The following is a 196,844-nucleotide window of genomic DNA, read 5'->3' on the forward strand; positions in this document are numbered from 1 at the left end:
TGTACCCTGGATGGGTGGCCGGGCGGGGGAGTGGGCCGGTGCCGCCTCCGCGTGAGCGGAGCAAACAATGAAGCGCGCGACCATTGCCGAGATTCCGTGGGACCAGCCCGCGACGATGATCGACCTTGAAGGGCGCGTGCCGATCATTGGCACGATCCGCGAGTGTGCGCTGCACTTCACGCTCTACAAGCCGCACGCGAAGGAAAACGCCCGCCTGCTGCTGACGGTGCCGGTGCACCGCGAAGGCCGGGCGACGCGAACGTGGCTGCTGGAACCGGCGGAGATCGCAGTGCTGGCGGCGCGGCTGGCGGAAGCGGGCGGCGAGACGGCGCACTGAGCCGTCTGCTGACTGCCGGATTGAATATCCCCAACCCCGTTCACCCTGAGCTTTTCGAAGGGTGATGGCGCGAGCCTCGCGCATGATGCTTCGACAGGCTCAGCATGAGCGGGTTGGGGTTTGGCCATGGCGGGGTGGCTGAGGGTTCAAGCCGCTGCGTTGTTGGATTTGGCGGCGCTTTGGCGCGGCATCCGGGCGAAGGAAGATCGCGCGACCGGTGCGGCGCCTGCATAACCCTCTGGGAGGGACTGCGGGGCGGCACGCCATGAACTGCATCACTTGCGAATGGCCGGATGGGGCAGGACCTGACCCGGCTCGACCTGGAGCGTCAGTGTCCGGTCCCGGGGGCGGCTCGCAGACCAGCCGGGATCCTGAGGCGCATTTGCACCTCTGGCACTGAACGGTGCTGGCGGGGTGAATGCCTGGCCAAGGGTTGGGGACCATGTCCCGCCTTGAGCCCGCAGCCCACACCGGTCGCGCTGGCCATCGGCATGATGCTTCGGGCCAGAAGAGCGAGGGCGAGGCTGGCCTTGCCGGCTCCCGATCTGGGTGGCGCGTTTAACCTATTTGGTTTGTTTTGTCAAGTGTAGCGGTGGACTGACGCGTTGCTGGCCCACCCCTAGCCCCTCCCGCAGGCGGGAGGGGGATTGAGGCGTGGGGCTTCTGAACGCAGTTGCGGTTGCATACGGACTGGATGGAATTCGTTCGGTTTCGGCGACACCGTCCCCCTCCCGCTTGCGGGAGGGGTTAGGGGTGGGCACTCTGGCGATATGGTTTCGTTCAAGCCTCGCGACACAGACCGCGCCCGAGAATTGCGGCGGGAGGCTTCACCCGCCGAGCGCCGTCTCTGGTCGTATCTGGCGAAGTCGCAACTTGGCGCCAAGTTCAGCCGGCAAATGCCGGTTGGGCCCTACTTTGCGGACTTCCTGTGCCGGGAGCTGATGCTGGTCGTCGAGATCGACGGGTTCAGCCACGAGATGCGGCAGCAAGTGGATGCGGCGCGGACGCGGGTGATCGAGGCTGCCGGGTATCGCGTGCTTCGGTTCACGAATGCCGATGTGCTCGGGAATGCCGAGGGAGTCGCGCTGGCGCTTCAAGAGGTAGTGCGAGCGGTGAGGTCGCATGCCCACCCCTAACCCCTCCCGCAGGCGGGAGGGGGATTGAAGTGCGGCGTTTGGCTCCCCTCCCGCCTACGGGAGGGGCTGGGGGTGGGTTTATTCCGCCGCGATCCCTGCTGCCTTGAACATGTCGGCCTCAGCCTCTTCCACCAGCTCGTTCGCCGGTTCGGCGGACTTCGCCTTGCGGCGCGAGTCGAAGCTTGACCACACGGTGTTCCAATCGCCGCGGGTGGCGGCCTTGGAGTATTCGGTGGCGCGGGTTTCGAAGAAGTTGGCGTGTTCGACGCCGTTGAGCAGCGGGGTGAGCCAGGGGAGGGGGTGTTCCTCGATCATGTAGATCGGCTGGAAGCCCAGCTGACCGAGGCGCCAATCGGCGATGTAGCGGATGTACTTCTTGATTTCCTTCGGGCTCATGCCCGGGACCGGGCCCTGTTCGAAGGCGAGGTCGATGAAGGCGTCCTCGAGGCGGACGGTCTTCTGGCAGCAATCGATGATGTCTTCCTTGACCGCCTTGGTCAGGCAGCCGCGTTCCTGCACGAAGGCGTGGAACAGCTTGGTGATGCCTTCGCAGTGGAGCGATTCGTCGCGCACCGACCATGAGACGATCTGGCCCATGCCCTTCATCTTGTTGAAGCGCGGGAAGTTCATCAGCATCGCGAAGCTGGCGAAGAGCTGGAGGCCTTCGGTGAAGCCGCCGAACATCGCGAGGGTGCGGGCGATGTCTTCATCGGAATCGACGCCGAACTGCTGCAGGTAATCGTGCTTGGCGCGCATTTCCTCGTACTCGAGGAACATGGCGTACTCGCTCTCGGGCATGCCGATGGTGTCGAGCAGGTGCGAGTAGGCGGCGATGTGCACCGTCTCCATGTTGGAGAAGGCGGCGAGCATCATCTTGACCTCGGTCGGCTTGAACACGCGGCCGTACTTGTCGTGGTAGCAATCCTGCACCTCGACGTCGGCCTGGGTGAAGAAGCGGAAGATCTGGGTGAGCAGGTTGCGCTCGTGGTCCGAGATCTTCTGCGCCCAATCGCGGCAGTCTTCGCCCAAGGGCACTTCTTCCGGCATCCAGTGGATCTGCTGCTGGCGCTTCCAGAACTCGTAGGCCCACGGATACTCGAAGGGCTTGTAGGAGCTGCGGGCTTGGAGAAGTGACATGGGGACGAGTCCTGTTCGGGTTCAGCGCAAGAAGGATAGGGTGGTCCGCGCGCCGGTGAAAGCGCGCGGGGTAAAGGGAATCAGAGTCCTGGCCGCTTTTCCACTGTCTGTTCGGGCGCCCCGAAGGACAGGAGGTGCTACTTCCAGAACCAGCGCGGGGTGAGCTTGCGCTCCGCCCGGTTGCGCCACATCTGAATGTAGAGCCAGAGGCCCGAAAAACTGAAGAAAATCATCGCGAAACCCGAAAGCGTCGCGATCACCACGCCCACGGGTCCGAAGCTCTCGCCCGAGTGGAGATGGTGCAGCAGGCCGACCAGCGCGCGCGGATCGCCCGCCTTGGGCTTTGGCCGGCACATGTAGTCCGGCGGGCAGGTGAACGCCGGTTTCGCCGCCGCCAGTTCGGTCTTGGGCTTGCCGCCCTCGCCGCCCGCCATGAGCGGAACGATCTGGCTGAGCGTGCCGGTCACGGCGATCCAGAGGAGGAAGACGCCGAAGAAGACGGAAATCCAGCGGTGAAACTTGCGCACGATGAGGTCCCTTTTGCAATTGCGAATTAGTCGCAAGTGTAGCCTGCCCGGACAGTCCGGGGCAAGCGGGAACCGTGTCGCGGATTGTAACCGCGCCGGGCAAGCCGCAATGTTTGGCTGATTGTATCAGGCAGTCCGGCATGGTCTGGATCTCAAGCGGGGATGCAGCAGCGCATCCCCGGTGTCTCAAGGTGTTGTCTCAGGGCAGGGTCTCACTGGCAGGCGAGGCATTCCTCGTAGTCGGTCGGCTGGGCGGCCAGTTCCATCACCGGAGCAGCGGCGGTGTTGTCCGCCTCTACGCCGCCGGCAAAGCCTGCGCGCTGCACCGACTTCGAGCGGAGGTAGTAGAGCGACTTGATGCCCTTCTCCCACGCCTGGAAGTGCAGCATCATGAGGTCCCACTTGTCGACGTCAGCCGGGATATAGAGGTTCAGCGACTGTGCCTGATCGATGTAGGGCGTGCGATCTGCCGCGAATTCGAGCAGCCAGCGCTGGTCGATCTCGAAGCTGGTCTTGTAGACGGCCTTTTCCTCAGGGCTGAGGAAATCGAGGTGCTGGACCGAGCCGCCACGCTCGAGGATCGAGTTCCACACGTTGGTGGAATCCTTCGACTTCGACTGGAGCAGCTTCTCGAGATAGGGGTTCTTGACCACGAAGCTGCCCGAGAGCGTCTTGTGGGTGTAGATGTTGGCGGGGATCGGCTCGATGCAGGCAGACGTGCCGCCGCAGATGATCGAGATCGACGCGGTGGGGGCAATCGCCATCTTGCACGAGAAGCGCTGCATCACGCCCATGTCAGCCGCATCGGGGCAGGCACCGCGTTCCTGCGCGAGGAGGAGCGAAGCCTCGTCAGCCTTGGCCGCGATGTGCTTGAACATCTTGAGGTTCCACGCCTTGGCCATGGCGCTTTCGAAACCGATGCCCTTCTGCTGCAGGAACGAGTGGAAGCCCATCACGCCCATGCCGACCGAGCGTTCGCGCATGGCGGAATACTTGGCGCGGGCCATCTCGTCCGGCGCGCGGTCGATGTAGTCCTGCAGCACGTTATCGAGGAAGCGCAGCACGTCCTCGATGAAGCGCTCGTCCTTGTTCCACTCGTCCCACGTTTCGAGGTTGAGCGAGGACAGGCAGCACACCGCGGTGCGATCGTTGCCGAGGTGATCGCGGCCGGTGGGCAGCGTGATTTCCGAGCAGAGGTTCGAAGTCGAGACCTTGAGGCCGAGATCGCGGTGATGCTTGGGCATCGTGCGGTTCACCGTGTCGTTGAACACGATGTAGGGCTCACCCGTGGCGAGGCGGGTTTCGACGAGCTTCTGGAACAGCGAGCGCGCATCGACCGTGCCGCGCACCGAACCGTCCTTGGGGCTGCGCAGGTTGAATTCGGCGCCATCGCGCACCGCTTCCATGAATTCATCGGTCAGCAGCACGCCGTGGTGCAGGTTGAGCGCCTTGCGGTTGAAATCGCCCGACGGCTTGCGGATTTCGAGGAACTCCTCGATCTCCGGGTGCGACACATCGAGGTAGCACGCCGCCGAACCGCGGCGGAGCGAGCCCTGCGAGATCGCGAGGGTGAGGCTGTCCATCACGCGGACGAAGGGGATGATGCCGCTGGTCTTGCCATTGAGGCCGACGGATTCGCCGATGCCGCGCACCTGGCCCCAATAGGTGCCGATGCCGCCGCCGCGGCTGGCGAGCCAGACGTTCTCGTTCCACGTGCCGACGATGCCTTCGAGGCTGTCCGACACCGAATTGAGGTAGCACGAGATGGGCAGGCCGCGCCCGGTGCCGCCGTTCGAGAGGACGGGCGTGGCGGGCATGAACCACAGCTTCGAGATGTAGTCGTAGAGGCGCTGGGCGTGGCCCTGATCGTCGGCATAAGCGTCTGCGACGCGCGCGAAGAGATCCTGATAGCGTTCGCCGGGGAGCAGGTAGCGGTCGTCGAGCGTATCCTTGCCGAACGCCGTCAGCAGCGCATCACGCTCCGAGTTCGTCTGGATCGTGAAGCGGCGCGCGTTGATCGTCTTGGAATCCGAAACCGGCTTGGCCGCTGCGGCCAGCGCACCGGCAGCCCCTGCGGCCATTGCCGCCACGAGCGCCTCGCTGCCTTTGTCGTCCGCACTCATGCCAATCGCCTTTCCGTTCTCACCTGCGGGGGTGGTATCGCCGGCAAGCAGCAGCTCGCTCTGGCCGTCATGCTCCACAACACCTTCTCCAGTCCTGAAATCCACGCCCGCAGTCCCCTGTTCCATCCACCACGCCCGATCGAAACCGCCGACTCGGAACGCGAAATCCATCATACGCCTCGCGGAACAAAAGGAGAATATAATTCCCCTCGCCTGCCCGCGCAGGCACCGAAATTCAGGGTCAAGACCATGGGCGGCGGCAGTACAGCCACCGTTGCCGCGAGCTAACTACCCGCTGCGCCACTGAAACTAGGTTTAGAGGTTCCCCCAGGACCCGACCACTACCTATAGTGCCTCAACCGGAATCAGACACAAGAGGGTAAACACCCGCTTATCGATTCGGCTCGTCGCACGTACGATTCGTTTCATCGTCATGACAGCCATGTTGCAGCGCAGCGACGCGTGCGGAAACGGGCATTTCAAGCCCCAATCTGCACCGCTCGAAATTTTTTCCGATGCCCATGCCGATCTTGTGGACAAGATCGCTGTCCAGACCCGGCATGAGATTAGCAACCAGATTATCCACTGGCGCGTGGGGTGTGGTGCACGATATGCCTGTTCGGGCAACTTAGGTGGAGCGGCCCCGTGTTCAAGCTCATCTCGATCATTTTCAGCGGCTTGATCGTCGGCCTTGCCGCGCGGTTCCTCTATCCCGGGCCGGTGCCGATGGGGCTGGGGCGGACGATCCTGCTGGGGATTGCCGGTTCGCTGATTGCAGGGCTGGCGGCGAGTTCGGGCCGCAGCGGACGGGACGGGATCGACCGCGCGGGATGCCTTGCGTCGGTGCTGGGGGCGCTGGTGCTGATCTTTATCGGGCGCCATTTGTAGGGGGCCAGTCACTCGTCATTGCGAGCGCAGCGAAGCAATCCAGTGCGGCAGTGCATGACGCTCTGGATTGCTTCGCTGCGCTCGCAATAACGAAAGTGAGGTGATGCGCGTCGAGCGCGTCCCAGCGGTCAGCCCGGCACCAGCACCGTATCGCGCGCGGCGGGCTGCGTCTGGGGGTAGTCTTCGGTGAAGTGGAGACCACGGCTCTCGCGGCGGGCGCGGGCGCTTTTGACGATGAGCTCGGCGGTCTGGAGCAGGTTGCGCAGTTCGATGAGATCGGCGGTGACGCGGAAGTTGCCGTAGTAGTCGTTCACCTCGCCCTTCAGCAGCTTGATGCGGTGCGCGGCGCGTTCGAGGCGCTTGTTGGTGCGCACGATGCCGACGTAGTTCCACATGAAGCGGCGCAGTTCGGTCCAGTTCTGCTTGATGACGACTTCCTCGTCGGAATCGGACACGCGGCTTTCGTCCCACGCGCGGAGCGCTGGCGGCTGATCAAAGCTGTCCCACCGCGCGAGAATGTCGTTGGCGGCGGCATCGCCGAACACGAAGCATTCGAGCAGGCTGTTGGACGCAAGGCGATTGGCGCCGTGGAGGCCGCTTTCGGAGCATTCGCCGACCGCGTAGAGCCCTTCGAGATCGGTGCGCCCGGCAAGATCGATCAGCACGCCGCCGCAGGTGTAGTGCTGCGCGGGGACGACCGGGATCGGCTCCTTCGTCATGTCGATGCCGAGGCCGAGCAGGCGTTCGTAGATATTGGGGAAGTGGCCGCGGACGAATTCCGGGTCCTTGTGGCTGATATCGAGGTGGACGTAATCGAGCCCGAGGCGCTTGATCTCGTGGTCGATCGCGCGGGCGACGATATCGCGCGGGGCGAGCTCCTCGCGCGGGTCGAAGCGCGGCATGAAGCGCTCGCCGCCGCCGGGGACACCGGGGGGCAGCTTGAGGTGGCCGCCTTCGCCGCGCACGGCCTCGGTGATCAGGAAGTTCTTGACCTCGAGGTTGTAGAGGCAGGTCGGGTGGAACTGCATGAATTCCATGTTGGAGACGCGGCAGCCCGCGCGCCAGGCCATGGCGATGCCGTCTCCGGTCGCGCCGCGCGGGGCGGTGCTGAAGAGATAGGTGCGGCCCGCGCCGCCGGTGGCGAGGATCGTGGCACGCGCCGAGAAGCATTCGACCCGCCCGCTGCCGGTATCGAGCGCATAGACGCCCCAGACGCGGTTGATGCCGCCCTGAGCCCCGCTTTCACCTTCGGCGCGGTGACGATCGGTGACGAGGTCGATCGCCACCATGTCGGGCCGGAGGGTGATATTGGGGTGCGCCTTGGCGGCGGCGATCAGCGCCTGCTGGACGGCCCAGCCGGTCGCGTCATCGACATGGACGATGCGGCGGTGCGAGTGGCCGCCTTCGCGGGTGAGGTGGAGCGCGCCGGATTCGGCGTTGAAGGGTACGCCGAGTTCGGCAAGCCGGTGAATCGCGGCCGGCGCGTTCTCGACCACGAACTCCACCGTATCGCGCCGGTTGAGCCCGGCGCCGGCGACCATGGTGTCGCGGATATGGTCGTCGAAGGTGTCGCCTTCATCGAGCACGGCGGCGATGCCGCCCTGCGCCCAGGCGGTTGATCCGCCATCGAGCGCGCCCTTGGCGAGCACGAGCACGCGGCAACGCTCGGCAAGGACCAGCGCAGCTGTAAGGCCGGCAGCGCCGGAGCCGATGATCAGGACATCATGGCTGGCCGGTTCGGAGGCCTTCATGACCGGACCCGGCATGCATCAGGAAAACGATCGGACACCACCGCTCTTTGCCCGTCCTCGCCGCATTTGGGAAGTGCGAAGCGGTCCGCCCAGAGCGGTAAAAAACATTGATTGCCCCCGCAAGGGTGTTTGTTTTTGCACCCGCGAGATGGTAATCTACCTCAGGGATCGCACCTAGTCGAAGGATTGCAGGCCATGATCTGGCGTCTGCCTTTTTGCCTGTTCAACCGCCACAGATCCGATCCCGCCTCGGTGCGCTGGGATGGCTCGCGCCACGTTGGCATATGTCGTGATTGCAAGGCGCCAGTGCGCAAATCCAGCCGCGGCTACTGGAAGCGGCTGGACGAGTGAAATTTTTCTGAATCAGTAGGTTATGACGGGCTGGGGCGTGCTAACCGAGCGCGTTCGCCGGGGTGCTCGTCAGCTTGACGAAGACATCCTCGAGGTCTGCCTCGTCGGTCGAGACATCGACGATTCCATAGCCGAGCGACTGCACCAGCGCGAGCACGTCGCCCGCGTTGATCCGGTCCTTGTTATAGGTCACCCGCAGATCGCGTTCACCCGAAATAACGCTCTTCACGAAGGCCTCATGCTGCGGCGCGGCAACGATCGGGCGGTCGAGTGTGAGCACCACGATCTTCTCGCGCATCATGCCGACAAGGTCACGCGTGGGCTGATCGGTAATCAGCCGTCCGTGGTTGATGATGGCGATGCGGTCGCACAGCTGCTCCGCCTCTTCGAGGTAGTGCGTGGTAAGGACGATGGTTACGCCCTGATTGTTAAGATCGACGACGAGCTCCCACAGCAGGCGCCTGAGTTCGACATCGACGCCGGCGGTCGGTTCATCGAGCACGAGGATCGGCGGGGTGTGGACCATGGCCTTGGCGATCAGCAGGCGGCGCTTCATGCCGCCCGAGAGCGAGCGGGCATAGGCATGGGCCTTGTCTGCCAGATGGACCGACTTCAGGAGTTCGAGCGAGCGGCGGGCGGGCGCCGGCACGCCGTAGAGCCCCGCCTGGATATCGAGCACTTCAAGCGGGGTGAAGAACGGATCGAACACGATCTCCTGCGGGACGATGCCGATCGAGGCCTTGGCGTTGCGCGGCTCCTTGTCGATGTCGAAGCCCCAGATCTCGACCGTGCCGGAAGATTTCATCACGAGGCCGGCCAGCGTGTTGATCAAGGTGGATTTGCCCGCGCCGTTGGGGCCGAGCAGGCCGAAGATCTGGCCCTGCGGCACATCGAAGCTGACCCCGCCCAGCGCCAGTTTGCCTTCACCCGATTGGCTGCCAGCCTGCGCGTAGCGCTTGACGAGATCACGGATGCGGATGGCGGGGGTGTTGCTCATGGCGCTCTCCCTGCCCCCGGAAGCGCCGCGCGTAAAGGGTGTGCGTGCATCCTCCAGCTTGTCGTTCGGGGCATGGTTTGCTAGTCGCGCGGCCATGAGCACGATCAAGGCACCCGAGACGGTTCTCACCACCAGCACCCGCGTGCGCTGCGACGGCGCGGACGGCATCCGCGGCGGGGCGGCGCTGGGCCATCCGCGCGTGTGGATCGAGATCGACGAGCGCGGCTTTGCCGAATGCGGCTATTGCGACCGGCGCTTCGTGCTGAAGGGCGGCCCGGCCGACCACGGCTGATCGTTTGCGAAGCGCGGCAGGGCTGCCTATATCCCTGTCCATGACGCACACCCCCGATCCCCGCTCGCTGCTCTATCGCCCCGGCCTGCTGACACCTGAAGAGGCGAGGCGCCTGACGGCCACCGCGCTCGGCGCCTGCGAGGATGGCGAGCTTTACCTGCAATTCATCGCCAGCGAGAGCTTCGGCTTCGACGACGGGCGGCTGAAGACGGCCGACTATTCGCGCGACGCGGGCTTTGGCCTGCGCGGCGTTTCGGGCGAGATGACCGGCTTTGCCCATGCCAACGAGATTTCCGCCGCCGCCATCGCGCGCGCCGGGGAAACGCTGAAGCTGCTCGATCCGGCAAAGTCCGCGCCCGCTGCGGCGCCGCGCCAGAACAACCGGCATCTCTATACCGATGCCTCGCCGCTCGATGCGATTCCCTTCGCGGCCAAGGTCAAGCTGCTGGAGACCATCGACGCGGCGGCGCGGGCGCGCGATCCGCGCGTGGCGCAAGTCTCGGCGAGCCTTGCGGCCAGTTGGTCGGTGGTAGAGATCGTGCGCGCGGACGGCTTTGTGGCGCAGGATGTGCGGCCGCTGGTGCGGCTCAACGTTTCCATCGTGGCGGAGCACAATGGCCGGCGCGAGACGGGAAGCTTCGGCATCGGCGGGCGCCGGCTCTATGATGATCTGTTCGAGGCAGAGACGTGGAACCGCGCCATCGACAGCGCGCTGGCGCAGGCGCTGGTCAATCTCGAATCGGTTGATGCCCCGGCTGGCGAAATGACCGTGCTGCTTGGACCCGGCTGGCCCGGCGTGCTGCTGCACGAGGCCGTTGGCCACGGGCTTGAAGGCGATTTCAACCGCAAGGGCACCAGCGCGTTTTCCGGCCGGATCGGCGAGCGGGTGGCAGCGCCGGGCGTGACCGTGGTGGACGATGGCTCGATCCCCGGACGGCGCGGCTCGCTGACCATCGACGATGAAGGCACGCCGACCGAGGAAACCGTGCTGATCGAGGACGGCGTGCTCAAGGGCTATATCCATGACCGGATGAGCGCGCGGCTGATGGGCCTTGCGCCCACCGGCAACGGGCGGCGCGAAAGCTATGCCCATGCGCCGATGCCGCGCATGACCAACACCTTCATGCGGGGTGGCAATGATGATCCGGCGGAACTGCTCAGCCGCGTGAAGAACGGCATCTTTGCGAAGTCGTTCGGCGGCGGGCAGGTCGATATCACCAGTGGCAAGTTCGTGTTTTCCTGCACCGAGGCTTACCGCGTCGAGAACGGCAAGCTGGGCGCGCCGATCAAGGGCGCGACGCTGATCGGCGACGGGCCGAGCGTGCTGACCCGCGTGACGGGCATCGGCAACGACATGGCGCTCGATGAAGGCGTCGGCGTGTGCGGCAAGGGCGGGCAGAGCGTGCCGGCGGGCGTTGGCCAGCCGACGCTGCTGGTCGAGGGGCTGACGGTGGGCGGCACGGCCTGAACGCTGCGCCTCTTGGGGTGGGTCACCAGTCCCATAATGCGCCAACAGGGGAACTACGTAGTTGGCGGAGCGGCTGCGCCTTGGTTTACGATGCCCTCAGGAAAACTACAGTCAGCGCCGGTTAAGCCAGCCCGGCGCAAGCTGGTCTTCGGCCAGAACGAGAAAGGGTACGTCATGAACCGCATTTTCACCAAGCTCGGGCTCGCTGCCGCCGCCGGTGCGATGGTGCTGGCGGGCACGGCCGCCGACGCCCGCCCGCGCCTGAGCGGCGAGGAACAGCTCGCCAAGCTGCTCGAAGGCCGCGTTGCCGGCAAGCCGATCAACTGCATCACGCTGCCCAACGTCCAGTCCTCACGCGTGATCGACAAGACCGCGATCGTCTATGGCAGCGGCAGCACGATCTATGTGCAGCGGCCGAAGTCGGGCGCTTCGTCGCTCAATTCGGACGACATTCTGGTCACCCAGCTGACGACCTCGCAGCTGTGCAACGTCGATGTGGTGCAGCTGCGCGACCGCAACGGCCTGTTCTGGCGCGGTTTCGTCTCGCTCGACCAGTTCGTGCCCTATACGAAGCCGACCAAGGTCGCGCTGGCCGACTGATCGCGGCGCATTGATTTGAAAGTGCAGAGGGCGGTATGGGGCGCGGCATGACAGCCACGTCTCAGCCGCACCTGCGCCTCGCCACACCCGCCGATACTGCCGCGCTGGCAGATCTTGCACGCCGCGCCGTCAGCGCGAAGTTCCAGCACCTCTACAAGCCGGAAGACTTCGCGACCTTCATGGAAGCGGCCCACAGCGATGCGAAGGTGGCGAAGGAAATCGCCGATCCGGGCATGCGCGTGGCCGTGATCGAGGAAGCGGGCGCGCTGATCGCCTTCTGCAAGCTGGTGCTGAAAAGCACGCTGCCCACCGGGCACAGCGATGCCCGCGCGCCGCTTGAACTGAAGCAGCTTTACACCGATCCGGCGCGCATCGGCGGCGGGCTGGGCGCGCGGCTGATGGCCTGGGCGCAGGCGCAGGCCGAGGAAGTCGGCGCCGACGAAATCCAGCTGACGGTCTATAGCGAGAACGCCGAAGCGCAGCGCTTCTACCACCGCTACGGCTTTGCCAAGATCGCCGACATCGAGTTCTGGGTGGGCAATCACTGCGACCCGGAATTTCTCTACGCCAAGCCGCTGGTTCCTGAAACCAATGGCCTTAGCAAGAGCGAGCAGGTATAAGCGCACCCATGTCATCCGTACGCCCCTGGCGCGATATCACGCGCCGCAAGAGCCGCCAGATCATGGTCGGATCCGTCCCCGTCGGCGGCGATGCGCCGATCACGGTGCAGACCATGACCAACACCCTCACCAGCGATCCCGTCGCCACGATAAACCAGATCCGGCGCTGCGAGGATGCGGGCGCGGACATCATCCGCGTTTCGTGCCCGGATGTGGAAAGCACCGCGGCGCTGGGCAAGATCGTGCGCGCGGCGCGCATTCCGATCGTGGCGGACATCCATTTTCACTACAAGCGCGCGCTGGAAGCGGCGGACGCGGGCGCGGCCTGCCTGCGCATCAACCCCGGCAATATCGGTTCGAGCGAGCGCGTGGCCGAAGTGGTGCGCGCGGCCAAGGCCAACGGCTGCGCGATCCGCATCGGCGTGAACGCGGGCAGCCTCGAGAAGGACTTGCTCGAAAAGTACGGCGAGCCATGCCCCGAGGCGCTGGTTGAATCGGCGCTCGATCACATCAAGCTGCTGCAGGACCACGATTTTCACGAATACAAGGTGGCGGTGAAGGCCTCCGACGTGTTCCTCGCGGTGGCGGCCTACATGGGTCTGGCCGAAGCGGTCGATTGCCCGCTGCACCTTGGCATTACCGAGGCGGGCGGCCTCATCGGCGGCACGGTCAAGTCCTCGATCGGGCTTGGTAGCCTGCTCTGGGCGGGCATCGGCGATACGCTGCGCGTCTCGCTTTCGGCGGAGCCCGAAGAGGAAGTGCGCGTCGGCTTCGAAATCCTGAAGTCGCTCGGCCTGCGCACGCGCGGCGTGCGCGTTGTTTCGTGCCCCAGCTGTGCGCGGCAGGGCTTTGACGTGATCCGCACGGTCGAGGCGCTGGAAAGCCGCCTGAGCCACATCAAGACGCCGATCTCGCTTTCGGTGCTCGGCTGCGTCGTCAACGGCCCCGGCGAAGCGCGCGAGACCGACGTTGGCCTGACCGGCGGCGGCAACGGCAAGCACATGGTCTACCTTTCGGGCGTGACCGACCACACGGTGCAGAACGAGGACATGCTCGAGCACATCGTCAGCCTGGTGGAAGCAAAGGCGGCGGAGATGGAAGCAGCAGCGGATGCCGCGGCGAAGGAAGAAGTGCCCGCGGAGTAAACGCCGCGGCCTTCGTCATTTGCTAACGCCTTTGCGGGCACAATCCGCCCGCCATGACCCGCTTCATCGTCATTGCCGGCCTGATCGTTTTCGGCAGCGCGCTGCTGGCCCCTCGGCTGTCTGTAGAGCAGGCGGCTGACGCGCGGCCGGCAAAGCCCGCGCATGTCTCGCCGTGGAGCAAGGATGCGCCGCCGCCAAGGCAGGGCGGGCCGGCCGAGATGGTCGAGATAGCGCGCGATGCGCAGGGGCAGTTTCATCTCAATGTCGATGTTGGCGGGGAGCCGGTCCGGTTCCTTGTCGATACCGGCGCCGATGTGGTGGCGCTGACTGAGGATGATGCCGAGCGGCTGGGGCTAAGGCCCGATCCGTCAGAATACCGCCCGATGCTGCAGACCGCCGCAGGAACCGGGATGGCAGCGCCGGTGGAGATCGACCGTCTGACCATCGGTGGGCATGACCTGACCGGGGTGACGGCGGTGGTCGTGCCCGATCTGCCCGTCAGCCTGCTCGGCCAATCGGTGCTGCGGCGGCTGGGCAGCGTGACCTTGAAGGGTGACCGGCTGACGATCTCCGGCTAAGAGCCCGTCCATGACCATTTCCATCCGCTTCGCTACGCCCGATGACCTTCCCCTGATTGCAGACCTCATTCGCGGGCTCGCCGAATATGAGAAGCTGGCCGACGAGGTGCGCTTCGATGAGGCGGTGCTGGGCGCCAAGCTGTTTGGCCAGAACAACGGACATGGCCCTTATGCCGAAGTCATCATCGGCGAGGTTGACGGTGCGGCGCAGGGCTTTGCGTTGTTCTTCCACAATTTCTCGACCTTTGAAGGAAAGCCGGGGGTCTATCTCGAAGACCTGTTCGTGCGGCCTGAGGCGCGCGGGAGCGGGCTGGGCAAGGCGCTGCTTTCGCGGCTGGCGGCGATTGCCGTGGAGCGCGATTGTGCGCGGCTCGAATGGTCGGTGCTCGATTGGAACGAGCCGGCGATCGGCTTCTACAAGAAGCTCGGCGCGCGGCTGATGGACGAATGGACCGTCATGCGGGTGGACGGCACGGCTTTGGTGCAACTCGGCGCAAATGCTGGAAATTCGGCCTGATTCGCCGTAAAAGAACGGCCATGACAGGACTGGTGAACAGGCGCGGGCTCATCCGGGGCGCGGCGGCAACGCTTGTTGCAGCCGCAGCACCCGCGCGTGTGTTTGCCCAGCCCTACAGCGTGCCCGAGCAGAACCGCCGCATCCTTGCCGTTGCGAAGGAACAGGTCGAGCGTGTGGGCTCGGTGCTGTGGCGGACCGACATCGTGGGGATCGCCGATTTCGCGCTGCCTTCGGCGATGCCGCGACTGCATTTTGCCCACCTCGAGACGGGCGAAGTGCGCTCGTTCCTCGTCGCGCACGGCAAGGGTTCCGACCCGGAGCACGACGGGTTCCTCAAGACATTTTCCAACGATGTCGGCAGCCTCGCCACCTCGCGCGGGGCGTTCATCACCTACGAGTGGTACAAGGGCAAGTACGGCACCTCGATCCGGCTCGGCGGGATCGACCGGGAAAACAGCAACACGCTGGACCGCGCGATCGTGATGCACCCGGCTTGGTATGCCAATCCGGACATGCTGGAAAAGTGGGGCAAGCTGGGCCGCAGTGACGGCTGCTTTGCGATGGCAGAGGCGGATTTCAACGAGGCGCTTTGGCACCTTTCCGGCGGGCGGCTGCTCTACGCGGACCGGCTGGGGATTTATTGAGCACGGGCGCTCTCCGCGCTGGTGGGGATGAACGTCGGTATCCTTCACACATTTTCGTCATTCCCGCGGAGGCGGGAATCCAGGGCCGCAAAGGGTGGCGCTTGGTCGCTCTGGATCCCCGCCTGCGCGGGGATGACGAAGGGGAGAGGCGTATCACTGCTCGAGAGGCGGAAAGCCGAAATCCTCTGCCAGATCGCGCCACGTGGGGTTGTCCTTTTCGAGCAGGTTCAGCTTCCACGCTCGCTCCCACTTCTTGAAGCGCTTCTCGCGGATAATCGCGTGTTCCATCGTCGCGTGCTGTTCGAACCAGACCAGGCGGTGGATCGTATGCCTTGCCGTGAAGCCGCCGAATGTCCCTTCGCGGTGCTGATGGATGCGCTGGATCAGGTTTGAGGTGACGCCAGTGTAGAGTGTGCCGTTGCGGCTGGATGCGAGGAGGTAGACTGTCGGTTGGAAGTCCTGTCGCACGCGCGGAATGCTACGGGACTCTTGACCGGTTCGAAACGGTGAATGCGGCTTTCTAACCAGTTCCGAACAAACTGTTCGTCATTCCCGCGCAGTTGGGGATGACGAAGGTGGGGTAAGATGATGCGGGCAGGCCCTTACAGCGGATTATCCAGCTTGATGATTGCTTCGTTGCTCTTGCGCTGGTCGGTGTGGAGTTCGCGGGGCTTGGCGAAGCTGGCGATCACCGGGGCGTCGCGCAGGTAGATGTCCGGGAAGCTGCGCATCAGGCCGTTCACGTCGCGCGCGACGGTGAAGTAGGTGATGTAGACCGCCCAGGGCTTGGTCATCGGCACCTTGGTGTACTTGCCCGAGAGGTTGTACTCGACCGCGGTTTCGGGCGGCAGGTCGGCGCCGAGGATGGCCATCGTCATCGCGAGTTCGGTCGCGCGTTCGGCGCGGATGCAGCCGTGGCTGAGGGCGCGGGCGGGGAGCGCGAAGAGGTTCCGGTTGGGTGTGTCGTGGATGTAGATCGCGTGCTCGTTGGGCATGTCGAGCTTCACGCGGCCCAGCGAATTGGTGTCACCCGGCTGCTGGACAACGGTGATCGTGCCGTCCGCGTTCTTGGTCGCGACATAGCCCTGCCGCTTGGCGAGCGCGGGGCTGGCGATCAGCTTCTGGCCGAGGCCTTCGCCCACGACGATCGACTGCGGCACCGTCCACGTCGGGTTGAACACCACGTTCTTGACCTGCTCGGCAAGCTGCGGCGTGGCGGTCTTGCCGGGCTTGCCGACGATCGCGCGGTAGGTGCGGATGATCTTGTTGTTCACCGTCAGCCGGAGCTCCTGCTCGGGCACGTTGATGATGAGGTACTGCAGCCCCATGTCGCGCGCGAGCCAGCGCCAGCGGTCCATGTTGGCCTTGATCATGGCGATCTGGCGCGGATCCTTGGCCTTGGACAGCATGTCTTTCAGCAGCGCGTAATCGGGGTGCGTGGGATTGAGCGAGGCGAGCACGCCGGGGACGTCATGCGTCTCGGTCGCCTGCGCGAGGAGCTGGGCGTTGGGGTGGAGATCCTGATCGGGATCGACCGCGAACCACTGGATGCGCGCGGGCATCGGCGTGCGGCCATCGCGCAGGTCTTCCGCCAGCCAGACGAACAGGCGGCTGGCGAGTGTGTCGAGATCGTCACCCTCGCCCTTGGTGATCTGCGCGGCGAGTGCGGCAGGTTCGTAGTCGGCGGGGGTCAGGCCTTCGCTGCGGATGCCTTTGATCGCGGCGAGCAGCGCCTGCGCGTCCGCCACGGTCCAATGCGCGAGCGGCGGCGCCACTGGCTGGAACACGGGCACGGCAGCCGGGGTTGCTGTGCCGGCTGGAGTGGTGGTGGGGGTGGCTGTTTGCGCGGGGGCCGCTGTCGTGGGCTTGGCCGTGGGCGTAGGTTTGGGCGCAGGCTTGGCCGCGGCGGTGAGGTCGATCGGGCCTTGCTGCGCGGCTGCGGCGGGAGTGCCCAGCGCGGCCCAGCCGATGGCTGCCGTGCAAAGCATGCCGCTGAGACTGGCCCGATAAATCATGCGCATGGATCGATTTCTTTCCGTGTTGCCGCCCGGGTCGAATAGGAACTGCTACCTGGTGATTCCTGCCCCAAGCTGCCGCTTCAATCAAGCAAGGCGGCTGACTGTTTCCTGAATCGACTGACTGATCCACGTTGCACAATGAGACCGACCTTTGCGCTCTGGCGGTGCGGTCGCTATGGGCGGGCGATGAAGCGCTCTGCCCCCCTCCTGCCGATCCTTTCCGCCATGACCGGGCTGCTGTGCTTTGGCGTGATGGATGGCTTCATGAAGATCGCCGCGCTGGCGGTGGGGGCCTATGCGGCGCTGTTCTGGCGCAATCTCGTCGGTTCGATCATCATGTTTCCGGTCTGGCTGGCGCGGGGCAACAAGGATGGCAGCCGCGGGTTGCCCGGGCGCGAGGCGATGAAGCTGCACCTGATGCGCTCGGGCGTTTCGGGCGTGATGGCGGTGCTGTTCTTCTATGGCCTTGCGCGGACCCCGGTGGCCGAGGCGATGGCGCTTTCGTTCATCGCGCCGCTGATGGCGCTCTATCTGGCGGCGGCCCTGCTTGGCGAAGAGCTTTCGCAACGTGCGGTGATCGGATCGCTGCTGGCGCTGAGCGGCGTCGGGCTGATCGCGGCGGGCAAGTTCGGCGGTAGCTACAACATCGAAAGCTTGCACGGGCTGATCGCGATTCTGGTGTCGGCGGTGCTCTACGCGGTCAATCTGGTGCTGCAGCGGCGGCAATCGCAACTGGCGGGGCCGGAGGAAATCTCGTTCTTCCAGACGTTCTTCATCTTCTGCCTGCTCGGGCTGGGCGCCTGGTGGTTCGCCCCCGCGCCGCCGCCGCACCTGTGGCTGGTGCTGTCTGCCTCCGCCGTGCTGTCGACGGCATCGCTGATGCTGCTCGGTTGGGCCTATGCGCGGGCCGAGGCGCAAGTGCTGGTGCCGCTGGAGTACACCGCGTTCATCTGGGCCGCACTGGTTGGCTGGGTGGTGTTTGCGGAGCCGCTGACCTTGCGCACGCTGGCGGGCGTGGTGCTGATCGTGGCGGGCTGCCTGATCGCCTTGCAGCGCAAGCCTGCGCCGGAATGCGCCGCCGAGCGGGCCTGACCGGAAAGCGCGCACCCGCGTAACCACGCGCGCGGTCGGGCCGTATGGCACGTGGCGCCCTATGCATTTGAAGCGCACCGCAAGCCTTGACGCGCAGAGAGTCTCGGCGCATCGGGCACGCGTGCCCTCGGGGGCGGCTCCGGCGCGGCAATCGGTATCAACTTGAAGGGATTACGCATCGCCATGACCCAGGTCGGACAGGACACGCTCGGCGCGCGCAGCACGCTTTCCGTTGGCGGCAAGGATTATGCCTACTACGCGCTCGGCACCGCCGCAGCGGCTTATGGCGACGTTTCGCGCCTGCCCTTCTCGATGAAGGTCCTGCTGGAAAACCTGCTGCGCTTCGAAGATGGCGGCTTCACCGTTTCAACCGACGACATCAAGGCGCTGGTCGACTGGCAGAAGGATCCTTCGAGCAGCCGCGAAATCCAGTACCGCCCGGCGCGCGTGCTGCTGCAGGACTTCACCGGCGTGCCTTGCGTGGTCGACCTTGCCGCGATGCGCGATGCGATCGCGACGCTGGGCGGTGACACCAGCAAGATCAACCCGCAGGTGCCCGTCCACCTCGTGATCGACCACTCGGTCATGGTCGACGAGTTTGGCCACCCCAAGGCGTTCGAGCAGAACGTCGAGATCGAATACTATCGCAACGGCGAGCGGTATGACTTCCTCAAGTGGGGTTCGAAGAGCCTCGCCAACTTCAAGGCCGTGCCTCCGGGCACCGGCATCTGCCACCAGGTGAACCTTGAGCACATCGCGCAGGCGGTGTGGACGAGCGAAGGCCCGGACGGCACGACGGTGGCCTATCCCGACACCTGCGTCGGCACGGACAGCCACACCACGATGATCAATGGCCTCGGCGTACTTGGCTGGGGCGTCGGCGGGATCGAGGCCGAAGCGGCGATGCTCGGCCAGCCGGTTTCGATGCTGATCCCCGAAGTCGTCGGCTTCAAGTTCACCGGCAGCCTGCCGGAAGGCGTGACCGCGACGGACCTCGTGCTGACCTGCACCAACATGCTGCGCAAGCACGGCGTGGTCGGCCGTTTCGTCGAATACTATGGCCCCGGCCTTGCCTCGCTGACGCTGGCGGACCGCGCGACGCTGGCCAACATGGCGCCTGAATATGGCGCGACTTGCGGCTTCTTCGGCATCGACGACAAGACGCTCGATTACATGCGCCTGACCGGCCGCGACGAGGACCAGATTGCGCTGACCGAAGCCTATGCCAAGGCGCAGGGCTTCTGGATCGATCCCGCGATCGAGCCGGTGTTCACCTCGACGCTGGAACTCGACCTTTCGACCGTGGTGCCCAGCCTTGCCGGCCCGAAGCGCCCGCAGGACCGCGTTTCGCTGCCCGACGTCGACGACGTGTTCAACGCCGACATGGCGAACGTCTACAAGAAGGCGCAGCAGCGCGTGCCGGTCGAGGGCAAGGACTTCGACATCGGCGATGGCGACGTGACCATCGCGGCGATCACCAGCTGCACCAACACCTCGAATCCGGGCGTGCTGGTGGCGGCGGGTCTCGTTGCCAAGAAGGCCAATGCGCTGGGCCTGAAGCCCAAGCCGTGGGTGAAGACCTCGCTCGCGCCGGGCTCGCAGGTCGTGACCGACTATCTGGAGCGCGCCGGGCTGCAGGAGCACCTCGATGCGGTCGGCTTCAACCTCGTCGGCTATGGCTGCACCACCTGCATCGGCAACTCGGGTCCGCTGGCCGAACCGATCAGCAAGGCGATCAACGAGCACGGCCTCGTTGCCGCCGCCGTGATCTCGGGCAACCGCAACTTCGAAGGCCGCGTATCGCCGGACGTGCGCGCGAACTTCCTCGCCAGCCCGCCGCTGGTCGTCGCTTATGCGCTCAAGGGCACGGTGATCGAGGACTTCGTCAGCACCCCGATCGGCCAGAGCAAGGACGGCGTCGACGTCTACCTCAAGGACATCTGGCCCTCGAACCATGAAGTCTACGAGACCATGGCCGGCTGCATGGACCGCGCGATGTTCCAGGCCCGCTATGCCGACGTCTACAAGGGCGACGTGCACTGGCAGGCGATCAACGTCACGGGCAGCGAAACCTACCAATGGCGCGCGGGTTCGACCTATGTCGCCAACCCGCCCTACTTCGAGGGCATGAGCATGACGCCGGCGCCGGTGAGCGACATCATCGAGGCGAAGCCGCTGGCGATCCTCGGCGATTCGATCACCACCGACCACATCTCGCCGGCCGGTTCGATCAAGGCTGACAGCCCGGCGGGCAAGTGGCTGATGGAGCACCAGGTCGCCAAGGCGGACTTCAACTCCTACGGTGCGCGCCGTGGCCACCACGAAGTGATGATGCGCGGCACCTTCGCCAACATCCGCATCAAGAACGAGATGGTGCCCGGCATCGAAGGCGGCATGAGCCGCTATGGCCAGGAAGTCGGCGCGATCTACGACGTGGCGATGAAGCACAAGGCCGACGGCACGCCGCTGGTCGTCATCGCCGGCAAGGAATACGGCACCGGCTCCAGCCGCGACTGGGCGGCCAAGGGCACCAACCTGCTCGGCGTGCGCGCGGTGATCGTCGAAAGCTTCGAGCGCATCCACCGCTCGAACCTCGTCGGCATGGGCGTGCTGCCGCTGCAGTTCAAGGATGGCGAGAGCCGCGAGACGCTGGGGCTGACCGGCGACGACAGCTTCACCATCCGCGGCGTGGCGGGCCTCAAGCCGCGTCAGGACGTGGAAGTGGAAGTGACGCGCGCCGATGGCTCGACCTTCACCTTCACCGCGCTCTGCCGCATCGATACCGCCAACGAGCTGGAATACTACCTCAACGGCGGCATCCTGCACTACGTGCTGCGCAACCTGGCGGCCTGACGGCTGCCAGCAGGTGCTGGAATCAGAAAGGGCGGCTCCCCCCGGAGCCGCCCTTTCCTTTTATCCGCGTTTGCTTCGTACGTGACGGTCCGCGGAAGCTTGTGCGGGCCTTCAGGCCGTGGCGGCGCCCTTGGCCTTGAGGCCTTGGCGGCGGCGGGCCACGAGGCCGGCTGCGGCGGCACCGAACAGCAGGACCATCGACGGTTCCGGCACTTCCGTTCCGCCCGTCGACGACGACGTCGACGTGCTGGTGCTGCCGTTCGACGACGAAGAGGTCGAGCTGCTGGTGCTGCTCGAGGTCGAGGTGGAGCCGCCGGTCGACGACGAGGAGGACGACGTCGAGGACGAAGTTGACGAAGAAGTGGACGACGACGTCGACGAGCTGCTCGTCACGTTGCCCGAGCTGGTCGAGGTCGACGAACTGGTCGAGACGTTGCCCGAGGACGTGCTGACATTGCCCGACGAAGTCGAGGTGCTGCTGGTCACCGCGCCCGAGCTGGTGGAGACGTTGCCGCTGGAGGTCGAGGTCGAGATGTTGCCGCTCGAAGTCGAGCCACCGGAAGTCGAGGTGGAACCGCCCGAGGTCGAGGTCGAGCCGCCCGAGGTGGAGCCGCCGGAGGTCGAGGTCGAGCCGGTGCTGGTCGAGGAGACCACCACGCTGCCACCGCCGCTGCTGCCGCCAAAGAACCCGCCGAAGAACCCGCCGCCAAAGCCGCCGATCCCGCCGCCGCCGATCACGACCGGAGCCGCGCTGCCGCCGCCCGTCGCCTGGGGCGGCATCGGCGCCATGTAGGGCACGGGGGGGCCATAGGCCATCTGGGCCTGGGGCATGGCGCAGGACTTGGTGACGGTGGTCTTGACCACGCGGCGCAGGCGGTGGACCGGGCGGCGCTTGACCACCGGGGCGTAGAGCCGCTTCACCGGTTTGACCTTGATCGGCTTGACGTGATGGATCTCGGCAGCCGAGGGCGCTTCCGACACGTGAACCGCGCCGCCGCCCAGCACCGCACCGCCCGCTGCGCAGGCCGCCAGTTTTGCCAATGCCATCCGAACCGACATATCTTTGCTCTCTGTTCCCTTTGGAAAGGCCTTATCCCCGCAATGGTGGACAAACCCTCTCCTGACAGATCGAACAACGCAGATCAGACTGCTGGCGGCAATGCCGTTAACCGGGATTCACCCCCTCACGGAGGCCCGAATTGGGTCAAAACGGGCCTTCCTCGCAAGTCTGTGCCAATCTGGAACCGAATTGGCGTCGGCAGTTACGCTATCAGCGTTTACCATTAGCCCTCATCGCCGGCGAAGAGGCCGGGGAGATCGGCGGCGGGCGGGGTGAGTCCCAGATGCCGCCAGCCACGATCGTTGAGGCAGCGCCCGCGCGCAGTGCGGGCGACGAGGCCGAGCTGGATGAGGTAGGGCTCGATCACATCCTCGATGGTGTCGCGCGGCTCGGACAGGCCTGCGGCGAGGGTCTCCACGCCGACCGGGCCACCCTTGTAGATATCGGCAATCATGCTGAGGTAGCGCCGGTCCTGCAGATCGAGCCCGAGCGAATCGACTTCGAGCCGGGTCAGCGCGCTGTCTGCCACCTCGCGGGAAATCACTGCTGCGCCAGCGACCTGCGCGAAATCGCGGACGCGGCGGAGCAAGCGGCCCGCGACTCGCGGAGTGCCGCGCGAACGGCGCGCGATCTCGCCCGCGCCGCCGCTATCGACGCCGATGCCGAGGAGCCCCGCGCCGCGCGTGACGACGCGCTCAAGCTCCGCCACGGAGTAGAACTGCAGCCGCACCGGAATGCCGAACCGGTCGCGCAAGGGGGTGGCGAGAAGCCCCGCGCGGGTGGTGGCGCCGATCAGGGTGAAGGGCGGCAGGTCGATCCGCACCGAGCGCGCCGAAGGCCCCTCGCCGATGATGAGATCGAGAGCGCGGTCTTCCATCGCGGGATAGAGCACTTCCTCGACCACGGGATTCAGGCGGTGGATCTCATCGATGAAGAGGACGTCGCCGCTCTCCAGATTGGTTAGCAGCGCGGCCAGATCGCCCGCCTTGGCGATGACCGGGCCGGAGGTGGCGCGGAAGTTCACGCCCATCTCGCGCGCGATGATCGCGGCGAGCGTCGTCTTGCCGAGGCCGGGCGGGCCATAGAACAGCACATGGTCCATCGGCTCAGCGCGCTGGCGGGCGCTTTCGATGAACACGGCGAGGTTCTCACGCGCGGCTTCCTGGCCGACGAATTCGGCAAGCGTCTTGGGCCGCAGTGCCGCGTCCGGGTCCTCGGTCTGGCGGCGAGGGGTGAGGATGGGGTTGTCGGTCATCAGCCCGTCGCCCGCTTCAGCGCCACGCGCACGAGGTCATTGAGGGGGGCATCCTCGCCCAGTTCCTTGATCGCCGAGGCCACGGCCATGCTGGCGGTGGCGGGTTTGAAGCCGAGGTTCTGGAGGGCGGAGACGGCATCGGCGCTGACAGAGCCTGCGGGTGCGGCGGCGAGGCCTTCGATCGGCGGGCTGCCGGCGCCGGTGGGGATCGGGCCGAGGCCGCCGGCCTTGTCCTTGAGTTCGTTGACGATGCGGCTTGCCAGCTTCGGGCCGACGCCTTGCGCACGGGCGACCATCGCGGCGTCTCCGCCCGCGCAGGCGCGCTGGAGTTCTTCGGCGGAGAGCGCGGAGAGGATCGCGAGCGCGACCTTGCTGCCGACGCCCTGCACCGCTGTCAGCAGGCGGAACCAGCCGCGCTCTGCGGCGCTGGTGAAGCCGATCAGGCGCTGGTCGTTTTCGGAGACTTGCAGTTCGGTGTGGATGACCACCTTGTCGCCGCGAATACCGAGCCGATCCAGCGTCTTGGCCGAGCAATGGACGAGATAGCCGACGCCGTTGACGTCGATGATCGCCCAGTCGGGGCCGAAATCGTCGAGCAGGCCGGTAAGCTTTGCGATCATGGTTTGTTCTATGGCAGGCTCATGCGCAGCGGGCAAGCCCGCCCACGAAGACCTAGCGGTGGCTGCCCATCATGTTGGCGTGGCAGATCGCGACGGCGAGCGCATCTGCGGCGTCCGCGCCTGCAAGGGTGACACCGGGCAGCAGCACCTTGAGCATGGCCTGAACCTGCGTCTTTTCGGCACCGCCAGTACCGACGAGCGCCTTCTTGATAACCTTGGTGGGATATTCGGCCACAGGCAGCCCTGCGCGCGCCACCGCGAGCAGCGCGACGCCGCGGGCCTGGCCGAGCTTGAGCGTCGACTGCGGGTTCACGTTGACGAAGACTTCCTCGACCGCGCCCGCATCCGGGTGGTGCTGCGCGATCACGGCGGCGAGGCCTGTGTCGAGTTCGACCAGCCGCTCGGCCATGCTAGCCTTGGCATCTGTGCGGATCTGGCCGTTGGCGACGTGGCTGAGGCGGCTGCCGGACTTGGCGACAACGCCCCAGCCAGTGCAGGTGAGGCCCGGGTCGATGCCGAGAATGATCATGCGCGCATGATCAGCCCAGCTTCTCCATCACGTCGTCGGGGATTTCGTAGTTGCCCCAGACGGTCTGGACGTCGTCGTCTTCCTCGAGCACGTCGATCAGCTTGAGCAGCGTCGCGGCGGTATCGGCATCGACGGTGGTCGTCATGTTGGGCTTCCACGCGAGCTTGACGCCCTCGGCTTCGCCCAGCACCTTTTCGAGCTCACGCGCGACGGGGTGGAGCTGTTCGATGGCGACCCAGATCTGGTGGCTGCCGGGGTTCTCGTCGCCGTCGCCCAGATCGCTTTCGACGTCTTCGGCGCCTGCTTCGATGGCGGCTTCGAGAACCTTGTCCTCATCGCCGACCTTGCCCGGATACTCGATCAGGCCGAGCCGTTCGAACCCGTGGCTCACCGCGCCCGAAGCGCCGAGATTGCCGCCGTTCTTGGCAAACGCGGTGCGCACGTTGGTGGCGGTGCGGTTGCGGTTGTCGGTCAGCGCTTCGACGATGATCGCGACGCCGCCCGGGCCATAGCCCTCGTAGCGCACTTCTTCGTAGTTATCGCCTTCGCCCTTGGTCGCCTTGTCGATCGCGCGGGCGATGTTGTCCTTCGGCATGGACTGCGCCTTGGCCGCGTTGACGGCGGCGCGCAGGCGCGGGTTCATGTCCGGATCGGGCATGCCCATCTTGGCCGCGACGGTGATTTCGCGGGAAAGCTTGGAAAACATCGCCGAGCGCTTTTTGTCCTGCGCGCCCTTGCGGTGCATGATGTTCTTGAATTTGGAATGGCCTGCCATGGTCTGCTGCTCAAGCGCTTTGGGATGGGAATGGCGGCTCCCCTAGCCGAGACAGGACTGCACGGCAATCGTGGGCGCACACGCTGTCTTAACCCGCGCTGCGGCATCAGGGCTGAGATGACCGCGCTGTTTCACGATTTCGCCGCCTGGCTCGCCCGCCCGCGCCTGTTGACGCCCTCCGGCCTGCGTGCGCCGGATGCTAGGCAGTTCATGCAGCGGATGCTCGCGCTGCACCTCTTTGTCCTGCTGATCGTGCTGCTGCCGCTGCTGGGCCTGTGGCAGAAAGCGATGGGTCTGCCTGCGCCCGAAGCCTTCGATCAGGTCTCCAAGGCGATGCTGGTGCCCTTCGTGGTGCTGCTGGCGCCGGTGGCCGAGGAGCTGGCGTTTCGCGGCTGGCTGACCGGGCGGGTGCGCGCGGTGTGGCTGGTTTTCTGCGCGATTCTCGCCGCTGTGTTCCTCGCGATGGTGAACTTTCATGTCTATGAAGTGCCCGCCAGCTTTGCCGTGCTGGGCATGGGGATCGTTGCGCCTGCCGGCTGGTTCTGGCTGCGGCGGCGCGGTGTGGTGCCGGGGTTCGAGGCAGCGTTTCCGGTGCTGGTGTGGCTCTCGATCATTGTCTTCGGCCTTTCGCACCTGAGCAATTATCCGCGCTTTTCGTGGGCGCTGCTGCCGATGGTGCTGCCGCAGCTCTGGGCGGGGATGACGCTGAGCTACACGCGGATGCGGATCGGCATTTTCGGTTCGATGCTGATCCATGCCGCGGCCAATGGCATATCGGTGAGCCTTGCCCTGCTCGGCGTCTAGAGAACCCGCTGCCACCAGCCGACATCGCGCCACGCGCCCATTTTCCAGCCGACTTCGCGGTAGATGCCAACCGGCGTGAAGCCGCAGGCTTCGTGCAGCGCGACGCTGGCGGGGTTGGGCTGGGCGATCCCGGCAAAGGCCGCGTGGAAGCCCTTGGCCTTCAGCCGCGCGAGCAGCTCGCCATAGAGCGCGCGGCCGATGCCGGAGCGCGGCGCGGCGGCGCTGACATAGATCGCGACATCGCAGGACGACGCATAGGCAGCGCGGGTGCGGTGCTGGCTGCCATAGGCATAGCCGAGCAGCTCTCCGCCGCGAGTCGCGACAAGCCAGGCGTGGCTGGCGCCGTAGTCAGCGATGCGGCGGGCCATTTCCGCTGCATCCGGGGCCTCGATCTCGAAGCTGATCCAGCTGTCCGTCACATGCGGGCGGTAGATCGCGGCGCAGGCGGCAGCGTCCTCTGCCTGCGCATCGCGGATGGTCAATGCATCCGTCATCTGCTCAGGGCACCTGCTTCACCACCTCGCCATGCTTCATTACGAAATCGACGTGTTCGAGCCGGGTGACGTCGGTCAGCGGATCGCCGTGGACCGCGATGATATCGGCCGGCATCCCGGGTGCGATGCGGCCGACCGTGTCGGTGCGGCCAAGGGCATCGGCGGCGCTCACCGTGGCGGCGGTGATGGCGGCCATCGGCGTCATTCCCGCGCGGACCATCAGCGCGAACTCGCGGGCGTTGTCGCCGTGCTTCGAGACACCGGTATCGGTGCCGAAGGCGATTTTCACGCCCATCTTGATGGCCAGCTCGTGCGATTGGCGCTCGGCAGCGGCAGCGTTCTCGGCCTTGGGGATCGTTGCGGGCGGCAGCAGCCCGGCGCGGGCCTGCGCCAGCGCGGCGACCGGGGCGAGCATGGTCGGCACGAGCCAGGTGCCGTGCGCGAGCATCGCCTTGATCGTCGCTTCATCGAGGAAGGTGCCGTGGTCAATCGTATCGACCCCGGCGTTGACCGCCGCCATGGTTCCCGCCGCCGCGTGGCTGTGCGCCGCGACCTTGCGGCCAAAGCTGTGCGCGGTGTCGATCACCGCCTTCATTTCCTCGCTCGTCATCTGCTGGCCGAGCCCGCCCGCCACGTTGGACAGTACGCCGCCGGTCGCCGCGAACTTGATGACCTGCGCGCCGAGCCGGATCTGCTCGCGCACCGCGCGGCGGCAATCGTCCGCGCCGTTGCACAGGTTGTTGTAATCATGCGGAGCGAAGGCGCCGTAGCTTTCCTCGTTGAGCCCGCCGCCGTCGCCATGGCCGCCCGAGACCGAAATCATCGTTCCGGCGTTGATGATGGTCGGTCCGGGCAGTTCGCCCGCATTGATCGCATCACGCAGCGCGCGGATGCCGCGCGGCGGCCCGCCGAGATCGCGCACGGTGGTGAAGCCGGCCTCCAGCGTCTGGCGCGCGTGCTGTGCGGCGAGATAGGCGGCGTCCTCGCGGTCGCGGGTGGATTGTTCGAGCCGTTCCCGCAGCGGATCGCCATCGCTGAACAGGTGGACGTGCATGTCGGTGAGGCCGGGGAGCACGAAGGCATCGCCGAGTTCGACCGTGGCGGCTCCGGCAGGAGCGGGGAGAGTGCCATCGCTGACGCTGGTGACTACGCCATCGGTGATGACCACGGTGGAGGCGCCGCGCGGCGGCTTGCCGGGTTGATCGAGCAACTTTCCGGCGTGAAGGTAGACAACCTTGGGCGCGGGCTTGGCCGGGGCTTCTGCCGCTGCGGGCGCGGCAACGGCAATCAGCGCGGCGAAGCCGGCAAGCAGGGCGGGGCGGGCAAGACGCATCAGGGAAACTCCGGCTGCAACATTTCGTCGCAGCCTAGCGCCTCCCCGCTCCGGGTCCAGTCTTCCTATTCGATGCCGAGCGCGTTCTTGTAGGTATCGAGAATCATTTCCATTTCGCGGCGATCATCGGGCTTCAGCTTACGCAGGCGGACGATCTGGCGCATGATCTTGGGATCGTAGCCGACTGCCTTGGCTTCGGCGTAGACGTCCTTGATATCGTCGCCGATGCCCTTCTTCTCTTCTTCGAGGCGTTCGATGCGCTCGATCAGGAGGCGCAGGCGGTCGTCGGCGGAATCGGCCATGGGTAAGGGTCTCCGGTCAGAAAATGGTTGGGACCGTTAGGGCGGGCGAGCCGATTCGCGCAAAACCCAGCCTGTGGATAGGTCGTCTTTTGTCGAAATTCGCGGAAGTGCGAATTTCGAGGCGGCACTAGCCCGCTCCCCCGCTCCGAGATTTCAATCTCGGATCACAGACTCTTCCTCGCGCCCCTTGAAACCTTGCGCGATCACGTACCATTCCGACGAGTCCTTGCGGCTCGCGGGCGGCTTGGCGTGCTTCACCGTCTTGAAGTTGCGCTTCAGGATGGTGAGCAGTTCGCCGTCCGTGCCGCCGGCAAAGACCTTGGCGACGAAGGCGCCGCCGGGGGCGAGCGTATGGACGGCGAAATCGACGGCGGTTTCGACAAGGCCCATCGTGCGCAAGTGGTCGGTCGCCTTGTGGCCCACGGTGTTGGCGGCCATGTCGGAGATCACGAGATCGGGTTCGCCGCCGAGAGCGCCGAGGAGCGCGGCGGGGGCCTCGTCGGCCATGAAGTCCATCTGGAAGATCGTGACGCCTTCGATCGGTTCGACCGGCAGCAGATCGATGCCGACGACTTCGGCCTGCGGGGCCTGCTTGCGCACCACTTGCGCCCATCCGCCGGGGGCAATGCCGAGATCGACGACGCGGCGCACGCCTTTGAGGAGGCCGAAGCGGGTATCAAGTTCGATCAGCTTGAACGCGGCGCGGCTGCGCCAGCCTTCAGCCTTGGCCTGCTTGACGTAGGGATCGTTGAGCTGGCGCGAGAGCCAGCGGTTGGACGAGGCGGTGCGGCCCCGTGCCGTCTTGACCCGTGTGCCCGGGTCGCGGCCACTTCTGCTCATGCGCGCTCGCCTTTTCCTTGCAGCACGCCTTTTCCTTGCGCTGTTTCCGCCGCGCGCCGATCGCCCAGCCCGCCCGCTGCCATCAGGCTGCGCAGGATGCCTTCGCGGATACCGCGATCGGCGATGCCGAGCCGTTCGGCAGGCCAGATATCGAAGATCGATTCGAGGATCGCACAGCCCGCCACGACAAGATCGGCCCGCTCGCGCCCGATGCAGGGCACAGCGACGCGTTCGGCAGGCGAGATATGCGCAAGGCGCTGGCTGATCTCGCGCATCGAGGCGGTCGGCACGATGAGGCCGTCTACCGCGCTGCGATCATATTGCGGCAGGCCGAGGTGGAGGCTGGCGAGCGTGGTGACGGTGCCGCTGGTGCCGAGCAGGCGCAGTCCGCCCTCAACCGCGGCGGTTTCGCGCGCGGGAGTGACCCGCTCGGCAAAGCGGGCGAAGCCTTCGGTGATGCGCCCCCGCATTTCGGTATAGGCGGCGGCGCGCGCTTCGGGGGTGAGTTCGATCGGGCCGATGCTTTCGGTGAGCGAGACGACCCCCCACGGCACCGATTGCCAATCGAGGATGCGCGGCACGGCATCGCTGGTATCGACGAGCACCATCTCGGTCGATCCGCCGCCGATATCGAAGATCATGGCCGGGCCGCAGCCGGGCTCTAGCAGGATGTGGCAGCCCAGCACGGCGAGCCGCGCTTCCTCTTCGGCGGTGATGATGTTGAGCCGGATGCCCGTTTCGCGGTGGACGCGCTCGATGAATTCCTCACCATTGGTGGCACGGCGGCAGGCCTCGGTGGCGACTGACCGCGCGAGGTGGACGCCGCGCTTGCGCAGCTTGTCGGCACAGACGTGTAGCGCGCCAAGGGCCCGGTCCATCGCCGCATCGGAAAGCCGGCCCGACTGCGCGAGGCCTTCACCCAAGCGGACAACGCGGCTGAACGCATCGATCACCATGAAGTGATCGCCCGAAGGCCGCGCGATCAGCAGGCGGCAATTGTTGGTGCCAAGATCGATCGCCGCATAGGCCTGGCGGTGGAACGGCGGTGTTTTCTGCCACGGTGCGCGCGGCGCTTCGATCGGCGGAGGCGGGGCGGAAACAACGGGCGAAGGCGCGTTCATGGCCATGCTGGCTACCGGGGCTTCTACCGGCTGCGGATCGGGTCCAGAGACTGGACCGGCAGTGATGGTGGCCGACGCTGCCGGGGCGGGACGGGCCCCCTTGGGCTTGCCGCGGGACGCCGATTTGCGTCCGCGCCGCTTGCCTGGCCGCGTCCTGCGCTGCTGCGCCGGCGGATCGAATTCCGCCATGTCAACCAATCGCTTATGTTTTCCCGCCAAGGGGATGCCCGGCAGGTACTTGACACGTACTCTAGCGTTCCTGCGGCTTTGGAGCAAGTACGGCGCAGGAAGGTGGTTGCCTTGCTTGACTCGGGCCCAACCCCCGCTTAAAGGCGCGCCCTCATTGCCCCGTCGTCTAATGGTAAGACAACGGATTCTGATTCCGTTTATCGAGGTTCGAATCCTCGCGGGGCATCCAATTTTCCGCCATTTTGAACGCCGTCAGCCGGGCTTTGCGCCGGGGCTACTGGCTTGCGATGCGGATCAATGCCGTGATCGTCAGGCGGTCGTTGCTGGACCATGAGCCGGCCACATCGCCGCAGTGCAGGCAATTGGCGGGATAGACGACAAGTCGGTTGAAGCGCAGTGTGGCAGTGCCGATGCGTTCGAAGCTTGCCGTGTCCGCTTCGTGATAGCGCGCCGGCGGGAGGCCGTGGCGCTGGCCGTCGGCGACGAGGGCCTGCCGCCACAGCGGTGCGCGCGCCGGGGTGATGCGCTCGAAGCCGGTGGCGCGGTGGCGGTGGAAGCTGGTGCCCCGATGCGGCGCATCGCAGAGGTAGTGCAGCACGGCGTGCACGGCGGGGTCTGTGGTGTCGAAATGGGGAATGCGCTGGACCGGGGTCAGCTTTGCCGGATCGTGGGAGGCGATGGCAAAGTCTGCGCGCAGGACTTCGGCTGCGGCAAGTTCCGGCCAGATCCCGAGTGCCGAAGCAAGCCATTCGCCCCACGCTGCGGGCGCAGGCGCGCGCACGCCCGGGTAGAGATCGCCCTCGCATGGTTCGAGCCGCGTTTCCCGCACCGCCGCCAGCAAGCTCTGCGGATCGGGATGCGCCGCATCGGCGATCCACAGCGGCACAGCCTCACGGCCGAGATGGGTGACCGGATGCGGCCTCAAGCGTTCAGCTGCCCGGGGTGAACCACGCCGACTGCGCTTCGATCCGCGCGTTCTTGCGCCGGACGAGCGCGGCAACCTTGTCGAGCGAGAGCGCCATTGCGGCGAGGATCATCAGGTCTTCGAACGCGGTGATCCGTTCGCGCGCGCGGCCCAGCGCGACTTCGTCGACGCCGTAGAGCCCGGTGAGCAGGCTGGTGCTGCCATCGTGGAAGGCAAGGTCCAGCTTGATCTCGCGCACCACTTTGGTTTCGAGCATCAGATCGACCAGCCGGCGGGTTTCATCCCGCCCTTGGAGCAGGCGGCCGAGGATGGTCTGGACCGAGCGGAAATACTCCGTTTCGCCGCCCTCGGTATCGACGATCGTGCAGGGGCCGTCTGGCGCGAGCGCAGGGCTTGCCTCGTCGATGCCGATGGCCGCTTCGGCGCCTTCGCCGACGACGAAGAAGGGCAGCCGGAGCAGGTTGAGCGGGAGGACATCGGCTTCGAGTGCGGCGCCATTCCAGAACAGGTTTTCCTGCGGTTCCAGCCCCATCAGCGCGGCGGGGTAGAACTGCCCGGTCTCCGCATCCTTGGCGAGGAATACCGGGAACTGCCCGGCGACCTGACGGATCTCGCCAGCCACCAGCGGTACGAGGTGGACGGCGGCTGCACTTTCCGCCGCGCGGGCGGGATCGATGCGCAGGTCGGCATGGTCGGTGCGGTTCAATGGGACGATCGTCATGGCGGCCTTCACAGCGGTGGGAAGCGGTATTGCGCGAGCCGGCCGAGCAGTTCGCGGTTGGTCGGCATCGTGGCGGTGAGCTTGCGCTTGAGCGCAGCGGTGCGGTCGAACGCGTCTTGCGCGGCATCGGCGTTGGCGAGGCGGCCGGGGCGTGCCCGGGTGCGGAAACCCATGCCGTAGAGCACATACTGGTAGCTGGCGGCGGGGAACATCTCGTGCGCGCTGGAGAAATCATGCTCGCCGGGCGGACTGTCGCGCCATAGCTCGAGCTGGTCCTGCAGGTCTTGCGGGATGGTGGCAGGATCGCGGTTGTCGCGCCAGAACGCGCTATCCTTGCGCTCGGAGAGGACATAGTGCAGCTTGAGGAACTCGATGATGCGGTCCCAGCGGTAGCGCGTCATCGTGTTGAAGCGGCGCGCGACGAAATCCATCGCGGCGCGGTTCGCGGGCATCGCGGTGGCGATGTAATCCGCCGAAAGTTCGATCAGCACGAGCGCCGAGGCTTCGAGCGGTTCGAGGAACCCGGCGGCAAGCCCGACCGCGACGACATTGTTCTTCCAGAACTGGGCACGGTGGCCCGAGCGGATGGTGATCTCGCGCGGGGAGAGCCTGGCGAAATCGGGGCCGACATAGGCCGCCAGCTCCTCCTCGATGCGTTCGTTCCTGGCATGGCGGCTCGACCAGACATAGCCGATGCCGCGCCGGGTGGGCAGGCCGATGTCCCAGATCCAGCCGTGGCGCTGCGCGGTGGAAATGGTGTGCGAGGCGATCGGGCTGTCTTCCTCGACCGGCAACTGGACCGCAAGCGCGCGGTCGACGAACAAGACGTCGGAGCGGTCGATGAAGGGTACGCCGAGCGCTTCGCCAAGGAGGCGCGAGGCAAAGCCGGTGCAATCGACGAAGAGGTCGGCTTCGATGGCGCCGTGGCGTTCGCCGATGACGGCGGAGACATCCCCGGTTTCGGACTGGCGCACGTCGATGATGTCGTCATCGATGTGGTGCACCCCGAGCTTGCCGGTGCAGTGTTCCGCCAGCAGTTCGCCGAGGCGCACGGCATCGAGGTGATAGGCGTAGTTGGCGACGCCGACATAATCGGGCGAGGTCATCAGCTTGGGCGCGAGCGAGGCCTCGCACAGCGCTTCCTGAAAGCAGACTGCGTCGGAGAAGCTCTGGTTCGGATCGGCGTTCCAGTAGGGCGCGAGATCGAGATCGGGGAAGCCTTCGGGAAGGACGAGCGGGTGATAGTAGAAGTCGTCCGCCGCGCCGGTTCGCCAGCGCGCGAACTTGGCGCCTTGCTTGAACGAGGCATGGGTGGCGCGCATGAAATCGGTTTCCGAGAGGCCGATCTTGCGCAAGGTGTTGCGCATCGTTGGCCAGGTGCCTTCGCCGACGCCGATGGTGCCGCGCCGCACGCTTTCGACGAGCGTGACCTTGAGGTCGCGGCCATGGCGGGCGGCGATGAGGCCCGCGGTCAGCCATCCGGCCGAGCCGCCGCCGACAATGCAAACCGAACGAATTGCGCCGTTTTCGGCCATCAGCCTTTCCTGTTTCCCGTCGCGGCCTGACTCGGAGTCAATCAGGTTCTAAGCGGATCGGGGCGCGCATCGCAATGCGCGCCCCGGCCCTTGGTTCACTGCAATCAGAAGTTCACGCGCGCCCCGAACTTGAAGCGCCGACCGCTATCCTCTGCGTTGAGGAACTGGTTCTGATAATAGGCATACTTCAAGGTGCGCGAGTTGGTGAGGTTGGCCCCTTCGGCAAAGACCGAGAACTGCGGCGAGATGTGGTAAGTCACGCTCGCATCGACCTGTGAGTAGGGCCGAACCTGCGTGACCGCCTGGCCGGCACCGTTGAGCGGCGGCGGCGCGAGGTACTGCAGGAAGCTGTCGCGCCAGTTGTAGGCGACGCGGGCTTCGATCCCGTTCTTGTCATAGAACAGCACCGCGTTGGCCGAGTTCGAAAGGCCGGTCAGCGCGAACTTGTTGGTCAGGTTGCGCGGATCGAGCTTGCGGTTGGAGCCGACCAGCGTGCCGTTCACCTGGAAGCCGAAGCCGGTATCGCCGATCGAGTACTGCCACGCAGCTTCGATGCCCCGAACCGTCGCATCCTGCCCGTTGACGGGCGCCGTGACGGTGAACTGCGCTGGGAGGCCCGTACCCGGATCGATCAGCGGAGCGCCGTTGACGTCTGCCACCGTGCCGGTCGTCTGGTTCAGCACGATGAAGTTGTTCACGTTCTTGAGGTAGCCGCCGATCGAGACGTAGCTGCCGGGGGCGTAATAGTACTCCAGCGAGATATCGAGGTTGTTCGACTTGAACGGCTTGAGATCCGGATTGCCCCGGCTTGCGGCGAAGTTGCCGGGCCGCAGCGTGACGAGCGTGGTGACCGGCGAAAGCTGTTCGAGCGTAGGCCGGGTGATCGTCTGCGAAGCGGCGAAGCGCACGGTGAACTTGTCGGTTACCTGCCACTTCAGCGCGATATTGGGCAGGATATCGAGGTAGTGCGTCTTGCCCACCGTCCGCGTCGTGCCGGATGAGGCCGAGCCGTACTGCGTCTGGTCGTTCGCCAGCTTGACCAGTGCGGTGTAGGCCGTGGCAAGGCCGTTCACGCTGGTCTGCGTGTCCTCGAAACGGACGCCGCCGACGATGGAGATCGGGCTGCCGGCCAGTTCGCCCTTGAACTCGGTCTCGAGGTAGGCGCCGAGCACGCGCTCGGTCACGATCGTATCGTTCACCAGCGGCGGGGCGAAGGTGAAGTTCGGGTTGGTGGCCCGCTGCTGCTGGGTGATCGCATCGAACAGCGCAGGCCCATCGAACGTCAGCCACTGCGTCGGCAGGCGGTTCGATCCGCTGATGCCGGAGAGGAACTTGTCGCCGGCATTGTAGGTGCTGATCGCGACGCCGGAGGGCGAGGGCAGGTTGTACCCGCAAGTGGTGCAGCCCGTGCCGCCGTCGTTGGAGAAGAGCGACGTGTCCTTCTTGTCGTGCGAATAATAGAGCCCGAAGTTCGCGTTCACGAGGCCGACGTCGGAATCTGCCTTGTAGGCAAGGTCTACCCGGCCCTGGCCCACCTCATCGCGGATGCCATAACCGCGCAGCAGCATGACGTGCTGGCACAGCGGTTGCCCGGCGCCGACGACGGTGGGGTCAGCCGGGTTCCCGGAATTGGTCACTGCGCTGCCGCAGGGGCTGGCGGGGTTGGCGAACGTCGGCAGGGTCTCGGTCTGGTAGGGCAGGGTCGCGCCATCAGACTGGTAGCGCGAAGAGCCGGTCAGGTAGCCGAGCAGCGAAAGGTAAGCCTGCCGCCCGCCGTTCGGATCCTCCTTGGCCAGCGAATAGGTGCCGTCGATCGTGGCGGTGAGGTTGGGCGAGACATTCCATTCGACGTTGAGGCCGAATTCGCGGGTGTTGGTCCGCTTGTCGAACTTCTTGTCGTGGAAGTCGGTCGCGATGCCGCTGGCCTGCGTGATGTCGGTCACCGTGCCGTTGGCATCGGTGGTCACGTCGGTGAGGTTCGATGCGGTGAACCAGTGGCCGTAGGAACGCGCGTCGGTCTTGTTGGTGAACTTCGAGTAGAGCGCGTCGGCGGTCACCGTCACGTCATCCGAGGGGCGATACTGCAGCACGAGCGTGCCGCCGATGCGCTCGCGGTCCTCACGCGTCACCTTGGTGTCGAAGTTCTGCGGCACGAAGATGTTGCCGGCCGGATTGCTGGCGCTCACCGTGCCCTTGCCGCCGTTGACTTCGGCCGCCGGGACCGCCGGATTGACCAGCCAGCCGTCGGTCTGGGCCTGCTTCAGCAGCGTGTAGCGGTGCTGGTAGGTGCCCGAGAGCAACACGCCGAACTTGCCATCGGCGAAGGTGTCGGCGAACAGGAAGGTGCCGTCTGGCGCGAACTTGCGCGAGTTGCGATCGTAGTTGGCGTCGATCGAGGCCGCGATCTTGCGTTCCTTGTAATCGAACGGGCGGGCGATCTTGATGTTGACCGTCGAGCCGACGCCGCCCGACTGGTAGCGCGCGGTCGAGGACTTGTAGACCTCGACGCCCGAGACGAGTTCCGAGGCCAGCGTATCGAACGAGAACGCGCGGCCCGAGGCCTGGCTGGGATCGGTCGGCGTCGCGATCTGGCGGCCGTTCACGAGGACGGTGTTGAATTCGGGGCCGAACCCGCGAACGGTGATGAATGCGCCTTCGCCGCCGGAGCGGTCGATCGAGACGCCGGTGATGCGCTGGAGCGATTCGGCGAGGTTGGCGTCAGGGAGCTTGCCGATGTCCTTGGTGGAGATCGCATCGACGATGCCGGACGAGGCTCGCTTGATGCCGCGCGCGTTGTCGAGGCTGCTGCGCAGGCCGGTCACGACGATGGGCTGGGGTTCCGGCTCAGGCTCGGCGGCTCTGGCAACCCCCGCGGGCTGGGGGTCGGCTGCCTGGCTGGCGAGTGCGACTGGGGCGGCGCTTGCAATCTGGCGTGCGGCGGCGGGACGACCGACCACCGCGAAGGTCGCCGGGCCGGTCTGGCGCACGGCAAGGCCGGTGCCCGCAAACAGGCGGTCGAGTGCATCGCTCACGGTGAGGCGGCCGCGCACTTCATTGGTGCGAACTGTATGCGTCAGCTTGCGCGAGGCGATGATCTGGACATTGGCCTGATGGCCGAGCAGGCCAATTGCAGACTCAGCAGACTGGGCGGGAATGGAGAACTGCCGCAGTTCGGCGTTGGCTTGTGCAACAGCCGGCATCGATGCAACAGCAACAACACTAGCGGACGCAAATAGAATGCCACGTAAAGTGGTCGTCATCACTGATCCCTCCCAAAAGGATTTCATCTCGTTTCAGGCCATTTTTGGCCTGCATGTCCCTAGAGACACGCACGTAGGAATTCCTTCCGCGATTTCTAACGAATTATTTCACCAAAATGGATTCATTGCTGCGTTCGACGCGAATGGTGTGCGGATCGCTGGTGTTGATCGCCACCGGCAGCGTGACCTTGAGCGTCTCGGCAAACCCTTCCGGATCGTCGAGCTTGAACAGGCCGTCGAACTGCTCGCTGGCGAGGCCGGGATCGGCGATGACGATCTGCCGCTGGTTGTAGCGATTGAACTCGTCTGCCGCTTCGCGCAGCGTCGTTCCGTTGAGGTCGATCATGCCGTTGCGCCAGGCGAGCGCACGGTCGACCGGGGGGGTATCGCCTTCGCGGTAATGGACCAGCGCCCACTCCTTGATCACGGCGCGTTCGCCCGCCGTCACCGTGAGACGGCGGCTGGAATCCTGATCGGACCACGTCTCGACTACGCCCTCGGTCACCAGCACTTCGACGCCGTCGTCGCGCTTGCGCACCGAAAAGGCGGTGCCGACCGCCTTGGCGCGGACCGGACCGGATGCGACGATAAAGGGCCGCTCGGCGTCCTTTGCCACGTCGAACCAGGCTTCGCCCTGCAGCAACTGGATTTCTCGCGCGCGGCGGGAGAGGCTGACCTTGAGTTCGGAGCCGGAGTTGATCGTCATGATCGAACCGTCATCGAGCGGCACGCGCCGGATTTCGCCGACCCGCGTGACGAAATCGGCATCGCGTGAGAGGCCGCCCCGCACGGTGATGATCGCGGCGGCACTGGCGGCGATCATGCCGCCCAGCACGCCGCGCCGCATCCACTTGCCGCCCGTATCGTTTGCCGGAGCCGGCACTTCCGCGGCCTCCTGCTCGCGCAGGGCATCGGGCAGCATCCACGCAGCCTGCGTCTGCAGGAGCAGGCCCTGACGGCGCGGATCGGCGGCGAGCCATGTCTGGAGCGCGGCTTCGTCAGCCTCGGTCCAGCTGCCCGAATCCATCCGTGCGACCCATTCGGCGGCCATGTCGCGATCAGTCGGTGTCGTTCTATCGGATGCCATGTTCACACCACCCGCCGGCTGTCGCCGGCTGCTTCGGGTTCGCGTTCGATTGCATCCCAGCCGCTGCGGATGGCGCGTACGCCGACCCAGACCTGCTTCTCGACAGCCTTTTCAGTGATCCCGAGATGATCCGCGATCTCGCGCTGAGACCAGCCTTCGATCTTGCGCAGCTCGACAATGCGTCGGCAGCGTTCGGGCAATTTTGCGAGCAGGGCGCGCACGCGTTCGGACGCCATGCGCGTCGCGACCTGCTCTTCGGGTGTTGGCGTGCCAGTATCACGGTAGCTCTCGATCTCGCTGATCGCGTCGAATGGGGCGATCTGTTGCCGTTTGAGCCTCCGTGCGAGGAGGTTGCGACAGATCGAGAAAAAGTAGGCATGCGCACATTCGATGTGATCGACCGTGTCGAGCATGACCACGCGGCAGTAAGCGTCCTGGACCAGCTCATCGATCACGTCGTGCGCGATCCGCCGCTTCACGAACCACGCACGGATGCGCGGTTCATGCGGCATGATCTCGCGCGCCACCCACTGCGCAAGCGCGCGGCGGCGTTCGAGCGTGGCTCGCAAATCCGGTCCCGTCCCATCCTCCATAAGCTTCGGAGTTTCTTTCGATTACTGGCCTAGAGTCCGGACCGCGTGATTTCCTTCCGGGTGCCGGAAAAAAATTCGAGTGGGAAGCCGGGCATCCACAAGCAATCCGCGGTGCGCGGCATGGCGGTGGTTGCCGTATTGACCGTGATCGCCGCCGCCGCGCTTCCCGCCGTGCTGGCCTCCGGTCTGTCGAAACTTCCTGTTCGGACCGGGCTCGAGGCATCCCTTCGCCTGCAAAACGTCAAGGCGCAGGCTTCACCCATTGCGCTTCGAGGCGGCGCTTGCGACATGCCGGGCATGACCGAAGAAGAAATCGCCCACGAGCTTTCGCGCCGGAAATTCTACAAGGCCGAGCAGGAAGCAGAGTTCGTCGAATCGCACGAATGCATCACCCCGCAGCAGCAGGATCCCGCCTACCGCCTTGCGTTCCGCGATACGGACTTCCTGTTGCGCGAAGAATTGCGTCCCGTCCGCTTCCAGCTTGAGCTGCTGAAGCCGGAGATGCTGCTCGACGAAGCGGGGATCGGATCGACCCTCGTGATGTACGGTTCGGCGCGCATTCCCTCGCCCGAGGAGGCAGGCACCGTGCGCGCGGCGGCCACGACGCCCGAGAAGCAGGCCGTGGCCGAGCGTCTGATCGCCAAGGCGCGCTATTACGAGGAAGCGCGCAAGCTTGCGCAGATCGCCAGCCGCAGCGCGGTGGTCGAAGATGGCAAGCGGCACTTCGTGATCTGTTCGGGCGGGGGGCCCTCGATCATGGAAGCGGCCAATCGCGGTGCGGCGGATGTCGGCGCGGATTCCATCGGGCTCAACATCACGCTGCGGCATGAGCACACGCCCAATGCCTATGTCACGCCGCACCTCTCGTTCCAGTTCCACTACTTCGCGCTGCGCAAGATGCATTTCCTGCTGCGCGCGCGGGCGGTGGCGGCATTTCCGGGCGGCTTCGGCACGTTTGACGAGCTGTTCGAACTGCTGACGCTGGTCCAGACCGGCAAGATGCAGCCGATCCCGATCCTCCTGTTCGGCGGCGATTTCTGGAGCCGGGTGGTAAACTTCGAAGCGCTGGCCGAGGAAGGCGTGATCAGTCCGGCAGATCTCGACCTGTTTCACATCGTGGAGACGGCCGAGGAAGCATGGGACCACATCACCGCGTTCTACGGGCTGGACGTGGCCTAGCGGACCGCGAAGTGCCCGAGCGGGCCGTTGCCCGCGCCGAATCCGGGCGCGGCCAGCAGCGCCGCGCGGACAAACAGCCGCGCCTCGGCCACCGCATCGGCAAGCGACAGCCCCCGGGCCAGATGCGTGGCGATGGCGCTGGAAAGGGTGCAGCCGGTGCCGTGGTTATGGCGCGTGTGGATGCGGGGCGCAGTCCAGACGACGTCGTCCGCGCCCGGCACGGCGAGGCGGTCCGTCACGTCCGGCCCTTCCGCATCGCCGCCCTTGCCGAGCCAGGCAATGCCGCGCGCGCGCAGCGCCGCTTCGCCGCCCAGTGCGACAAGTTCGGGAATGTTCGGGGTGGTAAGAGTGGCGAGGGCCATCAGCCGTTCAAACGCCGCAACGGTGTCTGCGTCGGCAAGGGCCGCGCCGCTGGTGGCGATCATCACCGGATCGAACACCACGGGCACGCTCAGGCGCTCAAGCCTTTCGGCCACCACGGCGGCGATTGCGGGCGAACCCAGCATACCGATCTTGACCGCATCGACGCCGAGATCGCCGACGCAGGCGTCGATCTGCGCGGCGACCATCGCCGAACTTGCGGGCTCGACCATGGTGACGCCCCGCGTGTCCTGCGCGGTCAGCACGGTGACGGCAGTCATTGCATAGCCGCCAAGCATCGTGATCGTCTTGATATCGGCCTGAATGCCTGCGCCGCCTCCGGAATCGGAGCCGGCGATAGACAGCACTCGCGGTGGTTGGCTCATCCCTTGAACTTGCGCTCAGCTGATGGCGGATACTTTGCGTGGAGCGCCTTGGCGCGGCTGGGGCGGTCCATCAGTTCGCCGCCGCAGTTGGGGCAGCGATCATCGAGCGCTTCGGCGCATTCGGCGCAGAAAGTGCACTCGAACGAGCAGATGAACGCACCCGGCGCCTCGGCCGGCAGATCGGTGCCGCAGCGTTCGCAATCGGGGCGCATTTCCAGCATGTCCGGGGCTCCTCAGGCGGCCTTGCGCACGGCGTCGCAGATCGAATCGACCACTTGCGCCACTTCCTGCGCATCATCGCCTTCGGCCATCACGCGGATCACGGGTTCGGTGCCTGAGGGACGGATGACGAGGCGCCCGCGCCCGGCGAGCCGCGCTTCGGCTGCGGCGATCGCAGCCTTCACGCTCTCAGCCTCGAGCGGTTTACCCCCGGCAAAGCGGACGTTCTTGAGGAGCTGCGGCACCGGATCGAACAGGTGCAGTGTCTCGCTGGCAGGCTTGCCCGAGGCGACCAGCGCGGCGAGGACCTGCAGCGCCGCGACGGTGCCATCGCCCGTCGTGCCGTGATCGGCGAGGATCATATGGCCCGATTGCTCGCCGCCAACGTTGTAGCCGCCTTCGCGCATCTTCTCGAGCACGTAGCGATCACCGACCGAGGCGCGCACCAGTTCGAGGCCGAGGCTGTTGAGGTAGCGTTCGAGCCCGAGGTTCGACATGACCGTGGCGACCACGCCGCCGCCGCGCAGCGCACCCTGCTCATGCAGGCGCCCGCCGATCAGCGCCATGATCTGATCGCCGTCGACCGTCTGGCCTTTCTCGTCGACCACGATCAGCCGGTCCGCATCGCCATCGAGCGCGATGCCGATATCGGCGCGCACTTCGCGCACGCGGGCCTTCAGCGCATCGAGATGGGTTGAGCCGACGCCGGCGTTGATGTTCTTGCCGTTGGGCTCGACACCGATGGCGATCACTTCGGCGCCAAGTTCCCACAGCGCGGAGGGGGCGACATGATAGGCCGCGCCATTCGCGCAATCGACCACAATGCGCAGCCCATCGAGCCGCACGTTGTGGGGAAGCGAGGCCTTGACCGCGTGGATATAGCGGCCGCGCGCATCATCGATGCGGCGGGCGCGGCCCACGTCGTTCGCATCGGCCAGCGGCAGATCCTGTTCGAGCATCGCCTCGATCGCGAGTTCGTCCTCGTCCGACAGCTTGAAGCCATCGGGGCCGAACAGCTTGATCCCGTTGTCCTCGAACGGATTGTGGCTGGCCGAGATCATCACGCCGACATCGGCGCGCATCTCGCGCGTGAGGAGGGCGACCGCGGGGGTGGGCATCGGCCCAAGCAGCACGACGTCCATGCCGACGCTGGTGAAGCCCGCGGTCATCGCGTTTTCGAGCATGTAGCCCGAAAGGCGCGTGTCCTTGCCGATCACCACGCGGTGACGGTGATCGCCGCGCAGGAAATAGGTGCCGGCGGCCTGGCCGACCTTCATTGCGGTTGCTGCCGTCATCACGCCGGCGTTGGTCCGGCCTCGGATCCCGTCGGTACCGAAGAATTTGCGTGCCATTGCCTGAAACTATTCCTTGCCAGAAGCGCCGGTCGGCGCGGATTGCCATATGGCCCTACACGCTTAATGTCACCGCCCCATGAACCAAGCGATTAACGATACGTCATCCGCCGATGCTCCGCGTTCGGTGAGCCCCCTGCCGGAAATCACCAAGGTGCCCACGCTGTGGACCTTCGTCGGCCTCGTTGCCGGGCTGGGCCTGGGCCTGCTCACGGTGATGCGCGCGCCGGGCGCCATGGCCCCGTTGCTCGCGGTGGCGGAGCCGGTGGGCGACATGTGGCTTCGCGCGCTGCGTGCAACGATCATCCCGCTCGTCGTCTCGCTTCTGTTCATGGGCGTGGTGCAGACCGTGGCGGCGGCACGCGCCGGGGCGATGGCGCGGCGCGCGCTCGGGTGGTTCTACCTCATTCTTGCGGGCGGCTCGGCGATGGCCGGGTTCCTCGTGCCAGCTTTGCTCGCGGTGATCCCCAGCCCGCCAGGGGCGATCGAGGCGCTGCGGGCAGGGGTGGCTTCAGCCGATGCGAAAGCGGCAGGTCCCTTGCCGGGGGTGGGCGATTTCGTTGCCTCGTTCGTGCCGGCCAACGTGTTTTCCGCCGCAGCCGATGACCAGATCCTGCCCTTGTTGCTGTTCACCGCGATTTTCGCCGTGGCTGCTGCCCGGCTCGCCAATCGTCAGCGTGAAAGCCTGCTGACCTTCTTCGAGGCCATTGGCGGCGCGACGCTGGTGGTCGTCGGCTGGATCCTGTGGACCGCGCCTGCCGGCGTCTTTGCACTGAGCTTCGCGGTGGCGGCGCACACAGGCGCGGCGGCCATCGGTGCGCTGGCGCACTATGTGCTGATCGTGACGCTTACGGGGACGGTTATGTTCCTCAGCGCCTATCCGATTGCGGTGCTGTTCGGCCGCCAGCCGCTTGGCGCATTTGCCCGTGCGGTGATCCCGGCGCAGGCGCTGGCGCTTTCGACGCAATCCTCGCTGGCCTCGCTCCCGGCCATGCTCGGCGCCTGCCGTCAGCTTGGCGTGCGCGACCGCGCGGCGGAGTTCACCCTGCCGCTCGCCGTCGCGCTGTTTCGCGGGACGGGCCCGGCGATGAACTTTGCCGTGGCGATCTACCTCGCGCACTGGCTCGGCGTGCCGGTCGATGGCTGGCACATGCTGGCGGGTTTCGCGGTCGCCTCAGTGATGAGCTTCGGGGCGGTAAGCCTACCCGGCGCGATCAGCCTCGTCACCTCATGCGGGCCGATTGCGCTCGCCATGGGCGTGCCCGTCGGCCCGCTGGCGCTGTTGGTGGCAGTAGAAGTGCTGCCAGACCTCATGCGCACGCTGGGCAACGTGACGCTCGACGTGGCGGTGACGACCGTGGTCGATGCGATGCCGGGGCTGGACGAAGAGAAAGCTAACGGTTGACGGGTGGTGCTGGCCGGAACAGCGGTTCGCCCAGAAGGAAGCCGATGATGTTGGGCCGCCCGAGATTGTCGAGCATCGCCTCGATAATCAGCAGGATCGGCACCGAGAGCAGCGCGCCGGGCACGCCCCAGATCCACGAGAAATAGCTGATCGCGACAAGGATCGAGACCGGGCTCACCGTCAACCGCGCGCCGAGGATGGCGGGCGTCACGAAGTTCGCCTCAATGGCGTGGAGGCTGAGGAAGGCAAGCATCGGGACAATGCCCACCGCCACCGAACTCGCGGTGCCGAGGCCGACAAGCCCGAGCAGCGCCATCATCGCGAGCGGGCCGAGGTAGGGCAGGAAGTTGAACACAAAGGCCAGGCCGCCCCACATGATCGGCGCGCTGAGGCCGAAAGCGTATGCCCCTGCCGCGACGATCAGGCCGACACCGAGATTGATCAGCGCGACGGTGAGAAGGTAGCCCGCCACGCGGTCCTGCACATCGCGCATCACGCGGGCGATCCGCACCGATGCGTTGACGCTTTCGCCATCCCGCGCAAGCCGGCGGCGCACGCGCAGCCGCGTCTCGATCATGAAGAAGGTCATCAGCATGGTGACCAGCGTTTCGAGCACGAGGCCCGGCGTCGCGAAGGCGACCTGCTCGATCACCGAGGGGCTGGCGAGCACGACCTCGCGCGGGCTGTGGCCCATCAGGCGGGCAAGCTGGCGGTTGAAATCGTTGATCCAGGCAAGATTGCCACGCAGCTCCGCAAAGCGGCGGCTGACCACGGTCAGCATGTCCGGAACCTGATCGACCATCGCGAAGGCAGGCTGCAGGATCAGCGCCAGCGCGAGCACGATGACCCCGGCCATCGTCAGCATCGCCATCAGCGCGGCGAGCATGTCCGGCAGGCCGAGCCGGCACAGCCGGTCCGCCATCGGCGCGAGGATGATCGTGATGACCACCGCCGTGACGGGCGGAAGGAAGACCACCGCGCCGATCGAAAGCACAAATGGCAGGGCAAGGAACAGCCCGGCCATCAACAGCAGCACGATCGCCGATTGCAGCCGCGCGCGGGTATCGCCTGCCCATTCGTCATGCAGACGCGGCAGCGCAGGGCTGGCTTCCAGTTCGGGATCGGGCATGTCGGCCATGTGTTCGCTTTCTGGACCCCGCGTGTGGCCGGATCAAGGCGGGGGCAGAGCGTTAACGGTGAGGTGTTTGCGAAACGCGCGAAAGAGCGCGTTTCGAAGGCGGCACCAGCCCGCTCCCCCACCCGGCCACCCATTCAGGGTACTCTCGTGGGTGGCCGGGTGGGGGAGCGGGCTGGTGCCGCCTTCCGGACCGTCAGGTTCGCTAGAGTCCCTTGCCGTAGATCACGTATTCCTTGTTGACCTTGCTATCGATGGCATCGGCGATGGCGACCATCCCCTGATTGTCATCGAGGATCCAGCCGATCTCGCCGCGGCTCGCGCCGTAGTCCGCCACCGAATTGCGACGGATGTACTCGATCATCATGAAGGCCAGCTGACTGGCGAGGCGCGAGGCCTGCAGCCGCTTGCGCACGCCCATCAGCGGCACGCGCATGGTGCGCACGCGCGGCTTCCTCAGCCACAGCAGCAGCTTGGCCCAATTGAACGGGAACAGCGAACCGCCCATCGGCTTGAGCACTTCGTTGAGGTCCGGCAGCGTCATCATGAAGGCCACCGGCTCGCCGTCGTACTCGGCGATCATGATGAGATCCTCGCGCACGATCGGTTTGAACTTCTTGCCGGCGTAGGCGATCTCGGTGTCGGTGAAGGGCACGAAGCCCCAGTTGTCCGACCAGGCATCGTTGAGGATGTCGAGGATCAGCTTGGCCTCGGCATCGAACTTGCTCTTGTCCACGCCGCGGATGCGGATGCGCGGGTTCTTCTCGCCCGAAGAAACGATGCGCTGGATGAGCGGGGGGAACTCCTTGCTGATGTCGAGCTCGTAGGTGAGCAGCGACTTGGCCGGGGTGTAGCCCATCGCCTCGATATAGGCGGGGTAGCGCTTGCTCTGATGGCCCATCATCACCGTCGGCGGTTGTTCGAAGCCGCGCACCAGCTGGCCCGGTTCCTCCCAGATCGACATCGAGATGGGGGCGAGCACGCGGGTCATGCCCTTCTCGCGCAGCCAGTCCTCGGCGCGGGCGATCAGCGCTTTGGCAACGGCTTCATCCTCAGCCTCAAGCAGGCCCCAGTTGCCAGTGCCGGGGCCCATGCCCTGCACCGGATCCATCGCGACGGCGAGATGATCGATATGTGCCGAAATCCGCCCGACGATCCGCCCGCCGCGCCGGGCGAGGAACAGCTGCACGTCGGCATGTTCGAAGAAGGGGTTCTTGCCGGGGGTGACAAGCTCGACCGCTTCCATCCGCAGCGGCGGCACCCAGGCGGGATCGCTGGCGTTGATGCGGTAGGCAAGGTCCACAAAGGCAGTGCGGTCGGCCTTGCCGGAAACCGGGGTGATGACTACTTCGCCGCTATTGTCTGGGGTTCCGGCCACGATATTGCCTTTGTTTGGAAGTATTCGGAAAAAATGCAGGGCTTGCCTGCGTTGGCCCGGACCGGATTGTCAAGCCGGACGCGGCGCAAAGGGTCTCTGGACAAGCAGTCTCGGGTCAATCAGGAAACAATCGCATGCTCGCCTCTCCCTCGTTCGAACCGGCTTCGCAGCCGCTGGCCTCTGCGCCCGGCGATGCAGCGAGCCTTGCGCGCACGCCGGATGACAAGGCGATGCTGCGCGCAGCTGTGGAACTGACGCGCGATCTGGGCGAGGCCAAGGCAGCGATCTTCTGGCCGGACATGCTGGCTTCGGCGCTGATCGGCTATGCCGCGCTGGCAGGCGCAATCCTTTCGGCCAACATGGGGATCGCGATTGCGTGCGGCGTCCTCTCCGCGCTCGCGTTCTACCGTGCGCTGCTGTTCATCCACGAGCTTTCGCATATCCACCGCACGGCGCTGCCGGGCTTCCGCTTCGTGTGGAACGTGCTCGTCGGCATCCCGATGCTCACGCCCTCGTTCATGTATGAAGGCGTGCATCCGCTGCACCACGCGCGCACGCGCTATGGCACGGCGGAAGATCCTGAATACCTGCCGCTGGCGCTGATGAAGCCGTGGTCGCTGCCGGTGTTCCTGCTCACGGCCATCCTGCTGCCGGTTGCGCTGCTGGTGCGTTCGGCGGTGCTGACCCCGCTGGGCGTCATTATCCCGCCGCTGCGCCGCCTTGTGTGGGCACGGGCTTCGGCGCTCGCGATCAACCCTGCCTTCCGCCGCCGCCCGCCCGAGGGTGACTTCGCGCGCATGGTGTTCTGGCAGGAACTGGGCGCGAGCCTCTGGGCATGGTTCCTTATCGGCTGGTCGGCCACGCATGGCTGGCGCCCGCTCCTCATCGGCATCGGCGTGATCGCGCTTGGCGCGGTGCTCAATCAGGCGCGCACGCTCGTTGCCCACCTGTGGGAGAACGAAGGCGAGACGATGACGGTGACGGGGCAATATCTCGATTCGGTCAACGTGCCCCCGCCGGGCTGGCTGACGGTGCTGTGGGCGCCGGTCGGTCTGCGCTACCACGCGCTGCACCACCTGCTGCCGAGCGTGCCCTATCACGCGCTGGGCGAAGCGCACCGGAGGCTGACTGCCGAGCTCGGGACGGGTTCGACTTATGTGAAGTCGAGCTATGCCGGGCTGTTCCCGCTGCTTGGCCGACTAGTGCGCAGCACGATGGGACAGCGTTCGGGGGTTTAGCGCCCCAGCGCGACGTATACGCCGACCGCGATCACGAGAGCGGCGAAGGCTTTTTCGACCACGCCGCGTTGCGACGCGAGCGCTGCGGTGCCCTTGATGCCGAGCGCCGCGCCCGCCGCGCCGCCAACGGCGAGCACGGCCACCAGCGGCCAATCGACATAGCCCGACAGCGCGTAGGACGTTGCGGTCGTGGCGCCCAAGGCTGCGACGATCACCAGCGATGTGCCTGAGGCAAACCGCATCGGCATGGCGGTTGCGGCGATCAGGCCGGGTACGATCAGGAAGCCGCCGCCGATCCCGAAGAACCCGGCGAGCAGGCCCGTGCCGAGGCCGATCGGAATCAGTCGCGGCAACAATTGGCCCGCGCTGGCGGCGGTGAGGCGCACATCCGCGCGTTCCTCGCTGCGGCGCGGGCGCAGCATGGCGAGGCCGACGACGATCATCAGCAGGCCGAACAGCATGAGCAGGCGCTTGCCATCGAGCGCCTTGCCCAGTTCGGCTCCCAGCGCAGCGCCGAGGACGCCAGCAAGCGCGAAGACCCCGGCGCAGCGCCACTTCACGGTTCCGGCGCGGGCATGGCCGGCAAGGCCGACCAATGCATTGAGCGTAACGGCGACTGCGCTTGTCCCCACGGCGGCATGGGCCGAGGACACGCCAACCGCGTAGACCAGCAGCGGCGTCATCAGGATCGAGCCCCCGGCGCCGAGGCCGGCAAGGATCAAACCGATCGCCGCGCCCGAGCCCAATGCTGCGAGGATCATCGCAAGTGGCATGGGATCAGGCCGCCGATTTCCGGTTCTGTGCCCGGTTCCACGGCATTGCGGCAAGCATCTTGGCCATGCCGCACCACCCGGTGGTACCGGCAAACATCAGGCCCGCACCCACGAAGGCAGACAGGCCGGGGAAGGCGGGCCGGAACAGCACGCCGAGCACCACGCCGAGCACCACCAGCGCACCCGCGATGATTTGGACCTGCCGCATGATCTCCATCGGCGCCTTGCGGTTCTCCGCGACCGGCAGGCCCGCGGCGCGCCAGGCTTCGAGCCCGCCTTCGAGGAGATAGGCCGGGCAATCGCTGGCCGCAGCGAGTCGGCTGGCATTGGCCGTCGTCCGCATGCCGCTGCGGCAATGGTAGACGGCGGCCGGCGCATCGCCGACACGCCCGATGGTCTCGATGGGACGGTTCTCCGAACCGGGAATGCGCGCGCGGTCAAACTCGTCCGGCGAGCGGATGTCGATCAGACGGGCCCCTTTGGCCATCAGCTGGCGGGCTTCGGTGGGGGTGATCACAGGCAGGGACATGACTTCAATCCTCTGAGCGATGGAGTGGGGTGCAATAGAGTTGGTAAAGTGTGGCGACCAGCGCCTCGATCCGCGCATCGGCGATCCGGTAGCGCAGCACCTGCGCGTCGCGCGTGAAGGCGACGAGGCCTTCCTCGCGCAGGCGGGCAAGGTGCTGCGAGAGCGCCGACTGCGAGAGCCCGACGCGCTGCGCAATGTCGCCAACCTTCACCGTGACCTATCTAGTTGCCGATCCGGCCAGCGGCACGGCGGCGGTGATCGACCCGGTGCTCGATTTCGATCCGGCTTCGGCGCGGATCGGTTCGGGTTCAGTCGAAGCGGTGCTGTCTGCGGCTGAGGCGCGCGGCTGGCGGATCGAGGTGGTGCTCGAAACTCACGCACATGCCGATCACCTCAGCGGCGCGAAACTGATCGCCGCGCGCACTGGTGCGTGGATCGGCATCGGCGCGCAGATCACGCAAGTGCAGGCGACCTTTGCGCCGATGTTCGGCGCCGACGACGTGCTGCCGGCCGCAGGTGACTTCGACCGACTGCTTTATGACGGCGAGCTGATCGCCCTTGGCGCGCTTGCGATCGAGGTGCTGCACACGCCCGGCCACACGCCCGCCTGCGCCAGCTACCGCATCGGCGATGCCGTCTTCGTCGGTGATACCCTGTTCATGCCCGATTACGGCACCGCCCGCGCCGATTTCCCTGGCGGCGATGCCCATGCGCTCTATCGCTCGATCCGGCGCCTGCTCTCGCTCCCGCCCGAGACGCGGCTGTTCCTGTGCCACGACTACAAGGCGCCGGGCCGCGATCACTGGGCGTGGGAAACCACCGTTGCCGAGCAGCGCGGCGCGAACATCCATGTGCACGACGGGATCGACGAAGCCGCGTTCGTCGCCGCGCGGCAGGCCCGCGATGCCACGCTGGCGCCGCCGCGCCTGCTGCTGCCATCGATCCAGGTGAACATCCGCGCCGGCCGCCTGCCGCCGGCCGATGCGCATGGGGTGCGCGCGCTGCGGCTGCCGCTGCGCGCGGGCGATGAGGTTGCGGCTACTCTTCTGTCCTGACGAGGACCGTCTCACCGATCAGCAGGAACAGGAAGAACGGCGCCCAGGCGGCAAGCAGCGGCGGGTAGCCCCCGAAGTTGCCCATCGCCAGCGCTGCGTTGTCGACCACGAAGTAGGCAAAGCCCAGCGCCATGCCGATCACCGCACGCACGAACAGCATGCCCGAGCGCGCGAGGCCGAAGGCGGCCACCGCGCCGAGCAGCGGCATCAGCAGTGCGGAGAGCGGGCCGGACAGCTTGTGCCACCATTTGCCCTCAAGCTCGCTGGTACGATAGCCTGCGCTGCGGATCGCCTCGATCGATTGCGAAAGCTGGCCGATCGATTCGCCGTCCGCATCAGCCTTGCGGATCACCACTTGCGCAGGATCGACGCTCTTGGCGAAGACCTGACCTGCGGCGTAGGTGAGCCGGCGCGCGCTCTGCACATCGAACCCGCCGGGCTTGCTGAAATGCCAGCCGGGCCGGGCAAGCGTCGCCTCGGGCGAGCGCACGATCTCGGTCACCATGCCCGCCGGATCGCGGCGATACCAGCTGACGTCGGTCATCCGCGTCTCTGCGCCCTGCCCGGATACGGCGCGCGCATACAGCAGGTTGCTGCCGTCCTGCAGCCAGACGTTGGACTTGACCGCACTGTCACGCGGGATCGCCTTGTAATCGACCGCCTGCCACGCCTTGAGCGTTGCCGAGGACCGCACGACCACGCGCTCGTTGAAAACGAACGTCACCAGCGAGGTCAGCGCCGCGACGAGAAACAGCGGCGCCAGCACCTGATGCGCTGAAAGGCCCGCCGACTTGAGCGCGATGACCTCGCTGTTCTGGTTGAGCGTCATCAGCGTGATAATCGTCGCAAGGAGCACCGAATAGGGCAGGAACCGGCTGATGAGCTGCGGCACCCGCAGGCCGACGTAGGTCAGCAGTTCGCCCTGGCCATTGCCCGGCGCGGCAAGGATACGGCCGCTTTCGCTGAGCAGATCGAGCATCTGCAGCACGAGCACGAGCATCAGCAGCACGGCGATGATCCGCACGGCAAACATGCGGCCGATGTAGAGCGTGATCGTGCGCGAGGGGAAGAATTCAAGCTGCATCGACCGCTCCCGACAAATCGATACGGCGCGGTTGGCGCTTGGCGAAAAGCTTGAGGACGGCACGCGAGATCTTGGCGAAGCCGGTTTCGAGCCCGCCGATCGGCTGGCCGCCGGGCACATAGGCAAGCCGCCAGTACATCGACACGATCAGCGCCGCGAACAGCGCGAATGGCCCCCACAGCGCCAGCGTCGGATCGATACGGCCGAGGCTGGAGACGTCCTGCCCGTATTCGTTGACCTTGTGATAGGCGACGACCATCACGATCGAGACAAACACACCAAGCGCCGAGCTCGACCGCTTTGGCGGGACGGCCAGCGCCACGGCAAGCAGCGGTAGCAGGAACATCATCGCAACTTCGACGAGGCGGTAGTTGAGGCTCGCGATGCTCTGGTAGCGGGCAGCCTGGCTGGCATCCTTGCTCCAGCCGATGCGCAGCAATTCGGGCAGGAAATACTCGCGATCACGCTCGCCGCGGCTGCGGAACTGCTCGATCTTGGGCAGATCAATCGGGAGATCGTGCGTTGCGAACGTGAGCACGCGCGGGGAGGTGATGCCGGGGCCATCCTGCACGATCTGGCCTTCGGAGAGGCGCAGGATCACCGTGTCGGGATTTTCCTTGTTGGCGAAGAACTGCCCCTCGCGCGCGGAAATGACGAGGACCTGCCCATCCTTGGCGGCGATCCGGGCGAAAATCCCGCGCAGGTCGCGCCCTTCATCGCGGCTGGCATCGACGCGCAGCGCGGTGCGGTCCTGCAGCGTGTTGAACTCGCCCACCTTGATCGAGGCGCCCAGCGCGCCTGAGCGCAGATCGAACTGGAGCTGCTCGTAGTAGTAGCGCGAGAGCGGCTGAAGGTAGCCGACGATCAGCAGATTGAGCGCCGCCAGCACCAGCGTGAAGAGATAGGGTACGCGCAGCAGCCGCGTGTAGGAGAGGCCCACCGCGCGCATCACGTCGAGTTCGGACGAAGTGGCGAGGCGGCGGAATGCCAGCAGAATGCCGAGCATGAGCCCGAGGGGGATCGCGAGGCTGGCGTATTCGGGGAGAAGGTTTGCCAGCATCTTGAACACGATGCTGACCGGCCCGCCTTCGGTCGCCACGAAGTCGAACAGCTTGAGCATCTTGTCGAGCACGAGCAGCGACGCCGCGATCACAAAAACCGCGCACATCGGCACGAATACGAGCCGGGCGATGTATCGATCTGTGGCGGTAAGGAAAGGCAAGGGCTGTGCGGCTCGCTGGACCGGATGAACGGCATTCGGTTAGCCCGGTTCAGGGGCCGGCGGAAGGCGAAAATGCTGTGGCCTGCGAGCGCCCTGTCGATGCCAGGGGGCGCTCAGGCGCGAATCACGCCTTCTCGAGCGTGCACTGCAGCGGGTGCTGGTTCTGCCGGGCGAAATCCATCACCTGATTCACCTTGGTCTCGGCGATCTCGTAGGGGAAGATTCCGCAGACGCCGACACCCTTCTGGTGAACATGGAGCATGACCCGCGTCGCCTGCTCCAGATCCATGTTGAAGAAGCGCTTGAGGACCATCACGACGAATTCCATCGGCGTGTAATCGTCGTTCAGCATCAGCACCTTGAACATGCTGGGCTTCTTGGGCCGCGTACGCGTCTTGGTGGCGATGCCGATCTGGTCGTCGCCGCCGCCATTGTCACCGTTTCCGGGGCCCTTGGGCTCATCATCGCCCGCACGCACGGGCACACGCACCGCAAATGTGGCACCGCAGTCGGCAGGGCCCTTGGGGGCTCCGGGGATGGCTGTCATGGTCATGGCGTAAGGGGAATATCGCATTGCGCGTCGCTGCGTACAAGAGGCGGGTAAACACTTGGCCTCAAAGTCCAGCGTCAGGGCCGCATTTCCGCGCTGAAAACGACAACGGGCCGGAAGGGAAATCCCGTCCGGCCCGCTTCGTGTTCAGGCCCGGCCCGCGCCGCAGCGCGCGCCGGAAGTGCCGATCAGGCGGCCTGCTTCATCTTTTCGACCGCGAGGCTGACGCGGTTCGAGATCGGCTGGAACGCTTCGCTGGCGAGCTTGAGCATCGCTTCGCTGTTCTTCGAGGTCGCGGCGACGGCGGCGTCGAACTGCTTGCGGAGCAGCGCGTTCTGCTTCTCGAAGAACTCGGTCGGCGACTTCACCGAAGCGAGATCCTTGATCTCCGTGGTCATCGTCTCGACCGCGGTCTTCGTCTCGGCGACGTAGCTCTTGGTCATTTCCTGCAGGCCGGTGGCGAGGATCTTGGTCGATTCGACGACGGCTTCGACGTTGCCCTTGGTGAAGGTGCCGACATCGGCGAGCGAAGCCTGGCTCTTCTCGAAAGCGACCTTCGCCTTTTCGGTGGCGTCCTTGAAGGCGGTCTGGATGGTCTCGGTCACATCGGTGGTCTTGGCGGTCATGATGAAATAATCCTTCTGCTTGGCAGCCGCGCTCTTCACGGAGGCGGCCTGTTTCTTGTTGGTCTTGGGCGTAAGCGTGCTGGTCATCGCGGCAGACTTCGGCGCGGGCTTGGCAGCCTTGACCTTGATCTTCCGGACCGGCTTGGCAGCCGGAGCCACCGGCGCTTCGACAGTCGTCTCCGAAGCGGGCACGGCGACCTTGCGCGGACGACCGGGCTTGCCCTTTGCCTTGGGAGCCGGCTTGGCAGCGGCAGCCGGAGCGGCGGCCACTTCAAGCGTTTCCGACTGCGCTGGCAGTTCGGCTGCGGCCGGCTCAGCCTCGACAGCCGGCGCGGCGATTGCTGCGTCTGCGATGTCCTTGACTTCGTCTTCCATAACCTGACTGCTCCTGCGCCGGACACGCTCCATCAACAAAATCCAACGAGTTGGATCCGCAGCGGACCGTGTTGCAGTGCACAAAATAGGTGCTCGACCGAGTCAGGTCAAGTGTTATTGTGCACTGCACCATGGGAAGAAGTCCCCAGAATGGCGGGGCTTTACCGGTTTTTGGCGGACTTCAGCGGGTCTTGACGTAGCGGCCCGGCGCATCCTCGATCACCGCATCGCCGCGCCCGCCCGGCACGCGCTTGCCTTTGGCGGGCACGGTGGCGGCATCCGACTCGCGGATCCACTCGATCCAGTCCGGCCACCAGCTGCCCTTCGTCTCGCGCGCGCCGCTGATAAATTCGGCAAGCGTGGTGGCTGCGCCATCGTTACGCCAGTACTGGTACTTGCCCGCATCCGGCGGATTGACCACCCCGGCGATATGGCCCGAGCCGGCGAGCAGGAACCGCCACGGACCCGACAGCAGCCGCGTCAGCTTCCACACGCTTTCGGGCGGCGCGATATGATCCTCGCGCCCGGCCTGAATGTAGCAGGGTGTCTCGATCAGCCTGAGGTCAATCGGGGTGCCATCGATCGCCAGCGAATCCGGCATGACCAGCCGGTTGTCGCGGTAGAGGTCTTCGAGATAGGCCTTGTGCCACTTTGCCGGAAGATTGGTGGTGTCGCCGTTCCAGTGCAGCAGGTCGAACGCCGGATAGTCCTCGCCCAGCAGGTAGTTGCTGACGACGTAGTTCCAGATGAGATCGGTGCCGCGCAGCAGGTTGAACGTGGCGGCCATGTAGCGCCCGTCGAGGTAGCCGTCGGTGACGAAACTTTCGAGCAGCTTGATCTGGCTGTCGTCGATGAACGACTTGAGATCGCCCGCTTTTTCGAAATCTACCTGCGCGGTGAAGAAGGTGGCGGAGCGCACCTTGTCCGCCTCGCCGCGCCGCGCGAGCAGCGCGAGCGTTGCGGCCAGCGTGGTGCCGGCGACGCAGTAGCCGATCGTGTGGATCTGCGGCACGTCCAGCCGCTCGCGCACCACGTCGATCGCCTCGACTTGCGCCAGCACGTAATCATCCCAGACAACGTCGGCCATCGAGGCATCGGCCGATTTCCACGAGACGACGAAGACCGTGAGCCCCTGTTCGACCGCCCAGCGAATGAAGCTTTTCTTGGGGTTGAGATCGAGGATGTAGAAGCGGTTGATCCACGGCGGGAAGATCAGCAGCGGCACTGCGAGCACATCGGGGGTCGCGGGGCTGTACTGGATCAACTGATAGAGCGGGGTTTCGTGGACCACCTTGCCGGGCGTAACCGCGATGTTGCGGCCAAGCTCGAAGGCTTCGGGGTCGGTGTGGGTGAGCTGGCCCTTGCGCATATCGGCAAGCAGGTGCTCGGCGCCCTTCACGAGGTTCTCGCCGTGGGTTTCGAGCGTGCGCTCGATCACGATGGGATTGGTCATCGGGAAGTTGGCCGGGCTCAGCGCATCGACCACCATCTTGGTGAAGAACTGCACCTGGTGCTGGCGTTCGGGCGGCAGGCCCTTCACGTCGGCAGCCATCGCGGTCAGCTTTTCCGAGAGCAGCAGGTAGGTCTGGTGCAGCAGCGCGAACCACGGCTGATCGGCCCAGCGCGGATCGGCAAAGCGGCGGTCCTTGCGCGGCAGCGGCGTGTCCTCGGCCTTCGCCGCGCCGGGGCCGATGCCATAGCGGCCAAGCACCTTGGTCCATAGCTCCAGCCCGTCTTCCCACAGCTTGGCCTGCGTTTCGGTCTGCGAGATCGGCAGCGCGGCGTACCACTCGGAAAACATCCCGGTCCAACGCGCGGGATCAGCCATGCGCGCCATCACCGGTTCGACCTGCCCGGCCTGTTCGGCCCCGAAATCGAGCCACATCTTCTGCAACTTCGCGGCAGACATCGCCCAGTGCTGCATGGCGGCGGGATCGGACGCCAGATTGGGCAGGGGAGTCGATGCAGTGGGGAGGAACGGGGCGAAGAGGGACTGCATCGCCTCACCCTGCTGGCGCATGAGATCCTCGATCACCCCGGCATCCATAGAGGAATTGAGAGGATTTTCCGGCGGTGTTGCGGCGTCAGCCATGGTGGTCCCAGTCCCTGTTGCGCTTGTGGTGCCTATAGCGCCGATTCGGCTGCTTGTGATCCCTTCCGGTTCCCACGGGGCAACGATTGTCGTAAGGGGCGTGCTGGTTCGGTGCTTTTGCCGGACCTATGGAGTGCGAGAAACCACCGTGACCGAAGAATTCTACCGCATGAAGCGCCTGCCGCCCTATGTCATCGCCGAAGTGAACGCGATGCGGGCCGCCGCTCGCGCGCGCGGTGCAGACATCATCGATCTCGGCATGGGCAACCCCGATCTCCCGCCTCCCGCGCATGTCATCGAAAAGCTTTGCGAAGTGGCGATGAAGCCCGATGCGCACGGCTATTCGGCGTCGAAGGGTATCCCCGGCGTGCGCAAGGCGCAGGCCAACTACTATGGCCGCCGCTTCAACGTAGAGCTTGATCCCGAGACCGAAGTCGTGATGACGATGGGCTCGAAGGAAGGCCTCGCCAGCCTCGCCACCGCGATCACCGCGCCGGGCGATGTCGTGCTCGCGCCGAACCCGAGCTACCCGATTCACACCTTCGGCTTCATCATCGCCGGGGCAACGATCCGCTCGGTGCCGACCACGCCCGACGAACGCTACTGGGAAGCGCTCGACCGTGCGATGCGTTACAGCGTGCCGCGCCCGTCGGTCGTCATCGTCAACTACCCGTCGAACCCGACGGCCGAGACGGTCGACCTCGCCTTCTACGAGCGCCTCGTGGCGTGGGCCAAGGAAAACAAGGTCTGGGTCCTGTCCGACCTTGCCTATTCCGAGCTCTATTTCGATGGGCAGCCGACCCGCTCGATCCTCGAAGTTCCGGGCGCGAAGGACGTTGCGGTCGAGTTCACCTCGATGTCGAAGACCTTCTCGATGGCCGGCTGGCGCGTCGGTTTCGCGGTGGGCAACAAGCAGCTCATTGCGGCGCTGACCCGCGTGAAGTCCTACCTCGATTACGGTGCGTTCACGCCGATTCAGGCGGCGACGTGCGCCGCGCTCAACGGGCCGCAGGATATCGTCGAGCAGAACCGCCTGCTTTATCAAAAGCGCCGCGACGTGATGGTCGAGGCGTTTGGCCGTGCCGGCTGGGAAATCCCGTCACCGCGCGCTTCGATGTTCGCCTGGGCCCCGCTGCCGCCGGCACTGCGCGAGATGGGCAGTCTCGAATTCTCGAAGCAGCTTCTCACCCACGCCGAAGTCGCGGTCGCGCCGGGCGTCGGTTATGGCGAGGACGGCGAGGGCTATGTCCGCATCGCCATGGTCGAGAACGAGCAGCGCCTGCGTCAGGCAGCGCGGAACATCCGCCGCTATCTCACCAGCATGGGCGTCAACGCCAGCGCCGCATAACCAGCATAACGGGGGCAGGACCAAGATGAAGTTCCACGATCGCGTCAGCATCACCATCGAAGACCACGTTGCCCATGTCCTGCTCGACCGGGCGGACAAGATGAACGCGCTCGACGATGCGATGTTCGACGGGATCATCGCTGCGGGCACCCACCTGCATTTCGAAAAGGGTGTGCGCAGCGTCGTTCTCTCCGGCGCAGGGCGGTCGTTCTGCGCCGGGCTCGATCTTTCGAGCATGGGCAACCCGGATCGCTGGGGCAGTGGCGGCAACCTGACCGACCGCACCCACGGCAATGCCAACCGGGCGCAGCAGGCGGCGATGGTCTGGCGCAAGCTGCCGATGCCGGTGATCGCGGCGGTTCACGGCGTGTGCTTCGGTGGCGGGCTGCAGGTGGCAAGTGGTGCGGATATCCGCATCGCCCACCCCGATGCGCGCATGGCCGTGATGGAAGTGAAGTGGGGCCTCGTGCCCGACATGGCCGGCTATGTCCTCTGGCGGGGCAACGTGCGCGATGATGTGCTGCGCGAACTGACCTACACGCACCGCGAATTCAACGGCACCGAGGCTGCGGCGTTCGGTTTTGCGACCCATGCCGATCCCGATCCGCTGGGCCGCGCCATGGCTATCGCGCGCGAGATCGCGGGGAAGAGCCCCCACGCCGTGCGCGGGTCCAAGCTGCTTACCAATCGCACTGCCCACATGAACGAGGACGAGATCCTCATGGCGGAGAGCGTGGCGCAGCACGAACTCATGTATTCGCGCAACCAGATCGAGGCCGTGCGCGCCGGCATGGAGAAGCGCGCCGCCGATTTCGTCGATCCCTGAGGGCCAGGGGACGCAAATCCGAAAGAATCCCGTTGCGGCGGAACCGGCGCTCGGCTAACCGCGCCGTTCCACGCTGATGCGCATCGGGGCCCGATGGCGGAGTGGTTACGCACCGGACTGCAAATCCGTTTACGCCGGTTCGATTCCGGCTCGGGCCTCCATCTCCCCGCCTTTCATTGACAGGTAGCTGCATCCTTTCTGCAGCCGGGCTTGCCGTCTGAGCGCAAGAAATGTCAAAAATCGGCGCAAGGCGGTCTAAAGCCTTTGGCTACCTGAATGCCTACTCTCCCCGTCAAAGGCCCCGGAAAGGGGGCATATCCGGGGAGATGACCATGTCAGGTATGGGTTTGACGCGCGTTCTGGCGTTTGCACTTGTGGCGGGCCAATCGGGCGCTGCGCTGGCGCAGGATGCCGGGAGCGGCGAGGCCGCCAATTCGGGCGAGATCATCGTGACGGCGCAGCGGCGCGAGCAATCGCTGCTCGATGTTCCGCTCGCGATCACGGCGGTGACGGGCGATGCGCTGGCCAATCGCGGCGTGAGCAATTCCGCACAGCTCGGCGATGTCGTGCCCAATCTGCAGATCAACAGCCCCTATGGCCGCACCCAGCCCAACTTCTCGCTGCGCGGGATCGGCGTTGCGAACGAATACAATTCGAACCAGGCCTCGCCGGTCGGTGTCTATCTCGATGACGTGTACCTCGCCCCGCGCACCAGCCACGGCATGGGGCTGTTCGACCTCGACCGCGTCGAAGTGCTGCGCGGGCCGCAGGGGACGCTGTTCGGACGCAACACGACCGGCGGCGCGATCAACTTCATCACCAAAAAGCCCGGGCTCTCGGGTGCCAACGGTTATGTCGAGGCGGGATACGGCAACTACAACTTGGTCACCGCGCAAGGCGCGATCGAAACCACGCTGGCCGAGGACAAGGCGGGCCTGCGCGTCGCGGTGAACTATGCCAAGGGCGATGGGCAGGTGAAGAATCTGTTCGCGGGCGGGCGTGATCCGATGTCGACCTATACGCTGCAGGGCCGCGCCTCGCTGCGACTGAAGCCTACCGAGACGCTCGATGTCACCCTGCGAGCCTATGGCGGGCGCGACCGGGGAACTCAGGCCGCGGTCCACGGGCTTGGCGTGTTCCGCACCGGGCTGGGCTTCTTCGAGACCAACGAGAACCGCGTCGGCGAGAACCGCACCGATGCCTGGGGCTTCTCTGCCAACGTCGCGCTCGACCTTTCTTCAAGCCTCCGAGTCACCTCGATCACGTCCTACGATGGCGGCCAGCAGAACCTGCAGCAGGCTGCGGACGGCGCGCCGCTCGACATCCTCGATATCAACTGGCGCTCGCAGTACCGCCAGTTCAGCGAGGAACTGCGCGCGAACTACACGGCCAAGGGGCTGAGCTTTGTCGGCGGGCTATTCTATGGCTGGGACCGCAATGTCACCGACAACCGCTTCAACCTGCCGCTGCCACCGGCGGGCGGGTTCTTCCAGCACTACCGGCAGAACCGGCGCAGCTACGCGGTGTTCGGGCAGGCCGATATCGATCTTGCCAGCGGCCTCGTGCTCACGCTGGGCGCGCGCTACACGAAGGACAAGTCGCGTTATGACGATGCCTTCGCCTACCTCTTCGTGGGCGCGGTGGGGGCGCCTGACTTCCCGATCGCGACGACGGTGCCGTGCCCGGGCGTTCCGGGCACCTGCGCCTATGATGCCAATGCCCGCTTTGCGCTGAAGGACACGAACAACGCGCTGACGGGCCGCGCCGCGCTGAGCTACACGCTGGCGAACGGCACGCTGCTGTTTGTCAGCTACAACCGCGGCTACCGCGCCGGGGCGGTCAACGGCGGCGGCTACACCTCGTCTGCGGGTATCGGCTATATCAAGCCCGAGCGGGTCAATGCCTTCGAGGCCGGGATCAAGGGCCGTGCGCTGGACCGTGCGCTGACCTATGCGATCAGCGCCTTCTACTACGACTATACCAACCAGCAGTTGCAGGACACGCGCGCGGGGCCGGTCTCGTTCCTCGTCAACGCGCCGAAGTCCGAGGTCTATGGGCTGGAGCTGGAAGCGAGCCTCAAGGCCAGTGCCCGGCTGCGCTTCGATGGTTCGCTTGGCCTGCTCCATTCGAAGTACAAGGATCTGACGCTGCAAGGCACCGATCTGTCGGGGAACCGCCTGCCCTTTGCGCCGAGCATGACCGGGCAGTTTGCGATGAGCTGGGATGCGCTGGACCTCGCGGGCGGCACGGTGACGTTCGCGCCGAGCGTCGCCTATTCGAGCCGCCAGTTCTTCTCGCCCTTCAACGAGACCAACGTGGCGGGTTCGCCGCAGGTCAATGCCGAACTGCAGCAGGGCGCCAATGCCAAGGCCAATGCCGCGCTCAGTTGGTCGAACAAGCGGGTCACGGTGCGTGCGTTCGCGAACAACCTCTTCCAGCGCAAGACATATGGTTACGGGCTTGATCTGCGCGGGGCGGGCTTCCCCTACAACTTCCTCGTTCCGGCGGCACCGCAGACCTACGGGATGAGCGTGCGGCTTGGGTTCTGAGGCGATGGGCGCGATCGATCTTGCCGATCCCGATCTCTACCTCGGCGGGGTGCCCTATGGTGCCCTTGCCGAGCTGCGCCGGGCGGACGGGGTCTATTGGAACGAGCAGGCGCAAGGGACCGGCTTCTGGGCGGTGCTGCGGTTTGACGACATCGTAGCCGTTTCGCGCCAGCCGGACCTGTTCTCGTCCGCTTACGAGAATGGCGGCCACCGCATCTTCAACGAGAACGAGACGGGCCTTGCCGGTGCGGGCGAGGCGGCCATCGGCGTGCCGTTCATCTCGCGCGATCCGCCCTATCACACGCGCTACCGGGCTTTCGTGATGCCTGCGCTGGCCCCGGTCCGGATCGCGGGGATCGAGGAGCGGATTGCAGCGCGCGTGGAAAGCCTGCTGGCGGACCTGCCGCTGGATGAGCCGGTGGATCTCCTCGGCCGCTTCACCGTGCCGCTGCCGCTGCTGACCCTGGCCGAGTTGCTCGGGCTACCGGGCGAAATGTGGCGCGATCTGCACCGCTGGACCGATGCCTTCATCGGTGAGGACGATCCGGACTTGCGCCAGTCGCCCGAAGCGATGGGTGCGGTGCTGGGCGAATTCATGGGCTTTGCCAGCGAGCTCTATCATGCGCGGCGCAAGGAGCCGGGGCCGGACATTGCCTCGCTGCTCGCCAATGCGGTGATTGACGGCAAGCCGATGCCGCTCGGCGAATTCGTCGGCAATCTGGTGCTGGCGCTTGTCGGCGGGAATGAGACGACGCGCAATTCGCTCAACCACAGCGTGATCGCCTTCGCGCGCGATCACCGGCAGTGGGACATGCTCCGCAGCAATCCTGACCTGCTTGCCGGCGCGGCGAAGGAAATGGTGCGCCATGCCAGCCCCGTCGTTCATATGCGCCGCACCGCCACGCGCGATACCGAGCTTGGCGGCAAGCGGATCCGGGCGGGGGACAAGGTCGTGCTGTTCTACCCGAGCGGGAACCGCGACGAGGCAGTGTTCGATGCGCCCGATCGCTTTGATGTGACGCGGCAGATCAAGGCGCACGTCGGCTTCGGTTCGGGCACGCATGTCTGCGTCGGCTCGCGCCTTGCCGAAATGCAATTGCGGCTGGCCTTCGGTGCGCTCGCGCGGCATGTTCGCGGCTTCGAAATCGTCGACGATCCAGCCCGGGTCCGCTCGAACTTCATCACCGGGTTCAAGCGACTGGAGGCGCGTCTGGTGGGAGCGTGATGGCAGAGCTCGGCGCACGCGGAACGCCCGCGTGGGACAACAAGGCAATCATCTGCGATGTCCTTGGCCGTTCGCCGGATGTCGAGATGGGTTCGATCGGCGAAGGCTGGTCCCTGTGCCGGTGGCGCCAGTTCGTGGGGAGCTACACGCTGCCCGCACTGCCTGATCCGATCTTCACGGTGCATGTCGCGGGGAAGCCGCAAGTGAAGACCTGGGACCGCGATGGCTGGACCGAGACAAGTTCGATCCCAGGCTGCGCGACGATCGTGCCGGCAGGCATGCCGACTGGCTGGCTCGTCGATGGTGAGCTTGATGTGGTCACGCTGTCGATGAATTCGGCGGTTCTGGCGGAGCAATCCGTTGCCGAACAGTTCAGCCGCATGCGCTTTGCCTTTGCCGATCCACTTGGCGTCGCGCTGACCCGCCAGATCCTTGCCGAACTCTATGCTCCGCAAGCTGAAGAGCGGACGGCCTATGTCGCGGCGATGGTCAATGCGCTGAAGGCCCATATCCTCTCCGGCCCGCCCGCTGGGGGCAATCCGGCCGAAATCCCGGTATCCGACTTTTCCGCCTACCGCCTGCACCGCATCATGAACCGCGTCCTCGCCGATCCGGCAGGAGACTATCCGCTGGAGGAAATGGCGGCGATGGCGGGGATCACCCCTTCGCATTTCTGCCGCGTGTTCAAGAAGGCGACCGGCATTTCGCCGCATCACTATGTGCTCAAGGCGCGGCTCGACAAGGCGCAGCAGATGCTGGTGCAAACCGAGCTCAGCCTTGCGCACCTCGCCGAGGCGACCGGGTTTGCCAGCCAGAGCCATTTCAGCCGCGCCTTCAAGGGCTGGTTCGGGACGACGCCGAGCGCCTACCGCCAGCAGGAAAGCCGGGCAAAGGGAGAGTAAGACTATGCGCGAAGCCATGGCAGCCGTGGCCTATGAGCCGGGCGGAGATTTCACCGTCGAGCCGATCACGGTCGACGAGCCGCGCGCCGGCGAAGTCCTCGTGCGCATCGAAGGGGTCGGGCTGTGCCACACCGATCTCGTGTTCCGCGATCAGCTTGCGCCCTTCGCGCTGCCGGGCGTGCTGGGCCATGAAGGTGCGGGCGTGATCGAGGCGGTGGGCGAGGGCGTCAGCGGGCTTGCTGTGGGCGACAAGGTGGTGATCGGCTTTTCGAGCTGCGGCGCCTGCCCGCGCTGTGCCGAACATCTGCCGAGCTATTGCCAGAACTTTGTGCCGCTCAACTACGCCGGGATGCGGCTGGAGGATGGCTCCACTGCCTATGCCAAGGACGGCGCGCGGGTAACCTCGCACTTCTTCGGCCAGTCCTCGTTCTCTGCGCTGACCGTGACGCGCGCGGTCAATATCGTGAAAGTCGGCGAAACGTCTGCGCCGCTCGAATTGCTGGGGCCACTCGGCTGCGGGTTCCAGACCGGCGCCGGCGGGGTGATGCGCTCGCTCGCGTGCCCGGCTGGATCGAGCCTTGCGGTGTTCGGCGGCGGGCCGGTCGGCCTTGCGGCGGTGATGGGCGGGGTGATTCAGGGCTGCACCACCATCGTGCTGGTGGAACCGGTGGCAGCGCGCCGCGCCATCGCACTGGAACTTGGCGCGACGCATGTGATCGATCCGGCTGATGCGCCGGACCTTGCCGCCGCCTTGCGCGAGATCGTGCCGGCGGGCCTGGACTTCGCGTTTGATACGACGGGCATTCCGGCGGTCATCGAAGGCGGGCTGGCCGCGCTGGGCAGCCATGGCGCGATCGGCCTTGTCGGCGTGCCATCGCGCGCGGATGCGGCGATTTCGGTGAACATCGCCGCTCTGATGACGCCGGGGCACCGGATCATCGGCATCATCGAGGGCGACAGCGACCCGCAGCAGTTCATTCCCGAACTGCTGGCGCATCACGCGGCGGGGCGGTTCCCCTTCGACAGGCTGATCCGCACTTTCCCGCTCGTTGAGATCAACGCGGCAATCGCCGCGCAGGCTCGCGGGGAGTGCATCAAGGTCGTGCTGGTTCCCTAGGCCGGTTCGATCACGAGTTCGGTGCGGCCCGAAATGCGCACCCTGAGCGTGGCCTCGCCTGCCGGGGAGGCCACGAATTCTGCATCCATAGCACCGCTCGCCGTGTAGCAGCGTCCGGGTTCAAGGCCGCTGACCGGAATGGTTTGCACACCCTCTCCCTTGCCGGGATAGAAGACGGCCTCGAGCCCGGTGCCATTGCTCCACGCGCGGGCGACGAGGACGTCCGGATAGGCGGCGGCCTCGATCTTCGGCCCGGCAAGGCACGTCCGCGGCGCGCCTTGCGTGAAGGTACGGCCAAAATCGCCCGTCTCCATCAGCGCGCCAAGGACGGCGGTGGCATTGGCGATGTTGGAGGCCTTGCGATAGCGGTGCACCCCATCGTCGATCGCGGGCATGCACACGCGTTCTAGCGCGGCGAGCGCGGCGTCAGCCATGCGCGTATCGCCAAATTCCCGTGCCGCGACGAGTAGGGTGGAGAGCATGCCGCCGTGGCCGGGGCGATAGTTGCCCGCATCGAGCCCTTCGCCTGGCATGGCGAGCCATTCGCCCGCGTCGTCTTGCGCCAGCAGCGGTTCGATCTCGCGCCGCGCGATGGCCCATTGCTGGCGCGCGCGGGCAGGGAGGAAGGCGTTTTCAAAGAAGGCATAGCCCGCCTCGCCGACCGGGAAGGGCACCGGCAGGCCGGTATACTGCGAGCGCAGACCGACGGTGGAGCCTGCGGTATCGGTGAACTCGGTTTCCAGCCCGCGCAGCCATGCGGGCAAGTGCCGGCCGACGAGATCGCTGCCGAGCAGGGCATCATGCGTTGTCAGCGAGAGCATGCCGTAGTGGTTGCAGATCGGGTAGATCCAGTTGGGTTCGCAGGCGTAGTGCCCGAACTCGGCGGTCTCGTAATTGCTGTTCACCGAACCGATCAGCGTGCGGAAATCATGCGGCCAGGCACGCTTGTCGCTCAGCCGGAAGGTAAGGCTGCCGGGTTCGAGGTAGCTCGTGTCCCCGCTGGCCAGCATGTAGCCGCCGACATGCGCGCCGAACCAGCCCGTCAGCATGATGTTGTCGCGCGCCGCCGGATCCCAGTCGGTGAAGTTGAGGTGGCCCCAGCAGCTTTCGAGCACCCAGTAATCCCATACCCGCCGATCGAGGTACTTGGCGATCAGATTGCGCTGCGCGGTGCGCATGTAACCGGCGAAGCTGGGTAGGTAGTTCGCCTGCGCGACGGCGAGCGCGAAGCCCATGTGGTTGATTTGGTAGCGCAGCGCGGCAGGCTGGAACTGGTCGATGATGGTGAAGCCATCGAAGCTCTCGACCGGCTGGAGCGTGCGGTCGAGCAGATAGCGCAGGCGGGCGATCTGATCGGGCGTCAGCTCGCGCTTCGCCGGATCGGGCTGAGCAGCCTGCATCGCGCTGACTTCGGCCAGCGAGGCAGGAAGGAAGGCCTCGCGCTTGCGGGCGGTCTCGGCACCCGCCAGCGCGGCCTTGCGATTGCGGGCGCGGAAGGAGAGGCCCACCGCGGCGACAAGGCCAGCGGCGACGAATGGCGAGCCCTGCCATGTCGGTGCGGAGCCGGCGAGGCTCCCGGCAATCGCCGCAGCGCCGAGCCACACCGTGACCGGCGCGACGACCGCACCGGCCCAGAACCACGCCACGAGCGAGGCAAGGAACAGCACCAGCGTGGGCACGATCAGCACGCTCCACCAGCCGCCCAGCGCAAGGAAACCTGCGCCGGGTAGCCAGAGTCCGAGGCCAGCGGCCTGCCAGCCAGGCGCCATGCCAAGCCCCCAAGGCAGCGCGCCAATCGCGACCATCGCAAGCCAGATCGTCCACGTGCGGCGCTGGATGCGTGCGGTGGCGGGGCCGGTCTTCCCGCGCGTTTCGGGCAGGCGTTCGGGGGCGAAAGTCAGCGTGGCAGCGGTCATGGCAGTTCCCCGCAGATCGAGGCATGGATGGCGGATTCGAGAGACCGGGCCTGCTGCGGCGCCGCGACGGCGGCCGTTCCGGCCAGCACAGCGGTGCCGCCGAGCGCCAGCAGGAGGGTCTGAAGCGCACGGCGCAGCACGCTGGGCCGGCGCGGCGTGGCGGGTGCGCCGGGGCGCCACTCGACGGCGGGATCAGCTTGCCACTGCGGTTCGCGGCCAAGGCGCAACATGCGGCGCAGCGGCCAGAGCACAAGGCTCACCAGATAGATGGCGAATGCGCAGCAAGCCATGCGCTTATCCCCTTTCCCCACATCCCGCGGGCATGGTGCCATGCGCAGGGCCTGCAGTGCAATCCTCAAGCTGGAAGCATGATTCTCATTTGTTGCCAGGCCTCAGGCAGTTCCCGAATCAAAGGCGCGGCATGGGTCGATGCGCTGGCGATTCAGCGCGAGTCTTTTCGTCCGTTTACCATTCAGCATGCTCCGCCTGCGGCAATTACGTAGGGCGTTCGAGAGCCATTTTTGTGCAAATTTACGATTTGGAAGGCGCCTTGGCTGCATGGACGAGACTCGGGCTGTGCGTATGCCTGCTGTCTGTCCTTTGCGGCTGACTCGCGGTGCATCGCAAACAGTCCTCGGCCCGATGAGGCCGGTCTGTTGGAGGAATGTTGCCAGATGCCGCGCCGATCGAAAGCACCGGAAGGCCACATCCGCGCCGCGATGCGCGTCCTGATCGGAAGCCTGCTGCGCGATACGGCGGGCACGACGATGGGCATCGCCCTCGCCACGATCGTTCTGATGGTGGCCCTTGTCGGCAGCGGCACCGACATGGCGCGCGCCTACATGACCAAGACCAGCCTGCAGAACGCCTGCGACGCGGGCGTGTTGGCGGGCCGAAAGGCCATGGCGACTTCGGGTACTTACGGCACCTCGGAGACGGCGAAGGCGAACAAGATGTTCGACTTCAACTTCAACCCGCTTGGCACCAATTCCCAGAATGTCACGTTCACCACGGAATCGAGCGGGACCGGCTCGGTCAGCGGCACGGCGTCCACCGCCATGCCCACGGTGATGATGGGCATCTTCGGGTTCAAGTCGATGACGCTCACCGTGGCGTGCAGCGCCGAACTGCAGATGGCGAGCGCCGACGTGATGTTCGTGCTCGATACGACCGGCTCGATGGCTTGCAACCCCGATGGTTCCAGCTGCAACAGCAGCAGCACATCGAAGATCATGGGGCTGCGCCAGGCGCTCCGCAATTTCTACACGACTGTCGCCAATGCCGTGGTCGACAAATCCAACACGCGCATCCGCTTCGGCTTCGTGCCCTATACCGCAACGGTGAATATGGGCGGCATCGTGGCGGCCGGGCAGATGCCGACGAGTTACTTCGCGGATACCCAGTCCTTCCAGACCGCGCTCGCGAACTTCAACACGCCGGTTTATGTCGGCACGGCAGATTCGCCGGTTGCCACTACCGAGACATATGGCTCGACCATTACCCAGACGCAGTGCAACAACTACGGCGTCAACAAATACCCGACCACTGGCAGCAACCCCGTGACCAGCGGAGGGCCTGCGCCTGCCGATACGATCTCCACGACCTATTCCTACAGATCGTGGGCAAAGGTCTCGGGAAGCGGCAGCAGCGCGAAGGGCACCTGCGTACGCAACAAGTCGGTTACGACGACGACCTACGAAACGCGCTACCAGTTTACCAACTGGACCTTCCAGAACACCACGCTCGACGTGACTGGCTTCAAGGGCCTTGGCAACAACACTGTCGTGACGAACATTGCCTCGAACGCAACGGTTCCCACCGCCGGAACCTACGACATGATCGCACTTGCTGCGCTCAATGGAACGACGGGCGTTACCGGCCTCACCACGGCCACGGCGAACTGGGACGGATGCATCGAAGAGCGCCAGACGGTCCAGAACCTCGCCATGAATCCCGTGCCCAGCGGCGCGACCGACCTCGACATCGATACGGTGCCGAGCAGCGACGCGACGCGCTGGAAACTCAACCTCAATGACGTGGAATGGTATCGCGGCAGCAGCAACACCACCTCGCGCACCGTCACGAGCCTTCAAAGCGACACATATCGCGTGAGTTCGCAGTGCCCGCCGAAGGCCGCGCTGTTCGCCGAGGTCGATACGACGAACCCGGCCGTGGTGCCGACCTGGCTGGACAACTACATCAACACGCTGGTGGCTTCCGGCAGCACCTATCACGATATCGGCATGATCTGGGGCGCGCGCCTCGGCAGCCCAAGCGGTATCTTCGCCACCAACGTCAACGCGGACAACGTCAAGTATCCCTCGGTCAGCCGCCACATCATCTTCATGACCGACGGTGAGATGGCGCCGACGACCACGGCTTACAGCGCCTATGGTCAGGAGCTTTACGACAACCGCGTTGCGCCGAGCGGCACCAGCAGCAGCACGCTGATCAACTATCACAACAACCGCTTCCTCGCGGCCTGCACCAAGGCCAAGAACCTTGGCTATACCGTGTGGTTGATCGGCTTCGGCACCTCGCTCACCACGCAGATGACGACCTGCGCGACGGCCGGGCGCGCGTACTATGCAAGCGACACGACCGCGCTCACCAACACGTTCAAGTTCATTGCCGGCCAGGTGGCCGACCTGCGGATCAACAAGTGATGGCGCTTCATTCCCTGCGGCTTGCCTTGCGCCGCCTGCGCAACCGGCCCCTGCGGCGCGGCTCGCTCCTGCACGACAGGCGCGGCGTCAGCGCGGTCGAGTTCGGCATGACGGCGCCGATCCTGTTCCTCGTGGTGTTCGGCTCGCTTCAGGTTGCGCAGGGTTACTATGTACGCACCGTGCTGACGGGCTCGATCAATGCTGCCGCGCGCAAATCGTCGATGCAGAGCGGGCAGACCACTTCGGCCACGCTGGATTCGCTTGTGCAGCAATCGATCCTCTACGTCATGCCGACTGCGAGCGTTACGTTCACGCGCAAGAACTACTCGAACTTCACCTCTGTCGGCATGCCGGAGGACTTCACGGACACCAACGGCAACGGCGTCTATGATAACAAGGAATGCTTTGTCGATATGAACGGCAACAGCGTGTGGGACGCCGACATGGGCAAGTCCGGACTTGGCGGCGCCAACGATATCGTCGTCTACACCGTGACCGTCACCTACAAGCAGTGGTTCGGTTTCGCCAAGTTCTTCGGCCTGCCGGAGTATCAGACGGTTCCTCAGACAACCATTCTGATGAACCAGCCCTTTGCGACCCAGTCTACCCGCACGGGGGTTTCAGTATGTCCGCCTTGATGCACAGCGCCCCTCGGGCTTTTCCGGCAGCACAGCGCCTGCGCCGCTTCTTCGCGCGTCTTGCGCAAAGCACCGGTGCGGTGAGCGCGGTCGAGCTTGGCCTTGCCATGCCGTTCCTCATGGGACTTACGCTGACCGGGGTCGAAGTGGTCAACCTCGCGCTGATCCACGTGCGGCTCAACCAGCTCGCGATCACCGTGGCGGACAACGCCAGCCGCGCCAAGCAGACGCAGGTCAACGGCGCGCCGCAGTTCCGCGAATTCGACGTGAACCAGGTGTTCCGCGCTGCTGCGCTGCAGGGCGAGGATCTCCAGATCCCCACCCGTGGTCGCGTCATTCTTTCGAGCCTGCAGGTCAACGGCTCGGGCGGCCAGTGGATCGCCTGGCAGCGCTGCTGGGGCAAGAACACGTGGGCCTCGCGCTATGGTGTTCAGGGCACTGGCGCCACCGGCACCTCGTTTGCGGGCATGGGTTATGCCACCACGAAGATGACCGCCGATGCCGGGACCGCGATCATGTTCGTGGAGATCGCCTACGACTACAAGCCGTTCTTCCTCGGCAGCGTCATTCCCTCGAAGGTGATCCGCAAGGAAGCCGCGCTTTATGTGCGTGACGATCGCGATCTGACGCAGATCTACAATCCCTCGCCAGCGCAGACCGTAGCGACCTGCTAGGATACCGCAGCCGGTTCGGGCGCAGGCACGATCCGGCTGATCACCCACGCGACCACGCCGAACCAGACCGCGCCGAGCGCGATGGCGATGATGACCTGGCGGAAATCCTCGCCGGCCTGGATCACCGGCGCATTGAGCACGGTGATGAACAGCATCGTGCTCTGGTTGCACACCAGTGCCGCGCGGCCCGCGACGACGAGAAACACCGCGACGATCATCAGCCCGAGCGCGAGCAGGATCAGCGGGGTGTTGCCGGTTGCGGCGCCCGTCTGCAGCAGGAAGCTCATGCCTGCGCCGGTCAGAGCACCGATGAGCGCCCCCGGCAGCGCCTTCATCGATAGCTGGTGCAGCGCCGACCATGCCCACAGCAGCAGGAAGCCCGCGTAGAGCGGCGTCACATGGAGCCACGCGCCAAGCGCGACGAATCCCGCGATAACGACGATCACGCCCAGCGTGACGATGGCGGCCTGCCCAAGAGGCAGCTGCGGCGGCGCGCCCGCGCCGGCGGATGTGGTGGACATGTCTGGCTCTCCCGCGGTGCCCGGTGCGGCATTTCGCCCGGATCTGGCGGCAAGGCTCGCCCGCGCGCCGGCCGTTGTCAACTGCAGCGACTTTGCGCCATTACCTGCCCGGTGCTAGGTCGGCCCCATGACACCGCAACTTGAACCCTTTCACGCCATCACGATTTCCACCATCGCCCAGCGCCTGATGGCCGAGGGCCGCTCGGTCATCCGCATGGAGTATGGCCAACCTTCGACTGGCGCCCCCTCTGCGGCGCTTGCCCGTGCGCGCGCGGTGCTGGACGAGGAGGACAAGGGCTATTGGGAGAGCGCTGAGTTGCTGGCGCGGCTGGCGCGCTACATGGAGGAGACCACGGGGGTCGCCGTCTCGCCGCAGCAGATCGTGCTGACCTGCGGCGCTTCGCCCGCACTGGTCATCGCGCTTTCGCTCCGGTTCAGCCCCGGTGCCCGCGTCGCGATCGCGCGGCCGGGCTATGTCGCCTATCGCAACACCCTGCGCGCGCTGTCGATCGAGCCGGTCGAACTGCCGTGCGGCCCCGAAGTCGGCTATCAGATCACCGCCGCGGCGCTCGCCGCGCTCGATCCCGCGCCCGATGGCGTCATCATCGCCAGCCCCGCCAATCCCACCGGCACGGTCATCCCGCCCGAGGAAATGGCCGCGATCGCCGAGGTGTGCCGCACGCGCGGGATCCGCATCGTCTCGGACGAAATCTATCAGGGCATCACCTATGGTGCGCCGGCAAGATCGATGCTGCCCTATGACCGCGAGGCGATCGTGGTGAACAGCTTCTCCAAGTATTTCAGCATGCCCGGCTGGCGGCTCGGCTGGCTGGTCGTGCCGGAGGATCTCATCGGCCAGGCCCGCGCGCGGATGGGCAATCTTTTCCTCACCCCGCCGTCGCTCAGCCAGCATGCTGGGCTCGCCGCGCTCGATTGCGGCGAGGAACTGGACGGGCATGTGCGGACATACGCGCGCAACCGGGATCTTCTGCTCGCGGCGCTGCCGTCGATGGGGCTCGCGCGGATCGCACCGCCCGATGGGGCGTTCTACGTCTATGCCGATGTCGGCCATCTGACGCAGGATTCGATGGCGTTCTGCATCCGCCTGCTCGAGGAAACCGGCGTCGCCACCGCGCCGGGGATCGATTTCGATCCGGTCGACGGCCACCGCTTCGTGCGCTTCAGTTTTGCGGTTTCTACGCCGCTGGTGGAGGAAGCCATCGCGCGGCTCGTGCCGTGGTTCCAGGCGCAGAAGGTGCTTGCGCCGGCCTGATGCGAAAAGGGGGCGGCCTTGCGGCCACCCCCTCCCAATTACTCGTTTCTGGAGCGCGCCTTACAGCGCAATCGCGAGCGAGGCGCGGGCCGAATAGCCAGTGCCGCCGCCTTGCAGCTTTTCGTAGCCGCCGCTGACCTTCCACGTATAGTCCAACCCGCCCTGGATCAGGCTGAGTTCGCCGACCCATGCGGAAGGCAGCTGTTCGCCGGTGAGGGTGAAGCTATCGCCTCCGCTCGTCGCGCCGCGGTTGAACGTCGCTACGGTATCGCCAACTTCGCCCGAAATGCGGCTGCGACGACCACCTTCCACTTCGATGGTGAAGGGACGGTTTTCATAGTCGCCCGCTGCCGTGCTCCAGCTGGCCACCAGCGTGGTCTTGGCATTGGCGACAGTGCTGGTACGGCTCGCCAGCGTCAGCGCCAGCGGCGCGTTGCCAGTTTCGGTGTAGCCGTTTTCCTTGAGGCGGAAGTATTCGAACGCAGCGCGCGGCTTCAGCTTGAAGTGATCGCCGATGGGGAGAGCGTAGGACAGACCGCCTGCCGCAGAAATCAGCGTGCCCTTCCACTTGCCGCTCGCGCTGTAGCCGAACTGCTGGCTATCGACCGTGCCGGTGAAGGTGCGGGTCGAAGTGAACGAGGGGCGGCCATAGCCGACGCGGGCATAGGCATAGAGTGGACCCGAAGCGAGGCGCCAGAAGCCGGCGATCTCGATATCGCTGACCTTGACCTTCTGCGTCGCGTCGGTGGTCGAGTTGCCGGAGAAGTAGGTGAACGAGCCGCCGACATGGCCAAAGCCGAAAGCCTTCTCGAAGCCGAGCGAGAGACCGCCGCCGCTGTTGCTGTAGCCCTGGGTGGCACCAGCCGTCTTCTTGCCCTTGAAGTAGATCGGCTCGATCCAGGCACCGGCATTGCTGATCGTGAACCAGCTCGAATCGTCATCGATCCGGCGCGCGGCAAGGCGCGTGCCGCGCGTAAGCAGATCGAGCGAGCCGCCGGCGTAATCCGGCAGCATCTGGTTGAACTGGGTCTGCAGCGTGGCAGTGTCAGCCGCCTGCAGCAGGCTCGATTGCAGCAGCGTGTCCTTCGCCGCATTGGCGAGGATTGCGTTGTAGGCCTGCGATTGCGGGGCATTGAGCCCGATTTCGCTGGCCGACTTGCGCGCGATCGTCAGCGTCACGTCGTTGCCGACAGCTGCGACGGTGCCCTTGAACAGCACCGGCAGGTTGAGGGCCGAACTGGCAACATTGGAGCCGCCCGTGAGCGTCCCCGCGCTGAGCACGGTGTAGGTGCCTTCCGCCTTCGCTAGCGAGGTGACCTTGGCGGAGATCTTTGAGCCGCTGGCGAAATTGGCGGTATCGGCGACGAGCTTGGACGAAGTGCCGGTAGCACCGTCGATGTAGACACCCAGCGTGCCGCTGGCACCAACATCGAGCGACTTGATCGTTGTCGTGGTCGCCGAGTTGGCCCCAAAGGTACCGCCAGCCACACTGACGGCGAGCTGCGAACCGCCCGTGACGGTGCCGCGATAGATCGCCTTGTCGGCAAGGGTGAGCGTGCCGACCTGATCGTTGAGGATCAAGGTGCCGGTGAAGCGCGAGTTGCCCGTCATCGCGAGCGAGGCGGTGCCGCTGCCGAAATCGACGTTGCCGGTATACTTGGCGTCATCCGCCAGCTTCACGCTGTCGTTGCCGGCGCCGAGGAAGCTGTTGCCGGTCACCGTGCCGGAGCCGATGTCGAGCGTATCGTTGCCGCTGCCGGTGTAGATATTGCCCTTGATCGAGGTGTAGACCTTGGCGGTATCGGGATCGTAGCCAGTCGCTGCCTTGTCGGTCGTCTGCGATGCCGCATCAGTGCTGTTGAGATACTGCTTGATCGTCACGCCCGAGGTATTGGCCGAGACGTCGATCGCGGCCAGCTGGTCCTCGCTCGAGCCCGTCACCGAGATGGTCTTGTTGTTGTTGATCGTGGTCAGCGTGCCGGACAGATCCTTGATCGCCGCCGAAGAACCGATGCCCGGCTGGCTGATGACGGCGCTGATCGTGCCGTTGTTGTAGAGCGTGCCGACCGTCGAACCCGAATTGATGAGGATGCCGACCGCACCCGCATCGACCGTCGTCGCGGTCACGCTGCCGTTCACGGCGATGCCCTTGGTCAGCGTGACATTGCCGCCCTTGCCGCCGATCACCACGGCCGAGGCATTGGTTGAGCTGAAGGTCGCGGTCGCGCCCACGCTACCGTCGATGCCCAGCGAATAGGTGCCGTTGGTGGTGGTGCCGCCGCCGATAGTGATGTCGCGGGTGCCGCCGATCTGAAGCGCAGGCGAATTGCCCACGGACTGGATCGATCCGGTGGTTTCCGCCGTCGTGCCGCTGCCGGAGGCGGTCGTAACGATCACGCCGCCCGCCACGTTGCCGTTGATTTCCACGGCAGCCTTGCCGGTGGACAGCGCGCTGCGCGGCAGGTTCTGCGTGGCGCCGCTGTCCGCCGTGTAGGAGGCTGATTGCGAAAGGCCGCCGTTGATCTTGACCAGACCGCCAACGTCGCCGTCCACGACCAGCGCCTGCGTGCCGCTGCCGACGACGCCGATGGTGCCGCCCGCCGCAACGTTGCCCGAAACCGCACCGGTGCGGATACCGACCGAGTTGTCGCCCTTGACCTTGATCGTGCCGGTGTTGGTGACCGAGCCAGTCAGCGCGGAATCGACCGCGATGCCTGCCGAATTGAGGCCATCGACCGTGATCGTGCCGGTGTTCGAGATGGAGCCGGTGGCCGTGCCGCCGGGGGCGACGCGGATGCCATAGCGCCCGGTCGCCTGCGCAATGGCGCCTTCGGGGATGCCGTTGCTGTCGGCATCAGGCGGGGTGAAGGTTTCAAGCACCTGGATCGTGCCGGCGTTCGAAATGTTGGAGGTCGTGCCGCTCTGCACGACGATGCCCGCAGCGCCATTGCCTGCGCCCATGTCGAGCGTGCCGCCGGTCTGCACCGTCACGTCCTTCGATGCATCGACTGTCACGGCCGTGCCGGTGTCGAGCTTGATCGTGCCGTCCTTGGCGATGGTCACCGCGCCGGCGGCCGAAGTCACCAGCGGGGTTGTGGTCGCGGTGCTGACGGTGGTGTCGGCAAGGGCGGGGCTTGCGCCAGCCATCAAGGCCGCCGGGGCGGCCGTGGCAAGGAGGTTTGCCATGCTCTTGGCCGCAGACTTCACGGTGCGGGCGATCGGGGTTGAACTGTCCATCGGTATCTCGTCATCCGGCATGGGGAGCGCCGCCAGGGTGGCGAACGGTGCCCGTGTGGTAATAGGTCCAGCGCGCCGCGTCATCGCGCACCGGCATTGATCAATGCAAAATCGCCCCGAACCCTCCCTTTCCGGCAGGTTGTCCGATGCGATTTGCGCGCGTCTTAACGCGATTCTTCGCCATGCCTTAGCGGAAAATTTCAGCAACATTTCGCTGCCGTAAAGCCAGCGTTCAGGTGCGGCGCTATGCGCGCGGTGCGGGCGGCGTAAACATATGCGGGGAAAGCACTTGCGGCCCCTTGCTGCACTCTCCATTGTGCAGTCTCAAGCCTTCTTTTTTGTTGCAACATGGAAATGGCGCAGTGGCAGGACGCATTCTGCTCGTCGAGGATGATCCCCAGATCGCGGACTACATTACGTCCGGACTTGCCGAGGAAGGTTTTACCGTAGATCACGCCGGCAATGGCCGGGATGGACTGTTTCTCGCAACGGACAGTCAATTCGATCTCGTCGTGCTCGACCGGATGCTGCCCGGGATGGATGGCCTCACGCTGCTCAAGGCGATGCGCGCGGCCGAAATGTCGACGCCGGTAATCATGCTTTCGGCGCTGGCGAGTACGGACGACCGCATTGCAGGGCTCACCGCCGGGGCAGACGATTACCTTGGCAAGCCATTTTCGTTCGGTGAGCTGCTGGCCCGCATCCAGGCCTTGCTGCGCCGGGTGGCCGGGGGGGTGCGGCAGGCGCAGGAAACCACGCTGCGCTGCGCCGATCTCGAACTTGATCGCCTGACCCGGCAGGTCCGCCGCGGCTCGCGCAAGATCGCGCTGCAACCGCGCGAATTCCGCCTGCTCGAATACATGCTGATGCATGCCGGCGAAGTGGTGACGCGCACCATGTTGCTCGAGGCGGTGTGGGACTATCATTTCGATCCCGGCACCAACGTGATCGACGTTCACATCAGCCGCCTGCGCCGCAAGATCGATGATGGCGAGGAGCAGACCCTGTTCCACACCGTGCGCGGGGCGGGTTACCGGCTCGCGGCGGACTGACCGGAACCGTGCCGGCCCGCGCAGTCCTGAGATCCAGTCGCCGCACCGTCCGCCGCGGCCTCTCGCCGACAATGCTGCGGCTGGTGACTGCGATCTTCGTTCTGCAGATCGTTTCGAGCGCGCTCGTGATCCTGTTCCTGCGCGGGCAGATGCTCGATGTGGTGCGGCTCGACCGCGAACAGCAGGTCGTCGATGTGCGCGACGATCTGCTGGCCGCCTACTATGACGGGGGGCGCGAAGAGCTGGCGGAGTTCATCACCGCCCGGCGTGGCAGTGCTGCCGATCCCGCCGTGTTCATCGCGCTGATCGGCAAGGGGCAACCGGTCCTCAGCAATCTCGTGCGGGTGCCGGACATCCCGTTGGCAAACCGGCCGCAACCCATCGTGGTACGACGCGGACCCAATCAGCCGCCGAGCGAAGGGCTGGCGCTGGTCGGCCAGTTGCCCGATGGTGATCGGCTGGTCGTCGGCGTGGTCAGCCTGACCGAGCGGCGCATCAACATCGCCTTTACCGCGGCGGCGGAGCTCACCATTGCCGTCGCCGTGCTGATGGCGCTGCTGAGCGCGGCCGTGGTCGGCTTCGTCATCAGCCGGCGGACGCATCTCATCGCTGAAACCGCCGCCGAGCTTGCCTCGGGCAACTTCGGCGCCCGCGTGCCGATCGAAGGTACGGGTGACGGGTTCGATCACTTGCGCCTGCAACTCAACCTCATGGCCGAGCGGATCGGCGAGCTGGTCGGCCAGCTGAGCGCTGTTTCCGGCGCGCTGGCGCATGATCTGCGATCGCCGATCACACGGCTTTCGGCGGCCATCGATCTCGCGCTTGCCCGGGTCGAGGAGCCGCGCGCGATCGAGGCACTGCAGGCCGCGCGCGCCGATGCCGACGCCTTGCGCACGATGCTTGAGAATGCGCTCGAGATAAGCCTGATCGAAGGCGGCGCCGTTGAGGATCGCCGCCGCCCGCTCGATCTTGCAGCCGTGGCGGAAGATCTTGTCGAGCTTTACGATCCGCTGGCCGAACAGTCCGAGGTGCGGCTCGAAGCGCGGCTGGAGCCGGTGACTGCTCCAGCGGACCGCGAACTCATTTCGCGCGCGCTCGCCAATCTGATCGACAATGCGCTCAAATATGGCGGCGATGCCGTCATCGTCACCACGCGCGCTGTGCCGGATGCGGATGGCGCGCTCTGGGCTGAGATCGCGGTGGAGGACAATGGCCCCGGCATTGCGCCGGTCGACCGGTCGCGGGTGGTCGAGCGGTTCGTCCGGCTCGACGATGCCCGCACCCGGCCCGGTGGCGGGCTTGGCCTTGCGATGGTCGCCGCAGTAGCGCGGCTCCATCGCGGCAGTTTCATGCTCGGCGATCCTGCGGCTGACGGTCCTTCAGGCGGCAAGGGCCTGGTTGCCACCCTGCGATTGCCCGCCTGACGCCTGACCGGCTGAAACGCGGCCAGTCCGCTCCAGCTTGCCCCAGCCGATGCCGAGCCCCTGCAGCGCCGCGCCCACCGCGCGGATCACCACGCCGTACATCAACTGGCGATAGACGAAGCGCTGGCTGAGCAGCAGGATGGGCGGGAAGCGCCGCTCGCGCACGTCGAGCCGGTAGGCGACCCAGCCGCAGACGAGGTCGATCGCAGTGAACGCGGCCCAATAGAGCCCCATGCGCAGCACGTCGGTCTGCGTCTGCGCCCAGCCGTGCTGCATGACGCGGACGGCTGTGCCGAAGATCGAGACGGCGAGCGCGAGGTCGATCAGCGGCGAAATCAGCGCGAAGAGGATCTGGAACAGCCAGGCTTGCGGCATGCCGACGAAGGAAAGGCCGGCGGGCTTGCGTTCCCACAGCACGGAGCGGTGCTTCCACAGGCACTGCAGCGTGCCGAAAGCCCAGCGGAAGCGCTGCTTGGAAAGGGCACCGAGCGTTTCCGGCGCTTCGGTCCAGGCGACCGCATCCTCGTCGTAGCAGACCTTCCAGCCCATGCGCTGGATCGCGATGGTGAGGTCCTGATCTTCGGCGAGCGTGTCTTCCGGATAGCCGCCGACATCGCTCAGCGCAGAGCGCCGCCATGCGCCGACCGCGCCGGGCACGACCATGATCGCACCGAAGCGGGTGAGCGCGCGCCGCTCGATGTTCTGCGCGGTGATGTATTCCACCGCCTGCCAGCGCGTGACGAGATTGACCCGGTTGCCGACCTTGGCATTGCCCGCCACTGCGCCGACGCGCTCGTTCTCGAACCAGCGCACAAGCCGCGCGATCGTCTGCGGTTCGAACTGGGTATCGGCATCGAGCGCAACGACGATCTCGCCGCTGGCCACCGCCAGCGCGCGGTTGAGCGCGGAAGCCTTGCCGCCGTTGACCATGGTCATCAGCCGCACGCGGGGATTGTCCCCGAACGCTGCGGCCACGATGGCGCTGGTGCGGTCCTTCGAGCCATCATCCGCGACGATCACTTCCATGTGCGGATAGTCGCTGGCGAGGATGCGATGGATCGAACTTTCAATCACGCGTTCCTCGTTGTACGCGGGGATGATCACGCTGACGATGGGCTGGTAGCCATTGTCGAGCGCGGGCACCTTCCGCCGATCAGGCACGAGGGCCAGGCCGGTCAGCCCCAGCGCGCGGATCACGCCCAGCGCAATCGCAAAGAAGAAGCTCCAGTTGAGCGCGGCCAGCAGAAGCGCGAGCACCGAGAAAATCGCGACGTCGACACGCACCGCAGCGAGGTCCCAGCCCTTCACTTGCGGCATCACGTCATCGCGCTTGAGGCCGGCGAGCGTCGAGGCGGGCACAAGGCGGTAGCCGTCCGCTTCCAGCCGTTCGATGATCCGCGGCAGGGCGAGCACGGTCTGCTCGCGGTTGCCGCCACCATCGTGCAGCAGGATCACATTGGCGCTGCGATCCGGCGTGGCGTGCTCGACAGCATCGACCGTGCGAGCAACGATGTCGTCGGCGCTGCGCTTCATCCAGTCGCCCGGATCGGCGTGGAGCCCGACAACCGTGTAGCCTTCCTTCTGCGCAATCAGCGCGGGCCCGATCTCGTCTGCCGTCGTTGGCTCGGCGTCACCGAAGTAAGGCGCGCGGAACAGGCGGGTGGAGCGCCCGGTATAGGCTTCGATCAGGCGCTGCGTGGCGTTGAGTTCAAGCTGCACGCCCGTGGTTGAATCTTCGGCGAGGTTGGGGTGCGTGTAGCTGTGGTTGCCGATCTCGTCCCCGTCGGCGACCATGCGCTGAAGCAAGCTGCGCCCGGCAACGCCGTTCTCGCCGATGATGAAGAAGGTCGCCGGCACATGGTAGCGCTCGAGGACCGAGAGCACTTCGGGTGTGTACTTGGGGTCCGGACCGTCGTCGAAGGTAAGCGCGACGAGCTTGGGCCGGTCGCCGGTGCGGCGCACGACATAGGGTGTCGGGAGCGAGGTATAGCGCTCATCGTCGATCAGCATGGGCTGGCCGAACTGAGCGGCGGTGTAGTGGATCTGGCGCGCGCCTTGCTGCGGCGTCGCGTCGATGCGCAGGATCTCGCCGTTGCCTTCGACGTCGACGTTGTTGGCCTCCCTGATCTGGCCGAGATCGGGCGCGGCGCCCTTGCCGCTGCGCCATGCCCTGAGCACGTCCCAGAAGCCGGGATCTTCCGAACCGAGCCGCCACAAGGCGACCGAGCCGACGCCAAGGCGCGAGAGCATCTGCATCTGGTTCCAGCTGGACGCGGCATCGAGCATCCACACCTGATGCCGCTCTGACGGGGTGGCTGCGTTGATATCCTGATCGTCGAGATAGCCGAAGCCGGTGTTGCCGCTGGCCTTGTCCCAGGTGGGCGTGGTGCCGCTGTCATGCGCGGAGAGCCAGGCCTCTTCCACGGTCTGCACATCTGCCCGAGTTTGACCTTGGGGGCCCTTGTACCAATCGTAGCCATAGTTGCCGAGCGCGACGATGACCTTGTTGGCGGCCAGCCCCTTGAGCTGATCGGTGAGGTGGCCGGCGAACCAGCCGTTCGAGGCGATCGGCCCGGGCTCGCCGCCCTGCCAGTGTTCGTCATAGGCCATGAGCACGACCTTGTCGGCGACATCGGCGAGGCGCTTGGCTGACCAGTCGGCATCGTCGATCGGCATCGTCACCGCAACCACGCGGTGCTTTGGCGCGAGCCGGGCGTGGAGATCGGCAACGAACGTTCGGAGCGCGGCAATGCCGGGCTTGGGCAGGTTCTCGAAGTCGACCATCACGCCGCCATCGCCCGTCTTGTCGAGCGCGGCATCGATCTGGCTGATGAGCCCAGCGCGCCGGGCAGGGCTCTCCATGATCGCGGTTGCGCCTGCGCCGTCCCACTTGGCGTTGGCTGCGTTTTGCAGTACTGGCACGACCAGCGGGTGGTGGAGGGCCGAAGTCAGCACGCGGCGCATCGGGGCATCGTCGCTGACGACCAGATTGCCGCCTTGGCCAAGCGAGAACAGCGTCGGCGCAACCCAATCGAGCTGGCCGATGTGCCGGCGCAGGGTCTCCGCGCTGCCGTCCGACCACGATGTGTAGAAGCCGACACTGAGTGCCTGCCCGCCGCTGTGCGCCGGTACCGCCGCATGGCGCCCGAACAGCTGGCCGAGCCGCTGTGAGATACGGCTGACCTGCGTCTTCAGGGGGAACGGGGCCTGCCGTTCGAAGCCCAGCGGGAGCGGCGCGGCGAGAGGGACCGCCACCACGGTTGTCGCGAAGATCACCGCGGCCACGAGCAGCACCACAAGCCCGATGAACGCGCCGCGGCGGGTCAGGCGGCGGCGGCGGCCGGTGGGATCGAAGAAGATCGGACGAGACACTTGTCAGTTCCTCAATGTGTTCGCCCGAGACAACAAAGCCACGCGCAGGAGACAACGCTCTCGCACGGGCTGGGGTTGCAACAGCCGGGCTGGGTGACGATGGACGCCGGACCGGCAATCGGAACAGGGGACCGTCACGTCACGATTCCCGTGACAGGCGCCCATCGTCGAAAGCTCATCTAGGGCGCCGCACCCGTCCGAGGTGTGAGCAGAACATTACGCTTTGGCCATTTTCGCGGAATGCCGATCCGCGAGGCACTTGCCCGCATGACCATCTGGGCTGCGCAGGCAGCCACAGCCAAGGACGTGAGCCATGTTGCCGCCCCCTTCACGCCGTGCTGCCCTCGATCATCTGCGCAGGTTCGTGCCGCGCGCCGGTGCGGCTTATGCCTCGGGCCGCAACACCGATGTGGGGCCGGGGCGACCTGCTGCCGTCTCGCGCCTTTCGCCAGCCGTGCGTTATCGGCTGGTCACCGAGCAGGACGTGGTCGGCGAAGTGCTGGGCAGGCACTCCTTCAACGCGGCCGGAAAGTTCATCCAGGAAGTCTGCTGGCGCACCTACTGGAAAGGCTGGCTAGAACTGCGCCCCGTAGTCTGGCAGCGCTATCTGGCAGAGCTTGATACCGCGCGCGATGCCATGGCGGGCAGCGCCGATCTGGTGGCGGCAGAGGAGGGGCGCACCGGAATCGATTGCTTCGACGCATGGGCAAAGGAACTCGCCGAGACCGGCTATCTCCACAACCATGCGCGCATGTGGTTTGCCTCGATCTGGATTTTTACCTTGCGCCTGCCGTGGGCGCTGGGGGCTGATTTCTTCCTGCGCCACCTGATCGATGCGGATGCCGCCAGCAACACGCTTTCGTGGCGCTGGGTGGCGGGTCTGCAGACGGCGGGCAAGACCTACCTCGCGCGGGCGGACAACATTGCCCGCTACACCGAGGGACGCTTCGCGCCGCATGGGCTGGCGGAGGAGGCGATTGCCCTGACCGAGCCGCCGGCGGGGCCTGCAGGTGCGCTGGCGGCGCTCCTCGCACCGGATGCAGCCGCGCCGAGCCTGCTTCTGGTGCACCATGAGGACTTCAGCGCCGAATCGCTGTTTGCAGCCGACGCGCCGATACGGGGCGTGCTCGCGGTGCGTGATCCCGCGCTGCTGTGGGGGGATGCCGCACGGCGCTATGCTGGGGAGGCGGCGGCTGATGCCGCAACGCGCGCCGAGGGGCATTTCCGCTGCGGCTCCACGCTTGCCGACCGGCTCGATGCTGAAACGGTGTCGGCAGCGGCGCGCGCCGTCGGTGCGCGGCAAGTGCTGACGCCCTATGCGCCGGTCGGCCCGGTCGCCGATGCGCTTGCGGCGCTCGAGCCGGCGCTCGCGGCCGAGGGCATCGCGCTGAGTCCGGTGCGGCGGCGCTGGGATTCAGGGCTGTGGCCCCACGCGCGGCGGGGGTATTTTGCGTTCGACGCCGAGATCGAGGGACATCTGCGCGCCGAGGGGATGCTGTGAAAACGCCGCTGCAGGTCGTGTGGTTCAAGCGCGACCTGCGCATCGAAGACCATCGCCCGCTGGCGCTTGCGGCGGAACAAGGGCCAGTGCTGCCACTCTACATCGCGGAGCCCGGGCTCTGGGCTGAAGAGGATACCTCTGCCCGGCAATGGGCATTCGCGGCGGAAAGCCTCGGCGAATTGCAGGTTGCCCTGGCCAAGCTTGGCCAGCCGCTCTGCGTGGTGCGCGGCGATGTGGTCGCGGTGCTGCGCAAGATCCATGAGCGCCACGGCATTGCCGCGCTATGGAGCCATGAGGAAACGGGCAACGGCTGGACTTATGCGCGCGACAAGGCGGTTGCTGCGTGGGCGCTCGAAGCCGGGGTGCCGTGGCGCGAGGTGCCGCAGACCGGCGTGATCCGCCGTCTCAAGACCCGCCACGGCTGGGCTCGCGCGTGGGATCGCCGGATGGGCGAAGCGCTCACCCCGCCGCCTGCTGCGCTGGAGCCGCTGCGGGGCGATTGGCCCACCCGCATTCCCACCGCTGCCGATCTCGGCCTCGCGCCCGATCCCTGCCCGCAGCGCCAGAGCGGCGGGCGCGCCGCTGCGCTCGCCACGCTCGCCAGCTTTCTGGACAAGCGCGGGCGGGATTATCGCTGGCAGATGTCGAGCCCGGTGACGGCGTTCGATGCGAGCTCGCGCCTTTCGCCGCATCTGACATGGGGAACGCTTTCCATGCGCGAAGTGGCGCAGGCCGGCCGGGCGCGGCTCATGGGACTGCGCGCCGATGAGGGCGCCCCGGCGCGAAGCTGGCGCGCCTCGATGATCTCGTTCACCGGCCGCCAGCACTGGCACTGCCACTTCATGCAGAAGCTGGAGGACGAACCGCGCATCGAGTTCGCGAACCTCCACCCCGCCTACAACGGCCTGCGCCCCGATGAGCCCGATACCCAGCGACTGGCGGCGTGGGTAGCGGGGCGCACCGGCTATCCCATCGTCGATGCCTGCATGCGCGCGCTCGCGGCGCACGGCTGGCTCAACTTCCGCATGCGGGCGATGCTCGTCTCGTTCGCCAGCTACCAGCTCTGGCTGCCGTGGCGCGCCACCGGGCTGCATCTGGCGCGGCAGTTCGTCGATTACGAGCCCGGCATTCACTGGAGCCAGGTGCAGATGCAATCGGGCACCACGGGGATCAACACGATGCGCGTCTACAATCCGGTCAAGCAAGGCCGCGATCAGGATCCGGAAGGCGTGTTCGTGCGTCAATGGGTGCCCGAACTGGCCGAAGTGCCCACGGCGCTGATCCACGAACCGTGGCGCTGGGACGGCGCGGCGGGCCTCGGCTATCCGCCGCCCATCGTCGATCACGGCAAGGCGGCGGCCGCAGCGCGCGAAGCACTCCACGCCGTGCGCAAGGGATCGGGGCACCGCAGCACCGCGAGCCGGATTGCCGAAAAGCATGGCAGCAGAAAGGCCGGGATGCCGATGACGGGGCAGAAATCGCGCCGCCGTCCCGCTGCCTCGCAACTGGCGCTCGATCTGTGAGCCGGCTCGTCCTCGTGCTGGGCGATCAGCTCGCTCTCTCGCTCTCGTCGCTCAAGGCGGCAGACAAGGCGCGCGACCGCGTGCTGATCGTGGAAGTTGCCGAAGAGGCCACTTACGTCCGCCACCACAAGAAGAAGATCGCCTTCCTGTTCAGCGCCATGCGCCATTTTGCCGAGGAATTGCGCGGGCTGGGCTGGACAGTCGATTATGTGAAGCTCGACGATCCGGCCAATACAGGCAGCTTCACCGGCGAAGTGGCGCGCGCCGTCGCTGCGCACAGGCCAGACAGCGTGCTCGTCACGGAGGCGGGCGAATGGCGTGTCGCGCAGATGTTTGCGGGGTGGGAGGCGCAGTTCGGCCTGCCGGTCGAAGTCCTCCCCGATACGCGCTTCGTCTGCCCGCTGCCGGTGTTCCGGGAGTGGGCAGAGGGCCGCAAGGCGCTGCGCATGGAATACTTCTACCGCGAGATGCGCCGCCGCACCGGCCTGCTCATGGAGGGCGACAAGCCCGCTGGGGGCGAGTGGAACTACGACGCCGAGAACCGCAAGGCCGCCGCGCCGGATCTGTTCATGCCGCGCCCACCGGTGTTCGCGCCCGATGCGATCACGAAGGAGGTCATGGCGCTGGTTGCCGCGCGGTTTGACAATCACTTCGGCGATCTCGAACCCTTCCAGTTCGCCGTCACCCGCGCCGATGCCGAAGCCGCTTTCGCCGCCTTCGTGAAGCGCGCGCTGCCCCGGTTCGGTGACTATCAGGACGCGATGCTGGAGGGGGAGCCGTTCCTCTATCACGCCGTCATTGCGCAGTATCTCAATTGCGGGCTGCTCGATCCGCTGGAGGTGTGCCGCGCGGTCGAGGCCGAATGGCAGGCGGGCCGGGTGCCGCTCAACGCCGCCGAAGGCTTCATCCGCCAGATCATCGGCTGGCGCGAATATGTGCGCGGGATCTACTGGCTCACCGCGCCCGGCTATGAACGGCGCAACTTCTTCGAGCATACCCGCCCGCTGCCTGCGTTCTACTGGACCGCCGAAACGGACATGGCCTGCGTCCGCGCCGCCGTCACGCAGACGCGCCAGCACGCCTACGCGCACCATATCCAGCGGCTGATGGTGACGGGGACATTCGCGTTGCTGGCGGGGATCGACCCGCACGAACTGCACGAATGGTATCTCAGCGTGTATGCCGATGCCTATGAATGGGTGGAACTGCCCAATACCGTGGGCATGAGCCAGTTTGCCGATGGCGGAATGCTCGCCTCAAAGCCCTACGCGGCGAGCGGGGCCTACATCAACCGCATGTCGAACCACTGCGGCACCTGCCGGTATGATGTGAAGCAGCGGACGGGTGCGAACGCGTGCCCGTTCAACCCGCTTTATTGGGATTTCATCGCCCGCCATCGGAGCAAGATCGGCGGCAATCCCCGCATGGCCCAGATGGTGCGGACCTATGACAAGTTCGCCGATGCCGAGAAGGCCCGCATTGCAACAAGCGCGGCGGCGGTGCTGGCGAAGCTCTGACCGTTCGAGGAAATCGAACACAAGCCCACACATCTTGTGGCTGTTGCGAAAACGCCATGCGCCCTAGATTGGCAGCATGAAGCAACCCGTGTTCTTCCTCTCGCATGGCGGCGGCCCTTGGCCGTGGCTTGATGGCCCCTTCCGCGAGAACTTCGCGTGGCTGGAGGCTTCGCTGAAAGCGCTGCTGGCGCAGCTGCCGGAGCCTCCGCGCGCTGTGCTGGCGGTTTCGGGCCACTGGGAGGAACCGGAATTCACCGTCTCCAGCGCCGCGCAGCCGGGGATGGTCTACGACTACTTCGGGTTTCCCGAGCATACCTACAGCATCCGCTACGCCGCGCCCGGCGATCCGGCGCTTGCCGGCCGGGTGCGCGAACTGGCGGCAGCTGCGGGCATTGCCATGGGCGATGATCCCGCGCGCGGGTTCGATCATGGCACGTTTTCGATGATGCAGCCGATCCGGCCGGAAGCCGACCTTCCCGTAGTCAGCCTTTCGATGAAGCAGGGCTACGATCCGGCCGCCCACTTCGCGCTCGGCCAGGCGCTCGCGCCGCTGCGGGATGAAGGCGTGGTCATCATGGGTTCGGGCCTCACCTACCACAATCTGCGCGTATTCAACGCGAGGGCGGCGGAGCCTTCGCGTCAGTTCGACGCATGGCTGCGGCATGCCTTGCTCGATCTGCCGCCCGAAGACCGCGCCGCGCAGTTGATGCGCTGGGAAGCGGCACCTGCCGCGCGGCTGGTCCACCCGCGTGAGGATCACCTGATCCCGCTCATGGTCGCGCTTGGCGCAGCCGGGGCGGACCCTGCCACCTGCATCTATTCGCAGGCCGATCTGTTCGGCGGGATCACCGTTTCCTCATGGCGGTTTGGCGAGGATGTGTCGGCAACCGGGTTTGACCGGCTCGCTGCCTAGGGCCGGTATCTAGGGATTGCACTCTTCGCAGTGCATCGGATCGGCGGAGCTGGCCGTGACAGCGCGCTCGTCGCTGTGTTGGCAGCCTTCGCAGGTCCAGACTTCCGCACGGGCCAGATGCGTGGGGTTTGAACACCACGCGCAAGGCAGGCCGTAAACGCGGCCGGTCATCGCGAAGCCGGGCTGGTTGCAGTTCGGACAATGACTGCGCGAGCGGCGCACAAGGTCCACCATCGCCCGCTTGATCGCGCGCATCCGGCGCGGGTTGCGATGCGCGCGCATGTCGGTCTCGATATGCGCAGCGCCGGTGAGCGCGATGGTGCGCGCCAGCACTGCGGCAAGCTCGGCCTCGCCCGCGATGGCCTTGAACAAGGCAAGGTGCGGTGCGGGCTTGTCGTCCAGCACCCCCATCACGATCACGCCATGCACAGGAAATCCGGACTTTGCGGCGAAGGCCAAGCCAGGTTCGGCCTCGGTCACGATCTCATGCGCGAAGTTGGTGGCCATCGTCGCGTAGTGGCCGACGAGTTCCAGTCCGCTTTCGCGGTCGATCAGCAGGACGAGTTCGCGGTTCAGCGCGGCGAACGGCAGGCTGGGGTGCGGACCAAAGCTGCCTTCGCTGGCGATCCCCACGCGCGCATCGGGATGAAGCCGGAACGCCGCCGCGATCTTGGCACGCGCCGCCTCTCGCGGAGTTCCGGCGCGGCCGATCTCGCGGCTGAATGTGCCGAACAGGTCTGTGTCGAGCCCTTCGGCTACAGCAACGCGGAGCCCAAGGAACCGCGCGGCAAGGGGGGCGATGGCCCGCTCCTTGCCGTGCATTGTCGCGAGCACCGCCCGCGCGCCGTCCATGGTTCAGATCGCCAATTCCGCTGCTGCTACATCGGGAGCCGCCTCGGTCATCGCTTCCCAGTTGAGATCGCCCGAATAGCGCCACGCCAGCTTGCCCTCGTCGTCGATCGCGAAGAGGTGCAGCCACTTGTTGTCAAACAGCGCGCGCACCCCGGCGTGCTTTTCGAGCACTGCGGTCATCGCCTCGCGCGGGGCCTCGATGCAGACCGAAAGGCGCAGCGGCTCGTGCATCAGCTTGTGCCCGTCGTGGACCGACTGCCACGGTAGACCCGCGCGCAGCGGCCCGCCGTTGCCTTCGATCACGCCGATCCCGCCGACCACGTTGTGCAGCAGCTTGTTGCCGCCGCCGAACAGCTCGGGCGCCACGCTCGAGCCATAGTACTGCAGGCTGATCCAGCTTGCGACGACGACCGGTGCGGTCATGATGAGCTCGAGCACACCGAAGCCTTCGTCCCGCTGCCAGACGTAGTCATGCAGGAAGGCGCGGCCTTCGAGGCTGCGGCCCGCCGTGCGCGCACGCGGCGCAGCGATGAAGGCCTTGCAGCCCGCGAGCGCCCATTCCGCCCGGGTTTCCGACCAGTCGCGGCTGCGCTTGATGACACTGGCGTCGCCCGACGCGCGCGGCAGGCGCAGGGCGCGTTCGCTGCGGGTGAGCACGGCGGCGGCTGCCAGCCACTGCTCCGCCTGCGCGATGGCTTCGCGGTGCGCGTCGGTGGGCTGGTCCTCGGTATAGAGTGTCACTGCGTCGGTCGTGGTGTCGTGCAGCGCGGCAATGAACAGCGTGGTTGCAGGGATCGCGATGCCCTTGCTGATGAGGCCGGCGCGCACTTCGGGATCATTGAGCAGCTCTGCCAGCAGCCGCGCGTTCACTTCGCCCGAATAGCCGCCGCAGGCGCCGCAGTGGAGGCCGCTGGCATGTGGGTTGTTGACCACGTTGGCGCCGTGCCCGGCGAGCAGGACCAGCGGCGCAAACTCGGTCGTCAGCGACATCGCGCCGAGGATCGAGGCCGCCATGCCAACGCGCGTCGCCGCATCGGGCGCGGGATCGGCAAAGGGCTTGGGATCGCGCGGCGGCTTGTTGGCCTTGAGGCCGAGCGCGTCCTTGATGAGCTTGCCGATGTAGATCGGACCCGCCGCCTCGACGAAGGCAAACGAGGAGACTGCGGCCAGCTTGAACCGGCCCCAGGCGCGTTCGGCGCGGGCGGTGTGGCGGGCATGGGCCGCGCCTTCGCCGCCGGTGCGGCTGGTGAGGCCGGCGTTGAGCAGCACCGGCAGGCGATGTTCGTGGACATCCGAGGCATAGCGTTGGTGCGAGGCGGTGAGGCCGAAGAAGCCCGCGAAGCCGAGCGTCTGGATCCGCCGGTCGAGCGATTCCAGCGCGCGGCGGAACACTTCGGAGCGCACGTCGATGCAGAAGGCGGCCTGCAGCACCGGGGGCTGGCGCTCGATGCCGGGCAACTGCCGGGAGAGCGTATCTGCAAGCGCGGTCTGGCCTGCACGTTCGGCGGCTTCCTGCAGGATCGCGTCAACGATCTGGTCCGCGTCGGGCGCAACCGATTCCTCGTGGGCGGCGATCGTTGCCAGCCAGCTCTGGCCGATCTCGGCGCCATAGCGGGTGAGCAGCGCCTGCTCCCAGATGAGCCTGATCGTCAGGAAGTCGGTGATCGTCTCATCGCTCTTGCCGGCAAGTTCTGCCTGCCACAGTTCATAGCGGGCGACATGGGCCCAGCCGCCAAGCGTGACGAGCAGGCTGTGGAAGTAGGTCGGCAGGGCTGCTGTCGGCAGGGCGAGCGCATCGACAGCGCAGGCGAGGGCCTCTGCCGCGCGTTCCGGCGCATCGGCGACGAGGCTGCCGAAGCCGGTGAGGCCAGCGATCTCTGGCGTCAGATCGTGCGAGGCGACGGCCTGCCATGCGGCGAAGGCACCCTTGCCGCGCGGCGCGGCCCAGAGGGCCTGGCCCTTGTCGAAGTAACCGCCGGCCCAGGCGCCGAAGCGCTCGGCGATGATGCCGGGCCAGTCGATGCCGGTTGCCTTGGCGGCGAGATCGGCGACGGTCGGCACTGCCCTGGCGGGGGCGGGATCATGCGCCAGCGCGGCCTGCAGCGCGGCGAGCGTGGCGGGCTTGCCGTCATCTGGCGCGGCAGCGAGCGCGGCGGCGAGGTGGCCTTGCGTGATTGCACCGCTGGCGATCCGGTCGCGGTACCACTGGCGCGGCATCGTGACCGGCGTGCCCGAAACCCGGGCCATGAGGGCTGCGGTTTCGGCCAGCGTCAGGCCGGTCTGGCCGAGGTAGGGGTTGACCGCGACGCTCGATGTGAGCGGCCAGACCGGCGGGATGGCGCGGGCAGCCCCATCTGCGGCGACCTTGAGCTGGGCGAGGGTCTGGCTGTTGTCGGTGGGGATCATGAGCATGGGAGATCCTTCGAGAAGAGGGTTTCGGCTCAGGCGGGCCGCTTGATGGTCCAGCCGCCGAGCATCCGGTCGAACAGGGCGTTGGCGTAGAGGCCGTTGTAAAGATGGACGCGCAGGCCCGCTGCCGCCGGGTGGTAAGCCCAGAGCGGGAACATCGACTGCGCCACCGCGACAAGGCCGAAGCTCAGGACCGCCAGCACCATCAGCGTCCATTCGAGCGGACCCGGCGCGGGGGTGGCGGGCAGCGTGCCGGCGGTGAGCCAGAGCGCGAGGCCGTGGAGCGTGAAGTAGCCGATCGAGGCAGCGACCGCGTAGACCGCCATCTTGCGGGTCAGCGCGCGAGGGGCGCTGTCGGCAAGACCCTGGGCGAAGAGGTAGGCGACACCGAAGATCAGGATGGCGCCGAGCGCGACCGCCTGCGGCGACTTGTGGTGGAAGCCGGGGACCGCATCGAAGGCGAAGCTCATCAGCGTGTAGATGGCGAGCGCCGCGACGAAGGCCCTGCCGACCGCCGCGGGGCGCGGGATCGCGACCGGCCCCGGCCGCCGCGCCGCTGCGATCTGCTCGACCGCACCGCCCGAGGCGAGGAAGGCATGCGCCTTGTAGAGCGAGTGCAGCACGATGTGGAGCAGCGCGAGCGGGAACAGCGCGAGGCCGCACTGCATGATCATGAAGCCCATCTGGCCGACGGTCGACCAGGCGAGCGAGGTCTTGATCGCGGGCTGGGTAAGCATGACCAGACCGCCAAACAGCGCGGTGAAGCCGCCGATCATGACGAGGACCGCAAGGACGCCGGGGGCGAGCAGCATGACATCGGCGAAGCGGATCAGGAGGAAGCCGCCCGCGTTGATGACGCCGGCGTGGAGCGTTGCGGAAACCGGGGTCGGCGCTTCCATCACTTCGGTCAGCCAGCCATGCAGCGGGAACTGCGCAGACTTGAGCAGCGCGGCGATGGCAAGGAGGCCTGCTGCGGCCATCGCGGCGTAGCCACCCATGCCGGCATGCGCGGCGGCGAGGATCGCGGGCATGTCGGTCGTGCCATAGGCCTTGGCCATCAGCAGCGCAGCGCCCAGCAGCGCGACGTCGCCGGCGCGGGCGGTGACGAACTTCTTGCGTGCGGCGCGCTGGGCTGCGACCCGATCCGGATAGAACAGCAGGAGCTTGTGAAGCGCGAGGCTGGTCGCGATCCATGCGCCGAGCAGCTGGACGAGCGAGCCTGCCGTCACCAGCAGCATGACCATGGCGAGTGTCGTCGCCAGCCAGGCCATGAACACGCCGTGGCGCGTCTCGCCATCAAGGTAGACGCGGGCGTAGCGCACCACAATCCAGCCGACGAAGCTGACAAGGAGCAGCATCGTCGCGCTGATGAGATCGAGGCGGAAGGCGAGGAGCGGCAGCGCGGGGCCGGCCGCTGCAAGGGTGAGGGTGGTCGCCCCGCCGATGGCGAGCGCGGCCATCGTGCCGCCAGCCATTGCCACGGCAACCAGCGCGAGCAGTTCGATCAGCGCAAGCGGGCTGCGGCCGATGCGGCCGGGCTGGGCGAAGCCAAGTGCGGCAGCGATCACCAGCAGCGCGGGTGGGGCAAGAACGGCGAGCGAGAAGGGCATGATCGGTGCTCCGCTGGAAGGGGCGTTCGAAGTTGCCTTGCTCCTAGCGGAAGCACCGCTCTGCAAAAAATTCATTGTTTAGGCGATATCGTTCGCTTTAAGTGAACGATATGGCTGATCTCAACTACAACCACCTTCGCTATTTCTGGGCCGTTGCGCAGGATGGGAACCTTTCGCGCACCGCCGAGCGGCTCAACGTTTCGCAGTCCGCGCTCTCGGTGCAGATCCGCAAGCTAGAGGACAGGCTCGGCCATGCGCTATTCGAACGGCGTGGCCGCGCGTTGCACCTGACCGAGGCGGGCCGGATCACGCTGGACCATGCGGAGGCGATCTTTGCGACCGGCGATGAACTGCTCGGCACGCTCAAGGAAACCGGCAAGGCGCGGCAAGCCGTGCGGATCGGCGCGCTCGCCACGCTTTCGCGCAATTTCCAGATCAGCTTCGTGGAACCCTTGCTCGCGCGCACCGACATCGAGGTCGTGCTGCGCTCTGGCAGTCAGGCGGAACTGCTCGGCGCGCTGCAGTCACTGGGGCTCGATGTCATCCTCACCGATCAGGCCCCTGCAATCGATGCGCTGACCCCGTTCATTGTCCACCGCTTGTCGCAGCAGCCGGTCAGCCTCGTCGGTGCGCCAGCGCTGCTGGGTGAGACGCGCGCGGTGGCCGATCTCCTGCGCACGCATCCGGTCGTTCTGCCTGCTGCGGGCAGCGGCATGCGCATCGGCTTCGATGCGCTGGTCGACCGACTCGACCTTCGTCCGCAGATTGCCGCCGAGGTGGACGACATGGCGATGATGCGTCTGATCGTGCGAGAAGGCCATGCGCTGGGCGTGCTGCCCCCTATCGCCGTGCGTGACGAGCTTGCCGATGGCACGCTGGTGGAGGCCGAGGCCCTGCCGGGCATTGCCGAGACATTCCTAGCGGTCACCATAGAGCGGCGGTTTCCCAATCCGGTGGTGCGCCAGTTGATCGACCGAGCGATGCGGGACCCGTTTGACCACGCCTGACCGGCTTCGACTCATGCCGCTGGGGGTCATTTACGAGACAGCCCCCAACTATAATTGCAAATTCTCACCAAGTTAACATTGATCTATATCAAAATAATAATAAAATATTCACCCTTTAAACTATGGTAAATAAATCCCATCTCCTCCCTTAGGAGGTATGCCTACTATGGCTAGTGATGAAGTGGGGTTGCATTCGAGCACCGGTCTTGGCGGAGCCATCATGACGCTTGATCGCAGCGGTCTGGCCGATCTGTTGATCGGTGATCAGGAATGGCTGCTCACGCGACTTGAAGACATGGAGGTGATTGTCGTCCGGCAGGCCTTCTGTCCGGTGAAGCCACTGCGTTCGTTTGCAGAGCGGCTCGATGCCATGCTCCATGGCCCGCTTGCACCGGCGTGCGTTCCGACGCCCGAGGACTACCTCATCGTCGGCGATCCCAAGGTCTCCGCCCTTGCCGAATATCTCCAGAACAGCCGCGTATGGGAAAGCGACCATGTGATGGGTCGCGCGCCCGGCGGCGTCTCGATCATGGCGATCCCCGGTGAGGGCAGCATTGCCACGCCGACCGAATTTGCCTGCACCGCTGCCGCGTGGGACGGGCTCGCGCCTGGCGAGCAGCGCGAGCTTGCCTCGCTCAGCGTGCTGCACGGGTTCTGGCAGGACCGGCTCTATCACGAACGCGAACCGCGCCATGAGGCCCTGATGCAATGGATGGCCCGGCAGAGCGCGGAACTGCCGCTCGTCCAGCCGCTGCCGGGTGGCCGTCACGGCCTGCTCATCGACGATACTGCGATCCAGCTCGTCGACGTGGAGTTCAGCCAGAGCGAGGCATTCCTCGGCGACTTGCGCAACTGGGTCACGCAGCCGGCATATGTCTACCGGCACACCTGGCAGCCGGGAGATCTGGTGATCTGGAACAGCGCCTCGGTGATGTACCGCGACCTTCCCCGACCGGACAATCCGATCTGGAAGATGGCCCAATCCCGGCGCGGATAAAGTCCCGACGCAGATACTTTTCAACGCGAATAAAGCCCGGTTTTTCCGCACTTTGGTGTGTGCCCGGCCGGTAGTAAACCGGCCGGGTTTTTTTGTAGTCATTTCGGCACCATCGCGCTCGCGGTCGCGGTCAAACCGGCATCTTTCCGAGTGGTAGAATCGACCGGCGTCTGCTTTCTGAAAGCTAGACAGGCGTCCAGTTAGCGCACTGTCACGCTATTTTCGGTGTCGGAAAACAAGTCACTATAAACGTCCTGGTCCTCCATCCTGCAGTTACGCGCGACAAGGCGTGGATCGAAGATCAACTGTCAGACATCCTTGGCGAGGTGGCCGCGTACGTGCCCGATATCGCCGTGAAGCATCGCAGCCTCGCCGGGCTCGCGCCGCATGGTGCGGCCAGCGATCTGTCGGACCAGTTGGTGCAGGAACTGGACGCTGCCGATCTGGTGGTGATCGGTGCGCCGATCGGCCATCACCCGGTCACCCCTGCGCTGGCCGAATGGCGTCGCCGCGCCAACGCCAGCAAGGGCTTCGGCGCGCCGCTCTATGCGATGGGGCTCAATCCGGAGCTGCAGGCATGGTTCAGCCATGTCATCCGCGCCGACCGTACCTTCCGCTACACGGCGCAGGGGCCGCGTGGGCTGCTCAAGGGCAAGAAGGCGATTGTGCTTGCGGCGAAGAACCGGCCCTGGGCCAGCGATGCGGTCGCCGCGCATCAGGTGCACTGCATCGATACCCAGCTGCGCTTCATGGGCATCGACGAGATTGCGACGATCGCTTCGGATTGCAACGCCAATCCCGTTGTCCGGCACCCCCGTTGGCAGCCGAAGCTGGACCAGCCGCTCGCGGCGTAATTCGCCTCCCTGCGTTCAGGTCTCGAACGCAGTCAGGATCGGGCAGAGCCGCGTCGAACCTTGCTCGCAAACCTTCGCGAGACGATTCAGCGCATCACGCGCCATTTGCAGATCGCGGATCTTCTCGTCGAGCGCGCTGACGCGGGCCCGTGCCAGTTCCCGCGCGCGGGCGCGGTCCTCGGTCGCATCGAGCGCCAGCAACTGGCCGATCTCCTCGAGCGTGAAGCCCGCACTCTGAGCCGCCTTGATGAAGCGCAGCCGGCGGAGGTCGTCCGCGCCATAGCGGCGCACGCGGCCATTCGCACCGGATCCGCTTGGCCGCTCCGGCAGGGCGATGAGGCCGCGGCGCTGGTAGTAGCGCACGGTTTCCACGCCTACGCCGCCTTCGGCCGCCAATCTTGCAATGGTCATCGCTGGCAATGGGTTGACTCTGTACTATGGTACGGACGCTATATGCGTTGGGGTAAGGCAAACAACAAGGCAATCCCCATGCATGCCCCCCTCGCAAATACTGCCCGGATCTACCGGATGGTCATGCCCGAACACACCTGCCCCTACGGGGTGAAGGCGCTTGATCTGCTGCGGCGCAGTGGCTTCTCGGTCGAGGACATCTGGCTCAAGACCCGCGCCGAGACCGATGCCTTCAAGTCCGAGCATGATGTTCGCACCACGCCGCAGGTGTTCATCGGCGGGCGCCGGATCGGTGGCTATGATGATCTGCGCCGCCATCTTGGCCTTCATGTCGCGGAGCCCGGTGCAACCAGCTATCGGCCTGTCCTCGCCGTTTTCGCGGTAACCGCATTGATGGCGCTCGCCACGAGCCAGGCCGCTTTCGGTACGCCGCTCACTTTGCGCGCTGCCGAATGGTTCATCGCCATGAGCATGTGCGTGCTCGCGATCCTGAAACTGCAGGATGTCGAGCGGTTCTCGACGATGTTCCTGAACTACGACCTGCTCGCCAAGCGCTGGGTTCCCTATGGCTACGTCTATCCCTTCGCCGAAGCGGGTGCCGGTGTGCTGATGGTCTCGGGCCAGCTCGAATGGCTCTCGATCCCGATAGCCCTGTTCATCGGCACGATCGGCGCGGTCTCGGTGTTCAAGGCCGTCTATATCGATCGCCGCGAACTGAACTGTGCCTGCGTTGGCGGGTCTTCCAACGTGCCGCTCGGCTTCGTTTCCCTCACGGAGAACGTGATGATGGTCGCCATGGCGCTTTGGATGGCTGCCCGCATGGGGGGGATGTAAGCCCGCCTTAAAATTTTCCCATTCCATTTCATTTATATAGTAGGATCCATGATCGTCAGAACTCTTGCCGCTGCCGTGGCGCTCGCACTCCCCGTCGCCGCACAGGCCCAGTCCATGGATGGCATGGACCACAGCCAGCATCAGCAGGCTGAGCCCGCCATCGCCGGAGATGCTCCTCCTGCAGAAGACCATTCGAAGATGGATCATTCGGGGATGGATCATGCGCAGATGGATCATTCGGGGATGGACCATTCCATGCATGGGATGGCCATGGGCGGCATGGACATGAAAGGCTTTGTCGGCGCCCTAGGCTCCTACAGCATGATGCGCGATGCATCGGGCACGGCCTGGCAGCCAGACAGCGCGCCGATGTGGGCGATCATGGGCCGGCTCGGCGGTTGGTCGACTATGGTCCACGGCTTTGCCACGCTGATCCACGATAATCAGGGTGGTCCGCGCGGCGATAGCAAGACCTTCTCCACCTCGATGCTGATGGGCATGGCGCAGCGCCCGGTGGGCGGCGGTACGCTCACCTTGCGCGGGATGGTCAGCCTTGATCCGCTGATGGGCAAGCGCGGCTATCCGCTGCTGCTGGCCAGCGGTGAAAGCGCCGATGGCGTGAACAAGCTCGTCGATCGCCAGCACCCTCACGATGCCTTCATGGAGCTTTCGGCGACCTACAGCCATCCGCTCACTGAAGGGCTGTCAGGCTTCGTCTATTTCGGCCTGCCGGGCGAACCCGCGCTCGGCCCCGCCACGTTCATGCACCGCTTCCCCGGCATGGCGAATCCCGAAGCGCCGATATCGCACCACTGGCTCGACAGTACCCACGTGACGTTCGGCGTGCTCACCGCAGGGCTCGCGACCAAGGGCCTCAAGCTCGAAGGATCGGTGTTCACCGGCCGCGAGCCGGATGCCAATCGCTGGGATATCGAGCGGCCGCGCTTTGACAGTTGGTCCGTGCGCGCGACATGGAACCCGACCGCGAACCTGTCGATGCAGGTGAGCCATGGCTTCCTCAAGAGCCCCGAAGGCCTGCATCCGGAAGAGGACGTGCGCCGTACGACAGCCTCGGTCACGTGGAACCGCGCGCTCGGCCCGAAGCGCAACTGGCAGTCCACCCTCGCATGGGGGCGCAACACGCATCTGGGCGGCGATCATTCCCATCCCGCCGATGCATTCCTGCTCGACAGCGCCTTGCAACTGGGGCGCTGGACGGTGTTCGGCCGGGCCGAGAACGTCGACAAGGACGAACTGTTCGGTGATGAGGCCGATGGCAATCCACTTGCCGGGCAGGTGTTCAACGTCAGCAAGTTCAGCCTTGGCGGCTACCATTCGCTGCCGGTCGGCAAAGTCGCCTTCGATCTGGGCGGGCTTGTCAGCAAGTATGCGTTGCCGAGCGCGATCCGGCCCGCTTACGGTTCGAGCCCGACGAGCTTCATGCTGTTCACACGTATCCGGATCACCGGCTGAGGCAGGAGCGCCCGGCCTCCGGCCGGGCGTGCCTTATTCCCACTCGATCGTGCCGGGCGGCTTCGAGGTGTAGTCGTAGACCACGCGGTTGATGCCCTTGACCTCGTTGACGATGCGCGTCGCTACGCGGCTGAGGAAGTGAGCGTCGAAGGGGTAGATGTCTGCGGTCATGCCGTCGGTCGAAGTCACGGCGCGCAGCGCGCAGACGCTGTCGTAAGTGCGGAAATCGCCCATGACGCCCACGGTGCGCACCGGCAGCAGCACCGCGAAAGCCTGCCAGATCGCATCATAGAGGCCCGCGTTGCGGATCTCTTCGAGGTAGACCGCATCGGCCTTGCGCAGGATGTCGCACTTCTCGCGCGTCACTTCGCCGGGGATGCGGATGGCAAGGCCGGGGCCGGGGAAGGGGTGGCGGCCGACGAACACATCCGGCAGGCCGAGCTCGCGGCCCAGCGCGCGCACTTCGTCCTTGAACAGCTCGCGCAGCGGCTCGACGAGCTTCATGTTCATGCGCTCGGGCAGGCCGCCCACGTTGTGGTGGCTCTTGATCGTAACCGAAGGTCCGCCGGTGAAGGAGACGCTCTCGATCACGTCAGGGTAAAGCGTGCCCTGCGCAAGGAAGTCTGCGCCGCCGACCTGCTTGGCCTCGGCCTCGAACACGTCGATGAAGGTCTTGCCGATGAACTTGCGCTTGGCTTCGGGATCGGTGACGCCGGCAAGGCCGCCGAGAAACAGCGCCGAAACGTCCTTGTGGACGAGCGGGATATTGTAGTGCCCGCGGAACAGGCTGACGACCTGCTCGGCCTCACCCAGGCGCATCAGGCCGTGATCTACGAAGACGCAGGTCAGCTGGTCGCCGATCGCCTCGTGGATCAGCACTGCCGCGACCGCCGAATCGACGCCGCCCGAAAGGCCGCAGATCACGCGCGCATCACCGACCTGTTCGCGGATTTCGGCAATCTTGGTTTTGCGGAATTCGGCCATGGTCCATTCGCCGGTGCAGCCGCAGACATGGCGCACGAAATTGGCGATCAGCTTGCCGCCGTCCGGCGTGTGCACCACTTCGGGGTGGAACTGCGTTCCGTAGTAGCGCTTTTCCTCGTTCGCGATCACCGCAAAGGGCGCGCCATCGGAAACCGCGACGATACGGAAGCCCGGCGCAAATTGCGTTACTTTGTCACCGTGGCTCATCCACACCTGATGGCGCTCGCCCGGCTGCCACAGCCCGTCGAACAGTGCGCAGGGCTCGGTAACGGTGAGGAAGGCGCGGCCGAATTCGCCGGAATCACCGGGCAGCACTTCGCCGCCCAGCTGCTGGCTCATCACCTGCTGGCCATAGCAGATGCCGAGAATCGGGAGGCCGCTATCGAACAGCACCTGCGGCGCGCGCGGGCTGCCTTCAGCCGGAACGCTGGCGGGCGATCCCGAAAGGATGATGCCCTTGGGCTTCATCCGGTGGAAGGCGGCTTCGGCCTGGGTGAAGGGGGCAATTTCGGAGTAGACCCCCGCTTCGCGCACGCGGCGCGCGATCAGCTGGGTAACCTGGCTGCCGAAGTCGACGATCAGGATCGATTCTGAAGGCTGAATGCTCATGGCAGGCGGATAATGATCTCGTTATCCGCTGTCCAGCGACGTGCGAAAAAAGGCGGAGCAAGCGATTGCGCAGCGTGCATCTGGTTTAGAAAATGTTTTTGCTTTGAAACATTCATGCTTCACCAAAGGGCATATATCAAAAAAATCCTTGTTTTTCAGTATATCAGTCGCGAATGAAAACTGATTGCATAGAATGCAACTGTAGTTGCCTTGTTCGCACTTGCGGCACGGCGGGGAATGCCTATTTGCGCCCTCGTTCCGAACGCTCCTGCAATCCACCACCCTGCCGGCGCCTCGAGAACGGGAGAGTCCCCTGAAAGAGCCCAAAACAGGAGGACATTATGCGTAACTACACTTCGGCGATCGTCTCGCTGGTTCTGGCTGCTGGCATCAGCAGCATGTTCTTCGGTGCCACGCTCGTCTGAGCTGGCTTCGATGATACTGCCCCCTTCCCGCGGGGCGAACCGAGCGGGTCTTCCAGACTAAAACGGCTGCCTTGCACCTTAAGGCAGCCGTTTTTGTTTTCCGGCCGGATGGCTATGCTCCGCCATCATGACCGGCCAAACCGTTGCAAGCTCCACCGTTACCCGCTTTGCGCCGAGCCCCAACGGCTCGCTGCACCTCGGCCACGCCTATGCGGCGATCATTGCGCATGACCGCGCGCTGCGCGATGGCGGCCGCTTCCTGCTGCGCATCGAGGATATCGACGGCGCACGCAGCCGGGGCGAACTCGCCGACGAATTCCGCGCCGATCTCGCGTGGCTGGGCCTCAGCTTCGAGGAAGTGCCCGCCCAATCGACTCGCATCGAGCGCTACCGTGAGGCTGCGCAGAACCTGCGTGCGATGGGCCTCCTCTATCCCTGCCGCTGCACTCGTGCCGAAGTTGCCGCCGTCGCGACGCTGCAGGGCCCCGATGGACCGATCTATCCGGGAACCTGCTTGCGCAATCCGCCGATCGGCTGCGCTGATCCCGTGTGGCGTCTCGATGTCGAGCAGGCGGCGGAACTTGCCGGCCCGCTGACCTGGTTCGATGAACTGCGCGGGCCGCAGAGCGCGCGGCCGGCCATGCTCGGCGATGTGGTGATCTGGCGCCGCGATGCGCCTGCAAGTTACCACCTTGCCGCCACGCTCGATGATGCGCAGGACGGGGTGACCGTTGTCACGCGCGGCGCGGACCTGTTCGCCGCCACGCATATCCATCGCCTGTTGCAAGTCCTGCTCGGCCTGCCCGAGCCGCGCTGGCACCACCATCCGCTGCTGACGGGGCCAGACGGGCGCAAGCTTGCCAAGCGCCGCGACGCGCCCTCGCTCGCTGATCGGCGCCGCGCCGGGGAGGACGGCGCCGCTCTCGCAGCCGCATTGCGAGCTACCCGCTTTGACAGTGGCATTTCGCTGCACGAGGGCCTAGACCTAGCGCCATGACACTCTTCCTTGTCCCCGTGATCCTCATCCTGATGGGGCTTACAGTTTGGTCGCTGCTGCGCGGCATCGGCGCCTTCCTCAACAGCACCAAGGCGGAGCTTGAGGGCGATGGCACCCGCGCAACCGAGATGCAGTTGCTGCAGAACAAGATGATGTTCAACCGCATCAAGTATCAGGGCCTTGCCGTGGCCGCAGTCGCGCTGCTGCTGCTGTTCACCCACGGCGGTCGCTGACCTCTTTCCACTGTGGTCAAGCTCAACAAGATTTACACGCGCACCGGCGATGACGGCACGACGGGCCTCGTCGATGGCTCGCGCCGCGCCAAGCACGATCTCCGCCTCGAGGCGATTGGCGAAGTCGATGAACTGAATTCCATGGTCGGCTTTGCCGCGCTGGCGCTTGAGGCCGAACGGGCCACCGCGCTGCGCCGGATCCAGAACGACCTGTTCGATCTCGGCGCCGATCTGGCCACGCCGCTGGGCGACGTGGGCGGTGCAGATTTCACACCGTCCGAAATGGTTCTGCGTGTGGTGGCTGCGCAGCCCGAGCGGCTCGAGGCGGAGATCGATGCGCTCAATGCCGGGCTGCCGCCGCTGACGAGCTTCATCCTCCCTGGTGGCAGCGAAGGCGCTGCGCGCGTCCATCTCGCCCGCGCGATTGCCCGCCGCGCTGAACGCGCCGCGACCGCTCTGGCCGCCAGTGAGCCGGTGAATCCGGCGGCACTCGCCTATCTCAATCGCCTGTCGGACTATTTCTTCGTGCTTGCCCGCGCTATCAATGCCGGCGGCGATCCGCTGTGGGTGCCCGGCGGCTCTCGCTGATCACCCCCTCAATTTGGCAGCTTTCCATGCTGGCCAATCCCCACTAGGGCCCCTCGCAAACGCAACATCAGGCGGGGTTCAAGTCATGCAGACAATCGCAGTCATCGGTGCCGGGCAGATGGGTTCGGGCATCGCTCAGGTCGCGGCCGCTTCGGGCAAGGCCGTGCTGCTTTCCGACGTGTCGCTCGCGCTGGCAGAAGCAGCGCGCGCGAAGATCGAGAAGGGCCTGATGAAGCTTGCCGAACGCGGCAAGATCCCCGCCGAAGATGCCATCGCCACGGTCTCGCGCATTACGGCGGTGGGCGACTATGCCCGGCTGGGTGAGGCCGACCTTGTGATCGAGGCGGCGACCGAGCGCGAGGATATCAAGCACAAGATCTTCGAAGCCGCGGGCAAGCACCTCTCCCCGAGCGCGATCATGGCGACCAATACCTCGTCGATCCCGATCACCCGCATGGCCGTTTCCTCGCCCGATCCGGAGCGCTTCATCGGCATCCACTTCTTCAATCCCGTGCCGCTGATGAAGCTGGTCGAAGTGATCCCCGGCCTTGCCACGTCGATCGGCACCATCGAGGCGGTGCGCGGCTTCGTTGCCGATATCGGCAAGGAAATCGTGCTCTCGCAGGATGAGCCGGGCTTCATCGTCAACCGCATCTTCGTGCCCTTCATCAACGAAGCGGCGTTCGTGCTCGGCTCGGGCACGGGTTCGATCCTGGATATCGACAAGGGCGTGAAGCTTGGCCTCAACCACCCGATGGGCCCGCTCGAACTCGCCGATTTCATCGGGCTCGATACCCTGCTCGAGATCATGAAGATCTACCTCGCCTCGACCGGTGATCCGAAGTACCGCCCCGCGCCGCTGCTGCAGAAGTATGTCGAGGCGGGCTGGCTGGGCCGCAAGTCCGGTCGCGGCTTCTATGATTACAGCGGCGAAGTCCCGGTCCCGACGCGCTGAGTTACTGACTGACCGGGGCGTTCGCTTCTTCGTCCTCGGTCTCGTCTGCGTTGAACGGCACGGTGCGGCGCTCCGCACCGGCCGCTTCATCGCGCTGCGACACTCCATCACGGACCTGTTCGGGGCTTGATGGATCGAAGCCGTTTTCATCCACCGACCGGCGCTTGTCGTCTTCCGCCCACGAGCGATAGGCGTTCTCGCGTAGCTCCTCGCTCGTGCGCGCATCGGGCTTGGACGATACCAGCCAGGCACCTGCACCGGTGGTCGTGAACATCACGGCGCTCGCCGCCATGAACAGCGCCCAGGCAAGAGCATACCAGCGGCTGCGGAAAAGCAGTTCGTACACGAATCTGTGGGTCCGGTTGGTTACGTTGCGAAAACCATTGCCGGTTGTGTGGTTAAGGAAGGGCAAAGCGATCCGAAACGAATTCAATGTTTCTAAGGAATTAAACTAAGCTATTGCACTATAAGTCTTTTTGCGAATAGAACAAAGCAAGAATCTGCGCCATTTCGGCGATATGACGCACCTGTCTCCCATTCGCCTCCTGCCTGTGATTGCCGCAATCGCAGGCTTCAGTCTCACCGTGCCGACCGCGATTGCGTCCGGGGCCTCAGCGATGACAGGCGATCATGAAGTCGCCGCGTTCGGGCGCTGCGAGGGACCGGCGCGCGTTACCTGCGTCGTCGATGGCGACACGTTCTGGTATCGCGGCCTCAAGATCCGCATCGCCGATATCAACGCGCCCGAGCTTGGCCATCCCTCCTGCGCCGATGAAGCGCGGTTGGCCGAAGGCGCGACACGTCGGTTGACCGACCTGCTCAATGCCGGGCCATTCACGCTCGCAGTCGAAGGGCGCGAGACGGATCGCTATGGCCGTGCGCTGCGCGTGGTCCTGCGCGGTGGACGCAGCCTGGGCGAGGTGCTGGAACGCGAAGGCCTTGCCGAACACTGGCACGGCCGGCGCGGAGATTGGTGTGAAATCTAGGCGGCTCTCAGACCGCTTACGCCCATCGCGCCGCGGTCCTGCGCGGACAGTCCGTCGAACACCGCATCGATGATCCGGGCGAGCTTCTCTTCGGTCAGCCGGTCCATCAGCATGCCCATCACCCCGATGGTGCAATAGGGCGCGACCATCTGGTTGATCAGGCTCAGCGTCATGTCGATCTCGAGCCCCGGAAAGAACCCTTCGCCCATCGCTTCGGCGATGATCATGCTGAGATAGTGGTCCGCGAGATCGACGTAGCTGCGAACCTGCTCGAAGTATTCGTTGCCGAGTTCGACATACATCTCATACGCGACCGGATCGGCGCGGTAGGCATCGCGCATCATCACGTAGCGGCGCGCGAAAAATTCGTACATCTTGCGGCGCGGCGGCAATTCGCTGGCGACCACTTCTTCCATGATCGCAACCTTGGGGCGGAACCAGTACTCGGCCACAGCCTCAAGCAGCGCTTCGCGGCTCTCGAAATAGCGGGCCAATTGGGCCGGAGAGATCCCCGCGCGGACGGCCACTTCCTGCAAGGTCAGCGCCTGCCCGCCGCGCTCCTCGATCAGCGCACATGCCAACTCGACCAGGCGCTCCTGGCCGGCTTCAATATCGGACTGCGCGCGCGGCATGTTATGATCCTGTCGCCTGTTAGGCCTAAGGGCCATTTTAGGGATTGCCGGAGCCGGTTTCAATTGTGCTTCAGGTAATTGATCTGGTCCGGATCGGCGTTGGTCGGGGCATGAGGAGAAGTATCGATGATGTTCAGCAGCAATTCGCGCCGCAGCGGCCTTCTGGCAGTGGGCGCGCTTGCATTCAGCGTGCTGCTTTCCGGTTGCGCCGCGCCGCATGCCGGCAGCAAAATGGCCTCGGCACCCTCGCCAGCGGCGGCGGCGCCCGTCGAAGTGGCCGTCCTCGCTTTCAACGACTTCCACGGCAATCTCGAGCCGCCGCGCCAGAGCGTGGGCATGCCGGACGGGCAGGGTGGCACCGCGCAGGTTCCCGCTGGCGGCGTGGCCTGGCTCGCCAGCGCGCTCGATTCGCTCCGCGCGAAGCACCCCAATTCGCTCACCGTGGCGGCGGGGGATCTGATCAGCGCTTCGCCGCTCGCCTCTTCGCTGTTTCTCGATGAGCCCTCGGTCGAAGCGCTCAGCCGCATCGGCCTCGACTACGCGGCGGTGGGGAACCACGAATTCGACCGCGGCACACGGGAACTGCTGCGGATGCAGACTGGCGGCTGCGAGAAGCTGACCTTGCGCGAACCCTGCCAGCTCGAGCGCTTTGCCGGAGCGCGTTACCACTATCTTGCCGCCAGCACGCTGACCGCATCGGGCGCGCCGCTGTTTCCCGCCAGCGCAGTCCGCACGTTCGGCAGCGGCGCGGCGCAGGTGAAAGTCGGCGTGATCGGTCTCACGCTCAGGGGCACGCCGATGCTGGTCAATCCGGCTGGAATCGCCGACGTAACCTTCGCCGACGAGGCCGACACGATCAACGCCGAGGTGCCCAAGCTCAAGGCGCAGGGCGCCGATGCCATCGTCGTGCTGATCCACCAAGGCGGCAAGCAGGCGGGCGCGCCTGATCCCAATGGCTGCGGCGGCTTTATCGGCGATATCCAGCCGATCCTTGCCCGTATGTCCCCCGCTGTCGATGTCGTCGTCTCGGGTCATACCCATGCCGACTATATCTGCGAGATGCCGACGAGCGATCCGGCGCGCCGGGTGCTGCTCACCAGTGCTGGGCTCTATGGAAAGGAGCTCACCGAAATCACGCTGACCATCGATCCTGCCGCGCACCGCGTCACCGCCCGCAGCGCACGCAACCTGATCGTGCAGTCGCAGCCGTTCACTTCGGCCAAGGGGCTGGTCGCACTCTCTCCGCTGGTGCCTGCCTATGCACCGCGTGCGGATATCGCGGCCTATGTCCAGCGCTATGTCGATGCATCGAAGGCCTTTGCCACGCGTCCGGTGGGCAAGCTTTCCGGCCCTGCGGAGCGCGGTGAGGCGCCGGCGGGCAGCACCGGCGGGCCGCTCGCCCACCTGATCGCCGATGCGCAGCTCGCGGCAACCCGCAGCGCGGGCGCGCAGATCGCGTTCATGAACCCCTATGGCGTGCGCGCCGCGCTGGTTCCGGCGGCAGATGGCACGGTCACTTTCGGCGACATCTACCTCGTCCAGCCGTTCGGCAATGCGCTCGTGACCGAGACCTTGACCGGCGCCGAGATCAAGGCCGTGCTCGAACAGGGCTTCGATGCAAACGGGCCGGAGCAGGTGCTCGCGCCGTCGGCGGGCTTCGTGTTTCGCTATGATCGACGCCAGCCTGTCGGCAGCCGGATCACCGCCATAACCCTGAACGGCAAGCCGCTCGATCCCGCCGCCAGCTACCGCGTGACCATGAACGGCTTCCTTGCGCTCGGCGGCGATGGTTTCACCGTGTTCAAGGCCGGGCGTGATGCGGTGACTGGGCCAACCGATATCGAGGCGTTCGAAGGCTTGTTCCGCAGCAATGCGCTGGTCGAGGTGCCGCATGATGCGCGGACCATCGACGCGGGCGGCTGACTTCTAGCCAAGCAGCCAGCGCCCGAGCAGGCGGTGGAAGGGAAACGTCAGCGCGCCGGCGGTGAGCAGTCCGCCGATTACCAGCCCGCGCACCGTCCGCCGGTGTGCGGCATGGTTATGCGCCCGCGCCGTCAGCACCAGCCGCGGCGTCTGCACCGCGACGAAGGCGGAGAGAAGGTGGATCACGCTGAAGTGGCCATGGTTGGTCTCGAGAATCCAGAAGCTGTCGATTGCCGAGACGAACATGGCGCTGGCCCAGACATACCCCAGCCGCCGGTGCAGGCGCGTACCCCGCTTCTGCCACAGGATAGCCGGGGTCAGTGCCAGCGCGATGACCACTCCGGCGAGGTGCAGCCAGACCGCCGTGGGCACCGAGCCCCACCCGGCATGGCCGCGCGCGATGGCCGCAAGTGCTGCGGCGAGCAGGGCCAGTGCGGCCCAGCCGAGCGCGCGCTCTAGCAGGTCAGGGGCCAGCGGGGTGCGCTGAGCTACCGCTTCGGCGGCCATGGAATGAAGCCCGAGGTGCGCGCGACATAGTCCGCATAGTCCGGCCGCCGCTGCACGAGGCCTTTCTCGAGCAGCGGCTTGCCCGACCAGCGGGTAAGTGTGAACGTCAGGAACACTGGCCCGGCCAGCGATGCAAGCGCCACCGGCAGCCCGGCCTCGCTCGCGGCAAGCCAGATGCCCCACCACACGCAGGTATCGCCGAAGTAATTGGGGTGCCGGGTATAGCGCCATAGCCCGGTATCGAGCACGCGGCCCTTGTTGGCGGGATCAGCGCGGAAGCGGGTGAGCTGCGCATCGCCGATGGTCTCGAACGTGAAGCCGATCAGCCAGAGCGCGGCACCTGCCATGGCGAGCGGGCCGATGCCTTCGCTGCCTGCAGCCAGCACGCCGATCTGCGCGGGGAGGCACGTCACATAAAGCAGCACGGCCTGCACCGCGAAAACCTGCGCCGCTGCCGCGCCGTACCTGCCGGCCTTGCGCGCCTTGCCGAGCATCCGCGCATAGCGCACATCTTCGCCATGCGCGCGCCAACGGGTGTAAAGATGCCAGCCAAGCCGCGCGCCCCAAAGCACGGCCATCGCTGCAATCAGGCTGGCGCGCGGGCCTTTCTCCGCCGCTTGCGCCCAGGCCGAGGCAGCGAGCACCGCCATGGCTGCGCCCCAGACGGCATCGATAAAGCTGACATCGCCAATCTTCGCCGCCGTGCGCGCGAGCAGCGCCATCATCACGGCAAGCGCAAGCGCATTCACGATCAGACCTTCAAGCATTGAACATCCCCGCAAAGTCCTTGATCCCGCGCTCCGGATGCCGCGGCGTCACGCTTTGGTAAATCTCGGCGACCTGCTGCATGTCCGCCTTGTAGTCCCCCGTCGGCATGATCGCAGGGCCGAGACCGCCCAGTTTGCGGCCATAGTCCATCAGCCCCACCACCATCGGCACCTGCGCGCCCAGTGCAATATGGTAGAAGCCGGTGCGCCATTGGTTCACCGCGCTGCGAGTACCTTCGGGCGCAATGGTGAGGGCGAAACGGTCACGCCGCGCGAATTCTGCAATCATTGCATCGACCACATTGTGGCGCGCAGAACGATCGACCGAGATCCCGCCCATATCGCGCATGAAGCCGCCCATCGGCCAGCGAAACAGGCTGTCCTTGGCCATGAAATGGGCATCGATCCCCAGTTCGTTGACGAGGCCGAGGAAGTAGACGAAATCCCAGTTCGAGGTGTGGGGCGCGGCGATAATCACATAGCGACCATCCGGCGGCGGCGTTCCTACCGCTTTCCATCCCTGCATCCGGTAAAAACCCAGCAGTGCGCGCTTGACCAGGCGCGACGACAGGCTCGCCTTCCGGCCGCCCGGACCGCTCTCCAGCACCCCTTCGCCCATTCATCATTCCCCTATTACCCCATGGTTTAGCGGGGACGCTTTCGCTTGTCGAAGGGAACAAAAGGGCGGGCCTGACACTTTAGGCAAGCTTGACGATAATAAGCATAGTTATTATGTGCGCGCTTATGCAAAACAACATCGCTTTCCTGACCTCGGACGTGAGCCGCCTGCTGCGCAAACGCTTCGATGTGGTCAGCCGCCGCTTCGGCGTTACTGGCCCGCAGTGGCGGATGCTGGCGGCGCTGCGCCGCAGCCCCGGCATCAATCAGGGCGCGCTCGCGCAATGGCTCGAAGTTGAGGCCATCACCGCCGGGCGCATGATCGACCGGCTGGAGAAGTCCGGCATGGTCGAGCGCCGCGCCGATCCCAACGACCGCCGTGCCTGGCGCCTGTTCCTCACCGATGCGGCCACCCCGCTGCTCGACGAGCTGTTCGGCTGCGCCACCGATGTGTTCGAGGAAGCGCAGCAGGGCTTCGCGCCCGCCGAGCGCGACATGCTGTTGTCTTTGCTCGAACGCGTGCGCGCGAACCTGCTGGAGGAGACGCCGCCCGAAAAGTCTCTGGTCGAAGGAGCGCTCGCTCATGGCTGAGGCCGATCCCTTCAAGCCCGCAGCCGCGGCCGAAGCCTCGGCCGCCGAACGCCGCAAGGCCACACGCCTCAAGCGGATGCGCCTGATCGCCATGCTGCTTGTTCCGGCGTTGATCGTCGGCGGCGCGCTCTACTGGTGGTTCGGCCAGCCCGGCGAGGTTTCGACCGACAACGCCTATGTAAAGCAGGACATCGTCTCGATCGCGGGCGAGGTGAACGGCCTCGTCGTGGAAGTGAACGTCCACGAGAACCAGCAGGTGAAGGCTGGCGACGTGCTTTTCCGCATCGATCCTACTAGCTACCGCGTGGCCATCCAGCAGGCCGATGCGCAGATCGCCGGCGCGCAGGCGCGGATCACGGCGCTGCAGGCCGATGTTGGCGCCAATGCTGCCGATCTTGCGGCCGCGCGCGATGACCTTGCCCTCGCCGAGGCGCAGTATGCGCGCGAGAAGGCACTGCTCGACCGCGGCTTCAACACCCGTGCCCGTATCGACGAGGCCCAGCATGCCGTCGCCGTGGCGCGCGACCGGCTCGGTTCCATCGGGGCCGAGGTCGAGAAGGCACGGGCGCAGCTTGCCACTGGCGCTCAGGTTCCCGGTCTCAACCCGCAGGTCGCCGCCGCTGAGGCATCGCGTGCCAAGGCAGCGCTCGATCTAACGCGCACGGTCGTCCGCGCTCCGGTCTCCGGCCGCGTGACGCAGGTCAACCGCCTCCAGATTGGCCAGATGGTGTTCACTGGCGTGCCGATGCTTTCCATCGTCCGCGAAGGCGGGGCGCGGGTCGAAGCGAACTTCAAGGAAACCGATCTTGCGCACATGCGTGCCGGCCAGCCCGCCGAAGTGAAGCTCGATGCCTATCCCGGCCTCAAGCTGAAGGGCCATGTCGACAGCATCGGCGCGGGCACGGGCTCGGAATTCTCGGTGCTCCCGGCGCAGAACGCCACCGGCAACTGGGTCAAGGTAACGCAGCGCGTGCCGGTGCGTATTGCCATCGACTCTAGCAGCGGCGACCGCCCGCTGATTGCAGGCCTCAGCGCGAACGTCACGGTCCATGTCGACGGGAAGTAGCGCGCAGCAACCTGCATGGGTGGTGAAGCACAGGCCATTGCTGTTCACTTCGGTGATGGCGGCGATGGTGATGCAGGTGCTTGACACCACCATCGCCAACGTCGCGCTGCCGCACATGGAAGCCTCGCTTTCGGCAACGCAGGAAACGATCAGCTGGGTTCTGACGAGCTATGTGCTCGCCTCCGCCGTTGCGCTGCCCCTTGGCGGCTGGCTGGTAGACCGCTTCGGCATCCGCGTGGTGTTCACGCTTTCGGTTGTGGCCTTCACCGCCGCTTCGATCCTTTGCGGACTTGCCCAGAACCTCGGCCAGATGGTTGCGTTCCGCGTGATCCAGGGCATGGGCGGGGCGTTCCTCTCGCCGTTTGCGCAGACCGTGATGCTCAATTCCAGCACTGCGGAGGAGCGGCCCAAGATGATGGCGCTGTTCACACAGGGCGTGATGCTCGGCCCTATCGCTGGTCCGCTGCTGGGCGGCTACATCACCGAGAGCTATTCGTGGCGCTGGGTGTTCTTCATCAACGTGCCGATCGGCATCACCGCAGGCTGCGTGCTGTGGTGGCTGCTGCCGCGCCAGCCGGCGATCCGGCGGCCGATCGACCTCACCGGCTGGCTGCTCGTCGCGCTTGCGCTCGCTTCGTTCCAACTCATGCTCGATCGCGGCCCCTCGCAGGACTGGTTCGGCAGTGCCGAAGTGGTATCGTATGGCGTGATCTGGGCCTGCAGCGGGTGGATGGCGATAGTCCACCTCGTCACCGCCGAGCGGCCGTTGTTCCCGGGCCGGATGTTTGCGGACGCCAACTTCGTCGCCAGTCTGATCTTCATGTTCCTGATCGGCTGCGTGATGATGGCGGTGCTTGCGCTGCTGCCGGGGCTTCTGCAGGGGATCTACGGCTATCCGGCGGTCGATGCCGGCTGGCTGCTGGCCCCGCGCGGGATCGGCCTGCTCGTCACGATCACGCTGCTCGGGCGCTGGATCACGAAGATGGATCCGCGTATCGCGCTCGCCATCGGCATGGGGCTCTCGGGCTGGTCGCTATGGCTCATGTCCGGCTGGTCGCCCGATATGCCGATGGGGCCGATCTTCATTACCGGCCTGATTCAGGGCGTGGGCATCAGCTTCACGATCATGCCGATCAACCTGATCGCCTTCGCCACGCTGCCGCCTGAGATGCGCACCGATGCGGCTGGTCTCAACAACCTGATGCGCTCGATCGGGGCTTCGATCGGCATCGCCGTGTGCACATTCATGCTCGCACGCAACATTCAGGTGAACCACGCCGAAATGGGCGCCCGGATCACGCGGATGAGCGTGCCCTTCGATCTGGACCGGATCACGGCATTCGGCGGCGTGTCAGAGGCGGGGATGCGGGTCGTCGATGGTATGGTCAACAAGCAGGCGGCGATGATCGGCTACCTCAACGACTTCTACATGATGGGCCTGCTGTGCTGGGCATCAATCCCGGTGCTGTTCTTCGTGAAGGCGGGCAACGCACCTCCGGCGGGTGCGCCGCAAATGGCTGCGGCAGACCACTAAGCAATTGCGGGGGGCGCCAGCGAGGTCTAACGGCAATCGCATGGCCCTGATTTCCAACCCGAAGCTTGCATGGATCCTCCGCTGCGGCTGGCAAGGCAAGTGCCCGCGCTGCGGTGAAGGGCACATGTTTGCCGGCTGGCTGAAGCTGGCAAAGACCTGCGATCACTGCGGGCTCGATTTCAGCTATGCGCAGACAGACGACGGCCCTGCGTTCTTCGCGCTGTGCCTCACCGCGTTCCCGCTGGTGTTCGTGGTGGTCTATGTGCAGGTGCGCTTCGATCCGCCGTGGTGGGTCCACGTGTTCACATCGATGCCGATCCTCGTGCTGGGCTGCGTGGCCACGCTGCGCCCGTTCAAGGGCTGGCTCGCCGCCTCGCAATACGTGAACAAGGCGGTCGAGGCGGGCACCGAGGGCCTCTGGGCCGATCTCAACGCGCGCGAGAAGGCAGACGATCAGACGTCCTGATCCGCATGCGCTTGCCACTCGTCGCGCAGAAGCCCCATGGTCGCCGTGTCCCACCGCTCGTTCCCGACGCGCGCGGATGAGCGGCGCGTGCCCTCCATCCGGAACCCAAGGCGCTCGTAGGTGCGGATCGCCGGCCGGTTCCAAGCGTAGACGTTAAGCTCAACCCGGGCGACGTCGGTGACGGCAAAGGCCTCTTCCAACACCAGGCGCAGCATTGGTGTGGCCAGACCTCGTCCGCGCGCCTGTGGTGCGATTGCCACGCGCGAAAGTAGCGCCACGCCATTGCGCCAGTCGAGTCCCAGTTGTGCATGCCCAATGGACGATGCCGCGTCGTCGGCCATCCAGCACAGCCTTGTGGGCGGTGCTGCCATTGTTTCAGCAACCATGGCGCGCAGTTGGCGGTCATCGAGCGGGAAGTTGATAAACGGCCCGCCCCACTGGATCAGGTCTGCTTCGGTCGGAAACCAGCTGGCAAGTGTTGCGAAATGAAGCTCGGCGAGTGGAACCAATGTCAGCATGCGCGCTGCCACAGCCCTCAGATGGTCCGGTAGTCCGCGGTAATTGCTCCGCAGGCTGCCAGCTCTTCCTCGTGGCTTATCTCGCGCCAGGTCTCTGCAAGCGCCGCTGCTTCCCATTCCTGCATGGCGGGATGCGCGATCATCTGGTCGACCCAGGCCTGTCCCTTGCCAACATCGAGGCCATACGTGCGGATGCGGAAGGCGACCGGCGCGTAGAACGCATCGAGCACGGTGAACGCGTCACCGGCCAGCCAAGGCCCGCCGAAGCGGGCAAGGCCCTCTTCGAAGATCTCGCGCACCCGCGCCACGTCGCGGATCAGGGCATCGCGCATCGGGCGCGGCTTCACACGGACGCCGACATTCATCGGGCAATCATTGCGCAGCGCCGAGAAGCCGCCATGCATCTCGGTCACCGCGCACTGCGCGAAAGCGCGCGCAGCGGGGTCTGCCGGCCACACGCCTTCGTGCCGGTCTGCCAGATAGAGCGCGATGCCCAGCGAATCCCAGACCGTCGTCTCGCCGTCGAGCAGCACGGGCACCTGCCCGGTGGGCGAGAACGCGCGGAACTCGTCATAGTTCACCGGCTTGGTGAACGGCTCGATCCGGTCCGCGAATGGAATGCCCAGCCCCTTCATCAGCACCCACGGGCGCAGCGACCAGCTCGAATAGTTCCGGTTGGCGGTGATGAGGGTATAGGGCACGGTGCTACTCCACGTAGTGCGCGGTGGTCTTGGCGCGCAGGTCTTCTGCGCTCACTCCCGGGGCCAGTTCGACCAGCTTGAACGGCGAGGCGTGGTCCGGCCGTGCGAAGACGGCGAGGTCGGTAATGATCATGTCGACCACGCCCTTGCCGGTCAGCGGCAGGGTGCAGGCGGGGATGAACTTGGGGCTGCCGTCCTTGGCGCAGTGCTCCATCACGACGATGATCTTCTTGACGCCGGCGACGAGATCCATCGCGCCGCCCATGCCCTTGATCATCTTGCCGGGCACCATCCAGTTGGCGATGTCGCCGTTCTCCGCGACTTCCATCGCGCCCAGCACGGTAAGGTCGATGTGCCCGCCGCGGATCATCGCGAAGCTCTGCGCGCTGTCGAAATAGGCCGAGTGCGGCAGTTCGCTGATCGTCTGCTTGCCCGCGTTGATGAGATCGGGGTCTTCCTCGCCCGCAAGCGGGAAGGGGCCGATGCCCAGCATTCCGTTCTCGCTCTGCAGCGTTACGGTCATGCCTGCGGGGATATGGTTCGCCACCAGCGTCGGAATGCCGATGCCGAGGTTCACATAGAAGCCGTCCTGCAACTCGCGCGCGGCGCGGGCGGCCATCTGGTCGCGGGTCCAGCCCGCGGTCATTCCATCATGCTTGGTCATCAGCCGACATCCGTGCTGCGGGTGGTGCGGAATTCGATCTTCTTGTCGTAGGGCGCGCCCACGATCATGCGCTGGACGTAGACGCCCGGCAGGTGGATCGCATCGGGATCGAGGCTACCCGCGGGAACGATCTCCTCGACCTCCACCACGCAGACCTTGCCGCAAGTCGCCGCCGGCACGTTGAAGTTGCGAGCCGTTTTGCGGAACACGACGTTGCCCGTCTCGTCCGCCTTCCACGCCTTCACCAGCGAAAGATCGGCGAAGATGCCTTCCTCGAGGATGTAGTCCTGCCCACGGAAGGACTTCACTTCCTTGCCCTCGGCCACCAGCGTGCCGACGCCTGTCTTGGTGTAGAAGCCAGGAATGCCGGCCCCGCCCGCGCGCATCCGCTCGGCGAGCGTGCCCTGCGGGCTGAACTCAACCTCGAGCTCGCCGGAAAGGTACTGGCGCTCGAATTCCTTGTTCTCGCCGACGTAGCTGGCGATCATCTTCTTGACCTGCCGTGTGCGCAGAAGCTTGCCGATGCCCTCGTTGTCGATGCCGGCGTTGTTGCTGGCGAAGGTAAGGTCCTTCACGCCCGAATCGCGCACCGCATCGAGCAAGCGCTCCGGAATGCCGCAAAGGCCAAAGCCCCCGCAGGCGACCAGCAGACCATCGCGCAGTAGCCCTTCAAGGGCGCTGGCGGCATCAGGGTATAGCTTCTTGGCCACGCGAATCCGGCTCCTTTGCTGTGCTGGGCCTATCTAGCGCGCAGGGCCGGATTGTCACCCCAGCGGCAAGCCAAGTACCGCCGAAAGATCGGCCAGCGCCTGTTCGCCGCTTGTCACCTTGATCGCATGCATGCCCAGCTTTGCCGCAGGTTTGCAGTTCACGCCCAGATCGTCGAGGTAGATGCAGGTGGCCGGTTCCAGCCCCAGCTTTTCGCACATCATCTGGTAGATGCGCGGATCGGGCTTGCGCACCCCGGCCTTGCTGCTTTCGATCACGTGCTCGAAGCGCGCGAAGATCTGCTCCAGCGCGTCGCTATGGTCGGCGCTCCGTGACATGCCTGCGCCGTGCCCGGTCGGCACGTTGTTGGTGATGCACGCGATGCGGTAGCCTGCGGCCTTGAGCTGATCGAGCGCGCGGACCATCGCCGGGCGCACCGCCCCCGCCAGCACGGCAAGGACGTCGGCGCCAGCGAGGTCATGGCCCAGCGCCTTGGCTTCGGCGGCAAACAGTGCGTCGAACTCTGCAGCGCCGATTTCCGCACGTTCGAATCGGGCCCAGGCATTGTCGTCGGGATTGGTGGCGTTGACACGGCGAACGAAGTCCTGCGGCACGCCGCGCTCGGCTTCGAGCCGGTTGAACGCCTCGAACGGAGAAGAGGTGATGACCCCGCCGAAATCGAAAATCACTGCCGAAAATGCCCGTTCCGCCATCCTGTCCGCTCCCTGCTTTGGTGCCTTGGCGGCATAGCGGTCGGTGCGCCTTGCGCAAGGCACGGAATTGACTTGGATCATTGGGCCAAAGTCCGGATCGGGTGTATTGGTTTGCTGCTCGCCATGCAGCGGCAAGCCAGTTTCTGGGAGAAACACGATGCGCTCCATTCTTTGCCCGGCCGATACTGCCGATACCCTCGACGACCGCGTCGAAACCGCGCTCGCGCTCGCGCGGGCCGTGCGCGGCCATGTCTCGTTCCAGATCGCGACGCCGTTCGCGCAGATGGCGCTGTGGGAACCGTTCGGCGGCGCGGCGCTCTCTGCCGAGGTCATCAACGAAGTGCGCGCGGCGGACGAGCAGCTTGCCAAGGATCTCGATGCGCGCATCGCCAAGGAAGACGTGCCCTTCGACGTGGTGCTGACCGATCAGGGCCGGGTCGAAGGTGTGGCTGCTGCCGCGCGGTTCACCGATGTGATCGTGGCGAGCCTTGATGATCCGGCGCTGGAGGAAGTGGCGCTGGGTTCGCACTGCCCGGTGCTGGCGCTGCCGCGCGGGGTTTCGTTGGTGGTGTTCGACAAGCCGGTGCTGCTCGCCTGGGATGGCGGGCATGAAGCGGCGGCGGCCATGCGTGCCGCGCTTCCGCTGCTCGCACTCGCCGGTTCGGTGCACATCCTGATGGTGCGCGAGAAGGAAGACAGCTTCCCGGCCCGCGATGCCGCCTGCTACCTCTCGCGTCACGATATCCATGCCGAAGTCCACGAAGTGGCAAAGCACGGCGCGATCGCCACGATGATCGCCGACAAGGCCCATGAACTGGGTGCGGGACTCATCGTGATGGGGGTATTCGGCAAGAGCCGCCTGCGCGAATTGCTGCTTGGCGGCGTCTCGCGCGATCTGCTCGACAAGTCGATGGTGCCGCTGCTGCTGGCGCACTAAGCCTGCCTGACCTACCCCTTGGGGCATGGTGCGACGCAGCAATGGCGCTATCTGATTTCGGCATTAGCCGCGTGCCGAGGAGTCATAGCCCTGTAATGACGATGGAAATTGGCCATTCAACCACGATTGCAATGAGTGTGTTGCAAAAAGTGCAACCATAGTGGCTCGTTTCGCACTTGCGAAAAAAGGGAGGTAGTTGCATATGAAAATTGCCTTTCAGGCATCCTCTCCCAAAACTTTCAGGCCCGGTTGGCAACGACCGGGCCATTTTTTTGGCAGCGGCATCCGCGCGGCTCAGAGCAGCGCAAGCCTGCAGAGCCGCCGCGAAGCTTGACTGCAAGGGCATCGCAGCGTATCGGCGCCCACCTGATTCCGGGCCGCGTTCTGCGCCGGCCTCGGCCAAACCGATTCGATAGAAAAGAGTAGACCGATGAAGCGCACTTTCCAGCCCAGCAACCTCGTGCGTGCCCGCCGCCATGGTTTCCGCACCCGCTCGGCAACGCCGGGTGGCCGCAAGGTGCTCCGCGCCCGCCGCGCCCGCGGCCGCAAGAAGCTCTCGGCCTGATCGCTGAGGCGCCGGTTGCCCCTGTGATGGGGTGCAAGCTGGAAACGATTGCGAAGCGCAGCGATTTCCTCGCCGCGAACAACGGAATCCGGGTCGCAAGGCCCGGATTCGTGCTTTTGGTGAACCCGCTGGCGCGCCCCGATGGGCTGCGGCGCTTCGGAGTTACCGTCACCAAGCGCATCGGCAACGCGGTGGCTCGCAACCGCATGAAGCGCCGCCTGCGCGCGTTGGCGCGGGAACTGCTCCCGGTTCAGGGAATCGCCGGAGCAGATCACGTGCTGATCGGCCGCGAGAACGGCATCGAGCGCGATTTCGGCTTGCTCCGCCAGGAACTCGAAGCAGCCTTGGCCCGTGCCGCAGCCGGCAAGGGCGATCCGCCTCGCAAGCCCGGCCTGAAAGGCAAGCCAAGGGGGCGGGGCAAGTGATCCGCCGCCTGCTGATCCTGCTGGTGCGCCTGTGGCAACTCGGCCCGTCGGTCGTCCTGCCGCCGTCCTGCCGCTACAGTCCTTCCTGTTCGCAATACGCGATCGAAGCACTCGGCAAACACGGTGCGATTAAGGGTGGTTGGCTGACGGTGAAGCGGCTATTGCGCTGCCATCCTTGGGGTGGCCACGGCTACGATCCAGTTCCCTAGGTCCGGTGCCGTTGCTCCGTACCCGGCACAGCAGATTTACGAACGCGAGGCAGAGTGGAAAATCAGCGCAATGTGATCCTGGCGATGGTGCTCATGGCCCTCATGCTGTTGGGCTGGGACATCGGCATGCGGTACTACTATCCGCAGCCCGCCAAGTCTGCCGCAACGGCTTCCGCGGCGCCCGCGCCAGCACCCACGCTCAAGCCCAACCGCGAAGGCGGCCTGCAGGCGCCGGCGGATGTCGCGCTTGAGAAGCAGGATCTCGCCCAGTCGCTGGCTGCCGGTCACCGCGTCGCCATCGATGCGCCCGGTCTCAAGGGCTCGATCAACCTGCTTGGCGGCCTCGTCGATGATCTGACGCTCGCCCGCCACCGCGAGACGCTCGACAAGAACAGCCCGCCGGTGCGGCTGTTCTCGCCCGCCGGCACGCCCGCGCAGCACTATGCGCAAGTCGGCTGGATCGGTCAGAACGGCCTGGCCGCGCCCGGACCGGACACGATGTGGCAGGCTGACGGCGCGAAGCTGACGCCCGCGACGCCGATCACGCTGCGCTGGACCAACCCGACCGGCCAGACCTTCGCGATCCGCTATGCGATCGACGCGAACTACATGATCACGGTGACCCAGTCGGTCAGCAATGCCGGGGGCGCACCGGTCGCGGCGAAGCCCTTCGCTCTCGTCAACCGCACCGATCGGACCGCCAGCATCGATACGTGGAACGTCCACTCCGGTCCGATCGCGGCGTTTGATGGCGCCGTCACGTTCGACAACAATTATGCCGACGTGAAGACAGCCGGCACCGTCAGCCCGGCAGGTTCGGCCAATTGGATCGGCTTTACCGACATCTATTGGCTCTCCGCGCTGATCCCGGACACCGCGAATGGTGCGGTGCAGCCCAAGGGCGATTTCCGCAACGTTTCGCCCGATATCTTCCGCGCCGACCTGATCTATCCGGTCGCCACCGTCGCGCCGGGGCAGACCGGGACGCAGACCGTGCACCTGTTTGCCGGGGCCAAGGAAAACAACGTTCTCGAAGCCTACGAGAAGCAGGGCGCGACCAACCTCTCGCTCTCGATCGACTGGGGCTGGTTCCGCTGGTTCGAGAAGCCGATCTTCTGGCTGCTCGATTCGCTGTTCCGCGCGGTGCACAACTTCGGCGTGGCGATCATCCTGCTCACGCTGATCGTGCGCGGCATGATGTTCCCTGTCGCCCAGCGCCAGTTTGCCTCGATGGCGGCGATGCGCGCGATCCAGCCCAAGCTGAAGGTCATCCAGGAACGCTTCAAGGACGACAAGCAGAAGCAGCAGCAGGAAATCATGGCGCTCTACAAGGAGGAAGGGGTGAACCCCCTCGCCGGGTGCCTGCCGATCTTCCTGCAGATCCCGGTGTTCTTCGCGCTCTACAAGGTGCTCGTGCTGACCATCGAAATGCGGCACCAGCCCTTCTTCGGCTGGATCAAGGATCTCTCCGCGCCTGATCCGCTGCATGTGCTCAACCTGTTCGGCCTGCTGCCGTTCAACCCGCCCGCGTTCCTTGCGATCGGCGTGCTGGCGATTCTGCTTGGCATCACGATGTGGGCGCAGTTCAAGCTGCAGCCGGCCGCGATGGACCCCTCGCAGCAGCAGGTCATGGCGTTGATGCCGTGGATGATGATGTTCGTGATGGCGCCCTTTGCAGCGGGCCTGCTGATCTACTGGATCACCTCGAACCTGCTCACCATCGCGCAGCAGAAGTATCTCTACAGCCGCCACCCGCAGCTGAAGGCGCAGGCGAACAAGGACCAGCTCGATATCGACCGGGTCGTGGCGCGTGAGCAGAAGGCGCAAGCGCCCAAGGATGGGCCGCGCAAGCCCAAAGCACGATGAGCGAATTGACCGAAGCTGAAGCCGCAGCGCGCGCGGACCTCGAAGAACGTGCGCGCCGGCTGTTCGCCGGGCCGATCACCTTCCTCAAGTCCGCGCCTGCGCTCAAGTTCCTGCCTGATCCCGAGGCGCCCGAGATCGCGTTTTCTGGCCGCTCCAACGTCGGCAAGTCCTCGCTGCTCAACGCGCTGACGGGGCGCAATTCGCTTGCGCGCACCTCGGTCACGCCGGGCCGCACGCAGGAGCTCAACTTCTTCGACGTCGGCACGCCGCTGCAGATGCGGCTCGTCGACATGCCCGGCTACGGCTTCGCCAAGGCACCGCCCTCGGTCACCGAGCAGTGGAGGCGCCTCGTGCGCGATTTCCTGCGTGGGCGAGTTGTGCTGAAGCGCACGCTGCTGCTGATCGACGCGCGCCATGGCATCAAGCCGGTCGACGAAGACATGATGCAGATGCTCGACGAGGCGGCCGTCGGCTACCGCGTCGTCCTCACCAAGGCCGACAAGATCAAGGCCAGCGATCTTGCCGCGACGGTCGCCGCCACGGAAGCCGCCGCGCGCAAGCGTACCGCGGCCTTCCCGCAGGTCCATGTCACCTCGTCCGAGGTCAAGATGGGGATCGCCGAACTGCGCGCCGCCATCCTCGAGGATGCCGCGATCTAGGCAGCACGGGCGGCCCGCCGTTCCAGCAGCGTGTCCAGTGCAACCGGGCGTTCGATGAAATAGCCCTGCGCATAGTGGAAGCCCGCAAGGGTCGCCTCCATCAGCTGCATTTCGGTTTCGATCCCCTCGAACACGCATTCCAGCCGCAGCGAGCGCGTAAGGTTGAAGATCGCCCGGACCAGCCGCCGGCCCTCGCCGTCGTCGAGCCGGACGGCAAAGCTGCGGTCGATCTTGATGATGTCGATCGGCAGCATGTGCAGCGTGCTGAGACTGGAATAGCCCGTGCCGAAATCATCGAGCGCGATCTTGGCCCCGCAGCCGCGCAGCTTCTCCAGCGCCGCACGTGCGCCCGCAAAGTCGTCGATCAGCGAGGTTTCGGTGATCTCGAGCACCAGCCGGCTGGCATCGATCCCGCTGCTCGCGATGCGATCGATCAGCGCTGCGACAGTACCCGGATCGGCGATGTCGGTCGGTGCGAGGTTGAACGAAAGGCGCTGCCCGGCTGGCAACTGCGCGAAATCGCCGAGGACTCGCTCGAACGCCGCCAGCGTGACAGTGCGCGCCATGCCCAGCCGCTCGGCGGTGGCAAACAGCAGTTCGGCGGCGACCGCCCCGATCGTCGGCGATTCCCAGCGCGCGAGCGCCTCCACACCGACCATCGCCATCGAGCGCGTTCGCACGATGGGCTGGTAAACCATCGTCAGTTCGCGCTTCAGGTCGGCGCTCTGCAGCGCTGCCTCAAGCGCCTGCTCGGAACGGATGATCCGCTCCAGCTCGGAAGAGAACCGCACGATCCCGCCGCGCCGCGCCTTCTTGGCGTGATAAAGCGCGAAATCGGCGCGGTCGAACAGGTCATGCGCGCTCGCGCCCGCTTCCGGCCATGCCGCAAGGCCCACCGAACAGCCAACCGAGACCACCGTGTCGCCCAGCGGTACAGGCTCCTGCACGCGCCCGCAAAGCCACGCACCCATCGCTTCGGCCGCTTCCATCGGGCCTTCGATGATGAGCCCGAACTCATCGCCGCCGAGCCGCGCGATCACCGCATCTGGTCCGCTTGCGCGTTGCAGCCGCTCTCCGATCACCTGCAGCAGGCGGTCTCCCTGCGCATGGCCGTGGACGTCATTGATCGGCTTGAACTGGTCGAGATCGATCACTCCGATTGCGAAAGGCTGGGCCTGATCCCCCCGAGCCAGCAACGCATCGAGCCGGGCGAAGAAATAGCGGCGATTGGGCAGCCCCGTCAGCGGATCGGAATGCGCCAGCCGCGCGTTTTCCTCCGCAAGGTGGTGAGCCTGCGTGCGTTCATGGTGGAGCGCCGCCTGCGATTCCTCGAGCGCCGTGAATGAGCCGTAGGAATCGCGCAGCACCTTGAGCACGACCACGCCCACCATCAGGATGTTGAGCGCCATCGAGGCCATCGTCACGGTCCCGCGCGCCAGACAATAGGTAAGAAACACGCCGAGCACGACGTAGCAGACGAGATGAGCCGCACGGGGCAGGTAGGTCAGGCAGAAAATGCAGCCCATCACCGTGATGGCCACGAAGACGGTGACATGGCCATGCTGATCGCCATTGCCATACTGATCGAGCGCGAGGGCCCAGCTGACAAACAGGACCGACAGCAGCGTGGCCATCACTTCCGTCCGCCGCAGCATGCGCATGGCGTAGGGCTCTTCGATGCGGCTCTCGTCGATCGGGCGCATCCACTGCATCACTCGCACCGCGCAAGCGCCGATCAGCACGATCGGCAACCATAGCGATAGCCACAGCGGCGCGGCGGCGTGATGGGTATAGGCGAGCGCCGCCGCATTCATCGTCAGGATGAGGTACATGGGCGGCAACTGCTTGCGCAGGCGCAGGAATTGTTCGACGGGCAGGGGGCGCTGTCCGGATCCCCGATCAAGAGATCCGCCACCCGCCGAATGGGGCGTAGCAGCCACGTCAGCCTTCGATGCCATGTGGCATATTCACGCGCAGGGCCTTGTCGCGGCGTTGCGCCGGCTATCCGCGAGAACACTCCGGGTTGGCGATGAAAAAACTAACCTTGGACCCCCGCGCGGCCCCGCTGCCTCGACAGCGCGGCGCTAAGGGGTTAGGCCTATTCGCCCATGAAGCTCGTCATCGGTAACCGCTCCTATTCCAGCTGGTCCCTGCGTGGATGGCTGGCCGCCCGCCAATCCGGCCTTGCGTTCGAAACGCAGGTTGTCCCGCTCTATGGCGAAAACTGGGATGCGGTGAAGGGCGCCATTCCCGAACTCGCGCCCTCGGCGGGCAAAGTGCCGGTGCTGTGGCATGGTGACGGCGTCGTGTGGGATAGCCTCGCCATCCTCGAATACCTTGCGGACAAGGTTGGGCGCGACAGGTACTGGCCCAAGCAGGACGATGCCCGCGCCCTTGCCCGAGCGATGGTCAGCGAAATGCACTCGAGCTTTGGCGCGCTGCGCAGTGAACTGCCGTTCAACCTGCGGATGGAGCCTGTGGCCAAGCCGCTCAACGATTCCGTTCGCGCCGATGTCGAGCGGATCCTCACGCTCTGGGCACAGGCGCGCGCGCGGTTTGGGCAGGGCGGTCCGTTCCTGTTCGGTACGTTCAGCGCGGCAGACATATTCTTCGCGCCGGTCGTCGTGCGGTTCCGGCAGTACGGCGTGCCGGTGCCGGGCTTTGCCGCAGCCTATATGGACGCGATCTGGGAGCACGAATGGCTCGAGGCCTGGCGCGCCGCCGCGGCGGACGAGAGCTGGTCAATCCCGCACTTCGATGCTGCGGCCGACGTTTGATCTCAGTCCCGCGCCGGCAGCCATAGTGGGCCGACGGCGGCGAGCAGCACGAGCACGTTGATCGCCGCATTGGCAGCATTGCCCGATGCGATGGAGCCCGCGCTGTCGAGGCAGAACCACGCGGTGAGCCCCGTCACCACCGTCCGCCGCACGCCTTCGGGCGCCGCATCGTGGACCCACGCCGAGAGGCACCAGATCGTGACGCCCCAGCCCAGCAGGAAGCCGCCGGTCAGCGCGGACAGGAAGCGCGTATCGGCCGAGGCATAGGTCACGCTGCCGTCGATGGGCCAACTCAGGATATCGAGCGAAAGGCGGGCAGGCTCGGTTGCCGCGACCATTGTGCCGAGGAAGAACACCGGCCCGAACGATCCGACGATCACCGCGGCTACTTTGAGCCAGAACTTGTGGAACGCGCGTGATCGCATGGTGTCCGGCCTCCGGCATTGCGGTTGTGCCTTGTTTTTGCGCCCAAACCGCGCCCCGGCAATTACCTCGCACGTCATCCGGCCCGCGCGGGTGCTTCCCTCTGCTTCCCGGCTCGTCTAACGCCGGGAGATGGCCGAACTTCCCGATGTTCTCTCACGCACCGCCGCGCTGATCGAGGCGCCCAGCATCACGCCTGCCACCGGCACGGTGTTCGATTGCCTTGAAGCCATGCTCGCCCCGCTGGGTTTTGCGGTGCACCGATTCCTTGCCGGAGAGCCGCCCGAAGGCCCGGTCGAGAACCTCTTTGCCATCCGGCAGGGCCTGGCGGGCTCGCGCCATTTCGCCTTTGCCGGCCACCTCGATGTCGTCCCGCCCGGCGAAGGCTGGTCGAGCGCGCCGTTCACGGCGGACCTGCGCGAGGTGCCCGGTGGCCGGATGCTCTACGGGCGCGGCGCAGTCGACATGAAGGGCGCCATCGCGGCCATGGTCTGCGCGGTCGAGCAGATCCCGGAGGAGGCCGGCACGATCAGCTTCATCATCACCGGTGATGAGGAAGGACCGGCCAAGTACGGCACCGTTCCGCTGATCGCCCACATGCGCGAAGTCGGCGCGATCCCCGATTTCTGCCTCGTGGGCGAGCCGACTTCGGTCCACCGGCTGGGCGATATGGTGAAGATCGGCCGGCGCGGCTCAGTCAACATGTGGCTCACCGCCAAGGGCGCGCAGGGCCACGTTGCCTATCCGCACCTCGCCGATAACCCGATCCCGCGCCTCGTCGCGCTGCTGGCAGAGCTTGATGCGCTGGTGCTCGACGAAGGCAGCGAGTGGTTCCAGCCCTCGAACCTCGAAGTAACCGATCTCGAAGTCGGCAACCGCGCCACCAACGTGATTCCGGCAGAAGCGCGCGCGCGCCTTTCGGTCCGCTACAACGATCACCACACCGGGCAGGCGCTGGTTGACCGTGTGACGGAAATCGCCGCCAGGCACCGCACCGAGGTGCGCGCCACGTTGCACGGCGAGGCATTCATCACGCTGCCTGGTGCGCAGTCCGCGCTGGTGGCAGCGGCGGTCGAGGCGGAGACCGGCCTCTCGCCCGAGCTTTCGACCACCGGCGGCACGTCCGACGCCCGCTTCCTGCGCGCGCTTTGCCCGGTGATCGAGTTTGGCCTCACCAATGCCACGATGCACAAGACCGACGAGGCGGTGGCGGTGGAGGATCTCGAGGTGCTGACGCGCATCTACCGCCGCATTGCTGAGGCGGCGCTGGCATGAAGATGCTGGGCCGGATTGCCGCATGCCTTGCCGTGGCCGCGTTCCTCGCTGCACCGCTGTCTGCCAAGCCGGCGCCTTCGCTGACCGAGCGCAACCGCGCGATCATCACGGACTTCGCGCACTTGTTCTACGACAAGCGCGATGTCCGCGCCGCCTTCGCGAAGTACGTCGCGCCGGACTATATCCAGCACAACGCCAATATCCTCGATGGCCGCGATGCCGCGATTGCCGCGCTGGAGCCGATGTTCCGGCAGGAAGGCTCGCGCTTCGAGATCAAGCGGATCGTGGTGGATGGCGACATGGCGGTGGTCCATCTCCACGGCCGCGCTGGTGCTGCGGGCAATGGCGGGACGGTGGCGGATATCTACCGCTTGAAGGGCGGAAAGATCGTCGAGCACTGGGATATTCTCCAGCCGATTGCCGACAAACCCTTGAACTCGCACGCCTATTTCTGAAGGCTCAGCGCGCTTTCCTGAGCACGATATAGACGGCGCCGTCTCCGCCGTGGCGGGGCTGTGCGGGCCGCACGGAAGCAATGCGTCCGGCGTGGGGACTGGCGGCGAGCCAATCGAGCAGCTTCGCCCTGATTGCACCGCGCTTCTCGCCGCGCAGGTCGTTTTCCGGCACCGGGCGGTGCTTGCCGGCGATCAGCAGGATCACCCGCGCGCCCATTGCCAGCGCCTGCTCGATCCCGCCGTTGAGCCGCATGTGCGCCATGGCGAGGGTGAGGCCGTGAAGATCGATGGTGACGTCGGGTTGCAGCGGTCCGCGCGTCAGCTTGCGGTCCCAGCTTGAATCGAGCCCGCCTGCGGTGAGCGGGCGTACTGGCGCCGCCACAGGAGCCGCTTCCGGGCGAGGCTGGGGAATGCGGCCTTTGACGCGCTTGGGGGGCGGGGCAGGTGGCTCGATTGGCTCTCCTGCAGGCAGCGCGGGTGCAGGCGCCACCTTCTTCGGATGAAGCGGGGTGACAGTCGCAGCCACTTTCCGCCACAGCGCGGCTTCGTCGGGGCTGAGCCCGCGCGGGGGCGCCCTCACATGCCGTCCGATCTGGGCCCGTTCAGCCGGGCGAGCGTGCCCTTGGGCAGCAGGATCAGCGCCTGCCCCTGCGCGCGCATGCCGCCGGCGATGGTCCGTGCATCGGCGCCAGCACCCCAGAAACTGTCAAAGCGGTTGGGGCCCTTGATCGCGCCGCCAGTATCCTGCGCCACCCAGAGCCCGGAAATGCCGCCTTCGCCCTGCAGCCAGACCGGCGCACCGAGCGGTACGTAGGCTGGGTCTGCGGCAAGTGTGGTGCGCGGCGTGATCGGCACGTTCAGCGCGCCCACGGTGTCAGTCCCTGCACGCTCGCGGAAGAACACATAGCTCTGGTTCTGCTGCATCAGCGCGCTGCCTTCCACGGGGTGTTCGTGGATGTAGCGCAGGATGCCCTGCATCGAGCCGGGGTACTGGCCGGGACCGCTGCCGATCAGCCCCTGATTGCGCATCACGCTGCCGATGCCCGTATAGGGGTAGCCATTCTGCCCGGCGAAGCCGAGCCGCACGATGGACCCGTCAGGCGCGCGGAGGCGGCCCGAGCCCTGAACCTGGAGGAAGAACAGCTCGGCCCGGTCGGCCACCCAGCCGATCTCAAGCCCGCGGCCAGCCAGCGCGCCGTTTTCGATCGCGGTGCGGTCGTAGTAGGGGACGAAGCGCCCAGTCTCATCGTAGCGACCCAAAGGCTGGCTGCCATCGGGCTGTGGCGGCGCATCGCCCGGCCTGGCGCGGACAAGATCGGGGGGCAGGGCATAGACCGGCACGTCAAAGCCCGGCTGGCGCACGCGCACCCCGGCAATCTCCGGCTCGTAATAGCCCGTCACCAGCGCTTCGCCGCGCGCCACGGTTGCCGTCTCGAAGTAGCGGGTGAAGAAGCCCTTTGCGTCTTCCGGCGGCCATCCCGCGGCAGCCGCGCAAGCGGGCGCCCAGTCTTCCGGACGGGTCAGCCCGCTGGTGTCATTGCGCCGGGTGAGGCGCGGGCAGCTTGTGACGAAAGCGGAAAGCGCCGCGCGCGCATTCGCATCGGTGAAGCCCAGTCCCGCGGTCAGTGGCCCTCGGAAGGTGCCAATCAATGCGGCATTGGGAGCCGTGGGCGGAACCGGGGGAACCGGTGCGCTTTGCGGGATAAGGGGAATGCAGCCTGACAGGAACGCGGGTGCGATGATCGCAAGCCAGGCCAGCTTGCCGACCCGTCCTGCACCCCAAACGTTCACGCGAAATCAGGCCTCGTCGGTCTCGTCGACCACCCAGTCCGGATCGCGCGAAGTGAGATCGCGCGAGAAAGTCCAGACATCGCGCGTTTCAATGGCATCGTCGAGCGAGCCGGCGACGACCGCGCCGCTTGCGTCGCGGGTGACCGAGGCGACATCAGCCACGAAGCGGACGGTGACCCGTGCGCGGGGCGCGGTGTAGCTGGCATCGACGATGCGCGCTTCCTCGATGCGGATCAGGTTGGCCGTCACCGCTTCGCCGGCTGCATTGCGCGCGTCGATCGCTTCGGCGAACCCGGCGTAGACGTCGCTGTCGCACAGCTGCGAAAGTTCATCCTTGTCGCCGCGCCAGAACGCTTCGAGCACCATGCCATAAGCACCGCGTGCCCCGGCAAGGAACTGGCCGACATCGAAGCGGCGATCTGCACCGACGATGGCGCGGATACCCGCTTCGGCGCGGAAATCGAGCTGGCTATCCTGCGGCAGCGGCAGCGCGCGCGGGGCGGCAGCGGTCTTTTCCGGCAGGCGCGGCGCCAGGGCGCGCGGCGCGCTTGAGGGATCGGGCTGCTCAACGCGGCGGCGCAGCGGCTCCTCGTTCTGCTCCGGACGGCGGCCCAGTACTGCATAGAGTCGCAGGCCCAGGAATGCTGCGATCATGGCGAGAATCACAATTTCAACAATCACAAGGCCACATCCTGCATAATCTGGGCAGTAGTCGGGCCTGCGGGTCCCGATCGCTGCCAAGAGGTCATCGTGCCCTATGTGGTTACGAAATACAAATGAACAACGCGTGGACGGCACCCGGAATGGCTTCCTGAGGCGGTTTTTCGCCTGCCTCAAGGTGCACCCTGCCGCAATCGTGCGTGAAGCCGGGCTTGGGGGGACTTCCCGTGCGAGCGCGATTGCCCCGTTCTGCGGCAGATGCTAGGCGGCGCGCCAATCTCTTCAATTCATTCGCACGAAAGAACGATCATGGCCGAAGAAGGCGATATCATCACCCCGCTCGATCTCGACGCGCCCAACCACGATTCTGGCGCACCTGTCCCGAACGGTGAAGACACCAGCCCCGCGATCGGCCTGATCTCGCAGTACATCAAGGATCTCTCGGTAGAGAACCCCAATGCGCCGGACAGCTACGGCTGGACCGATGCACCCGATGTGTCGATCGATTTCAACATCGGCGCCCGCCCGCTCGGCCCCGATGTGCACGAGATCGAGATGAAGATCACCGCCACCTCGAAGACGGCGCAGGGCACCCAGTATGCCGTCGAGCTGCTCTACGGCGCGCTTATCGGGATGCGCAACGTGACCGAGGAGCAGGCCCATCCGTTCCTCTTCGCCGAAGGCCCGCGCCTGGTGTTCCCCTTCGCCCGCCGCATCATTTCGGATGCCGTGCGCGATGCGGGCTATCAGCCGCTGCTGCTCGAGCCGATCGATTTCAACGGGCTCTACCTGCAGCAGCTTCAGGCCCGTCAGGCTGAAGAACTGGCCGCCGGCACCGCCGGTCAGGCCTGATCCGGCGGGCTTCATGCCCCATCCGGTCATAGGGCATCCGGCCATCAGGCAGGCGCCATGAACCTCCTGAAGGCGACCGGCACGATTGGCGGGCTCACGCTCGCCAGCCGCGTGCTCGGGCTCGTTCGCGACAGCCTGTTTGCTCGCTACGTGGGCGCAGGTTTCGCGTCCGACGCATTCCTTGTCGCCTTCCGCCTGCCCAACATGTTCCGCGCCCTCTTCGCCGAGGGCGCGTTCGCTTCCGCCTTCATTCCGATGTTCAACCGCAAGGTTGGCAATCCGGAAGGCAAGGGCCTGCCCGACGGGCTCGACTTTGCCGAGCGCGCGCTCGCCGTGCTGCTGCCCACCCTCGTGCTGATGACCGCGCTGCTCGAAGTGTTCGCGTGGCCGGTCACGTTCGTGCTTTCAGGCCAGTTCAACGGGGTCAGCGCGGATCAGTTCGCCTTTGCCGTCGCGCTTTCGCGGATGACGATCCCCTACCTGATGCTGATCAGCCTCGTCTCGCTGTGCGGGGGGATCCTCAATTCTCTGCACAAGTTCTGGGTCAATGCGGCGGCGCCGATCCTCCTCAACCTCACGCTGATCGCGGCGCTGCTGCTGTTCCATTCGGCGGACCCGATGATAACCGCGCGCAATCAGGCGATCGGCGTTTCGGTCTCGGGCGCGCTGCAGCTGGCGTGGCTGGTCTGGGCCTGCCGCCGGGCCGGGGTTAGCCTGCGCCTGCGGATGCCGCGCCTCGATGCCGATGTGAAGCGGCTGATGGCGCTGATCTGGCCGGCGGCAGCGGGGGCCGGTGCGGTGCAGATCAACCTCGTGATCTCGACCGCACTCGCCGCATCGCTCCTCGCGCATGGTTCGGTGACTTACATCTACATGGCGGACCGGCTGAACCAGCTCCCGCTCGGCCTGATCGGCATTGGCCTTGGCACCGTGCTGCTCCCTACGATCTCGCGCCAGCTCGGGGGTGGCGACGAAGCAGGCGCCATGGAAACGCAGAACCGTGGGCTCGAACTTGCGCTGCTGCTCACGCTGCCTGCAACCGTCGCGCTCGTGCTGTGCGGCGAACCGATAGCCGCCGCGCTGTTCGGCTATGGCCGCTTCACGCCGGAAGACGCGCATTTCACCGCGCAGGCGCTTGCCGCCTTCTCGATCGGCCTGCCCAGCTACATCCTCGTGAAGGTGCTCACGCCGGGGTATTACGCGCGGCAGGATACGGTTACGCCGGTGCGCTACGCCACGATTTCGATGGTCGTGAACCTCGTCCTCAATCTCGCGCTGATCCTGCCGTTGCAGCATGTCGGCCCGCCGCTGGCGACCGCGATTGCCTCCACCGTCAACGTGGCGATGCTCTACCGCACGCTGGTGGCGCGCGGACAGTTCACCACCGATGCGCGCCTCCGTCGCCGCGTGCCCCGCCTCGCGCTCGCCGCGCTGGCCATGGGCGTGGTGCTATGGGCGGGGCAGGGCCTGCTCATGCCGTATGTCCACGGCACCTGGCTGGTGCGCTTCCTGGCGCTGGCGGTGCTGGTTTCGGCGGGCGGGCTCGTCTATGGGCTCAGCGCGATCATCCTCGGCGCATTCTCGAAGGCTGACCTCCAACTTCTCCTGCGTCGCAAACGCGGCCCAGCCCAAACCTAACCTAGCCAATTCTAACCTAGAGTGACACGACCCATGCGTATCGTTTCGGGCATCCAGCCCACCGGCAATCTCCACCTTGGCAACTATCTGGGCGCGATCCGGAACTGGGTGGCGATGCAGGACGAATGGACCGCGAAAGGCGGCGAGTGCCTCTATTTCCTCGCCGATCTCCACGCGATCTCGATGCCGCACGTGCCCGCCGAGCTGCGCGCCGGAACGCGCGAGATGGTCGCCGCGCTGGTCGCCTGCGGGATCGATCCCAAGCGCTCGATCCTGTTCAACCAGACGCAGGTTCCCGCTCACGCCGAACTGCAATGGCTGCTCAACGGCACTGCGCGCATGGGCTGGCTCAACCGCATGACGCAGTGGAAGGACAAGGCGGGCAAGAACCGTGAAGGCGCTTCGGTCGCGCTGTTCACCTACCCCGTGCTGCAGGCCGCAGATGTCCTGCTCTATCAGGCAACACACGTGCCGGTGGGCGAGGACCAGAAGCAGCATCTCGAACTTGCGCGCGACATTGCGCAGAAGTTCAACAACGACTTCGCATCTGAAGAAGCGCCCGTCTTCACTCTGCCCGAGCCGATCATCCCGCCCGAAGCGGCGCGGATCATGAGCCTGCGCGATGGCGGCGCGAAGATGTCGAAGTCCGACCCCTCGGACATGAGCCGCATCAACCTGACGGACGATGCCGATGCCATCATGCAGAAGGTGCGCAAGGCCAAGACCGATCCCGAGCCGTTGCCGAGCGAAAAGGAAGGCCTCGAAGGCCGTCCTGAGGCGGCCAACCTCGTCGGCATCTATGCTGCGATGGCGGGGATGAGCCAGGCTGACGTGCTTTCGCAGTTTGGCGGGCAGGGCTTCGGCGCGTTCAAGCCGGCATTGGGCGAACTGCTGGTCGAGAAGCTTTCGCCGATCACCGCACGCTACCGCGATCTACGCACCGATACCGCTGCGCTCGATGCGATTCTGGCGGATGGTGCGGCACGGGCCAAGGCGCTTGCGGCGCCCACGCTTGAGCGCGCCTACGCGGCGCTTGGTCTCCTGCGCGGTTAACATCCGTTGCTGGGTATTCCTTGCACTGCGGGGGTGTAACAAATTGCATCAGATGGACGAATAGGCACTCGAACCTCCCGGAATCGCGGGGTTTTTGCCCCATCGTTCAACCGGCATTCAGCACCTGACGCGCACTCTTTTGGGTGCTACCAATAGAGGCGGTGCTGGCTGACAGGGGAGCTGGCTCATGCACCAAGGAGTTGCCGGATATGAGTCTGATGCCCATGCGTAATCGCTTCGCCATGCTGGCAGCGCCCCTGCTGCTCGCGCTTGGCGGCTGCGCCACGCCGTTCAATGCCAATGTCTCGCGTTTCCAGGCCGAGCTGCCTGCGCCTGCCGGCCAGACCTTCGCGATCATCCCGCAGGATCCGCGCAATGCCGGCGGCCTCGAATTCTCGCAGTACGCCAGCCTCGTTGCGGCGCAGTTGCAGAAGGTGGGCTATGTGCCCGCGACCAGCCCGCAGGCTGCCGATCTTGTCGTCCAGTTCGACTACGGTGTCGACAAGGGCCGCGACAAGGTGCGGACCACCGGTATCGGCGATCCCTACTGGGGCGGCTGGTATGGTCCGGGCTGGGGCGGCATCGGTCCCGGCTGGGGTCCGGGCTGGGGCGGCGGCTGGGGCCGTCGCGGTTTCGGCGGGCCCTGGGGCTACGGGTTCTATGATCCGTTCTTCTACGGCGGCGGCTACAACAACGTCGATGTGGTGACCGTCTACACCAGCGGGATCGACATGAAGATCGACCGCCGCGCCGATGGCAAGCGCCTGTTTGAAGGCAAGGCAGAGGCGGCCTCGACCTCGAACCGCCTGCCCTACCTCGTGCCCAATCTGGTCGAGGCGATGTTCACCGGCTTCCCCGGCCACAACGGTGAAACGGTGAAGATCTCGATCGCGCCGGAAAAGAAGAAGAAGGGCTGATTGCCCGCAGCGGTTCGGTTCAGCCGGGGAGCGCCGCAAGGCCCCCCGTCGAACCGAACCCGCCCGCGCCGCGCGCGGTCTCATCCAGTTCCTCGACTTCCAGCCAGCTTGCCTGCGTCACCGGCGCGAGCACCAGTTGTGCCACGCGGTCGCCCCGGCGGATCGAGAAGGTCTCCGCGCCGAGGTTTATCATGATGACCTTCAACTCGCCGCGATAGTCGCTGTCGATCGTGCCGGGCGTGTTGGGCACGGTAACGCCGTGCTTCAGCGCCAGACCCGAGCGCGGGCGCACCTGAATCTCGAAGCCTGCGGGGATCGCCATGGCCAGCCCCGTCGCCACCGCATGGCGCGCACCGGGTGCGATATCGATGTCTTCCGCCGAAACCACGTCCATGCCCGCCGCACCTGCTGTGGCATAGGCTGGCAGCGGCAGGTCGTCGTTACCGGGAAGGCGCTTGACCATCACGGGCACGGGCTCAGCTGAGTGCATCGGCAATCCTCTCGACCAGCGCGGCGGCGACCGCGTCCTTGGGCATTTCGGGCAGGCTCTCCACTCCGTCCGCGCGAACGATGTGCACCGCGTTGAGGTGGCCGCCCATCACATCTCCCGAAACGTCGTTTGCCACGATCCAGTCCGCGCCCTTCTTGATGAGCTTGGCCTGCGCATGGGGCACTACGTGCTCGGTCTCGGCGGCAAAGCCCACCAGCAGGCGCGGGCGATCAGGCGATGCGCCGAGCCGCGCGAGAATGTCCGGGTTTTCGGTCAAGGAAAGCGGCGGAATGACGCCCGAGCCATCCTTCTTGAGCTTCTGATCCGCCTCCGAAGCGACGCGCCAGTCTGCCACGGCGGCGACCATGACAGCTGCATCGGCGGGCAGCGCGGTTGCCACGGCAGCGGCCATCTCCCGCGCGCATTCGACATCGATGCGGGTCACTCCGGGCGGCGTCGGCAGCGTGACCGGTCCAGCGACCAGCGTCACCCGCGCGCCCAGCCGGGCAGCCGCCGCCGCAATCGCAAAGCCTTGTCGGCCGCTCGAACGGTTGGCGATGTAGCGCACCGGATCGATTGGCTCATGCGTCGGGCCTGCCGTCACCAGCACATGCTTGCCCGCCAGCGGTCCGGACGGTGTGCTGCCCAGCTTGGCGGCAATCGCGGCAAGGATCACAGGCGGTTCAGGCAGGCGGCCGGGGCCGAATTCGCCGCAGGCCATCGGCCCCTCGTCGGGCTCCATCACCTCGATGCCGTCGCCGCGCAGCGTCGCCACGTTGCGGCGGGTGGCGGGATGCTCCCACATCCGCACATTCATGGCGGGCACGGCCAGCACCGGCTTGTCGGTCGCGAGGAGCAGCGTGGTGGCGAGGTCGTCTGCGATCCCCGCCGCCATCTTGGCCATGAGGTCCGCCGTCGCCGGGCAGACCACCACCAGATCGGCATTCCGCGAAAGCTGGATGTGCCCCATCTTCGCTTCGGCATCGAGGTCCCACAGCGTGGTGTGCACCTCGTTCTCGCTCAGTGCAGCAAGCGTCATCGGGGTGACGAACTGCGTGCCGCTCTTGGTCAGCACGCAGGTAACGGTGCCACCCTCGCGGCGGATCAGCCGCACGAGTTCGCTGGCCTTGTAGGCCGCGATGCCGCCGCCAATGATGAGAAGGATGCGCTTTCCCTGCATGGCCGCGCTTGTGCAATGCCTCGCGGGGAGGCGCAATCCGTTTTGCGCGGGCCTCAGGCTGTCAGCGCTGGCTCGCGCCGCTTTGCCGCCAGCTTCAGCACCAGCTTCTGCGCCGGCCGTTCGAACCAGCGGTGCGAGGCAAAGCCCGCCAGCACGCTCGCGCCGACGAAAAACAGCAGGAACGCGGGCTGCCGCGCGATCCCGCGCGAACCCAGTACGCCATCGATCAACAGCACGAGCGCAAGCTGGATCGGGAAGTGCCAGAGGTAGACGCCGTAGGAGGCATCGCCGAGATGCCGCGCTACGGCCAGCTTGTCGTCCCGGTCGGCGGTGTCGATCGCCAATACCGCAAACAGCGCGGCAAACGTGCCCGCCAGCGTCGCCGCGTCACCCAAATGGAGGCTGAGCCCGAGCCACAGCGCCGTCATGGTGAACATCGCCGCCAGTGCGACCAGCACACCAGCGCGCAGACCGCCCTTGAGCGCCGCGCCATAAACCGCCGCACCGCCGAAGAAGTAGCCGATGCACGTCAGGACCGGCCCGTCCGGCGCCTTCAGGAAGAACAGCGCAAGCGCGAGAACCGCTGCCGTCAGCGCCAGCATGGTGGGCGATTTGCGCAAGCCCGGCAGCAGCAGCCAGAACGCGGCATAGGCAAGGATCTCGGTCGAGAGCGACCATGAGGGACCGTTGAAGGACTGGTCTGCCTGCCAGCCCCAGTAATGCGCCAGGCCGAGACTCAAGGCGAAGTGCTTGAGGTCCTGATGGTGGTAGATGAACTCGGTGCCGTTCACCCCGTTATAAGCCGCCTGCAGCAAGGCCACGAGCGCCAGCGTCAGCAGATGCAGCGGCCAGAGCCGCGCCACCCGCGCCAGCCAGAACCGCCCGCGCGCGCCGGCATCGGCAAGGTAGACATGCGCGAAGACGAAGCCCGATACGGCCCAGAAATACTGCACAGCGACGTGGCCATAATCGAACAGCCACCAAAGCTCGCGGTAGAACGGCGAGACTTTCGCCCGGTTCACATGGAACTGGAAGTCCACCGGCGGCACGAAGAAGTGCTGGTAGTGCCAGAACAGCACCGCGCAGGCCGCGAGCAGGCGCGACAGGTCGAGCGCGTTGAAGTGGCGCTTGGGCAGGCGCAGACCGGGGAGGGGAGCCGTGTGGCCCACATCAGCCCCGCATCACGACCAGGGTCCGAGCAGGATGATCCCGGTGCTCGCCGCTGCGCCAAGCGCGCCGGCCAGCAGATAGCCCAGCCACTTGAACCCGCCGCCATCGCCGATCAGCACGGCCGGTGGCAGGGGCGGATCTTCGGGTGCGCCGCCCTTGGGCGGGAAGCGTTCCTCCACCCTGCGGACAAGGTCCGGTAGGCCCAGCAGCGTCTTCACGTTCTCGCGGATGCGGTCGGCAATCGCGGCTTCGGGGCCCAGTTCGTCGCGGATCCAGTCGCGCACGAAGGGCGCGGCCACGTCCCACATGTTGATCGAAGGATCGAGCTGCGTGGCTATGCCTTCAACCATCACCATGGTCTTTTGCAGCAGCAGCAGGTGCGGCTGGGTCTGCATGTCGAAGTCGCGGGTGATCGCAAACAGCCCGTCGAGCATCTGGCCCACCGAAAGCTCGCTCACCGGCTTGCCGCGCATCGGCTCGCCCACTGCCCTGAGCGCCGTCGCGAATTCGGCCACCGAATGATAGCTCGGCACGTACTGCGCCTCGAAGTGGATTTCGGCGACGCGGGTGTAGTTGCCCGTTGTCAGGCCGTAGAGGATTTCTGCCAGCCACTGCCGCGCGCGGCGGTCGATCCGGCCCATGATGCCGAAGTCGATCGCGGTGATCGTGCCGTCGGCTTCGATGAACAGGTTTCCCTGGTGCATGTCGGCGTGGAAGAACCCGCCGCTGATCGCCTGCCGCAGAAACGCGATGACGAGCCGGCTGGCGAGGGCCTTGCGGTCGTGTCCGGCGGCGTCGATCGCTGCGTTGTCGCTGATCTTGATGCCGTCGATCCAATCGAGCGTCATCACCCGGCCATTGGTGCGGTCCCAATCGATGTTCGGCACGCGGTAGCCGGGGAAGGCGTGCATCTGCTCGGCCAGCTCGGAGGCGGAGGCCGCCTCGCGCCGCAGATCAAGCTCGCGCAAGGTCCAGCGCTTGAAGTTGGCGATGACCATGCGCGGACGCAGCCGCGAAGCCTCGCCGCCAAAGGCTTCGAGATGCGCTGCGGCCCATTCGTAAGTTGCGATGTCGGCAGCGAATTTTTCGCGCACACCGGGGCGCAAGATCTTGACCGCAACCTTGCGGCCATCGGTCGTCACTGCGCGGTGAACCTGCGCCACCGACGCCGCGCCGACTGGTTCCTCCTCGAATTCGGCGAACAGCGATTCGAGTGGCCGTTCGAAGCTCTCCTCGATCTCCTTGCGGATCAGCGCGAAGGAAACGGGCGGCAGCTTGTCCTGCAGCTTGAGCAGGTTTTCCGCCGGCCCCGGCCCGACCAGATCGGGGCGTGTCGCCAGCGTCTGCCCCAGCTTGATCGCGGCGGGGCCGATGGCGCGGAAGGCCCCCGCATAGTCACGCTCGCGGTTCTTGCCGGTGAACGAGGCCCACCGCGCCAGCTTTGCCAGTCGGCGGACCGGCGGCGGCGCGTTGCGATCGTTCTCGATGCCGATCAGCGCGCCGTGCCGGGCAAGCGTGATGCCCCAGCCGAGCAGGCGGCGAATATGGGTCGTGTGGCGCAGCAAGGGGGCGGTCCTAGATCTTCCAGCCCGAATGGATCGCCACGGCGCCGCCAAGGATCGGCTCGACCTTGGTGTGGCGGAACCCGGCGGAGCGGATCATCCCTTCGAATTCGCGCATCTTGGGGAAACGCCGGATCGATTCGATGAGATACCGATACGAGTCGGCATCGCCCGCGATCATCTGGCCCAGTTGCGGCACGATCTTGTGCGAGTAGAAGTCATAGGCCTGCGCAAACCCCGGCCATTCGGTGGTCGAGAATTCGAGCACGAAGAAGCGCCCGCCCGGCTTCAGAACGCGGTGCGCTTCGGCCAGCGCCTTGTCGATCCGCGTCACGTTGCGGATGCCGAACGCGATCGTGTAGGCGTTGAAGGTCTTGTCGCCGAAGGTCAGCTCTTCGGCGTTCTGGCGCGACCATGTCAGGCCCTGAATGCCTTGCTTTTCGGCGCGCTCGATGCCGACATCGAGCATGTCCTGATTGATATCCGAAACCGTGATCGCCGCGCCGTGCCGCGCCATGCGGAACGCGATGTCGCCAGTGCCGCCCGCCATGTCGAGGATCGTTTCGCTCTCACGCGGCTTCACCCGGCGCACGAAGCGGTCCTTCCACAGCCGGTGCATGCCTGCCGACATGGCGTCGTTCATCCGGTCGTAGCTCTTGGCGACGGACGAAAACACCGCGCCCACGCGCTCGGTCTTTTCTTCCGGGGTCACCTCCTCATAGCCGAAGGAGACGGTTTCGGGCTCGGCAGCAGTTGCGTCAGTCATACCCCGCGCCTTTACGTGGGAATTGCCGCGACGGCAAAGCCTGTTAGGGGCAATTGTGTCATGCCCGAATTACCCGAAGTCGAAACCACCGTCCGCGGCCTAGCCCATGTCCTCGATGGACAGGTGATCGCGCGTATCGAGACCCGCCGCGCGGACCTCAGGCGCCCGTTTCCGCCCAATCTGGTGCAGGCACTGACCGGCGCTCGGGTCACCAGTCTCGGCCGCCGCGCCAAGTACGGCCTCATCCATACGGACCGCGACCAGACCATGGTGTTCCACCTTGGCATGAGTGGGCGCTGGCGAATCGATCCCGATGAAATCGGCAAGCACGATCATCTGGTGCTGGAAACCGGGGCGGGGCGGACGCTTGCGCTCAACGACGCGCGCCGCTTCGGCTCGGTCGATCTCGTCGATACCGGCGCGCTTGAGCAATGGCCGCAGTTCGCCGCGATGGGGCCAGAGCCGCTTGGGCCGGGCCTCACGTCAGCGCATCTCGCCAAGGCCTTCGAGAACCGCTTCGCCGCCGTGAAGCTGCTCCTGCTCGATCAGCAGATCGTCGCGGGGCTGGGCAATATCTACGTCTGCGAGGCGCTTCACCGCGCGAAGATCCACCCGGAGCGCGAGGCCGGGAAGGTCAGCCGCGCTGCGCTGAACCGGCTCGTGCCCGAAATCCGCGCCGTGCTCGAGGAAGCGATTCGCGCCGGCGGCTCGACCTTGCGCGATTATGTGCGCCCCGATGGCGAGCTGGGCTATTTCGCCAAGGACTGGCGCGTCTATGGGCGCGAAGGCGATCCTTGCGCCTGCGGCAAGCCGGTCAGCCGCGTGGTGCAGGGCGGACGTTCGACGTTCTTCTGCGCTAGCTGCCAGAAATAGCAGCGCTGCCCCTCTTGCGCGTGGGCCTCGTGCTGGCCAATCTCCCTGCCAAAGGGAGAGAGCACATATGAAGACCCGTATTACCGAACTGTTCGGCATCGAGCACCCGATCATCCAGGGCGGCATGCACTATGTCGGCTTTGCTGAAATGGCTGCTGCCGTCTCCAACGCGGGCGGCCTTGGCATCATCACCGGCCTCACGCAGAAGACCGCTGCCGATCTCGCCAATGAAATCGCGCGCTGCAAGGACATGACCGACAAGCCGTTCGGCGTGAACCTCACCTTCCTGCCCACGGTCAATTCGCCCGATTATCCCGGTTATATCCGCGCGATCATCGAAGGCGGGGTGAAGGTGGTTGAAACCGCGGGCAACAACCCCGCGCCGTTCCTGCCCTATTTCAAGGACGCCGGGATCAAGGTGATCCACAAGTGCACCTCGGTGCGCCACAGCGTGAAGGCGCAGAATGTGGGCTGCGATGCGATCTCGGTCGATGGCTTCGAATGCGGCGGCCATCCAGGCGAGGACGATATCCCGAACTTCATCCTGCTCCCCCGCGCGGCTGAGGAACTGACCATTCCCTTCGTCGCCTCGGGCGGCATGGCCGATGGCCGCAGCCTCGTCGCCGCGCTGGCGCTGGGTGCGGAAGGCATCAACATGGGCACGCGCTTCATCGCGACCAAGGAAGCGCCGGTGCACGAGAAGGTGAAGCAGGCGCTGGTTGCGGCTTCCGAACTCGACACCCGCCTCGTCATGCGCCCGCTGCGCAATACCGAGCGCGTGCTGACCAATGCCGCGGTCGAGCGCCTGCTTGAAAAGGAACGCCGCCTCGGCCCCGACATCAAGTTCGAGGACATCATCGAGGAAGTCGCGGGCGTCTATCCGCGCATCATGATGGAAGGCGACATGGAAGCGGGCGCGTGGAGCTGCGGCATGGTCGCCGGGCTCATCCACGATATCCCGACGTGCAAGGAACTGGTGGACCGCATCATGGCGCAGGCCGATGCAATCATCCGCGAGCGGCTGGCGGGGATGGCGTAAGCGCTACCCCGCAACAAGCACGACAGGCCCCTCCCCCGCTCGGGGGAGGCTGGGTGGGGGTGCGCGGCAGCTCTGGTTTGAAGCGCCGAGCCCCCTCCCCCAACCCCTCCCCGCCGGGGAGGGGAGCCAAGGCGGCGTTTCTTACGCCGCCAGCGTCAGATCCTCGAACCGGCCGAGATGGAAGTCGGCCGAGCCGAACTGGTTCTCGATCATGGTGGCGCGCTTGAAGTAGTGGCCGATGGCCAGCTCCACCGTGATGCCGATGCCCCCGTGCGTCTGGATCGCGTTCTGCCCGACGAAGTTTATCGAACGCGAGACCTTCGCCTTGGCGAGGCTCACTGCCGCCTTGCGTTCGGCAGCCGGCGACTCGAGCTTCAGCGCGCCCATCAGCGCCATCGAGGCGATCTGCTCCATTTCGACGAACATGTCCGCCATGCGGTGCTGCAGCACCTGGAACTTGCCGATCGGCTGGCCGAACTGCTTGCGCTGCTTGATGTAGTCGAGCGTGCCCTCGTGCAACTTGCGGCTGACCCCGCAGGCCTCACCGCAAACAGCGACGGTGGCTTCATCGACCAGCAGCTCGATCAGATCGATCCCGCCGGGGATATGCGCATCGCCTGGGATAGCCACGTTCTCGAAGTAGATCTCGCTTGCCTGGAAGCCGTCGACGCACGGGTAGTCGCGGCGCACGATGCCGGGCAGGGTAGCATCGATCAGGAACAGCTCGACGCCCCCGCGCTCGCGCTGGCTGCCGCCGGTGCGCGCGGTGACGAGGAGGTGCGTTGCCCACGGCGCGGCGTAGACGACCGCCTTGTGGCCCGAAAGGACGTAGCCTGAGCCATCAGCCTTCGCGGTGGTGCGCAGGTTGGCGAGGTCATAGCGGCCCTGCGGCTCGGCATAGGCGAACGCGATCACGGCATTGCCCGCGATGATCTCGGGGATCACCGCATCGGCCATGGCTGAAGGCGCGCGCTTCATCGCGCCGCCGCCGATCACGACGGTCTGGAGGTAAGGCTCGACCGCGATGACCTTGCCCAGCTCTTCCATCATGATCATGTTCTCGAGCGCGCCGCCGCCAAGGCCGCCGTGCTCTTCGGCAAAGGGCGCGCCCAGAATGCCGAGCTCGGTCGCCAGCGCCTGCCAGATGCCGGGATCGCGTCCTTCGGGGCGCAGCAGCATCTTCTTGCGCGTCTCGAAATCATAGGTGTCGGCAAGGAAGCGCGCGAGCGTGTCACGCAGCATGCCCTGCGTTTCGGTGTAGCTGAAATCCATTGTCCTCAAATCCCGCTAAAGGGCCGCCGCGGCTTTTGCCTGCGGCGGCCTCGTGTCATTTTCTCAGAGCCCCAGCACCATCTTGGCGATGATGTTGCGCTGGATCTCGTTGGAACCACCGTAGATCGTCGTCTTGCGGGTGTTGAAATAGCTGGGCGCGGCGCGGTGCGCGTAGTCCGGACCGATCGGATGCTCGTTGTCGCCCTCTCCGAAGCCGCGGAAATAGGGCGCGCCATAGTGGCCCACCGCTTCCAGCGTCAGCTCGGTCAGGCGCTGCTGGATTTCCGAACCCTTGATCTTCAGCAGGCTCGATTCCGGCCCCGGACCCTTGCCGGCGCTTTCACCCGCAAGGCTGCGCAGCTCGGTAAACTCGAGCGCGGTGAGGTCCATTTCCAGCTCGGCGATCTTGCGCTTGAAGAAGGCGTTGGCGATCAGCGGCTTGTCGCCGTCCATCTCGGCGCGGGCGATGGTTTTCACCTTCTCGATCCCGCGCTTCGAAGCGGCGACACCCGCGATCCCGGTGCGCTCGTGCGCCAGCAGGAACTTGGCGCAGGTCCAGCCCTTGTTCTCTTCATAAACGCGCTGATCCACCGGCACGCGCACGTCTTCGAGCCACACTTCGTTGACTTCGTGTTCGCCGCCCAGCGTGATGATCGGGCGCACTTCGATGCCCGGCGTCTTCATGTCGATCAGCAGGAACGAGATACCTTCCTGCTGCTTGGCATCGGGATCGGTGCGGACGAGGAAGAAGCCCCAGTCGGCGTGCTGCGCCATCGTGGTCCAGGTCTTCTGGCCGTTGACCACGTAGTGATCGCCATCCCGCACCGCCTTGGTGCGCAGCGAGGCGAGGTCAGAGCCCGAACCCGGCTCAGAATAGCCCTGACACCACCAGTCCTCGCCCGAAAGGATGCGGGGGAGGAACTTGGCCTTCTGCTCGGGTGTGCCGAAGGTGTAGATCACCGGGCCGACCATCGAGAGGCCGAAGGGCATCAGGCGGATGCAGTCCGCGCGCGCGGTCTCTTCCGACCAGATGTAGCGCTGCGTCGCGGTCCAGCCGGTGCCGCCGTATTCGACCGGCCATGCGGGGGCGACCCAGCCCTTCTTCGCCAGCACCTTGTGCCACGAGAGGAAGTCTTCCTTCGAAAGCTCGTCGCCTTCATCCTGCTTGCCGCGCAGCTCGGCCGGATAGTTCTCGGCGATGAACGCCCGCACTTCCTGCTGGAAGGCGAGGTCCTCGGGGCTGAAATCCAGATGCATGGTGCTCTCCCTTTTCATTCAGGGCCTTTACGGCCGCGATGCGACGGGACTCGGGCGCGCAAGGCGGGCCGGTCTCCTGCTCCCTCCATCCTTCCACTTTACGTAAACGTCAAGAGGGGCGTTGGTCCGGGGAGGGGCGGGTTGCACTACGAGGAGATATAGCGCGCGGTTGGCAGGGCGGGGCTTCGATACAGGCCGCATCCGGCAGGCGTGACATGGAAGCCACAGGTCGAGCCTTGTGCCCGGTTCTTGATTCAATCGCTTGAATTGATGCTTGCAAGGCGCCAGTGCCTTTGCCAAGGAAGCTGCACGAAGGCGAATCAGCCAATCGATTCGCCGCGTAAGCACGCACAAAAGTGCTCGCAACCCGGGGAGAGACCTGTGAAGCAAACTGTGATTCAATCGTGTGCATCCGTCCTTGCGCTGGCTGTCGCCGGCCTTGCGGCGCCGGTGCACGCGCAATCCGCCGCGCCTGCCGCTGCCGAAACCGCCGCCACCGACGCGCCCGCCGATACGCTGAGCGAAATCGTCGTCACCGCCTCGACCGGCACCAAGAGCAAGCTCGACAGCTCGGTCTCGATCTCGTCGGTCGATTCGGCGATCATCGCCAACTTCCGCCCGATGTCGGAAGGCGATCTGCTTCGCCTGCTGCCGGGTCTTCAGCCCAACGTTTCGGGTCCGGGCGGTAACGGCAACTTCGCCGTCCGCGGTCTGCCCGTCGCCACCGGCGGCGCCACCTTCGTCCAGCTGCAGGAAGATGGCCTCCCCACCGTCCTGTTCGGCGATATCCAGTTCGGCAACAACGACTACTGGACCAAGTCCAGCCCGATCGACGCCCGCGTTGACGCGATCCGCGGCGGCACCGCCGCCACTCTCGCCAGCCAGGCGCCGGGCGCGGTCATCAACTACATCAGCAAGACCGACCGCAGCGAAGGCGGTTATGTTCAGGTCGAGCGCAACCTCACCTACGATTACACCCGCGCGAGCTTCCGCTTCTCGGGCGCGATCGACGACAAGACCCACTTCAATATCGGCGGCTACTACGGCGCCGGTGATGGTCCGTGGCACTCGGGCTACCAGCTCAGCAAGTCGTACCTGATCAAGGGCAACATCACCCGCGAGTTCGACGACAACCGCGGCTTCTTCCGCCTCTATTTCAAGGCGCAGGACACGCAGGAGCCCAACACGCAGGGCGGCATCGCCTGCGGCAATCTCTCCGGCGGCAAGGTTTCCGGCCTCACCGCGTGCCCGGGCTTCGATCCGCGTCGCGCTTCGAATTTCTCGCCCTACAACACCAACGTCAACTACGTCGATTTCAACAGCGGCGGTCTTGCCAGCACCCCGCTGAACGGCATCACCACCAATGCCCAGTCGATCCAGGCGCAGCTGCACTACAAGTTCGACAACGGCATCACCGTCGACAACAACGCCCGCTACACCAACATGAGCGGCGGCTTCTCGTCGAACTTCCTCAGCGTCTCGCCGCTGTCGGGCCTGATCGGCTCGACCAAGAACGGCAGCGTGGTCGCCCGCGCGGTCTATTCGGCTGGCCCGGACAAGGGCAAGGATGTCGCCGAAGCGTTCTACAACAACAACGTCTCGGTCTACACGCGGATCCGCGACGTCGGCAGCTTCGTCAACGATGCCAAGCTCAACTGGCAGGGCGATCTCGGCGCGGTGAAGGCCAACCTGACCGCCGGCTGGTTCTACATGAACCAGAAGGTCGCGATGGATTGGCACCCCAACCAGTTCAACGCTTCGCTGACCCCCGCTGCCTCGCCCATCGACCTGCTCGATTCGGCTGGCAACCTGCTCAGCGCCAACGGCTTCACCGGTTATAACAACAACTGGGGCGGCTGCTGCGCCCGCACCTACGATTACACCTTCACCGACAACGCGCCTTACGCCGACTTCATCTTCGACGTGGGCAAGTTCGAACTCGACGCCTCGGTCCGCCACGACATCAACAAGGGTACGGGTTCGGGCATCAACGCCAACCCGGCTGTGGGCGATGCGGTGACGCACTTCATCACGCAGAATGCGGTGAACCCGGTGACGGGCGCATCGCAGCAGGTCAGCCTGCCCTACTACCTGCCCGATGGCGCGCGTGAGGTTATCAACTACACCAAGGCGACCACCTCGTGGTCGGTGGGTGCCAGCTTCAAGCCGGCGGACAACCTCAACCTGTTCGTCCGCGCTTCGAAGGGCGTCCGCGCCAACGCCGATCGTCTGAGCTTCAGCGGCTACTTCAATGCCAATGGCACGCTCAATGATCGCGGCAACACGGCGGTTTCGAACAACGTGTACCAGTACGAAGTGGGCCTGAAGAACCGCGGCAACATCGGCGCGGCGCGCTACACGGTCGAACTGACCGCGTACCACAGCCACTTCAACATCACGACGTTCGAGCTCAGCCAGACGATCTGCCCGATCGTCACGGGCAGCCCGACGACCTTCACCTGCATCATCTCGGACAAGTACAAGACGACGGGTGCGGAGTTCTACGGCACGCTGAACATGGGCGGCTTCAGCCTCCTGGCCAACATGACGTACAACAAGTCGAAGAAGCAGCCCTCGGCACCGGGCTCGGTGTTCTCGCGGTCGAACAACATTCCCGACCTCTCGTACACCTTCGCCGCGAACTACGATGTCAACGACATGGTCGCGCTGGGGGCCAACATCACCGGCGTGACCAGCACGCTCGATGGCGCTGGCAACGAGTGGCCGGGTGGCAGCGTGGTTGGCGCAAACCTCAAGGTTCGCCCGATCAAGAACCTCGAATTGGGCGTCAACGTCTACAACCTGTTCAACAAGCTGACCCCGCTCGGGCCGGCCGGAACGGACTATCAGCCGGGTAACGGTACGTTCGTCGGTGGCATCGCGCCGGTGCTTGGCCGCAACGTGAACGCCTCGGTGCGCTTCAGCTTCTAAGGGCTGAAGCCCGCCCGCAAGGGTGGGGTGACTTCAAAGGGGGTGGGTGCGGCCAATGGTTCCGCACCCACCCTTTTTTGCGTAAGCAATGGCCTGTGCCGGGAAACGGCAGGGCACTTTGGCAGGGGATAGCTAGTGAACCAGAGTGATCGCCGGATCCGTTCAGTGCTCGTCGTCGGCGGCGGCTCGGCCGGCTGGATGACAGCGGCGATGCTCGCCACCATGCTGCGGCAGGATTGCAGGATCACGCTGGTCGAATCCGACGAAATCGGCATCGTCGGTGTGGGCGAGGCGACGATCCCCCCCATCCGCCTGTTCAATGAAACGCTGGGCATCAGCGAAGCCGATTTCATCCGCGAGACGCGCGGCACCTTCAAGCTCGGCATCGAATTCGTCGACTGGGGCCAAGTCGGCAGCCGCTATTTTCATCCGTTCGGCCCGCATGGCCGCAACTTCGATATGGTGCCGCTTCACCAGTATTGGCTGCGGACCCGGAGCGAGCCGGGCGCCTTCCCACTCGAAGACCTCTCGATGGCCTGGCACATCGCGCGGAGCGGACGCATGGCGCGCCCGGTGCCCGATCAGCGCTCGCTGCTCTCCACGTTCGATTATGCCTACCACTTCGATGCCTCGCTCTACGCCGCGTTCCTGCGCCGCCATGCCGAAGCGCGCGGCGTCACCCGCGTGGAGGGCAAGATCGGCGACGTTTCGCTCAATGGTGAGACCGGCTTCGTCGAAAGCGTCACGCTGGAAGACGGCCGCAAGCTGGAAGCCGATCTCTTCATCGATTGCTCGGGCCTGCGTGCACTCCTCATCGAAGGCGCGCTGAAAACCGGGTTCGAGGACTGGAGCCACTGGCTCCCCTGTGACCGCGCCGTCGCCATGCCCTGCGCGCAGGCGGGGCAACCGACGCCCTACACTCGCTCCACCGCGCGCGAGGCCGGGTGGCAGTGGCGCATTCCGCTGCAGCACCGCATCGGCAACGGCTATGTCTATTCGAGCCAGTTCATGGCGGACGACAAGGCTGCCGAGCTGCTCGCCTCGCGCCTCGATGGCGAAGCGCTGGGTGATCCCCGCTTCGTGCGCTTCCGCACCGGCCGCCGCAAGCAGCACTGGAACCGCAACGTCATCGCCGTCGGCCTCTCCAGCGGCTTCCTCGAACCGCTGGAATCAACCTCGATCCATCTGATCCAGGCCAACATTTCCAAGCTCATCGGCCTGTTTCCCGATCGCGATTTCGATCCCGCCACGATTGACGAGTTCAACCGCATTGCCCATGCCGAGACGGACCGCATCCGCGATTTCATCATCCTCCACTACAAGCTCACGCAGCGGCAGGATCATGAACTCTGGCGCTACGTTTCCGCGATGGACGTGCCGGAGACATTGGCGCTCAAGCTGGAACACTTCCGCCGCCATGGACGCCTGATCGCGCGCGAGATGGACCTGTTCGCGCCCGCCTCGTGGCTTGCAGTGCACATCGGCCAGCACAACTATCCCGAAGGTCTCGATCCTCTGATCGAGTTCCGCGGCATCGATGCGCGTGATTATCTCGCCAAGCTGCGCGCCGCCATGGCCGCTGAAGCCGCCCGCCTGCCAAGCCACGAAAGCTTCATCGCCGGCCTTACCGGCGCGGCAGCTGCGGCCTGAAGCGCATGTCCGCTGCGTTTGAGGCCGAGGTGTGGCGTGAAAAGGCACGGGCCTTGCGCGCCGTGCAGGACATGGCCGGTGCCGACCGCGCCATTGCCGAAGCCGCGCGCCTTGCGCCGACCGATCCGCTGACGACATTCCTGCGCGCCCAATCGGCCTACGAACTCGGCCACCCCGCCGCAGCGCTCTTTGCAGAGGCCGTCCGGTGCTGGCCAGAAAATCCGGATGTCCTCCGAAACCACGCGCTTGCTCTCGCTTCGGAAGGTCATCATGCTGAGGCAGAAGCCGTGCTGACGCGCGCGCTTGCCGCCCGGCCCGATTGGCTCGATGGCCAGCGCGTCCTTGCGAGCCTGCGCTACAGCCACGGCGATGCAGAGACCTACGACGCCGGCTTTGCCGAGGCGGTCCGCGCGCAGCCGCGCAATCAGGGGCTCTGGCTCGGCTGGTTCACCCTGCGCGCGCAGCAGCGCGATTGGCCCGCTGCGCGCCGCATCCTCGATAAAGCCGGGGCTCATCTCGGCGAAACCCGCGCGCTGGCAGTGGCGCGCGCCTTCCTCGCCAGCGAATGCGGCGCGCTTGGCGAAGCGCAGACCCGTCTCGCCGCGCTGACCGGCGCGGACGACGAATTCCTCGTTCTCTGCCGCATCCGCACCGCGCTCAGGGCCGGCGATGCCGCGGCCGCGCGCGACCTTGCGCTGCCGCTCACGGCCACGCGGCTGGCCGGGCAGGTCTGGCCCTATCTCTCGACCGCCTGGCGGATGCTGGGCGACCCGAACGCGGCCTGGCTGGATGGTGATCCGGTGCTCCACGGCGTCCTCGATCCGGGCCTGTCCGCTGCCGAGATCACCGACCTTGCCGCCCTGCTGCGCCGCCTGCACACCGCATCGCTGCCCTACGCCGAACAATCGGTGCGGCATGGTACGCAGACGGATCGCTCGATCCTCCTCCGGCATGAGCCACTGCTCGGCACTGTCCGTGCCCGTCTGATGGAGGCGCTGCGCGATTTCGTTGCCAACTTGCCGCCGCCGGATCCGCGCCACCCCGTTCTGGGGCGCGCTCGCGGCGGCCTGCAGATCTCGGGCAGCTGGTCGGTGCGCCTTGGGGCCGGGGGCTTCAATGTCACCCACAGCCATCCTGTCGGCTGGTTCTCTGCGGTGCTCTATGTCGCGCTGCCCGATGATCCCGGCGCGGCTCCGGCTGGCGCCCTGCATCTCGGTGCGCCTCCGCCCGAGCTCGGTGTTACGCTGGACCCCTATGCAGTAATACCGCCGCACGTGGGACACGTAGTGGCCTTCCCCTCCATCCTGTGGCATGGCACTTATCCATTCGCAGCGGGAGAGCGGCTCAACATTGCCTTCGATGTCGTCCCCACCTCCGTCTGAAGACCAGACATTGCCATGATGCTTTCACGATGACCGGGCCCAAGACCCTCAAGGAACTTGCCGAGCTGGCGGGTGTCACCAGCGGCACGGTCTCGCGCGCGCTGTCGGGATCGAACCTCGTCACGCCCGCCACGCGCGACATGATCGTCGCGCTCGCGCGCAAGCACGGCTTCACGCCCAACGCCACTGCACGCAACCTGCGTATGCGCAAGACGAACACGATCGGCGTGGTCATCCCGCTTGGCCACGAAGTGCGGCAGAACATCTCCGATCCGTTCTTCATCACCTTGCTCGGCCTGCTGGCCGACAAGCTGACGAACCGCGGCTACAGCCTCCTCCTTTCGCGCGTTGTGCCGGCGGACGAGGACTGGCTGCTCAAGCTGGCGCGCTCGGGCCAGTCGGACGGGATCATCGTGATCGGCCAGTCGGACCAGTCCGCCGTGCTGGACCGCGTGGCCGAACTCTATCGTCCGCTCGTCGTCTGGGGCTCGCATATCGCGGGGCAGGCGCATTGCTCGGTGGGGTCGGACAACTTCCGCGGCGGCGCGCTCGCAGCGCAGCACCTGCTGGAGCGCGGCTGCCGCAATATCGTGTTCTTCGGCGATGCCCGTGCGATCGAAATCGGCCAGCGGCTCGAAGGCTGCCGTTCGGTGGTGGAGCGTTCCGGCGCCCAGTTCAGCGTGGTGCCAACCCATCTCGTCGCCGATGCCGCTCAAGGCGAGATCGGCAAGTATTTCCGCGCCAAGGCCCACCGCCCTGACGGCGTTGTCGCGGCCTCGGACGTCATCGCCGTCACCGCCATGCGCGTGCTGGCGGAGCAGGGCCTTTCAGTCCCCGGCGACGTGAAGGTGATCGGCTATGACGGCCTGCCGCTGGGCGAACATACGATGCCGCCGCTCACCACGATCGCGCAGGATCTGGAGCAGGGCGCCGAGAACCTCGTCACCAGCGTGATCCAGCGCATCGCGGGGGAGGAGATCCACTCGGTCATCCTCCAGCCGCGCCTGCTTGTGCGCGAATCTACCTGAGCGCCAAGGCCAGCGCGCCGAGCAGCCCCGCGTTGTCGCCAAGGCCCGGCGGCACGATCAGCTCGTCGATCTTGCCCACGGTATAGCTGCCGTTCGCGGCCAGCGCTTCTGCGCGGATCAGGTCGAGCAGGCCTTCGGTGGCTGTCACCCCGCCGCCGAGCACGATGCGGGCGGGTTCCATCACCGTCTGGAACGTTGCCAGCGCGCGGCCGATATACCACGCGATGATGCGCTTGCCGGGATGGTCCTCGGGCAGTTCGGACAATGACTGGCCCCACCGTGCGGTCACCGCCGGCCCGCAGGCCAAGCCTTCGAGGCAATCGCCATGGAACGGACAGCTGCCTACGAAGTCCATGTCCTCGGGATGGCGCGGCATCCGGATATGGCCCATTTCCGGATGCGAAAGCCCCCGCAGCAGTTGGCCGTCGCTGCAGAACCCGCCGCCGATACCGGTTCCGATGGTGAGATAGAGCACTGAGCCCAGACCGGCACCCGCGCCCCACAGTGCTTCGGAAAGCGCCGCGCCATTGACGTCGGTGTCGATCGCGACCGGCACACCGAAGCGCTCCATGAAGGGCGCGATCAGGCTTGCCCCGCTCCAGTGCGGCTTGGGCGTCGCGCGGACACAGCCAAAATCGGGCGAGGCGGGATCGAGATCGAGCGGCCCGAACGAGGCAATGCCGAATGCCGCGTAGGCTCCGCCTTGCGCCGCAAACCACTCCACTGCCGCGCCCAGCGTTTCCTCGGGCGTCGTCGTCGGGATGCGTGTCCGTGCCATGATCGTGCGCTCGGCATCGGCCACGCCGAGCACGAACTTTGTGCCGCCCGCCTCGATCAGGCCATAGCGCGCCGGGGCGGTCATGCCGCGACTTCCGCGTGCGTGCCGTCCAGAACGAGGCGGAACACCGGCGCCGGCACCCCGGCAAAATGCGCCCGGCGCCACGCTGCATCGCCGTGGTCATTGCCCTTGAGCGAGTTCGGGTAATCAACGAAGCCGTGGACCGTGAGGTCGCTCGTCACCCACCAGCTATAGGTCTGCACCGGTGCCTCGGGCGGATTGCCGGCCACGAGCCCGCTACCGTTGAGCGGCAGCCACGGCCCCTCCATGCGCTCGGCCACCATGCCGTAAAGCCCGTTCGGACCATTGGGCACACCCGGCGCAAAGACCTTCCGCTGCGTTGACCAGAACAGGTAGTAACGTCCCGCATGGAACACCACGTGCGGCCGCTCCTGCTCGTTGTTGAGGCCGTCCGCGCTGAGCAGCGGGGGCAGCACGGCCCAGTCGCCGTCCTCGCGCCGAAGCAGGCCGATGCAGCCGTTCCAGTCGCTCGTCGCCTCCTTGAGCGAACCGGTGAACAGCAGGTACTCAGCCCCATCCGCTGGATCGCGGAAATGGGCCGGATCGCGGAAGCCCTTGATGAAACCGGGCACGCCTTCGCTGGCCGTCACCTGCACATAGTGCGGGATCGATCCGCCAGCGATCTCGCGCGGTGCCGTCCAGCCTTCGATCGTGAAATGATCGGCGCCGCCGACCAGCTGCCCGGTCGTCTCGAACATGCGCTGGGCGAAAGTGCGCGGTTCTTCCCCGCGCAGGCCCGATGCCGTCCAGTAGAGCGTCACCGCACCCGTTTCAGGATCATAAAGCGCGGAACCAGCCCATTCGCGGCTGCCGGGATTGAGCTCGTCCGGCAGGGCATTGCCATGATCGCGCCATGCCCCACCGCGCTCGGCCATCAGACGGATGCGGACAATATCGTGCCGCGCTTCGGGGTCTTCACCAGCCGGTGCCGAAAGCACGAACCACAGCGCCCAACCGTCGACGGATGCAGTGCTGCCATCAGCCAGTTGCAGCGGCCAGAGATCCCAGAGGTCAAACCCCGGCAGCGGGTGCTGCAGCGCGGTGCCATCGACCAGCGGGATCTGGTGGCATGGCTCGTCTCGCAGCGCGCCAAGGTGCTCTGCGGTCCAGAGGGTTGTCGGGGAGGTGAGTACGGGCATGAAAGTCGGTCCTGAAAACAAACGATTAAATTGTTCCCCGCAAGCAGGGTGAGATGTCTGAAATGCCTACCGCATGACGAGGCCAGCCCCGGCGCACGCGGTTTCGCGCAGCACCAGCGGCGCGGTGCCGTCGGGCTTGCGATAGGTGAGGGCGCCGAGCACCGCGTCGGTGCGGTCTGCCCGGCACAGCGCGACGACCGCGCCGCCAAAGCCGCCGCCGGTCATCCGCGCGCCGCCTTCGGGGCCGATCAGAGCCTGCAGTTCGGCGGCCAGGGCATCGACCGCAGGCACGGTGATCTGGAAGTCGTCGCGCATGGAAGCGTGCGAAGCGGCCATCAGTTCGCCGGTCGCCCTGAGGTCGCCCGCCGCAAGCGCTTCGGCTGCCGCGAGCACGCGCGCATTCTCGGTCACCACGTGCCGCGCCCGCGAAAGGGTCAGCGGATCGAGCCCCGCACCGTTCAGCATGGCCATGTCGGCATCGCGCAGAGCCGATACGCCGATCGCCGCTGCCGCAGCCTCGCACTGGGCGCGCCGCTCGTTGTAGTGACCTTCGACCAGCCCGCGCGCCACGCCCGAATGAACGATCAGGATCTGCACGTCCTCCGGCATTGCCACCGGGCGCACGTCGAGTGTCCGGCAATCGATCATCAGCGCATGGCTGGCGACCCCCGCAGCGGAAGCCAACTGGTCCATGATCCCGCAGCGCATGCCGACATGGTCGCACTCGCCGGCCTGCGCCATGCGGGCGATATCGGCGGGTGCGATGGAAAGCCCTGCCAGTGCCGCGAGCACGGTGCCGATGCCCACCATCAGCGATGCGGAGGAGGACAGCCCGGCGCCCTTGGGCACGTTGCCGGTCATCGCGATATCCGCCCCGGCCAGCGCATGGCCGCGCTGGATCATCGCGGCGGTCATCCCACGCACGTAGTCTGCCCAGGGGTGGGCCGGATCGGCCGCATAGGGCGCCTCCAGCTTCCATTCCGCGATGGCCCCGCCGAAGTCGCAGGCCAGCACGCGTATCCGGCCATCGCTGCGCGGCGCAGCGGCGATGCGCGTTTCCACGCTGATCGCGGCTGGCAGCACGAAGCCGTCATTGTAGTCGGTATGCTCGCCGATCAGGTTCACGCGCCCCGGGGCGCGGGCGATCAGCGCGGGCGCCGCGCCAAAGGCGGCTTCGAACTGCTGCGCCAAGGTCATGCGACGCTCCGGAAGTGCGGGCCGCCACAGGCACGCAGCCGCTCGGCCGCTTGCTCGGCGGTCAGGTCGCGCTGCGTCTCGGCCAGAATCTCGAACCCGGCCATGAACTTGCGCACCGATGCGGAACGCAGCAGCGGCGGATAGAAATGTGCGTGCAGCCGCCAGTGGGAGCTTGGCTCATGCCCGAAGGGTGCCCCGTGCCAGCCCATCGAATAGGGGAAGGAGCACTGGAACAGGTTGTCATAGCGCGTGGTAAGATCGGCCAGGATCACCGCCAGATCGCTGCGCTGCGCGTCCGTCAAGTCAGGCAGGCGCGCCACATCGAAGCGCGGCAGCAGCAGCGTCTCGAACGGCCAGACCGCCCACCACGGCACGATGGCGAGCCAATACTCCGAAGCACAGACCACGCGCGGCCCGTCCGCTTCCGCCTCGACGAGCTGCGCCAGCATCGCGCTGCCCTTTTCGGCCAGCCACGCTGCCTGTGTGCGGTCCTCGGTTGCGATCAGCTGCGGCACGTGGTTCGTCGCCCACACTTGTCCGTGCGGATGGGGGTTCGAACACCCCATCATCGCGCCCTTGTTCTCGAAGATCGAAACCACGGCATAGCGCTCGCCGAGGTCGGCAGCCTGCTCGCACCAGCAATCGATCACCGCGCGCAGCTCGCCGTGCGAAAGCTCGGGCAGGGTGCGGCCGTGATCGGGTGAGAAGCAGATCACCCGCGCTTCGCCGGTCGCCTGCTCGGCGCGAAACAGCCCACCGCCAGCCTCCGGCGCAGGCGTATCGGGCAGCAACGCGGCAAAGTCGTTCGCGAAGACGTAAGTGCCGGTGTAGTCCGGATTGCGTTCCCCGTTCACCCGCGTGTTGCCGGCGCAGAGGTAGCAGGCAGGATCGTGCGCCGGCGGACGGGTGGTATCCGGCACTTCCTCCGCACCCTGCCACGGGCGCTTGGCGCGGTGCGGGGAAACGAGCAGCCAGGTATCACTCAGCGGGTCGTAACGCCGGTGCGGATGCTCCGCCGGATCGAAATTCATGAACGCACCTCAAGCACGAGTACCGCCTCGCCGGGGAGCGGCGGGACGGCCATGCCTACGCGGCTGAGCCAGCCACCGTCCATGCTCGCAAGCACGCCGCTGTCTGACGCAATCGTATACGTGCGCCCGGGCAGCGCCATCGGCAGCCGCAGGTTCGGTTGATGCCGCATCGTGGTGGGCGATGTGCGGGTGACGAGCACGACCATGTCTTCCGCTGAGCCATGCGCCTGCCACACAACGCCGTCGCCCACCTCGCCCATCCAGACGCGGCCCTGGTGCAGGCGCTCGCGCAAGGCCTTGTAGCGCGCGATCCCGGCCATGAGTTCACTACGTTCCTTGTCGCCCAGCTTCCGCGCATCAAGCTCGACACCGAAGTGCCCCGGCAGCGCCACACCGCAGCGGAACGCCATCGATTGCGAGCGCCCGGTCGAATGCGCGGGGCTAGCGCCCACGTGGCTGCCCATCACTTCGGGCGGCATGAACTGCAGGAAGCCGCGCTGCATCCCCGCGCGCGAAACCGCGTCAATGCAGTCGCTGGTCCAGAAGCGGTGGGTGCGCTTGATGATCCCCGCATCGATCCGTCCGCCGCCGCCGGCGCAGGCCTCGATCTCCACATTCGGGAAGGCCGCGCGCAGCCGGTCCATCAGCGCATAAGTCGCCAGCACTTGCGCGCGGTAGTGCGGCTGGTTCCCGGCATGGACGAGATCGCGGTTGTGGTCCCACTTGAGGTAGCCGATCGGCAGATCACGCAGCAGCGCGGCAATCGCGTCGAACAGGTAGGTGCTCACCTCGGGCTTCGCCATGTCCAGCACCAGCTGGTTGCGCGCCTCCAGCAGCGGACGCCCATCTACATGCAGCGCCCAATCGGGATGGCGGCGATAGAGGTCGCTGTTGCGGTTGACCATTTCCGGCTCGACCCAAAGGCCGAATTCCATGCCCAGTTCGGTCACGCGCTGCGCCAGGGGGGCCAGACCGCGCGGATACTTCCGCTTGTCGACGGTCCAGTCACCGAGCGAGGAGGTGTCGTCGTCGCGCTTGCCGAACCATCCGTCATCCAGCACGAAGCGCTCGATCCCGATGTCCGCCGCCGCTTTGGCAAGGTCCATCAGCGCGGCTTCGTCGTGCGCGAAGTAGAAGCCTTCCCAAGTGTTGATATGCACCGGGCGCTTCGCTGCACCTTCAGCGCCGCCCGGCCACGTCATCCGTGCACGGATGCCGCGGTGGAAGGCGTGCGCCACCCCGTTTGGCCCCTCGGCAGAAGCTGTCGCCAGCACTTCGGGGCTTTGCATCACGGCGCCCGGCGCAAGGATCGCCTCGCCCGGCGCCAGCCATTCACCCAGCTGCCACTGCCGCCGCCCGTCATCGACCCACTCGATGCTCTGCACTGCATTCCCGGACCACGCGATTTGCGCGCCATAGGCACTGCCATCAGCGCAGGTCACCACCGCGCCGGGAAAGCAATCGTGCGAGGTAAGCCCGCGCCGGTTCTCGCGCCGCCACAGGCTGCGGGTGAGGGGATCGCGCACGGGCACGAATTCGGAGTTATGGCGACCAGCCAGCGAATGCACTTCCGCCGCATCCTCGGGGAGCGGCAGCGCAGCCGCGGCCAGCCACTGCACATGCAGCGGCGCATCTCCAAGATTGGAAATCGCGCTGCGCACCGTCATCACGTCGGTCGCGGGATCGAGCGAATAGCTCGTCGTCACCGCGATCCGCGCCGCCGCATCGTGCAGCACGAAGCGCACCGTCTGCGCATCGGGCCGCTCGACCTTGCACTCGCCCGCCTGAAAGCTCCAGTCGCGCCCCGCGCGGTCCGCCAGCAATGCGCTCTGCCCGAACCAGCCCATGCCGAAGCCGGGAAAAACCGTCAGCGGCTGGTCGAAATGGAGCGAGAAGCTGGGCTCTGGTCGCTCGCTTCGCAGCGTGGCGCCGGGCCGCGCGCCGTCTGGCAGGCGGGGCCCCCAATAGCGCCACAGCGGTGCTTCGCCGGGGGGAAGTTCCCATACGGCGCTGCAACCGGGGCTTTCCAGCGCGATGATCTGCGGTGCGGCCTCAGGCATGTGCCAGCCCCGCCGCCCGGCGCGGATCTGGCACGCGCAGCATCGTTACTGCCGCCGCCAGCAGCAGCACACCGGCAAAGGTCAGCGCATTGCGCGGGTCTGCGCCCAGCACATGGTTGTATATCCAGCCGAACGTCACGCCGTTGAGCAGCATCGGGATCACGATCATCATGTTGAAGATGCCCATGTAAACGCCGGTCCGCTCCGGCGGGATCGAGCCTGCGAGGATGATGTAGGGGTTGCCCATGATGCTCGCCCAGCACACGCCCAGCGTTACCGCGATCAGCAGCAGCGGGGTGTGGCTGCCAAGGTCGGGCATCGCGAGCGCCGAAAATACCGGACCCGGCGCGCTCGCGGCGCCTGAAACGTGCGCCAGCGCCACCATGCCCAGCCCGCCCGAAGCAAGGCATGCCATGTGCACCCGCGATGCGCCGAGCGCACGCGAGATCGGCACCATCGCCAGCGCCGCCGCAAAGCCGACAAGATTGTAGAACGCGCCCAGTTGCTGCGTCGTCAGCACGGCGGCGCGGAAGGCTTCGCTGCTCTTGTCCGCCGTGTCGTAGATCGAGCGGCCGATCGATAGCGAGCTGTACGACCAGTAGATCGAGAAACCGTACCACTGGAACAGGCTCATCCATGCCATGCTGCGCATCGCCTGCGGCATTTCCACGATGGCGCGGCCGATTTCGCCCAGCGTCGCCCCGGCGGAGCGCGGGGCAGCGGCAATGCGCGCCTTCTCGTCTTCGCTCAGCGGCAGTTCGGGCACGCGCCAGATCGACCACAGGATCGTGGTGATCGAAAGCACCGCACCCACCATGAAGGAGATATGCGTGATCGTCGGGATGTTGTGCGCATCCACCGCGTTGCGATCGATCCCCACCCAGTAGACGAGGATCGAGGGCGAGAGGAACGCGAGGCACTGCGCAAGGCCGGTGAACGCACTCTGGCTGAGATAGCCGATCTCGTGCTGGCTCTCGTCCAGCCGGTCGCTCACATAGGCGCGGTATGGCTCCATCGTGATGTTGTTGCCCGCATCGAGCAGCCACAGCAGGCTCGCCGCCATCAGGATGCTTGCCGAAAACGGCATGAACAGCAGGCCGAGGCTGCACATCACCGCGCCGATCAGGAAGTAGGGCGTGCGGCGGCCAAACCGCGAATTGGTGCGATCAGAGAGCGCGCCGACCAGCGGCTGGATCAGCAGCCCGGTCATCGGGCCGGCCAGTTGGAGGATGGGGAGGGTCGATTCGTCCGCGCCGAGCCACGAATAGATCGGCACCATGTTGCCTTGCTGCAGGCCGAAGCTGAACTGCAGGCCGAGGAAGCCGAGATTCATCTCGATCACGCGCATCAACGAGAGAATCGGCTTCCGCTTCGTCTCGGCCCGGTCGGTTCCAGATGGGGTGGCAATGCTCAAGGGCTCTCTCCCGCGCGACTCTCGACGGAGCCTTTGAACTTGCACTTAGCCTAGAGTTTGCATCGATTCAATCGAGTGAATCAATCGCACGTGCAATCATCCATCATCGTCCATCCACGCCACCGCCGCCTTGGCCCGCCGGTCCACCGTCAGGCGGAACACGTCGGGGCGTGAATAATGCCCCACCGCATCGAAATCATAGCGGGCGCGGGCGATCTCGGCCGGGTCGATATCGGCATAGAGCACCGTCTCGCCGCTATAGTCCGGCCCCGCCAGCATTTCGCCGAGCGGCCCCACGATCAGGCTCCCGCCGCGCATCAGCACGGTGTCCGGATCCTCGCCCAACACGCATTCCTGCCCTTCAGGCAGATCGCGCCGCTTGAGGTACTGGCAGGAGGAAAGCACGTGGCAGCGCCCCTCGAGCGCGATGTGCCGCATGGTCGAAACCCACCCGTCGCGGTCATCGGCGGTCGGCGCGCAGTAGAGCGTCACGCCCTGACCATACATCGCCATGCGCAGCATCGGCATGTAGTTTTCCCAGCAGATCACCGCGCCCACGGTGCCGAGCGCCGTCTCCACCGCCGGGAGCGTGGAGCCATCACCAAAGCCCCACACCAGCCGCTCAGCTGCAGTCGGCATCAGTTTGCGGTGGTGCGCCATGGTGCCGCGTTCGCCGTCGATGATGAGGGCCGTGCAATAGAGCGTCGAGCCCACGCGCTCGATCACTCCGATCACCACGACCATGCCAGCCGCGCCCGCCGCCTCGCGCACCAACGCGATTTCCGGGCCCTCCAGCGCCACCGAAGCGGCATAGTACCGAGCATAGGCCTCACGCCCTTCTGGCAGACGCAACCCGATCGGTGCGCCGAACCGCGCGCCCTTGGGGTAGCCGCCGATGAAGGCCTCGGGAAACACCGCCAGCCGCGCACCTGCCGCGCCGGCTTCGGCTATCAGCCGGGCAGCCTTGGCCGCAGATGCGCCGCTTCCGGCGGGGTCGGATGCCGCCTGCACAACGGCGGCGCGGAATGGTGAATGGCTCATGGCGTGAAACCTAGCAGCGCCGATTCCTTCCGGCGATTGCTATCTGCACGCCGCGCGAGCTACGAATGGCAGATAAGCGAACGGGAGAGAGGCATGAGCGACCCATCAGCCACAGGCGTCTGCCTCGTCATCGGCGCGGGCGACGGGCTTGGCGGCGCCATTGCGAAGGCATTCGCCCGCACCGGCCTCACCGTCTGTGTCACCCGCCGCGCCCGCCATCTCGATCAATTGGAAGCGCTCTGCGCCGAAATCCGCGCAGAGGGCGGCACGGCCCATGCCTTCGGCGTCGATGCGCGCTCCGAAGAGGAAACCGCAGCCCTGTTTGACCGGATCGAGCGCGAGATTGGCCCCATCGCGGTCACCGTGTTCAACATCGGTGCGAACGTCCGTTTCGGCATCCGCGAGACGACCTCGCGGGTGTTCCACAAGGTCTGGGAAATGGCGTGTTTTGCGGGGTTCCTTGCGGGCCGCGAAGCCGCGCGCGTGATGGCACCACGGGGGAGCGGTACGATCCTGTTCACCGGCGCGACCGGATCGCTGCGCGGCGGCGCGGGGTTTGCTGCCTTTGCCGCCGCCAAGCACGGCCTGCGCGCGATTGCACAATCCATGGCGCGCGAACTTGGACCTGAAGGCGTCCATGTCGCCCATGTCGTCTGCGATGGCGCCATCGATGGCGTTTTCCTGCGCAGCCGCGTAGAGGATGTCGCGCCGCTGCTCGCCGAAGACTCGGTGCTCAAGCCTGCCGATGCCGCCGAGGCCTTCGTCTGGCTGCACCAGAAACCCCGCTCGTCGTGGACGCACGAGCTTGACCTTCGCCCCTGGCAGGAGCGCTTCTGAGATGCCCAAGACGATCGAGTTCATTTTCGATTTCGTGAGCCCCAACGGCTACCTCGTGTGGCAGCCGCTGCGGGAGCTGGCCGCGCGCAAGGGGGCCGCGATTTCGCTGACACCTGCGCTGCTTGGCGGCATGCACAAGCTGACGGGCAATGCCCCGCCGTTCATCCGCGATGCCGATGTGAAGGGCAAGAATGCCTATGCCCAGCTTGAGATGCAGCGCTTCATCGCGCGCCATGGCCTGACGAAGTTCCGCATGAATCCGGCCTTCCCGTTCCGCTCGGTCGAACTTCTGCGCATGCTGCTGGCCGCCATCGACCTCGGCTGCGGGGAGGCTTTTGCCGATGCGTTCCTCCGCGCGATCTGGGAAGACGGGCTTGATCCCTCCGATACCGCCGCGGTCGAAGCCGTGATCGCCGCCGCCGGCCTTCCCGCCGCCGCGCTGGCCGAAGGGGCGCAGTCCCAGGCCGTCAAGGACCGCCTTGCCGCCAATACGCAGAGCGTGGTCGATCGCGGAGCTTTCGGCATTCCCACGTTCTTCGTGGATGGCGAGATGTTCTTCGGCAAGGAACGCCTCAGCCAGATCGAGGAACTGCTCTAGGGGAACGCCCGATCAAGGCGTGCTGTGCATCGAAGGAGACCTGTAAGCAGGGTGTAAGTGCTGTGGCCTAGGGGCACCAATCGCAATCTGGTGCCCCACTGATGCCCACTACAGATCTCCAAGACGCCCCCGCTCCCGCACAGAAGCTTACGGCCCGGCAGCAGCTCCGCCTGCTTGCCATCGCGGTTGCAGCGCTGGCCCTGCTCGCGCTTGCCGGCTGGCTCGTTGCGCTGCTGTTCCAGCCAACTCCTGCAGTCGTCCCGGTTGATCCGCCGGGGACGTTCCGGCCCACGCAGGAGCAACTCTCCACGCTTTCGCTCGAGAAGGTGGGTTCTGGCCAGGCCGAGCGGATCACCACGGCGTCCGGCTCGATCGAGGCTGACGGCGATCTCAGCACGCCGGTTCTGCTGCCTTACTCCGGGCAGGTGATGAAGGTGCTGGTCGATGCCGGGCAGGTCGTGAAGGCGGGCCAGCCCTTGCTGACGATCCGCACCACCGATTTCGTCGATGCCCGTAATTCGCTGTTCTCGGCCGAAGCGACGTGGCGGTCCGCGCAGGCCGCCCTGCTCAATTCCCGCCGCAACGCGGAGCGCGCGAAGGCGCTGGCGGAAACTGCCGGCGGCGCACGCAAGGATTACCAGCAGGCCCTTACCGATCTCGCCGCAGCCGAAGCGCAGGAGCGCAGCGCGGAAGCAGCAGTTGGTGCCGCGCGCGACAAGCTGGCCATCCTCGGCAAGTCGGCAGGTGAAATCCAGCGGCTGGAATCGGCGCGGGAGATCAGCGGGCTGCATGAAGTGACCACGTTCCATGCGCCCATCAGCGGCACGGTGGCGCTGCGCGATGTCTCGCCCGGGCAATATGTCGGTGTCGGCGGTGACAAGCCTGTATTCACGATCACCGATGCCTCGCGCGTGTGGCTTCAGGCGCAGATCGCCGAAAGCGATGCCTCGGGCGTCCACGTGGGCGACAAGGTCGAGGTGATTACCCCGGCCTGGCCCGGGCGCAAGTTTACCGCCGTGATCGACCTCGTCGGGGCCGGGCTCGATCCCATGACCCACCGTCTGCCCGTGCGCGCAACCATCGCCAATCCCGATGGGGCGCTCAAGCCGCAGATGTTCGCGAGCTTCTCGATCCAGCATTTCAGCACCGGCACGCGCCTCCTCGTCCCCTCGACGGCGGTGATCCATGAAGGCGATTCAGCACGGGTGTGGGTGCTGCGGCCCGACAAGCGCCTCGCCAGCAGGCAGGTCCGCGCCGGTGAGGATCAGAACGGCCGGATCGAGATCCTGAGCGGCCTGCGCAGCGGCGAAACCATTGTCACCGCCGGCGCGCTCTTCGTGAACGAGGCGGGGCTGGGCAAATGAACCGCCTGCTCCGCTTCGCGCTGCGGCAGCGACTGCTGATCGTTGCCGTCTTCGTGACGGTGCTGGTCGCAGGCGGCTTCGCGTTTGCCGCGCTCAACATCGAGGCCTATCCGGACCCGGTTCCGCCGATGGTCGAGATCGTCACGCAGACGCAGGGCCTTTCGGCCGAGGAGATGGAGCGCAATGTTACCGTCCCCATCGAAGTCGCCATGGCGGGCATTCCGCACCTGACGACGGTGCGGGCGATTTCCCTGTTCGGCCTTTCCGACGTGAAAGTGCAGTTCAGCTACGACCTGACCTTCCAGGAAGCGCAGCAACAGGTCATCAACCGGCTGGCCCAGTTGCCGCCGCTGGCAGGCGGCGCGCAGCCAACGCTTTCGCCGACCAGCCCGATCGGCGAAATCTACCGCTATCGCATCGTCGCGCCCGACGGCTATTCGCCGATGGATCTCAAGACCTTGCAGGACTGGATCCTGCAACGCCGGTTCAAGCGCATCCCGGGCGTGGCCGACGTGACCGGCTGGGGCGGCAAGTTGCGCGCCTATCAGGTCACTGTCGACAACGACCGGCTGGTCGCCCACGGCGTGACCACCGCGCAGGTGATGCAGGCGCTCGCCAGGAGCGACAGCAATGTCGGCGGGCAGACGATCAACTTCGGCTCGCAGGCGGCCATCGTGCGCGGCGTCGGCCTCATCCAGTCACCCTCGGCGATCGAGAATGTGCTGGTCGGCACGGCGGGCGGAACACCCGTGCTCCTCAAGGATGTTGCCAAGGTCTCGATCGGCAATCTGCCGCGCCTCGGTATCGCCGGGTACAACGGGATCGACGATATCGTCGAAGGCATCGTCCTGATGCAGCGCGGCGCCAAATCGATGCCGACGATCCTTGCGGTGCAGAAGGAAGTAGCGGAAATCAACGCTTCGGGCGTGCTGCCGCCGGGCGTCCATCTCGAACGTATCTACGACCGTTCCGACCTCATCCGCCTGACGACCCATACGGTGCTCGAAAACCTCATGGCGGGGATCATCCTGATCTTTGCGCTGCAGTGGATCTTCCTCGGCAACCTGAGGAGCGCGCTGATCGTGGCGGCGACGATCCCCTTTGCGCTCGCCATCGCGGTACTGATCCTCGTCGCGCAGGGCGAAAGCGCCAACCTGCTGTCCGTCGGTGCGCTCGATTTCGGGCTCGTGGTCGATGCCAGTGTCATCATGGTGGAGAACATCTTCCGCCACATGGTCGAGCGATCCGTCGCGGTGGAGGGGGGCCATGGGCACTTCAGCCCCGCCAGCCGGATGAGCGCGATCCTCCACGCCGGGTCCGAAGTGAGCCGGGGCATCTTTTTCGCCGCCGCGATCATCATCGCCAGCTTCCTGCCGCTGTTCACGCTGACCGGGGTCGAAGGCCATATCTTCGGACCGATGGCCAAGACCTATGCCTACGCCATCACCGGCGGCGTCATCGCCACCTTCACGGTCACGCCGGTACTTTCGGCCATCCTGCTGCCCGATCAGCTGTCCGAGGTCGAGACCAAGCTGGTGGCGTGGCTGCGCCGTCTGTACGAACCGGCGGCCGCTTTCGCGCAGGCCAACCGGGTCCTCACGTTCGGCGGCGCGGCGATTGCGCTGGTGGTTGCGGGGATCGGCGTCAGGGCGCTCGGCATCGAGTTCCTGCCGCATCTGGAGGAAGGCAACCTCTACATCCGCGCCAGCCTGCCGCCCTCGATCAGCCTCGAAGCAGGCCAGCCGGTGGTCAACGCCATCCGCCGCGATCTTGCGCGCTATCCTGAAACCAGTGCGGTTCTCTCGGCCCATGGCCGCCCCGATGATGGCACCGATGCGACCGGCTTCTTCAACGCGGAATACTTCGTGCCGCTCAAACCGGCCAGCGAGTGGCCCTCGGGGATGACGAAGGAAAAGCTCGTCGACGATATGTCGAGCAAGCTGAGCAGCCGGTACCCCGGCGTCGATTTCTCGTTCTCCCAGATCATCGAGGATAACGTCGAAGAGGCCGCATCGGGCGTGAAAGGCGCGAATTCGATCAAGCTCTATGGCCCTGACCTTGCCACGCTGGAAAAGACCGCCGACGCGATCAAGGCGCAGATGGCCAAGGTTGACGGCATCGCGGATCTTGGCGTGTTCCAGTCGCTCGGCCAGCCTACTGTCCGCATCGATGTCGATCTCGCCCGCGCCTCGCGCTATGGCCTGACGCCGGATGACATCAACCAGACCGTTGCCGCGGCAATTGGCGGCAGCAGCACGGCGCAACTCTACGAGCCCGGAACCGATCGACACTTCCCGATCGTGGTGCGCCTGCGCGCGGATCAGCGCGGGTCGCTTGAGGCCATCCGCCAGATCACCGTCGGTGCCCCGGCACCCGGCGGTACGGGCCAGATCCAGGTGCCGCTGTCGGAAGTCGCCAATATCCGCCTGACCACCGGCGCGTCGTTCATCTACCGCGAGCATCAGGAACGCTACATCCCGATCAAGTTCAGCGTTCGCGGACGCGATCTGGGCAGCGCGGTGGCTGAGGCGAAGGCCCGTATCAAGGCTCACGTCACGATCCCCTCGGGCTATCACCTCGAATGGGCAGGCGAACTCGATAACCTGCAGAACGCGATTGCCCGGCTTGAGATCGTCGTGCCGATCAGCCTCATCCTCATCCTGATCCTGCTCTACGCCAACTTCGGCTCCATCCGGGATACCCTGCTGGCCTTTTCGGCGATCCCGATGGCCATCGTCGGCGGGGTGCTGGCGCTGGCGCTGACGGGCACGCCGTTCAGTATCTCGGCGGCGATCGGCTTTGTCGCGCTGTTCGGCATTGCGGTGATGGACGGCATCCTCATCGTCACGACCTTCAACCAGGTCGTCGACGATGGCGCGACCCGCCACGTGGCGGTCCGCCGCGCGACGGCAAACGCCATGCGGCCGGTGCTGATGACCTGCCTCGTCGCTGCAATCGGCCTCCTTCCTGCGGCGCTCTCGAACGGGATCGGCAGCCAGGTGCAGAAGCCGCTGGCGCTGGTCGTCGTCGGCGGCATGGCGCTTGCGCCGCTGCTCATCCTGCTGGTGCTCCCGGCTCTCGTCGAGCGCTTCTCGCTGCACCTGCCGCGTGACGATCGCGGTCCGCATGGACGCGATATCGGCCACCACACGGACGAGGGAGAACCGGCATGATGCCGCCTATGCGCTTCGCCCTTCCGCTTGCCGCCTGTGCCCTGACCGCAGGCTGCACCGGGATCGGTGATCCGAACGCCGTTGCGCCGCTGCCCTCGGTAGCAGGGGCCTCCGCGCCAACCACGACTGCGGGCGGGGGCGCCATCACGGCGCAGTCCTTCGCTGTGGGTGAGACGACGCCGCGCGCGTGGTGGACGAGGTTTGGCTGCGAAGATCTCGACAAGCTGGTCAGCGAAGGACTTGCCGGCAGCAACGACATCGCCGCAGCCGACGCAGCCTTGCGGGCGGCGCGGGCGCAGGCTGGTGCTGCCGGTGCGGCATTGGGGCCTGCGGTTGATGCGGGCTACTCCGCGCAGCGCACGCGCAGCCCCAATTCGCTGCAGTCGCCGCTCGCCGATTCCACCCAGACGCTTTATTCCCTGCAGACCGCACAAGTGACCGTGAGCTATCCGCTCGATCTCTTCGGCGGACTGCGGGCGCGGCGCCAATCGGCACGTGCGGCGGCAAAGGTTGCGGCGGCCCACCTCCTCGCCGCCCGGCAAACGCTTGCCGCCAATCTCGTCATCGCGGCCGTCAGCCGGGCCGCGCTCGAAGATCAGATTGCGGCCACCGAGGCTTCGATCGCATCAGCCCGGCAGATGCTCGAACTCACCCGCCAGCGCCGCGCGCTTGGTGCGTCCGGTGATGCCGATGTCACCGCGCAGGAAGCCGCGCTCGCTACGCAGGAAGCGGTGCTGCCCGCGCTCCAGCGCGGCGAGCTTCACCAGCGGGCGCTGATCTCTGCGCTGCTCGGCCGTGCGCCGGGGGAACCCTTGCCTGCGCTGCCCGGTAGCACCTGCCTAGCACTGCCGCCGCAGGTTCCCGTCGCGCTGCCCGCTGCCGTGGTGCAGGGCCGGCCCGACGTGCAGGCCGCTGCTGCCGCCGTCGAAGGCGCCGCTGCCGATGCGCGAGCCGCGGTTGCCGCGCGGTTCCCCTCGCTGATGCTGAGCGCCAGCGCGGGCGGCACGGCGCAGACCTTTTCCAGCATGTTCACCGATGGCAACGTCTTCTGGTCGCTGCTCGGGAACGTGAGCGCGCCGGTCTTCCATTCTGGCGCCCTGCGCCGCCAGCAGCAGGCAGCAGTTGCCCTGCTCGAGGAAAGCAAGGCGCAGTACCGCACCGTGGTGCTGCAGGCCTTCGTCGATGTGTCCGATGCCATCAATGGCCTGCAGGCCGATGCGCGGACCGAGGATGCCGCGGTGCGCGCTCTTGCGGCGGCGGAAAAGTCTTATGCGTTCACGAAGCGCCAGCAGCAGCTTGGCGATGTCGGGACGTATGCGCTGCTTCAATCGCAGGCGGCGGTGCAGCAGGCCCGCTTGCAGCGCAGCGCGGCATGGGCGGCGCGGCTGATCGATACGGTGGCGCTCTATCAGGCCAACGGACAGGCCGAAGCGGCGCAGGATTGACCGAGAGCTCTAGCCGGCAGAGGGATAGCGCAGCGTCACCGCTGTTCCGCCGGCCTCGCTCGCGCCGAAGGCAATCGAACCGCCGGCGCTCTCGATCAGGCGCGTCACGATCGCGATGCCGAGGCCCGATCCGTGGGATTGCCCGCCATCGGCGCGGGAATAGATGCGCCGCCCATCCGATCCGTCGCGCATCCGGATGCCCGGCCCGCCATCGGCAACGACAATCATCGCCGCAGCATCATCGCACATGATCTCTATCGCGGCGCCGGGCGGGGTGTGGCGCAGGGCGTTCTCGATGATGTTGGTCAGCGTGATCCGGACAAGGCCTTCCGGCGCCAGCATGGCTGCCCCACCGCCTGAGAGCCGCACGGCGACCGGGCCGTGGCCCGATGATCCGATCAGCGGCCTCAGATCATCGACAACTTCACCGGCCACATCCGAAACCGCGCGTGGACTTGTGCTGATCCGCTCGCCGTCGCGCCCGTGCAGGGCCAGCATCTGCGTCACCACACCGTTGGCACGCGATACGGCCTCGACCACCTTGTCGCGCGGCAAGCCGTTTGCCAGCAGTTCGGCCCTGAGGCTGATCGTCGAAAGCGCGGTGCGTAGTTCGTGGGCCACGGTGGCTGAGAACACCCGCTCCCGCTCGTAGCTGGCGACGGCGCGGTCGAGCAGTTCGTTGGCGGTCTGCACCAGCGGCATGATCTCGGTCGGAACCAGTTCCTCGCGCAGCCGCGCGGCCCCGGGCCGGATCGGATCGAGCGCCCGCGCCTCGCTTGCGGCCCGCCGGATCGGCCCCATCGCCCGCCCCACCGCAATGAGGCTCGCCAGCGTGGAGCAGACCAGCGCGACCAGCACGATCACCGCAAAACGGCTGAGAAATTCGGCGGTGATGTCATCGCGCAGGACAGCGGGGTGCCGCCTGTCTTCCGCCACCACCAGCGTCTGCCCGGCGTTGATCGGCCGGGTCAGGAAATCGGAATAGCGGCCGTGGAGGAACCCTGCCCGCGACAACTGGCTTGGAGTAAGCTCCCCGATATCGGAAATGCTGGGGCCGGACAGGCGGCGGATCTGCTGCCCCGCCACCAGATAGAGGGCCACGGCACCGCCATGCAGGCCGCTGCCGGTCTGCGCGGCCAGCGGGTTGCTGGCCACCGCAAGGTACTGCGCCGCCTCGCCGTTCATGAAGCGCTCGGTCAGGTCATCGCCGATATCGTTGATTGTCTGCTTGACGATCAGGGGCAGGCCGAGCGCGAGTGCGAGCGCGACGGCGACTTGCGCGATGACGATGCGGGACCACAGGCTACGGGTCATGGCTGATCGGCCTTGAGGCAATAGCCGAGCCCGCGCAGCCAGATGATCTTGGCCGTGCAGTCCGCCGCCTTCAGCTTGCGCCGCAAGCGGTGGACGCTCACCTCCAGAGCATTGATCGTCAAGGCTTCCGTCGTCGCGCACAGAAGATCCTCCAATTGGCCCGCATTGAGCGGCCTCCCGCGTGAGCGCAAGAGCACTTCGATCAGGGTTCGCTCGCGCGCGGAAAGATCGATCGGTGCTCCGGCGATGCTCACGACATGGCTGTCGAGATCGTAGAACAGGTTGCCGCAGCTCATGGTGTTGGCGGTGCGTTGCTCCACCCTTCGCAACACGGCATTGAGGCGCGATCGCAACTCGGCGAAGAGAAACGGCTTGCCCAGATAATCGTCAGCCCCCGTATCGAGGCCGTCGATCCGCGACATGGCGTCGGATTGGGCGGTGAGAATGATGACGGGGATCCGGTTCCCGGCACGGCGCAGGTCGTTCACCAGTTCCAGACCGTCGATGTCCGGCAACCCGCGATCGATCACGGCAGCGTCAAAGGCGAAAAGTGAAAGCAGCTCTGCGGCATTGCGACCCGATGCGCAGACTTCGGCCTGCACGTTCGCATCGGTGAAGGCTGCCAGCAAGGCCTCACCCAAAGCGGCGTCATCCTCGACTACGAGCACTTTCACGAACGGCATTCCCAGGGTCGGCGCGCCTGATGGACCAAGACTGCGCGCTGGTCATCGGCATCCTCTATGCCGCCCGGATCTGTTCGACAATCCGAAGCCTGCGCATCGCACGGATCGCGGCTTCGTTTCCGCTTGCCCGTCGGAGGCCTTGCTGCCTCCGGCGGGCCGGAATTCAGGCCGGTTCGTACTGCTTGACCTTTTCCTTCTTCACCGTGCGGCTGCGGCGGCCGTCGATGGCGACGGGGACTTCACCGTTGACCGTCGCGCGGCGCAGCGTGCGGCGCTGCAGGCCGAAATCGGCGATGGCGCGGTGCTGGGTCGATTGGTTGTCCCAGAACGCCACGTCGCCCGCGCGCCAGCGCCAGCGCACGACGTTTTCGGGCCGCGTGATATGGTCCTGCAGCACATTGAACAGCCGCGCCGAATCCGCCTGATTGAGGCCGACGAACTGCTTGACGAAGTGGCCCAGCAGCAGGCTGCGCTGGCCCGAGACGGGGTGCACGCGCACCACCGGGTGCTCGGTTTCGTAGATGGTAGAGGCAAAGACGTTCTGGTTGAACTGCGAGCGGGCCTTTTCCGCCTCGTCGTTCTTCGGCGCGTTCTGGAGCACGGCAGCGTAGTCGTAGACATTGGTGTGAACCGCCCAGAGATTGTTCACCAGCTGGCGCAGCGGTTCAGGCAGGCCTTCATAGGCGGTCTCGCCATTCGCCCACAGCGTATCGCCGCCGGCTTCGGGAATGGTGATCGCGCGCAGGATCGAGCCCTTGGGATAGGCATCGACGAAGGTCACATCGGTATGCCAGCTGGAGGCGGCATAGCCTTCCTTGCTGTCGAGCTCGAGCAGATAGCGCGAACCTTCGGCGACGGGGACGGTGGGGTGCGCAACGGGATCGCCGAAGCGCGCGGCGAAGGCTTCGTGGCGCTCGTCCGTCAGATCGTGCTGATCGCGGAAGAACACGACCTTGTGGCGCACGACGGCGGCCTTGATCGCCTCGATCACGCTTTCATCGAGTTCGCCCGCTAGGCGCACGCCGCGGATTTCCGCACCGATCGTGCCGGTGACGGGGTGGATTTCGAGCGGCGAGGCAGGGTCCTTGGCATTCACATAAGTGGTAATGGCAGTCATCGTCGTTCTCCTTGAGGGATTGGAGCGGGGCTTATTCGGCTGGCACGAGGGCTGCGGCAGCGACGCTGTCGCGGGCCTCGAGCTGGCGGCGAATTTCGGTGTGGCGGTGCGCGTCGAGCGGGAAACCCAGCATCAGCGCAGCGGCGGCGGAATGGGCGAGGGCGGGGCCAAGGGCGAAGACCACGATCAGCCAGCGCAAGGCTTCGGGCGTGTTCGCGGCCGCTTTGGGATCGAAGCCGAGCGAGGCGACCAGCGGCAGCGCGATGCCGACCGCGAGCGCGCCGCCAAGCTTGATCGAGATACCGAAGACCGAGAAGTAGAGCCCGGTGCGGTCCTCGCCCGTCGCCAGCCGGTGATGATCGGCAATATCGCTGACGATCGAGCGCAGCATGAGATTACCCGAACCCTGGCTGAGGCCCTGCAAAGCGGCGAGCAGCAGCATGAGCCAGAACCGGTCCGCGCTGATGAACAGGAGGCCGAAGTTGATCGCGGCCTGCACCAGCTCCGCCAGCACCGCGCCTTGCGCCTTGCCGAGCGCGGTGCCGATGCGCTGCCAGATCGGCGCGGCGAGCATGCCGAACCAATACTGGAAGAGGAACATTCCTGCCGCCCATTCGGGCCGGCCCAGCGCGAAGGTCACGACGAAGAGCAGCAGGCCGGTGCGCACGCCTTGCCCTGCCGTCACGGCGGCATCGGCGGCGAGGACACGCAGCAGCAGCGGGTTGCCAAGCACGGCCTTCAGCGCGGCACGCGGCGATGGGCTGTGTTCGAGCGCGGGCGGGGTGCTATCGGGCACGGCGGTGAGCGTCAGCCACAGGCCGGGCAGCGCGGTGGCCAGCACCAGCGTGCCGAACAGGGTGAGGCGCAGTTGCCCGTCACCCGGGCGCAGCTGATCCGCAATCGCGGGGAGCACCAGCGCAAGCACCAGCGCGACGGACGAGAGCAAGGTGATAAGCGAGGCGATGCGGGTGCGCTCGTGATAGTCGCCGCTGATCTCGCCCGACCAGGCCATGAGCGGCGTAGAGAGCGCCGAAGCGCCGCAATAGTAGAGCATCACGCCAAGGCCGACCCACGCGGTGCTGACCCCGGCTGGCGGGAAGAACAGGATCGCGCTGCCAAGGACGAACAGCACTCCGCCGCCGAGGATCCACGGACGGCGGCGGCCGAAGCGGCTCTGCGTTCGGTCGCTGAGCGTGCCGACCAGCGGATCGAGCAGCGAATTGACCGCCTGACCCAGCAGGAACAGCAGCCCCAGCGTGGCAAGCGGGATACCGTAGTGCCGCGAGAGCAGCGCGGGGACATAGGCCATGACCGGCTGCGCGGCTGCATAGAGCGGCACCACCAGCGCGCTGAAGCGCAGGAGGCGCATTGTGGAGTAGGCCGGTCCGGAGGCCGGAGACGTGTTCGCAGAATGGAGAGGATGCATGGGCACGGCTCCGGCCTCCTTCTCGCCTTCAGAACCGTGTGCGCAGGGTGGCGCCGAAGGTGCGCGGTTCGCCCACCTGTCCGGTCACCACGCCCGTCGCCGCGGGGCTGAGGCTGAGATAATAATCCTTGTCGAGCAGGTTCTTGGCCCAGATCGCGAGATCCCAGATCCCGCTTTCGGAACGCAATCCAAGCCGCGCGTTGATGAGGCCGTAGCCCTTGATCTCCGCCAGCGCCGAGTTGCTCGAGGATGTGTTGAAGCTCGATCGGTAGGACCAATCGAGATGCGCGTAGGCACTGATGCGCGGCGTCACCGGGAGATTGCCATCCGCGCCGACGGTGTAGGCGAACTTGGGTACGCCCGGTAGTTGTTGGCCGCTGAGATCCGCGGCGACGAGCGTGGGCAACCCGGCGCGCACCGGATTGATTTCCGGCGCGAGCGGCGCGTTGGTGTAGGTGACGTAGGTCGCCTCGGTGTAGCTTGCGGAGGCATTGAAGGCGAAGCGGTCGCTGGCTGCGAAGCGGAAATCGCCTTCCACACCCTTGGAGCGGACCTTGGGGATATTCGCGATGTACTGGCGGCTCACCCCGATGACGACAGGATCGGTATCGGTGATCGCGGTCTGGTAGTCGCTGATCTCGGTCCAGAACCCGGCGAGGTTCAGCGTCGCGCGGCGATCGAGGAACTGGGATTTCACGCCCACTTCGAAGGAATCGACCTTTTCGGGCCGTACGCTGGGATCGGTGATCGTGATCGGCAGTTGCGTGAGGTTGAGCCCGCCCGATTTGTTGCCGCGCGAATAGGTGCCGTACACCAGCACATCGGGCGCTACCTTCCAGCCCAGCGAGACGAGGCCGGAGAGGCTGTCGTCCTTGAGGCGCGTCTCGAAGCGCGGGATCACGCGGTTGAAGTTGGCGCGGATCGTCTGGATCGCGGTTTGCGCTGCTGCCGGGAAGGCGGAGATTTCGGGCGCGCTCGCCACCCATTGCTCGAAGGTGCCGGTCTTCTCCTCATGCGTGAAGCGCAGGCCCGTGGTGAGCGTGATCGTGGGCGTGATGTGCCAGTCGGTCTGGCCGAACAGCGCCAGCGACTTGGTGCGCGGTTCGGAAAACGAGTTGACCTCGTAGCCATTGAGCGCCGCATTGCCGACCGCCGTGGGCACCGCCGGAATGAACCAGGTGGGCGACGCCGCGCCATAACCGGTTGCGCCATAGCCCTTGACCGTCTGCCAGAAATAGTAGGCGCCGATCACGTAATCGATCGTGCGGCTGCCCTTGGAAGCGAGGCGTACTTCCTCGCTGAACTGGCGCTGGCGGTTGGCCTGCTGGGCCTTGACGATGACGGGGAGCGACGTGGTGTCGCCGTCGTTCGCTGGGTCCCAATCCCACCAGCGATAGGCGGTGATCGCGGTCAGCGCCGCTCCGCCCAGATCCCAGTCGATCTGGCCCGAAACGCCGTAGCCCTTCATGTTGGCCTGATAGTGGCTGTCCGCCTCGCCGATGCGGTCGAAGGCGTTGAAGCTGGGCAGGGTGTAGCCTGGGAAGCGCGCGGTGCGGACCGTGTAGCTGTTGGGGATCGGCTTGCCGTCGGTGTAGGTCGCGGTGTTCGATACGAACAGGCTGAGGACACTGTCCTGCTTCTGGCGTGAATAATCGCCGATCACGCGGATCGAGAGGTCGCTGGTTGGGGTGAACAGCAACTGCGCGCGGAGCGAGGCGTTGTAGTAGTTCTGCGCACGCGCATTCTGCGTCTTGTTGAAGGTGAAGCCGTCGTTCTCGTTGATCGCACCGGAGATGCGCACTGCCAGCTTGTCCGGGATGATCCCGCCGCTGGCCGATGCGCGCAGCTGGTAGAAGCCCTTGTTGCCGACATCGGCCCAGCCTGAGAACTCGGGCTCGAAGCTCGGCTTGCGGCTGGTGATGTTGATGACGCCCGACGTGGTGTTCTTGCCGAACAGCGTGCCTTGCGGGCCCCTCAGCACTTCCAATGCTTCGAGATCGACGAGGTCGAACTGCGTGGTGCCGACGCGGCCGTAGTAAACGTTGTCGATATAGAAGCCGACGCCGTTCTCGAGGCCGTCGTTCGTCAGCGCGACGTTGGAGCCGAGACCGCGGATGTTGATATTGGTGTTGCGCGGATTGAAGCTGAACACCTGAAGGCTGGGCACTTGCGCCTGGATCTGCGCCAGCGTGAAATCGCCGCGCCGTTCGAGCGCAGCGGCACTGACCACCGAAACGGCGACCGGGATGTCCTGCACCTTCTCGTCGCGGCGGCGCGAACCGGTGACGACGATGGCCTCGACGCCATCGGCGGAGGTGGCGGCTGCTTCATCGGGGGCGGGTGCCGGGGCTGCCTCCTGGGCGAAGGCTGCCGGGGAGAGCGAGAGGGCTGCCCCCGCAGCACTGGCAAGCAGAACTGAACGCGTGACGAAAGACATGGGAAAATCCTGAAATCAAAAGGGCATGACGCGCCGGCTCCACGCGCGCTGTGGTTGGCGTGCGGATTGGAGACGGCAGAAAGGGTCCGTGGGTGAGCAGCCGATAAGGCAGCCCCTGCGCACGGAAGGCGGGAGAAGACCGTGTCCAGAGCGCGTTCCGGAGGGCCGCGTGGCGTGTCCGGCTGGGTCGGTCAGGTCAGGAGGATCAGGCCATCAGGCGCCGCGGGATGCCCCGTCCGGCAGTTGCAGCCAATCCGTGTGTGGCGCTCAGGCGAGCGCTGGCATCATGTGCATCGTATCACCTCATCATGGAGGGGATCACGATGCCTGGCGGTGTCGCCCCAGCATCGCGCGCTTAGCGGTTGGTAACGCGGAGCAAGCTGCTAGCCCGTAAAATGCCGCGGATCCGGTCCCTGTTGCATGAGCGGATGGCCTGATCTCCACGGCCGCTCGGGTAATCTCTACCTATTGAGTTGAGTCTGGCCCGTCAAGCAGAAGCTTTTCTGTCTGGCGCAGCAGCAGCGCTTTCCGCCGCGGCCTTGCGCTGGATGGGCGCGTCGCCGGGCAGGTAGGCAAAGCGGGCAGGAACGCGCAGCGTGATCTCGGTGCCGAAGCCTGCCGCGCTTTCGATCCGCAGGCGGCCCTTCATCGTGCGGGCACGCTCGTTCATGCCAATCAGGCCGTAGTGCCCTTCGCGGCCTCCGGGCAGTTCGACGACATTGCTGATGCCAATGCCGTTGTCGCGGACAAAAGCGGTGAAGGAGAGGGATCCGAACGCGAGGCCAACCTCGATGCGGCTAGCGCCCGAATGGCGGACCGCATTGCAAAGCGCTTCGCTGAGCACGGCAAGCACTTCGTCGACCAGTTCCGGCAATAACCGGCGCGGTTTCCCGGTGACGGTGAGCGGCGCTAGTACGCCCGGCGAATTGAGCTGCTCGCTCATCAGCCTCTCGACTTCGCTGACAAGATCGCGGTCGTCGGCGCGCCGCAGGCCGCTCACGCGCTCGCGTCCCTCGACCAGCATTTCCTCTGCCCGGTCGAGCGCTGGCATGAGCACCGCCTGCGCAGCCGGGTCATCGGCAAAGTGGTCGGCCACCGCCTGAAAACGCAGGATCAGGCCCTGCACGCCCTGGATCATCGTGTCGTGGAGTTCACGCGCGATGCGCTCGCGCTCATGCGTGCGCGCCAGCATCCGCTGCTGGATCTGTCCGCTCACCTGCCGCAGGCGCAGGCTGTAGATCAGATAGAGCAGCCCGCCGATCGTGAGCGCTGCCAGCGTGCGGAACCACAAGGTCTGGTGAAAGGCCCGCGCAATGCTGAAATGGAGGCGGGCCGGTTCCTTGCTCCAGACCCCATCCTCGTTCGCCGCCAGCACTTCGAGCGTGTAATGGCCCGGCCCGAGATCGGCATAGATGCCCTGCCGCACGTTGCGAACCGTCGTCCAAGCTTCATCGGAACCGAGCAGGCGATAGCGAAAGGTCACCCGCTGCGGGACGGACAGGCTGGTCGCGGTAAAGTCCGCTTCGATCCGGGTCGTGCCCGCCGGGAGCGTGAGGCCCTCAGCGGCGTTGAAGCGGTGCCTGCCGGCAAGAATACTGCGGATCATGACTGCAGGCGCGAGGCTGTTGCGCATGATCGCCTCGGGATCGATCATGAGGATGTTGCGCCGCGTGGCGAACCACACCCGTCCGTCACCGCCGACGACGATCTGGCTGCCACCACTCTTCTGGACGAAGCTGTTGAGGCCATCACGGAAATCGAACTGCCGGATGGCGACGGCGGTACCGGGCCGTTCGAGCGCGCGGAGCAGATCGGCGGTCCTGATCTGGAATACCCCGTTGTCACCGAAGCCCCAGCTGTCGCCCGAACGGCCCTGCGCAAGGCCATTGAGCGAAGCCGTCCAGGGATAGCGCGCCTTGTCGAGGAAAGGGCGGCCGGGCTGCATCGGCGCCTCAAGACCGGTCGCGCCGCTGATCAGCAGCATGCCCGGCCCCGCCAGCAGGCCTTCGATCCCGCCGACATGATCGAACCGCCGATCGATCGCGACAAAGGGTGTCGGGCCAGCGGGCATGGTACCGCGAAACTGGATGGCTGCTCGTCCGTCGGGCAGGATCACGGCATTTGCCGGGTCGCCGATACCCGGACCAAGGCCCGGCCACGATCCCCAGCGCCCCGCACGCAGATGCATCAGCCCATCATCGAGCGCGGGCATCCAGACCGTGCCATCGCGGTCCTGCGCACAGGCCTGCGCAATGAACGGACGTGGTTTGGCAAACTCGCTGCGGCCGTTTGCCGTAATCCTGAACGCCGCCTCGTGCGTGATCGCCCAGATTCCATCTGCTCCGGCGGCACAAAGCGCCTCGACCGGCGACCGTGTCGCCATCACGCGAACGGGATCCGCACCGGCGGCAATGCGATAGACGCCCGCGGCCTCGGCTGCATAGACGGTCCCGTCTGCCGCCGCTGCGAGCCGGTAGGTGCTGTAGGAATTGGCCGGAATGCCGGGCGCAACGGTTATCGGTACGCGCCTCAGCATGTTGAGGCCAAGTTCGGAGCCGATCCAGATGTTGCCTTCGCGGTCCTCGAAAACCGCGCGTGTCTGGCTGGATAGCAGCCCGCCGGCCATGCCAAGGCGCGTGACCTTGCTGCCCGGTCCGCGCTGCAACGGGTCGATCACCCGCACCACGCCGTCGCTCCACGTCGCTTCCCACAGATCGCCGCGCCGGTCGAACAGCGAGCGCGTGCCGCCTGCCGGTTCGGGGTGGAGCAAGCGCTGGCCCTGTTCGATCTTCCCGCCGCCGGACCGCGCCACCCGGCGCGTGCCCTCGCGGTCGGAGAGCCAGATGCCGCCGTGCGCATCCTCGGCAAGGCTGGACCGCGGCGTTACGCCGAGGCCAGTGGGTTGAAACCGCGCGCAGCCGGGCGGCAGCCGGTAGATGGCGCGCTCCAGCACCACCCACAGCGTTCCGTCGCGCGCCACCAGCAGGTTCCACACCGGTTGCTCGGGCAATCCCGATGCGGCGCCGAATTCCTGCCACCGCCCGCCAGCCAGCCGCGCGAGCGAGAGCACCCCGCGGCCGCCGCGCGCGACCCAGATCGCACCGCTGCGATCTTCGGCCATGTCGTTGATCTCACGCGAGGGGTTGGGCATCCCCGCGCTTTCAAGGCGCCCATGGCGGTAGACGAGGAGGCCCTGGCCGCGCGCAAGCCCGACCCACACATCGCCAGACCGGGCGGCAAGGATGTCGGATACGATCAGCCGCCGATCGCCGCCAACCTTCTCGAACGTCACCCCGTCAAACCGGAACAGGCCATCCACGCCGCCGATCCACAGCATGCCATCGGCGGATTGGGTGATCGCATTGATGCGGCTAGGGGCGCCTTCCTCAAGCGACCAGTGATTGATGGCAAAACCGCGCAAGGCATCGGTGATAGTGGGCTCTGCGGCGAAGCCTGCGCCGGGCAGCAAGGCGGTCAGCACCAGCAGCAGCGCGGCCCGGATCAGCCTTTTCAACAGCGCCACGACCGGGCCCTGACGGTTGCCGTCACAGCTCAATGATGCCCCGCCGCGCGGCGGTCGTGACCGCGTGCGTGCGGTCGCTCACATTGAGCTTGGCAAAGATGCTCTTGATGTTCGACTTGATGGTCTCTTCCGCCACGCCCAGCCGCCATGCCACCTGCTTGTTGGAATGGCCGCCCGCGATCATCTGCAGGATTTCGATCTCGCGCGTGTTCAGCGGATCCTCGATGGCGTGGAGCGCGATCTCGTGCGCGACATCGGGATGGAGGTGGCGCTGCCCGCGATGGACCGTGCGGATGGCGTTAAGAAGTTCGCGGCGCAGACTGCTCTTGAGCAGAAACCCTGATGCCCCTTCGCGCATCGCTTCCAGCGCCTTGGCATCGCCCGAATAGGTGGTGAGCACGATGATCCGCGCATCCGGAGCGCTCGCCCGGATTGCCCTGATTGCCTCGACTCCGCCCATCTCGGGCATGCGCAGATCCATCAGCACGATGTCCGGGCGCAGTTCGCGGTAGAGTTCCACCGCTTCGATCCCGGTCGAGGCTTCGCCGGCGATCACCATGTCATCCTGCAGCGCAATGACCGACCCGACGCCTTCGCGCAGGATCGGATGATCGTCGGCAATGAGGATGCGGATCGGCCTGTCCGGCATGGGGCTTGTCTCGGTCTGAGCTCATCCGGGTATTTTCTGATCCGGACCAGCAACCCTCAGATATCACGCCAATTCAGGGCTTCATACCCACTCAAAAGCGGGCGCGATATCCCCCCGTCCGGGTGTTCCCGCCGGACCAGCCGGGGCGCATCCTCTGCGGGCACTTCAAAGGGGGTAGCCCGCATGACGACCGATCCCGAAAGCGTCTCCGATCGCGGCGCGGCCATCCCAGCCGCCATCCCAGCCGCCATCCCAGTCATCGACCGGCGGCAGTTCATCGCAGCCAGCACCGCCGGAGCGATGGTCGCTGCCCTTCCCGGCAGCGCGCTCGCGGCGCCTGCCAACCCGTCCATCCCATCAGGAGCCCACCGCATGAGCACCAGCACGATCACGACCAAGGACGGCACCCAGATCTTCTACAAGGACTGGGGGCCGAAGGAGGCCCGGCCCATCATGTTCCATCATGGCTGGCCACTCACCGCCGACGACTGGGACAACCAGATGATGTTCTTCCTCCAGGCGGGCTTCCGGGTGATCGCACACGATCGGCGCGGCCATGGCCGCTCCAGCCAGACCTTCTCGGGCAACGAGATGGACACCTACGCCGCCGATGTCGCCGAGCTGACCGATCACCTGAACCTCGTCGGCGCGGTCCATATCGGCCATTCGACCGGCGGCGGTGAAGTGGCGCGCTATGTCGCCCGCGCCAAGCCCGGCCGCGTTGCCAAGGCCGTCCTCATCGGGGCCGTGCCGCCGATCATGCTCAAGACCGCCGCCAATCCCGGCGGCCTGCCGATGGAAGTGTTCGACGGGTTTCGCGCTGCGCTCGTCGCCAATCGTGCACAGTTCTTCCGCGATGTGCCGACAGGTCCGTTCTTCGGCTTCAACCGGCCCGGCGCCAAGGTCAGTCAGGGGCTGATCGACAACTGGTGGCGGCAGGGCATGATGGGCGGTGCCAAGGCGCACTACGATTGCATCAAGGCCTTCTCGGAAACCGATTTCACCGAAGATCTCAAGCAGATCGCGGTGCCGGTCCTCATCATGCATGGCGAGGATGACCAGATCGTGCCGATTGCCGATTCAGCGCAGCTTGCCATCAAGCTCGTGAAGCATGGCACGCTCAAGACCTATCCTGGGCTGCCGCACGGCATGGCCTCGACCCATCCCGAGGTCATCAACCCCGATATCCTCGCCTTCATCAAGGCCTGATGCCATGACCTACACCAGCCGCCTCGATCTTTCCGATCACGTGCGCAAAGAGGCCTGCGGTCTGCTTCAGGCCCGCCTGTCCGATGCGCTCGATCTCGAAGCGCAGGCCAAGCAGGCGCACTGGAACGTGAAGGGCCCGCACTTCCTCCAGCTCCACGAACTGTTCGACCGCCTGCATGGCGAGATCGAAGACTTCGTGGACCTGCTGGCAGAGCGGATCACCACGCTCGGCCATGTCGCGGATGGCCGGATCGCGACGACCGCGGCGAACTCCACGCTCTATGGCTATCCGCTCGAAGCCAGCGGCGGTGAGGCGCATCTCAAGGCACTCGCCGGCAGCCTCGGCGCGTTCGGCAAGGCGGCGCGCGAGGGCATCGATCAGGCCACGCTCGCCGGCGATGCCGATACCGCGGACCTGTTCACCCAGATCTCGCGTGAGACCGACAAGCAGCTCTGGTTCCTCGAAGCGCACCTCCAGGCGCACTGACAGAGCCTTACCCCCTCTCCCGAAAGGAGCTTTTTCCATGTCCTTCCGTTCCCAGAAGCTCATCAATTCCGATGATACGCTGTTCATCTTCATCGACCATCAGCCGCAGATGGCCTTCGGCGTCACCAGCATCGATCGCCAGCTGCTCAAGAACAACACCGTGGCGCTGGCCAAGACGGCCAAGCTGTTCGGCGTGCCGACCATCCTCACTGCGGTCGAGACTGAGTCCTTCTCCGGCTACATCTGGCCCGAACTGATGGACGTGGTGCAGCAGAAGCCGATCGAGCGCACTTCAATGAACTCGTGGGATTCGGACGAACTCGTGGCGCAGGTGAAGGCCAGCGGGCGCAAGAAGCTGGTCATCGCTGCGCTGTGGACCGAAGCGTGCCTTCTCTTCCCGACGCTCTGCGCGATCGAGGAAGGCTTCGAGATCTACTTCGTGACGGATGCCTCGGGCGGTACGTCGCCTGAAGCGCATGATGCCGCGATCCGGCGCATGGAGCAGGCAGGAGCGCACCCGCTGACCACGATCAACGCCCTGCTCGAACTGCAGCGCGACTGGGCGAAGCGCGAGACCTACGACGGCGTGATGAACATCGTGCGCGAGCACTTCGGCGCCTACGGCATGGGCGTCGATTACGCCTACACGATGGTCCACAAGGCGCCGCAGCGCGGCTCCTTCCCGCACGAAGCGCCACACCCGGCCGGGCACTGACCCGCCCTCCCACGCCCGGCACGGGAGCCTCCTGTCCATGAAACCCTATCTCGCCGCGCTCGGCATCGGCCTCATGGTTGGCGCCATCTACAGCCTCCTCGGTACGCGATCGCCTGCCCCTCCCGCGATCGCGCTGCTGGGCCTCCTCGGCATGTTGCTGGGTGAACAGGCTGTGCCGCTGGCGATGCAAGTGCTTCGTGGGCAGGAGGTGGCCGCGTTCTGGAAAGCGAATTGCGCCGAGCGGGTGACCGGACTGGGACAGACCCCGGCTGACAAACCATGACCGCGCGGCGGCGCGATGTGGTGGCGGGCATGCTCGGCACAACGGCGCTCGCGCTGCTCCCCGGCCAGACCCGCGCACAGTCTCTTCGAAAGGAAACGCCGGTGGAAGGCGACCTCATCATCGTGAATGCTCGGATCACCACGCTTGATCGGGAAAATCCGGTTGCAGAGGCCGTAGCGATCAGGGACGGCCGGTTCCACGCGGTCGGTTCAGAGCAGGAAGTGCGCGCCGCAGCGCCCAAGGCCGGCGTGATCGATGCGGGGGGGCGCCGCCTCATTCCCGGCCTGATCGACAGCCACATGCACATCATCCGCGGCGGGCTGAATTTCAACATGGAGCTGCGCTGGGACGGGGTGCCAACTCTCTCTGATGCGATGGCGATGCTGAAAGCACAGGTCGACCGCACGCCCGCCCCGCAATGGGTGCGCGTGGTCGGCGGCTTCACCGAACACCAGTTCGCAGAAAAGCGCCTCCCCACCCTTGCCGAACTCAATGCGGTCGCGCCCGATACGCCGGTGTTCATCCTCCACCTCTATGACCGCGCGCTGCTCAACGCGGCGGCGCTGCGCGTTGTGGGCTATGGCAAGGATACGCCGAACCCGCCGGGCGGCGAGATCGTGCGAGACGGTGCGGGCAATCCAACCGGGCTGCTCCTCGCCCAGCCCAATGCGACGATCCTCTATTCGACACTCGCCAAAGGGCCGAAGCTGCCCGAGGACTACCAGATCAATTCAACCCGCCACTTCATGCGCGAGGTGAACTCGCTCGGCGTTACCAGCGTGATCGATGCGGGCGGCGGCTTCCAGAACTACCCCGACGATTACCGCGTGATCGAGAAGCTCCACGGCGATGGCCAACTCACCGTGCGCATCAGCTACAACCTCTTCACGCAGAAGCCGAAGGAGGAGCTTGCGGACTTCGCCGGCTGGGTGAAGCAGGTTACGCCGGGGCAGGGGGACGACAGCTATCGCCACAACGGCGCGGGCGAGATGCTGGTCTATTCCGCTGCCGATTTCGAGGACTTCCGCGTCGCCCGGCCCGATATGCCGCCCTCGATGGAAGGCGATCTCGAGCCCGTCATCCGCCTGCTTGCCGAGAACCGCTGGCCCTGGCGGCTCCACGCGACTTACGATGAGACGATTGGCCGCGCGCTCGATGTCTATGAAAAGGTCAACCGCGACGTTCCGCTCACCGGGATCAACTGGTTCTTCGACCACGCCGAGACCATCAGCGAGCGCAACATCGACCGGATCGCGGCGCTTGGTGGCGGGATCGCGGTGCAGCACCGCATGGCCTATCAGGGCGAGTACTTCGTCGAGCGCTATGGCCGCCGCGCTGCCGAGCACACGCCGCCGATCGCGCGGATGCTCGCCGCGGGTATTCCCGTGGGCGCGGGCACCGATGCGACCCGCGTGGCGAGCTACAACCCGTGGGTTTCGCTGTCGTGGCTCGTCACGGGCCGCACCGTGGGCGGTCTCACGCTCTATCCCGGCGCCAATCGGGTAAGCCGCGAAAAGGCGCTCTCGATGTGGACGCACGAGAATACCTGGTTCTCGAACGAGGTGGGCAAGAAGGGTCAGATCAAGGCCGGTCAACTGGCCGATTGCGCCTTGCTCTCGGCCGACTACATCACCGTGCCGGAGCACGATATTTCGCATATCCGCGCGGTGCTCACGCTGCTTGGCGGCAAGGTGGTGCACGGCGAGGGTGACTACGCCGGCCTTGCCCCCGCGCTCCCTGCTCCGATGCCGGACTGGTCGCCGGTGAAGACGTTCGGCGGCTACTACAGCGAGCCGGAGACCGCGCGGGCCATGGCATCTGCCTGCGGCTGCGCGTCCGCCTGCGGTGTCCATGGCCACGATCACGCCCGCGCGCTTGGTGCGGCAGCTCCGGCAGCCGATGTGCAGAGTTTCTGGGGCTCGCTCGGGTGCGGCTGCTGGGCCGTCTGACCATGCCGGCTCCAGCCCCGGCGTTTGTCAGGGCCATTCTTGGCTGGCCCCCCACCACCCACATCGCGCGTCTCCTGCTCGTCAGCGCCTACCTTGTCGGCGGGATAGCCAAGCTGGCGGACTGGCCCGGCGCCATTGCCGAACAGGCGCACTTCGGCATGAGCCCGCCCGCCTTGTGGGCCGCATTCACCATCGCGCTCGAGATCGCCGGTCCGCTGCTCGTGCTGAGCGGGCGATGGGTGTGGCTTGGTGCGGGCATGCTCGGCGGGTTCACCCTGCTCGCGGCCTCGATCGCCAACGCCTTCTGGACAATGCACGGCCCGGAACGCTTCGCCGCGACGAACGCCTTCTTTGAGCACCTTGGCCTTGTCGGCGGCTTTGCCCTCGTGGCGGTCCTTGCCGACCGTTCCCGCCATCAAGGAGCGGATTGAATGATGGATGCCGCACCCGCCCTGAAGACTCCGCGCCCGCTGTTCCGCCTGCTCCTGCTGCTTTCGGGCACGACCGGAATGCTCGATGCTGCCAGCATTCTCTGCCTCGGCAAGGTGTTCACCGCCAACATGACCGGCAATGTCGTGTTCCTCGGCTTTGCGGCGGCTGGTGCAAAGGGCTTCGCGCCCGGACCCTTTCTGATCGCGCTGATCGCTTTCGTGATCGGCGCGATGCTCGCTGGCAGGCTTTGGCGGAGACCGGGACCGCAACTGCTGCGCAACTGGCTGATCCTCGTCGCTGCAATCGAGACGGTGCTGCTGCTCCTCGCCGGCCTTGCCGCATACGGCACAACCGCGATCGAGGCCGGCCTTTGCTGGCGTCTGCCGGCGATCCTCGCGCTCACGGCAGGAGCGATGGGCTTCCGCAATGCGATCGTGCGCCAGCTGAAGGTTCCGGATCTCACCACCACAGTCCTCACGCTCACTATCACCGGGATCGCCGCGGATTCGCACCTTGCCGCCGGTTCGGCGCCCAACTTTGCCGTGCGCATCAGCGCCGTCGCGATGATCTTCGGAGGGGCGCTCGCTGGTGCATTGCTCGTCATCCATACCGGGCTCTCCGCCACGCTGCTGATAACGGGCGGTGTCGTATTCCTCGGCACGGCGCTGTTCGCCGCGCACCCCCAGATGGCGGATATCAAGCGTTGAGCCTTCGCCACGCCCTCGGTACGGCCCTGCTATTGCTGCCCCTGCCAGCGCTCGCCGCGCCTGGTGGGGCGCCCGCTGGCCAGCCAGTTCGCACCACACTCCGCTATGACGAGGACTGGTCGGCCAATGCCGGCCGCGATGGGATTGCCGGCTGGAAGTACCTCGAGCTGCCGGGCAGCAACGATGTCCACGCCACATTCGGCCTCGAACTGCGCGCCCGCTACGAAGGTTTTGAAAACACCGATTGGGGATCAAAGCCGGACGACGGCTATCTCTGGCTGCGTGCGATGCCCTCCGTCGATCTGGGCGCCGGCCCGGTGCGCGCCTTCGTCCAGACCATTGCCGGCTACGCCCGCGGCGTGAACGGCGGCAACGGACCGGCGGACCAAACCGGACACGATCTGCTGCAGGCCTTTGCCGATGTGCGCCTCGCGCTGCCCGGGCGCGGCACGATCACCTTGCGCGGCGGGCGCGAACTGATCGGGCTCGGGTCGGAGCGGCTCGTCGGCTTGCGCTATGGTCCCAACATCCCGCAGGCTTTTGACGGATTTCGCGCGATCGCGGAGACCGGCCCCTTGCGGCTCGATGTGTTTCGCCTGCGACCGGTGCAAGTCGGCCAGCGGGATTTCGACGATGCCACCTCGCACACCCGTCTGCTCAGCGGCGTCTATGCCACGGCGCGGCTGGGTGGGGGTGGCAAGCGGGGCGTCTCTTCCGCCGACATCTACTGGCTCGGCTATCGCAACAGTGCCGCGCGGTTTGGCGGCATCGCCGGTGAGGAGCGCCGCGATACCTACGGCCTGCGCCTGTTCGGCCGGCGCGGGCGGATCGCGTGGAACTGGGAAGGCATGCTCCAGCGCGGCCGTTTCGCCGGTCAGCGCATCCGGGCGTGGTCGATTGCCACCGAAACCGCCGTTGCATTCCCGGATGTGCCGCTCCAGCCACGCCTGCGCGTCAGGGCTAATATCGCCAGCGGCGACCGATCAATCCACGACGGCACGCTTGGCACCTTCAACGCGATGTTTCCCAAGGGCCGCTATTTCGGCGAACTTTCGCCGATCGGACCGCGCAACATCGTCCACCTCAATCCCAGCGTCGACATCCGCATCGCCCCCAAGGTCACGCTCGATCTGTCCGCCAGCGCCTTCTGGCGCCAGACCATCGGCGACGGGATCTATGACGTGCCGGGCCAGCTCCTCCGCGCGCCCGGCAGCAGCAAGGCGCGGACCATTGGCCAGCAGGCGGAAGTCGCGGTGAGCTGGCAGCCGAGCCCGACCCTGTCCTTCCTCGCCTCGGCTTCGGTCTTCACGCCGGGTGCCTTCCTGCGCGAGACCGGTCCGGCGCACCGCATCGGCATGGCCGCGCTTGAGGCCCTGTTCAAGTTCTGAGCGGCCCGCAGTGCCAGTTCGTGTTCCGGCTCAGAAGCGCGCGCCGAAACCGGCGAGCACCTGCGGTCCCGGATAGTACACCGAGAAAGGGGCGTTGTCGTATCCCAGCGTCGTTCGCAGCGGTGCATTACCCACGTTGAGCACCGAAAGCGTAAACCGGAAGCGATCGTGCCAGCGCGGCAGCCGGTAGATCAGCGCAAGATCAAGCTGCCCGCGCGGGTCGGTATATTGCGCCAGATTGAGCCCGTTGAGCGGACCATTCGCGGCGACGGACCGCCCATTCCAGTCATAGCGCACGCTCGCCGAAATCGGACCGCGCTCGTAGAACAGTTCGGCCGCCGCCGATGCTCCGGGCACTCCCGGCGCGACAAGGCCCGTCGCCGATTGCTGATCAAGGAAACCTGCGCTCACCGTGAAGCCGAGTCCCTTGGCCAGCGGGTCGAGCGGCTGCGTCCACGTCGCCTCGATTCCGCGCAGCAGCAGGCTCTGCAGATTGATCGGGCGCGTGAGCGAGATGGGCAGTTGCGGCACCGGAATGCCGGTCTGAAAGGAGCGGTCGTTCAGAACATTCTGCTGTGTCGAGGAAAGTGCGGAAAACGGGATGCCGAGCGAAGCGAAAGTGGCCTGATCCGCCTGCACCACGGTAAAGCCATCGATAGCGCGCGAGAAGGCCGATACCGAAAGCAACCCGATCCCGCCGGTATACCACTCGATCCCGAGATCGAAATTGGTCGAAACATAAGGCTTCAGCGCAGGATTTCCGGCTGCTGCAATCTGGGCCGAGGCATCGGTGAACACTGTGCTCGGCAGCAGAAGCGAGGGATCGGGCCGGGTCAGGGTGCGGCCATAGCCGAAACGCAGGTTGATCCTGTTGGTCATCCGCGCGAGCAGGTTCGCCGAGGGGAGCCAGGCGCCATAGCTGCGCTGCGAACGGATCGTCACCACATCGCCGTTCAGCAGCGCGACGCCAGCCACATCCTGATCCGTGGCGACATGGCGCAGTCCCAGCTTCGCCTGCACCTCGCGGCCAAGGATGCGCAGCGCGGCGTTCACTTCGCCATAGCCCGCCAGCACGCGCTCGCCGATATCGCCGGGTGGATTGCCGCCGACCTGCGTCGTCGCCAGCGGCGCGTCATCGCTGAACGCCTGATAGCCCGTATCGCGCTTCAGCGCCGCGAAATCGGGCGCGAGGAACGTGGTGTAGCCGACCGGGCCCTGCGCCAGTCGTCCGAAATCGGAAACCTGCACGCGCTGCAGATAGCGCGCCAGATTGCCGTTCGGCACGCTGCCCGCCACACCCGCGCAGTTCGGGCCGCAGACCGCAAGCTGATAGGCCGGGCTGTTGTCATAGGAGCGGATCTCGCGGCGCGACCGCTCGTAGCTGGCGCCGGCCTTCACGTTCAGGCGTGCGGTGCCCAGCATGATGTCGATCCGCGCGCTGTCCGTCGTGGTCTCGCGGCGGATGTTCTGGATGTTGAGCCGCGACCACTGCCAGCCAAGCCCCGGATCGCCGAGATCGCGGTTGGTCGTGATGACCGGCTGCGCTGCGCTCCCGCGATTGTCGAAGCGCACGTCGATGCCGGACTGCATCGGCGTCTGGAACAGGAAGGTTGGCTGCTCGCGCCGGAACTGGCTGCGGTTGAAGCCTGCCTGCGCATCGACCCGCACCGTCCTTGCCGGCTCCCAACGTGCATTGGCCGTGACGGCGTGAAAGCGGGTGTCCTGATTGTAGAGGCTCTCTTCGGCGAGGAAGGCCGAATTGGCGAACAGCCCCGATGTCACGACGTTGTTGGCATCGACGGAGAGGCTGATGGGGACCATACCCCCGGTCGATTGCGGCGTCTTGCCCGGGCCGGAATTGCGCACATACCACTGCATGCCGAGATGCTCGTAGTCACGCTCGGCATGCGCGTAGAGGCCGTCGAGCGTGATCTGCAGGCTGTCCAGCGGCCGCCATTCCACCGCAGCAATCGCGGCCGTGCGCTCGCGCGTGCCGCGCAGCAGCAACTGCCGTGCCAGCCGGGGAAGCAGCGCGGCGCTGATCTGCGAGAGTGACAGCCCCGATGTGGCGACCAGATCCACCTTGTCGCCCGGCACAAGGCCATGTCCTGCAATGGCGGGCACCAGTCCGGCATAGCTGAATCCGTTGCCGCTATCGCCCGATGTCAGGCATCCGGGTCCGCAGGCTGGCACATTCGCATCGGTCCACCCGATCGTCTCGAACCCGTCCACCCGCTGCACGCTCTTCAGGGCCGAAACCCCGGCCAGCACCCCGAACCTGCTGCCCGACCAGCTCACCAGCACCGATCCGCGCGGAGCCACCTTGCGGCTTGCCGAGGCATACTGACCTTGTCCGCTGACCGTCAGCGAAAATCCCGGCCGGTCCGAAGGGCGCAAGGTGCGCAAGTCGATGGTTCCATTGATGCCGCCCTCGATCATCGCCGCATCGGAAGCTTTGGGCACGTCTACCCGTGCGAAGAACTCCGCCGGCAACAGGTCGAAATCGACCCCGCGCCCGCGCGAGCCCCCGTTGGTCCCGCCATCTGAGGCCACCTGCAGCGGCGCACCATTGAGCAGAACGCGCACGAACTCCGAACCCAGCCCGCGCACCGAAATCTGCACTCCCTCGCCGGTCGCATCGCGCAGGAGGCGCACGCCCGGCAGGCGGTCCAGCGTTTCAGCAATGTTGGCGCCAGAGGTCTTCGCGATATCCTCGAGGGTGAGCGTCTCGGTCGTGAGAACGGCGGCACGCCTGCGCCCCAGCGCATCGATCAGCGAAGACCGCAGGCCGTTGACCACGATCGCCGCAGGTTGCGCATCGTCCCCCGATGCGTCGGCGGCCCCGGATACTACCGTCTGCGCACAGGCATGACCGGCAGACAGGCCGCTTGCCAACATGCAGGCAGCCGAAAGCCGTACGGCGGACGCGCGAGTTCTGTTTTCACCCACTTTCGACCCCCCATCTTGCACTGCCGGATACACGCGGGATCAAGCGAACAGTTACTTCCAACAACCGAATTTGCTTTTGAATTTAATTGTATGACGCACGCCGGGCGCATTTCGCAGGCCCACGGCGGCATTCGATCAACACCGAAACGCGGTGGTGGTGCTTGCGGCTAGTGCCAATGCAAAAGCATGCAGAACCGTCCCGTACTGCCTGCAAAACAAGGACACGCCCTAGCCCCGTTACGTCACATACTAACCGACCAGTATCCAAGCCCGCAATGGCCCATCGCCGCCGTCCTCGCTGGCAGTTCCCGGATGGAAAGGGGGGGGGGGTGGGCGCGAACGATCGCGCCCGCCAATGCCATCAACCGGGAGAAGCGGCCGAGCCTGCGAGCAGACCGCCATCGATGTTGACTTCCGTCCCGGTCACATACGTCGCTTCATCAGAAGCGAGCGTCACGACGATGGCGGCGACTTCCTCCGGCATGCCGAACCGTTTCAACGGCGTGTCCGCTACAAGCGCCCGCATCCTGGCGTCCCGGTCGGGACCATCGCCCAGCATCGGCTCCCAAATCGGCGTAAGGATGGCAGCCGGGTGAACCGAATTGCAGCGAATGCGCCAACCTTGCTGTGCGCAGTAGAGCGCAACCGTCTTGGTGTGATTGCGGATCGCCGCCTTGGATGAGGCATAGGCAGCAGCACCGGGAATGCCGACAAGCCCCGAACGCGAGGATATGTTGATGATCGATCCCGTCCCCGCTCCCTTCATGGCGCCGATCGCATAGCGGCAACCAAGGAACGACCCGTCAAGGTTGACCCGGTGAACCTCCCGCCAATCCGCAAGGCTGGCGTTTTCTGGATCGTGAGGCACCACACCTGCCTCGAACCCCGTCACGCCAGCATTGTTGACCACCACATCGGCCACCGGAACGATGCGCGCCAACCGCAACCAGTCGGCCTCTTCGCGCACGTCGAGGGGTTCGAACCGGCAGCCGATCTCAGCGGCAGTTGCTGCACCCGCTGCCGCGTCGATGTCAGTAGCGATAACCACGGCGCCTTCGTCATGGAAACGCGCGGCGATAGCGCGGCCAATACCACGCGCAGCGCCGGTGACGACGCACGTCTTGTTTTTCAATCTTTGCATGATGTTCTCGAAATTCAGGAGTCCAGCCGGCGGATTGATCCGCTGTCGAATGCTTTGCCGCCTTAGCGGTGACGCTGGATCATTTCGAAAACTCCCGAAGACGCCGCGAAACTACGTCGGCGAGGCACCGACTTCAAGTGATGAAATCCCGCAACATTCCCATTTACAGCCTCTCTCTGTCCAAGGTTGACCTTGCAGCGACAGGGCTTGCCCGCTTTGGGCGGCTCCCGAATGGGCCTGATGCAGGCAGGAACCCTCGGCTCTCGGCAAGAGCAAAGATCCCCGATTTCTCAGGGCGCAAATTGATGCAAGCGTATGGGGAGATGGAGCGGGTAGCGGGAAGCCAAATTCCACCATATACACATGAATAATATAGAAATATTTTGACCAATTGAACTGTGAGGCCCCCATATTGGCCCCCGAACCGGCTGGATGTCTGTGGAAAACCTCGGACGGTTGTAACAGGTTGAGGGGCCGGTTGGCTTCAAGTCAGATTTGACTGGCGACGTCTCGCCATAAATTGACATGTTTTCAGGCCGTTGGCCCGGGTACCAGTCACATCCAACTTGCCAGTCGAAAATGACTTGGAAGCTGCCATTTGCCTGCAATGCAATCAAGCATCTGAAAGGTATACATATTCATTCCCGTTGCGCATGCGATTTGTCGCGTACGGTGTGTAGTGAACTGTAACCAACTGCGAGGTCGGGACCGGCAGTTTTTCCGATTTTGAAGCTATTTCCTTGCCGCAGTTTCGGTTGGGAGCCGAAAGCTTCGCGGTGATTGAGCCGACGTTCCGCCTGAACCGTCGCCGATTCTATTGAGTTGTCCGCGGGCGTTTGAAACTGAAATGTCGGACGAACCGAAAGGCAGCTGCACGGTTGCGAAATCGGGTTAGCGGCCATTCGGATCAATCAACGCAAAGGGCGGCTATCGACCAACTCAAGACATTCAGTGTCGTTGATGCGAGTGGCGGCTCTCTCTGAAACCTGCCATTCGGGTCGCGCATGCCACCCGGTCGGCTATGCGCCCTAACTCCGGTCGTTCGAAGTTTGAACGCATTGCCCTAAAAGCTTCCATTTCACAGGCTGATCCCACCCACTTTGGGCTGAGATCGTGCACCACGGTGGACACCGTCAACCTTGGTCAGCTTGAACAAGTAAACGTCCCACTACTGTCGTCGGAGCGCCGCTCAGCCTATTCGCCGCGCATGGAATCGTCGACCAGCCCCTCATACCGAATTTTGTCGATATGGATTGCCTTTGCATGGTCATGCATTGCGATCGCATGGGGACCGGCTGCCGCGCTAGCAGAGAGCCCGGATCCGTCGTTCCGGGCTTTCGCCAGCGCGATCGTCCTTTGCTTCGCGACGTTCCTGCCGTGGGCTCTGACAACGCCAACCCTCTTCGCAGTGTGTCGCAGATATCCTCTCGGGGAAGGGAACAATGCACGATCCATCGCTGCCTTGCTGCTGATCGGGATAGGCCTTGTCCCCGTCCTTGCGGGCCTCTTACCGTTGATCGAGGGTCTGGGAGCGGTAGCCCTACCCGCAGTGTTCGGTGAGCCCCAGGCGCCATCGGAAGCACTCAGACGTGTGCTGGTCACATCTCTGTTCGCGCTGCCAACCTATGTGGCCGTCATCGCAATTGGTCAGACCCTTGTATGGGCGAACAGGGCGCGAAACCAGGAAGTTCGCTCAGCTCGGGCAGAGCTTCGCGCGCTGAGGGCAGAGCTCAGTCCCCACTTCCTTATGAACGCGCTGGGATCGATCGCACAGATGGCGCACGTGTCTGCCGAACGCGCGGAGGCGGCGTTGTTGGCGCTGGCCGACGTCCTGCGCAGTGGCCTGTCAGCGGAAGAGGAAATGCACACGCTGGCTGACGAACTGGGCGCTGTCGACGAGCACGTGACGCTGTATCGTGAACTGCATGGAAAGCTGGTTTACAGACGCGAGGTTGGCGACGGACTGTGGCAGCAGCAAGTGCCAACACGCATCCTTGTTCCGCTTATCGAGAACGCACTGACGCACGGCGCACCGCTGCCCGACGGCACGCGGCAGATCGAACTGACGGTGACAGATATTTTCGGCGCGCTACAAATTCATATGTCGAATCCTATCCTTCGCAATTCACGCGCTTCGCGGGGGCTTGGCACCGGTCTGGACCAAGTCAGGCAGCGCCTCGCGATCCTTTATGGAGATAAGGGCTGCCTGACTGCAGCGCCTAACGGTGATCAGTTTGCCGTCATTCTCGAGGTGCCACATGGCTGACCTGTCTGTGCTGGTTGTCGAGGACAATCTGCTGGCGAGCGCAGCCCTGCTTCGGTTGATGAAAAACCATGACGATATCGGTCAAGTCGTTGAAGTGAGGAGTCTGGCTGAAGCTAGAAAAATTGTAACAGCAATGGCTTTCGACGTCGTATTCCTCGATGTCTGTCTGCCCGACGGCACCGGCGTCGCGCTTGGCAGCGAACTGGTCCGGCGCGGTCACGGGCCAGCGCTGGTCTACCTCACTGCCGACCCGACTGCGGCTGTCGACGCCTTCCGACAGGGCGCATTCGACTATCTCCTCAAGCCGATTGCATCATCCGATCTCGCGCGGGCTCTGAGACGCGTTCGTCAGGCGAGACATGGCGCGCCGCCCCCGCCCATCGAGATCAGAGATGGGTCCTCGACACGCTACATTGCGACAGAATTGATCGCGGCGGTAGAGAGTGCGGGCCACTACCAGTGCATCCATGCCGCAGGCGAAGTGCATCTTGTTCGACAGCCTGTCGCAGCGCTTCTCGCGCAACTTGGTCCCGGTTTCGTGCGAGTCCATCGGTCCGTCGTAGTGCGCACCAGCCTCGTCACGGCGATGGAAACCCGGCGAAATGGCGATGGCGAACTGGAACTTGCCGGCGGCAAGCGGGTTCGCTTCAGCCGTTCTTTCAGGGGCGAGCTCGAAAAAGCGCTGGGCACACGCTGACCGCCTTGCGCCGCCACAGCCTCGCTTCACGCCATGGGAACTGGCAGGCATGCGCCAGCATAGTAGCGACCGGCACCCCGACCAAGGAGCTGTCATGATCCGTTTTGCTGTCCCATGCCTTGCCCTATTGCTTGCCTCTGCCCCGCTCGCTGCGAAAGAAGGCGAAATTGCCGGCACCCCCCGGATCGCGGCGGCTTTGCCAAAACCCGCTCTCTCGCTGGAAGGCGGCAAGTGGTTCGACGGCCAGCGCTTCGTCGAAGACCATTGGTATAGCATCGATGGAAAGCTCACGCGGATCCCTCCGGCCAGAATCGACGTGCGAATTGATCTGGACGGCCGATACGTCCTCCCGCCACTCGCCGATGCTCATAACCACAATCTTCAGAATGCTTGGACGGCAGCTACCTTTGCCGACGATTATCTGCGCCGCGGAATATTCTATTCGGCGCAATTGGCGGCGAATGCAGAAGAAATCGCTGGTTATCGCGGCTTGCTGGGCGGGCCGGGCAGAGTTGATGTCCTGTGGGCAGAGGCGACCCTCTCGAGTTCGGACGGGCACCCTCTCGGACTGGCGCTGGCAGGTGCCAAGCAGGCGGGCATGCCAGACGATCCAAAAGACTATATCGACAAGTCCTTCTGGGCGATCGAAAGCCTTGGCGATCTCGACGCCAAATGGTCGAAGATTGCCGAAACCCGGCCTGAACTCCTTAAGGTGATCGTTGTTGACGATGCCCATGCGGCGGAGCAGCGGGAGGATCCGTCGAGCTACGGTTTCCGAGGGATGAGCACGGCTTTGCTTCCCGAAGTTGTTCGGCGCGCACATGCAATCGGCGCCCGTGTTGCCGCGCATGTTGACAGTGCCGACGACATCGATCGCGTCGTTGCTTCTGGTGTAGACATCGTCGCACACCTCAACACGCGCATTCCGAAGGGACTGACGGCCACCGACCTGCGTCTGTCGGAATCCACCATTGCCGAGATGAAGCGGCGCGGTACGAAAATCATTCCGACTGTTGCGGTCACACGTTACTACTTGGCTGCTCATCCCGAAGATCGGGCCGAACTTCTGGCAGTAATTCGTGACAACTTAACGCGTCTGAAGGCGGCGGGCGTCCCGATGCTTGCGGGGAGCGATCTATTCGATGGTTCTGTGATTGACGAGGTCGAGGCACTCCTTGCGACAAATGTCTTCACTTCCGAAGAAGTGCTTGCCCTTACCACCTCGGCAACGCCGCGCGCCTTGTTTCCAGATCGACTGATCGGCAGTTTTGCGGAAGGAGCAGAAGCCAGTCTGATTGCCTATGACGGCGATCCTTCCAAAGATCTGACGATCTTGCGAGAGCCCCGGCTTGCTATCAAACAGGGCGAAATCCTTTCCCGTTGAATGCGCATCGGGGGAATAACCAATATCCTTGCAATGCAAATATAATGGTTATACAAGGTAATCATGACGCAGGAACAGTCTCGGTTGGATGATTCGGTGGCGCGCTGGGAAACCCAGCTCCGTAAGGGCGTGCTCGAACTGGTCATCCTGCTGACTTTGCGTGAGCGGGAAAAATACGGTTTCGAACTGATCTCCGGAATTGCCAAGCGCTCCTCGCTCGAACTGTCGGAAGGGACGATCTATCCACTGCTACTACGGCTTGCGAAGGACGATCTTATCGAGTCGCGCCTGGCGCAGGGTGATGGCGGGGCACCGCGCAAATATTATTCGGTCACGCCGCATGGCCGCCGCATGCTCGACGCGATGACCGCGGGCTGGACGAAGTTGGTCGCCTCGGTTGATGCGCTGACCGCACCGGAGACTGATCGATGAACCCCGCCTACACGCCGTCCTTCCACGAGGCAAAGGCTCGCGCCATGTGGGCGGGTTATACTGCGGAGATCGACCGGATGGTCGCGCTGATCGGGCCCGATGCGGCGGATCTGGCGGAGGATCTGCGGATGCATCTGGCGGACAGTTTCGCCAGTGAAACGCACGGCGCGGAGGCGGAGCGGTTGCAGCGCGCCATCGACCGGCTCGGTCGCCCGGCAGATTTCCTGCGCCCGATGCTCGCCGACGAGCTAATTGCACGCGGCACCGCACGCTATTCCGCACCGCTCATCTCGCGCGGGCTCTATCATGCGGTCCGCTCCGGCTCGGGCCGCGCCCTGCGCGCCGGTCTGTTCGGGCTGGGCTATCTGCTGCTCGCCATTTTTGCAGCCATGACCGTGCTGAAACCCTTTTTCGGCGACAATGTCGGCCTTATCCGCGGGGCGGACGGCTCGCTGACCTTCGGGCTCGTGTCCACTTCTGGGGGTCAGGACCTGCTCGGCCTGTGGTCGGTGCCGCTGACTCTGGCGCTTTGCGTGCTGCTGTATGTCCTGCTGACGCGGTGGCTGCGACGCAGCCTCCGCCCGACGTAGGGTCCGGCGCAAAAATTTATCCCATTACCTTGTAATACAAGAAAGGACTTCCATGACTTCCCTCGTGTCCGGGACTGCGTCCGCGCGCCCGCAATCCGCCGCCTGGGCGGCCCGTGTTGCGACCTTCCTCGCGCTCGCTTTCGGCTTCAGCTGGCTCATTTGGCTGGGCGTCTGGTCGGCGACCGGACGACCGGATTCGCTCACCGGCACGCCGATGCTGATCGCGGTGTATGTCGGCTCCTTCGGCCCGGGCCTGGCGGGAGCGGCGCTGAGCGCGCGCGAGGGGCGGCTGCGCGAATGGGCGGCCGGTTTCCTGCGCTGGCGCATGGGCTGGGCTGGAGTCGCGGCCATCGCCCTGCCGCTGCCGATCGTGGTGCTGGGCCTGACCGCGGCGCTCGGCTACACGCCGGTGCCGATGGACAGCGTGCCGCCGGTGCTGTCCTATCTTACCCTGTTCCCAGCGGTGATCTTCAACGGCGTGGTCACCGCCGTGCTCGGTGCGGGTCCGCTGGGCGAGGAAGGCGGCTGGCGCGGCTATCTGCTCCCGCGACTGCTCGACCGGCTCGGCGAAGTGCCGGCCTCGCTTCTGCTCGGGCTGATTTGGTCGTTCTGGCATCTGCCAATCATGGCGATCCTGCCCGAATGGCGCGGCGGCCTCAGTTTCGGTTTCTACCTGCCCGCCTATACGGTGACCGTCATGGGCCTGTCGCTGCTGATGACCCGGATTTGGCTGCTGGCGCGGCGCAGCACGCTCGCAGCGGTGTGGATGCATGGCGTGATAAACGCCCTCGGCGCCATCGCCTTCAGCGCGCAGCTGTGGGACGGGGGCTGGTCGGCCAAGGCCAACATGCTGCATTTCACCTCGGCAATCTGGCTTGCGGCCTTGGTCCTGCACCTGATGAAAGGGATGCATCAGCGTCGCTGACATCATTCTCCGAAACGAAGGACGTGTACATCACCTAATAGAAAACACGGAAGGCCGGCACATGGCCCCTCAGTTAAACGACGGCCTTCCGCGCAGAACCGATGAATCGGGATAGTCCGATCGGCCGAGTTTAAGCACACACGAGAACGATGAAATCATCCCTCACGATATTCGCCGATTATTTCCTCCTGCTCGCCGACCAGGATCAGCGTGTTGTCGTGGTCGAGAAAGGTTTTCTCATCCGGAAAGACGACGTTCTTGTAAGTGTCGGAGGTCAGCACCGCTTGCATGCCCTGCTCGCTGTCGAACCAGAGCTCCGCGGTGCCGTCGAAGTCGGCATTTTTGGCGACATCGGTTTCCAGCGCGACAGGGTGCGTTTGGATATAGCGCAGGCAATGCCCCTCTGCTTCTGGAATGGAGCGAAACTTGGGTCCGTGAACTTCTACATGGTGCTTCACGAAATCCTCGTGGCTCATGCCTGCCTTGCGTTTCAGGAACATGGTCATCTTGATCATTGGTATGTCTCCTCGAATCTGGTTTTTCGGCATCATGTGTTGGGCTGGGGCTTCCAGCGCGGCATCGGACAATCGGCGGGGTAATCGACCCCGTCGGGGCTGGAGATTAGCTCGATCAAGGCCCCCCATGGCGCTCGGGCATAGACGCCGGAATTGCGTTCGCCGTCCTCGACGCCAGCCAACGGATGGGGATCGGACAGTAGGGTGCCGCCCGCATTTGTCAGCCGCTGTGCGGCAGCGTCCATGTCGTCGACATAGAGCGCGATGTGCTGCAGTCCGTAATCGACCAGCCCGGCGGCGTCAGCCTGATCGGCATTGGCGATGCGAAACATTTCGATATTCGCAGATGCGCCAATTCGCATGAGCCGCATATGTTCGATCCGCGCCCCCGCGGGAATTCCGAGCTGATGCTCCACCTCAGCGCCCTCCATTGGGTCCGCATCGGCAGGAAGCACATCGTAAAGCGTTCGCGCACCGAACGCACGGGACAGGAAGTCGGACGCCGCGTCTACATCGGGGACTGTAATCCCGACATGGTCAATTCCGCGCACACCGGGGGCGGCGTCGTCCGGCTGGCAGACCAGTGCAAGTTCGGTGACATCGGACGCCCCGCCCTCGGCCAGTTCTCTCAACGCATTATTGAACGACTTGGTGTGCTGCTGATCAAGATGCGTGTCGAAGGCTTCTCGGTCGCGATATCGTTCGATCATCGTCCAGCCGCGCTTGGTTGCGGGCCGCTGAAACACCTCGAACCCTTCGTTGCCGGCCTCCTTGCGAACCGCGTTGGCGAGGTTTGCAATATGGCTCTGAAGCGCGTCTTCCTGACCGGGAAGCGCGGTACACTGCGCCATTACTATATGTGGCATTGGCTGATCTCCTTGTTCATACATCACGGTAATGGAATTTCGCACCGTGTTGTTCCGCCGCTCTGGCCATGGGCCGCCACCAAGCCCATAACTTCAACATGATTGAAAAACTCGGCAAGAATGGCCCCTCATGAGTAAGCCGATCCAGTCGGTCGAACGCGCGATGCGGATGCTGGAATTCCTTGCGCAGGCGGAGGGCGCCGCGCCGCTTGGCGCAATTGCGAACGCTGCCGGAGTGCAGTCGTCGACTGCTCACAACATCCTCGCAACGCTCATCGCGCTGGGCTATGTGCGACGTCCCGCGACCGGGTCCGACTACCGGCTGGGTGGCCGTATTCTCAACCTCGCCCGGATCGCGGGCGACGACGACGCGCTGCGACGGCATTTCCGGCCCTTGATGGAAGAGACAGCACGGCGGTTCGAGGAATCAACCTATCTGATCGTGCCGAGCGGCGATGAACTCTATTATCTCGACGGTATCGAATTGCCGAACAACCCGACCGCTCACAGCCGTCTGGGCCGCCGCGAGCCCTTGTCCGGTTCTGCTATCGGACTGGTGATCGCCGCGTTCATGCCTGGTGTTGCGCAAGCCTTGGCGAACTTAGAACGGCGCGCAAGCCTGACCGAAGATCTGGAACAGGCGCGCCAGCGCGGCTTCGCTTTCGAGGAGGGTAAATACCAGTCCGGGCTTAACTGCGTTGCGATACCCCTGCGGCTGCACGGCGAGACGGTCGGGGGCCTTTGCCTAAACGGCGCGGCAAAGCGGCTGCCGCAGCGGACGCTTGTGTCGATTGCCGGCGTAATGGCCGAAATCGCGCTAAAAATTCCCGTCGCAGATTTAATCATCCGTAGCCGGATATAAAGCGAACGCATCGCCCGCTGATGTCTGCTTCTGACTTGCTTGCCGCCAAGAGCGGACTGACTGCTACCGTTTAGAGTTTCGGACGCCGGTAGGCGTCGGAAAGTCGACGGTGCCCGAACCCGCGGGCCGCATGCGCTGAGCTATGGGGATTTCGATTTCGGACCGGTTGGGGCGTCTGCTGACGGTGCCGATATGCGGACCGTTCTAGGAGCAGCATGTCCGATTTTGCAGCGACAAAGCAGCCATGGGATGGCGGCTCGTCCGGCTTTGGCGGAGCCGCGACTGCTTCTAGGTGGATGATATGTAGACGTCCTGGTCCTCGGGAACGCGGTTGCGGTGAGGCTTGGCGGGGTCAGACCGTGCCGGGTGACGACGCGAGGTTCCCGGATGGGGCGATGGGGGATGGCGGGCCGCGCGGCAGATAACGGCGTTTGATGGTCTCGATGATGATCATGGTCCGCCGCAGCAAGGGCATGGCGGGCGCGGATGCGCAGGTTCAGTAGGCGTCTCGTCTGGGGCGGGCGGCGCGAGCGCGAGCAGCTGGCGGGCGCGTTTGAGGTGAGCTTTGCGCGTGCCGCTGGCGAGCAGGCCATAGTGGCGGATGCGGTGGAACCCGCGCGGCAGGCAGTGCAGCAGGAAGCGGCGGATGAACTCGTTGGCGCTGAGCGTCATGACCTGCTGCCGGTCTGGTGCGGAACGGCGATAGTCCTTGTAGCGGAACGTGACCCCATGCTCGTCGAGCCGCAGGAGGCGACTATTCGAGATGGCGACCCGGTGGGTGTAGCGCGAGAGATAGGCGAGCACGGCCTCGGGACCGGCGAAGGGCGGCTTGGCGTAGACCACCCAGCGCTTTTTGCGCACCGGCGCGAGGTGGCGCAGGAATGCGCGCCGATCGGCGAGATGAGCGAGCCGGCCGAAGAAGGCGAGCTTGCCGGCATCATGGAGCGCCAGCAGCCGGGTGAGGAACAGGCGGCGGAACAAGGCGCCCAACACGCGCACCGGCAGAAGGAAAGCCGGACGGGAGGATATCCATCGGTCCCCATCCGGCGCGATACCGCCGCCCGGCACGATCATATGGATGTGCGGGTGATGGGTCATCGCCGAGCCCCAGGTGTGGAGCATGGCGGTGATGCCGATGCGGGCACCGAGATGCCTGGGGTCGGCCGCGATGGTGAGTGTGGTCTCGGACGCGGTCTTGAACAGCAGATCGTAGAGCAGCGTCTTGTTGTGGAAGGCGATGGCGGCGATCTCAGCGGGCAGCGTGAACACGACGTGGAAATAGCCGACCGGCAGCAGGTCGGCCTCGCGCGCGGCGAGCCAGGTGCGCGCGGCGGCGCCCTGACACTTGGGGCAATGCCGGTTGCGGCAGGAGTTGTAGGCGATCCGCCAATGGCCGCAGTCGGTGCAGGCCTCGACGTGCCCGCCCAGCGCAGCGGTGCGGCAGTGTTCGATCGCCGACATGACCTTGAGCTGATGCAGGCTCAGGTGACCGGCATGGGCGGCCCGATAGGCAGGCCCGGCAGCACGTAAGACATCGGCGACCTCGAGTGAGGAGCGCACCGGTCCTCAGCCGCTCGGTGCCTCCTTGTCCGGCGCCGCGAGTGCGAGCCGGTCGAGCGGGCTGACCACCGCCCGCACCGTCTTGGTCGCTACCTGCGTATATAAGGCGGTGGTGTTCAGCTTGGCATGACCGAGCAGCGCCTGGATGACGCGGATATCGACACCGTCCTCCAGCAAGTGCGTAGCAAAGCTGTGCCGCAGCGTATGCGGACCCACCCGCTTGGCGATATCGGCTGCCTCGGCGGCTTCGACGACGACACGGTGGAGCTGGCGTGTGCTGATCGGCAGCATGGCGCCTCGTCCCGGAAAGAGCCAGCCATCAGCGTGGAGCACACCCTGCTGACGCCCCGCGCGCCACCAGTCACGCAGCAGCACGAGCAGGCCCTCTGGAAGCATGGCGTTGCGGTATCGCCCGCCCTTGCCACGCTCGATCCTGAGCAGCATGCGCTTGCTGTCGATATCGCGCACCTTGAGCGCCGCGACCTCGCCGACACGCAGACCCGCACCATAGGCGACCGACAGCGCGGCCTGGTGCTTGAGGCAGGTGGTCGCATCGAGCAGCCGTTTTACCTCGCTCTGGGTCAGCACCACCAGGATCTTGCGAGCGTGCGCGGTGCGGACCAGCTTGCGTGCAAGGTCGGGCCGGTCGAGGGTGTGGGTGAAGAGGAACCGCAGCGCCGCCACGATGCTGTTCATGGTCGGCGCCGGCACCCCGGCTTCCCGTTGCTCGATCTGGAACCGGCGGACATCCTCGGCGGTCGCGGCATGCGGGGAGCGCCCCAGCCAGGTCGCGAACCGTCCTACATCGCGCTGATAGTTACGCTGCGTCTCCGGCCCGAACCGGCGGATGGTCATATCCTCGATCAGCCGCTGGCGCAGCGGGCTGATGGGCGAAGCAAGTACAAGATCGTGCATCGTTCGACTCCTCGTGTTGAAGGAGCCACAATCGTCTGCCTCTCTCGGATAAGGCGCTATGCCTGTCGTTCTGCATCACCCTCACGCAAAGGCCCCTCCCGCGAAGCGGGTTCGTGCACCGGCCCAGTTGCAGCCGCTGTGCGAGGGCAAGCCAGCAAACGCTGAATGTCGGCTCATGGCAAGACCTAACGTTCAGTCCAAAACTCGGGAATGGCGACTTCGTCGAAGGGTTTCGGGCGCCGGCAGGCGTACGAAAGTCTTACAAGTACGACCCGCGGTGATGCTAGCACAGGTCTATGGGTAAAAGGGCTTTGGTGTGGATGGGAGCGACTGAAGCAGGCTTGCCGGCCAGCCTTTTTTAGGCGGAATAGTGTGGAAGTCAGATAGCCATTGGGCTCTTAGCGCCGCTGATCCTGCTGCCAACGAGGCCAGTTTTGAGTGTGCTGGTGGCGTCGACACACCTATCCCCATGGACCGAGGTGCAACGCTCACGGCCATCATGAAGGGCAAGCCATGCCGGATCATGACGAGTTCTTCCGGATCGGCGGCGCCGATTGCGGGGGAGCGCGGGGCTGGCACCATCGGGCGAAGGCCTCGATGATGGTCATGTGCCCGCCGCAGCAAGGGCACGGTGGGCGATGATCGGGCGGGTCGTCGGGCTCGGTGCCGGTCTCCCCAATCGACGCGGCGACGCCCAGCAGCCTGCGGGCCAGCGCCATGGCTTCTTTGTGCGTTGAACTGGCGAGCAGGCCGTAATGCCGGATGCGGTGGAAGCCGCGCGGCAGGACGTGGATCAGGAAGCGGCGGATGAACTCGTCGGTGGCCAGAGTAGTGATCTGCTGGCGCTCGCCACCGTCGCGGC

At 65.6% G+C, this 196,844-nt stretch carries 177 protein-coding genes, 2 tRNA genes and 1 pseudogene; 91 read left to right on the plus strand and 89 right to left on the minus strand.

Features of this window, described 5'->3' with window-relative positions; genetic code table 11:
- The first annotated feature begins 67 nt into the window (after positions 1-67).
- Positions 68-337 carry a hypothetical protein gene (locus NSE01_RS14275; protein ID WP_147160323.1) on the plus strand — a complete coding sequence of 90 codons (270 nt, stop codon included), beginning with the start codon at positions 68-70 and terminating at the stop codon, positions 335-337.
- 770 nt (positions 338-1,107) lie between these two features.
- Positions 1,108-1,473, plus strand: coding sequence for an endonuclease domain-containing protein (locus NSE01_RS14280; protein ID WP_147160324.1), 366 nt, complete (start codon positions 1,108-1,110; stop codon positions 1,471-1,473).
- 78 nt (positions 1,474-1,551) lie between these two features.
- Here NSE01_RS14280 and NSE01_RS14285 read toward each other — a convergent pair whose 3' ends face one another.
- From NSE01_RS14285 to NSE01_RS14295, 3 genes are all read right to left on the minus strand, one after another.
- Positions 1,552-2,610 carry a ribonucleotide-diphosphate reductase subunit beta gene (locus tag NSE01_RS14285; protein ID WP_147160325.1) on the minus strand — a complete coding sequence of 353 codons (1,059 nt, stop codon included), beginning with the start codon at positions 2,608-2,610 and terminating at the stop codon, positions 1,552-1,554.
- A 137-nt stretch (positions 2,611-2,747) separates the two neighbouring features.
- Positions 2,748-3,137 (minus strand): PepSY-associated transmembrane domain-containing protein, encoded by a 390-nt coding sequence (locus NSE01_RS14290; RefSeq protein WP_147160326.1) that lies wholly within the window; start codon positions 3,135-3,137, stop codon positions 2,748-2,750.
- Between the two features lie 212 nt (positions 3,138-3,349).
- Positions 3,350-5,365 carry a ribonucleoside-diphosphate reductase subunit alpha gene (locus NSE01_RS14295; protein ID WP_147160327.1) on the minus strand — a complete coding sequence of 672 codons (2,016 nt, stop codon included), beginning with the start codon at positions 5,363-5,365 and terminating at the stop codon, positions 3,350-3,352.
- A gap of 540 nt (positions 5,366-5,905) precedes the next feature.
- On the opposite strand from NSE01_RS14295, the gene NSE01_RS14300 reads away from it, so the two are divergent.
- Complete coding sequence (locus tag NSE01_RS14300) at positions 5,906-6,148, plus strand: GlsB/YeaQ/YmgE family stress response membrane protein (RefSeq protein ID WP_147160328.1); 243 nt, start codon at positions 5,906-5,908, stop codon at positions 6,146-6,148.
- Between the two features lie 128 nt (positions 6,149-6,276).
- Here the strand turns inward: NSE01_RS14300 and nadB are convergent, their stop codons facing one another.
- Positions 6,277-7,899, minus strand: coding sequence for an L-aspartate oxidase (nadB, locus tag NSE01_RS14305; RefSeq protein ID WP_147160329.1), 1,623 nt, complete (start codon positions 7,897-7,899; stop codon positions 6,277-6,279).
- 195 nt (positions 7,900-8,094) lie between these two features.
- On the opposite strand from nadB, the gene NSE01_RS21340 reads away from it, so the two are divergent.
- The gene (locus NSE01_RS21340) at positions 8,095-8,250 is read left to right on the plus strand and encodes a hypothetical protein (RefSeq protein ID WP_170233849.1); all 156 of its coding nucleotides are present in this window, start codon (positions 8,095-8,097) and stop codon (positions 8,248-8,250) included.
- 40 nt (positions 8,251-8,290) lie between these two features.
- Here the strand turns inward: NSE01_RS21340 and NSE01_RS14310 are convergent, their stop codons facing one another.
- Positions 8,291-9,247 (minus strand): ABC transporter ATP-binding protein, encoded by a 957-nt coding sequence (locus NSE01_RS14310; protein WP_147160330.1) that lies wholly within the window; start codon positions 9,245-9,247, stop codon positions 8,291-8,293.
- 94 nt (positions 9,248-9,341) lie between these two features.
- Between NSE01_RS14310 and NSE01_RS14315 the strand changes: the two genes are divergently transcribed.
- From NSE01_RS14315 to NSE01_RS14350, 8 genes are all read left to right on the plus strand, one after another.
- On the plus strand, positions 9,342-9,539 hold the full coding sequence (locus NSE01_RS14315) for a zinc-finger domain-containing protein (RefSeq protein ID WP_147160331.1): 198 nt from the start codon (positions 9,342-9,344) through the stop codon (positions 9,537-9,539).
- A gap of 40 nt (positions 9,540-9,579) precedes the next feature.
- Positions 9,580-11,007, plus strand: coding sequence for a metalloprotease TldD (gene tldD, locus NSE01_RS14320; RefSeq protein WP_147160332.1), 1,428 nt, complete (start codon positions 9,580-9,582; stop codon positions 11,005-11,007).
- Positions 11,008-11,181: 174 nt separating this feature from the next.
- Complete coding sequence (locus tag NSE01_RS14325) at positions 11,182-11,607, plus strand: hypothetical protein (protein WP_147160333.1); 426 nt, start codon at positions 11,182-11,184, stop codon at positions 11,605-11,607.
- Between the two features lie 47 nt (positions 11,608-11,654).
- Complete coding sequence (locus NSE01_RS14330) at positions 11,655-12,227, plus strand: GNAT family N-acetyltransferase (RefSeq protein ID WP_147160334.1); 573 nt, start codon at positions 11,655-11,657, stop codon at positions 12,225-12,227.
- 8 nt (positions 12,228-12,235) lie between these two features.
- A complete protein-coding gene (gene ispG / locus NSE01_RS14335) occupies positions 12,236-13,372 on the plus strand; it encodes a flavodoxin-dependent (E)-4-hydroxy-3-methylbut-2-enyl-diphosphate synthase (protein WP_147160335.1) in 1,137 nt (378 codons plus the stop codon).
- Between the two features lie 53 nt (positions 13,373-13,425).
- Positions 13,426-13,950: a retropepsin-like aspartic protease family protein gene (locus NSE01_RS14340; RefSeq protein ID WP_147160336.1), complete on the plus strand. Its 525-nt coding sequence runs from the start codon at positions 13,426-13,428 to the stop codon at positions 13,948-13,950.
- A gap of 10 nt (positions 13,951-13,960) precedes the next feature.
- Positions 13,961-14,467, plus strand: coding sequence for a GNAT family N-acetyltransferase (locus NSE01_RS14345; RefSeq protein ID WP_147160337.1), 507 nt, complete (start codon positions 13,961-13,963; stop codon positions 14,465-14,467).
- A 20-nt stretch (positions 14,468-14,487) separates the two neighbouring features.
- Positions 14,488-15,111 (plus strand): murein L,D-transpeptidase catalytic domain-containing protein, encoded by a 624-nt coding sequence (locus NSE01_RS14350; RefSeq protein WP_147160338.1) that lies wholly within the window; start codon positions 14,488-14,490, stop codon positions 15,109-15,111.
- Between the two features lie 153 nt (positions 15,112-15,264).
- Here the strand turns inward: NSE01_RS14350 and NSE01_RS14355 are convergent, their stop codons facing one another.
- On the minus strand, positions 15,265-15,579 hold the full coding sequence (locus NSE01_RS14355) for a GIY-YIG nuclease family protein (RefSeq protein WP_147160339.1): 315 nt from the start codon (positions 15,577-15,579) through the stop codon (positions 15,265-15,267).
- Positions 15,580-15,713: 134 nt separating this feature from the next.
- Complete coding sequence (locus NSE01_RS14360; protein ID WP_371863223.1) at positions 15,714-17,126, minus strand: L,D-transpeptidase family protein; 1,413 nt, start codon at positions 17,124-17,126, stop codon at positions 15,714-15,716.
- A 189-nt stretch (positions 17,127-17,315) separates the two neighbouring features.
- On the opposite strand from NSE01_RS14360, the gene NSE01_RS14365 reads away from it, so the two are divergent.
- Both NSE01_RS14365 and acnA read left to right on the plus strand, forming a co-directional pair.
- Positions 17,316-18,221, plus strand: coding sequence for a DMT family transporter (locus tag NSE01_RS14365; RefSeq protein ID WP_147160340.1), 906 nt, complete (start codon positions 17,316-17,318; stop codon positions 18,219-18,221).
- Between the two features lie 183 nt (positions 18,222-18,404).
- Positions 18,405-21,074, plus strand: a complete 2,670-nt coding sequence (gene acnA, locus NSE01_RS14370; RefSeq protein ID WP_147160341.1) for an aconitate hydratase AcnA — start codon at positions 18,405-18,407, stop codon at positions 21,072-21,074.
- Positions 21,075-21,185: 111 nt separating this feature from the next.
- Here the strand turns inward: acnA and NSE01_RS14375 are convergent, their stop codons facing one another.
- The 5 genes from NSE01_RS14375 to NSE01_RS14395 form a co-directional block, all read right to left on the minus strand.
- Positions 21,186-22,133 (minus strand): PEP-CTERM sorting domain-containing protein, encoded by a 948-nt coding sequence (locus tag NSE01_RS14375; protein WP_147160342.1) that lies wholly within the window; start codon positions 22,131-22,133, stop codon positions 21,186-21,188.
- Between the two features lie 224 nt (positions 22,134-22,357).
- A complete protein-coding gene (ruvB, locus tag NSE01_RS14380; RefSeq protein WP_147160343.1) occupies positions 22,358-23,389 on the minus strand; it encodes a Holliday junction branch migration DNA helicase RuvB in 1,032 nt (343 codons plus the stop codon).
- Positions 23,389-24,009: a Holliday junction branch migration protein RuvA gene (gene ruvA, locus NSE01_RS14385; RefSeq protein ID WP_147160344.1), complete on the minus strand. Its 621-nt coding sequence runs from the start codon at positions 24,007-24,009 to the stop codon at positions 23,389-23,391. The genes ruvB and ruvA overlap by 1 nt, the downstream gene beginning before the upstream one ends.
- Before the next feature lie 52 nt (positions 24,010-24,061).
- Positions 24,062-24,538 carry a crossover junction endodeoxyribonuclease RuvC gene (gene ruvC / locus NSE01_RS14390; RefSeq protein ID WP_147160345.1) on the minus strand — a complete coding sequence of 159 codons (477 nt, stop codon included), beginning with the start codon at positions 24,536-24,538 and terminating at the stop codon, positions 24,062-24,064.
- 10 nt (positions 24,539-24,548) lie between these two features.
- On the minus strand, positions 24,549-25,313 hold the full coding sequence (locus NSE01_RS14395) for a YebC/PmpR family DNA-binding transcriptional regulator (protein ID WP_147160346.1): 765 nt from the start codon (positions 25,311-25,313) through the stop codon (positions 24,549-24,551).
- A gap of 117 nt (positions 25,314-25,430) precedes the next feature.
- Between NSE01_RS14395 and NSE01_RS14400 the strand changes: the two genes are divergently transcribed.
- Positions 25,431-26,117, plus strand: a complete 687-nt coding sequence (locus NSE01_RS14400; protein ID WP_147160347.1) for a CPBP family glutamic-type intramembrane protease — start codon at positions 25,431-25,433, stop codon at positions 26,115-26,117.
- On the opposite strand, the gene NSE01_RS14405 is transcribed toward NSE01_RS14400, so the two are convergent.
- From NSE01_RS14405 to NSE01_RS14425, 5 genes are all read right to left on the minus strand, one after another.
- Positions 26,114-26,611: an arsinothricin resistance N-acetyltransferase ArsN1 family B gene (locus tag NSE01_RS14405; RefSeq protein WP_147160348.1), complete on the minus strand. Its 498-nt coding sequence runs from the start codon at positions 26,609-26,611 to the stop codon at positions 26,114-26,116. The two genes, NSE01_RS14400 and NSE01_RS14405, sit on opposite strands and share 4 nt — an antisense overlap.
- 4 nt (positions 26,612-26,615) lie before the next feature.
- A complete protein-coding gene (locus NSE01_RS14410; protein WP_147160349.1) occupies positions 26,616-27,944 on the minus strand; it encodes a metal-dependent hydrolase family protein in 1,329 nt (442 codons plus the stop codon).
- Between the two features lie 65 nt (positions 27,945-28,009).
- A complete protein-coding gene (locus NSE01_RS14415; protein ID WP_147160350.1) occupies positions 28,010-28,246 on the minus strand; it encodes a DUF2312 domain-containing protein in 237 nt (78 codons plus the stop codon).
- Between the two features lie 153 nt (positions 28,247-28,399).
- Positions 28,400-29,086 (minus strand): RlmE family RNA methyltransferase, encoded by a 687-nt coding sequence (locus NSE01_RS14420; RefSeq protein WP_147160351.1) that lies wholly within the window; start codon positions 29,084-29,086, stop codon positions 28,400-28,402.
- Positions 29,083-30,396 (minus strand): Ppx/GppA phosphatase family protein, encoded by a 1,314-nt coding sequence (locus tag NSE01_RS14425; RefSeq protein ID WP_147160352.1) that lies wholly within the window; start codon positions 30,394-30,396, stop codon positions 29,083-29,085. The genes NSE01_RS14420 and NSE01_RS14425 overlap by 4 nt, the downstream gene beginning before the upstream one ends.
- A gap of 155 nt (positions 30,397-30,551) precedes the next feature.
- On the opposite strand from NSE01_RS14425, the gene NSE01_RS14430 reads away from it, so the two are divergent.
- Positions 30,552-30,625, plus strand: a tRNA-Gln gene (locus tag NSE01_RS14430).
- Positions 30,626-30,670: 45 nt separating this feature from the next.
- Here the strand turns inward: NSE01_RS14430 and NSE01_RS14435 are convergent.
- The 6 genes from NSE01_RS14435 to NSE01_RS14460 all read right to left on the minus strand — a co-directional run bounded on the left by NSE01_RS14435 (position 30,671) and on the right by NSE01_RS14460 (position 38,493).
- Complete coding sequence (locus tag NSE01_RS14435) at positions 30,671-31,321, minus strand: DUF6445 family protein (RefSeq protein ID WP_147160353.1); 651 nt, start codon at positions 31,319-31,321, stop codon at positions 30,671-30,673.
- 4 nt (positions 31,322-31,325) lie between these two features.
- Complete coding sequence (locus tag NSE01_RS14440; protein ID WP_147160354.1) at positions 31,326-32,042, minus strand: SapC family protein; 717 nt, start codon at positions 32,040-32,042, stop codon at positions 31,326-31,328.
- Between the two features lie 8 nt (positions 32,043-32,050).
- Positions 32,051-33,577 carry a tryptophan halogenase family protein gene (locus NSE01_RS14445; RefSeq protein ID WP_147160355.1) on the minus strand — a complete coding sequence of 509 codons (1,527 nt, stop codon included), beginning with the start codon at positions 33,575-33,577 and terminating at the stop codon, positions 32,051-32,053.
- A 104-nt stretch (positions 33,578-33,681) separates the two neighbouring features.
- Positions 33,682-36,777, minus strand: coding sequence for a TonB-dependent receptor (locus tag NSE01_RS14450; protein WP_246135216.1), 3,096 nt, complete (start codon positions 36,775-36,777; stop codon positions 33,682-33,684).
- Positions 36,778-36,940: 163 nt separating this feature from the next.
- On the minus strand, positions 36,941-37,924 hold the full coding sequence (locus NSE01_RS14455; protein WP_147160357.1) for a FecR family protein: 984 nt from the start codon (positions 37,922-37,924) through the stop codon (positions 36,941-36,943).
- A 2-nt stretch (positions 37,925-37,926) separates the two neighbouring features.
- A complete protein-coding gene (locus NSE01_RS14460; protein ID WP_246135217.1) occupies positions 37,927-38,493 on the minus strand; it encodes an RNA polymerase sigma factor in 567 nt (188 codons plus the stop codon).
- A 321-nt stretch (positions 38,494-38,814) separates the two neighbouring features.
- On the opposite strand from NSE01_RS14460, the gene NSE01_RS14465 reads away from it, so the two are divergent.
- The gene (locus NSE01_RS14465) at positions 38,815-39,696 is read left to right on the plus strand and encodes an LOG family protein (protein ID WP_147160481.1); all 882 of its coding nucleotides are present in this window, start codon (positions 38,815-38,817) and stop codon (positions 39,694-39,696) included.
- On the opposite strand, the gene thiD is transcribed toward NSE01_RS14465, so the two are convergent.
- The 3 genes from thiD to glmM are packed head-to-tail and all read right to left on the minus strand — an operon-like array spanning position 39,693 to position 42,013.
- Positions 39,693-40,442: a bifunctional hydroxymethylpyrimidine kinase/phosphomethylpyrimidine kinase gene (gene thiD / locus NSE01_RS14470; protein ID WP_147160359.1), complete on the minus strand. Its 750-nt coding sequence runs from the start codon at positions 40,440-40,442 to the stop codon at positions 39,693-39,695. The genes NSE01_RS14465 and thiD overlap by 4 nt on opposite strands.
- Complete coding sequence (locus NSE01_RS14475; protein WP_147160360.1) at positions 40,439-40,663, minus strand: DUF1272 domain-containing protein; 225 nt, start codon at positions 40,661-40,663, stop codon at positions 40,439-40,441. The genes thiD and NSE01_RS14475 overlap by 4 nt, the downstream gene beginning before the upstream one ends.
- Positions 40,664-40,675: 12 nt before the next feature.
- Complete coding sequence (glmM, locus tag NSE01_RS14480) at positions 40,676-42,013, minus strand: phosphoglucosamine mutase (protein ID WP_147160361.1); 1,338 nt, start codon at positions 42,011-42,013, stop codon at positions 40,676-40,678.
- 79 nt (positions 42,014-42,092) lie between these two features.
- On the opposite strand from glmM, the gene NSE01_RS14485 reads away from it, so the two are divergent.
- Complete coding sequence (locus NSE01_RS14485; protein WP_147160362.1) at positions 42,093-43,418, plus strand: dicarboxylate/amino acid:cation symporter; 1,326 nt, start codon at positions 42,093-42,095, stop codon at positions 43,416-43,418.
- Here NSE01_RS14485 and NSE01_RS14490 read toward each other — a convergent pair.
- On the minus strand, positions 43,408-44,556 hold the full coding sequence (locus NSE01_RS14490; protein WP_147160363.1) for an AI-2E family transporter: 1,149 nt from the start codon (positions 44,554-44,556) through the stop codon (positions 43,408-43,410). The genes NSE01_RS14485 and NSE01_RS14490 overlap by 11 nt on opposite strands.
- A gap of 202 nt (positions 44,557-44,758) precedes the next feature.
- On the minus strand, positions 44,759-45,931 hold the full coding sequence (locus NSE01_RS14495) for a GNAT family N-acetyltransferase (protein WP_147160364.1): 1,173 nt from the start codon (positions 45,929-45,931) through the stop codon (positions 44,759-44,761).
- Positions 45,932-46,065: 134 nt separating this feature from the next.
- Here NSE01_RS14495 and NSE01_RS14500 point away from each other — a divergent pair, with 134 nt between their 5' ends.
- Entirely contained in the window at positions 46,066-47,169 is a 1,104-nt protein-coding gene (locus tag NSE01_RS14500) for a fatty acid desaturase family protein (protein ID WP_147160365.1), read from the plus strand.
- On the opposite strand, the gene NSE01_RS14505 is transcribed toward NSE01_RS14500, so the two are convergent.
- The 3 genes from NSE01_RS14505 to NSE01_RS14515 are packed head-to-tail and all read right to left on the minus strand — an operon-like array spanning position 47,166 to position 48,682.
- Entirely contained in the window at positions 47,166-47,942 is a 777-nt protein-coding gene (locus tag NSE01_RS14505; RefSeq protein WP_147160366.1) for a sulfite exporter TauE/SafE family protein, read from the minus strand. The two genes, NSE01_RS14500 and NSE01_RS14505, sit on opposite strands and share 4 nt — an antisense overlap.
- 4 nt (positions 47,943-47,946) lie before the next feature.
- Positions 47,947-48,471 carry a rhodanese-like domain-containing protein gene (locus NSE01_RS14510; RefSeq protein ID WP_147160367.1) on the minus strand — a complete coding sequence of 175 codons (525 nt, stop codon included), beginning with the start codon at positions 48,469-48,471 and terminating at the stop codon, positions 47,947-47,949.
- Between the two features lie 4 nt (positions 48,472-48,475).
- Complete coding sequence (locus NSE01_RS14515; RefSeq protein WP_147160368.1) at positions 48,476-48,682, minus strand: ArsR/SmtB family transcription factor; 207 nt, start codon at positions 48,680-48,682, stop codon at positions 48,476-48,478.
- Here NSE01_RS14515 and NSE01_RS14520 point away from each other — a divergent pair.
- On the plus strand, positions 48,666-49,526 hold the full coding sequence (locus tag NSE01_RS14520; protein WP_147160369.1) for an MBL fold metallo-hydrolase: 861 nt from the start codon (positions 48,666-48,668) through the stop codon (positions 49,524-49,526). The two genes, NSE01_RS14515 and NSE01_RS14520, sit on opposite strands and share 17 nt — an antisense overlap.
- Here NSE01_RS14520 and lptG read toward each other — a convergent pair.
- From lptG to NSE01_RS14545, 5 genes are all read right to left on the minus strand, one after another.
- Positions 49,510-50,610 carry an LPS export ABC transporter permease LptG gene (lptG, locus tag NSE01_RS14525; protein WP_147160370.1) on the minus strand — a complete coding sequence of 367 codons (1,101 nt, stop codon included), beginning with the start codon at positions 50,608-50,610 and terminating at the stop codon, positions 49,510-49,512. The two genes, NSE01_RS14520 and lptG, sit on opposite strands and share 17 nt — an antisense overlap.
- Positions 50,600-51,832 (minus strand): LPS export ABC transporter permease LptF, encoded by a 1,233-nt coding sequence (gene lptF / locus NSE01_RS14530; RefSeq protein WP_147160371.1) that lies wholly within the window; start codon positions 51,830-51,832, stop codon positions 50,600-50,602. Before lptF ends, lptG begins: the two co-directional genes overlap by 11 nt.
- Positions 51,833-51,956: 124 nt before the next feature.
- A complete protein-coding gene (gene clpS / locus NSE01_RS14535) occupies positions 51,957-52,310 on the minus strand; it encodes an ATP-dependent Clp protease adapter ClpS (RefSeq protein ID WP_147160482.1) in 354 nt (117 codons plus the stop codon).
- Positions 52,311-52,570: 260 nt separating this feature from the next.
- On the minus strand, positions 52,571-53,383 hold the full coding sequence (locus NSE01_RS14540) for a phasin family protein (RefSeq protein ID WP_174812055.1): 813 nt from the start codon (positions 53,381-53,383) through the stop codon (positions 52,571-52,573).
- 181 nt (positions 53,384-53,564) lie between these two features.
- A complete protein-coding gene (locus NSE01_RS14545; RefSeq protein WP_147160373.1) occupies positions 53,565-55,475 on the minus strand; it encodes a PHA/PHB synthase family protein in 1,911 nt (636 codons plus the stop codon).
- Between the two features lie 148 nt (positions 55,476-55,623).
- On the opposite strand from NSE01_RS14545, the gene NSE01_RS14550 reads away from it, so the two are divergent.
- The 7 genes from NSE01_RS14550 (at position 55,624) to NSE01_RS14580 (ending at position 63,442) form a co-directional block, all read left to right on the plus strand.
- On the plus strand, positions 55,624-56,823 hold the full coding sequence (locus NSE01_RS14550; protein WP_147160374.1) for an LL-diaminopimelate aminotransferase: 1,200 nt from the start codon (positions 55,624-55,626) through the stop codon (positions 56,821-56,823).
- Positions 56,824-56,848: 25 nt separating this feature from the next.
- Positions 56,849-57,649, plus strand: coding sequence for a crotonase/enoyl-CoA hydratase family protein (locus tag NSE01_RS14555; protein WP_147160375.1), 801 nt, complete (start codon positions 56,849-56,851; stop codon positions 57,647-57,649).
- 87 nt (positions 57,650-57,736) lie between these two features.
- A tRNA-Cys gene (locus NSE01_RS14560) sits at positions 57,737-57,810 on the plus strand.
- 171 nt (positions 57,811-57,981) lie between these two features.
- Positions 57,982-60,198 (plus strand): TonB-dependent receptor, encoded by a 2,217-nt coding sequence (locus NSE01_RS14565; protein ID WP_246135219.1) that lies wholly within the window; start codon positions 57,982-57,984, stop codon positions 60,196-60,198.
- A complete protein-coding gene (locus NSE01_RS14570) occupies positions 60,188-61,423 on the plus strand; it encodes a cytochrome P450 (protein WP_246135220.1) in 1,236 nt (411 codons plus the stop codon). Before NSE01_RS14565 ends, NSE01_RS14570 begins: the two co-directional genes overlap by 11 nt.
- Positions 61,423-62,325 (plus strand): helix-turn-helix domain-containing protein, encoded by a 903-nt coding sequence (locus tag NSE01_RS14575; RefSeq protein WP_147160377.1) that lies wholly within the window; start codon positions 61,423-61,425, stop codon positions 62,323-62,325. The genes NSE01_RS14570 and NSE01_RS14575 overlap by 1 nt, the downstream gene beginning before the upstream one ends.
- Before the next feature lie 4 nt (positions 62,326-62,329).
- Positions 62,330-63,442, plus strand: coding sequence for an NAD(P)-dependent alcohol dehydrogenase (locus tag NSE01_RS14580; RefSeq protein ID WP_147160378.1), 1,113 nt, complete (start codon positions 62,330-62,332; stop codon positions 63,440-63,442).
- On the opposite strand, the gene NSE01_RS14585 is transcribed toward NSE01_RS14580, so the two are convergent.
- Together NSE01_RS14585 and NSE01_RS14590 are read right to left on the minus strand one after the other, a co-directional pair.
- Positions 63,439-65,358 (minus strand): linalool dehydratase/isomerase domain-containing protein, encoded by a 1,920-nt coding sequence (locus NSE01_RS14585; protein ID WP_147160379.1) that lies wholly within the window; start codon positions 65,356-65,358, stop codon positions 63,439-63,441. The genes NSE01_RS14580 and NSE01_RS14585 overlap by 4 nt on opposite strands.
- The gene (locus NSE01_RS14590) at positions 65,355-65,648 is read right to left on the minus strand and encodes a hypothetical protein (RefSeq protein WP_147160380.1); all 294 of its coding nucleotides are present in this window, start codon (positions 65,646-65,648) and stop codon (positions 65,355-65,357) included. The genes NSE01_RS14585 and NSE01_RS14590 overlap by 4 nt, the downstream gene beginning before the upstream one ends.
- A 384-nt stretch (positions 65,649-66,032) precedes the next feature.
- Between NSE01_RS14590 and NSE01_RS14595 the strand changes: the two genes are divergently transcribed.
- Genes NSE01_RS14595 through NSE01_RS14605 form a run of 3 tightly spaced genes read left to right on the plus strand, consistent with a single transcriptional unit; the run spans position 66,033 to position 69,336 of the window.
- The gene (locus tag NSE01_RS14595; protein ID WP_147160381.1) at positions 66,033-68,024 is read left to right on the plus strand and encodes a TadE/TadG family type IV pilus assembly protein; all 1,992 of its coding nucleotides are present in this window, start codon (positions 66,033-66,035) and stop codon (positions 68,022-68,024) included.
- The gene (locus NSE01_RS14600; protein ID WP_147160382.1) at positions 68,024-68,662 is read left to right on the plus strand and encodes a TadE/TadG family type IV pilus assembly protein; all 639 of its coding nucleotides are present in this window, start codon (positions 68,024-68,026) and stop codon (positions 68,660-68,662) included. The genes NSE01_RS14595 and NSE01_RS14600 overlap by 1 nt, the downstream gene beginning before the upstream one ends.
- Positions 68,650-69,336 (plus strand): TadE/TadG family type IV pilus assembly protein, encoded by a 687-nt coding sequence (locus NSE01_RS14605; protein WP_147160383.1) that lies wholly within the window; start codon positions 68,650-68,652, stop codon positions 69,334-69,336. The genes NSE01_RS14600 and NSE01_RS14605 overlap by 13 nt, the downstream gene beginning before the upstream one ends.
- On the opposite strand, the gene NSE01_RS14610 is transcribed toward NSE01_RS14605, so the two are convergent.
- A complete protein-coding gene (locus NSE01_RS14610; protein WP_147160384.1) occupies positions 69,333-69,857 on the minus strand; it encodes a hypothetical protein in 525 nt (174 codons plus the stop codon). The two genes, NSE01_RS14605 and NSE01_RS14610, sit on opposite strands and share 4 nt — an antisense overlap.
- Before the next feature lie 127 nt (positions 69,858-69,984).
- Between NSE01_RS14610 and NSE01_RS14615 the strand changes: the two genes are divergently transcribed.
- Complete coding sequence (locus NSE01_RS14615) at positions 69,985-71,130, plus strand: pyridoxal phosphate-dependent aminotransferase (protein WP_147160385.1); 1,146 nt, start codon at positions 69,985-69,987, stop codon at positions 71,128-71,130.
- Between the two features lie 60 nt (positions 71,131-71,190).
- Here NSE01_RS14615 and NSE01_RS14620 read toward each other — a convergent pair whose 3' ends face one another.
- Positions 71,191-74,367 (minus strand): autotransporter outer membrane beta-barrel domain-containing protein, encoded by a 3,177-nt coding sequence (locus tag NSE01_RS14620; RefSeq protein ID WP_246135221.1) that lies wholly within the window; start codon positions 74,365-74,367, stop codon positions 71,191-71,193.
- A gap of 362 nt (positions 74,368-74,729) precedes the next feature.
- Between NSE01_RS14620 and NSE01_RS14625 the strand changes: the two genes are divergently transcribed.
- Together NSE01_RS14625 and NSE01_RS14630 are read left to right on the plus strand one after the other, a co-directional pair.
- Entirely contained in the window at positions 74,730-75,419 is a 690-nt protein-coding gene (locus NSE01_RS14625) for a response regulator transcription factor (RefSeq protein WP_147160386.1), read from the plus strand.
- Between the two features lie 8 nt (positions 75,420-75,427).
- On the plus strand, positions 75,428-76,843 hold the full coding sequence (locus NSE01_RS14630) for a sensor histidine kinase (RefSeq protein ID WP_246135222.1): 1,416 nt from the start codon (positions 75,428-75,430) through the stop codon (positions 76,841-76,843).
- Here NSE01_RS14630 and NSE01_RS14635 read toward each other — a convergent pair.
- The gene (locus tag NSE01_RS14635; protein WP_147160387.1) at positions 76,799-80,215 is read right to left on the minus strand and encodes a glycosyltransferase; all 3,417 of its coding nucleotides are present in this window, start codon (positions 80,213-80,215) and stop codon (positions 76,799-76,801) included. The genes NSE01_RS14630 and NSE01_RS14635 overlap by 45 nt on opposite strands.
- 313 nt (positions 80,216-80,528) lie before the next feature.
- Between NSE01_RS14635 and NSE01_RS14640 the strand changes: the two genes are divergently transcribed.
- From NSE01_RS14640 to NSE01_RS14655, 4 genes are all read left to right on the plus strand, one after another.
- Positions 80,529-81,716, plus strand: coding sequence for an FAD-binding domain-containing protein (locus NSE01_RS14640; protein WP_147160388.1), 1,188 nt, complete (start codon positions 80,529-80,531; stop codon positions 81,714-81,716).
- Positions 81,713-83,239 (plus strand): FAD-binding domain-containing protein, encoded by a 1,527-nt coding sequence (locus tag NSE01_RS14645; protein ID WP_147160389.1) that lies wholly within the window; start codon positions 81,713-81,715, stop codon positions 83,237-83,239. Before NSE01_RS14640 ends, NSE01_RS14645 begins: the two co-directional genes overlap by 4 nt.
- Positions 83,236-84,756, plus strand: coding sequence for a cryptochrome/photolyase family protein (locus tag NSE01_RS14650; protein ID WP_170233848.1), 1,521 nt, complete (start codon positions 83,236-83,238; stop codon positions 84,754-84,756). Before NSE01_RS14645 ends, NSE01_RS14650 begins: the two co-directional genes overlap by 4 nt.
- A 76-nt stretch (positions 84,757-84,832) precedes the next feature.
- Positions 84,833-85,669, plus strand: a complete 837-nt coding sequence (locus tag NSE01_RS14655; protein WP_218033279.1) for a DODA-type extradiol aromatic ring-opening family dioxygenase — start codon at positions 84,833-84,835, stop codon at positions 85,667-85,669.
- Positions 85,670-85,678: 9 nt separating this feature from the next.
- On the opposite strand, the gene NSE01_RS14660 is transcribed toward NSE01_RS14655, so the two are convergent.
- From NSE01_RS14660 to NSE01_RS14670, 3 genes are read right to left on the minus strand one after another with little or no spacing between them, the layout of a single operon-like run.
- Positions 85,679-86,521: a DUF6671 family protein gene (locus NSE01_RS14660; RefSeq protein WP_147160392.1), complete on the minus strand. Its 843-nt coding sequence runs from the start codon at positions 86,519-86,521 to the stop codon at positions 85,679-85,681.
- Positions 86,522-86,524: 3 nt separating this feature from the next.
- On the minus strand, positions 86,525-88,933 hold the full coding sequence (locus NSE01_RS14665; RefSeq protein ID WP_147160393.1) for a YbcC family protein: 2,409 nt from the start codon (positions 88,931-88,933) through the stop codon (positions 86,525-86,527).
- A gap of 29 nt (positions 88,934-88,962) precedes the next feature.
- The gene (locus NSE01_RS14670; protein WP_147160394.1) at positions 88,963-90,540 is read right to left on the minus strand and encodes a proton-conducting transporter transmembrane domain-containing protein; all 1,578 of its coding nucleotides are present in this window, start codon (positions 90,538-90,540) and stop codon (positions 88,963-88,965) included.
- Positions 90,541-90,650: 110 nt separating this feature from the next.
- Between NSE01_RS14670 and NSE01_RS14675 the strand changes: the two genes are divergently transcribed.
- From NSE01_RS14675 to NSE01_RS14685, 3 genes are all read left to right on the plus strand, one after another.
- Positions 90,651-91,547, plus strand: a complete 897-nt coding sequence (locus NSE01_RS14675; protein ID WP_147160395.1) for a LysR family transcriptional regulator — start codon at positions 90,651-90,653, stop codon at positions 91,545-91,547.
- Positions 91,548-91,713: 166 nt separating this feature from the next.
- Positions 91,714-92,544, plus strand: a complete 831-nt coding sequence (locus NSE01_RS14680; RefSeq protein ID WP_170233850.1) for a TauD/TfdA dioxygenase family protein — start codon at positions 91,714-91,716, stop codon at positions 92,542-92,544.
- Positions 92,545-92,882: 338 nt separating this feature from the next.
- Positions 92,883-93,398, plus strand: coding sequence for an NAD(P)H-dependent oxidoreductase (locus tag NSE01_RS14685; protein WP_147160397.1), 516 nt, complete (start codon positions 92,883-92,885; stop codon positions 93,396-93,398).
- Positions 93,399-93,413: 15 nt separating this feature from the next.
- Here NSE01_RS14685 and NSE01_RS14690 read toward each other — a convergent pair whose 3' ends face one another.
- Entirely contained in the window at positions 93,414-93,809 is a 396-nt protein-coding gene (locus NSE01_RS14690) for a MerR family DNA-binding protein (RefSeq protein WP_147160398.1), read from the minus strand.
- A 78-nt stretch (positions 93,810-93,887) separates the two neighbouring features.
- On the opposite strand from NSE01_RS14690, the gene NSE01_RS14695 reads away from it, so the two are divergent.
- Together NSE01_RS14695 and NSE01_RS14700 are read left to right on the plus strand one after the other, a co-directional pair.
- Positions 93,888-94,643 carry a glutaredoxin family protein gene (locus tag NSE01_RS14695; protein WP_246135223.1) on the plus strand — a complete coding sequence of 252 codons (756 nt, stop codon included), beginning with the start codon at positions 93,888-93,890 and terminating at the stop codon, positions 94,641-94,643.
- A gap of 48 nt (positions 94,644-94,691) precedes the next feature.
- On the plus strand, positions 94,692-96,116 hold the full coding sequence (locus tag NSE01_RS14700; RefSeq protein ID WP_147160399.1) for a hypothetical protein: 1,425 nt from the start codon (positions 94,692-94,694) through the stop codon (positions 96,114-96,116).
- Positions 96,117-96,149: 33 nt separating this feature from the next.
- Here the strand turns inward: NSE01_RS14700 and guaA are convergent, their stop codons facing one another.
- A complete protein-coding gene (gene guaA, locus NSE01_RS14705; protein WP_147160400.1) occupies positions 96,150-97,709 on the minus strand; it encodes a glutamine-hydrolyzing GMP synthase in 1,560 nt (519 codons plus the stop codon).
- Between the two features lie 552 nt (positions 97,710-98,261).
- Here guaA and gluQRS point away from each other — a divergent pair.
- The 4 genes from gluQRS to NSE01_RS14725 all read left to right on the plus strand — a co-directional run bounded on the left by gluQRS (position 98,262) and on the right by NSE01_RS14725 (position 100,907).
- Complete coding sequence (gene gluQRS / locus NSE01_RS14710; protein ID WP_147160401.1) at positions 98,262-99,131, plus strand: tRNA glutamyl-Q(34) synthetase GluQRS; 870 nt, start codon at positions 98,262-98,264, stop codon at positions 99,129-99,131.
- Positions 99,128-99,364, plus strand: a complete 237-nt coding sequence (locus NSE01_RS14715; protein WP_147160402.1) for an HIG1 domain-containing protein — start codon at positions 99,128-99,130, stop codon at positions 99,362-99,364. Before gluQRS ends, NSE01_RS14715 begins: the two co-directional genes overlap by 4 nt.
- 12 nt (positions 99,365-99,376) lie before the next feature.
- Entirely contained in the window at positions 99,377-99,952 is a 576-nt protein-coding gene (locus tag NSE01_RS14720; protein WP_147160403.1) for a cob(I)yrinic acid a,c-diamide adenosyltransferase, read from the plus strand.
- Between the two features lie 85 nt (positions 99,953-100,037).
- Positions 100,038-100,907: a 3-hydroxyacyl-CoA dehydrogenase NAD-binding domain-containing protein gene (locus tag NSE01_RS14725; RefSeq protein ID WP_147160404.1), complete on the plus strand. Its 870-nt coding sequence runs from the start codon at positions 100,038-100,040 to the stop codon at positions 100,905-100,907.
- A 1-nt stretch (position 100,908) separates the two neighbouring features.
- Here NSE01_RS14725 and NSE01_RS14730 read toward each other — a convergent pair whose 3' ends face one another.
- On the minus strand, positions 100,909-101,253 hold the full coding sequence (locus NSE01_RS14730; protein ID WP_147160405.1) for a hypothetical protein: 345 nt from the start codon (positions 101,251-101,253) through the stop codon (positions 100,909-100,911).
- Positions 101,254-101,524: 271 nt separating this feature from the next.
- Between NSE01_RS14730 and NSE01_RS14735 the strand changes: the two genes are divergently transcribed.
- Positions 101,525-101,893 carry a thermonuclease family protein gene (locus NSE01_RS14735; protein WP_246135224.1) on the plus strand — a complete coding sequence of 123 codons (369 nt, stop codon included), beginning with the start codon at positions 101,525-101,527 and terminating at the stop codon, positions 101,891-101,893.
- Here the strand turns inward: NSE01_RS14735 and NSE01_RS14740 are convergent.
- Positions 101,890-102,525, minus strand: a complete 636-nt coding sequence (locus tag NSE01_RS14740; RefSeq protein ID WP_170233851.1) for a TetR/AcrR family transcriptional regulator — start codon at positions 102,523-102,525, stop codon at positions 101,890-101,892. The two genes, NSE01_RS14735 and NSE01_RS14740, sit on opposite strands and share 4 nt — an antisense overlap.
- Before the next feature lie 129 nt (positions 102,526-102,654).
- Between NSE01_RS14740 and NSE01_RS14745 the strand changes: the two genes are divergently transcribed.
- On the plus strand, positions 102,655-104,448 hold the full coding sequence (locus NSE01_RS14745) for a bifunctional metallophosphatase/5'-nucleotidase (RefSeq protein ID WP_147160487.1): 1,794 nt from the start codon (positions 102,655-102,657) through the stop codon (positions 104,446-104,448).
- 3 nt (positions 104,449-104,451) lie between these two features.
- Here NSE01_RS14745 and NSE01_RS14750 read toward each other — a convergent pair whose 3' ends face one another.
- Genes NSE01_RS14750 through NSE01_RS14760 form a run of 3 tightly spaced genes read right to left on the minus strand, consistent with a single transcriptional unit; the run spans position 104,452 to position 106,341 of the window.
- A complete protein-coding gene (locus NSE01_RS14750; protein ID WP_147160408.1) occupies positions 104,452-104,955 on the minus strand; it encodes a DUF2306 domain-containing protein in 504 nt (167 codons plus the stop codon).
- Positions 104,937-105,722, minus strand: coding sequence for a DUF1295 domain-containing protein (locus tag NSE01_RS14755; protein ID WP_147160409.1), 786 nt, complete (start codon positions 105,720-105,722; stop codon positions 104,937-104,939). Before NSE01_RS14755 ends, NSE01_RS14750 begins: the two co-directional genes overlap by 19 nt.
- Entirely contained in the window at positions 105,715-106,341 is a 627-nt protein-coding gene (locus NSE01_RS14760; RefSeq protein WP_147160410.1) for a lysophospholipid acyltransferase family protein, read from the minus strand. The genes NSE01_RS14755 and NSE01_RS14760 overlap by 8 nt, the downstream gene beginning before the upstream one ends.
- Positions 106,342-106,466: 125 nt before the next feature.
- Between NSE01_RS14760 and NSE01_RS14765 the strand changes: the two genes are divergently transcribed.
- The 4 genes from NSE01_RS14765 to NSE01_RS14780 are packed head-to-tail and all read left to right on the plus strand — an operon-like array spanning position 106,467 to position 109,997.
- A complete protein-coding gene (locus tag NSE01_RS14765; RefSeq protein ID WP_147160411.1) occupies positions 106,467-106,931 on the plus strand; it encodes a MarR family winged helix-turn-helix transcriptional regulator in 465 nt (154 codons plus the stop codon).
- Positions 106,924-107,997 (plus strand): HlyD family secretion protein, encoded by a 1,074-nt coding sequence (locus tag NSE01_RS14770; RefSeq protein WP_147160412.1) that lies wholly within the window; start codon positions 106,924-106,926, stop codon positions 107,995-107,997. Before NSE01_RS14765 ends, NSE01_RS14770 begins: the two co-directional genes overlap by 8 nt.
- A gap of 37 nt (positions 107,998-108,034) precedes the next feature.
- Positions 108,035-109,531, plus strand: coding sequence for a DHA2 family efflux MFS transporter permease subunit (locus tag NSE01_RS14775; RefSeq protein WP_246135226.1), 1,497 nt, complete (start codon positions 108,035-108,037; stop codon positions 109,529-109,531).
- A gap of 40 nt (positions 109,532-109,571) precedes the next feature.
- A complete protein-coding gene (locus NSE01_RS14780) occupies positions 109,572-109,997 on the plus strand; it encodes a DUF983 domain-containing protein (RefSeq protein ID WP_147160414.1) in 426 nt (141 codons plus the stop codon).
- Here NSE01_RS14780 and NSE01_RS14785 read toward each other — a convergent pair.
- The 5 genes from NSE01_RS14785 to NSE01_RS14805 are packed head-to-tail and all read right to left on the minus strand — an operon-like array spanning position 109,985 to position 113,301.
- Complete coding sequence (locus NSE01_RS14785) at positions 109,985-110,515, minus strand: GNAT family N-acetyltransferase (protein WP_147160415.1); 531 nt, start codon at positions 110,513-110,515, stop codon at positions 109,985-109,987. The two genes, NSE01_RS14780 and NSE01_RS14785, sit on opposite strands and share 13 nt — an antisense overlap.
- Before the next feature lie 17 nt (positions 110,516-110,532).
- The gene (locus NSE01_RS14790; RefSeq protein WP_147160416.1) at positions 110,533-111,216 is read right to left on the minus strand and encodes a glutathione S-transferase family protein; all 684 of its coding nucleotides are present in this window, start codon (positions 111,214-111,216) and stop codon (positions 110,533-110,535) included.
- A 4-nt stretch (positions 111,217-111,220) separates the two neighbouring features.
- On the minus strand, positions 111,221-111,880 hold the full coding sequence (locus NSE01_RS14795; RefSeq protein ID WP_147160417.1) for a CoA transferase subunit B: 660 nt from the start codon (positions 111,878-111,880) through the stop codon (positions 111,221-111,223).
- A complete protein-coding gene (locus NSE01_RS14800; RefSeq protein WP_147160418.1) occupies positions 111,880-112,590 on the minus strand; it encodes a CoA transferase subunit A in 711 nt (236 codons plus the stop codon). The genes NSE01_RS14795 and NSE01_RS14800 overlap by 1 nt, the downstream gene beginning before the upstream one ends.
- 54 nt (positions 112,591-112,644) lie before the next feature.
- A complete protein-coding gene (locus tag NSE01_RS14805; RefSeq protein ID WP_147160419.1) occupies positions 112,645-113,301 on the minus strand; it encodes an HAD-IA family hydrolase in 657 nt (218 codons plus the stop codon).
- Between the two features lie 157 nt (positions 113,302-113,458).
- On the opposite strand from NSE01_RS14805, the gene NSE01_RS14810 reads away from it, so the two are divergent.
- The 6 genes from NSE01_RS14810 to yihA all read left to right on the plus strand — a co-directional run bounded on the left by NSE01_RS14810 (position 113,459) and on the right by yihA (position 117,962).
- Positions 113,459-114,238, plus strand: a complete 780-nt coding sequence (locus tag NSE01_RS14810) for a universal stress protein (protein ID WP_147160420.1) — start codon at positions 113,459-113,461, stop codon at positions 114,236-114,238.
- A gap of 430 nt (positions 114,239-114,668) precedes the next feature.
- A complete protein-coding gene (gene rpmH, locus NSE01_RS14815) occupies positions 114,669-114,803 on the plus strand; it encodes a 50S ribosomal protein L34 (RefSeq protein WP_133721087.1) in 135 nt (44 codons plus the stop codon).
- A gap of 26 nt (positions 114,804-114,829) precedes the next feature.
- Positions 114,830-115,228 (plus strand): ribonuclease P protein component, encoded by a 399-nt coding sequence (gene rnpA, locus NSE01_RS14820; protein WP_147160421.1) that lies wholly within the window; start codon positions 114,830-114,832, stop codon positions 115,226-115,228.
- Positions 115,225-115,437, plus strand: a complete 213-nt coding sequence (gene yidD, locus NSE01_RS14825; protein WP_147160422.1) for a membrane protein insertion efficiency factor YidD — start codon at positions 115,225-115,227, stop codon at positions 115,435-115,437. The genes rnpA and yidD overlap by 4 nt, the downstream gene beginning before the upstream one ends.
- Before the next feature lie 54 nt (positions 115,438-115,491).
- Entirely contained in the window at positions 115,492-117,303 is a 1,812-nt protein-coding gene (yidC, locus tag NSE01_RS14830) for a membrane protein insertase YidC (protein ID WP_147160423.1), read from the plus strand.
- Positions 117,300-117,962: a ribosome biogenesis GTP-binding protein YihA/YsxC gene (gene yihA, locus NSE01_RS14835; RefSeq protein WP_147160424.1), complete on the plus strand. Its 663-nt coding sequence runs from the start codon at positions 117,300-117,302 to the stop codon at positions 117,960-117,962. The genes yidC and yihA overlap by 4 nt, the downstream gene beginning before the upstream one ends.
- Here the strand turns inward: yihA and NSE01_RS14840 are convergent.
- On the minus strand, positions 117,959-119,920 hold the full coding sequence (locus NSE01_RS14840) for a putative bifunctional diguanylate cyclase/phosphodiesterase (protein WP_147160425.1): 1,962 nt from the start codon (positions 119,918-119,920) through the stop codon (positions 117,959-117,961). The two genes, yihA and NSE01_RS14840, sit on opposite strands and share 4 nt — an antisense overlap.
- A gap of 150 nt (positions 119,921-120,070) precedes the next feature.
- Between NSE01_RS14840 and NSE01_RS14845 the strand changes: the two genes are divergently transcribed.
- Positions 120,071-120,739 (plus strand): glutathione S-transferase family protein, encoded by a 669-nt coding sequence (locus NSE01_RS14845; RefSeq protein WP_147160426.1) that lies wholly within the window; start codon positions 120,071-120,073, stop codon positions 120,737-120,739.
- Between the two features lie 2 nt (positions 120,740-120,741).
- Here NSE01_RS14845 and NSE01_RS14850 read toward each other — a convergent pair whose 3' ends face one another.
- On the minus strand, positions 120,742-121,164 hold the full coding sequence (locus NSE01_RS14850) for a hypothetical protein (RefSeq protein ID WP_147160427.1): 423 nt from the start codon (positions 121,162-121,164) through the stop codon (positions 120,742-120,744).
- Between the two features lie 130 nt (positions 121,165-121,294).
- Here NSE01_RS14850 and dapE point away from each other — a divergent pair, with 130 nt between their 5' ends.
- Together dapE and NSE01_RS14860 are read left to right on the plus strand one after the other, a co-directional pair.
- The gene (gene dapE, locus NSE01_RS14855; protein WP_147160428.1) at positions 121,295-122,437 is read left to right on the plus strand and encodes a succinyl-diaminopimelate desuccinylase; all 1,143 of its coding nucleotides are present in this window, start codon (positions 121,295-121,297) and stop codon (positions 122,435-122,437) included.
- Entirely contained in the window at positions 122,434-122,892 is a 459-nt protein-coding gene (locus tag NSE01_RS14860) for a nuclear transport factor 2 family protein (protein ID WP_246135227.1), read from the plus strand. Before dapE ends, NSE01_RS14860 begins: the two co-directional genes overlap by 4 nt.
- Before the next feature lie 4 nt (positions 122,893-122,896).
- Here NSE01_RS14860 and NSE01_RS14865 read toward each other — a convergent pair whose 3' ends face one another.
- The 3 genes from NSE01_RS14865 to NSE01_RS14875 are packed head-to-tail and all read right to left on the minus strand — an operon-like array spanning position 122,897 to position 125,364.
- A complete protein-coding gene (locus NSE01_RS14865; protein ID WP_147160429.1) occupies positions 122,897-123,472 on the minus strand; it encodes a Smr/MutS family protein in 576 nt (191 codons plus the stop codon).
- Positions 123,469-124,683, minus strand: coding sequence for a murein transglycosylase A (gene mltA, locus NSE01_RS14870; protein WP_246135228.1), 1,215 nt, complete (start codon positions 124,681-124,683; stop codon positions 123,469-123,471). Before mltA ends, NSE01_RS14865 begins: the two co-directional genes overlap by 4 nt.
- A gap of 6 nt (positions 124,684-124,689) precedes the next feature.
- Positions 124,690-125,364, minus strand: coding sequence for a Tim44/TimA family putative adaptor protein (locus NSE01_RS14875; protein WP_147160430.1), 675 nt, complete (start codon positions 125,362-125,364; stop codon positions 124,690-124,692).
- A gap of 288 nt (positions 125,365-125,652) precedes the next feature.
- Here NSE01_RS14875 and secB point away from each other — a divergent pair, with 288 nt between their 5' ends.
- From secB to NSE01_RS14895, 4 genes are all read left to right on the plus strand, one after another.
- Positions 125,653-126,195 (plus strand): protein-export chaperone SecB, encoded by a 543-nt coding sequence (gene secB / locus NSE01_RS14880; RefSeq protein ID WP_147160431.1) that lies wholly within the window; start codon positions 125,653-125,655, stop codon positions 126,193-126,195.
- 57 nt (positions 126,196-126,252) lie between these two features.
- A complete protein-coding gene (gene murJ, locus NSE01_RS14885; RefSeq protein WP_147160432.1) occupies positions 126,253-127,833 on the plus strand; it encodes a murein biosynthesis integral membrane protein MurJ in 1,581 nt (526 codons plus the stop codon).
- Between the two features lie 33 nt (positions 127,834-127,866).
- Positions 127,867-128,886 (plus strand): tryptophan--tRNA ligase, encoded by a 1,020-nt coding sequence (gene trpS / locus NSE01_RS14890; protein ID WP_147160433.1) that lies wholly within the window; start codon positions 127,867-127,869, stop codon positions 128,884-128,886.
- Between the two features lie 209 nt (positions 128,887-129,095).
- Positions 129,096-129,803 carry a DUF4136 domain-containing protein gene (locus NSE01_RS14895; protein ID WP_147160434.1) on the plus strand — a complete coding sequence of 236 codons (708 nt, stop codon included), beginning with the start codon at positions 129,096-129,098 and terminating at the stop codon, positions 129,801-129,803.
- A gap of 19 nt (positions 129,804-129,822) precedes the next feature.
- Here the strand turns inward: NSE01_RS14895 and dut are convergent, their stop codons facing one another.
- Genes dut through ubiE form a run of 5 tightly spaced genes read right to left on the minus strand, consistent with a single transcriptional unit; the run spans position 129,823 to position 134,971 of the window.
- A complete protein-coding gene (dut, locus tag NSE01_RS14900) occupies positions 129,823-130,293 on the minus strand; it encodes a dUTP diphosphatase (protein ID WP_147160435.1) in 471 nt (156 codons plus the stop codon).
- Positions 130,280-131,473: a bifunctional phosphopantothenoylcysteine decarboxylase/phosphopantothenate--cysteine ligase CoaBC gene (gene coaBC, locus NSE01_RS14905; RefSeq protein ID WP_147160436.1), complete on the minus strand. Its 1,194-nt coding sequence runs from the start codon at positions 131,471-131,473 to the stop codon at positions 130,280-130,282. The genes dut and coaBC overlap by 14 nt, the downstream gene beginning before the upstream one ends.
- A 53-nt stretch (positions 131,474-131,526) precedes the next feature.
- Positions 131,527-132,642: an acyltransferase family protein gene (locus tag NSE01_RS14910; RefSeq protein ID WP_147160437.1), complete on the minus strand. Its 1,116-nt coding sequence runs from the start codon at positions 132,640-132,642 to the stop codon at positions 131,527-131,529.
- 12 nt (positions 132,643-132,654) lie between these two features.
- Positions 132,655-134,208, minus strand: coding sequence for a 2-polyprenylphenol 6-hydroxylase (gene ubiB / locus NSE01_RS14915; RefSeq protein ID WP_147160438.1), 1,554 nt, complete (start codon positions 134,206-134,208; stop codon positions 132,655-132,657).
- Between the two features lie 10 nt (positions 134,209-134,218).
- The gene (gene ubiE / locus NSE01_RS14920) at positions 134,219-134,971 is read right to left on the minus strand and encodes a bifunctional demethylmenaquinone methyltransferase/2-methoxy-6-polyprenyl-1,4-benzoquinol methylase UbiE (RefSeq protein WP_147160439.1); all 753 of its coding nucleotides are present in this window, start codon (positions 134,969-134,971) and stop codon (positions 134,219-134,221) included.
- Between the two features lie 60 nt (positions 134,972-135,031).
- Between ubiE and mutM the strand changes: the two genes are divergently transcribed.
- Positions 135,032-135,844, plus strand: coding sequence for a bifunctional DNA-formamidopyrimidine glycosylase/DNA-(apurinic or apyrimidinic site) lyase (mutM, locus tag NSE01_RS14925; RefSeq protein ID WP_147160440.1), 813 nt, complete (start codon positions 135,032-135,034; stop codon positions 135,842-135,844).
- Positions 135,845-135,911: 67 nt separating this feature from the next.
- Positions 135,912-136,883 carry an NAD(P)H-dependent flavin oxidoreductase gene (locus NSE01_RS14930; RefSeq protein ID WP_147160441.1) on the plus strand — a complete coding sequence of 324 codons (972 nt, stop codon included), beginning with the start codon at positions 135,912-135,914 and terminating at the stop codon, positions 136,881-136,883.
- A 141-nt stretch (positions 136,884-137,024) separates the two neighbouring features.
- Here the strand turns inward: NSE01_RS14930 and NSE01_RS14935 are convergent, their stop codons facing one another.
- Both NSE01_RS14935 and NSE01_RS14940 read right to left on the minus strand, forming a co-directional pair.
- Positions 137,025-138,155 carry an acyl-CoA dehydrogenase family protein gene (locus NSE01_RS14935; RefSeq protein ID WP_147160442.1) on the minus strand — a complete coding sequence of 377 codons (1,131 nt, stop codon included), beginning with the start codon at positions 138,153-138,155 and terminating at the stop codon, positions 137,025-137,027.
- A 63-nt stretch (positions 138,156-138,218) separates the two neighbouring features.
- Positions 138,219-139,412, minus strand: coding sequence for an acyl-CoA dehydrogenase family protein (locus tag NSE01_RS14940; protein WP_147160443.1), 1,194 nt, complete (start codon positions 139,410-139,412; stop codon positions 138,219-138,221).
- Between the two features lie 381 nt (positions 139,413-139,793).
- Here NSE01_RS14940 and NSE01_RS14945 point away from each other — a divergent pair, with 381 nt between their 5' ends.
- The 4 genes from NSE01_RS14945 (at position 139,794) to NSE01_RS14960 (ending at position 146,403) form a co-directional block, all read left to right on the plus strand.
- Positions 139,794-142,343, plus strand: a complete 2,550-nt coding sequence (locus NSE01_RS14945) for a TonB-dependent receptor domain-containing protein (protein ID WP_147160444.1) — start codon at positions 139,794-139,796, stop codon at positions 142,341-142,343.
- Between the two features lie 198 nt (positions 142,344-142,541).
- Positions 142,542-143,993, plus strand: coding sequence for a tryptophan halogenase family protein (locus NSE01_RS14950; protein ID WP_246135233.1), 1,452 nt, complete (start codon positions 142,542-142,544; stop codon positions 143,991-143,993).
- 5 nt (positions 143,994-143,998) lie between these two features.
- A complete protein-coding gene (locus tag NSE01_RS14955) occupies positions 143,999-145,375 on the plus strand; it encodes a putative 2OG-Fe(II) oxygenase (RefSeq protein ID WP_147160446.1) in 1,377 nt (458 codons plus the stop codon).
- Between the two features lie 29 nt (positions 145,376-145,404).
- Positions 145,405-146,403, plus strand: coding sequence for a LacI family DNA-binding transcriptional regulator (locus NSE01_RS14960; RefSeq protein WP_147160447.1), 999 nt, complete (start codon positions 145,405-145,407; stop codon positions 146,401-146,403).
- Here the strand turns inward: NSE01_RS14960 and NSE01_RS14965 are convergent.
- The 7 genes from NSE01_RS14965 to NSE01_RS14995 all read right to left on the minus strand — a co-directional run bounded on the left by NSE01_RS14965 (position 146,396) and on the right by NSE01_RS14995 (position 155,144).
- Positions 146,396-147,265: an ROK family protein gene (locus NSE01_RS14965; protein ID WP_147160448.1), complete on the minus strand. Its 870-nt coding sequence runs from the start codon at positions 147,263-147,265 to the stop codon at positions 146,396-146,398. The genes NSE01_RS14960 and NSE01_RS14965 overlap by 8 nt on opposite strands.
- Positions 147,262-148,401: a glycoside hydrolase family 68 protein gene (locus NSE01_RS14970; protein WP_147160449.1), complete on the minus strand. Its 1,140-nt coding sequence runs from the start codon at positions 148,399-148,401 to the stop codon at positions 147,262-147,264. The genes NSE01_RS14965 and NSE01_RS14970 overlap by 4 nt, the downstream gene beginning before the upstream one ends.
- A gap of 66 nt (positions 148,402-148,467) precedes the next feature.
- Entirely contained in the window at positions 148,468-149,598 is a 1,131-nt protein-coding gene (gene galK / locus NSE01_RS14975) for a galactokinase (protein WP_147160450.1), read from the minus strand.
- Complete coding sequence (locus NSE01_RS14980) at positions 149,595-150,629, minus strand: UDP-glucose--hexose-1-phosphate uridylyltransferase (RefSeq protein WP_147160451.1); 1,035 nt, start codon at positions 150,627-150,629, stop codon at positions 149,595-149,597. Before NSE01_RS14980 ends, galK begins: the two co-directional genes overlap by 4 nt.
- Positions 150,626-152,689: an alpha-galactosidase gene (locus NSE01_RS14985; protein ID WP_147160452.1), complete on the minus strand. Its 2,064-nt coding sequence runs from the start codon at positions 152,687-152,689 to the stop codon at positions 150,626-150,628. Before NSE01_RS14985 ends, NSE01_RS14980 begins: the two co-directional genes overlap by 4 nt.
- On the minus strand, positions 152,682-154,022 hold the full coding sequence (locus tag NSE01_RS14990; protein WP_147160490.1) for an MFS transporter: 1,341 nt from the start codon (positions 154,020-154,022) through the stop codon (positions 152,682-152,684). The genes NSE01_RS14985 and NSE01_RS14990 overlap by 8 nt, the downstream gene beginning before the upstream one ends.
- 177 nt (positions 154,023-154,199) lie before the next feature.
- Positions 154,200-155,144, minus strand: a complete 945-nt coding sequence (locus tag NSE01_RS14995) for a carbon-nitrogen hydrolase family protein (RefSeq protein ID WP_147160453.1) — start codon at positions 155,142-155,144, stop codon at positions 154,200-154,202.
- Positions 155,145-155,237: 93 nt separating this feature from the next.
- Between NSE01_RS14995 and NSE01_RS15000 the strand changes: the two genes are divergently transcribed.
- The 5 genes from NSE01_RS15000 to NSE01_RS15020 all read left to right on the plus strand — a co-directional run bounded on the left by NSE01_RS15000 (position 155,238) and on the right by NSE01_RS15020 (position 162,561).
- Positions 155,238-155,981: an SDR family NAD(P)-dependent oxidoreductase gene (locus NSE01_RS15000; RefSeq protein WP_147160454.1), complete on the plus strand. Its 744-nt coding sequence runs from the start codon at positions 155,238-155,240 to the stop codon at positions 155,979-155,981.
- A gap of 1 nt (position 155,982) precedes the next feature.
- Positions 155,983-156,579, plus strand: a complete 597-nt coding sequence (locus tag NSE01_RS15005; protein WP_147160455.1) for a 2-hydroxychromene-2-carboxylate isomerase — start codon at positions 155,983-155,985, stop codon at positions 156,577-156,579.
- 101 nt (positions 156,580-156,680) lie between these two features.
- Positions 156,681-157,943, plus strand: coding sequence for an efflux RND transporter periplasmic adaptor subunit (locus NSE01_RS15010; RefSeq protein ID WP_147160456.1), 1,263 nt, complete (start codon positions 156,681-156,683; stop codon positions 157,941-157,943).
- Entirely contained in the window at positions 157,940-161,116 is a 3,177-nt protein-coding gene (locus tag NSE01_RS15015; protein WP_147160457.1) for an efflux RND transporter permease subunit, read from the plus strand. Before NSE01_RS15010 ends, NSE01_RS15015 begins: the two co-directional genes overlap by 4 nt.
- Complete coding sequence (locus NSE01_RS15020; RefSeq protein ID WP_147160458.1) at positions 161,113-162,561, plus strand: efflux transporter outer membrane subunit; 1,449 nt, start codon at positions 161,113-161,115, stop codon at positions 162,559-162,561. The genes NSE01_RS15015 and NSE01_RS15020 overlap by 4 nt, the downstream gene beginning before the upstream one ends.
- Before the next feature lie 9 nt (positions 162,562-162,570).
- Here NSE01_RS15020 and NSE01_RS15025 read toward each other — a convergent pair whose 3' ends face one another.
- The 7 genes from NSE01_RS15025 to NSE01_RS15055 all read right to left on the minus strand — a co-directional run bounded on the left by NSE01_RS15025 (position 162,571) and on the right by NSE01_RS15055 (position 173,710).
- Positions 162,571-163,875, minus strand: coding sequence for a sensor histidine kinase (locus tag NSE01_RS15025; protein ID WP_147160459.1), 1,305 nt, complete (start codon positions 163,873-163,875; stop codon positions 162,571-162,573).
- Positions 163,872-164,549, minus strand: a complete 678-nt coding sequence (locus tag NSE01_RS15030) for a response regulator transcription factor (RefSeq protein WP_170233852.1) — start codon at positions 164,547-164,549, stop codon at positions 163,872-163,874. The genes NSE01_RS15025 and NSE01_RS15030 overlap by 4 nt, the downstream gene beginning before the upstream one ends.
- A gap of 172 nt (positions 164,550-164,721) precedes the next feature.
- A complete protein-coding gene (locus tag NSE01_RS15035; RefSeq protein WP_147160461.1) occupies positions 164,722-165,675 on the minus strand; it encodes a TauD/TfdA dioxygenase family protein in 954 nt (317 codons plus the stop codon).
- Between the two features lie 31 nt (positions 165,676-165,706).
- Entirely contained in the window at positions 165,707-167,101 is a 1,395-nt protein-coding gene (locus tag NSE01_RS15040; protein ID WP_246135234.1) for an MFS transporter, read from the minus strand.
- A gap of 28 nt (positions 167,102-167,129) precedes the next feature.
- Entirely contained in the window at positions 167,130-169,538 is a 2,409-nt protein-coding gene (locus NSE01_RS15045; protein ID WP_147160462.1) for a TonB-dependent receptor, read from the minus strand.
- A 487-nt stretch (positions 169,539-170,025) separates the two neighbouring features.
- Positions 170,026-173,061: a sensor histidine kinase gene (locus NSE01_RS15050; RefSeq protein WP_147160463.1), complete on the minus strand. Its 3,036-nt coding sequence runs from the start codon at positions 173,059-173,061 to the stop codon at positions 170,026-170,028.
- Between the two features lie 22 nt (positions 173,062-173,083).
- A complete protein-coding gene (locus NSE01_RS15055) occupies positions 173,084-173,710 on the minus strand; it encodes a response regulator (RefSeq protein WP_147160464.1) in 627 nt (208 codons plus the stop codon).
- Between the two features lie 372 nt (positions 173,711-174,082).
- Between NSE01_RS15055 and NSE01_RS15060 the strand changes: the two genes are divergently transcribed.
- The 8 genes from NSE01_RS15060 to NSE01_RS15095 are packed head-to-tail and all read left to right on the plus strand — an operon-like array spanning position 174,083 to position 180,880.
- Positions 174,083-174,919, plus strand: a complete 837-nt coding sequence (locus NSE01_RS15060; protein WP_218033282.1) for an alpha/beta fold hydrolase — start codon at positions 174,083-174,085, stop codon at positions 174,917-174,919.
- 4 nt (positions 174,920-174,923) lie between these two features.
- Entirely contained in the window at positions 174,924-175,406 is a 483-nt protein-coding gene (gene dps / locus NSE01_RS15065) for a DNA starvation/stationary phase protection protein Dps (protein ID WP_147160465.1), read from the plus strand.
- 37 nt (positions 175,407-175,443) lie between these two features.
- Positions 175,444-176,121 carry a hydrolase gene (locus tag NSE01_RS15070; protein ID WP_147160466.1) on the plus strand — a complete coding sequence of 226 codons (678 nt, stop codon included), beginning with the start codon at positions 175,444-175,446 and terminating at the stop codon, positions 176,119-176,121.
- A gap of 37 nt (positions 176,122-176,158) precedes the next feature.
- A complete protein-coding gene (locus NSE01_RS15075) occupies positions 176,159-176,404 on the plus strand; it encodes a DUF1427 family protein (protein ID WP_147160467.1) in 246 nt (81 codons plus the stop codon).
- Positions 176,401-178,353, plus strand: coding sequence for an amidohydrolase (locus NSE01_RS15080; protein WP_147160468.1), 1,953 nt, complete (start codon positions 176,401-176,403; stop codon positions 178,351-178,353). Before NSE01_RS15075 ends, NSE01_RS15080 begins: the two co-directional genes overlap by 4 nt.
- A 2-nt stretch (positions 178,354-178,355) precedes the next feature.
- Complete coding sequence (locus tag NSE01_RS15085) at positions 178,356-178,784, plus strand: DoxX family protein (protein WP_147160469.1); 429 nt, start codon at positions 178,356-178,358, stop codon at positions 178,782-178,784.
- Entirely contained in the window at positions 178,785-179,492 is a 708-nt protein-coding gene (locus tag NSE01_RS15090) for a YoaK family protein (RefSeq protein WP_246135229.1), read from the plus strand. It begins immediately after the preceding gene.
- Entirely contained in the window at positions 179,489-180,880 is a 1,392-nt protein-coding gene (locus NSE01_RS15095) for an alginate export family protein (protein ID WP_246135230.1), read from the plus strand. Before NSE01_RS15090 ends, NSE01_RS15095 begins: the two co-directional genes overlap by 4 nt.
- Positions 180,881-180,910: 30 nt before the next feature.
- Here NSE01_RS15095 and NSE01_RS15100 read toward each other — a convergent pair whose 3' ends face one another.
- Both NSE01_RS15100 and NSE01_RS15105 read right to left on the minus strand, forming a co-directional pair.
- Complete coding sequence (locus tag NSE01_RS15100) at positions 180,911-183,829, minus strand: TonB-dependent receptor (RefSeq protein WP_246135231.1); 2,919 nt, start codon at positions 183,827-183,829, stop codon at positions 180,911-180,913.
- Positions 183,830-184,190: 361 nt separating this feature from the next.
- On the minus strand, positions 184,191-184,970 hold the full coding sequence (locus NSE01_RS15105) for an SDR family oxidoreductase (protein WP_147160470.1): 780 nt from the start codon (positions 184,968-184,970) through the stop codon (positions 184,191-184,193).
- Positions 184,971-186,093: 1,123 nt separating this feature from the next.
- On the opposite strand from NSE01_RS15105, the gene NSE01_RS15110 reads away from it, so the two are divergent.
- The 6 genes from NSE01_RS15110 to NSE01_RS15135 all read left to right on the plus strand — a co-directional run bounded on the left by NSE01_RS15110 (position 186,094) and on the right by NSE01_RS15135 (position 191,264).
- A complete protein-coding gene (locus NSE01_RS15110; RefSeq protein WP_170233853.1) occupies positions 186,094-187,236 on the plus strand; it encodes a sensor histidine kinase in 1,143 nt (380 codons plus the stop codon).
- Positions 187,229-187,933: a LytR/AlgR family response regulator transcription factor gene (locus NSE01_RS15115; RefSeq protein WP_147160472.1), complete on the plus strand. Its 705-nt coding sequence runs from the start codon at positions 187,229-187,231 to the stop codon at positions 187,931-187,933. Before NSE01_RS15110 ends, NSE01_RS15115 begins: the two co-directional genes overlap by 8 nt.
- A gap of 94 nt (positions 187,934-188,027) precedes the next feature.
- The gene (locus NSE01_RS15120) at positions 188,028-189,317 is read left to right on the plus strand and encodes an amidohydrolase family protein (RefSeq protein ID WP_170233854.1); all 1,290 of its coding nucleotides are present in this window, start codon (positions 188,028-188,030) and stop codon (positions 189,315-189,317) included.
- Between the two features lie 63 nt (positions 189,318-189,380).
- Complete coding sequence (locus tag NSE01_RS15125) at positions 189,381-189,749, plus strand: PadR family transcriptional regulator (RefSeq protein WP_147160474.1); 369 nt, start codon at positions 189,381-189,383, stop codon at positions 189,747-189,749.
- Positions 189,746-190,339: a hypothetical protein gene (locus NSE01_RS15130; RefSeq protein ID WP_147160475.1), complete on the plus strand. Its 594-nt coding sequence runs from the start codon at positions 189,746-189,748 to the stop codon at positions 190,337-190,339. The genes NSE01_RS15125 and NSE01_RS15130 overlap by 4 nt, the downstream gene beginning before the upstream one ends.
- A gap of 52 nt (positions 190,340-190,391) precedes the next feature.
- The gene (locus NSE01_RS15135) at positions 190,392-191,264 is read left to right on the plus strand and encodes a CPBP family intramembrane glutamic endopeptidase (RefSeq protein ID WP_147160476.1); all 873 of its coding nucleotides are present in this window, start codon (positions 190,392-190,394) and stop codon (positions 191,262-191,264) included.
- 155 nt (positions 191,265-191,419) lie between these two features.
- Here the strand turns inward: NSE01_RS15135 and NSE01_RS15140 are convergent, their stop codons facing one another.
- Positions 191,420-191,779 carry an EthD domain-containing protein gene (locus NSE01_RS15140; RefSeq protein ID WP_170233855.1) on the minus strand — a complete coding sequence of 120 codons (360 nt, stop codon included), beginning with the start codon at positions 191,777-191,779 and terminating at the stop codon, positions 191,420-191,422.
- 32 nt (positions 191,780-191,811) lie between these two features.
- The gene (locus NSE01_RS15145) at positions 191,812-192,645 is read right to left on the minus strand and encodes an antibiotic biosynthesis monooxygenase (RefSeq protein ID WP_218033280.1); all 834 of its coding nucleotides are present in this window, start codon (positions 192,643-192,645) and stop codon (positions 191,812-191,814) included.
- Between the two features lie 130 nt (positions 192,646-192,775).
- On the opposite strand from NSE01_RS15145, the gene NSE01_RS15150 reads away from it, so the two are divergent.
- A complete protein-coding gene (locus NSE01_RS15150; RefSeq protein WP_147160478.1) occupies positions 192,776-193,507 on the plus strand; it encodes an IclR family transcriptional regulator in 732 nt (243 codons plus the stop codon).
- 352 nt (positions 193,508-193,859) lie between these two features.
- Here the strand turns inward: NSE01_RS15150 and NSE01_RS15155 are convergent.
- The 3 genes and pseudogenes from NSE01_RS15155 to NSE01_RS15165 all read right to left on the minus strand — a co-directional run.
- Positions 193,860-195,067 (minus strand): annotated as a pseudogene (locus NSE01_RS15155) (IS91 family transposase).
- Between the two features lie 6 nt (positions 195,068-195,073).
- On the minus strand, positions 195,074-195,982 hold the full coding sequence (locus NSE01_RS15160) for a tyrosine-type recombinase/integrase (RefSeq protein WP_147160479.1): 909 nt from the start codon (positions 195,980-195,982) through the stop codon (positions 195,074-195,076).
- A 521-nt stretch (positions 195,983-196,503) separates the two neighbouring features.
- Positions 196,504-196,844, minus strand: a 341-nt coding sequence (locus tag NSE01_RS15165) for a transposase (protein ID WP_174812056.1), incomplete at its 5' end; no start/stop codon positions are given.

This window comes from Novosphingobium sediminis (assembly GCF_007991615.1).
GTDB classification, from domain to species: domain Bacteria; phylum Pseudomonadota; class Alphaproteobacteria; order Sphingomonadales; family Sphingomonadaceae; genus Novosphingobium; species Novosphingobium sediminis.

What these genes read in the sequence shown, in the direction of transcription:
- NSE01_RS14275 (WP_147160323.1), top strand. Translation starts at nt 68, where the DNA reads ATGAAGCGCGCGACCATTGCCGAGATTCCGTGGGACCAGCCCGCGACG.
- NSE01_RS14280 (WP_147160324.1), top strand. Translation starts at nt 1,108, where the DNA reads ATGGTTTCGTTCAAGCCTCGCGACACAGACCGCGCCCGAGAATTGCGG.
- NSE01_RS14285 (WP_147160325.1), bottom strand. Translation starts at nt 2,610, where the DNA reads ATGTCACTTCTCCAAGCCCGCAGCTCCTACAAGCCCTTCGAGTATCCG.
- nadB (WP_147160329.1), bottom strand. Translation starts at nt 7,899, where the DNA reads ATGAAGGCCTCCGAACCGGCCAGCCATGATGTCCTGATCATCGGCTCC.
- NSE01_RS21340 (WP_170233849.1), top strand. Translation starts at nt 8,095, where the DNA reads ATGATCTGGCGTCTGCCTTTTTGCCTGTTCAACCGCCACAGATCCGAT.
- NSE01_RS14310 (WP_147160330.1), bottom strand. Translation starts at nt 9,247, where the DNA reads ATGAGCAACACCCCCGCCATCCGCATCCGTGATCTCGTCAAGCGCTAC.
- NSE01_RS14315 (WP_147160331.1), top strand. Translation starts at nt 9,342, where the DNA reads ATGAGCACGATCAAGGCACCCGAGACGGTTCTCACCACCAGCACCCGC.
- tldD (WP_147160332.1), top strand. Translation starts at nt 9,580, where the DNA reads ATGACGCACACCCCCGATCCCCGCTCGCTGCTCTATCGCCCCGGCCTG.
- NSE01_RS14325 (WP_147160333.1), top strand. Translation starts at nt 11,182, where the DNA reads ATGAACCGCATTTTCACCAAGCTCGGGCTCGCTGCCGCCGCCGGTGCG.
- NSE01_RS14330 (WP_147160334.1), top strand. Translation starts at nt 11,655, where the DNA reads ATGACAGCCACGTCTCAGCCGCACCTGCGCCTCGCCACACCCGCCGAT.
- ispG (WP_147160335.1), top strand. Translation starts at nt 12,236, where the DNA reads ATGTCATCCGTACGCCCCTGGCGCGATATCACGCGCCGCAAGAGCCGC.
- NSE01_RS14340 (WP_147160336.1), top strand. Translation starts at nt 13,426, where the DNA reads ATGACCCGCTTCATCGTCATTGCCGGCCTGATCGTTTTCGGCAGCGCG.
- NSE01_RS14345 (WP_147160337.1), top strand. Translation starts at nt 13,961, where the DNA reads ATGACCATTTCCATCCGCTTCGCTACGCCCGATGACCTTCCCCTGATT.
- NSE01_RS14350 (WP_147160338.1), top strand. Translation starts at nt 14,488, where the DNA reads ATGACAGGACTGGTGAACAGGCGCGGGCTCATCCGGGGCGCGGCGGCA.
- NSE01_RS14360 (WP_371863223.1), bottom strand. Translation starts at nt 17,126, where the DNA reads ATGATTTATCGGGCCAGTCTCAGCGGCATGCTTTGCACGGCAGCCATC.
- NSE01_RS14365 (WP_147160340.1), top strand. Translation starts at nt 17,316, where the DNA reads ATGAAGCGCTCTGCCCCCCTCCTGCCGATCCTTTCCGCCATGACCGGG.
- acnA (WP_147160341.1), top strand. Translation starts at nt 18,405, where the DNA reads ATGACCCAGGTCGGACAGGACACGCTCGGCGCGCGCAGCACGCTTTCC.
- NSE01_RS14375 (WP_147160342.1), bottom strand. Translation starts at nt 22,133, where the DNA reads ATGTCGGTTCGGATGGCATTGGCAAAACTGGCGGCCTGCGCAGCGGGC.
- ruvB (WP_147160343.1), bottom strand. Translation starts at nt 23,389, where the DNA reads ATGACCGACAACCCCATCCTCACCCCTCGCCGCCAGACCGAGGACCCG.
- ruvA (WP_147160344.1), bottom strand. Translation starts at nt 24,009, where the DNA reads ATGATCGCAAAGCTTACCGGCCTGCTCGACGATTTCGGCCCCGACTGG.
- ruvC (WP_147160345.1), bottom strand. Translation starts at nt 24,538, where the DNA reads ATGATCATTCTCGGCATCGACCCGGGCCTCACCTGCACTGGCTGGGGC.
- NSE01_RS14395 (WP_147160346.1), bottom strand. Translation starts at nt 25,313, where the DNA reads ATGGCAGGCCATTCCAAATTCAAGAACATCATGCACCGCAAGGGCGCG.
- NSE01_RS14400 (WP_147160347.1), top strand. Translation starts at nt 25,431, where the DNA reads ATGACCGCGCTGTTTCACGATTTCGCCGCCTGGCTCGCCCGCCCGCGC.
- NSE01_RS14405 (WP_147160348.1), bottom strand. Translation starts at nt 26,611, where the DNA reads ATGACGGATGCATTGACCATCCGCGATGCGCAGGCAGAGGACGCTGCC.
- NSE01_RS14410 (WP_147160349.1), bottom strand. Translation starts at nt 27,944, where the DNA reads ATGCGTCTTGCCCGCCCCGCCCTGCTTGCCGGCTTCGCCGCGCTGATT.
- NSE01_RS14415 (WP_147160350.1), bottom strand. Translation starts at nt 28,246, where the DNA reads ATGGCCGATTCCGCCGACGACCGCCTGCGCCTCCTGATCGAGCGCATC.
- NSE01_RS14420 (WP_147160351.1), bottom strand. Translation starts at nt 29,086, where the DNA reads ATGAGCAGAAGTGGCCGCGACCCGGGCACACGGGTCAAGACGGCACGG.
- NSE01_RS14425 (WP_147160352.1), bottom strand. Translation starts at nt 30,396, where the DNA reads ATGGCGGAATTCGATCCGCCGGCGCAGCAGCGCAGGACGCGGCCAGGC.
- NSE01_RS14440 (WP_147160354.1), bottom strand. Translation starts at nt 32,042, where the DNA reads ATGACGATCGTCCCATTGAACCGCACCGACCATGCCGACCTGCGCATC.
- NSE01_RS14445 (WP_147160355.1), bottom strand. Translation starts at nt 33,577, where the DNA reads ATGGCCGAAAACGGCGCAATTCGTTCGGTTTGCATTGTCGGCGGCGGC.
- NSE01_RS14450 (WP_246135216.1), bottom strand. Translation starts at nt 36,777, where the DNA reads ATGCCGGCTGTTGCACAAGCCAACGCCGAACTGCGGCAGTTCTCCATT.
- NSE01_RS14455 (WP_147160357.1), bottom strand. Translation starts at nt 37,924, where the DNA reads ATGGCATCCGATAGAACGACACCGACTGATCGCGACATGGCCGCCGAA.
- NSE01_RS14465 (WP_147160481.1), top strand. Translation starts at nt 38,815, where the DNA reads ATGACCGAAGAAGAAATCGCCCACGAGCTTTCGCGCCGGAAATTCTAC.
- thiD (WP_147160359.1), bottom strand. Translation starts at nt 40,442, where the DNA reads ATGAGCCAACCACCGCGAGTGCTGTCTATCGCCGGCTCCGATTCCGGA.
- NSE01_RS14475 (WP_147160360.1), bottom strand. Translation starts at nt 40,663, where the DNA reads ATGCTGGAAATGCGCCCCGATTGCGAACGCTGCGGCACCGATCTGCCG.
- glmM (WP_147160361.1), bottom strand. Translation starts at nt 42,013, where the DNA reads ATGGCACGCAAATTCTTCGGTACCGACGGGATCCGAGGCCGGACCAAC.
- NSE01_RS14485 (WP_147160362.1), top strand. Translation starts at nt 42,093, where the DNA reads ATGAACCAAGCGATTAACGATACGTCATCCGCCGATGCTCCGCGTTCG.
- NSE01_RS14490 (WP_147160363.1), bottom strand. Translation starts at nt 44,556, where the DNA reads ATGGCCGACATGCCCGATCCCGAACTGGAAGCCAGCCCTGCGCTGCCG.
- NSE01_RS14500 (WP_147160365.1), top strand. Translation starts at nt 46,066, where the DNA reads ATGCTCGCCTCTCCCTCGTTCGAACCGGCTTCGCAGCCGCTGGCCTCT.
- NSE01_RS14505 (WP_147160366.1), bottom strand. Translation starts at nt 47,942, where the DNA reads ATGCCACTTGCGATGATCCTCGCAGCATTGGGCTCGGGCGCGGCGATC.
- NSE01_RS14510 (WP_147160367.1), bottom strand. Translation starts at nt 48,471, where the DNA reads ATGTCCCTGCCTGTGATCACCCCCACCGAAGCCCGCCAGCTGATGGCC.
- NSE01_RS14520 (WP_147160369.1), top strand. Translation starts at nt 48,666, where the DNA reads ATGTCGCCAACCTTCACCGTGACCTATCTAGTTGCCGATCCGGCCAGC.
- lptG (WP_147160370.1), bottom strand. Translation starts at nt 50,610, where the DNA reads ATGCAGCTTGAATTCTTCCCCTCGCGCACGATCACGCTCTACATCGGC.
- NSE01_RS14540 (WP_174812055.1), bottom strand. Translation starts at nt 53,383, where the DNA reads ATGGAAGACGAAGTCAAGGACATCGCAGACGCAGCAATCGCCGCGCCG.
- NSE01_RS14545 (WP_147160373.1), bottom strand. Translation starts at nt 55,475, where the DNA reads ATGGCTGACGCCGCAACACCGCCGGAAAATCCTCTCAATTCCTCTATG.
- NSE01_RS14555 (WP_147160375.1), top strand. Translation starts at nt 56,849, where the DNA reads ATGAAGTTCCACGATCGCGTCAGCATCACCATCGAAGACCACGTTGCC.
- NSE01_RS14565 (WP_246135219.1), top strand. Translation starts at nt 57,982, where the DNA reads ATGTCAGGTATGGGTTTGACGCGCGTTCTGGCGTTTGCACTTGTGGCG.
- NSE01_RS14575 (WP_147160377.1), top strand. Translation starts at nt 61,423, where the DNA reads ATGGCAGAGCTCGGCGCACGCGGAACGCCCGCGTGGGACAACAAGGCA.
- NSE01_RS14580 (WP_147160378.1), top strand. Translation starts at nt 62,330, where the DNA reads ATGCGCGAAGCCATGGCAGCCGTGGCCTATGAGCCGGGCGGAGATTTC.
- NSE01_RS14585 (WP_147160379.1), bottom strand. Translation starts at nt 65,358, where the DNA reads ATGACCGCTGCCACGCTGACTTTCGCCCCCGAACGCCTGCCCGAAACG.
- NSE01_RS14590 (WP_147160380.1), bottom strand. Translation starts at nt 65,648, where the DNA reads ATGGCTTGCTGCGCATTCGCCATCTATCTGGTGAGCCTTGTGCTCTGG.
- NSE01_RS14595 (WP_147160381.1), top strand. Translation starts at nt 66,033, where the DNA reads ATGCCGCGCCGATCGAAAGCACCGGAAGGCCACATCCGCGCCGCGATG.
- NSE01_RS14600 (WP_147160382.1), top strand. Translation starts at nt 68,024, where the DNA reads ATGGCGCTTCATTCCCTGCGGCTTGCCTTGCGCCGCCTGCGCAACCGG.
- NSE01_RS14605 (WP_147160383.1), top strand. Translation starts at nt 68,650, where the DNA reads ATGTCCGCCTTGATGCACAGCGCCCCTCGGGCTTTTCCGGCAGCACAG.
- NSE01_RS14610 (WP_147160384.1), bottom strand. Translation starts at nt 69,857, where the DNA reads ATGTCCACCACATCCGCCGGCGCGGGCGCGCCGCCGCAGCTGCCTCTT.
- NSE01_RS14615 (WP_147160385.1), top strand. Translation starts at nt 69,985, where the DNA reads ATGACACCGCAACTTGAACCCTTTCACGCCATCACGATTTCCACCATC.
- NSE01_RS14620 (WP_246135221.1), bottom strand. Translation starts at nt 74,367, where the DNA reads ATGGACAGTTCAACCCCGATCGCCCGCACCGTGAAGTCTGCGGCCAAG.
- NSE01_RS14640 (WP_147160388.1), top strand. Translation starts at nt 80,529, where the DNA reads ATGTTGCCGCCCCCTTCACGCCGTGCTGCCCTCGATCATCTGCGCAGG.
- NSE01_RS14655 (WP_218033279.1), top strand. Translation starts at nt 84,833, where the DNA reads ATGAAGCAACCCGTGTTCTTCCTCTCGCATGGCGGCGGCCCTTGGCCG.
- NSE01_RS14660 (WP_147160392.1), bottom strand. Translation starts at nt 86,521, where the DNA reads ATGGACGGCGCGCGGGCGGTGCTCGCGACAATGCACGGCAAGGAGCGG.
- NSE01_RS14665 (WP_147160393.1), bottom strand. Translation starts at nt 88,933, where the DNA reads ATGCTCATGATCCCCACCGACAACAGCCAGACCCTCGCCCAGCTCAAG.
- NSE01_RS14670 (WP_147160394.1), bottom strand. Translation starts at nt 90,540, where the DNA reads ATGCCCTTCTCGCTCGCCGTTCTTGCCCCACCCGCGCTGCTGGTGATC.
- NSE01_RS14675 (WP_147160395.1), top strand. Translation starts at nt 90,651, where the DNA reads ATGGCTGATCTCAACTACAACCACCTTCGCTATTTCTGGGCCGTTGCG.
- NSE01_RS14680 (WP_170233850.1), top strand. Translation starts at nt 91,714, where the DNA reads ATGGCTAGTGATGAAGTGGGGTTGCATTCGAGCACCGGTCTTGGCGGA.
- NSE01_RS14690 (WP_147160398.1), bottom strand. Translation starts at nt 93,809, where the DNA reads ATGACCATTGCAAGATTGGCGGCCGAAGGCGGCGTAGGCGTGGAAACC.
- NSE01_RS14695 (WP_246135223.1), top strand. Translation starts at nt 93,888, where the DNA reads ATGCATGCCCCCCTCGCAAATACTGCCCGGATCTACCGGATGGTCATG.
- NSE01_RS14700 (WP_147160399.1), top strand. Translation starts at nt 94,692, where the DNA reads ATGATCGTCAGAACTCTTGCCGCTGCCGTGGCGCTCGCACTCCCCGTC.
- guaA (WP_147160400.1), bottom strand. Translation starts at nt 97,709, where the DNA reads ATGAGCATTCAGCCTTCAGAATCGATCCTGATCGTCGACTTCGGCAGC.
- gluQRS (WP_147160401.1), top strand. Translation starts at nt 98,262, where the DNA reads ATGACCGGCCAAACCGTTGCAAGCTCCACCGTTACCCGCTTTGCGCCG.
- NSE01_RS14715 (WP_147160402.1), top strand. Translation starts at nt 99,128, where the DNA reads ATGACACTCTTCCTTGTCCCCGTGATCCTCATCCTGATGGGGCTTACA.
- NSE01_RS14725 (WP_147160404.1), top strand. Translation starts at nt 100,038, where the DNA reads ATGCAGACAATCGCAGTCATCGGTGCCGGGCAGATGGGTTCGGGCATC.
- NSE01_RS14735 (WP_246135224.1), top strand. Translation starts at nt 101,525, where the DNA reads ATGACAGGCGATCATGAAGTCGCCGCGTTCGGGCGCTGCGAGGGACCG.
- NSE01_RS14740 (WP_170233851.1), bottom strand. Translation starts at nt 102,525, where the DNA reads ATGCCGCGCGCGCAGTCCGATATTGAAGCCGGCCAGGAGCGCCTGGTC.
- NSE01_RS14745 (WP_147160487.1), top strand. Translation starts at nt 102,655, where the DNA reads ATGTTCAGCAGCAATTCGCGCCGCAGCGGCCTTCTGGCAGTGGGCGCG.
- NSE01_RS14750 (WP_147160408.1), bottom strand. Translation starts at nt 104,955, where the DNA reads ATGGCCGCCGAAGCGGTAGCTCAGCGCACCCCGCTGGCCCCTGACCTG.
- NSE01_RS14755 (WP_147160409.1), bottom strand. Translation starts at nt 105,722, where the DNA reads ATGCTTGAAGGTCTGATCGTGAATGCGCTTGCGCTTGCCGTGATGATG.
- NSE01_RS14760 (WP_147160410.1), bottom strand. Translation starts at nt 106,341, where the DNA reads ATGGGCGAAGGGGTGCTGGAGAGCGGTCCGGGCGGCCGGAAGGCGAGC.
- NSE01_RS14765 (WP_147160411.1), top strand. Translation starts at nt 106,467, where the DNA reads ATGCAAAACAACATCGCTTTCCTGACCTCGGACGTGAGCCGCCTGCTG.
- NSE01_RS14770 (WP_147160412.1), top strand. Translation starts at nt 106,924, where the DNA reads ATGGCTGAGGCCGATCCCTTCAAGCCCGCAGCCGCGGCCGAAGCCTCG.
- NSE01_RS14780 (WP_147160414.1), top strand. Translation starts at nt 109,572, where the DNA reads ATGGCCCTGATTTCCAACCCGAAGCTTGCATGGATCCTCCGCTGCGGC.
- NSE01_RS14785 (WP_147160415.1), bottom strand. Translation starts at nt 110,515, where the DNA reads ATGCTGACATTGGTTCCACTCGCCGAGCTTCATTTCGCAACACTTGCC.
- NSE01_RS14795 (WP_147160417.1), bottom strand. Translation starts at nt 111,880, where the DNA reads ATGACCAAGCATGATGGAATGACCGCGGGCTGGACCCGCGACCAGATG.
- NSE01_RS14805 (WP_147160419.1), bottom strand. Translation starts at nt 113,301, where the DNA reads ATGGCGGAACGGGCATTTTCGGCAGTGATTTTCGATTTCGGCGGGGTC.
- NSE01_RS14810 (WP_147160420.1), top strand. Translation starts at nt 113,459, where the DNA reads ATGCGCTCCATTCTTTGCCCGGCCGATACTGCCGATACCCTCGACGAC.
- rpmH (WP_133721087.1), top strand. Translation starts at nt 114,669, where the DNA reads ATGAAGCGCACTTTCCAGCCCAGCAACCTCGTGCGTGCCCGCCGCCAT.
- rnpA (WP_147160421.1), top strand. Translation starts at nt 114,830, where the DNA reads ATGGGGTGCAAGCTGGAAACGATTGCGAAGCGCAGCGATTTCCTCGCC.
- yihA (WP_147160424.1), top strand. Translation starts at nt 117,300, where the DNA reads ATGAGCGAATTGACCGAAGCTGAAGCCGCAGCGCGCGCGGACCTCGAA.
- NSE01_RS14840 (WP_147160425.1), bottom strand. Translation starts at nt 119,920, where the DNA reads ATGGCATCGAAGGCTGACGTGGCTGCTACGCCCCATTCGGCGGGTGGC.
- NSE01_RS14845 (WP_147160426.1), top strand. Translation starts at nt 120,071, where the DNA reads ATGAAGCTCGTCATCGGTAACCGCTCCTATTCCAGCTGGTCCCTGCGT.
- NSE01_RS14850 (WP_147160427.1), bottom strand. Translation starts at nt 121,164, where the DNA reads ATGCGATCACGCGCGTTCCACAAGTTCTGGCTCAAAGTAGCCGCGGTG.
- dapE (WP_147160428.1), top strand. Translation starts at nt 121,295, where the DNA reads ATGGCCGAACTTCCCGATGTTCTCTCACGCACCGCCGCGCTGATCGAG.
- NSE01_RS14860 (WP_246135227.1), top strand. Translation starts at nt 122,434, where the DNA reads ATGAAGATGCTGGGCCGGATTGCCGCATGCCTTGCCGTGGCCGCGTTC.
- secB (WP_147160431.1), top strand. Translation starts at nt 125,653, where the DNA reads ATGGCCGAAGAAGGCGATATCATCACCCCGCTCGATCTCGACGCGCCC.
- murJ (WP_147160432.1), top strand. Translation starts at nt 126,253, where the DNA reads ATGAACCTCCTGAAGGCGACCGGCACGATTGGCGGGCTCACGCTCGCC.
- trpS (WP_147160433.1), top strand. Translation starts at nt 127,867, where the DNA reads ATGCGTATCGTTTCGGGCATCCAGCCCACCGGCAATCTCCACCTTGGC.
- NSE01_RS14895 (WP_147160434.1), top strand. Translation starts at nt 129,096, where the DNA reads ATGAGTCTGATGCCCATGCGTAATCGCTTCGCCATGCTGGCAGCGCCC.
- dut (WP_147160435.1), bottom strand. Translation starts at nt 130,293, where the DNA reads ATGCACTCAGCTGAGCCCGTGCCCGTGATGGTCAAGCGCCTTCCCGGT.
- coaBC (WP_147160436.1), bottom strand. Translation starts at nt 131,473, where the DNA reads ATGCAGGGAAAGCGCATCCTTCTCATCATTGGCGGCGGCATCGCGGCC.
- ubiE (WP_147160439.1), bottom strand. Translation starts at nt 134,971, where the DNA reads ATGACTGACGCAACTGCTGCCGAGCCCGAAACCGTCTCCTTCGGCTAT.
- mutM (WP_147160440.1), top strand. Translation starts at nt 135,032, where the DNA reads ATGCCCGAATTACCCGAAGTCGAAACCACCGTCCGCGGCCTAGCCCAT.
- NSE01_RS14930 (WP_147160441.1), top strand. Translation starts at nt 135,912, where the DNA reads ATGAAGACCCGTATTACCGAACTGTTCGGCATCGAGCACCCGATCATC.
- NSE01_RS14935 (WP_147160442.1), bottom strand. Translation starts at nt 138,155, where the DNA reads ATGGATTTCAGCTACACCGAAACGCAGGGCATGCTGCGTGACACGCTC.
- NSE01_RS14940 (WP_147160443.1), bottom strand. Translation starts at nt 139,412, where the DNA reads ATGCATCTGGATTTCAGCCCCGAGGACCTCGCCTTCCAGCAGGAAGTG.
- NSE01_RS14950 (WP_246135233.1), top strand. Translation starts at nt 142,542, where the DNA reads ATGACAGCGGCGATGCTCGCCACCATGCTGCGGCAGGATTGCAGGATC.
- NSE01_RS14955 (WP_147160446.1), top strand. Translation starts at nt 143,999, where the DNA reads ATGTCCGCTGCGTTTGAGGCCGAGGTGTGGCGTGAAAAGGCACGGGCC.
- NSE01_RS14960 (WP_147160447.1), top strand. Translation starts at nt 145,405, where the DNA reads ATGACCGGGCCCAAGACCCTCAAGGAACTTGCCGAGCTGGCGGGTGTC.
- NSE01_RS14965 (WP_147160448.1), bottom strand. Translation starts at nt 147,265, where the DNA reads ATGACCGCCCCGGCGCGCTATGGCCTGATCGAGGCGGGCGGCACAAAG.
- NSE01_RS14970 (WP_147160449.1), bottom strand. Translation starts at nt 148,401, where the DNA reads ATGCCCGTACTCACCTCCCCGACAACCCTCTGGACCGCAGAGCACCTT.
- galK (WP_147160450.1), bottom strand. Translation starts at nt 149,598, where the DNA reads ATGACCTTGGCGCAGCAGTTCGAAGCCGCCTTTGGCGCGGCGCCCGCG.
- NSE01_RS14980 (WP_147160451.1), bottom strand. Translation starts at nt 150,629, where the DNA reads ATGAATTTCGATCCGGCGGAGCATCCGCACCGGCGTTACGACCCGCTG.
- NSE01_RS14985 (WP_147160452.1), bottom strand. Translation starts at nt 152,689, where the DNA reads ATGCCTGAGGCCGCACCGCAGATCATCGCGCTGGAAAGCCCCGGTTGC.
- NSE01_RS14990 (WP_147160490.1), bottom strand. Translation starts at nt 154,022, where the DNA reads ATGAATCTCGGCTTCCTCGGCCTGCAGTTCAGCTTCGGCCTGCAGCAA.
- NSE01_RS14995 (WP_147160453.1), bottom strand. Translation starts at nt 155,144, where the DNA reads ATGAGCCATTCACCATTCCGCGCCGCCGTTGTGCAGGCGGCATCCGAC.
- NSE01_RS15000 (WP_147160454.1), top strand. Translation starts at nt 155,238, where the DNA reads ATGAGCGACCCATCAGCCACAGGCGTCTGCCTCGTCATCGGCGCGGGC.
- NSE01_RS15005 (WP_147160455.1), top strand. Translation starts at nt 155,983, where the DNA reads ATGCCCAAGACGATCGAGTTCATTTTCGATTTCGTGAGCCCCAACGGC.
- NSE01_RS15010 (WP_147160456.1), top strand. Translation starts at nt 156,681, where the DNA reads ATGCCCACTACAGATCTCCAAGACGCCCCCGCTCCCGCACAGAAGCTT.
- NSE01_RS15015 (WP_147160457.1), top strand. Translation starts at nt 157,940, where the DNA reads ATGAACCGCCTGCTCCGCTTCGCGCTGCGGCAGCGACTGCTGATCGTT.
- NSE01_RS15020 (WP_147160458.1), top strand. Translation starts at nt 161,113, where the DNA reads ATGATGCCGCCTATGCGCTTCGCCCTTCCGCTTGCCGCCTGTGCCCTG.
- NSE01_RS15025 (WP_147160459.1), bottom strand. Translation starts at nt 163,875, where the DNA reads ATGACCCGTAGCCTGTGGTCCCGCATCGTCATCGCGCAAGTCGCCGTC.
- NSE01_RS15035 (WP_147160461.1), bottom strand. Translation starts at nt 165,675, where the DNA reads ATGACTGCCATTACCACTTATGTGAATGCCAAGGACCCTGCCTCGCCG.
- NSE01_RS15040 (WP_246135234.1), bottom strand. Translation starts at nt 167,101, where the DNA reads ATGCATCCTCTCCATTCTGCGAACACGTCTCCGGCCTCCGGACCGGCC.
- NSE01_RS15045 (WP_147160462.1), bottom strand. Translation starts at nt 169,538, where the DNA reads ATGTCTTTCGTCACGCGTTCAGTTCTGCTTGCCAGTGCTGCGGGGGCA.
- NSE01_RS15055 (WP_147160464.1), bottom strand. Translation starts at nt 173,710, where the DNA reads ATGCCGGACAGGCCGATCCGCATCCTCATTGCCGACGATCATCCGATC.
- NSE01_RS15060 (WP_218033282.1), top strand. Translation starts at nt 174,083, where the DNA reads ATGAGCACCAGCACGATCACGACCAAGGACGGCACCCAGATCTTCTAC.
- dps (WP_147160465.1), top strand. Translation starts at nt 174,924, where the DNA reads ATGACCTACACCAGCCGCCTCGATCTTTCCGATCACGTGCGCAAAGAG.
- NSE01_RS15070 (WP_147160466.1), top strand. Translation starts at nt 175,444, where the DNA reads ATGTCCTTCCGTTCCCAGAAGCTCATCAATTCCGATGATACGCTGTTC.
- NSE01_RS15075 (WP_147160467.1), top strand. Translation starts at nt 176,159, where the DNA reads ATGAAACCCTATCTCGCCGCGCTCGGCATCGGCCTCATGGTTGGCGCC.
- NSE01_RS15080 (WP_147160468.1), top strand. Translation starts at nt 176,401, where the DNA reads ATGACCGCGCGGCGGCGCGATGTGGTGGCGGGCATGCTCGGCACAACG.
- NSE01_RS15085 (WP_147160469.1), top strand. Translation starts at nt 178,356, where the DNA reads ATGCCGGCTCCAGCCCCGGCGTTTGTCAGGGCCATTCTTGGCTGGCCC.
- NSE01_RS15090 (WP_246135229.1), top strand. Translation starts at nt 178,785, where the DNA reads ATGATGGATGCCGCACCCGCCCTGAAGACTCCGCGCCCGCTGTTCCGC.
- NSE01_RS15105 (WP_147160470.1), bottom strand. Translation starts at nt 184,970, where the DNA reads ATGCAAAGATTGAAAAACAAGACGTGCGTCGTCACCGGCGCTGCGCGT.
- NSE01_RS15115 (WP_147160472.1), top strand. Translation starts at nt 187,229, where the DNA reads ATGGCTGACCTGTCTGTGCTGGTTGTCGAGGACAATCTGCTGGCGAGC.
- NSE01_RS15120 (WP_170233854.1), top strand. Translation starts at nt 188,028, where the DNA reads ATGATCCGTTTTGCTGTCCCATGCCTTGCCCTATTGCTTGCCTCTGCC.
- NSE01_RS15125 (WP_147160474.1), top strand. Translation starts at nt 189,381, where the DNA reads ATGACGCAGGAACAGTCTCGGTTGGATGATTCGGTGGCGCGCTGGGAA.
- NSE01_RS15130 (WP_147160475.1), top strand. Translation starts at nt 189,746, where the DNA reads ATGAACCCCGCCTACACGCCGTCCTTCCACGAGGCAAAGGCTCGCGCC.
- NSE01_RS15135 (WP_147160476.1), top strand. Translation starts at nt 190,392, where the DNA reads ATGACTTCCCTCGTGTCCGGGACTGCGTCCGCGCGCCCGCAATCCGCC.
- NSE01_RS15140 (WP_170233855.1), bottom strand. Translation starts at nt 191,779, where the DNA reads ATGATCAAGATGACCATGTTCCTGAAACGCAAGGCAGGCATGAGCCAC.
- NSE01_RS15145 (WP_218033280.1), bottom strand. Translation starts at nt 192,645, where the DNA reads ATGCCACATATAGTAATGGCGCAGTGTACCGCGCTTCCCGGTCAGGAA.
- NSE01_RS15150 (WP_147160478.1), top strand. Translation starts at nt 192,776, where the DNA reads ATGAGTAAGCCGATCCAGTCGGTCGAACGCGCGATGCGGATGCTGGAA.
- NSE01_RS15160 (WP_147160479.1), bottom strand. Translation starts at nt 195,982, where the DNA reads ATGCACGATCTTGTACTTGCTTCGCCCATCAGCCCGCTGCGCCAGCGG.